Source organism: Streptomyces sp. NPDC059452, assembly GCF_042750035.1.
In the GTDB taxonomy this organism is placed as follows: Bacteria; Actinomycetota; Actinomycetes; order Streptomycetales; family Streptomycetaceae; genus Streptomyces.
Genome location: NZ_JBHYVE010000007.1, coordinates 56,507 through 261,371, shown reverse-complemented (window position 1 = coordinate 261,371; position 204,865 = coordinate 56,507). Strand labels below are relative to the sequence as shown.

Sequence of the window (204,865 nt, the reverse complement as noted above, 5' to 3'; positions counted from 1 at the left end):
CCTCAAACGCCGGAGGGGCTGAAAATGCCGGCCCAGCCCGCCCGAGATGTGGGGGCCCCCGCCCGAGATGTGGGGGGCCGGGGGGGGCTGGAAAGACGGGCCCCGGGGCGGCGGCGGAAGGGGTGGCGGGGGGAGCCAGGAGTGGCTCCCCCGGAAGTCAGCCCAGCTTTGAGACGTCTCTGACCGCGCCCCGGTCCGCGCTCGTCGCCATTGCCGCGTAGGCGCGCAGTGCGGCCGAGACCTTGCGGTCGCGGGCCTTGGGGGCGTACACGCCGTTCAGTGCCTCGCGGCGGGCGGCCAGCTCGGTGTCGTCGACCAGCAGCTCGATCGAGCGGTTGGGGATGTCGATCCGGATGCGGTCGCCGTTCTCGACGAGGGCGATCGTGCCGCCGGAGGCCGCCTCGGGCGAGGCGTGGCCGATGGAGAGGCCCGACGTACCGCCGGAGAAGCGGCCGTCGGTGACCAGGGCGCAGACCTTGCCCAGGCCCCGGCCCTTGAGGAACGAGGTGGGGTAGAGCATCTCCTGCATGCCGGGGCCGCCGCGCGGGCCCTCGTAGCGGATGACGACGACGTCGCCCGCCGCGATCTCCTTGCGGAGGATCTTGTCGACGGCCTCGTCCTGCGACTCGCAGACGACGGCCGGGCCCTCGAAGGTCCAGATGGACTCGTCGACGCCCGCCGTCTTCACCACGCAGCCGTCCACGGCGAGGTTGCCCTTGAGGACGGCGAGGCCGCCGTCCTTGGAGTAGGCGTGCTCGACATCGCGGATGCAGCCGCCCGCCGCGTCCAGGTCGAGGGTGTCCCACCGCTCGGACTGGGAGAAGGCGGTCGCGGAGCGGACGCAGCCGGGGGCCGCGTGCCACAGCTCGACGGCCTCGGGGGACGGGGAGCCGCCGCGCACGTCCCAGTTCTTCAGCCACTCGGCGAGGGTGTCGGAGTGGACCGAGTGGACGTCCTCGTTGAGCAGGCCGCCCCGGTGCAGCTCGCCGAGCAGGGCGGGGATGCCGCCCGCGCGGTGGACGTCCTCCATGTAGTACGTACCGCCGGGGGCGACGTTCGGCGCGACCTTGGACAGGCACGGGACGCGGCGCGAGACCTCGTTGATGTCGTCCAGGTTGTACGCGAGCTGCGCTTCCTCGGCGGCGGCCAGCAGGTGCAGGATCGTGTTGGTGGAGCCGCCCATCGCGATGTCCAGCGCCATGGCGTTGTCGAACGCGGCGCGGGTGCCGATGGAGCGCGGCAGGACCGTCTCGTCGTCCTGCTCGTAGTACCGCTTGGTGATCTCGACGACCGTGCGGCCCGCGTTCTCGTACAGCGCCCTGCGGGCGGTGTGGGTGGCGAGGACCGAACCGTTGCCGGGGAGGGAGAGGCCGAGGACCTCGGTCAGGCAGTTCATCGAGTTGGCGGTGAACATGCCGGAACAGCTGCCGCAGGTGGGGCAGGCGTTCTCCTCGATACGGAGGATGTCCTCGTCGGAGATGGACTCGTCGACCGCGTCGCTGATCGCGTTGACCAGGTCGAGTTTTCGCACGGTCCCGTCGACGAGGGTGGCTTTACCGGCCTCCATCGGGCCGCCGGAGACGAAGACAGTCGGGATGTTGAGGCGCATCGCGGCCATCAGCATGCCCGGGGTGATCTTGTCGCAGTTGGAGATGCAGATCAGCGCGTCCGCGCAGTGCGCCTCGACCATGTACTCCACGGAGTCGGCGATCAGGTCGCGCGAGGGCAGGCTGTAGAGCATGCCGCCGTGCCCCATCGCGATGCCGTCGTCCACGGCGATGGTGTTGAACTCGCGCGGGACCGCGCCCGCCGCCTGGATCGCCTCGGAGACGATCCGGCCGACCGGGGCGAGGTGGGTGTGGCCGGGGACGAACTCGGTGAACGAGTTGGCGACCGCGATGATCGGCTTGCCGATGTCCGCGCTCGCTACGCCCGACGCGCGCATAAGGGCGCGCGCGCCCGCCATGTTGCGTCCGTGGGTGACCGTGCGGGACCTCAGCTGGGGCATCGTCGCTCGCTCCTTCGGCAGGGGGCCTGCCTCCGACAGATAAAGAAAAGGCTGTCTTCGAGCGTACGCCCCGGATCCAAGATCTGGACAGGCTGTCCGGAATACGGGACGCGGTGGTCGGTGGGTGGTCAGTGCTCGGTGGGTGGGTGGGTGGGCAGGCGCCGTGCGCGCGTCAGCTCTCCGTCAAGTATCTCTGGAGCGTCGGCGCCACCATCGCGACGATCTCCTCCGGGTCGGCCGAGGCGAGCGGCTCGGCGCGGATCACGTACCGCAGCATCGCGATGCCGATCATGTGCGAGGCGGCCAGCTCCGCGCGGAGGGTGGCGTCCGGTACGTCGAGGTCCGCCGCGATCCGCTCCAGCAGCCGGCGCAGGACGAAGCCCCGCAGCACCTTCGCCGCCGCCTCGTGGGTGAGCGCCGAGCGCAGGACCGCCAGGAGCGGGGCGCGGGTGGCCGGGTTCTCCCAGACGGAGAGGAAGTAGCGGGCCAGCCGCTCCCCCACGCCCTCCGGGGGGCCGCCGAGGAGCTGGGGGATGACGAGGGCCGGTTCGAAGGAGAGCTCGACGGCGGCGGCGAAGACCTCGTCCTTCGTACCGAAGTAATGGTGGACGAGGGCCGCGTCCACCCCGGCGGCCTTGGCGACCTGACGGATGGAGGTCTTGTCGTAGCCGCGCTCGGCGAACTCGGTACGGGCGGCCCGGAGGATGCGCGTACGGGCGTCGGGCCCCTCGGCGGCGGCCTTGCGCGAGGGGCGGCCCCGGCGCCGGGGGGCGGGCTCGTCCTCGGTCATGGGCGGTCCGGGGGCTGGGGTGCCGGGGGTCGGTGTCGGCGGTCCGGGGGCGGAGACACCGGCGGTCGGCCGCGGAGGTCCTCGGTCATGGGCGGCGGGGCTCGGGGGCCGGGTCCGTGGGGGCGTCGGCCGAGGCGAGGTGGAGGCGGGTGAAGGCCAGGGCCTCGGCGAGGTCGGCCTCGCGTTCGGCGGAGGACATCGCCCGGCGGGTGTTGACCTCGATGACCACATGGCCGTCGAACGACGTACGGGCCAGCCGCTCCAGCAGCTCCGCGCAGGGCTGGTCGCCCCGGCCGGGCACCAGGTGCTCGTCCTTGGCCGAGCCCCGGCCGTCGGCGAGGTGGACATGGGCGAGCCGGTCGCCCATCCGGTCCACCATGGCGAGGCTGTCGGTGCGGGCGGTCGCGGTGTGCGAGAGGTCGACCGTGAAGTGGCGGTAGTCGTCGTTGGTGACGTCCCAGTCGGGGGCGTACGCGAGCATCTCGCGGTCCCGGTAGCGCCACGGGTACATGTTCTCGACGGCGAACCGGACGTCCGTCTCCTCCGCCATCCGCCAGATCCCGGTCACGAAGTCCCGGGCGTAGTTGCGCTGCCACCGGAACGGCGGGTGCACCACGACGGTGGAGGCGCCGAGCCGCTCGGCCGCCGCCCTGGCCCGCTGGAGCTTGACCCACGGGTCGGTGGACCAGACGCGCTGGGTGATCAGGAGGCAGGGCGCGTGGACCGCGAGGATCGGGACCTGGTGGTAGTCGGAGAGCCGGCGCAGGGCCTCGATGTCCTGGCTGACGGGGTCGGTCCAGACCATGACCTCGACGCCGTCGTACCCCAGGCGTGCGGCGATCTCGAAGGCCGTCGCGGTGGACTCGGGGTAGACCGAGGCCGTTGACAGGGCGACCTTCGCATCGGGGATGCGCACCACTGGTTCTGCCACCTGGACAGCGTACGGGCAGTGGTGCGCCGCGCCGAGGGGCCCTGGCGGAAAGCGATCAGGGCCATGGGCCGGTGGCCGTACGTGACCGGCGCCGAGCGTCCCGTACCGCCGTACGTCCACCGCCGTACGTCACCCCTCCAGCGCCGCCCGCCCCACCGGGAGGTGGTCCAGGCGGCGCAGGATGACGCCCTCGCGCAGGGCCCAGGGACAGATCTCCAGCTCCTCCACGCCGAACAGGTCCATCGCCCCTTCGGCCACCAGCGCCCCGGCGAGCAGCTGGGCGGCCCGGCCCTCGGAGACGCCGGGCAGCCTGCCGCGCTCCTCGATCGTCATCGCCGCCAGCTTGGGGACCCACTCCTCCAGGGCGCTGCGGCTGAGGCAGCGCTGCACGTAGAGCCCCTCGGTGGAGCGGGCGGCACCGGCGATCCTGGCCAGTTGCTTGAAGGTCTTGGAGGTGGCGACGACGTGGTCCGGGCGGCCGGAGCGGCTGAACTCGCCCACGGTCCGCGCGATGCTGGCCCGCACATGCCGCCGCAACGCCCTGACCTGCTCGGGGCCGGCCGGGTCGTCCGGCAGCCAGGTGCCGGTGAGGCGGCCCGCGCCGAGCGGCAGGGAGACGGCGGTGTCCGGCTCCTCGTCGATCCCGAAGGCGATCTCCAGCGAGCCGCCCCCGATGTCCAGGACCAGCAGCTTCCCCGCCGACCAGCCGAACCAGCGGCGGGCGGCCAGGAAGGTGAGCCGGGCCTCCTCCGCGCCGCTCAGGACGGCGAGGTCGACGCCGGTCTCGCCCCGTACGCGCTCCAGCACCTGGTCCGCGTTGGTCGCCTCGCGCACCGCGGAGGTGGCGAAGGCGAGCACGTCCTCGCACCCCTTGTCCTCGGCGGCCTGGACCGCCCCGGCGATCGTCGCCACGAGCCGGTCCACGCCGAGCGGGCCGATGGCACCGCCCTCGTCGAGCAGTTCGGCCAGCCGCAGCTCCGCCTTGTGCGAGTGCGCGGGCAGCGGGCGGGCGCCGGGGTGGGCGTCGACCACCAGCAGATGAACCGTGTTCGATCCCACGTCGAGGACTCCGAGTCTCATGACCGGAACGCTACTGCGCCGCGCGACTTACTCTGGGCGCGTGCCAAAGACGAAAAAGGCTAAGCAGGACAAAGCCACGAAGAAGCAGAAGTCGAACAAGCAGGCAGCACGGCCGGAGGCGAACGGACCGGACCCGTCCGACGAGAAGGGCATCGACTTCGCGCGGGCCTGGGTGGAGTTTCCCGACCCGGGCGACGACGAGCAGGTCTTCCGCTGCGACCTGACCTGGCTGACCTCCCGCTGGACCTGCATCTTCGGCAGCGGCTGCCAGGGCATCCAGGCGGGCCGCGCGGACGACGGCTGCTGCACGCTGGGCGCGCACTTCTCCGACGAGGAGGACGAGAAGCGGGTCGCCGAGAACGTGGCACGGCTCACCCCCGAGCTGTGGCAGTTCCACGACGTCGGTACGGAGACGGGGTGGGTCGGCGTCGACGAGGACGGCGAACGCCAGACGCGCCGCTGGGAGGGGTCCTGCATCTTCCAGAACCGGCCGGGGTTCGCCGCCGGGGCGGGCTGCTCGCTGCACATCCTGGCCCTGCGGGAGGGCAAGGAGCCGCTGGAGACCAAGCCGGACGTGTGCTGGCAGCTGCCGGTACGGCGTACGTACGACTGGATCGACCGGCCCGACGACACCCGGGTGCTCCAGGTGACGATCGGTGAGTACGACCGCCGGGGCTGGGGCCCGGGCGGTCATGACCTGCACTGGTGGTGCACCTCGGCCACGTCCGCGCACGGGGCCGGGGATCCGGTGTACGTGACGTACCGGCCGGAGCTGATCGAGCTGATGGGCAAGGAGGGGTACGACCGGCTGGTGGAGCTGTGCGAGGAGCGGCTGGCCTCGCTGCTGCCGATGGCGCCGCATCCGGCGGATCCTCCGGTGGGCCCGCGGGTCTGAGACCCGTACCCGTCGTTACGTCCTCACTCCGTCGGGCCCGGGTCGCCCGGGTCCGGTGAGGGCGGGGGTGGGTCGGTGGGGGCGGGGTCGGTGGGGTCCGGCGGGTCCGTCGGGTCGGGGGTCGGGTCCGTCGGGGTGGGGTCCGTGGGCGTCGGGTCGCTGGGGCCCGGTCCTGGACCTGGGCCTGGACCGGGACCTGGATTGGTCGGGCCCGGGTCCGACGGGCCCGGGTCCGACGGGCCCGGGTCGGAGGGGCCGGGGCCCGGGCGGGTCGGGCCCGGGTCGGTGGGGCGCGGGTCCGTGGGGCCGGGGGAACCGGGTGCGGGGCGGGTCGGGCCGGGCCGGGAGCCGGTCGGCGGGGCGGTGGCCCCATGACCGTCGATGAGCACGGCCGAGCCGGAGGGGTCCAGCGTGATCCGGGCGCGCCAGGGGCCGCGCGGGGCGGCCGCGTGGTTCACCGCGACCGTGATCGTGGTGCTCTTCCCGGCGGCGAGGGTGCCCGACGTACGGCTCAGGTGCAGCCACCGCGCGTCCGTGGCCGCCGACCAGTCGACCGGGCCCCGGTCGGATGCGGTCAGCGTGATCGCCGTGAGCACGCCGGTGGTCCGGGCGGTGACGGTCAGCCGGCCCGCGCCCTCCCGGTCGCCGCCGGTGCTGACGACCTCGGCCGTGACGTCCGGGGAGTGGACCCCGCGCCGGTCGCCGGGGCGTGCGCTGCCCGCCTTCTCGTACGGGGCTCCGGGGTCGCCGCTCATCTCGCCCGCGCCGTCGATCTCGGTGGCGGTCACCTTGGAGCCGTCGTGGCCCTCGCCGGTGAGGGGGGCGCCCCGGTACGCGGCCCACAGGGCGATCACCGGGGCGGCGACCACGGTGGCGACCACCGTCGTCGTGACGACCCGGGCGCGCAGCCGGTCCCGGCGGGCGGCGTGGTCCTTGGGGTCCAGCGGGTAGCCGGTGCGGCCGAAGCGCGGGCCGCCCGAGCGGGAGCGCTGGGCCTGGGCCCGGGCGACGTACACGGAGGGTCTGGGGGCCTCGACGAGCGGCAGCGGGGCGGCCGGGGCGACGGCGGCACCGGGCCAGGGTCCCGCCGCGTCCACCCGTTCGGCGGCGCGGCGGCACCGGGGGCAGTCGTCGACGTGCCGGACCAGCTCGCGGCGGAGCGCGGCGGAGAGCAGCACCTGATGGTCGCCGGTGAGGCGGGCGACGGTGGGGCAGTCGGCGGTCTCCACGACGGCGAGCGCGGCCCGGGTGCGTTCGACCTCGCAGGCCGCGGCGGCCAGGAGCTCCCGGGCGGTGACCGGCTCCAGGCCGAGCACGGAGGCGACGGCGCGGGGGGTGAGCCGGTGGCGTACGGCCAGTTCGAGCGCTTCGCGCTGCTCGGGGGTGGTCCCGGCGGCCTCGGGCCAGGCGAGCGTGGCGAGCTCCCGGCGGCGCGCCTCGGCGGCCGGGGACTCGGCGGGGTCGGGGGTGGTGGCGTCCTCGGGGGTGGGGGGTGCGGTGTCCGGGGCGTGCGCGGCGGGCTCGGTGCTCCTGGCCGGGGCGGCGGGGGCCCTGCGGTGGGCCTGACGGCCCCGTCTGCGCTCGGTGAGGGTGCGCAGACAGGTCCACCGGGCCAGGGCGTAGAGCCAGGATTGACGTTCCTCCTCGGCCTCGGGGCAGCGGGCGTCGTGCCGGTCCGCGATCGCCAGGACCGCACCGAGCGCCTCGGTCGCCGCCTCGTGGTCGCAGAGCACGGAGAGGCAGTAGGTGAAGAGGCCGTCGAGGTGCGGCTCGTAACGTGCGGCGGGTTGCTGGGCCGAGGCGTGAGGGGCTCGTCGGTGCGCCCGGTGTGCGCCGGTGGTGTGCGTGGGGGCCTGCATCCTGCTGCTCGTCACCCGGCGACCGTAGGCAGAGGAGTACGCCCCCTTGGCGCCCCTTGAGCACATTTAACCCTTACGGGTGAACGTATCGCCTGGAAGGGGACGGGGATCACGGACTCCGGCCGTAGGACTCACGGATTCCGGCCTCAGCGCTCCCGTGCTCCACCCCCGACACTCCCGGTTCCGACCCGATGCTTCCGGTTCCGCCCCCGATGCTCCTGTGATGCTTCCGTGCGCCCTCTGTGCGGCGGAGCCGCCTCACGCCCCCCGCGCGGCGGGCGTTGTCAGACCTCGCCTATACGGTGACGCCATGGCTGCCCGTACGAAATCCGCGAAGGACCGGCCGTCCTACCGCTGCACCGAATGCGGCTGGACCACCGCCAAATGGCTCGGCCGTTGCCCCGAATGCCAGGCGTGGGGGACGGTCGAGGAGTTCGGCGGCGCGCCCGCCGTGCGCACCACCGCGGCGGGCCGGGTCTCGACCCCCGCCCTGCCGATCGGCGAGGTCGACAGCCGTCAGGCCACCGCGCGCTCGACCGGCGTCGGTGAGCTGGACCGGGTGCTCGGCGGGGGGCTCGTGCCGGGGGCCGTCGTGCTGCTGGCGGGCGAGCCGGGCGTCGGCAAGTCGACGCTGCTGCTGGACGTGGCGGCCAAGGCGGCGAGCGACGACCACCGCACGCTCTATGTGACCGCCGAGGAGTCCGCGAGCCAGGTCCGGCTGCGCGCCGACCGGATCAAGGCCATCAACGACCACCTCTACCTCGCGGCGGAGACCGATCTCTCGGCGGTGCTCGGGCATCTGGACGCCGTGAAGCCGTCCCTGCTGATCCTGGACTCGGTGCAGACGGTCGCCTCGCCCGAGATCGACGGCGCGCCCGGCGGGATGGCCCAGGTCAGGGAGGTGGCCGGGGCGCTGATCCGGGCCTCCAAGGAGCGCGGGATGGCCACGCTGCTGGTCGGCCATGTCACGAAGGACGGGGCGATCGCCGGGCCCCGGCTGCTGGAGCACCTGGTCGACGTGGTGCTCTCCTTCGAGGGCGACCGCCACGCCCGGCTGCGCCTGGTGCGCGGCGTCAAGAACCGTTACGGGGCGACCGACGAGGTCGGCTGCTTCGAGCTGCACGACGAGGGCATCACCGGGCTCGCCGACCCCTCGGGCCTCTTCCTGACCCGGCGCGACGTGGCGGTGCCGGGCACCTGCCTGACCGTGACGCTGGAGGGCAAGCGGCCGCTGGTCGCCGAGGTGCAGGCGCTCACCGTCGACTCCCAGATCCCCTCGCCCCGGCGCACCACCTCGGGCCTGGAGACCTCCCGGGTCTCGATGATGCTCGCCGTCCTGGAGCAGCGCGGCCGGATCAGCGCGCTCGGCAAGCGGGACATCTACAGCGCGACGGTGGGCGGCGTGAAGCTCACCGAGCCCGCCGCCGACCTCGCGATCGCGCTCGCGCTGGCCAGTGCCGCCAGTGACACCCCGCTCCCGAAGAACCTGGTCGCGATCGGTGAGGTGGGGCTCGCGGGCGAGGTCAGAAGGGTCACCGGGGTCCAGCGGAGACTGGCCGAGGCCCACCGTCTGGGCTTCACCCACGCCCTGGTGCCGACCGACCCGGGCCGGGTTCCTTCGGGTATGAAGGTCACGGAAGTGGCCGACATGGGGGATGCTCTGCGGGTCCTCCCGCGCCGGTCTCGGCAGGAGGCGCCGCAGCCTCGTCAGGAAGACAACGCGCGCCGGTAGACTTTGCCCTGGTCTCGCCCGCCCGTGGACACGGCATGGGGGACGCAAGGGCACCGCAAACCTGTTGACCGGAGGAGTGCAGTGGCAGCCAACGACCGGGCGGCAGCGCCCGGAAAGTCCGGCCAAGGCACCGGCAACGAAGCGCTGATGCGCGCCTCGTTGAGTGCGGTCGCGCCCGGAATGGCCCTGCGGGACGGCCTGGAGCGCATTCTCCGGGGCAACACCGGCGGGCTGATCGTCCTGGGCATGGACAAGACCGTCGAATCGATGTGTACCGGCGGGTTCGTGCTGGACGTGGAGTTCACCGCGACCCGACTGCGCGAGCTGTGCAAGCTCGACGGGGCTCTGATCCTCGACAAGGACATGACCAAGATCCTGCGGGCCGGGGTGCAGCTGGTCCCGGACGCCTCGATCCACACGGAGGAGACGGGGACCCGGCACCGTACGGCGGACCGGGTCTCCAAGGCGTGCGGTTTCCCCGTCGTCTCGGTCTCCCAGTCCATGCGCCTGATCGCGCTGTACGTGGACGGGGAGCGGCGGGTCCTGGAGGAGTCCTCCGCGATCCTGTCCCGGGCCAACCAGGCGCTCGCCACGCTGGAGCGGTACAAGCTCCGCCTGGACGAGGTGGCGGGCACGCTCTCCGCGCTGGAGATCGAGGACCTGGTCACCGTCCGGGACGTGACGGCGGTGGCGCAGCGGCTGGAGATGGTGCGGCGGATCGCGACCGAGATCGCGGAGTACGTGGTCGAGCTCGGCACCGACGGACGGCTGCTGTCGCTCCAGCTGGACGAGCTGATCGCGGGCGTGGAGCCGGAGCGGGAGCTGGTGGTCCGGGACTATGTGCCCGAGCCGACGGCGAAACGGTCGCGCACGGTGGCGGAGGCGCTGACGGAGCTGGACGCGCTGAGCCACACGGAGCTGCTGGAGCTGCCGGTGGTGGCGCGGGCGCTGGGGTACAGCGGCTCGCCGGAGACGCTGGACTCGGCGGTCTCGCCGCGGGGCTTCCGGCTGCTGGCCAAGGTGCCGAGGCTGCCGGGGGCGATCATCGAGCGGCTGGTGGAGCACTTCGGCGGCCTCCAGAAGCTGCTGGCCGCGAGCGTGGACGACCTCCAGACCGTGGACGGGGTCGGCGAGGCGCGGGCACGGAGCGTGCGGGAGGGGCTCTCGCGGTTGGCGGAGTCGTCGATCCTGGAGCGGTACGTCTGAGCCGGCCGCACCAACCCAGCCCGTCCGGCGTTTGAGGACGGAACCCTCGGCCAAGGTGGGCGGTACGCGTCCGGCTCACCCGGGCCCGTACAGGCGACGCCCAACCACGTGCACGGTTCCGTCCTCAACCGCCGGACGGGCCGAAGTGGTGCCGGACGGGCCGGATGGTGGCCGGACGGGCCTGGAAGGGGCGCCGGACGGGCTGGGTTCGACTAGTCCTTCTTCAGGACGAAGGAGGCTCGGCGGAGTGGGGTGTCCGGGGCCTTGGCCTCCAGGAGGTACGTGCCGGGCCCGGCCTTCGTGGCCGGGGGCGTGGCGCAGTTGGGCGCGGAGCGGACGCGGTTCCAGTCCACCGTGTGCACGATCGTCGCTCCGGCCGGCACCTCGAAGAAGAGCGGGCCCGGGGTCGCGGGGCAGTCCTTCGAGGACCAGATCACGTCGTCGTTCTCCGGACCGGCCTCGGTGACCGTGAGCACCACGTTCTTCGGTCCGAGGTCGGCCTTGCAGGCGGCCGACGAGGTGTTGCGGGCGATGATCTCGAACTTGGGGCGGTCGTCGGGGCCGTACGTGACCTTCGTCCGCAGGGTCAGCTCCACCGCGCCCGGCTTGCAGTCGGGGAGCGTGGAGGTGGCCGGGACCTGCCGGCCCGCCGTGGAGCCGCCGCCCGAGCCCGCACCGCCGGTGCCGCCCGAACCGCCCGCGCCCGAACCGCCGTTGCCTGAACCGGCCGTGTCCGCGCCGCTGGTTGACGCACCGTCAGATCCCGTGCCGTCGCCGCCGGAACCGGTCGAGCCGCCCGAACCGCCGGACCCGTTCTCCCCGTCCGTATCGTCATCGCCATCGTCCGACTCGTCGCGCCCGCCCGGCCGTTGGCTGATCGCCGGGCCCGAGCTCGCCGGGCCGGGGGTGATCGACTTCACCGGGTCCGAGCCGCCGGGCTTGCCGTCGTTCTTGGTCCCGTCGGAGCCGGCCGAGGTGACCGCCCAGGCGATCAGGACCGCGAGGAGCGCAACCAGAAGCCCCGCTACCGCCCTTCGACGCCAGTAGATGCTGGAGGGAAGCGGACCGACCGGATTGCGCATAGATCCCACGGGCCAAACTGTACGAGAGATCGGGGCCGTCTCAGGCCCCACCCGCCGCTCCGGGCACAAGTTTTGCCGATCATCATCAAGTTTTGCCGATGATCATCACGGGAGCCGGTCGCGGGACCCGGTCACAGGGGACAGAACGGGTGGCGTTCCCGCCCCCGGGTCCGCCGCGCGGGCCGACACCCCCGTACTCGTGACACCCGTCCCGCCTTCCGTGCCAGGATCGTCAGTGCGATGACTGCCATGACTTCGACTTCCCCCCAGACGCCCCAGACGCCCCAGACGCCTCGGACGCCTGCCGCCGCCGTCTCCCTCCACACCCCCGTCATCGGGTGGTTCGAGCAGCACGCCCGCGACCTCCCCTGGCGCCGCCCCGAAGCGGGCGCCTGGGGGGTGATGGTCAGCGAGTTCATGCTGCAGCAGACCCCGGTGAACCGGGTCCTCCCGGTGTACGAGCAGTGGCTCGCCCGCTGGCCCCGCCCCGCCGACCTGGCCGCCGAGGCGCCCGGGGAAGCGGTCCGCGCCTGGGGCCGGCTCGGCTACCCGCGCCGCGCGCTGCGGCTGCACGGGGCCGCGCAGGCGATAACGGAACGGCACGGCGGCGACGTACCGAGCGAGCACGCCCAGCTCCTGGCGCTGCCCGGGATCGGCGAGTACACGGCGGCGGCCGTGGCCTCGTTCGCGTACGGGCAGCGGCACGCGGTGCTCGACACGAACGTCCGCCGGGTGTTCGCCCGCGCCGCCAACGGCATCCAGTACCCGCCGAACGCCACCACCGCCGCCGAGCGCAAGCTCGCCCGGGCCCTGCTGCCGGACGAGGACGAGCGGGCGGCGCGGTGGGCGGCGGCCACGATGGAGCTGGGCGCGCTCGTGTGCACCGCGCGCAACGAGGACTGTGACCACTGCCCGATCGCCTCGCAGTGCGCATGGCGGCTGGCCGGGAAGCCCGCGCACCAGGGGCCGCCGCGCAAGGGCCAGACGTACGCGGGGACCGACCGGCAGGTGCGGGGCCGGCTGCTCGCGGTGCTGCGCGATGCGCTCGACCCCGTACCCCAGGCCGCTCTGGACGCGGTGTGGGAGGAGCCGGTGCAGCGGGCCCGGGCGCTGGACGGGCTGGTGGCCGACGGTCTGGTCGAACCGCTGGCGGACGGCCGGTACCGGCTGCCGCTGACGTGAGCCGCTGACCTGGCTGCTTACGTGAGCCGCTGAACCGAGCCGCTGACGTGATGCGGTCCTGAACCTGCGCTGTTACACAACCGATGGACAGCCGTGCGTCGGCGTACGGCTGCTCCGCACAACCTCGTGACAACGCCTCCGTAGCGTCTCCGACAGCAGTACACGGGGATTCACGGGGACGGAGGCGGTTGTCATGGCGCAGGGCGAGGTGCTCGCGTTCGAGGACTACGTACGCACACGGCAGGAGGCGCTGCTGCGCAGCGCACGGCGTCTGGTGCCCGACCCCGTGGACGCGCAGGACCTGCTCCAGACCGCGCTGGTGCGGACGTACGGCCGCTGGGACGGCATCGCCGACAAGTCCCTCGCCGACGCCTATCTGCGCCGCGTCATGATCAACACCCGTACGGAGTGGTGGCGGGCGCGCAAGCTCGACGAGGTGCCCACCGAGCAGCTGCCCGACGCGAGCGTCGACGACGGCAGCGAGCAGCGCGCCGACCGCGCCCTGCTGATGGACATCCTCGGGATTCTGGCTCCGAAGCAGCGCAGCGTCGTCGTGCTGCGACACTGGGAGCAGATGAGTACGGAGGAGACGGCCGCGGCGCTCGGCATGTCGGCCGGTACGGTCAAGAGCACGCTGCACCGGGCACTGGCCCGGCTGCGGCAGGAGCTGGAGAGCCGTGAGCTGACGAGCCGCGAGGCGGTCGCGCGGGAGACCGGGGGCCACCGGAGTGCGGCGCCCGCCGCCACCGGCCGGGTTCCGGCCCAGCGGTCGAAGGTCACCTCCGTCGTGGGGGCGCGGGCGCAGCGGAACGGGCGTCATGACGAGCGGGGGCGGGAGCGGTGCGCGGCCTGACAGGCAGCAGCGACGGCAGCGGTAGCAGCGGGACGGGTACCGACGACGCGGGTACCGACGACGGGGGAACCCCCGGGAGACCTCGCCGGAACGGCAGGTTCCGGGCGGGTATGGCGGCGAGTGGTACGGCCCTGGCCGGACTCGCCGCCTTCGGGCTGTTCGGCGTCGCCTGCTCCACCGGCGGCACCGGCACCCGCGACGAGGGCCCCGCCGGGAGTCAGCCGGTCGCCCAGGTCTCCCCCCGGCCCACCCCCTCCGGCACGGCCCCCGTCACCCGGCGCGTCAACGCCGTGGCCCTCATCAAGGGCGACCCCACGGTGAGCGAGCGGGTCAGGGAGGGTCTGGAGCCCTGCGAGGGCAAGGCGTATCCGGTCGACACCTCCTACGGCTCGCTGACCGGCGGCCCGTCCGCCGATGTCGTGGTCAACGTGATGAGCTGCGCCGATGCGGTGGGGGTCGGGATGGGGACGTACGTCTACCGCGCGCGCGAGGACGGCTCGTACGAGAACGTCTTCATGGTCGAGGTCCCCGCCGTCTACGGAACCATCGACCGGGGCGACCTCGTGGTGACGACCCAGGTCTACGGGGCAAAGGACCCGATCGACTACCCGTCCGGCTCCGACGTGGTCACCTACCGTTGGGCCAACGGGCGCTTCACCGAGCACGACCGGGTGCACAACGACTTCAGCCCTGCCATCGACGGCACGGAAGGCGAGCTGCCCACACAGGCGGAACCGGTGGAACCCGTGGAACCGGGCGGGCCGACGGAACCCGACCGGAACTGAAGACCCGGAACCGAAGACCCGGCGAGCGGGAACGGAAAGCGAGAGACAGGCGCCATGGCCGAGACCCACGTCCTCTTCGTCGAGGACGACGATGTCATCCGTGAGGCCACCCAGCTCGCTCTGGAGCGGGTCGGCTTCACGGTCACCGCGATGCCCGACGGCCTCTCCGGCCTGGAGGCCTTCCGGGCCGACCGGCCGGACATCGCGCTGCTCGACGTGATGGTGCCGGGGCTCGACGGGGTGAGCCTGTGCCGCCGCATCCGGGACGAGTCGACCGTGCCCGTGATCATGCTCTCCGCGCGGGCCGACTCGATCGACGTGGTGCTCGGCCTGGAGGCGGGGGCCGACGACTACGTCACCAAGCCCTTCGACGGGGCGGTCCTGGTCGCCCGCATCCGTGCCGTACTGCGCCGCTTCGGCCATGCGGCCGGGCCGGAGGGCGGCACGGGCCAAGGGGGTACGGAAGCGGAGGCCGGGGGGCTCGGCGGGGTGCTGGTCTTCGGTGACCTGGAGGTCGACACGGACGGCATGGAGGTGCGGCGCGGCGGCGAGCAGGTGGCGCTGACGCCCACCGAGATGCGGCTGCTGCTGGAGTTCTCCTCCGCCCCCGGCACCGTACTCTCCCGCGACAAGCTCCTGGAGCGGGTCTGGGACTACGGCTGGGGCGGCGACACCCGGGTCGTGGACGTGCACGTCCAGCGGCTGCGCACCAAGATCGGCCAGGACCGGATCGAGACGGTCCGCGGCTTCGGCTACAAGCTGCGCGGATGAGGCAGTCGGGGGTGGGGCGGCCGGTGAGGTGCCCATGAAACGACTGGCCCTGCGGACCGGTGTCCGCTGGAAGATCAGCATCGCCATCGCCGCCGTCGGCGCGCTCATCGCGGTGGCGCTGAGCCTGGTGGTGCACAACGCGGCCCGGGTCTCCATGATCGAGAACGCCCGCGAGGTGCAGCTGGAGCGGCTGCTGGGCGCGCAGCGGTTCTACGAGGCGACGGGCATGCAGAAGAGCGCGCCCAAGTTCGGCGCGAAGCTCAACGATCCGGCGATCCCGCCGAGCCTGCGCGACGAGGTCCGCAAGAACCGGCGCGCCACGCATGTGGCACAGACCGCCGACGGGGTACCCGATGTGTGGGCGGCCGTTCCGCTGGCCAACGGGGACGTGCTCTCGCTGCACACCCGGTTCGCGGACCGGTCCGCCACGATCATGGACGATCTGGACCGGGCCCTGATCATCGGCTCGGTCTCCGTGGTCTTCGTCGGCAGTGCGCTCGGCGTCCTCATCGGCGGCCAGCTCTCGCGCCGGCTGCGGAAGGCGGCGGCCGCGGCGGGCCGGGTCGCCGAGGGCCACACCGATGTACGGGTCCGGGAGGCCGTGGGCGGGGTCGTCCGTGACGAGACGGACGAGCTGGCGCGGGCGGTCGACGCGCTGACCGACGCCCTGAACGAGCGGATCGAGGCGGAGCGCCGGGTCACCGCCGATATCGCCCATGAGCTGCGCACCCCGGTCACCGGGCTGCTCACGGCGGCCGAGCTGCTGCCGCCGGGCCGCCCGACCGAGCTGGTACGGGACCGGGCCCAGGCGATGCGGACGCTGGTCGAGGACGTGCTGGAGGTGGCCCGGCTGGACAGCGCCTCGGAGCGGGCGGAGCTCCAGGAACTGCCGCTCGGGGAGTTCGTCAGCCGGCGGGTCGGGCTGCTGGACCCGGATGTGACCGTGCGGGTGGTGCACGAGTCGTGGGTCTCCACGGACCCGCGCCGCCTGGAGCGCATCCTCGGCAATCTGCTCGGCAACGCGGCCAAGCACGGCTCCACCCCGGTGGAGGTCACGGTGGAGGGCCGGGTGGTACGGGTCCGGGACCACGGTCCGGGGTTCCCGGAGGAGCTGCTGCGGGACGGGCCGAGCCGGTTCCGTACGGGCTCCATGGACCGGGCGGGGCACGGGCACGGTCTTGGCCTGACGATCGCGGCGGGCCAGGCGAGGGTGCTGGGGGCCCGGCTGACCTTCCGGAACGCGGCGCCCTCGGGTGCGGCGGAGGGCGCGGGGGGTGCGATCGCGGTGCTGTGGCTGCCGGAGCACGCGCCGACGGCGACGGGGAGCTTTCCGGTGCTGCGGGTGGCGGAGCAGCGGCAGGGGTGAGCCCGTGCCCCTTTATCACTGGGCTTCACCGGTCTTCGCCGGGCTTCGCTGGTTTTCACTGGGCTTCACCGGGCTTCACCGGGCGGTACAACGCCGACGGCGACCCCGAGGAGTGAGCCGTGAGGCTGTCCTCGACGTCGCCGTCGGTCGGGTGACCCGGGCGCACGCCCCGGGTACCGGGGTGTAACGGGTCCACTGACTCTGTTCGGTTGTGCTGCGCGCCCGCCGGACGCTGGCGGTTGCCGGTCTCCGGCGGGGCCGCGCGGTTACGCCGGCCGGATCAGATGGAGACGTGCACCGAGCGCAGGAACGCGGCCGGGTTCAGCGCGGAGCCGTAGTTCGGGGTGGTGCGGATCTCGAAGTGCAGGTGCGGGCCGCTGGAGTTCCCGGTGTTGCCGGACAGGGCGATGTTCTGGCCCGTCTTGACGTGCTGGCCGATCTTCACGTTGATCTTCGACAGGTGCGCGTACTGCGAGTACTTGCCGTTGGCGTGCTTGACCACGACGGCGTTGCCGTACGCGGGGCCGTCGCCGCCGCCGTTCGGGCCGGCCTTCACGACGGTGCCGGTGTGGACAGCCGAGACCGGGGTGCCGACCGGCACGGCGAAGTCCTGGCCGGAGTGCTTGGCGGCCCAGCGGGCGCCACCGGTGCCGTAGCTGGCGGTCAGCGTGTACTTCTTGACCGGGGACTTCCAGGAGGCGGCGTTCTTCTTGGCCGCCTTCTTCTTGTCCTCGGCCTTCTTCTTCGCGTCGGAGGCCTTCTTGGCCGCCGTCTTCTTGGCCGCCTCGGCGGCCTTGCCCTGCGCGGCCGCCTGCTGGGCGACCGACTCGGCAGCGGAACCCGGGGCAAGGGCGGCGGCACCGGTGGTACCGGACGCGAACGCCGTGCCCGCACCCAGCACCACGGACGCTCCCAGGCCGGCGGCCAGGACGGCGCCGCGGATACGGGAGGCGGTCGGGCGGATGGTGTGCTGGTTCGTTGCGCGCTTCATACGGTGAAGTCCTCCGAAGGTGAGTGGACCCGGCGTGCTGTCCGGGCTTGCTCAACCTTGGTAACCCGCACCCCCGCCGATGCTCAAACACCCCATCTACGAAGAAAAGCCGTAGAGAGGACCCGTGGAATTCGTTGCGGTTGGTCCCTTTCGAGCAGGCCCGGAAGCCTTCGGAATCCTTCGGCCGGAGAGGGTTTAACCCCTGTTCCGTGCGTACTTTTCCGGACATCGCGCCGCGATCCGGCTGTATCGGACGAAACCTCGGAACGGCCTGCCGGGGCCGGGCCCAAGGTCCCTCCGCCGATCATGGCGCCATCTCCTAGCGCGGGTAGTAGGCCTGTTTCGGCCTGTGCGCCTTGTCACCGCCACTGGGACCTAAGTCCTTCCGATTCGGGACCTTCGGCCTGCTACATCACTACGCTGACGGGAAAGCGGCACCGCACCCCTGGGGGACCACCATGACGGCCGAGAGCACCCATGACCTGGACGGCATCGAGCTCGCCGATGCCGTCGAATCCATCCGCAACCAGCTGGTGGAGGCGGCGGCGCGGGGCACGGACCGGCCCCTCGCCTTCGCGGTCGGGGACATCCAGATGGAGTTCACCCTCGAACTGCGCAAGGAGGCCAAGGCGGGCGGCAAGGTGAAGGCCTGGGTGGTCGAGGCGGGCGCCGACGCCTCCCGCGCCACGGGCCGCACCCACAAGGTGGCCTTCACCCTGAGCCCGCGGAACGCGGTGACCGGGGAGGCGTGGGAGGTCGGGACGGAGGACGACGGGTCCACGGCGGGGTTCGGGGACGGGGCGGGCAGGCAGTGAGCGCGCTGCCTGCGTCTGCCACCCACCCCGGCGACCGTACGGTGGCCGTCTTCGGCGCCCGCCAGGGCAGCGGCGTCCTCCTCACCGACCGGCTGGTCCTGACCTGCGCCCATGTCGTGAAAACCGGGTCCGTCCTTGTGGCCCACCCAGCCGTCCCGGACCGCGTACGGGCCACCGTCGCCTGGATCGACTACCGGCTGGACGTGGCCCTCCTGGAGGCCACCGAGCCGGTGCGGCAGGTCCCCCCGGTCCGGTTCGGCGTGGTGGACACCCGCCAGGCCATCCCCGGCTGCGAGATCACCGGCTTTCCGCAGGTCCAGCGTTACGGCCCCGACAAGCGGCTGGAGGCCGACCAGTACACGGCGACGGTCCTGCCCATGGCGGGCCGGGTCCGTGACCTGCTGGTCTGCGAACTGGACTCCCCGCCCGCCGCCCGCCCGGACGACGAGCCCCCAGCCCTGTCGGGCCTCTCCGGCGGCCCGGTCTTCATGGGGGACGTGCTCCTGGGCATCGCCCGCCAGGTCCCGCTCCGGCGCGAGGGCCGCCGGGTCGAATGCGTACCGCTCGGCCCGGTCCTCACGGCGGAGCTCGTCGGGCAGGCCTACCGCAGGTCAGGCATCAAACTGCGCATGGAACGAATCCACGGCAGTTTCCCGGGGGACCAGCGGTACGAGGCGGAGTACGCGCAGGCCCTGGGCGCCAAGTACCGCCGTACGAAGATCTTCGGCCTGGACGAGCTGAGCCGGCACGACTCCGAATGGGACCTGGACACCGCCTACCTCAGCCTGGAGGCCCAGGCACAGGACCGGGCACAGGACCGGGCCGCGCGAGGCCGGGAGGCCCCGGAACAGGTCCCGCCCCTCCCTCAGCGCATCGACGCCCTCCTCTCCGACCGCCCCCGGGTCCTGCTGCGCGGCGACGCGGGGGCCGGGAAGACGACCCTGCTGTGGTGGCTGGCCGCCCACTCCTCGGCCCGCACCCTCGACCACGACCTGGCCCCGCTGAACGGCCTGGTCCCCTTCGTCGTACCCCTGCGCACCCTGCGCGCTCGCGGCGGTACGTTCCCGGGGCCGGCTGAGCTGTCCGGCGCTGCGGGCCTGGTGATCGACACGCCCCCGGAAGGCTGGGCGGGCCGGGTCCTGGAGTCCGGGCGGGCGCTGCTGCTGGTGGACGGCCTGGACGAGGTGCCGCCGGAGGACCGGGAACAGGCGCACGACTGGCTGTCGCAGCTCCTGGCCCGCTACCCGGGGACCCGGTGTGTGGCGACCGTACGGCCCCTGGCCATCGAGCCGGACTGGCTGCGGTCGGAGGACTTCGCGGAGTTACGCCTCCTGCCGATGCGGAACGAGGACATCCAGGAGTTCGTGGCCTCCTGGCACCGGGCCGCCCGGCTCTCCGAGCAGGGTGACGCCGACCGCCTGGACGAACTGGAACGCGGCCTCTCCCACCAGTTCGACCAGAACCCCACGCTCCGTGACCTGGCCCGTACGCCGCTGCTCTGCGCGGTGATCTGCGCCCTGCACCGCCGCCGTGACGGCTTCCTCCCGGAGACCCGGTGGAGCCTGTACCGCTCGGCGCTGGAAATGCTCCTGGGCCACCGCGACCGCCGCCGCCGGATCGGCGACCCCGAGGGTGTCGAGCTGACCGTCGAGGAACACACCCAGCTCCTCCAGCGCATCGCGGTCTGGCTGGTCCGCGAGGGGCAGTCGGAGTTCACCCGCGAACAGGCCCTGCACCAGCTCGGCCGGGCGCTGACGGGGATGGAGCGGGTGAGCGCCCAGGGCCCGCCCGCGAGGATCCTCACGCACCTGCTGAACCGCAGCGGCCTGCTCCAGCAACACGCCGACGACACCTACCAGTTCATCCACCGCACCTTCCAGGACTACCTGGCGGCCAAGGAGTTCGTCGAGGGCGACCACCTCAACGAACTGCTGCGCCACGCGGACGAGGAGACCTGGCAGGACGTGCTCCTCCTGGCGGCGGGGCACTGCGGGCGGCGCGAACTCGCTTCGTTGATACGGGGTTTGCTGGACGCGGGGCTGCGGCACGAGGCCGGCACGGCGGACCGCACCGCCGTCCATGTCCTGGCCGCTCTGTGCGCGCAACACGCGACCTGGCTGGACGGCCCGGTGCGGGCAGCGGTCCGGGAGAGCACGGCGGCGCTCTTCCCGCCGACCAGCGACAGCCAAGTACGTTCCCTGGCCCGGCTGGGACCGGCGGCGCTGGCGTTCCTGCCCGATCCGCACACGGTGTCCGATGCGGAGGCGGACGCCTCGTACGTGGTCGGCCTGATCCTGAGCATCGGGGGAACTCCCGCGGTTCCCCACGCCCGCGAGTGGGCGCTTGCCCACCCCACACTGGGCCCCACCTTTGTGCACAGGTGGAACCGCTTTCCGCCCGAGGAGTACGCCGCCGAGGTGCTGGCTCACTGCGACCTCAGGCGCGCGGTCGTCTCCGTGAACGACCGGAGACAGCTGAGGGCGCTGAGCCACCTTCCGCCCCTGTTCGCCCTGTCGCTGCGCCTGGAGCTGTCCGATACGGAGATCGGTGCGGCGCTGGAGGGCATCCGGCTCGAAGGGCTCTTCCTGAGAAGGCCCGCCCGGCTCACCGGCCTCTCGTTCCTGAACACCGTCGCGGACCACCTGTCGTTGCTGGACATCGGGCGCTCCCCGGCGATCCGGGATTTCACGCCGCTCGCCGGGCTCCACAAGCTCAGGGTCCTGTTCCTGGACGCCGAGGGGACGCGTCCGGGGGACCTGGCGCCGCTGGCCGACCCGCCCGGTCTGTCGCACCTCGTACTGAACAACCTCGGGGCCGGCCGACTGAGCGAGATCCCGGCCCACCCCGGTGTCACCGGCATGAGGGTGACCGGCCGGCATCCGCTCGTCCTGGACGGACTCGACGCCTGGAAATCGCTCAGGGAGCTGGAGGTCTCGGAGCTCGCCGCGTTCGACGACGCCCTCGACGCGCTGCGGGAGCATCCCCGGATCAGCGTTCTCGGCCTCACCGCCTTCCCCTGGGCGCACCGACCGGTCCGCTCGGTGTCCGTGCCCACCGTCCAGGAGCTGTCCGTACAGGCCCCTGACCACGGTGGGGATCTCGGGATGCTGCGGCCGCTGTTCCCCGAGGTCTTGGATCTCGCGCTGGACGCCTCCGCCCTTCACGTACTGGACCTCACGCCGCTGCACTCCTGGCCGGGCCTGCGGGTCCGGGTCACGGGGCTGCCCGAGCAGCGCCTGATCGGGGCGGAGGAGCTGGGCGACCGGCTCGACGCCTCTCCTGGCTGAGAAACGGACGCCTCTCCCGGCTGACGAACGTACGGAAAAGGGGCTGCCCCGGACCCGGCCGTAAAGCCGATTCCGGGGCAGCCCCTTCACACACGCTCGGGCTCACGCCCTACCTGCGCGTCACGCGTCCTTCGTCAGGTTCGGGCCGGCGCCGCCTGCCGCCTGCTCGATCGGGGGGACGTCGGGCAGAGCCGACTTCTCCTCGCCGCGGAACGAGAACTTCTTGTCGTCGCCCTCGCCCTCGACGCCGACGACCACGATGTGACCGGGGCGCAGCTCACCGAAGAGGATCTTCTCGGAGAGGACGTCCTCGATCTCGCGCTGGATCGTCCGGCGCAGCGGCCGGGCGCCCATCACGGGGTCGTAGCCCTTCTTCGCCAGGAGCGACTTGGCCTCGGAGCTGAGCTCGATGCCCATGTCCCGGTCCTTGAGCCGCTCGTCGACCTTGGCGAGCATGAGGTCGACGATCTGGATGATGTCTTCCTCGGTCAGCTGGTGGAAGACCACCGTGTCGTCGACACGGTTGAGGAATTCCGGCCGGAAGTGCTGCTTGAGCTCTTCGTTGACCTTGACCTTCATGCGCTCGTAGTTCGTCTTGACGTCGCCCTGGGCGGCGAAGCCCAGGTTGAAGCCCTTGGAGATGTCCCGGGTCCCGAGGTTGGTCGTCATGATGATGACCGTGTTCTTGAAGTCCACGACCCGGCCCTGGGAGTCGGTCAGGCGACCGTCCTCCAGAATCTGGAGCAGGGAATTGAAGATATCGGGGTGGGCCTTCTCGACCTCGTCGAAGAGGACGACGGAGAACGGCTTGCGGCGCACCTTCTCGGTGAGCTGGCCGCCCTCCTCGTAGCCCACGTAGCCGGGGGGCGAACCGAAGAGGCGGGAAACCGTGTGCTTCTCGCTGAACTCCGACATGTCGAGGGAGATCAGCGCGTCCTCGTCGCCGAAGAGGAATTCGGCGAGCGTCTTGGAGAGCTCGGTCTTACCGACACCGGACGGACCGGCGAAGATGAACGAGCCACCGGGGCGCTTCGGGTCCTTCAGACCGGCCCGCGTACGGCGGATCGCCTGCGAAAGGGCCTTGATGGCGTCCTTCTGCCCGATGACGCGCTTGTGGAGCTCGTCCTCCATGCGCAGCAGACGGGAGGACTCCTCCTCCGTCAGCTTGAAGACCGGGATACCGGTCGCCGTGGCCAGGACTTCGGCAATGAGCTCGCCGTCGACCTCGGCGACGACGTCCATGTCGCCGGCCTTCCACTCCTTCTCCCGCTTGGCCTTCGCCGCCAGCAGCTGCTTCTCCTTGTCACGGAGGGAAGCCGCCTTCTCGAAGTCCTGGGAGTCGATGGCCGACTCCTTGTCGCGGCGGACGCCCGCGATCTTCTCGTCGAACTCGCGGAGGTCCGGCGGCGCGGTCATCCGGCGGATGCGCATCCGGGAACCGGCCTCGTCGATCAGGTCGATCGCCTTGTCCGGCAGGAAGCGGTCCGAGATGTACCGGTCCGCCAGGGTCGCGGCCTGGACGAGGGCCTCGTCCGTGATGGAGACCCGGTGGTGGGCCTCGTAACGGTCGCGCAGACCCTTCAGGATCTCGATGGTGTGCGGCAGCGACGGCTCCGCGACCTGGATCGGCTGGAAGCGGCGCTCAAGAGCGGCGTCCTTCTCCAGGTGCTTGCGGTACTCGTCGAGCGTGGTGGCACCGATGGTCTGGAGCTCGCCCCGGGCCAGCATGGGCTTCAGGATCGAAGCCGCGTCGATGGCGCCCTCGGCGGCACCCGCACCGACCAGCGTGTGGAGCTCGTCGATGAACAGGATGATGTCGCCGCGGGTGCGGATCTCCTTGAGGACCTTCTTCAGGCGCTCCTCGAAGTCACCCCGGTACCGCGAACCGGCGACCAGGGCGCCGAGGTCCAGGGTGTAGAGGTGCTTGTCCTTGAGGGTCTCGGGCACCTCGCCCTTGACGATCGCCTGGGCCAGGCCCTCGACGACCGCCGTCTTGCCGACACCGGGCTCGCCGATGAGGACCGGGTTGTTCTTGGTCCGGCGGGAGAGCACCTGCATGACCCGCTCGATCTCCTTCTCGCGCCCGATGACCGGGTCGAGCTTGGATTCACGAGCGGCCTGGGTGAGGTTCCGGCCGAACTGGTCGAGCACCAGGGAGGTGGAGGGCGTGCCCTCCGCAGGGCCGCCCGCGGCCGCCGTCTCCTTGCCGCCCGAGTATCCGGAAAGCAGCTGGATGACCTGCTGCCGGACCCGGTTCAGGTCGGCGCCCAGCTTCACGAGGACCTGGGCGGCGACGCCCTCGCCCTCGCGGATCAGGCCGAGCAGGATGTGCTCGGTGCCGATGTAGTTGTGGCCCAGCTGAAGGGCCTCGCGGAGCGACAGCTCCAGGACCTTCTTGGCTCGCGGAGTGAAGGGGATGTGCCCGGAAGGAGCCTGCTGCCCCTGCCCGATGATCTCCTCCACCTGCTGGCGGACCGCCTCGAGCGAAATCCCGAGGCTCTCCAGGGCCTTAGCGGCGACACCCTCACCCTCGTGGATCAGGCCCAGGAGGATGTGCTCGGTGCCGATGTAGTTGTGGTTGAGCATCCGGGCTTCTTCCTGAGCCAGGACGACAACCCGCCGCGCGCGGTCGGTGAACCTCTCGAACATCGTTAATCGCTCCTCAGAGCGGTCGGTCAGTGAGGGGTCGGTCCCCTCCCAGTCCTTCCGCATGCTAGTCCCGCAGGACGGGACAGCTCATTCCAACTGCCGACATCCGTCCGGATCACCCCGCACCGGGCGGGGATTCTTACTGCCGAACAGCTGACAACTGCTCCAACCCGATGGTGCGAGACGATGTTCCCGCAGGCCAGGCAGATACCCCTTTCGCCAGTACGCCGATGGCGAACGTGAGACGCCTCGGCCAGCGTGTCGCCCCTTCCCACTAGGAAAGTCTTACCCGCAATCACTGACAGTCCATGCGGCGCGCCCCGGTTCCCTCCGCTACGGGCGAACAACCTTGCGCTGCTGAACGCTCCTGCGCGCCCCTACGAGCCGGACACAACGTGATCATCCGGCGACAACGCGTAACTTCGGTGGCGGTCCGGCGGTTCAACGGACATGGCCGTCACCGTCCCGCCGCCCCGATCGTCACCCGATGCCGGGCCGGATCCCGTCGCCGATGCCGGACCGGATCCCGTCGTCGATGCCGGACCGGATCCCGTCGCCGGGGCCGTTTCCGGGACCGTCTCCGAGGCAGTCGCCGGGGCCGACGCCGTCGTCCGGTGGACCGCCCGGTGGTACGAGCACGAGCTCGGCTGGACCACCGAGGGACGCGCTCCGGTGCGGCTGCTCACGGGGCTCTGCTTCGACGTGCTGGAACTTCCCGCCGAGGCCGGTCACGCGCTGCTGCGCCGTCCGGTGCGGACCGGGCCGGTGCTGCTGGCCGGCGGGCGGATGGGGCTGCTGGTCGCCACGGGGGGCGCCGATGAGCTGCCGGGGCTGCTCGACTGGCTGGAGTGGGGCCCGATCGACCTCGATCTGACCGCCGTGGGGGCGGGGGGCCGGATCACGGCTCCGTCACCCCGGGGTGGTGCGGGCTCGCCGGGGGCCGCCGTATGGCTGCGGCCCCCCGAGCCGAGGTGCGCGGCCGGGCCGGCGCTTCCCGCTCTCGCGGGCTTCGGGAGCAGCGGTGGGGATGCCCCCGATCTCGTACGCCTGGTGGACGCGGCGGCGACGGAGTGCCATCGGGTCCGGTTGTCGCATGCCCGGGCCGGGCTGCTGGACGACAGTCCGGCAGGTCAGCCGTTGGCCTTCTCGTAAGCCTCACGGATCTCGGCGGGAACGCGGCCGCGGTCATTCACGTTGTGGCCGTTCTCCCGCGCCCAGCGGCGGATTTCGGCGGTGTCCTTGTTGCCCCCGGCCACGGCGCGGCCCTTGCCCCGGCCCGTGGCGGCGCGGCCACCGGTACGGCGGCCACCCTTGGTGTAGGGCTCGAGAAGACCACGGAGCTTGTCCGCATTGGCCGTGGTGAGGTCGATCTCGTAGGTCTTGCCGTCGAGCGCGAACGTCACGGTCTCGTCCGCCTCGACACCGTCGAGGTCATCGACAAGAAGGACCTGAACCTTCTGTGCCACGGGATTTCCTTTCATCGAAAATGGAGTACGCGGAAAGGAAACCGCTTTTCTCGGGAAAACACAAACCCCCGGGAGAGGTTCAGGGGTTCAAGAACACGGGAAACGTGCGCGATTCGGACATAGGGATGCACGGCTTCCGCACTCACAGGTGCAGAAGCATCCGACTGTTGCCCAAGGTGTTCGGCTTCACTCGTTCGAGACCCAGGAACTCTGCGACGCCCTCGTCGTAGGAACGCAGCAGCTCACTGTAGACATCTGTGTCGACCGGTGTCTCTCCGATCTCGACGAACCCGTGCTTGGCGAAGAAGTCCACTTCGAAGGTGAGGCAGAAAACCCTGCGCACTCCCAGCCAGCGGGCGGTCTGGAGAAGCTTCTCCAGTACGTGATGCCCCACCCCGGCGCCCTTGATGCGGGGGTCGACGGCGAGAGTACGGACTTCCGCGAGGTCTTCCCACATCACGTGGAGAGCGCCGCAGCCGATGACCCGGGCGTCCTCGTCGCGTTCCGCGACCCAGAACTCCTGGATGTCCTCGTAAAGGGTGACGGTGGCTTTGTCGAGCAGGATGCCGCCGGACACGTACCCGTCGAGGAGTCGGCGCACGGAAGGCACATCACTCGTCCTGGCACGTCGGACGGTGATGGCGGGCTTATTTACCGACGGGTCGGTATGAAAATCGCTATCCGGTTCGGTTTGCGGCTGCTCTGAGGACATGCCCCGACGCTATCGCCCGCTCTCCGGCTCCGTGTCATCGGCCGGGGCGGCGCCTTCGGAGGCTCCGGCGGTCGGTTCTCCCAGGTCGGCTGCGGGATTGCCCGTCGGATTGTCCGCGGAGTTGTCGGCCGGACCGGGGGAAACCATACGGACGGCATCCTGAAGGGCTTCGCGCTGCTCGGGCGACATCATGCCGAAGAAGGCGACAAGGGCGGCGGCGGGGTTGTCACTGCGTGACCAGGCTTCGTTCATCAGTGCGGCCGAGTAGGCGGCCCTGGTGGAGACGGCCGTATATCGATATGCGCGGCCGTCGACTTCCCTGCGGACCCAGCCCTTCTGATGGAGATTGTCCATTACCGTCATCACCGTCGTGTAGGCGATGGACCGTTCCTGCTGGAGGTCCTCAAGGACTTCCCGCACGGTGACCGGACGGTTCCATTGCCAGACGCGGGTCATCACGGCGTCTTCCAGCTCTCCCAATGGGCGGGGCACAGGATCACTTTAGTACCAGATGTCCCGAATGGTGGGTTATTTATGGAGCCAAAAGAGCGCACGGCTCTCATGAGCCGTGCGCTCCAGGGGGTGCGCGCCGGGGAGTCCCGCGGGGCCGGTGGACGGCTTCCGCCGTCAGGCATTCTCCGGACGAGCGGTCTGCTTTGCCGATTCCGCGCGGGCGATCGCCGCGTCCACGGCGTCGTCCTCCTTGGTCTTGTTCGGACCGCCCTGACTCTTGACGATCGTCACGACCACACCGATGAAGAAGACGGCCATCACCACGGGGGGCACGAGCGCGGATACGTAGTCCATGTTGTCCAGAGTAGCGAGCCCCGTACGCCCGGGACGCGGCGACCTCCCGTGTCCTTCCGGAGGCCGCCGCGTCCCGGGCGGTGCCGTATGCGCGGCCGGGATCAGCCCGCCGCGCGCTCCTCCTCCTGCGGGGGCGGGGCGGGACGGCGGCGGGGCGGGAAGACCTCGCCGGGCGTGGGCACCGGGCGCTTCGGGGCGGGCGTACGGCCCGGAGCGGGGGCGGCCGGGGCCTTGGGGCGTTCCGCCTCCCGGTCGGCCGCCCGGCCGCCGGGCAGGGCGAGCAGGCGGCTGCGGGGGCCGGGGGCGGCCAGGGCGGCGGAGCGACCGGCGAGCCGGGCCCGTACGGAGCGCTCCGCGAGGATCTGGCAGCGCTCCAGCAGGGCTGCGGCGAGCGGTTTCCCGCGCAGGGCGCGCAGGGCCGCCAGATCGTCGGGGCGGGGGTCGTAACCGGCCGCCAGGGCGTCCTGGAGGAGCTCCAGATAGCCGGTGACGGAGCCGGGGAGGGCGTCGCGGTAGCGGGCGAGGTCGGCGAGGAGGAACGCTCGCAGCCGACCCGCCTCCCCGACCGCCTCGTCCACGGAGCCCGCGAGCCGCAGGCAGTCCTGGACATCCTCGTCGGACAGGGGCATGGGGTGGAGGGCGATGGCGAGGGCACGTCGGAGCACCCGCAGCTCGTCCGCGCTGAACGCCATGCCGCCTCGTGAACCGTAGGGCGTGGGCATAACGCGACAATACGTGCTAAATGGACAAAATCCGTTTAACTGGTCGTCGGTGGCGCGGCGCGCCAGGACGGTCCGCAGGACCCCGCTCCCGGCCGTCCCCGCAGGTGCGCCGGGCTCCTGCGGGCCCGCCCCCTACGACCGGGACACGTTCCGCTCGTAGACCAGGCGCAGCCCGATGAGCGTCAGCCACGGCTCGTGCTCGTCGATGACGGAGGACTCCCCCAACACCATCGGAGCAAGGCCGCCGGTCGCGATCACCGTGACGTCGTCCGGGTCGGCGGTCAGCTCCTTCTTCATCCGGGCCACCACCCCGTCGACCTGGCCCGCGAAGCCGTAGACGATGCCGGACTGCATGGCCTCGACGGTGTTCTTGCCGATCACACTGCGCGGCCGGGCCAGCTCGATCTTGCGGAGCTGGGCACCCTTGACGCCGAGCGCCTCCACGGAGATCTCGATACCGGGGGCGATGACCCCGCCCGTGTACTCCCCGCGTGCGGAGACCGCGTCGAAGGTGGTGGCGGTGCCGAAGTCGACGACGATCGCCGGGCCCCCGTACAGCTCGACGGCGGCGACCGCGTTGATGATGCGGTCCGCGCCGACCTCCTTGGGGTTGTCCATCAGGACCGGCACACCGGTCTTGACGCCGGGCTCGACGAGGACGGCCGGGACGTCCCCGTAGTAGCGGCGGGTGACCTCGCGCAGCTCGTGCAGGACGGAGGGGACGGTCGCGCAGATCGCGATGCCCTCGATGCCGTCGCCCAGCTCCATGCCGAGCAGCGGGTGCATGCCCATCAGGCCCTGGAGCAGGACCGCGAGCTCGTCGGCGGTGCGGCGGGCGTCGGTGGAGATCCGCCAGTGCTCGACGATCTCCTCGCCGTCGAAGAGGCCGAGGACCGTGTGCGTGTTGCCGACGTCGATGGTGAGCAGCATCAGGCGTCGGCCCCGTCGGTGTCGGTGGCGTCTGCCTCGCGGAAGTCCAGGCCGATGTCGAGGATCGGCGAGGAGTGGGTGAGCGCCCCGACGGCCAGGTAGTCCACGCCCGCGTCCGCGTAGGCGCGGGCCGAGTCGAGGGTGAGGCGGCCGGAGGACTCCAGGATCGCGCGGCCGTCGACCAGGGCCACCGCCTCGGCGGTCTCCGCCGGGGTGAAGTTGTCCAGCAGGATCAGGTCGGCGCCCGCGTCCAGCACCTCGCGGACCTGCTCCAGCGTGTCCACCTCGACCTCGATGGGCAGGTCGGGGAACTCGGCGCGGACCCGCTTGAACGCCTCCGCGACCCCGCCCGCCGCGATGACGTGGTTGTCCTTGACCAGGGCCGCGTCGGAGAGCGACATCCGGTGGTTGACGCCGCCGCCGCACCGTACGGCGTACTTCTCCAGCGCGCGCAGCCCCGCCGTCGTCTTGCGGGTGTCGCGGACCTGGGCCTTGGAGCCCTCCAGCACGTCCGCCCAGGCGCGGGTGGCGGTCGCGATGCCGGAGAGGCGGCAGAGCAGGTTCAGCGCGCTGCGCTCGCCGGTCAGCAGGTCGCGGGTGCGGGTGGTGACGGTCAGCAGCTTCTGGCCGGGGGCGACCCGCTCGCCGTCCTCGACATGCCGCTCGACCTCGAACTCCTCGGTGCAGACGATCGACAGGACCGCCTCGGCGACCCGCAGCCCGGCCACCACACCCGCCTCGCGGGCGGTGAAGTCGCCGGTGATCACGGCGTCCTCGGGGACGGTCGCCACGGTCGTGACGTCCACCCCGCCGTCGAGGTCCTCCTCGATCGCCACATGGGCGACATCCTCGACCTGGACGGGGTCGAGCCCCGCCTCGGCCAGCAGCAGGGCGAGCGCGGGGTCCAGGCCGCACTCCAGGGCGTCGGGGTCGAAGCCCTCACCGCAGCCGCAGTCGTCGCCGCAGCCATCGGAGGGCTCGGCGGATGTGGGCGCGCCGACCCGGATCAGCGGTACGTCCACAGGTGTGGGGCGCGGATTCTCTTCGGGCGTGGACACGGTTGCGGCTCCTCGGGGGCGTGGCGGGTGGTGCGGTGCTTCTCTGTCCGGGTGCGGCCGCTGTTCGGGGGCGGCCGCTGTCGCGGTGCGGGTGCGGCTCGCGCCGCTGCTGTCAGCAGTCTGCTCAATCCGCCGGGCGTACGGGCGGGAATGCGGCGGTCTCCGTACGGTGGACGACCGGGGTGCGGTCGGCGGCGATACGGACGACCAGGTGGCGGCGCCAGTGCGCGTCGTCGCGGTCGGGCCGGTCCTCGCGCCAGTGGCAGCCGCGGGTCTCCTCGCGCTCCCGGGCGGCGGCGACCAGGACCCGGGAGACCAGCAGCAGGTTGGTGACCTCCCAGGTGTCGACGCCGGGGACGGCGACCTTGGGGGCGGGGTCGTCGGCGGCGGCGCTGCGGTGCAGGGCCTCCAGCTCCTGCGCGGCGGTGGCCAGGCTGGTGGCGGAACGGAGAACTCCGGCGCCCCGGGTCATGATGCGCTGGATCGCCGTACGGGTCTCGGGGGCGAGCAGCGCGACCGGCTCGCCGACGTCGTTTCCGGTGGCTTCCGCCGGTTCCGTGCGGGGCGGGCGGGTCTCCGCGATGTCGGCGGCGATGCGCTCGGCGAAGACCAGGCCCTCCAGGAGGGAGTTCGACGCCAGCCGGTTCGCCCCGTGCACCCCCGTACAGGCGACCTCCCCGCAGGCGTACAGACCGGGGACGGTCGTCCGGCCGCGCAGGTCGGTGCGGATGCCGCCGGAGGCGTAGTGCGCGGCCGGGGCGACCGGGACCGGCTCGGTGACCGGATCGATGCCGTGGGCGCGGCAGGCGGCCAGGATGGTCGGGAAGCGCTGCTCCCACATCGCGGCGCCGAAGTGCCGGGCGTCCAGATACATGTGCTCGGTGCCGTGCTCGTGCATCCGGCGGGTGATGGCCTTGGCGACGATGTCGCGCGGGGCCAGCTCGGCCAGCTCGTGCTGTCCGAGCATGAAGCGGGTGCCGGAGGCGTCGACGAGATGGGCGCCCTCGCCCCGTACCGCTTCGGAGACCAGCGGCTGCTGGCCCTCGCTGTCCGCGCCGAGGAAGAGGACGGTCGGGTGGAACTGGACGAACTCCAGGTCGGAGACCTCCGCCCCGGCCCGCAGCGCCAGCGCCACGCCGTCCCCGGTGGAGACGGAGGGGTTGGTGGTGGCGGAGAAGACCTGGCCCATGCCGCCGGTCGCGAGGACGACCGAGGGGGCCCGGACCGCGCCGACCCCGTCGTGCTGGCCCTCGCCCATGACGTGGAGCGAGACTCCTGCCGTACGGCCTTCGGCGTCGGTGAGCAGGTCCAGGACGAGCGCGTTCTCGATGATGCGGAGGGCGGCCGCGCGGACCGCCTCGACCAGGGCGCGGGAGATCTCCGCGCCGGTCGCGTCGCCGCCCGCGTGGGCGATGCGGCGGCGGTGGTGGCCGCCCTCGCGGGTCAGCGCGATGTCGCCGCTGTCGGTGGTGTCGAAGTGCGCGCCCGTGGTGATCAGACGGCGTACGGCGTCGGGGCCCTCGGTGACCAGGGTCCGTACGGCCTCCTCGTCGCAGAGGCCCGCGCCCGCGACCAGGGTGTCGGCGAGGTGCTGCTCGGGGGTGTCGCCCTCGCCGAGCGCCGCGGCGATGCCGCCCTGGGCCCAGCGGGTCGAGCCGTCGTCGAGCCGGGCCTTGGTGACGACCACGGTGTCCAGGCCGGCGGCGGCGCAGCGCAGGGCGGTGGTGAGACCGGCGACTCCGGAGCCGACCACCACGACGTCCGCGTCGATGGCCCAGCCGGGGGCGGGGGCGGTCAGCCGTATTCCGGTCACGAGAGGGCTCCGAAGGTGAGGGGGATGTTGTCGATGAGGCGGGTGTCCCCGACCCGGGCGGCGACGGCGAGGATCGCCTCGCCGCTCTCGCGGTCGTCGGGGATCTCGGTGAAGTCCGCCGGGTCGACCAGGGCCAGGTAGTCCAGGACGAGCGGGTGCCTGCTCCGGGCGGCGGCCTCGTCCAGGATCGCCCGCGCGGTGGCCCGTACGGCGGCGGGCGCCCCGTTCGGCCGGGCCAGCGCCACGGCCTGGGCGTCGGCGGCGGCCCGGGCCTCGCCGAGCCTGTTGAGCCCGGCGGCCCGGTCGCCGCCGGAGCCCGGGGCGGTGGCCTTGGCCCGCTCGTGCAGGGCCTGCTGGGCGGCGAGCCGGTCCTGGGCCGCGAACAGGGCGCGGGGCAGGGCGAGGGCGGTGTGCCGCTCGTCGGCGCTCAGGAAGCGGTTGCGGCTGGAGAGCGCGAGGCCGTCGGGGTCGCGGACGGTGGGGACGCCGGTGATGCGGACACCGAAGTTCAGGTCGCGGACCATGCGGCGGATCAGGGCGAGCTGCTGGGCGTCCTTCTGCCCGTACAGCGCCTCGTCGGGGCGGGTGAGGTGGAGGAGCTTGGCGACGACGGTGAGCATCCCGTCGAAGTGGCCGGGGCGGGAGGCGCCTTCCAGGCGTTCGCCCATGGGGCCCGCGGTGATCCGGACCTGGGGCTCGCCGCCGGGGTAGACCTCGTCCACGCCGGGGGCGAAGACGGCATCGGCCCCGGCCGCCGCGGCGGTGGCCAGGTCGGCGTCGAGGGTGCGCGGGTAGCGGTCGAGGTCGGCGGCCTCGCCGAACTGGAGCGGGTTCACGAAGACCGTGACCACGACCTGGCCGTCCGGTCCCGCGGCCTGGCGGGCGGCGCGGATCAGGGTGGCGTGGCCCTCGTGGAGAGCGCCCATGGTCATGACGACGACCCGCTCGGCACCTGCGGGGCGGGGGAGGGCGTCCAGAGCGGCGGCGGTGCGGAGGAGGGCGGGGGCGGGGGGTGTTTCCCCGGGGGCCGTGGGGCTTGTGGGGCCTGGGGTGGCTGGGGTGGCCGTGTTGCCCGTGTTTCCGGTCGGGATGGGGTTTCCGGTCGCGGTCATCGGGTCTCTCCCGGTCCTGGGCGGCTTTCCTGGTCGGCCAGGGCGACGAGCAGGTCCTCTGCCAGCTCCGGCTTGAGGAGGCCGTGGGCCAGCGCCCGGTCGGCCGTGGCGCGGGCCATCGCGAGATAGCCCCCGACCATCTGCGGGGCGTGCGCGCGCAGCTCGCCGACGTGGGCGGTGACCGTGCCCGCGTCGCCCCGGGCCACCGGGCCGGTCAGCGCTCCGTCGCCGGAGCGCAGGGCGTTGTCCAGGGCGGCGCCGAGCAGCGGGCCGAGCATCCGGTCCGGGGCGGTGACCCCGGCCTTGGCCAGCAGCTCCATCGACTCGGCGACCAGGGTGACCAGGTGGTTCGCGCCCAGGGCGAGGGCCGCGTGGTAGAGCGGGCGGGACTCCTCGGCGATCCACTCCGGCTCGCCGCCCATCTCGATGACCAGCGCCTCGGCGGCCAGCCGCAGCTCCTCGGGGGCGGTGACCCCGAAGGAGCAGCCCGCCAGCCGCTGGACGTCGACGGAGCTGCCGGTGAACGTCATCGCCGGGTGCAGCGCGAGCGGCAGGGCCCCGGCCCGCAGCGCCGGGTCCAGGACCCGGGCCCCGTACCGCCCGGAGGTGTGGACGAGCAGCTGCCCCGGCCGTACGGCACCGGTCTCGGCGAGCCCCTCGACCAGCCCCGGCAGCGCGTCGTCGGGGACGGTCAGCAGCACCAGCTCGGCGCGGGCCAGCACCTCGGCGGGCTCCACCACGGGCACATCGGGGAGCAGGGCAGCGGCCCGGCGCCGGGAGGCGTCGGAGACGCCCGAGACCGCCACCGGGCGGTGCCCGGCGAGCTGGAGTGCGGCGGCGAGCGCGGGGCCGACGCGGCCCGCTCCCACGACGCCGACGGTGAGGCGGGCGGGGCGGTCCCTCGCGTCGAGGGGTTCCCTAGAAGCTGTTGTGTTCACGCGGCGACGGCCTTCCGTTCCAGTCCGCGGGGGGTACCGGACGATTTCTCTGCATGCTACGCCAGCGTTTCGGCGAAGCCCGCCCGCCGCCCACAGCCTGTGGATAACTTCGCGGCCCGGCGGAACAGGCCCGGCGGAAACAGGCCCGGCGGAAATCCGTGCACGGTCATCGGTGCTGTTGGTGGCCCGGGTGATGATCGTCCCATGACAGCCATGGATGAGCAGGAGCAGCGGCGGCGACGGCTGGCCGCCTGGCGGGGGTCGAAGCGGGTGCTGGCCCGGATGGGTGCGGACGGCACGGTGGGCGAGCGGCTGGCGGCGCTGGCGGCCGACGCCGCTTCCGTACACGATCCGGACAGTGCGGTGGATGTGTACGGGGGCGGGGTCGTCGCCGAGCTGGAGCGGCGGGTGGCCGGGCTGCTGGGGACGGAGGCGGCGGCGTTCTTCCCCACCGGGACCATGGCCCAACAGGTCGCGCTGCGGTGCTGGGCGGGGCGTACGGGCAACGCGACCGTGGCACTGCACCCCCTGGCCCACCCGGAGCTGCACGAGGGCGGTGCGCTCGGGGCGGTCAGCGGGCTGCGCACGGTGCACCCGACGTCCGCGCCCCGGCTGCCGAGCGCGGAGGAGGTACGGGAGTTCCCCGAGCCGTTCGGGACGCTGATGCTGGAGCTGCCGCTGCGGGACGCCGGGTTCGTCCTGCCCACGTGGGACGAGCTGGAGGCGGTCGTGGCGGCGGCCCGGGAGCGGGACGCGGTGGTCCACCTGGACGGGGCGCGGCTCTGGGAGTGCACCGAACACTTCACGCGTGACCTTCAGGAGATCGCGGCGCTCGCGGACAGTGTGTACGTGTCCTTCTACAAGTCGCTGGACGGCATGTCGGGGGCGGCGCTGGCGGGGTCTTCGGCGCTGGTGGAGGAGGCGCGGGTGTGGCGCCACCGGTACGGGGGTCAGCTCTTCCAGCAGTACCCGGCGGCGCTCTCCGCCCTCATCGGCCTGGAGCGGGAGCTGCCCCGGCTGCCGTCGTACGTGGCCCACGCGAAGGTGGTGGCGTCGGCGCTGGCGGAGGGGTTCGCGGAGGCGGGGGTGCCGTGGTTCCGGGTGCGTCCGGAGCCGCCGCACACGCACCAGTTCCAGGTCTGGCTGCCGTACGGGGCCGGGGTGCTGGACGAGGCGTCGGTGCGGCAGGCGGAGGAGACGGGCGTGACGTTGTTCCGGCGGTGGTTCGAGGGGACGGCGGGGGCGGCCGGGTTGCCGCCGGGGGTGTCGGTCACCGAGGTGACGGTGGCCGGGGCCGGGCTGGAGTGGTCGGCGGAGGATGTGCGGGAGGCGGTGGTGGGGTTCGTGGGGTTCCTGGAGTAGGGGCCTTGTGGGGGCTGGCCCACCGGCCACTCCAGCCCGTCCTCAAGCGCCGGACGGGCTGGAGTGGCCGGAGTGGCCGGGCGGGGACTGCTTTCCTTCCGGTGGGTGGGTCAGCCAGTGGTGGTACAGGTCGCGCAGGGTTCTGCGGTCGTGGCGACCCGGTGGGGGCGGGGCGGGCTCGCCCAGGCGGGCCGCGCGGTAGGTGTCGAGCATGTGCTGCTGAATGGCGTCCATACCTCCAGCGTGAGCCGGTCTCCGCAGCTCCGCGCGTCGATTGACGGCCGCCGTCAAATGGGGCGACGCCCCGTCCCCGTACCGCGCACCATGGGACGCGTGAGCGTGAACATAGACATCGCCGGCCTGCCCTCCGACCGCATCGTTTTCGCGACCTCCCCGCTCACCGAGCTGGGGAACGCGCTGCACGCGCTCTCCGAGCCCGGCCACCACCCCGGTGTGCACGGCTGGGCCACCGCGACCTCGGCGGCGCTGGAGCCCGACCTCGCCGACCGGCTGCTGGAGGCGGAGTTCCTCTGGCGGAACACCTTCTCCGACATCTTCATGCCGTACGCCGGGGTCCGCGCGGGCGACGGCAGGCCCGGGGCGAGCCTCGCCGAGGACCTGGACATCCTGGACCGGCTGGACGACGAACGGTTCGTCACCGCGGCGCTGGAGTTCACCTGCGCAGGGCTGCCCGGGGCGGGCGACGCCTCCCCGCTGGTCAACGCGGGGACCCGGGCCCGCGCCCTGGAGATGGCGGCGGCGCGCGGCCCGCGTCAGGTGAAGTTCACCCAGCGGCTGCTGGCCGACCCCGCCCCCGTACGCCGCTGGGTCCGGCGCCTCTTCGAGGACTGCGACCAGGCGTTCTTCGCGGACACCTGGCGCCGGGTCTCCGTCCAGCTGGTCGCCGACGCCCGGCACAAGACGGAGGTGCTGCGGCGCCGGGGCGTCCAGGAGGCGGTGAGCGCGGTCTCCGCCGCCCTGACCCTGGACGAGGAGGCGGGCAGGCTCTCCGTCGACAAGCTGGCCGAGGCCCGGACCACCGCCGTCGACCCGGACGTCGGCACCGGCCTCACCCTCCTGCCCACCAGCTTCGGCTGGCCGCATCTGACGGTGCTGTACGCCCCGGGCTGGCGGCCGGTGATCCAGTACCCGGTCCGCCTCCCCGACCTTCCGGCCCCCGCCTCCGTGGAGCTGCTCCAGCGCCGGATGGGGGCCCTGGCCCACCCGATGCGGATGCACCTGTGCCGCAACCTCGCCCGCTCGGCGTACACCACCGGCGAACTGGCCGACGCCCATGGGATCACCGCGCCCGAGGTCTCCCGGCATCTGTCGGTGCTGAAGAAGGCGGGCCTGATCACGACCCGCCGCCGGGGACGTTACGTACTGCACCAGCTGGATCTGACGGTCGTCGCCCGCATCGGCAGCGACTTTCTGGAGGGCGTGCTGCGGTAGACGGAGGGCCGGGGCCCTCAGCTGCGGTAGACGGAGGGCCGGGGCTCTCAGTCGAAGCGCAGGTGCCGCAGGCCCGTCCAGGTCCGGCGCAGCCGGTGCCGCAACCGTCCGTCGGTGTCCGGCGTGAGCGTCAGGCCCGCCGCCCCGGCCACCAGGTCCGCGACCTGGGGAACCGTCATGTCGTCCGTACGGACATGGCGGGCGAACTCCGGCCCGGCCAGCCGCTCCAGGCAGTCGTCCAGCCGCCGAACCGCGAAGCTCTCCCGCTTCAGCCCGAGCCCGAGGCCCCGCTCCCGCAGCCGCCGCAGCACCGTCTCCCGGTCGGCGAGCAGGGCGCTGTGGTGGACGGAGTGGCCCTCCTCGCGCAGCCCTCCGACGATCTCGGCGAAGTACCCGGGGTCGACCAGCGTCATCGGCGCGATCACCGGCCCCGGGTGCCCCTCCAGCGCCAGCCCGAGCACTTCACGGACCCCCGCCCGCCAGGCGGCCAGGTCCTGGAAGTCGCCGCGCAGCCCGGGCGGCAGGGTCCGGTGCAGGCCGAAGCCGATGTGCTCCGGGTCGCAGACCACACTCCCCGGCAGCCGCCGCCGGATCTCGTACGCGGTCTGCGTCTTGCCGCCCCCGAACGGGCCGTTGATCCACAACAGCGTGCCCATGCGCCGAACCCCCGTCCCCTCGTACGCCCCCTCAGCCCGCTCCCCCGCCCGCGCGCACCAGTCCCGTCTCGTAGGCGAGGACGACGACCTGGACCCGGTCGCGCAGGCTCAGCTTGGTGAGGATGCGGCCGACATGGGTCTTGACCGTGGCCTCGGAGAGGACGAGGCGGGCCGCGATCTCCCCGTTGGAGAGACCCTGCGCGACCAGGAGCATCACCTCGCGTTCGCGTTCGGTGAGCTTCTCCACGTGCTTGTTCTTCGGCTCCTTCTCGCTGCTGGGCAGCATCGGCGAGAAGCGGTCGAGAAGACGGCGGGTGGTGGAGGGGGCGACGACGGCGTCACCGCTGTGCACCGAGCGGATCGCGGAGAGCAGCTCGGCCGGCGGCACGTCCTTGAGCATGAAGCCGCTGGCCCCCGCCTTCAGCCCGGAGAAGGCGTACTCGTCCAGGTCGAACGTGGTCAGGATCAGCACCTTCGGCGGCTCCGGCTGGGCGCAGATGCGGCGGGTCGCCTCGACGCCGTCCAGGCGGGGCATCCGGACGTCCATCAGGACCACGTCGACGGCGGTGGACCGCAGGATCTCGATCGCCTCGGCGCCGTCCCCGGCCTCGGCCACCACCTCCATGTCGGGCTGGGCAGCCAGGACCATCCGGAAGCCCGTACGCAGCAGCACCTGGTCGTCGACGAGCATCACGCGGATGGCCATGGAGTGTGTCCTGTCCTGTATGGGCGTCAGTAGGTTGTTCGGGGGTGCTGCTCGGAGGGTGCTTCAGGGTGCTGCTCGGAGGTTGCTTCGGGGGCGCTGCTCGGAGGGTGCTTCAGGGGTGCTACTCGGCGGGTTTGAGCGGCAGCAGCGCGCTGATCCGGAACCCGCCGCCGGGCCGGGGCCCCGCGTCCAGGGTGCCGCCGACCATGCCGACCCGCTCCCGCATCCCGATCATCCCGTGTCCGGCGCCGTCCGCGCCGCCGTCCTCGTACAGTTCGTGCGCCGCGCCCCGGCCGTCGTCCTCGACCAGCAGCCCGAGGCCGTCGTCGAAGTAGACCAGCCGGACGCTGGCCCCGGCGTCGGGGCCGCCGTGCTTGCGGGTGTTCGTGAGCGCTTCCTGCACGATCCGGTACGCGGTCAGCTCCACGCCGCTCGGCAGCGGGCGGGCGGTGCCCTCCACCTTGAAGTCCACCGCCAGACCGGTCTGCCGCACCTGGTCGACCAGGTCCTCGATCTGCTCCACGTCGGGCTGCGGAACGTACTCACCGCTCTCCGGCGCGTCCCCGGTCCGCAGCACCCCCAGCAGCCGCCGCATCTCGGCCAGCGCCTGACGGCCGGTGGAGGAGATCGTCTCCAGCGCCTGCCGGGCCTGGTCGGGCGCCGCGTCCATCACATAGGCGGCGCCGTCGGCCTGAACCACCATCACGGAGACGTTGTGCGCGACGACATCGTGCAGTTCGCGGGCGATCCGGGCCCGTTCGGCGGCCACGGCCACCTTGGACTGCGCCTCGCGCTCCCGCTCCAGCCGGGCGGCGCGCTCCTCCAGCTGGCTGAAGTAGGCCCGCCGTGTCCGCAGCGAGTCGCCCATCACCCAGGCCAGCACGAACGGCACCGTCATCACGACCGTCACGAAGATCACCTGGGGCCAGGAGCCGTCCGGCTCCGCCTCCCAGCGCAGCTGCGACAGACCGGCCGCGCTCAGGCTGCAGACCAGGGCGAGCCGGGAGGCCCAGCGCTCCCCGATCGTGGCCACCGTGAAGGTGATCACCAGCATCGCGAAGTTGCCGATGCCCGGTCTGACGTCGAAGAGCAGCTGGCAGAGGCCCACCGCGATGGCGAGCAGCAGCATCTTCTCGGGGGCCCGTCGGCGCAGCGCCACCACCGTGGAGAGCCCGAACACAACCGGAAGGGCGAGGATCTCCTCCCGTCCGGCGTCGTACATGCCCGACGCCATCGACATGCCGGAGAGCCCGAGGAGGACGACCGCCCAGAAGACGTCGACGCCCGTCGGGTGTCTGCGGAGAAAATCGTAGAGGCGCTGCACGTAGCCCAGCGTAAGGACAGCGGATAGGTGCCCGGGTCAACCGGAGGGCCGATCCAGATCCTGGGACCGTACTCCCCAAGGTGGAGACTTGCACCCATGACGGAGGAGTGGCGCGAGTGGCGGGAGGCGGCTGAGACCGCTTTGTACGGGGACGAGGGCTTCTACCGGAGTCCGGTCCGGAGCCCGGAAGGACCGGCGGGCCACTTCCGTACGTCGGTCCACGCCTCCCCCCTGTTCGCGCGGGCGGTGGCCCGGCTGCTGGCCCGGACCGCGCGGGAGCTGTCCACGGACACGCTGGCCCTGGTGGATGTGGGGGCCGGGCGCGGCGAGCTGTTGACCGGGGTGCTCGCCGCCGTCCCGGAGGGGCTGGAGGTGATCCCGTACGGGGTGGAGGTCGCCGCCCGCCCGCCGGGTCTCGACCCCCGGATCATCTGGTGCGCCGAACCGCCCCGGGGCACCACCGGACTCCTGTTCGCCAACGAGTGGCTGGACAACGTGCCGGTGGAGGTGGCGGAGGTGGACGGGGACGGCACCGCCCGGTACGTACAGGTGCGGACCTCGGACGGCGGCGAGCGCCTCGGCCCGCCGGTGACCGGGGCGGACGCCGCGTGGCTGGAGCGCTGGTGGCCGCTGTCCGCGCCGGGCGAGCGGGCGGAGATCGGGCGGCCCCGGGACCTCGCCTGGGCGCGGGCGGTGGGTTCGCTGGACGCCGGGCTCGCGGTGGCGGTGGACTACGCGCATGTACGGGGCGGGCGGCCGCCCTTCGGAACGCTGACCGGGTTCCGGGGCGGGCGGGAGGTGCACCCGGTGCCGGACGGCTCCTGCGACCTGACCGCGCATGTGGCGCTGGACGCGTGTGCGGCGGAGGCGGGCCGGGGGACGGTGGAGCTGACCGACCAGCGGACGGCGCTCGGGCGGCTGGGGGTCTCCGGTGACCGGCCGCCGCTGAGTCTGGCCGCCTCCGATCCGGCGGCGTACGTCACCGCGCTGGCGTCGGCGGGCGAGGCGGCGGAGCTGACCGCGCGCGGCGGGCTCGGCGACTTCGGGTGGCTGCTGCACCGGGTGGGGTGACCGCCGGGGCGGTGGGGCCGACGGCGCACGAGTGACCACCACTGCGGTGGGGCCGACGGCGCACGGGAGACCACCACGGCGCACGTGAGCACTGATGACCACTGCGGCGCCACGTGAGCACTGATGACCACCGCGACGCACATGAGCACCGATGCGCCGACCCGTCAGGGAATACTGGCCCCCATGACGGAGACGACCATCGGCATCGGCGGCGCGGCGGAGAGCACCGACATGGTGCTGAACATCGGCCCGCAGCACCCCTCGACCCACGGCGTGCTCCGGCTGCGGATCGTCCTGGACGGTGAGCGGATCCAGCACGCCGAACCGGTCATCGGCTATATGCACCGGGGCGCGGAGAAGCTGTTCGAGGCACGCGACTACCGCCAGATCATCATGCTGGCCAACCGCCACGACTGGCTCTCCGCCTTCTCGAACGAGCTGGGCGTCGTGATGGCCGTCGAGCGGATGCTCGGCATGGAGGTCCCCGAACGCGCGGTCTGGACGCGGACGCTGCTGGCCGAGCTGAACCGGGTCCTCAACCACCTGATGTTCCTCGGCTCCTACCCCCTCGAACTGGGCGGTATCACCCCGGTCTTCCACGCCTTCCGGGAGCGCGAGGAGCTCCAGGCGGTGATGGAGGAGGTCTCCGGCGGCCGGATGCACTACATGTTCAACCGGGTCGGCGGGCTCAAGGAGGACGTCCCGGCGGGCTGGCCGGGCCGGGTTCGCGACGCGGTCGCCTCGGTCCGCTCCCGGATGGACGTGTACGAGAACCTGGTCCTCGGCAACGAGATCTTCCGGGGCCGTACGCGCGAGGTCGGCGTGCTCTCCGCCGAAGCCGTGCACGCGTACGGGGTGTCGGGGCCGATCGCCCGCGCCTCGGGCGTCGACTTCGACCTGCGGCGCGACGAGCCGTACCTCGCGTACGGGGAGCTCCGGGACACCCTGAAGGTGGTCACCCGGACCGAGGGCGACTGCCTGGCCCGCTTCGAGTGCCTGCTGGAGCAGACCCTCAACTCCCTGGACCTGGCCGACGCCTGCCTGGACCGGCTGGCCGGACTGGCGCCGGGGCCGGTCAACCAGCGGCTGCCCAAGGTGCTCAAGGCGCCCGAGGGACACACGTACGCCTGGACGGAGAACCCGCTCGGCCTCAACGGCTACTACCTGGTCTCCAAGGGCGAGAAGACCCCGTACCGGCTGAAGCTGCGCTCCGCCTCCTTCAACAACATCCAGGCGCTCACCGAGCTGCTGCCGGGGACGCTGGTCTCCGACATGGTGGCGATCCTGGGCTCGCTCTTCTTCGTCGTCGGCGACATCGACAAGTAGCCGGTCGGCAGCCCCTCAGGAGACCGCGCCGCGCAGCCGTGCCACGTCGATCTGCTCGGTCTCGTCGTGCGCGGTGAGGTCGATGACCTTGCCGACGGCCTGGTTGGCGGCGGGTCCCATCACCCCCGTGCGGTGGTCGGCGAGCGCCTCCTCGCCGACGACGTCCGCGAGGTCCTCGTTCTGGACGGCCTCGATCGCGGCGGCGTTCGTCTTCTGGGTGCCGAAGAAGTCGAAGCTGCCCTGCGGGACGAGATGGCGGCGGGCGGCGGCGTACGGCACGACGGCCGAGGCGGCGGGGACCGTACGCGGGACGTGCACGGGCACGGCGGAGGCGGCGGGGGTGGGGGTCGGTGTGGTGGCCTGGGCCGGGGCCTCGGGAGCCGGGTCGATCGGGGCCGGGGCCGCGGGGGCCGGGGGCTTCATCGCCGGTACGCCGGTGGCCTCGGGACCGCCCGCGGGGGTGCTCGGAGCCGGGGCGCTCACGGCCGGGGTGTTCGCAGCCGGGGTGTTCGCAGCCGGGGCGGGCGGTGGTGTCGACGGGCGGCGGTGCTGGGCGTGCTCGCCCGCCCCGGGGGCCGCCGCGTCCTTCCCCTGCGGGCCCTCGTCCTCCGCGTCCCGCTCCGATGCGTCCCGCTGCCGGGCCTCCTCGGCGGTGCGGCGGGCCTGCTGGAGCGCGGCGTTGCGGGCGAGGTTCAGCAGGGCCTCGTTCGCCCTGCGGTACGCGGCCGGGCTCGGCTTCGAGCGTCCGGCGGGCAGCTCGGCGGGCGTGGCGGCCGCCTCGATGGCGAGCTGCCTGCGGCCCTCCAGCGCACTGGCCCGCTCGGTCTCGGCGGTGGCGTAGCGGCGCAGCAGTCCCGCGTGCTCCCCGCGCAGTCCGGCGAGCTCCACGCGCTTGCGGCGGAGCTTGGTCTCCAGACGGGTGCGCAGCGCGCGCGACTCCTCCAGGTCCTGCTCCAGCTCGGCTATCCGCTCCTCGGCCCGCCACTCGTCACGCGTGCGCGCCCGCTCCAGCTCGGCGACCCGCAGCCCCGCGGCCCGGTCCCAGCTGCGCATCAGATACGCGCCGGTCAGGGCGGCGGCGGCCACGGCGGCCACCAGGCCGCGCAGGGCGAGGGGTTCGGCGAGGAGCCAGGCGCCGGAAGCACCGACGACCGACACTCCCGCCACCACGGAGGGCGGCAGGATTCTGTGAAGGGGTGGCGAATGGCGGTGGCGTCCACGTGGCATGGCCTGAAATTTACCGTGTGTACGCGCCACTTGGGGGGCCACCCGGCAATCTGTTCCCCGCCGGTTACCTCATGGCCCCCAAAGGCCCTCCGTACGAGCCGTGAACTCCCGATCAAGAACTACTTCTTGATCAGACCCTTCGACTCCAGATACTCCTTCGCCACGTCGGTGGGCTTCGCGCGCTCGGCGTCCACCTTGCGGTTCAGCTCGGCGAGGTCTTCCGTGGTGAGCGTGTCGGTGAGCTTTCCGAGCGCTTCGGCGATCTCCGGAGCGCCCGCGTCCTTCGCATTGAGGACCGGCAGGACGTTGTCGGCGTTCTGGAGCTTCTTGTCGTCCTCCAGGAACACCAGCCCGTCCAGCACCGCGTCCGTGGTGGTCGTCAGGACCAGCTCGACCTTGCCGTCCCGGACGGCCTGCTTGGAGGCGGGGGAGCCGACGCCCTTGGGGTCGATCCCGGTGACGTCGATGCCGTACGTCTTCTTCAGTCCGGGTGCGCAGAAGGGCCGCACCTCGCACTCGTCGCCCGCCGCGATCTTCACCTTGAGCTTCGACTTTCCAAGATCGGAAAGGGTCTTGAGGTTGTTCTTCGCGGCGAATTCCTCGGAGACCGCGAAGGCGTTCTGGTCGACGGCCTTCCCGGCCGGGAGCACCTTGAGCCCCAGCGGGGTGGCGAGCTTCTCCAGGGCGGCGACCGTGGCGTCGACGTCACCGGAGGCGAGGGGGTTGTTCTGGGCCTTCTCCGCCCCGTTGACCTTGGCGTTGAGGAATTCGGTGATGGTGGCGGCGTATTCCGGTACGACGTCGATCTCGCCCTTTTCCAGCGAGGGCTCGTACAGCTCGCGGTTCCTCACCGTGGTGATCGAGGTGCTGTACCCGGCGTCGCCCAGGATCTGCGCGTACAGCTCGGCGAGCACCTTGGACTCGGTGAAGGCGGCCGAGCCGACGACGAGGGAGCCCTTCTTGGCGTCGCCCGAGGCCCCGGAGCCGCCGCCCTTCTCCTGCTCCAGGCTGTCGCCGCCGCAGGCCGCCAGCGACCCGGCCAGCGCCACCATGCCGATGACCGCTCCGGCTATCCGCGAGGTCCTGCTCATGTCGTTCTCCGTCCGAACTGAAGAGAAAAGATGGTCAAAGGGAAGTAGTGAGGGGATGGGGGGAAGCGGTCGGGGAGTCCGCGGGCCCCGTCACGCGGTCCGGCGGCGGCGCAGCGGGGAGAGCAGCCGGTCCAGCGCCACCAGTACCCCCTCCACCAGCAGGGCAAGCGCGGCGACCAGCACCGCGCCCGCGAAGACCTGCGCGGTGTCGTACGTGTTGAACCCGGCGGTGATGATCCGGCCGAGGCCGCCGAGGCCGACCATGGCGGCGATCGAGGCGGTGGCCACGACCTGGACGGCGGCGGAGCGCAGCCCGGTCATGATCATCGGGTAGGCGAGCGGCAGCTCGACCCGGACGAAGAGCTGCCCGCCGGACATCCCCATGCCCCGGGCGGCCTCCACCACGGACCGGTCCACCTCCCGCATCCCGACATAGGCGTTGGTCAGCAGCGGCGGCACGGCGAAGAGCACCAGCGCGATGATCGTGGGCCAGTACCCGGAGTTGCGCAGGGGCGTGACCATGAAGAGGGCCAGCACCGCGAAGACCGGGACGGCCCGCCCCACATTGGAGATGTTGACCGCGAGTGCGCCGCCCCTGCCGATGTGGCCCAGGTAGAGGGCCAGCGGCAGGGCGATGGCGCAGGCCACCGCGAGGGCGACCCCGCTCACGTACAGATGCTCGCCGAGCCGCTGTGCGGCCCCGCCCTCCCCCGACCAGTTGGACCCGGTGGTCAGCCAGGTCCAGGCTTCGCCGATGACTCCCACGGGTCAGCCCGCCTCCGCCTTCACCGGGGCGGACGGACCCGCGGATATCCGCGTCCAGGGCGTCAGCAGCCGCTGGAGGCCCAGGAGCAGCAGGTCGGCCGTGACCGCGAGCAGGACGCACAGGACGGAGGCGGCCAGCACCTGGGCCTTGAAGAAGCTCGGCAGCGCGTCCTCGATGAGATTGCCGAGGCCGCCCTTGCCGACGAGCGAGCCGACCGTGGTCAGCGCGACCGTCGACACGGTGGCTATGCGCAGCCCCGCCATCAGCGCGGGCAGCGCGAGCGGGAGCTCCACCTCCCACAGCAGCCGCCACGGCCCGTACCCCATGCCCCGGGCGGCCTCCTTGGCCTCCTCGGGGACCGCTTCGAGACCGGCCAGGATGTTCCGTACGAGGATGGTCAGCGAATAGAGCACCAGGCCCGTGACGACCAGCGCGGCGGAGAGCCCGAACAGGGGCAGCAGCAGCGAGAACATCGCCAGCGAGGGCACGGTGTAGAGGATCGTCGTCAGCCCGAGCACCGGCCCGGCGAAGCCGCGGCCCCGGCGGGCGAGCAGAGCCAGCGGGAAGGCGACCGCGAGCCCGATCAGCACCGAGGCCACCGTGATCCCGATGTGCTGCACGGTGGCGTCCGTCAACTCCTGGCCGCGGGAGCGCAGATACTCGCCGCAGATCCAGTCGTTCGTCGCCAGGCAGTTCGCTCCGGCCATCCGGCCCCCACCTCCCGATTCCCTGTCACGTCTCCGGGGCGCCCGGTTTCCCCGTCGCGCCCGATGTCGAACTGATGTGTGGCGAGCCTATCCTCGACCACTGACAATCGCGGAGGGCTGTCGCATTCCGGCAACACGCCCTTCACGAAACGCCCGCCACAATGGGGAACCATGATCCGTTTCGAGCACGTCACCAAGCGGTACGCCGACGGCACCACCGCCGTCGACGACCTTTCGTTCGAGGTCGCCGAGGGTGAACTGATCACGCTCGTCGGACCTTCCGGCTGCGGCAAGACGACCACCATGAAGATGGTGAACCGGCTGACAGAACCGACCGAGGGCGCGATATTCCTCGACGGGGACGACATATCCGCCATCGACCCCGTCGAACTCCGCCGCCGCATCGGCTATGTGATCCAGCAGGTGGGCCTCTTCCCGCACAAGACGGTGCTGGAGAACACCGCGACCGTCCCCCATCTCCTGGGCTGGAAGCGCGGAAAGGGACGCGAACGCGCCGCCGAACTGCTCGACCTCGTCGGACTCGACCCCTCCGTCTACGGTGACCGCTATCCGGAACAGCTCTCCGGCGGACAGCGCCAGCGCGTCGGGGTCGCCCGCGCCCTGGCCGCCGATCCGCCCGTCCTGCTGATGGACGAGCCTTTCGGCGCGGTCGACCCGGTGGTCCGCGAACGGCTCCAGAACGAATTCCTGAAACTCCAGGCCCAGGTCCGCAAGACCGTCCTGTTCGTCACCCACGACATCGAGGAGGCCGTCCGCCTCGGCGACCGGATCGCCGTCTACGGGCAGGGCCGCATCGAGCAGTTCGACTCCCCCGCCACCGTCCTCGGCGCCCCCGCCACCCCGTACGTGGCCGACTTCGTCGGCGCCGACCGGGGGCTCAAGCGGCTCTCGGTGACCCCGATCGAGGAGAGCGACCTCGACCAGCCCCCGGTCGTCCACCTCGACGACTCCCTGGCCGAGGCCACCGCGCGGCTCCGGTCGGAGGGCGCACGGTGGGCGGTCGTCCTGGACGGCCGGGACAACCTGCACGGCTGGATCCCCGCCGATGCGGCCACCGCCGCGAAGGGCACCGTCCGCGAGCACGCCCGCCGGATGGAGGCCTGGCTCCCGCTGGGCGCCCCGCTCAAGCAGGCGTTCGCCACGATGCTCCAGCACGACGCGGGGTGGATCGCGGTCATCGACGAGGAGAGCGAGGGCCGCTTCCTCGGCGTCCTGACCCCGGCCCGGCTCCACGAGGCCCTGCGCCGCTCGATCGACGCGGACGCCCAGGCCGTACCGCGCGCGCAGGTGGCGGTGGAGACGGTCGCCACGGCGTGACCCTCCCCGGGAGGGCGCCCGGGGAGGCTCACGACGCAGCCGGCCCCTCACTGCGCGCTGAGGCGCCCGCTCAGCCACTCCAGGGCCGGCGGGATCTCCCGGCGCCAGGTCGTGAAGTTGTGCCCGCCGCTGTCCAGCACGATCGAGGACACCTCGGCGGGCGCCTTCACCTTGTCGATGAACCTCATCGTGCTCTTCAGGTTCCCCTCGCCCTGCCGTGACGTCGTCACCAGGAAGGAACCGCCGGACGGCGGCCGGTTCTCCAGCGTCCACATCAGGTCGGCCCGGTCCCGCAGCGCCTGGTTCCCGTGGAACAGGTCGCCGGTCGTCGGGTCCTCGGCCGCCTTGTAGTACGCGGAGAGACCGGCGCTCGCCGCGTACCGGTCCGGGTGGTGCAGACCGACCTTCAACGCGCAGTAGCCGCCGGTCGAGTTGCCGATGATGCCCCAGTTACGGGCCTGCGTCCCCACCCGGTACGACTGCGCGACCGCCTCCGGGAGGTCCTTCGCGAAGAACGTCTCCGTCTGCGGCCCCTTCGGTATGTCCACGCACTCGGTGTCCCGGGGCGGGGCCACCGTCGGCCGCAGCATCACCAGGATCATCGGCTGCGCCTTGCCCGCCTTCACCCGCTCATGAGCCGTCTGTGGGTAACGCAGGGCTTTAAGAAGGTTCTCCGCCGTCCCGGGGTAGCCGGTCAGCACGACGACCGCCGGGAACGTCCTCTTGGCGTACGCCTTCTGGAAGTACTCCGGCGGCAGATAGACGTACGCCGGGGACTCGATGCCCGAGAGCCGTCCGGAGACCACCACCTTGTCGATCCGCCCGCCCGCCGACGGCACCCCGCCGCCCGGCACGTCCGGCCGCTGGGTGTCGATCCGCGTCATGTGGCGCGAGCCGGTCTCCCCGCCCGCGTGGTCGGTGACCACACCCAGGTCCTGCTCCTGGCCGAAGAGGTCGGCCCAGGAACCGTAGAAGAGGAACGCGTTGTTGGCCGCCAGGCCGACCGAGGCGAAGAGCGTCAGCTGGGTCGCCAGCAGCAGCCCGACCCGGCCCGTCACGGCGGCCGCGCTCCGCCGGGCCAGCCGTGGCCAGAGCCAGACCGTGGCGACGAACAGCGCCACCGCCGCGGCCACCACGACCGCCAGAACTACCTTGCTGGTGAGACCCATGAATGAGCTTTCTCTGCGACTTCTCTGCGTTTTCTCTGTGCTTCCGGGCACTTCTCGGCGCTTCCCGGCACTTTCGGGCACTTCACGCCACTTCCGAGCGGGAAATTTCCGGAATGTGGATGAACCCTCGCCACCCAACCCCCGTCCTAGAGGGAGCACATCGTCCGGAAAGGCCACGGCCGACGGACCGAAGAATCTCTGCAATCTCATCTGGAGCCACGGGAAGCGATGTCTGTCACGGTAGATGGGGATAAGTCGGTATCGGTTCCGCAGCGGGTGCGGCGGCTGCTGCGCGGCCCGCGTCCCGAGGCCGTACCGGCCGTCGTCGGCACCGCCTGCACGGTCGTCGGGCTGATCGACATCGCGGCAGGCGTCTTCCCCCGCTTCCGGCACAGCCGGATGCACACCCTCGCCGAGGTGCTCCCCGGCGCGCTCGGCCCGTTCGCCGCCGCGCTCTCGCTGAGCGCCGGTGTCCTACTGCTCCTGCTCGCGCACGGGCTGAAGCGGCACAAACGGCGGGCCTGGCGGGCGGCGGTGGTCCTGCTTCCGGCGGGGGCCGTGGCGCAGTTCGCGTACCGGCACTCGATCGTCGGCGTCCTGGTCTCCCTGACGCTCTGCGCGCTCCTGCTCCGCCACCGCGACCAGTTCCGCGCCCTGCCCGACCCGCGCAGCCGCTGGCGGGCGCTGGCCAACTTCGTCCTGCTCGGGGCCTCTTCGCTGGCGCTCGGGCTGGTCATCGTCTCCGTCCACCCCGGCCGGGTCGTCGGCGACCCGTCCATCGCGGACCGGCTCCAGCACGTGCTGTACGGCCTGTTCGGCGTCGAGGGGCCCGTCGACTACGCCGGGCGGACCAGCTGGACCGTGGCGTACTCACTGGGCGCGCTCGGCCTGCTGACCGCCGTCACCACCATCTACCTCGCCTTCCGCCCCGAGCACCCGGCCGCCCGCCTCACCGAGGACGACGAGAGCCGGCTGCGGGCGCTGCTGGAGACGCACGGCGGCCGCGACTCGCTCGGCCACTTCGCGCTCCGCCGCGACAAGGCCGTCGTCTTCTCCCCCAGCGGCAAGGCCGCCGTCTGCTACCGGGTCGTCTCCGGGGTGATGCTGGCCGGCGGCGACCCCATCGGCGACGTGGAGGCCTGGCCGGGCGCCATCGAGCGGTTCATGGACGAGGCGAAGGCGCACTCCTGGACCCCCGCCGTCATGGGGTGCAGCGAGCGCGGCGGCGAGGTCTGGACCCGCGAGACCGGGCTCACCGCCCTGGAGCTGGGCGATGAGGCGGTGGTGGACGTCGCGGATTTCTCCCTCGCCGGGCGGGCCATGCGGAACGTACGTCAGATGGTGGGGCGCATCGAACGCAACGGCTACGAAACCCGGGTCCGGCGAGCACGTGACATCGGCGCCACCGAGCTGGAGCGCATCCGGCTGGCCGCCGCCGACTGGCGCGGCACCGACACCGAACGCGGCTTCTCCATGGCGCTCGGCCGGATCGGCGACCCCGCCGACGGCGACTGCGTGATCGCCACCGCCCACCTGCCGGGCTCCGGCACCGAGGACTCCCCGCACGGCGACCTGAAGGCCGTCCTCCACTTCGTACCGTGGGGGCGCGACGGGATGTCCCTGGAGCTGATGCGCCGCGACCGCTCCGCCGACCCCGGCATGAACGAGCTGCTGATCGTCGCCTCGCTCCAGGCGGCCGGGAAGCTCGGCGTCACCCGGGTCTCGCTGAACTTCGCCATGTTCCGCTCGGCCCTGGCACGGGGCGAGCGGCTGGGCGCCGGGCCGGTGCTGCGCTGCTGGCGGGGGCTGCTGATCTTCCTCTCCCGCTGGTTCCAGATCGAGTCGCTGTACAAGTTCAACGCCAAGTTCAAGCCCCGCTGGGAGCCCCGCTTCGTGGTCTTCCGCACCAGCCGCGATCTGCCCCGCATCGGGATCGCGGCGATGCAGGCGGAGGGGTTCGTGAACTTCTCCCTGCCCCGCCCGTTCCGCTCCCGGGGCCCCCGCCCGTGCGGCCACACGCTGCGCACGGCCCCGGAGCGCGAGGTGAGCGCGGCGTAGGCGCCACGCCCGTACCCCATAGGCTGGTGGTATGAGTACGTCACGCACGCGGGGCACGGTCCGAGGGCTGCCGGAGTGGGACCGCTGCGCGGTCATGGGGGTCGTCAACGTGACGCCCGACTCCTTCTCCGACGGAGGCCGCTGGTTCGACACCACGGGGGCCGTCAAGCACGGCCTCGACCTGGTCTCCGAGGGCGCCGACCTGGTGGACGTCGGCGGTGAGTCGACCCGTCCCGGAGCCAGCAGGGTGGACGAGTCCGAGGAGCTGCGGCGGGTGATCCCCGTCGTGAAGGGGCTGGCCTCCGAGGGCGTCACCGTCTCCGTGGACACCATGCGCGCCCGCGTCGCCGAACAGGCCGTCGCCGCCGGGGCCGTCCTCGTCAACGACGTGAGCGGCGGCCTCGCGGACCCGGGCATGATCCCGGTCGTCGCCGCCGCCGGGGTGCCGTTCGTGGTGATGCACTGGCGCGGCTTCAGCGAGTCGATGAACAGCCGCGCGGTGTACGAGGACGTGGTCGCCGAGGTCGTCGCGGAGCTCCGGCAGCGGATGGACGCGGTGATCGCGGGCGGGGTGGCCCCGGAACGCGTCGTGATCGACCCCGGCCTCGGCTTCGCGAAGCTGGCCCCCCACGACCTGGCCCTCGTCGCGCACCTGGACGAGCTGCACGCGCTGGGCCGCCCGCTGCTGGTGGCCGCCTCCCGCAAACGCTTCCTCGGCCATGTGCTGGCCGGGCCCGGCGCCACCCCGCCGCCCGCCCGCGAACGGGACGCGGCGACGGCGGCCGTCTCCGCCCTCGCCGCCCGGGCCGGGGCCTGGGCGGTCCGCGTCCACGAGGTGGGGGCCAGCGCCGACGCGGTACGGGTGGCCCGCGCCGTCGAGGGAGCCGCGTGAACGAGGACCACGCGTCGGCCGCCGCCGACATCGCGGAGGTCGAAGCGGCCAACACCGCCTTCTACGAAGCCCTGGAGCGCGGCGACTACGAAGACCTCTCCGGCCGCTGGCTGCCGGGCGAGGACCTCACCGTCTCCTGTGTCCACCCGGGGTGGCCGGTGCTCACCGGCCGGGGTGATGTGCTGCGCAGCTACGCGCTGATCATGGCGAACACCGAGTACATCCAGTTCTTCCTGACCGACGTCAACGTCTCGATGACCGACGACACCGCCCTGGTCACCTGCACCGAGAACATCCTCAGCGGCGGCCCCGCCGAGGAGGGCAACGCGCTGGGCCCGCTGGTGGGCCAGCTGGTCGTCGCCACCAACGTGTTCCGGCGCACGCCGCAGGGGTGGAAGCTCTGGTCGCACCACGGCTCGCCCGTCCTGGCCGAGACCGGCGAGGAGGACGACGAGGAGCCGTCCTCCTCCTGATGCCGGGTGATGCGGAGGCTCAGCGGTTCCAGGCCGGGAGGCCGGGAACGCCGGGCACGGTCAGCGGCTTCTTGGCGAAGAGGTCGCCGTTGAGTGGCTTGAAGGGCTTGAAGGCCGTGTAGGGCTTATGGGCCTCGTGCGGCTTGTGGGCCTCGTGGGGCTTGTGCGGCTTGTGGGGCTTGTGCGGTTTGCCTCCGGGCTTCTCGCAGTCCTCTTCCGCCACGGGAACCTCGACCGTGCAGCGGCCCTCCGCCACACACGTACCGCCCTCGGACGTCGGAGTGACCGTGTTCCGCAGGACCCCGTCACCGGTGACCGGGGAGTCCACCCGTACCTGGTAGGTCACCGTCTCGGTGGCGTCCGGCGCGAGGACGCCGGTCCACTCCAGCGAGGTGCCGTTGAGCGTGGCCGTACCGGTGGAGGCGGTGACCGATCCGGGCACCACCTGGCCGTCGTCCAGGACCCCGGCCAGATCGTCGGTGAAGTCGCCGTTGACCGTCAGCGTGCTGGTGTTGGTCACGGTCACGGTGTACGTGAGGGTGTCGCCGGCGTTCACCGGCCCGGCGGACGAGGCCGACTTCTCGACCGTGTACGAGGGCTCGGGGCACTCACCGGCGTCCTGCACGGCCGTCGCACCGTAGAAGCCGTTGCCGGTCGCCTCGACGACCGTGACGGGCAGCGGATCGGTCGAGGCCTCCGTCGGGAGGTCGGTGAGCCGGTAGATGTCCCCGTTCGAGCCGAAGCCGTACACACTGCCGCCGGAGAGGGCCCCGCCGAAGACCTGCGGCACGGTGCCGATCTGGGTGACGGTGCCGTCCGGGTGGATACGGAAGACCGCCGACGGATCGCCCGTGGCCGAACCCACGACCGTGGAGAAGGCCAGGACATCCCCGTCGTCGAGCGTCAGGAAGTCACCGGCCGAGACGAAACCGGCGGGGAACGAGGCGGGGTACAGGCTGCTCACCCCGGTGGCCGGGTCGATCAGGAAGATCTGCTCGGACTCGAAGGAACCGGCGATCAACATGCCGTCCGCCCGCGCGGTCAGACCGTTGACCGCGGAGTTCCCCTCCGACACCCTCAGGTCGTCGAGCGGACCCGTGACCGGCACCGAGGCGGTCTCGGCGCCCGTGACGGTGTCGATGGTGTAGAGCGTGGTCATGTCGTTCCCGGGGAAGTTGACCCCGTACAGCGTCGATCCGTCCGGGCTGAACGCGATGTCGCCGTAGTTACGGTTCAGAGTCGCGGAGGACAGGACATCCCCCTCGGGGCTGTACTGCAGGAGCTGACGGGTGGCCCCGCCGGTGTTGGCCCACAGCGGGCTCGGCGGACAGTCCGCGAGCGCCGCACGGGCCGTCTGCGCGGGCGTGCCGCCCCTGGCCGACAGTGCTGCGGCCGCGGTGCCGCCCGTCGCCGTCACCGCGAGCGCGAGAGCGACGGCCGCGCCCAGCAGCCGTCCCCGCCCGGGAGACGTGGATTTCCGATGCATCAGACCTCCGTCATGTGTCCGAGGCGCGTCGGCGCGCCTCCGTCGGCATCAGGCCGAACTGCTGTATGCCTCCCACACGGCACGCGCGGTGAAGACGGGTTCACTCGCACGGCTGCGCCGGTCGTCCGGCGGGTATCAGCCCCTGTGAGGCCCGTCCAAGGCCCCCACGGGGCAGCCGTGTCGGTGCTCGCAGGTAGATTCGGAAGGAGGCACCCCACCGCCCGCACGCGGCCGGGTGTCTCTCCGACCAACGACAGCAGGAGTGATTCGCGTGGATCGTGTCGCGCTGCGCGGCCTCAAGGCCCGTGGGCACCATGGCGTCTTCCCCCGGGAGCGCGAAGAGGGCCAGACCTTCATCGTCGACCTGGTGCTCGGCCTCGACACCCGCCCCGCGGCAGCCACCGACGACCTGGCCCGCACCGTGCACTACGGCGTGGTGGCCGAGGAGGTCGTCGAGGTGGTGACGGGCGAGCCGGTCGACCTGATCGAGACCCTCGCCGAACGCATCGCCCAGCAGTGCCTGAAGCACGAAGGTGTCCAGGAGGTCGAGGTGGTGGTGCACAAGCCGGACGCGCCGATCACCGTCCCCTTCGACGACGTGACCATCACCATCACCCGGAGCCGAGCATGACTGCGTTTTCCACCGAGGGGCAGAGCGACCCGACCGTACAGCCGGTGCCCACCGCCGTCGTCAAGCAGGTGGACGCCGCCGACACCACCCTCTCCAACCCCAAGATGGCCGTGATCGCCCTCGGCTCCAACCTGGGCAACCGGCTGGAGACCCTCCAGGGCGCCGTCGACGCGCTGGAGGACACCCCGGGCCTGCGGGTCAAGGCCGTCTCCCCGGTCTACGAGACGGAGCCCTGGGGCGTCGCGGCGGACAGCCAGCCCTCGTACTTCAACGCGGTCATCCTCGTGAAGACCACGCTGCCCCCGGCCTCCCTGCTGGAGCGCGGCCAGGCCGTCGAGGAGGCCTTCGAGCGGGTCCGCGAGGAGCGGTGGGGCCCGCGCACGATCGACGTCGACATCGTGGCGTACGCCGACGTCCTCTCCGACGACCCGGTGCTCACCCTCCCCCACCCCCGCGCCCACGAACGGGCCTTCGTCCTCGCCCCCTGGCACGACATGGACCCCGAGGCCCAGCTCCCCGGCGCCGGAGCGGTCGCCGAACTGCTCGCCGGGGTCGGACGCGAGGGAATCCTGCCCCGCGCCGACCTGGAACTGCGCCTGCCGGAGTAATCGTTAGGCTCGACGGGCACGAGCTCAGGATCAGAGGCTCGTCAACGCGAGCTCGGGCCCGTACGAGCTCGGAAACACACGGGCTCGGAAACACACGGGCTCAGGAACGCAGGCGACGAAGGGCGGCTCACGCGGTGAAGCAACTACGGCTCGGGGTACTGGCGGGCCTCTTCACCGCCGCCGGGGTCCTCTCCTGGGGCGGCGCCCGCCTCTGGGACTCCCTCGGCACGCTCCCCAGCATCCCACTGGCCGCGTCGATCGTGCTCGCCGTGATCGCGGTGATCCTCCTGGCGACCGCGCTCTCCCTGCGCACCCGCCTGCGCGCCCAGCGGGAGCGCCGCCCCGGCGCCAAGGGCGTCGAGCCCCTGATGGCGGCCCGCGCGGTCGTCTTCGGCCAGGCGAGCGCCCTGGTCACGGCCCTGGTCGCCGGCGTGTACGGCGGCGCGGGCGTCTTCCTCCTCGGCTACCTCGACATCCCGCCCCGCCGCGACCAGGCCATCTACGCAGGCGCGGCGGTGGTGGCGGGCATCGGCGTCATCGCCGCCGCCTTCTTCCTGGAACGCGTCTGCAAGCTCCCCGCCGACGACGACAACGACGACGGCACGGGCACGGCGGCCGCGTAGGGCGGGCCGGGGCCGTGCCGTCGTGGTCCGGGGCCGGACAGTGTCAGCGGGCCATGATGAGGCTCATCGCCTCGGCGCGCGTCGCGGGGTCGCGGAGCTGGCCACGGACCGCCGAGGTGAGGGTCTTCGCGCCGGGCTTGCGGATGCCTCGCATGGACATGCACATGTGCTCGCACTCGACGACGACGATGACTCCGCGCGGCTCCAGGATCTCCATGAGGGACTCGGCGATCTGGGTGGTCAGTCGCTCCTGGACCTGCGGGCGGCGGGCGTAGACGTCCACCAGCCGTGCCAGCTTGGACAGACCGGTGATCTTTCCGGTGGACGCCGGGATGTAGCCGACGTGTGCGACGCCCCTGAACGGCACCAGATGATGTTCACAGGTGCTGAACACCTCGATGTCCTTGACCAGCACCATCTCGTCGTGGCCCAGGTCGAACGTGGTCGTCAGAACGTCCTCGGGCTGCTGGTAGAGACCGGCGAATATCTCCTTGTACGCCCGCGCCACCCGTCCCGGTGTCTCCCTCAGGCCCTCGCGGTCCGGGTCCTCTCCGACGGCGATGAGCAGTTCGCGTACGGCCGCCTCGGCCCGCTTCTCGTCGAATTCGCCGATCGATCCCTGGCCGTCCAGCGTCACCGGGTCGGTCATCTGTGCCTCGTTCCTCTGTGCTGCCCCGTGCGCGGTTCGCACGTGGACATCGCAGGCATACGGAAAAGCCGCGCCCCCACAGGCTAAAACCTGGGGGGGCGCGGCATCCATTCCGGGCCTGGTGGGGCCTCCGTGACGGAGGTCTCAGCCAGCGGAGCTGGGCTGGAACGGGGCTAGCTCTCGGGGCGGTCCTCGGGGATCGACTCCGGGGAGGGAGCGATGTCCTTCGTGAGGTCCGCCTTCGGGGCGATCTCCGGCGGGGTGGCCGAGCCGTTGGCGGTGGAAGCGCCGTTGGTGAGGGCCAGCTCCTTGGGAGAGAGCACCGGAGGCCGCGTCGACGGGGTGCGCCGGGCGGAGCCGGTCCACGCCGGGCGGGCGGGACGCTTGACGATCGGGGCGAAGATCTCCGCGATCTCGTCCTTGTTCAGCGTCTCCTTCTCCAGGAGTTCGAGCACGAGGGCGTCGAGGATGTCGCGGTTCTCGACGAGGATCTCCCACGCGTCGTTGTGCGCGCTCTCGATGAGCTTCTTGACCTCTTCGTCGACGAGCGCCGCGACCTCTTCCGAGTAGTCGCGCTGGTGGCCCATCTCACGGCCGAGGAAGGGCTCGGTGTTGTCGCCGCCGAACTTGATGGCGCCGAGCCGCTCGGTCATGCCGTACTGCGTGACCATCGCGCGGGCCGTCGCCGTGGCCTTCTCGATGTCGTTGGCGGCGCCGGTGGTCGGGTCGTGGAAGACCAGCTCCTCGGCCGCGCGCCCGCCCAGCATGTAGGCCAGCTGGTCGAGCATCTCGTTGCGCGTCGTGGAGTACTTGTCCTCCTCCGGGAGCACCATCGTGTAACCGAGGGCGCGGCCGCGGGAGAGGATCGTGATCTTGTGGACCGGGTCCGACTGGGGAGAGGCCGCCGCGACCAGGGCGTGTCCGCCCTCGTGGTACGCGGTGATCTTCTTCTCCTTCTCGGACATGATCCGGGTCCGCTTCTGCGGCCCCGCCACGACGCGGTCGATGGCCTCGTCGAGACTCTCGTTGTCGATCAGCTTCTTGTCGCTGCGCGCCGTCAGGAGCGCGGCTTCGTTCAGCACGTTCGACAGGTCGGCACCGGTGAAGCCGGGCGTACGGCGGGCGACGGCGCCGAGATCGACGTCCTTCGCGACCGGCTTGCCCTTCTGGTGGACCTTGAGGATCTCCAGTCGGCCCTGCATGTCGGGGCGGTCGACCGCGATCTGCCGGTCGAAGCGTCCCGGGCGCAGGAGGGCCGGGTCGAGGATGTCCGGGCGGTTCGTGGCGGCGATCAGGATGACCCCGCCCTTCACGTCGAACCCGTCCATCTCGACGAGCAGCTGGTTGAGCGTCTGCTCGCGCTCGTCGTGACCGCCGCCCATACCGGCACCGCGGTGCCGGCCGACGGCGTCGATCTCGTCGACGAAGACGATCGCCGGGGCGTTCGCCTTGGCCTGCTCGAAGAGGTCACGCACGCGGGAGGCACCGACACCGACGAACATCTCGACGAAGTCGGAACCGGAGATCGAGTAGAACGGCACGCCCGCCTCACCGGCGACGGCGCGTGCGAGCAGCGTCTTGCCCGTACCGGGCGGCCCGTAGAGCAGGACGCCCTTGGGGATCTTGGCGCCCACGGCCTGGAACTTCGCCGGCTCCTGGAGGAACTCCTTGATCTCGTGGAGCTCCTCGACGGCCTCCTCGGACCCCGCCACATCGGCGAAGGTCGTCTTCGGGGTGTCCTTGGTGATCAGCTTGGCCTTGGACTTGCCGAACTGCATGACCTTGGAGCCGCCGCCCTGCATCTGGTTCATCAGAAACAGGAAGACGAGCACGATCAGGACGAAGGGCAGCAGCGAGAGGAGGATCGAGATGAACGGGGACTGCTTCGACGGCGAGACGGTGTAACCCTTCTCGATGTCACCCGCCTCGAACTTCTCCTGGAGCGTGTCGGCGAGCTGGACGCCCTGGTTGCCGATGTAGCTCGCCTGGAACTTGTTGCCGGACTCCCCGGCGAGCTTCTGGCCCTTCTTCAGCTCGATCTTGATGATTTGTTCGTCACCGGTGGTCAGCTTGGCCTGCTCCACCTGGTCCTTGCTGATCGCCTGGATCACCTTGGCGGTGTCCACCGTCTTGTGGCCGCCCGACGAGCCGACGACCTGCATCAACACGACCACGGCGAGGACGGCCAGCACGATCCACATGACCGGCCCACGGAAGTATCGCTTCACGTCCATCCATACGGAGCGAAGACGCCCCGTCCCTCCTGCCCGTAGGTAAATGCTGCTGTCTTTGAAAAGAGTGTTCTTCGGACGGTACCCCAGTGGGGGCGCCCTCGGCCGCTGTGTGCGGCCGGGAAACCCGCTTTCGAAGCTTCAACGGCCCGAAGGCCGCGAGGGTTCCCCGGGTGTCAGCCGCCGTAGACGTGCGGGGCGAGCGTGCCGACGAAGGGGAGGTTGCGGTACTTCTCCGCGTAGTCCAGCCCGTAGCCGACGACGAACTCGTTGGGGATGTCCAAGCCGATCCACTTCACGTCGATCGCGACCTTGGCGGCGTCCGGCTTGCGCAGCAGGGTGCAGACCTCCAGGGAGGCCGGCTCCCGGGAGCCCAGGTTGGACAGCAGCCACGACAGGGTCAGGCCGGAGTCGATGATGTCCTCGACGATCAGGACGTGCTTGCCCTTGATGTCGGTGTCCAGGTCCTTGAGGATCCGGACGACACCGGAGGACTGGGTGCCCGCCCCGTACGAGGAGACGGCCATCCAGTCCATCGTGACGGGGGTGGACAGCGCGCGGGCCAGGTCCGCCATGACCATCACCGCGCCCTTGAGGACGCCGACGAGCAGCAGGTCCTTGCCCGCGTACTCCGCGTCGATCTTCGCGGCCAGCTCGACGAGCTTCGCGTCGATCTCTTCCTTGGTGAGGAGCACCGACTGAAGGTCGGTACCCATGTCCTTCTCGTTCACCCACGTCTCTTTCTCTGCCTGCCGGGCCCGGGGTGCGCCCCGGGCCCGGCCCGGCTGTTCGCCTGCGTTTCAGCCGCTTGCGCGTCAGCTCTGCCGAATGACCAGTCTGCCACCCTGCCGTCGGGCCTCGACGCGGCCGGGCAGGTTGATGGCCCGCTGGCCGCGCCAGCCGGTGATCAGGCGGTCGACTTCTTCGAGGTGGCGGGCGAAGAGGGAACCGGCGGGCGCCCCGGCCTCGATGGCGGCCCGGCGCAGCACCCGGCGGCGTACGGCGGGGGGCAGGACGTAGAGCTTGGCGCACTCCAGCTGCCCGGTGTCGTCCCGTACGGCGAGCTCCGCCTGGGCGGCCCAGGTGTCCAGGGCGTCGGCGTCGTCGCGGGAGAGCTGGGCCGTCCGGGCGAGGGCTTCGACGACGCCCTTGCCGAGCGCCTTCTCCAGGGCGGGCAGCCCCTCGTGGCGGAGCCGGGAGCGAGTGTAGGCGGGGTCGATGTTGTGCGGGTCGTCCCAGACGGGGATCGACTGGACCAGGCACGCCTTGCGGACGGTCTGGCGGTCGAGCTGGAGGAAGGGGCGGCGGTAGCGTCCGGCCGGTCCCGAGGCGGCGGCCATGCCGGAGAGCGAGCGGATGCCGGAGCCGCGGGCGAGGCCGAGGAGGACGGTCTCGGCCTGGTCGTCGCGGGTGTGGCCGAGCAGTACGGCGGCGGCGCCGTGGCGTTCGGCGGCGGCATCCAGCGCGGCGTAGCGGGCGTCGCGGGCGGCGGCCTCGGGGCCGCCCTCGCGTCCGACGTGCACGGCGACGGCCTCGACGGGGTCGAGGTCCATGGCGGCGAGCCGGGTGACGACCTCGGCGGCGCGGAGGCCGGATCCCGGCTGGAGGTTGTGGTCGACGGTGATCCCGCCGGCCCGGACGCCGAGCTTGCGCGCCTCGAAGGCGAGGGCCGAGGCGAGCGCCATGGAGTCGGCGCCGCCGGAGCAGGCGACGAGGACGAGGGGGGCCGCGGGCCGGTCGGGGAGGACGGCGCGGGGGCTTCCCGCGGTGCCGGACTCGGCGTAGCGGGAGAGGGGGGCGGGCGCGGTGCGCCGGGCCTCTTCGGCGGGCCGGTCGTGGCCGTGGTGCCGGTGGGATCGGGATTCGGTGTGGACGTCGTGCCGGTGGGATTCGGTGAGGACGTCGTGGAGTACGCGGCGGACCGCCAGGCGTATCGCCGCGACCGCAGGATGGGGACCCATGTCCGGTGCCCTTCGTGGAGATTCGGGAGGAGCGTCGAGCGCCGGAACGCGTGAGTCCCGTCACTCAGAGTGCGTCGATGGTGACAGAGGCAAGCTGTTCATCGAGCATTGCACGCCTTCCCATGCCCTCATGGTCCCTCGGATGGGTGATTGGAGGGCAGATTCCCGGACGTGGCCCGGAAACGAGTCATGATTCCGCCTTGCGGTGCACCCTTGCGACCCACTCCGCGGGTTTGGCGATCTCCGCCTTGGTCGGGAGGGTGTTGGGCGAGGTCCACACGCGGTTGAACCCGTCCATGCCGACCTCTTCGACGACCGATCGTACGAACTTCTCGCCGTCCTTGTACTGCCGGAGCTTGGCGTCCAGGCCGAGCAGCTTGCGGAGCGCCTGGTCGAGGCGGCCGGCGCCCTGGGCCCGGCGCTTCTGGAACTTCTCCCGGATCTCGCCGACGGAACCGACGACCTCGGGGCCGACGCCGTCCATCACGAAGTCCGCGTGGCCTTCGAGGAGGGACATCACGGCGGTGAGCCGGCCGAGCACCTCGCGCTGGGCGGGTGTCTGGACGACGTCGACGAGGCTGCGTTTGCCGTCCTCGTCACCGCGCTCGCCCTCGGGGCGCCCGGCGCCGGAGAGCGACTGGGCGGCCTCGCGCAGCCGCTCCAGGAAGGTCATCGGGTCGACCTCGGTCTCGTCCAGGAACGTCTGGATCTCGCCCTGGAGGTGGTCACGGAGCCAGGGGACGCCGGTGAACTGGGTGCGGTGGGTCTCCTCGTGGAGGGCGACCCAGAGCCGGAAGTCGTGCGGGTCGACGTCGAGCTCCCGCTCCACGTGGACGATGTTCGGGGCGACCAGGAGAAGCTGCCCGCCGCCGTTCGGGGAGGTGGGGAGAGGTGGGGCCTCCCCTGCTCGAACGGAGTTGAGAGCTTGGGGAAGGGAGGCGGGGGCGAACGTCTCGTACTGGCCGAGGATCCGGGAGGCGAGGAACGAGAGCAGCAGGCCCAGCTCGACGCCGGTGACCTTGCCGCCGACCGCGCCGAGCACGGCACCGCCGGGTCCGCCGGGGCGGCGCCCCTCCATCTTGGCCAGCAGCGGGCGGAGCAGTTCGCGGAAGCCCGCCACGTTGGCCCTGATCCAGCCGGCCCGGTCGACGACCAGGACCGGGGTGTCCTCCGGTTCGGTCCCCTCCGGGATCATCCGGGTGAAGAGGCGGACGTGCTCCTCCGAGGCCTTGGCGTGCCGCCGGAGCTCCGCGACGACGGCTCGGGCGTCCTCGCGGCTGATCTCGGGCCCGGGCCGTACCAGTCGGGTCGCGGTCGCGACCGCGAGGTTCCAGTCGACCATCTCTGCACCACCGATGCTCGTCATGCGTCAACCGTACGTGAGCGACTCGCCCGGTGGTGGGGTGTTGGGCGGCTCTTCGGGTGCCGGTTGCCGTCCCTCAGCCCTCCCGGCCGCCCTCGCCGACGAGTGCGGCGGCCAGGGCGTCGAGGGCGGGTTCGGCCGTGGCCGCCAGGTCGGAGCCGGAGGCGAGGAAGGCGAAGGCGAGCAGCCGGCCCTGGGGGTCGACGACGGTTCCGGCCAGGGAGTTGACGCGGCTCAGGGTGCCGGTCTTGGCGCGGATCAGACCGGCGGCGCCGGGGGCGTCCTGGTAGCGGGTGCTGAGGGTGCCGCTGAAGCCCGCGACGGGGAGGCCCGTGAGGGCGTGGCGCAGGCCGGGCCGCTCGGGGTCGGCGGCGCGGGCGAGGAGGGTGGTGAGGAGGGCGGCGGTGACCTTGCCCTCGCGGTCGAGTCCGCTGCCGTCGGCGAGGTGGGCGCCCTCGGTGGGGATCTGGAGCTTCCTGAGTTCGGCGGTGACGGCGCGGCGGGCCCCGGCGAAGTCGGCGCTCTCCCCCTTGGCGATGGCGGTCTGCCGGGCGAGGGCCTCGGCGATGTCGTTGTCGCTGTTGGTGAGGGTGCGCTCGACGAGTGCGGAGAGCGGGGCGGAGTGGTGGGTGGCGACCGTACGGGCCTCGGCGGCGGCGCGGGCGTGGCGGGGCCTGCCGTCGACCGTGACGCCCGCCTTCTCCAGCTCGGCGGCGAAGGCGCGGGCGGCGTCGCCCGCCGGGTCCTCGCTGCGGTCGGCGGGGCCCCGGTCCGTGTCGTCGAGGCGCCCCTCGTTGACCATCAGGGCGGTGACGGGGGCGATGTTGGTGTTGGGGCTGATCGGGTGGAGCACGGGGCCGGTGTAGCGGGAGGTGTCGTACGTGAGCCGTACGGGGCCCTCGCCGTCCTCGCCGTCCTCGCGCAGGGTCTTGGCGGCGGAGGCGGCCAGGGACTTCAGGGCGGCCGGGCTCAGGGTGGGGTCGCCGCCGCCGACGAGGGTGAGGGTGCGCGCGTCCTCGGAGAGCCGGACGGTGGTGGCGATGCGGTGGTCGGGGCCGAGGGCGGAGAGCGCGGCGACGACGGTGGCGATCTTGATGGTGGAGGCCGGGGTCATCGGGGTGGCGGGGGCGCGCCCGTACAGCTGCTTGCCGGTGGCCGTGTCAATGACGGAGGCGGTGGTCCGGGTGCCGAGTTCGGGGGCGCCGATGAGCGGGGCGAGGGCGGTGCGCAGGCTCGCCGGGTCCTGGGGGGCCGAACGGGCGTGGGCGGGGTCGAGGGCGCCCAGGACGGCGGGGGCGCTGGGGGCCGGTTCCGGGGCGCCCGGCAGCGTACGACCGTGATGTGCGCCACCTGTGCGGTCCGCGGCGGCTGCGAGCTGCCGCTCGGCCTTACGCTGACCGTTGTCCCAGGGACCGGCGGCGAGGACGGCGCCGGTGGCCACGACCAGGCCGAGCACGGCGGAGCCTGCGACGAGCTGCCAGGTGGGGGAACCGTTGCGCTTGCGCGTCAGGTTCCTGATCCGGCCCCACGGGTCCGACGGGCGGTTGGACGGTTCTTCCACCGGCTCGGCCACCGTTGACCAGCCCCTTTCGCGAGCACTCTTCTGCGTGGGGGACACTTAACCACCAGTCGTATGTGTTGATCATGGAGGAGCCACCCGTGGAGTTCGACGTCACCATCGAGATCCCGAAGGGTTCGCGGAACAAGTACGAGGTGGACCACGAGACCGGTCGGATCCGCCTGGACCGTCGACTCTTCACCTCGACCAGCTACCCGGCGGACTACGGATTCGTCGAGAACACCCTCGGCGAGGACGGCGACCCGCTGGACGCGCTGGTCATCCTGGACGAGCCGACCTTCCCCGGCTGCCTCATCAAGTGCCGTGCCATCGGCATGTTCCGGATGACGGACGAGGCCGGCGGCGACGACAAGCTGCTGTGCGTCCCGGCGTCGGACCCGCGCGTGGAGCACCTGCGCGACATCCACCACGTGTCGGAGTTCGACCGCCTGGAGATCCAGCACTTCTTCGAGGTCTACAAGGACCTGGAGCCGGGCAAGTCCGTCGAGGGCGCCGACTGGGTCGGCCGTACCGAGGCGGAGGCCGAGATCGAGGCCTCGTACAAGCGTCTTGAGGCCCAGGGCAACAAGCACTGACGTTCCTCCTCCGGTTCCGTTTGTGAGCCGGGCGGCGGTACGGGAACGGGCGGCACACCTTCGCGGGTGTGCCGCCCGTTCCGCTGTGCGCACCCGTTCGTCATGCGGCGGCCATGTCCGTGGCCATACTGGGCACACGTGCGCCCGGAGAAGCAGCCGAGGAGGAACGAGGTCGAGTGGTGGCGGAATCGGGCGGTCCGGAGGACCAGAAGCCCCAGTCCGACGAGGCACGGAGCGCTTTCGCCCCGCCTGCCGGGACGAGTCAGCCGCAGTCGCCGCCCGAGGAGGACCATCCGACGTCGGAGTTCGCGCTGCCGACCGGGGTGCACCCCGAGGCGGGCGGTCCGCAGGGGTCCGGCGGCGGTTCCGGGGGCGGCTCGAACGCGGAGACGCTGAGTTCCGCTTTCACCCCGCCGAGCACGTACAACGCCCAGCAGGCGCCGCCCGCGTTCACCCCGGCGCAGGGCATTCCGATGGTCAGGCTGACCAAGGAGGCGCCCTGGCAGGACCGGATGCGCACGATGCTGCGGATGCCGGTGACCGAGCGCCCGGCCACGGAGGCCATCCAGCGCACCGATGACGACACGGGCCCCGCCGTACCGCGCGTGCTGGACCTGACGCTGCGTATCGGGGAGCTGCTGCTGGCGGGCGGCGAGGGCGCCGAGGACGTCGAGGCGGCGATGTTCGCGGTGACGCGTTCGTACGGTCTGGACCGCAGCGAGCCGACGGTCACGTTCACGCTGCTGTCGATCTCGCACCAGCCCTCGCTGGTCGACGACCCGGTGACGGCGAGCCGTACCGTACGCCGCCGGGGCACCGACTACACCCGGCTGGCGGCGGTCTTCCGGCTGGTCGACGACATCACCAGCGAGGACACCGAGGTCTCCCTGGAGGAGGCCTACCGGCGGCTGGCGGAGATCCGCAGGAACCGGCACCCGTACCCGGGCTGGGTGCTGACGGCGGCCGCCGGGCTGCTGGCCGGTTCGGCCTCCGTGCTGGTCGGCGGCGGGGTGCTGGTCTTCATCGTGGCGGCGGCGGGCGCGATGCTCGGCGACCGGCTGGCGTGGCTCTGTGCCGGGCGCGGGCTGCCGGAGTTCTACCAGTTCACGGTGGCCGCGATGCCGCCCGCCGCGATGGGGGTGGCGCTGACGCTGACCCACTCGACGGACATCCGCCCGTCCGCGGTGATCACCGGTGGGCTCTTCGCGCTGCTGCCGGGGCGGGCGCTGGTGGCGGGGGTGCAGGACGGGCTGACCGGCTACTACATCACCGCCTCGGCCCGGCTGCTCGAAGTCATGTACTTCTTCATCGGGATCGTGGCGGGCGTGCTGATCGTCCTCTACCTGGGCGTCCAGCTGGGGGCCCAGCTCAACCCCGAGGCGCAGTTCGTGCCCAACGACCGGCCGGTGCTCCAGATCCTGGCGTCGATGGCGCTGAGCCTGGCCTTCGCGGTCCTGCTCCAGCAGGAACGGTCCACCGTGCTGGCGGTCACCCTGAACGGCGGGGTCGCGTGGATCGTCTTCGGGGCGATGGCCCGGACCGGGGACATCTCGCCGGTCGCGGCGACGGCGGTGGCGGCCGGTCTGGTGGGTCTGTTCGGGCAGTTGTTCTCGCGCTACCGGTACACGTCCTCGCTGCCGTTCATCACGGCGGCGATCGGTCCGCTGCTGCCCGGTTCGGCGACGTACTTCGGTCTGCTGGGTGTGGCCCAGAACGAGGTGACCCGGGGGCTGACCTCGCTGTCGACGGCGGTCGCGACCGCGCTGGCCATCGCGATCGGGGTGAACCTGGGAAGCGAGATCTCGCGGCTGTTCATGCGGGTGCCGGGCGCGGTCGGCGGGGCGAGCCGCCGGGCGGCGAAGCGGACGCGGGGGTTCTGAGGCCCCTGTCGTACGGCCCCCGGGGGGCTGGGGCCCCTGCCGTACGGACGGGCGGGTTCTGAGGCCCCCCGCCGTACGCCTGAACGGAAGGCGCCCCTCCCCGGGCCTGCGGGGAGGGGCGCCTTCGTACGCGTACGTACGGGAAGGAGTCAGCGCTTGGCGTGGCGGCCTCGGCCGGTGGCCGGAGGGGCCGGGGGGGCCGTGCCGTCGGGGTTGTCCCGCGCCGCGGCGGCGGCCTTCTTGTTCTGGCTGCGGGCCTTCAGGACCTCGACCACGATCGGCATCACGGAGAGCAGCACGATCAGGATGAGGATCTTCTCGATGTGCTCGTGCACGAAGGCGATCTTGCCGAGCATCGCGCCGAGCACGGTGACGCCCACGCCCCAGAGCAGCGCGCCCACGATGTTGTAGATCACGAACAGGCGGTAGTTCATCCGGCTGACGCCCGCGATGATCGGTGTGAAGGTCCGCACGATGGGCACGAACCGCGCCAGGACCAGCGACTTCGGCCCGTGCTTCTCGAAGAAGATGTGGGCCTTCTCCACGTTCTCCTGCTTGAAGAGACGGGAGTCGGGGCGCTTGAAGAGGGAGGGGCCGACCTTGCGGCCGAAGAGGTAGCCCACCTGGTCGCCGACGATCGCGGCGATGGCGATGAGGGTGCAGACGAGCCAGAGCGGGTACTTCAGCTGTCCTGTGGTGATCAGCAGCCCCGTGGTGAACAGCAGGGAGTCGCCGGGCAGGAAGAAGCCGATCAGGAGTCCGGACTCGGCGAAGACGATGAGAAGAAGGCCGGGAAGGCCGAACGTGTTGAGCAGATAGTCCGGGTCCAGCCAGCTCGGGCCGAGCGCAAGCGTATTCAAGGGTCCGGGCTCCAGGATGATGTGTGCGATGGGGCTGCGTAGCAACCCAAGCTACCAACGCCCGGTGAACGCCCTTGGTTCCAGTGGCGCACAGCGGGAATGCGCATCCAGGCGAACGGGACGAGGCTGACCCCAGGAGGTGCCACAAACATGGGCATTGAGGAATTCGGCGGCGGCCAGACCGCCCAGGCGGACGTGCTGGTCGTCACCACCAATGACGTACCGGGCTACGAGGTGACGCAAGTCATCGGCGAGGTCTTCGGGCTGACCGTGCGGTCGCGCCACCTCGGGAGCCAGATCGGCGCCGGGCTGAAGTCGATGATCGGCGGCGAGCTGAAGGGGCTGACCAAGACCCTGGTGGAGACCCGCAACCAGGCGATGGAACGGCTCGTGGAGCAGGCCAGGGCGCGGGGCGCCAACGCGGTCCTGATGATGCGGTTCGACGTCACGGAGGCGGCGGACGTGGGAACGGAGGTCTGCGCGTACGGGACGGCGGCGGTGATCCGGAAGGTGTGACGCGGCACCATCCGGACCACCAATGGGGCGTTATGCCTGATTAGCGAACCTTGCGAATCTATGGTGGCCGGGTGGCTGCCCCCGAACCCCCCGCACCCCCGTCCCCCACTCCCCCGCACCCCGCCTCCACCCCGGCCCGTCGGCTGCTGCCGCTCGTGCTGCCCGCGATCGTCGTCGGTGTGGTCTGCGCGCTGGTCCTGCTCGGGGTCAGCCTCCTGGCCGAGCGGCTCCAGGACGTGCTCTGGGAGACCCTGCCCGACGCGCTCGGCGTCGGCGGGTTCTCCTCGCTCTGGATGATCGTCATGCTCACCGCGACCGGTCTGGCGGTGGGCCTGGTCCTGCGGGCCGTCCCCGGGCACGGCGGGCCCGACCCGGCCACCACCGGGCTGGTGGACGCGCCGATGCGGCCGGGCGTCGTTCCCGGGCTGCTCCTGGTGACCGCGCTGGCGCTGGCGGGCGGGGTGAGCCTCGGGCCGGAGAACCCGATCACCGCCGCCAACGTCGCGCTCGCCTACTGGCTCGGCCGACGGGCGGCCCCCGGCGCACCGGCCGAGCTGTGGGTGGCGCTCGCCGCCGCCGGGACGATCGGCGCCCTCTTCGGCACCCCGATCGCCGCCGCGCTGATCCTCTCCGAGACGCTGGCCGGGCAACCGGGCCCCGGGGCGTTCTGGGACCGGCTGTTCGCCCCGCTCGCGGCCGGTACGGCGGGGGCGCTCACCATGTCGCTCATCGCGGAGCCCAGCTTCGACCTCTCGCTCCCTTCCTACTCCGGGCCGCACTGGGGCGATCTGCTCGCCGCCCTGCTGATCGCCTCGGCGGGCGCGCTCCTCGGTCTGCTGGCGGTGTACGCGTTCCCGGTGGCGCACCGGGCCTTCCGCGCCCTGCGCCACCCCGTGCTCGCGCTGACGCTCGGCGGGCTGGTGCTGGGGCTGCTCGGGGCGCTGGGCGGCCATCTGACCCTCTTCAAGGGGCTGGACGAGGTGAAGGAGATCGCCGGGGACCCGGACGGGTGGACGGCCGGGGAGTTCGCGGTGATGGCGGTGGTGAAGATGGCCGCCCTGGTCATCGCGGCGACCTGCGGATTCCGGGGCGGGCGGATCTTCCCGGCGGTCTTCGCGGGGGTGGCGCTCGGGCTGTGCGCCCACGCCCTGGTCGACGCCGTACCGCCGGCGCTCGCGGTCTCCTGCGCGGTCCTGGGCGTGCTGCTCGCCGTGACCCGGCAGGGCTGGGTGAGCCTGTTCACGGCGGCGGTGCTGGTCAGCGACGCCTCCGTACTGCCGCTGCTCTGCGCCGCCACCCTGCCCGCCTGGCTGCTGGTGACCGGGCGGCCCCAGATGCAGCTGGACGGGGAGGGCAAGGCGCTGCGGTGAGGCGGAGCCACCTCCGTACGCGTACGAGTAGGGAGGTGGCTCCGCCCGACGCGCCGGACGCCACGAACATCCGTATCGTCGCCTTCGTGGCGATAGGCACCTTTTCGCCCCGCTGCTGATGCTGATGCTGTCCCGACGGAGGTTCCCGCATGTCCACGCCCGTCAACGTCGCCGTCATCTACTACTCGTCCACCGGCACGGTCGCCACGATCGCCAAGGCCATCGCCGAGGACGCGGAGCGGGCCGGGGCGCGGGTGCGGCTGCGCAAGGCGGCCGAGCTCGCCCCGCAGGCGGCCATCGACTCCAACCCGGCGTGGGCCGCCAACGCGAAGGCGACCGCTTCCATCCCCGAGGTGTCGCCGGACGACATGGTCTGGGCGGACGCGGTGATCTTCGGTTCACCGACCCGGTACGGGAACGTCACCGCGCAGCTCAAGCAGTTCATCGACACCCTCGGCGGACTCTGGCAGTCCGGGCAGCTGGCCGACAAGGTCTACAGCGGCTTCACCGCCAGCTCCACCGCCCATGGCGGCCAGGAGTCCACGCTGCTCGCGCTCTACAACACGATCCACCACTTCGGCGGCATCCTCGTCGCCCCCGGGTACACCGACCCCTCGAAGTTCGTCGACGGCAACCCGTACGGCACCTCGCACGTGTCCGGGCAGGGCGACATCCCGGTCAGCGAGGTGACGCTGACCGCCGCCCGGGTGCAGGCCGAGCGCGTCGTGAAGTTCACCCGGGCCCTGAAGGCCGGGCTCGCCGCCGAGAGCTGAGAAACCGCAGTCGAGGAAGCAGTCGAGGAAGAGGACTCCGCCATGCCGCTCCACCGAGGCGCCCACCCGCAGCGGGACGAACACTCCGACGAGCGGCGCAGGCTCGCCCTCAACCCCTTCTTCGGCGAGGCCGATCCGACGGCCGCGATGAACACCGCGCCGCCCCGGCACAAGCTCCCCGAGGGGCCGCTGCCGCCGCTGACGGCGTACCGGCTGGTCCATGACGAGCTGATGCTCGACGGCAACTCCCGGCTCAACCTGGCCACCTTCGTCACCACCTGGATGGAGCCGCAGGCCGGGGTCCTGATGGGTGAGTGCCGGGACAAGAACATGATCGACAAGGACGAGTACCCGCGCACCGCCGAGCTGGAGCGGCGCTGTGTGGCGATGCTCGCGGACCTGTGGAACGCACCCGATCCGTCGACCGCAGTGGGGTGTTCGACCACCGGGTCGAGCGAGGCGTGCATGCTGGCCGGGCTCGCCCTCAAGCGCCGCTGGGCCCAGCGGAACGCGGACCGCTATCCGGCGACCGCGCGGCCCAATCTGGTGATGGGCGTCAATGTGCAGGTCTGCTGGGAGAAGTTCTGCAACTTCTGGGAGGTGGAGGCCCGACAGGTCCCGATGGACGGCGAACGCTTCCATCTCGACCCGCAGGCCGCCGCCGAGCTCTGCGACGAGAACACCATCGGGGTCGTCGGCATCCTCGGCTCCACCTTTGACGGTTCCTACGAGCCCGTCGCCGACCTCTGCGCGGCCCTGGACGCCCTCCAGGAACGCACCGGCCTTGATATCCCCGTCCATGTCGACGGCGCCTCCGGTGCGATGGTGGCACCCTTCCTCGACCCGGACCTGAAGTGGGACTTCCGGCTGCCGCGCGTCTCGTCGATCAACACCTCGGGCCACAAGTACGGGCTGGTCTACCCGGGGGTGGGCTGGGCGCTGTGGCGTACGGCGGACGAGCTGCCGGAGGAACTGGTCTTCCGGGTCAACTACCTGGGCGGCGACATGCCGACCTTCGCGCTGAACTTCTCGCGGCCCGGGGCGCAGGTGGTGGCGCAGTACTACACGTTCCTGCGCCTCGGGCACGACGGCTACCGGGCGGTCCAGCAGGCTTCCCGGGACGTGGCTTGCGGGCTGGCCCGGGGGGTGGAGGAGCTGGGCGACTTCCGACTCCTCACCCGGGGCGACGAGTTGCCGGTCTTCGCCTTCACGACGGCCCCGGACGTCCACACGTACGACGTGTTCGACGTCTCCCGCCGACTGCGGGAGCACGGGTGGCTGGTCCCGGCCTACACCTTCCCCGCCAACCGGCAGGACCTGTCGGTGCTGCGGGTGGTGTGCCGCAACGGCTTCTCCTCCGACCTGGCCGCCCTGCTGATCGAGGACCTCAAGCTGCTGCTCCCCGAACTGCGGTCGCAGAAGCACCCGTTGAGCCACGACCGGGCGGTCCGGACCGCCTTCCACCACTGAAGGCCTTCCACCGTTGAAGGCCGTCGGCCACTGAAGGCGTCAGCCACTGAATGCCTTCGAATTCCTTCGAATGCCTTCAGCCGAAGACGAGGGCGACGTCCTTGTCCACGCAGAACCGCAGGACGGTGACCAGTTGGCCCACGTCTTCGATGCGCCGCCGCAGGACGGGGTCGCTGTCGTCGGGCCGGCGTCGGCCGAGCATCGCTTCCAGCCGGGGCAGCATGGCCGCGCATTGAGCGGGGGTGAGGTCGGGGCCGCCGTCGTCCGGATGGTCGAGCAGGGGTGCCAGTGTGGTGGAGACGCCGCACCACGGGCGGTCTCCGCCGAAGCCGTCCATCTCGGTGAGCGTGAACCCCTCGGCCTCGGCCAGCCAGTTCCTGAACATGCTGAAGCCTGACCAGGACCAGGAGACGTCCGGGCTCTCGACGTCGCCGTCGCTCGGGAAGAGCATCAGTCCCACCTTGTCCCCCTTTGTTTCCCTTTGTTTCCCACAGCGTCCCCCTCTTGGTTCCCGCAGCCCATGATCGCTGCGGGGAGGGGTGCCGGGCAACGGAAAATCCCCGGACGGACCGGCGGACCGGCGGACCGACGGACCGACGGACCGCGCTGACTTTTCGTCAACGGGCGCCGCCATTCGGCGTGATACGCCCCGGCCCTCCCGGTCCGGCGACAGAAAAGGCCGAAGCCGGGACGGCGCACCTGCCTGCTGCTGTAGGTTCCTGCCCATGTCCACGAAAAAGGTCATGGAGAACCCCGAATCGCGCTTCTCCGCGCTCCTGGCCGCCGCGGCGAGCCTTCCGGGCGCACGCATCGACCGGGAGGCGTACCTCCGGAAAGCGCTGGCCCGGAATTGCTCCGAGGCGGAAATCCGGCGAGCGATCGAGGAGAGTCCGGCGGCGGCGGGAATTCCCGTCGAGATCCTGGACCGGGCGGCCAACGATTCCATCAACTACGAGACCGCCAAGGCCAGCGCCCTCTCCGCTGCCGCCGGAATACCCGGCATCCTCGCCCTCCCTGCCACCATACCCGCCGATATGGCCCAGTATTTCGCCCACATGTTGCGGATCGCCCAGAAGCTCGCCTATCTCTACAGCTGGCCCGACCTGTTCTCCGACGACGCCGATATCGACGACGCGACGAAGAGCGTCCTCACGCTCTTCGTCGGCGTGATGTTCGGCACCCAGTCGGCGAACAACGCGGTCGGGAAAGTCGCGACGATGATGTCGAAGGAGGTCGCCAAAAAGCTTCCGCAGAAGGCCCTCACCAAGGGTGTCGTCTACCCCCTGGTGAAAAAGGTCGCGGGCCATCTCGGCATGCAGATGACCAAGCAGACCTTCGCGAAATCCGTTTCCAAGGCCATCCCTGTCGTCGGAGCCGTCATTTCCGGCGGGCTCACTCTCGCGACCTACCGCCCCATGGCGAAGAGGCTGAAGAAACACCTCTCCGGACTGGAGTTGGCGAAACCGGTGCCCGGTGTGGTGGTCGGGGAAGTCATCGACGTCCGCGATTCCCCGATCCCGGAACCGGACCGGGCCGGGGCGGCCGACAGGCCCTCTAACGGCTGAGCCGCGCGAACTTCCCTACCGCCAGCGGGAAGAACACCACGAGGATCGCCACCGGCCAGAGGACTGCCAGGAGTTGGGCGTGCTCGGCGGCCCAGGAGCCGGTGGCGCCGCCCGGGTTGCCGAACAGCTCCCGTACGGCGGTGGCCGTCGCCGACATCGGGTTCCACTCGACCACCGCGCCCAGCCAGCCCGGCATCGACGCCGGGGTGGCGAACACGTTGGAGAGGAACGCGACCGGCCAGACCAGGATCTGGACCGCCTGCACCAGCTCGGGGCGGCCCGCCACCATGGCGAGGTGGATGCCGACCCAGAGCATCGCGAACCGCAGCAGGAGCAGCAGCCCCACCGCGCCGAGCGCCGCGGCCGCCCCGTTGTGCCAGCGCCAGCCGACCGCGTAACCGACCGCGCCCATCACCGCGAGCGCCGCCGTCGACTGGAGCATGTCCGCCGCGCTGCGGCCGACCAGGACCGCGCCCGGGACCATCGGCAGGGAGCGGAACCGGTCGATGACACCCTTGCCGAGGTCCTGGGTGACCGCGAGCATCGTGCTCTCCAGGCCGAAGGCCATGGTCAGGGCGAGCATCCCGGGGACCAGGTACTCGGTCGGGTCGCCGTCGACGCCCCGGCCGCCGCCGACCAGGTACGTGAACATCAGCAGCAGCATCACCGGGAAGACCAGACCCACGACCACCTGCACGGGCTCCCGGGCCCAGTGGGCGAGTTCGCGGCGGGTCATCGTCCAGGAGTCGGTCAGGGCCCAGGTGAACCGGCTGCCGCCGCCGGGGCCGCCCTGGCCCGGGACCGCCGCCGTCGTGATCGTCGTACTCATGCCGCCACCTCCGTCTCGTGGACCGCTTGTTCACGGACAGGGCTTCCGGTCAGGGACAGGAACACCTCGTCCAGTGTCGGGCGGCGCACCGCGATGTCCTCCGCCTCGATGCCCGCCCCCTCAAGCGCCCGGACCGTCCGGGTCAGGGCCGCCATCCGGTCCGGGGCGGGGGCGCTGATCAGTCGGCGGTCCGGGTCGAGGGAGGGGGTGAGTGCCGGGTCCGGGGAGCCCAGCAGCACTGCCGCCTCGGCCAGCCGGGCCGCGTCGCGCAGGACGACATCGATCCGGTCGCCCCCGACGAGCGCCTTGAGCTGGTCGGACGTGCCCTCGGCGGCGGCCCTGCCGTCGTCGATGAGGGAGATCCGGTCGGCCAACTGGTCCGCCTCCTCCAGATACTGCGTGGTCAGCAGGACGGTGGTGCCGCCGCCGACCAGGGACCGTACGGCGTCCCAGACCTCGGCGCGGCCGCGTGGATCCAGGCCGGTCGTGGGCTCGTCCAGGAAGAGCACGGCCGGTTCGGTGATCAGCGAGGCGGCCAGGTCGAGCCGTCTGCGCATCCCGCCGCTGTACTGCTTCACCGCCTTGCGCCCGGTCTCCGCGAGCCCGAACCGCTCCAGGAGCTCGTCGGCCCGGCTGCCCGCCCGGCGGGCGCCCAGGTGGTACAGGCGCCCGAACATCTCCAGGTTCTGCCGCCCCCCGAGCTGTTCGTCCAGCGCCGCGTGCTGCCCCAGCAGCCCGATCCTGCGCCGGACCTCGGACGGCCGTTCGCGGACGTCGAGCCCGGCCACCGTCACCCGGCCCGCGTCGGGGCGCAGCAGCGTCGACATGATCCGTACGGCGGTGGTCTTGCCCGCCCCGTTGGGGCCGAGCACCGCATGGACGGTGCCGACTCCGACCGTGAGGTCCAGCCCGTCCAGGGCGCGTTTCTCCCCGTACCTCTTCCGCACGCCGTCCAGGACGATCGCCTCGGTCACGAACCCCGCCACCTTTCGTAGTCAAACTTGACTAGCGACTCGAAGGTAAGCCGGATTCCGCCATTAGTCAAACTTTATTAGTCGCGATCCCCGGGATCCGGGACACCCGTCGCGTACGGGTTCTCCTCGCCCTCGGCGAGCACGCCGACGAACGGCTCACCCTCGCCCGCGAAGGTGTACGCCCCGCCCTCGATGCGCTCGACCAGCCCTCGGGTCCACTCCGCCCCCGAGTCGGCCGAGTGCACCCACAGGTTCATGATCTCGCCGACGTGGCCGAGGGATTCGGGGCCCTCCTCGGGGGTGTAGTAGTCGGTGACCGAGTCCCGCCACTCCCTGATGCCCTCGATCCGCTCCTTGAGCAGCGCGATCGCCTCCTCGCGGGGCAGGTCGACGATGAAGCCGATCGCCGCCGAGAGGACGTCCAGGTTCTGGTCGTAGGAGCGGATGGCGTCACGCAGCAGGGTGCGGTACTCCGCGAGCCCCTCCTCCGTGACCTCGTACTCGGTGCGCGGCGGGCCGCCGGCCGTGGAGGGGGCCGTCTCGTGCGCGTGCAGCAGCCCCTGTTTCGCCATCTGCTTCAGGGCGTGGTAGATCGACCCGGGCTTCGCGTTGGACCACTCGTGCGCGCCCCAGTACTCCAGGTCGTTGCGGACCTGATAGCCGTGCGCGCGGCCGTGCATGCGCACGGCACCGAGGACCAGCAGCCGGATTGCGGACATGACACCCATCTTCCTACTCAATCCCGACCAGGGTAGCCCGCCCGGTTGCGGACGGCCGGTCGATGTGCCCTGCCGCGTACCGCCGGGGCCAGCACCGCCGCCACCAGGCACCCCACGCCCAGCGCGACCCACACCACGTCGTACGTACCGAAGGCGTCCCGTGCCGTGGCCCCGAGGAAGGCCGAGGCGCCCGCGCCCAGTTGGTGGGCGGCGTTGGCCCAGCCGAAGACGATGGGGCCGTCCGCCCCGTGGACCCGGCGGCAGAGCTCGATGACCGGCGGCACGGTCGCCACGTCGACGAGCCCGTAGACGAGGACGAAGAGGAGCATCGGCGGCGTGACCTCGGCGGAGAACACCATGGGCAGCGCGAGCAGGGTGAGGGCCCGGACCGCGAAGCAGACGGTCAGCAGGCGGCGCGGGTCGAACCGGTCGGTCAGCCAGCCGGAGAGGACCGCGCCGAGGGCGGAGAAGACGCCGATCAGGGAGAGCAGCGAGGCCGCCGCCGTGACCCGCATCCCGTGATCGTGCGCGGCGGGCGCCCAGTTGGACCACATGATGCCGTTGGTCGACGCCCCGCAGAGGGCGAACATCCCGGCCAGCAGCCAGAACGGGCCGGTGCGCAGGGCGGCGGCCAGCACCTTCAGCGTACGGGTGGCGGCCCCGGGCGCCGGGGGCGGCCTGGACACGAACTCCGGTGCCCCGTACGGCTTTACGCCCACGTCCGCCGGGTGGTCGCGGAGCAGCAGCGCCACCAGGGCGGCCACGGCGAGCGCCACCAGCGCGAGGGTCACCACCGGGGGCCGCCAGCCGTGGCGGTCGACGGCCCCGGCGAGCAGCGGCAGGAAGAGCAACTGGCCCAGATGGCTGGAGGAGCTGAGCGCCCCGGTGACCAGGCCCCGGCGCCGGTCGAACCAGCGGGCGGTGACCCCGGCGGCGAACGTCATGGTCAGGCAGCCGCTGCCGAGGCCGATCAGCACGCCCCAGTACGCGACCAGTTGCCAGGGCCGGTTCATGAACCCGGTGAGCGCGGCCCCCACCGCGACGAGCAGTAGCGCTCCACCGGCCACCCGCCGGACGCCGACGCGGTCCATCAGAGCCGCCGCGAAGGGGGCGGTGAGGCCGAAGAGGACCATGCTGACGGAGGCGGCCAGCGCGACCCCGCCCCGGTCCCACCCGTACTCCTCGCGCAGGGGCGTCACCAGCAGGCCGGGCACGGTGGTGAACGCCCCGGCGGTGACGATGGCCGCGCCCGCCGCCGCGGCGACCACCCAGGCGCGGTGGAGGCGGTGAACACGAGGGGGCGGTCCGTGCGGTGCGGTCCGTGCGGTCGTCGGAGGGGCCATGGAAACCAGCCTCGCGGCCTTGGCCCGCGGCCACGAGTGTCCAGATGGACCAGGTGCGCAAGAATATGGCCATGCCTCCGGTCTTCACCCACCCGGGGCGGCACCGCGTCGCCGTGCTCGCCCGCCCCGTCCTGCTCCCCATCGAGCTGGGCATCGTCCACCAGCTGTTCGGCCAGGCCAGAGTGGGTGCCTCGGCGGACGGCGAGCCGCTGTACGAGGTCGCCACCTGCGCGCTGCGGCCGGGCGAGGTGGGGACGGACGGGGACTTCACGGTCGCGGTCCGGCACGGCCCCGAGGCGCTGGCCGAGGCCGACACGGTCGTCGTCCTGTCGTCGTACGAGGACTACGTCCAGGACACCCCGGCTCTCCCGGCCCCCCTTGCCGAGGCGTTCGCCCTGATCCGGCCCGGCACCCGGGTGGCCTCGATCTGCACCGGCGCCTTCGTCCTGGCCTCCGCCGGGCTGCTCGACGGCCACACCGCGACCACGCACTGGCGGTACACGGAGCTCTTCGCCCGGCTGTTCCCTCAGGTCGAGCTGGACCCGGACGTGCTCTACACCGACGGGGGGAGCGTCCTGACCTCGGCGGGGTGCGCGGCCGGCATCGATCTGTGCCTGCACCTGATCCGGCGCGACCACGGGACGGCCGTGGCGAACGACGTGGCCCGGCGGACCGTCGTACCGCCGCATCGCGAGGGCGGCCAGGTCCAGTACATCCGGCGGCCCGTGCCCGCCCCGTCGGCTCCGGCCACCTCGGCCGCCCGCGAGTGGGCGCTGCGGCACCTCAAGGAGCCGATCACACTGGGGCAGTTGGCGGCCCGGGAGTCGATGAGCGTACGGAACTTCAACCGGCGCTTCCGGGAGGAGGCCGGTACGACCCCGATGAACTGGCTGAACCGACAACGCATCGAGCTGGCCAGGGAGTTGCTGGAGGAGTCCGATCTGCCGGTCGACCAGGTGGCCGCGCAGTCCGGGCTCGGCTCGGCGGCCAACCTGCGCCAGCACTTCCACGCGGCGCTCGGCACCTCGCCGAACGCGTACCGTACGACGTTCCGGGGTCCGGTGAAGTGAGCACCGGGCAGATGTTTTTGACGGTGGGTCAATACGGGAAGACCGAGCGCCCGTGCTGGATCGACATCCACTTCTGCGTCGTGAACGCCTCCACGACCGCCTCGCCGTTCAACCGCCCCACTCCGGACGTCTTCTCGCCGCCGAACGCCACCAGCGGATCGTCCTGCACGGTGGATCCGTTGACGTGGAACATCCCGCTGTCGATCCGCTGGGCGAACCGCACCCCGCGCTCCGCGTCGCCCGTGTGCACGGCGCCGCTGAGCCCGTAGGGGCTGTCGTTCACCATCCGTACGGCGTCGTCCTCGCCGTCGAACGTCATGAGCAGGGCCACCGGGCCGAGGATCTCCTGCGTCAGGAGCGGGGAGTCCTCCGGGAGGTCCGTCAGGACGGTCGGCTCCACGACGTTGCCGCGGGTCCGGCCCCGTACCAGCGCCGTCGCACCGTCCGCGACCGCGCGGTCGACGAGGGCGGTGAGGGCATCGGCCTGGAAGGCGTTGACGACGGGGCCGATCCGGGTCTCCGGGTCCCGTGGGTCGCCGGACTTGAGGGCGGCCACCTCGGCGGTGAAGCGCTCGGTGAACTCGGCGGCCACCGAACGGTCCACCAGGATGCGGTTGGCCGCCATGCTGACCTGGCCCTGGTAGAGGAAGCGGCTGAAGACCGCCGCCCGGACCGCGTGGTCGAGATCGGCGTCCGCCAGCACCACCAGGGCGCTGTTGCCGCTCAGTTCGAGGATGGTCCGCTTGAAGAACCCGGCCGCCGTCGCGGCTATGCGGCGGCCGACCCGGTCCGATCCGCTGAACGAGATCACCCTGGGCACGGGGTGCCCGATGAACGCGTCGCCGATCTCGGCACTGTCGGTGATCAGGACGTTGAGCAGCCCGGCCGGCAGCCCGGCGTCCTCGAAGATCTTCGCGACCAGCCCGCCGCCGACGACGGGGGCGGACTGGTGGGGCTTCACGACGACGGCGTTGCCGAGCGCGAGCGCGGGCGCGACCGACTTCATGGTCACCAGGAAGGGGAAGTTGAAGGCGCTGATCACGCCGACGACGCCGACGGGGAGCCGGTAGAGGCGGTTCTCCCGGCCGTCGGAGACGGCGGGGAGCAGGCGGCCCGTGGGCCGCAGCGACTGCCGGACCGCCTCGCGCAGGACCTCCGTCGCGCCGCGCACCTCGTACTCCGCGCGGAGCCGGGTGCCGCCCAGCTCGTCGATGACCGCCTCGACGATCTCCTCGGTGCGCTCCCCGGTGATGCGCAGGGCCCGCTCCAGGACGGCCCGGCGCTCGAACGGGTTGGTGGCGGCCCACTCCTGCTGCGCGCGCTCGGCGGCGCGGTAGGCCTGGTCGACCTCCAGCGCGGTCGCCACGGTGACGGCGGCGAGTTTCTCGCCGTTGTAGGGATTGAAATCGATGATGTCCCATGAGCCGCTGCCAGTGCGCCACTCGCCGTCGATGTACTGGTGGGCCAGTTCATGGAAGAAGGACATGCAATCCCTTACTGCAGGCGTTCGCAGACTCCTGATGTGACGTCATCGTACTGATTAATCACGTCAGTTGGAGGAGTCCGCGCAGGAGATCCCGGCTCTCCTCCGGCCCGGGGCTGTCCTTCCGCAGGCACCCCATGGCCTTTTCGTACTGCGCGACTTCCTCGGGCTTGTCCAGATAGAGCGCACTTGTCAGCTGCTCCAAATAGACAATGTCCGACAGATCGGATTCCGGGAAACGGAGCATGGTGAACGAACCGCTCTCACCCGCATGCCCTCCGTAACTGAAGGGCATCACCTGAAGGGTGATGTTCGGCTGCTCCGACATGTCGATCAGATGCCGCAATTGGGCACGCATCACGTCACGTTCACCGTAGGGACGGCGCAGCGCCGCCTCGTCGAGAATGGCGTGGAAGGCCGGGGCCCGCTCGGACACGAGCACTTTCTGGCGCTCCAGGCGGAGCGCGACCCGGCGGTCGATGTCGGCGGCGGAGGCCCCGCGCATTCCACGGGAGACCACGGCATGGGCGTACGCCTCGGTCTGCAACAGACCGTGCACGAACTGGACTTCATAGATACGGATGAGGGAGGCGGCCCCCTCCAGACCCACATAGGTCTGGAACCAGCCGGGCAGCACGTTTCCGTAACTGTGCCACCAGCCCGCCACATTGGCCTCGCGTGCCAGACCGAGGAGCGCGTCCCGCTCGGCCTCGTCCGCGACACCGTAGAGCGTGAGCAGATCCTCGACGTCCCTGGCCTTGAAGCTCACCCGTCCCAACTCCATGCGGCTGATCTTCGATTCGGAGGCCCGGATGGAGTAGCCGGCCGCCTCACGGGTGATACCGCGCGACTCCCGCAGCCTTCTGAGCTGAGAGCCCAGCAGGATGCGCCGCACCACCGATCCACTCGACTCGCCTGCCGACACTGGTGTGACCCTCCCCATCGCCTACCGGGCATTCGGGGCGCCCCCTGAACCCCGAGCTCCGGATTCTGCCACCAAAACGCTTCAGCCCGTACTCATTCGGTTACGGAAATGGGAAGACGTCCGGAAAGCTCCGAAACTGCCCGACGGAAGAAATACCCCGGAATCACCACGGTACCGGGCAGGTCCGGCGCGTGCACGTGCATCTGCCCTTGCATCTGCCCTGCGCATTGGGAAGCATGGCCCCTGCGCACCTGCGTGCTCGTGTTGTGCCGCTGTACCCCCCGCAGTACCGCTGACAGGCAGTGCCGCTACAGCCGCGAATCCCGGGAGTGCCTCGTATGGGGACGAATGGATCGACGATGCTCGAGCCGTTACGGCAGGGGCTTCCCCCGACCGACCCCTCAGGGGTCGCCGGCTCGGCCTCCTGCGCTCTGCCCGCCCGCTACGAAGCGGTCGGCGGAGCACGGCAGTTCACCAGGTCCACCCTGGAACGGTGGGAGTTGAGCGACCGTTTCGACGATGTCGCCCTGGTGGTGTCCGAGCTCGTCACCAATGCCCTGCGCCACGCGCTGCCGACCGATCCGCCCCGGGAGTTCCAGGACCCGCCGGTGCGGCTGCATCTGATGCGGTGGAGCTCCCGGCTGGTCTGCGCGGTGCGCGACCCCAGCCGGGAGAGCCCGGTGGCGGGCGAGGCGGCGGACTCCGCCGAGTCGGGCCGCGGCCTGTTCCTGGTGGAGTGCGTCAGCGACAGCTGGGGCTGGCACCCCTCCCCCGCACCGGCCGGGACGTTCCCCTCGACACCCCTGTACGGCAAGGTGGTCTGGGCCCTTTTCCGGCTCTCGGACTGCGCGAAGAACGGGTGACCCGCGCGGTGCGGGCGCCGGCCTTTTGGTGACGGCCACTTGGCGACCGGGCGGAATCAGCCTCCGGTCGCCAGGTGGTCGAACTCGCCGTCCTTGACGCCGAGCAGCAACGCCTCGATCTCCGCCGGCGTATAGACGAGCGCCGGCCCGTCGGGATGGCGTGAGTTGCGCATCGCCACATCCCCTCCGGGCAGTTTCGCGAACTCCACGCAGGATCCCTGGGAGTTGCTGTGCCTGCTCTTCTGCCAGACGACTCCGTGAAGCTCTGTGGCCGCCATGCCGTTGTACACGTGGTGCACAGGACGCTCCCCGAGTTGCAAGGTGCAAGTGTCAACTAGATCGGATCATAGCTCTGTTCATATGCCAATGCATGAGCAGATGCACGTGCACGCGGGGTGTTCCTTCGATTACAGGCTTTCCGCTGCCGCCGGGACGGTCTCCCCGCTCTTCCGGAACACCTCCGGAAACCCTCCGGAACCCCTCCGGAAACCTTCCGGAGTAGAGACGAACGGCACGCCTATTTCGCTCCCGCTCACCGGAGTTGACCGGAAGGAACTTGGTAACGTGGCGCGGTCTTTCGACCGGAGAACAGCAAAGGGGGAACTCCACGTGACCAGGTTCGTACGCACCGGTGGTGTCGTGGTCGCCGCACTGGCCGCCGCACTGGCCCTGACCGCCTGCGGCAGTGACGACGACGCGGGCAAGGGCTCCGGGCCGGGTCCGGGCCCGGACGCCGGGTCGAGCGCGACGCCCGGGGACGGCCAGGGGACCGGGGAGCCCGGCGGCGGCGCGGACGCGGCGGCGCTGGCGGGCACCTGGGTGGGGCTGACGGACGGCAAGAACGTCACCGTCTCCATCGCCGCGGCCAAGGTCGTCGTCGTCGCCGAACAGGCCGTCTGCCACGGCGATGTGAAGAACATGGGCGAGGTGATGCTCGCGGTGAAGTGCCCCGACGGCTCGACGGACCGCGCGATGGGCGCGATCGAGTCCAACGACGGCAAGAAGCTGGTCATCTCCTGGGACGGCGGGATCAAGGACACGCTCGCCAAGGCCGACGCCGGGAAGCTCCCGACGGACCTGCCCTCGATGCCGGAGCTTCCGGAGCTGCCCGAACTGCCGGACCTGCCCGAACTGCCGGACGTGCCCGAGGTGCCGTCGGCCTCGTGACCCGGCGTACGGGGCTTGGGCTCCGGCGTACGGGCGGGCCCGGCGTACGCGGCCCGCGCTCCGGCGTACGAGGCTCGGCGTACGGAGGCTCGGGCCTCGACGTACGAGGCTCCGGCCTCGGCGTACGGGGGCTCCGGCCTCGGCGTACAGGGCTCCGGCTCAGCGTTCCGCGAGGGTGCTGCTCACACGGGTGGAGCCGCCGCGCTCGTCCAGGGCGCGGGTGAACTCCTCCAGCGCCTCCAGAAGCAGCGCCGCGCCCCGGCGCACCACCGGGTCACCGACCGGCGTGGTGCCGTCCTCCGCCGGAGTCGGCACATCCCAGTGGGCCACCGCGTCCACCACCGGCTGCCAGTCGGGCAGCCGCCGCTCCCGTACCGCCTTGGCGCCCTTCTCCGTGGCCCGGCGCAACGCCTCCGCCAGCTGGGCGGCGCCCGGCACCGGGTCCGCCGAGGCGGGCGGGAGGTGGGCCTCCAGGACCATCGCCGACCGGCCGAGCTGGGCCAGGGCGTGCTGGGCGTCGGTGGCGGCGGCCCGGGAGATGCCCCGGTGGCGTACGGGTTCGTGCTGGGCGGTCGCCAGCGCCTCCTGCCAGGCGACCCTGGCCTCCCGGGTGGCGATCAGGGCGTCCCGTACCTCCTCCAGGTCCCGGTGGGCCGGGGCCGCGTACCGGTCGACCACCGTCGCCGCGTACCGCCCGTCCGCCACCAGCCACTCGGCCAGCCGGTTGCGCAGCCGCGGGGTCTCCCAGGCCGGGTAGAGCGCGTACGCGACCATCGCGAGGAGCCCGCCCACCAGCGTGAGCACGATGCGTTCGGTGACGGTCTGGGACCAGTCGTCGCCCGCCATGCCGAGCAGGAAGACGACATAGGCGGTGACGCAGACCTGGCTGACCGCGTACCCGGTCCGCATCAGCAGGTACATCAGCCCGGCGCAGACCACCGACAGGAGCGCGGAGAGCCGGGCGTCGGGGTGGGCGGCCTGCACGATGGCGGTGGCGAGCCCGATGCCGACCAGGGTGCCGCCGAAGCGGGCCACGGAGCGGCCGTACGTCTGCGAGAACTCCGGGCGCATCACCATGACGGCGGTCATCGGCGCCCAGTACCCGTGCCCGAGCGGCAGGGCGGCGCCCACGAAGTAGCCGGCCACGGCGACCACCGCGACCCGGATCGCGTGGCGCAGGATCGGGGAGCCGTGGTGCAGCTCCCGGCGCATCGCCTTCAGCACGACCGGCACCAGCCGCAGCAGGGTGGGGCGGTGGCGGGTGTCCGGGGCGAGGTTCTCGGGCAGCCCGCTGTCGGTGCCGGTGCCCTCCGCGATCTCCAGGACGTCGTCCAGCAGGGCGGCGAGGCGGTCGGCGGCGCGGAGGGCGGGGCCGACGAGGATCACGTCGTTGTCGGGGGTCTTGAGGACGCCGAGGTCGGTGGCGGAGAGGTGGACGGGTTCGCCGTGGCGGACGGCCCGGGCGGCGGCGTCGAGCACGGACCCGGCCGCGCCGAGCAGCTCGTTCACCCAGGCCCGCTCCAGGCCGTCGGCGGGGACGCCCATCGCCGGGTCGGCCAGCGAGGCGAGGACCGGACGCAGCCGTTCCGCGATGCCCCGGGCGCCCTGGAGCTCGACGGGGCGGCGGCGGGCCTGACGCGGGGTGACGGCGGCGGCGCTGCGGGCGGTCATCAGGGGCAGCGGGTCGAAGGGGGCGACCGGGTCGTGGCGCAGCCGCCGGGCGTAGTCGGCCTCGGCAGCCAGCGCGTCGGCGAGCGCGTCGCGCTGGGCGCCCCATCTCCGTACCGGGAACAGGACGATCAGCGCCGCCTGGACCACCCCGCCGACCAGGATCATCCCCGCGTGGGCGGCCGCGTCCACCACGGAGGTGGGCAGGGTGATCGTCACCAGCATGATCGCCACGTTGGACGAGGCGATGATCCCGCCCGTCGGCCCCGCCGCCCAGGCCAGACCGGAGAGGAAGGTCCAGACGCCGAGCAGGCAGAGGAAGAGCACGGGGTGCGAGGCGGTGACGTACCCGAGGAACGTCGACACGGCGAGGCTGGCACCGGAGACGAGGGCGAGCACGGGGCGCGGCCGCCAACTGCGCTGGAAGGTGGCGATGGCCGCCTGGAAGGCGCCGAACGCCGAACTCGCCGCGATCTCCGGCCCGAAGAGGACCAGGCTCGTACCGACGACGAGGGCGAGACCGGCCGCTCCGCGGAAGGCGATGAGCGGTTCGAGTCTCTGCCGCTCGATCTCCAGCCCCGAGCGGGCGGTCTCCTTCAGCGCCCGGAGCCAGCTCATGGGCCGAGCCTAGCCGCAATGACGGACAAGTCGGACTTACGCCATGATTTCACCGTTACGCGGGCCGCTGCCGGGGCCTTTTCGGGAACCGGCCATGCGGGCGCGGTCGGCGGCCTCGGTGCCGTGGTTCCAGCCGTCCAGGTCGGTGGCGCCCCGGACCCGGGTGGTGGTGGTCCGGGGGAACATCCGCTCGGCGGCCTCGGTGACGGCCACGTCCCGGGCGGCGAGGACGGGGAGCAGGCCGGAGGGGCCGTCAGCCGTACCACCCCCATCCGTATCGGCGGCCGCCGTCACCCGTTCGGCGGTGTCGGCGAGCCGGGAACCCAGCCGCTGCGCGTACGCCATCAGGAACGACTGCCGGAAGGTCTTGGTCCGCTTACGGCCCGAGGCCCGCTGTCCGGCCTCCGCGCGGGTCATCGCCGCCGTCCCCTGGACGAGCAGCGAGGTGAACAGCAGCTCGACGGCGTCCAGGTCCGGTTCGAAGCCGACGACCGTGCTGAAGCCGAGGTCACCGTTCCACACGGCCTGACAGCGGTTGGCGGAGGCGACGGCGTCGAGCAGGATCGCCTTCGCGCTCTCGTACGGGGGTTCCACCCCGATCCGGCAGGCTCCGGGGGTCTCGGTGCTCTGCGTACGGGCGGCGACGATGGCCTCGTCGATGCTGTGCCGGGCCATCAGCTCCTGGGCCTTGCTCGTCAGCGCCTCGGCCTCCTCCGGGAAACCGGTCGCCTCCGCCTTCGCCAGCAGCGCCCGGATGCGGGTGAGCATGCGGGGCTCGTCGGGGGCGGGCGCCCGGTGGAGGTGGTCGGCGACGGTGCCGGGCGCCGGGCCTACGGGCTCGATCGCGGGGAGCCGCAGCAGCAGCCGGTACAGCTCCAGCAGATCGGAGGCGTACGAGAAACGGTCGGGCTTGTTGCGCGGTACGGGTACGGGTCCGGGCAGCTCGATGAGCTGGGTGCGCCAGCGGGGCGGCAGCTCGACGTACCGGGCGGTCTCGGCGGCGATCAGCGTGGCCGCCAGCACCGCCCGCCGCTCGTCGAGCTCCAGCCGGACGAACCGGACCAGATCGGCGGGGTGCCAGCCCCTCCCCCAGGCCCGGGTCACGAACTCCTCGCCGCGCCGGTGCAGGTCGTCGTCCGCGTCGGGGGCGGCGGCGAGCAGGGAGGCCCCGGTGTCCAGGGCCGCATCGCCCTCCGCGTAGAGCGCCGCCGCGCATGCCTGGTCGATCACCGGTTCCATCCGACCAGGGTAGGCGGGGTGGTGGGGTGGCTGTCCGGGGTGACTGTCCGGGTGACGGCGGGACCGCAGGGCTCGGGCTCCGGGGAGGGATCCGGCTCCGGGGAGGGCTCCGGCTCGGGCTCCGGCTCCGGGGCGGTGTCAGTGGTGGGTGCCAGACTCGCGTCCATGACCGAACGGTGGGCGGTGGCGGCGGCTGACGGGGGCGGGGCGCTCCTCGTGCCACTGGGGCAGGACGGCACGCCCACCGGGCCGGTGCTGGCCGAGCCCGACCTCGTGGCGGCGGTCCGCTCCCGGCCCGAGGTGGGGCGCTGGGTGTGGCGGTCCACCGCCGAGCTCTACCCCCGGCTGCTCACCGCCGGGGTCCGCGTCGAGCGGTGCTACGACATCGAGTGCGCCGAGCTCCTGCTGCTCGGGCACGCGGGGCGGCTCGGCGAGCCCCGGTCGGCGGCCGCCGCGCTGGCCCGGCTGGAGAACTCCCCCGTACCGCCGGACCCGCCCGCCCGGTCCGCCGAACCCGGCGCGCAGTCCTCCCTCTTCGAGCCGTCCGCCGGCCCCGGGGTCCCCTTCGAGGGGCTGCTGCGGGTCTACGTGGACCAGGTGCGCCGCCACGGCACGGCCGAGCACCCGGACCGAATGAGGCTGCTGACCGCCTCGGAGTCGGCGGGGATGCTCGTCGCGGCCGAGATGCACCGGGCCGGGCTGCCGTGGCGGGCCGACGTCCACCGGGAGGTGCTGCACGGGCTGCTGGGCGAGCGGTACGCGGGCGGCGGCGAGCCCCGCAGACTCGCCGAGCTGGCGGACGAGGTGTCGGCCGCCTTCGGCCGAAGGGTCCGCCCCGACCTGCCCGCCGATGTGGTGAAGGCGTTCGCGCAGGCCGGGATCTCCGTGAAGTCGACCCGGCGGTGGGAGCTGGCTGAGGTGGACCATCCGGCGGTCGAACCGCTGATCGCGTACAAGAAGCTGTACCGGATCTGGACGGCCCACGGCTGGAGCTGGCTCCAGGACTGGGTGCGCGAGGGCCGCTTCCGCCCGGAGTACCAGCCGGGCGGCACGGTCAGCGGGCGCTGGACGACCAACGGCGGCGGGGCCCTCCAGATCCCCAAGGTCATCCGGCAGGCCGTCGTGGCCGACGAGGGCTGGCGCCTGGTCGTCGCGGACGCCGACCAGATGGAGCCGCGCGTGCTGGCCGCGATCTCCCGCGACCGGGGCCTGATGGAGGTCGCCGGTCACGAAGGGGACCTCTACAAGGCCCTGTCCGACCGGGCGTTCCACGGCGACCGCGAACACGCCAAGCTGGCGCTGCTCGGTGCGATCTACGGCCAGACGTCCGGGGACGGCCTGAAGAACCTGGCCGCCCTGCGCCGCCGTTTCCCGCTCGCCGTCGCCTACGTGGACGACGCGGCGCGGGCGGGCGAGGAGGGCCGGACGGTACGGACCTGGCTGGGCCGCACCAGCCCGCCGGTCGCGCTGCCGGGCCAGGACGAGGAGGCGGGCCTCCCCCAGGAGGGCGGCGAGGCGGCCCCCGACGGCGGATCGGCCCGGGCCAGGGGTCGCTTCACCCGGAACTTCGTGGTGCAGGGCAGCGCCGCCGACTGGGCCCTGCTCCTCCTGGCCGGGCTCCGCCGCACCCTCCACGAACAGGGGCTCCGGGCCGAACTGGTCTTCTTCCAGCACGACGAGGTGATCGTGCACTGCCCGGCCGAGGAGACCACCGCCGTGACCGAGGCGATCCGGACGGCCGGCGAACTGGCCGGCCGGATCACCTTCGGGGAGACCCCGGTGCGCTTCCCGTTCACCACGGCGGTGGTGCAGCGCTACTCCGACGCAAAGTGAACGACTCCGGCCCCGCCCCCGGGGTGCGGTGCGGCTTCCCGGGGGACGGTGCGGCTTCCCCGGGGGGTGCGGCTCCCCCGGGGACGGCGCAGCCTCCCCGGGGACGGCGCGGCTCCCGGGGGGGGCGGTGCGGCCCCCGTACCTCCGGCCTCCGGGTGCGGGGCCACCTCCGCCCCCGGGTACAGGGCCCGATGCCCGGTGCCGGGCGCCTGGTACCCAATGCCCAGCGCCGGGTGCCCGATGTCCGGCGCCGGGTGCCCGAAACCTGGCACCCGGAACTCGGCACCCTGCGCACCCCCTACTTCTGCTGGAGCTTCAGCCACTCCGGGCTGGTCGCCACCGCCGTGAGCTGCTCCAGGGTGAGCGCGGGCTCCGGGCGGGTGGCGGGGGTCGACTGCGCGCCGGAGTTGAAGGCCGAGACGACCACCCGCATACCGTCGGGCCGCATCGTGTCCGCCGTCCACCAGACGACCCCGGCGCCGCCCTTCTCGCCGGGCTGCTGCGAGGTGGCGAGCAGCGTGCCGTCGGGCAGGGTGGTCGCATCGCCGTACAGCTGATGGGCGACGTCCCGCATATCGGGCTGCACATTGATCTGTACGAGGGTCTTGCCCCGGCCGTCGTCGACGACGACGGAGGCGAACTCGCCCCCGCTGTCCGTCTTCTCCCCCACCGTGAGCCCCTCGGGCAGCAGCTTCAGGAAGGTGGGCATCAGCAGCGTGTAGTCGAGGGGCAGCGCCGGGGAGTCCTCCGCCCCCGGGCGGGACGTGTCCGACGAGGGCTTTCCGGTCGGCGGGGTGTCCTTCTCCGCGCCTTCCTCCGCGCCCTTCTCCGTGTCCTTATCCGTGCGCTCCACGTCCTCGGCGTCGGGCGACGGCTTTCCAGAAGCGCGCGAGGGCCCATCGGTCTCCACCGCGTCGGCGTCGCCCGTCAGCGCGGCGGCCAGCGGGCGCCACTCGACGGCCCGCGCCAGCTCCATGAGCGCCTTGTCGCCGAGGGCCGGGCCCGAGCGGGTGGCCCCCGCCCCACTACCCGTCACCCGGTTGTAGGCGCGGGCGTCCACCGCGACTCCGCCCGCCGTGAAGAAGACGGCACGCGCGGCCCCCGACGAGCCGCCCGGGCCCGACGCCCCATCGGCCTCGGTGCCTGAGTCTGCCTCCGTGCCTGTGCCCCTCCCGTCGGCGCCGGAGTCGAAGCAGACGGTGAGCCCGGAGTCGTACCCCTCCTCGCCGCTGACGATGCCCGGGGTTGTGCCCGGCGGCTCCTCGCAATCGGTCCCCTCGGCCGCCTTGCTGCCCGGCGCGGGGTACAGGAAGACCTGGACCGACCCCTTCCCCTTACCGTCGTCGTAGACAGCGGAGGCTGACACACGCTTCGGGCCGTCCGCGCCCCCCGTCACCGCGCCCCGCGCCTCCTTGGCCGTGCCGGGCGGAAGAAGCTTCTCCAGGACGGCGGCCACCTTCTCCTCGGAGAGGCCGCCCGTGAGGTTCACGGGGTCAGCGGGCCGGCTGCTCGCCACTCCCGTACCGCCGCCGCCACCGCTGCCCAGCAGCCCGGCGCCGAACGCTCCACCACCTCCGACCAGGGCCAGGGCCAGCACGCTGCCCGCCACGGCGGCGCTCCGGCGGCGGCGGAGCGAGCGGCGGCCCTGTTCCAGAGCGCCGTCCACCAGCGCGGCCCGGCCGGAGAGGTCGAAGGTCTCCCCGGTCCGGCGGAGCTCCTCGCTGAGTTCGTCTTCAAAAGGCATGGGGAACCACCACTTCTCGTTCTGGATGCACAAGCCTGGATGTGCGGCTGCTTACACGGCCGCGATGCACAGCGGTTGACGGCAAGAGACGGCGAAGGACGACGGCTGACGGCGGGCGACGGCAGGTGACGTCTTCGGGCGTCAGTGGGCGGCGAACTCCGCGATGCTGCCGCCCAGCAGGCCACGCAGCCGCCCGAGGGCCCGCACCGAGCGAGTCCGTACGGCAGCGGAGCTCACCTGGAGCGCGGCGGCGGTCTCCTCGACGCTCCGGTCCTCCCAGTACCGCAGGACCACCACCGCACGGTCCTTGGGAGCCAGTTGGGCCAGCGCCCGGAGCAACGTCATGCGCAGCGCCGGATCGTCGGGGTCGGCCCGGGTCTCCTCGGGCAGCTCGGCCAGCGGGCGTTCCGATGCCGAGCGGCGGCGCCGATGGGTCAGGAATATCCGGACGAGCACGGTCTGCGCGTACGCCGCCGGGTTGTCGATCCTGCGGGCCCGGCCCCAGTGGACGTACATCCGGCCCAGCGTCTCCTGCACCAGGTCCTCGGCGAGGTGCACATCACCACTGGTCAGCAGACAGGCCGAGCGGTACAGATGGCTCGCCCGCACGGCAGCGAACTCCTTGAACTCCTCGGCACGCGATGTCCTCATACCCTCCCCCGTTCATCCGGCCTCCGTTCCGCCCTTCCACCTGATCGACGCGCCGGGGCCGGGGAAATGTTTCACACCACCCGCAAGAAAATCCTCCGGCCCTGCGATCCCCCGGAATCAGGGACCGCACGCGAAAGCGCCCCGTTCACGCGCCGGACGGCGTGAACGGGGCGCGGGGCGGTGGTGCGCGTCCGCTGCTTCGGCGTCTACCCGCGTTCCCACAGCGCGGGGACGTTCGGCGGCTCCCAGCCCGTCATCGACTGGTGTGCCTGCCGGCAGCGGTAGGCGACCCCGCCGTAGGTCACGCGGTCTCCCGCGCGGTAGGAGGTGCCGGGCGCCCAGGTGCCGCCCGGCGGAGTGGTGGGCGGATCGGTCGGACCGGGCGTCTGGGCGACGTCCAGCACGAAGTCGAAGCTGCCCTGGCGCCCGTTGCCGACGCTGCGGACGTTCATCAGCAGCCTCGGGTCGAACAGGGCATCGGTGTTGTTGCGCGGTTCACCCGGGAAGTACAGCTGCGTGGTGAGGATGCGTCCCCCGGGCGCCTGCGCCTTCACGTGGAGGTGCCGCGTACGGCCCGGGTAGAGGCCCGGCACGATCGTGGTGAGGCTGAACGCCCCGTCGGCACCGGTGAACTGGTGCCCCCGGAACGCGTACTGGGCCATGTCGTACGACCCGTTGGTGTCGGCCTGCCAGAAGTCGAGCAGCGCACCGGAGATGGGCCGGCAGGCCCGACCGAAGACGTAGCCGCTCACGGTGAGCGGTACGCCGGGGGTTCCCGGCGTCACCAGGCTGGTGCGGCGCGGGGAGTTGGGCTTGAAGTACGGGCCCTCCATCTGCGGCGGAGTCGGGTCGTCGCCGTCGTCGCACTGCGGGGTGGGGTCCAGGAGGACGCCCCCTTCCGACGACGCGGTGTCCCGGGCGAGCGCGACGCCCCCTCCGGCGAGCAGAGGAGCCGCGCCCGCGACGAGCGCGGCCTTCAGGAGACCCTTGCGGCTGATGCGCCGCCGGTCCTCGGACGCCTCGTCGGACGCGTCCTTCTCATGGGGGGTTGCGTTGTCCATTTGTGGGGTCATGACAGTTTCCTCGGAGTCCTCGGTGCGGGGAGGCAGAAGAGGTTCAGGAGGTTCGGTGACGCCGGGTGGCCAGTGGGGTGGGGACCCCCGGGGCGGAGGTCGGATCCGCCGCCGGAGGTCGGGAGGAGTAGCAGGTGAAGGAGGTGCAGGAAGTGCAGGAGACGGAGGTCAGATCCGCTGCCAGAGGGCCGGGACGGCCGCCGGGGTCCAGCCCGCCTGGGCGGTGTGGGCCTGGAGGCAGCGGTAGGTCGCTCCGCCGTACGTCACCGTGGCGCCGACGGCGTAGGAGGTACCGGCCGCCCAGGTGCCGCCCGGCTGGTCGGTGGGCGGCGGAGTGGTGGGCGGAGTGGTCGGGGTGCCGCCACCGCTGGTGACGAGCGTCAGCCCGTACGCCTGGAGGGCCGGGAGGAGCGGCTGGAAGTACGTCGTACCGCCGGTGCGGCAGTTGCCGGAGCCGCCGGAGGTGACGCCCTGCGCCTGGCTGCCGGAGATGTACGAGCCGCCGGAGTCGCCCGGTTCGGCGCAGACGCTGGTACGGGTCACGCCGGAGATGGTGCCCTCCGGGTAGGTGACGCTGGTGTTGAGCTGCTGAATCGTGCCGCAGTGCCAGCCGGTGGTGGAGCCGGAGCGGCAGACGGAGGCGCCGACGACGGACGGGGTGGAGCCGGTGACGGTCACATCGCCGCGCCCGTAGCCGTTGACCAGGGGCTTCGGCACCCAGTTGGCGTTGGTGGCGACCCAGGCGTAGTCACGGCCGGGGAACGTCGAGCCCTGGAAGGAGCCCTGGGCCTGCTGGTTGACGCCGTTGGTCGTGGTGCCGACCCGGCCGCAGTGACCGGCGGTGACGAAGCCGTTCTGCGTACCGCGCGTCACCGAGAAGCCGACGGAACAGCGGCCGGACGGGTTCATGTAGTACGCGTCGCCGCCCCGGATGTCCGCGAGGGCGCGGGGCTGCTCGGTGGAGCGGGCGACGGTGATCAGCTTGTCGCTGACCCCGGCGGCCTTCACGAACACCTCGGCGGCCGAGGTGCTGGCCGCGTTGACGATGACCCGGTTGGCCTCGACGTCGACGTACCAGACGGGCACGTTCTTCGGGGCCTTGCTCAGGGCCGCCTTGTCCAGGGCGTCCTTGACGGCTTCGAGCCGGTCCAGGCTGTGGCCGACGACCTCGGCCGTGGCGCCCGCCTTCTCGATGAGGGCGGCCTCGGAGGCGTCGGTCGTGGAGACGGTGAGGTCCGCCGTGTCCCCGCTGACACGGGCCCCGGCGAAGCTGGTGCCGAGGGACTTCTCCAGTCCGGCGGCGATGGCGGCGGCGCGGTACTCGCCCGCTATCCGGGTCTTCGCGGCCTCGGCGTCGAGTCCGAGGTCGCGTTCCATGGCGGCCAGCAGGCCGGGGGAGAGGCTGTCGGCGGAGACGGCCGGAGTACTGGCCGCCGGAGCACCGGCGGACGCCACTCCGTTCAGTCCCGCGATGGCGAGCGCGCCCACGGCCACCGTGGCGGTGGCGGTGGCGAGGACGCGTCTGCGGAGCGTGGTGTTCTCCACGTAACTCTCCTTGTTTCTGTGGGGTGTCCGGATCCGGTGGGGGTTGGTCCGGACCAGGGAATTGCCGACACCGTAGCCGCGCGCCGACCCGGCACAGGAGATCCCGTTCACCCCCCTCCCTCCGCGTTATGGGGGCCGTTTCCGGCAGGGTGCGGCCGGATCGGCCCACTCCGCGCACAAAGGTGCCTGCCTCCTCGCGCGGAGGCGCCCGCTTCCCCCGTACGCAGGCGCCCGTCCCCTCGCGCGAAGGCGCCCGTCCCCTCTCGGTCGAAGGCGCCCGCCGTCTCCCCAGGAGGGTCCCGCCGTCTCCCCCGGAGGGGCCCGTCGTCTCCCCTTCGGTGGTGGGCCCGGGTAGGTTCGGCCCCATGCACACAGGGCAACTTCTGGGCTCGGGGCGCACCGCCGACGTATACGAACTCGACGGCTCCTGGGTCCTGCGCCGCTACCGCGACCGCTCCGACACCACGGAGGAGCTGGCGGTGATGTCGTACGTCCGCGCCTTCGGCTACCCGGTGCCGCGCATCGGCCCGCCCGCCGCCGGGGCCCTCCCCACGGACCTGGTGCTCCAGCGACTGACCGGCCCGACCATGTCCGAAGCGCTGCTGGCGGGGGCCATGGGCGCCGCCGAGGGGGGCGCACTGCTGGCCCGGCTGTTGCGCGAGCTGCACGCGATCCCGCCCCGGGTCTCGACCGATCCGCAGGACTGCATCCTCCATCTCGACCTGCACCCGGCCAACGTGATGCTGACGGACCGGGGGCCGGTGGTGATCGACTGGTCCACCGCCACCGAGGGCCCGCCCGGATTCGACCGGGCGATGTCGGCCCTGACCCTGGCCCGGGTCGCGCTCGACCCGGAGTTCCCGGCTCCGGAGGCCCAGGCCCGTACGCTGCTGGCCGCCCTCCTCGCGGAGCTGGCCGAGGACTGGGGCGCCGACGCCGCCGAACTGGCCCGCGCCCGGGCCCGCCAGCGGGAGAACCCGTTCCTGACGGCGCCCGAACGCGGCTGCCTGGACGCGGCGGTGGAGATGGTGCTGGGCTGCACGCCTCCGCCCCCTTCTCCGCCTTCTGCGCGTTCTGCGTGAACTAATCCCGCATACCGGCCAGTTCGACCGGCCGGGTCCGCAGCGCGAACGCGGCGGGTACGACGGCGGAGACGGCCGCCAGCACAACGGCGACCGCGACGACGGCCCCCGCCGTCCCCCACGGCACCAGCACCCACGACCGGACCCCCAGCAGCGCCAACGCGCCCCACACCCCCGCCAGGTTGACGGCGGCGACCCCCAAGCCGATGACCGCCCCGACGGCGACCGCGACCACCGCCTCCACCGCCACGAGCCGCAGGACCTGCGGTGCGGTGGCCCCGGCGAGACGGAGCACGGCGAGGTCGCGGACCCGGTCGGAGGTGGCCGTCACCAGCGTGTTGGCCAGGGCAAGCCCCGTACAGAGCAGAGCCGTGCCGAGAATCAGCCACAGTCCGGACCGGGTGGCTCCGCCCGGCGCCGGGGCGGCCTCGGCGGCCCACTCCGCCCCGCTCACCACCCGTACACCGGCCCCCTCCGTGACGGCGGCCGTGCGCAGGGCGGCGGCGACCGCGCCCGGGTCGGCGCCCTCCGCGGCCGCCACGTCGATGCGGTCGGCCGCCGCTCCACCGGCGTTGCGCGCGGTGACGTAGACGCCGTTGCTCCCGGTGCCGGTGGCGAGGACGGCGGCGATGCGGAGGGATACCTTCCGGCCGTCGCCGAGCCAGACGGTGACCCGTTCGCCGACGGTCGTGGTCAGCCACTCCTCGTTGACCACGATGCCGTCGTCGTCCAGGTCGGCGAGGCGTCCGGCCACCACGGGCGGCGCGGAGACCGCGGCGAGGCGGGCGGGTTCGACCGCGCGGGCCTCGGAGGTGACCAGGGCCGTGCCCTCTTCGAGCACGGTGACGGCGGTGGACCGTGAGACGCCGACCGTGGCGCCCTCGGTCTCCCGCACCCGTTCGACGAAGCGCGGCGGGAACGTACGACCCGGCGCGTCCGGGACGACCACGAGGTCGGCGGTCGTGGCGGTGCGCACCTCCACCGCCTTGGCCTCGGCGAGGGTGGCCACCGTACCCAGCAGGGAGACGGTGAGGGCGACCGTGATCACGACGGGGGCGGCGACGGCGGCCGTACGGCGTACTCCGGCGGAGGTGTTCTCCCGGACGAGTACGCCGGTGGCGCCGGGCAACAGCCGGGCGGGCAGCCAGGTCAGCGCCCGGGCCAACGGCCTTACGAGCACGGGCGCGAGAAGCGCGGCGCCCACGATGAGCAGCAGGGGACGCGTGACGTACGCCTTGCGCCCCAGTACGTCACCGGGGTCCAGGGCCAGCGCCGCGACCAGGAGCCCCGCGCCGGTCAGCAGGGCGAGGGCGGCCAGGAGCCACCGGCTCACGGGCATGGTCCGGCTGTCGACGGCCGCCTCGCGCAGCGCCTCGGTGGGCGCGGTCCGCCCGGCCCGGTGGGAGGCGGCGAGCACCCCGGCCGTGGCGACGGCCACGCCGGTCCAGAACGCGGTGTGCAGCGGCCAGCTCTGCTCCCCGATCGCGAACCACGGTGGTGCGAGCCCCGCGTCAACCAGCCGGGCGGCGAGCAGCGGAGCCCCGGCGACGCCCAGCAGGCAGCCCACGGCGGAGGCGAGGACCCCGACGACCACGGCTTCGGCGCAGACCGTACGCCGGATCTGGCCGGGGGTGGCGCCCGCCGTGCGCAGCAGCCCGAACTCGCGCCTGCGCTGGGCGACGGCAAACGAGAACGTCGAGGCCACCACGGAGACGGAGACGAACAGCGTGATGCCTGCCGCCGTCCCCAGCAGCGCGTTGACCGAGACGAGCGCCTCCGCGTCGAGGTCCGGCCCGGGGTCGGCGCGGCGCCGCTCGTCGCCGGTGAGGACGTCCATGCCCCCGCCCGCAGCGGCCACCACTTCCCGTACGGCGGTGGCATCGGCGTGCACCACCAGGGCGTCGACCGCCGGGGAGACCCTGGCCGCCTCGGCGTCGGTGAGGAACAGGGCGTCCTCGAAGCCCCGGTCGGCCGCGATGCCGACCACGGTCAGGGTGGTGGTGCCCGCGGGCGTGGTGGCCCGGACCCGGTCGCCGGTACGGAGGCGGCTGCCCGGCCCGGCGGTGACGACGGCCTCATCCGGGGCGGCCGGGGGCCGTCCGGTGGTCAGCCGGTAGGGGGCGGCCTCGGCGATCGACCAGGGGTGACCGGCCCTCGGCTCGCTCCCCTCGCCGGGGGCGGCCACGTCCACCGGAAAGGTCCGGTCCTCCACCGTCTTCCCCAGGGCGCCCAGTCGGGTCACGAGCGCGGGCGGCACCGGCCCGACCCGGGCGAGCGGCCGGGTGCGGACGCCGGTCGCCGTCCGGACGCGCAGCTCGTCGGCGGCCCGGACGACGACGGGGGCCGCGGCGAAGCGCCCGGGTTCCCGGTCCGGGGCGTCGAAGGTCGCGGCGAGGGCCAGCCCGGTGGCGGCGATCAGCCCGACGCCCAGGGCGAGAGCCACGAAGGAGCCGACGAAGGTGACCCAGCGGATCCGTACGCCGCGCAGCGCGAGCATCAGCACGGGGCTTCCTCCGTATGCGAACGCGTGGCCTTCTCCGTACACGAGCCCATGGCTACCTCCGCACGTGAACGCGTGGCCTTCTCCGTACACGAGCCCATGGCTACCTCCGCACGTGAACGCGTGACCTTCTCCGTACGTGCCGGGGCGGGCGGCGACTCCACCCGGGCGGCGAACGTCATCCGGGCGGCCACCCGCTCCGCCGACGGCGCGTACAGCTCGTCGACGACCCGCCCGTCCGCCAGGAACAGCACCCGGTCGGCGAAGGAGGCCGCGACCGGGTCGTGCGTCACCATGATCACGGTCCGGCCGTCGTCCACCATCGAGCGGAGCAGGGCGAGCACACCGCGCCCGGTGGTGGAGTCCAGGGCGCCGGTCGGCTCGTCCCCGAAGAGCACCTCGGGCCGGGTGACCAGGGCGCGGGCCAGGGCCACCCGCTGCTGCTGGCCGCCGGAGAGTTCGCCGGGCCGGTGCCGGGCCCGCCCCCGCAGCCCGACCTGTTCCAGCGCCTCCAGCACCTCGGTCTTCTTCGGTCTGCGGCCCGCCAGCCTCAGCGGCAGGGCCACGTTCTGCTCGGCGGTGAGGGAGGGCAGCAGGTTGAACGCCTGGAAGACGAAGCCGATCCGCCCCCGGCGCAGCCGGGTCAGCCGCCTCTCACCGAGCCCGGTCAGCTCGGTTTCGCCCAGGAACACCTGACCGCCCGTGGGCCGGTCCAGCCCCGCCGTGCAGTGGAGGAGAGTCGACTTGCCGGAGCCCGAAGGCCCCATGACGGCGGTGAAGGTGGCCCGGGGGATGTCGAGGCTGACCCGGTCGAGGGCCCTCACCTCCCCGTCTCCACGACCTTCGCGGCCATAGGAACGGGTGACGGAGCGGAGCCGTACGGCGGCTGACTGATTCATGACATCCAGTCAACCGACGCTCCCGGTACGGCACATCGGACCAGGATGGAGTCCTCATGGTAGAGCTGGCTCCACCATCGCGTTCCGGATAGCGGCAGGTCAGATGGGGGAGCGAGCGGGATGGCCCGGGGACGGCGGTGTCTCGTAGCGTTCCAGGCATGTACTCACCCGGCGCACCGCAGCACGGCACACAGCCGCAGCACAGCACGCAGCTGCCGTACGGGCCCGGCCTCCGGCGACCGCTTCTGAAGCCGTCCCCGGGGCCGCTCCGGAATCCGCTCCTGCGCCGGGACCACGTGACCGGTTCCCGGCCCTGGCGCGCCGCGCTCTATCTGCTGACCAGCGTGCCGCTCGGCGCCGCCACCCTCCTCGTGCTGGTCCTGCTCGCCGTCGCGGGCAGCGCGCTCGCGGTGGTCCTGGTCGGGCTGCCGCTGCTCCTCATCCTGGTCCTCTCCGGCATCCCCCTGGCCGCGCTGGAGCGGCGCAGGCTCCGGCTGATCGACAGCACCCCGCTCGCCGACCCGCACCGCGAACCGCCCGCCCCCGGGCTCGTCTCCTGGCTGCGCACCCGGTTCCGGGAGCGGTCCACCTGGCGGGAGTTGGCGTACGCGCTCCTCTTCGCCACGGTCCTGTGGCCGCTGGAGGCCCTGGCCGTCGGGGCGATGCTCGTGGTGGGCGGCGGGCTGATCGCCACTCCCGCCGTGATGGCGCTGGGCGGCGACGGGGAGGCGAAGGTTCTCAAGCTCTGGATGGCCGACTCCTACCTGGAGGCGTTCGCCGCGCTGGCGGCCGGGGTGGTGCTGCTGCCGGTGCTGGCGTACGCGCTGGTTGCGCTGGCCGCCGGGCGCGCCGTACTGACCCGGCAGCTCCTCTCCGTACCGGACTCCGGGGCCGACTCCCGCCTCCGGGAGCTGGACCGGTCCCGGATGCGGCTGGTGGACGCGTTCGAGGCGGAGCGGCGGCGGATCGAGCGCGACCTGCACGACGGGGCGCAGCAGCGGCTGGTGGCGCTCTCCATGACCCTGGGCCTGGCCCGGCTGGAGGCGGCGGCGGGGCCGGAGGACCCCGGCGATCCGCTGGGCGGGCTGCTGGCCAAGGCGCAAGGGGAGGCGGACGTCGCCCTGCGGGAGATCCGGGAGCTGATCCGGGGCATCCACCCCCAGGTCCTCACCGACCGGGGGCTGCCGGCGGCGGTCGAGGACATCGCGGACCGTTCGCCCATCCCCGTGGACGTCCGGCTGGACGTGCCGGGCCGACTGCTCGAAGCCGTGGAGAGCGGGGTCTACTTCGCGGTCAGCGAGGCGCTGGCGAACGTGGCGAAGCACAGCGGCGCGACCCGGGCGAGCGTACGGGGCAGGGCCGTCGCCGGGCGGCTGACGGTGGAGGTCGAGGACGACGGGCGCGGGGGCGCACGGATGGCATCGGACACCAGAGAAATGGAAGGCGAAACAGGAGACGGAACGGGAGGCAGCACAGGAGGCAAGACAGGCGAAGGAACAGACGGAGGAACAGGCAGAGGAGCAGACGGAGAAACAGGCAGAGGAACAGGCAGGGGAACAGGCAGGGGAACAGACCAAGGGCGGGCGGACGGAGGAACGGGCCTTCAGGGCGTCGCCGACCGTCTCTCGGTGCTCGGTGGCCACCTGCTACTGTCCAGTCCGCCCGGGGGGCCGACAGTGTTCCGGCTGGAGGTCCCCTGTCCGCCCGCACGATCGAGGGTCTGATGCTGCGCGTCGTACTGGCCGAGGACAGCGTGCTCCTGCGTGAGGGCCTCATCGGCCTGCTGGAGCGGTTCGGCCACCGGGTGGTCGCCGGGGCGGGCACCGCGCGAGAGCTGACGGCGGCGGCCCTGGAGCACCGCCCGGACATCGTGGTGACCGACGTACGAATGCCCCCGGACTTCTCCGACGAGGGCCTGCGGGCCGCGGTCGCGCTGCGCGACCACCTGCCCGGCCTGCCGGTCCTGGTGCTCAGCCAGTACGTCCAGCGCGCTTACGCCGAGGAGCTGCTCGACTCCCGCGACGGTACGGGGGTGGGCTACCTGCTCAAGGAGCGCATCGGCCACGTGGAGGAGTTCGTCGACGCCCTGGACCGGGTCGCGCGCGGGGACACGGTCGTGGACCCCGAGGTCGTACGCCAGTTGATCCGGCACCGTCGCGACCCGCTGTCCCGGTTGACGGCCCGCGAGCAGGAGGTGCTGGCCCTGATGGCGGAGGGCCGGTCCAACGCGTCCGTGGCAGCGGTCCTGTCCGTGGGCGAGGGCACGGTCAGCAAGCACTTCGGCTCGATCCTCACCAAGCTCGACCTCTCCCTCTCCGACGACACGAACCGCCGGGTGCTGGCTGTACTCGCGTACCTACGCGGCTGAGCCCCAAGCCCACCTCACCTCCGCCCCTCCCCTTCTCTCCCTCCCATCCGCACCCCCATCCGCACACCCCATCCGTGCGCACCCGTCGGCGTGCGCTTGACAGCCATCCCCCCAGAACTCCATGATTCCATTAATTGACTAATGGAATTGAGGCGAGGCGCGTGGCAGACACGAGCACCCCGAGCGGGACCCCCGGCAGTTGGGCGCTGGAAGCCCGCGGCCTGAGCAAGCGCTACTTCGGCGGCTGGGCGCTGCGCGACTGCTCCTTCCGGATCCCCACCGGACGCATCTGCGGGCTGGTCGGCCCGAACGGTGCAGGAAAGAGCACGCTGCTCGGCCTGGCCACCCGCCAGGTGCAGCCGACATCAGGTGAGCTGCGCGTCTTCGGCGTACCGGTCGACGACCCCGCCGTGATGCCGAGGTTCGCCTTCCTCGGCCAGGAGAAGCCGCTGTTCAAGCGGTTCACCGTGGCCGACACCCTGCGGATGGGCGCCGAGCTCAACCCCGCCTGGGACGCGGCGGCGGCCGAGCGGATCGTCCGCTCCGGCAACGTCCCGCTCGACGCGAAGGTCGGCGCCCTCTCCGGCGGCCAGCGCACCCGCGTCGCCTTCGCGCTCGCCTTCGGCAAGCGCCCCGACCTGCTGCTCCTCGACGAGCCGATGTCGGACCTCGACCCACTGGCCCGCGACGAGATGAGCACGCTGCTGATGGCGGAGGCCGTCGAGCGCGGGACCACGGTGGTGATGTCCTCCCACCTGCTGACCGAGCTGGAGGACATGTGCGACTACCTGCTGGTCGTCGCGGAGGGCCGGGTCCGGATGGCCGGTGACACCGACGCGCTCGTCCCGGCCCACACCCTGGTGACGGGCCTGACCCGGGACGGCTCCCTGCCGGCCGGGCTCGACCGGCACACCGTGGTCGAGACCCGCGTCCAAGGACGCCAGTTCCAGGCGCTGATCCGGCCGAAGGGCCCGCTGCCCGCCGAGTGGGAGAGCGTCGAGCCCTCCCTGGAGGAGGTGCTGCTCGCCCACCTCCGCTCACCGGACGCACCCTCCCTCTACACCCAGGGCGCCCGCGTCGAAGCCGAAGGGACCCAGGCCGCATGAGCAGCACCTCCACCCTGACCGAAGCCCCCGCCGAACTCCGCCCCCGGCGCCGCCTGTTGCGCGGTCTGCCCTGGCTCGTCGTACGTCAGCACCGCGTGGCGCTGTCCTGTGTCCTCGGCCTGACCGTGCTCGGCGCGCTCTGGATCGTGTACCAGCGCCACGAGCTGGTCCAGTTCCTCGACTCGGCCGGATGGCCGGAGAAGGAGGTCAGGTATGGGGTACAGGCGAGCCGGGGTTACCTCTTCATCTCCGCCCTCTTCAGCGGCCTCCCACTGATTTTCGCGGTCCTCATCGCCGCCCCGCTGATCGCGGGCGACCGGGAGAACGGCACCGCGCAGCTGGTCACCACCCAGTCCGTGACCCGCCGCCAGTGGCTGATCGCCAAGCTGGCCTTCGCCTACGCCCTCGCCCTGGTCTCCGGCGTGGTGCTCTCGGCCGCGTTCACCTGGTGGTGGGAGCCGCACCGCTCCTTCTTCGCCAGCCGATGGATCGACGGCGGCATCTTCGACAACACGGGCCCGGTCCTGCCGGCGCTCCTCCTCTTCCTGACCGCCGCCGGCATCACCATCGGCGTCCTGGTGCGCCGCACGCTGCCCGCCATGGTGGTCACGTTCCTCTTCACGGCCGCCGCCGGGATGGTCTGGGACGAGATCCGCACCCGCCTCGGCTCCACCAAGATGTTCACGTACCCGTTGGACGGCGAACTCCCGGCCCGCTTCCACGACACGTACGAGGTGGACCGCTGGGTCGGCAATGCGAAGGGGGATCTCTTCGGCTGGGGCTCCTGCGCCGAGCCGACCGAGCAGGCGCATGAGGCGTGCATGCAGGAGAAGGGCATCGTCAACCACGTCGTCGAGTACCTCGAATACGACCAGATGGCGGCGATGCAGTGGACCGGAGCGGCCATCCTGCTCGCCGGGACGGCGCTCCTCACGGCGTTCGTCCTGTGGCGGGGTTCGCGCCGCCCGCTGTAGGGGCGGTGCGCATCCCCTACGTAAAATGTCGGAAATCGAGCGGAAGGTGAAGTCCGTGGTCGTGTTCCGCATCGACCGCCGCAGCGGAGTGGCGACGTATCTCCAGATCGTCCGCCAGGTCGAACAGGCGCTGCGCATGGGGGCCTTGGAGGAAGGTGACCGGCTGCCCACCGCCGCCCAGGTCGCCGCGGAGACCAAGGTCAACCCGAACACCACACTGAAGGCCTACCGGGAGCTGGAACGGGCGGGCCTGGCCGAGGTGCGCCAGGGAGCGGGCACCTTCATCACCCGCACCCTCGCCCAGCCCCGCTCCGGCCCCGACTCACCGCTCCGCGCCTCCCTGGCCGCCTGGCTGGCCGAGGCCCGCGCGGAGGGCCTCACGGGCCAAGACGTCACGGCCCTGTTCCACGCGGCGTTCGAGACCGCGTACCCGGGCGAGTCACCGGACTGACGGAGAGCGGGGGCGACCACCGGTGAAGGGCTGCCACGGGCCTGGGTCCCGCGGCAGCCCTTCCGGCCGTCCCGCCTTCCCCCACTCCCCGCCCTCCCCCACTCCCCGCCCTCCCTCCACTCCCCGCCTCCTCTGCCGCAATTCACCATAAGCCGACGCTTATCTCACACAGCGGAATCGATCAGGTTTTCCCGGCATTCGCCGTGAACAGCGAGCACATTCGAGCACACATTCACGGACCTGCGAGATTGTGCGGCAAGCAAGGGCAAGTCGATGGCGAAACAAACCTGGGCGGCGCAAGCTCATCAGCACCATTCGCCCAAAGCCACGCCAGCGGGAGGAACTCATGGCACTTCGCTTGCTGTGCAAAGACCCGGAGAGCCCCAACAACGGCAGCCCGACCCTCTATTACGATGATTCCTCGGGCACGTATCTGTTCCAGTCCTGGAAGGTTCTCGATACGGCGCGTCTGTCGGGAATCGTGGTTCCCGAGCACGAAACGGTCATCGAGTTCCCGGAACGTCTGCTCGCCCTCTTTCCGCAGCCCGGAGCCGGACGCGCCGAGGGGCCGTGCCGGTGCGGAGGGGTTCCGGAGGGGAGAGGGAGAGCCGGCCTCGGCGAACCGTAGCCATCTGTCGGTCGGCCGCTGGCCAACCCGGCCGGCGGCCACCACACTGACCCCATGGGAACCGTGAGCATCGATCAGGCGAAGAAGGCGCTGGGCAGCCAGCTCCGTACCCTGCGTCAGCGGCATGGAATCAGCGCTCGCGAACTGGCCGCCCGGGCCGGCTGGCACGAATCCAAGTGCAGCAAGATCGAAAACGGGAAGACCATGCCGTCGAAGGACGACATTCGCCTCTGGGCCCGGCTCTGCCACGCCGGGGACCAGGCCGACGACCTGGTTTCGGCCGCTGCCGGAATCAAGGACATGTACGTCCAGTGGCGCGATATGGAGCTCACCGGACTCCGGAGCGCCCAGAACAAAGTGCTGCCCCTCTGGGAGAACGCCACCGAGTTCGAGGCGTACTCCCACTCCCTGATCCCCGGTCCGCTCCAGACCAGGGAATACACCCACGCCGCCCTCACCGCGATCAGGGACCGGCGCTCACTCGTCGACGACGTGGACGCCGCCGTCGACACCCGCGTACGCAAACAAGGGCTCCTTCATGACAGCAGTCGCACGTTCCGGATCCTCATCGAGGAATGCGTGCTGCGCCGACGCATCGGCGGACCCGATACAGCGGTCCGCCAGATGGCCCGCCTCGTGGATATCAGCACGCTCCCGAACGTCGTGCTCGGGATCATCCCCGAGAGCGGGGACGCCGTGGTCCGGGACCGCATGTGGCCCGTCGAGGACTTCTGGATATTCGACCGCAGAACGGTGAACGTGGAGCTGGTGGCCGCGTACATGACCTTCAGTACCGACCATGAAGTCCGCCTGTACAAGCAGGCGTTCGACGAACTCACCGAACTGGCCGTGTTCGGGAAGGCGGCGCGCTCGCTCATCGCCACGGCGCTCAAGGACACCGCCGGGGAATGACGGCGGGGCCGATGCGGCCATGGGCGACGATCACCGCGGGACCGGCCAGCTCCATCGTCCCGTCCGAACGCACCGTCACACTCAGACTCCCTCCGGGGGAGTCCACCCGATACCGGCCGGGAGCCGACAGGCCCTGGAGGGCGCGGAAGGCCGCCACGGCGGCGCACGCGCCCGTACCGCAGGCGGGTGTCTCCCCCACCCCCCTTTCATGGACCCGTAATTGGAGGTGTCCGGCACCATGGGATACGACGAACTCGACCGTGACACCCCGCGGATAAGCACCGGCCGGTTCGACCCTCGGCGCTGAGCCCAGGTCCCCCAGCCCCGCGAGGTCCGGGACGAACGCGACGGCGTGCGGATTGCCCATGTCGACGTGGACGGCGGGCCAGCCGCGCTCACCGAGCACGACCCTGACCGTCTCGGGACCCGCAGCCGGACCTCCCTCAGGACCTGCCTCAAGACCCGTCCCCGTCCCCGTACTCGGCCACGGCCCCGGACCCGTCCCTGCCGCCACCCCCGGCAGAACGGGCGCTCCCATCAGCACGGCGACCGGGGCCGACGGATCGGCCGGGACGTCGACCTGGCGGACACCGGCCCGGGTCGCGACGGCGAACCGTCCCGCGGGGCAGTACCCGGCGTCCACGAGATAACGGCCCAGGACCCGCATCCCGTTGCCGCACATACCGCCCCTGCTGCCATCGGCGTTGCGGTAGTCCATGAACCAGACGGCCTCGGCAGCCATCGCCGCGGCCTCCGACTCGGCGGAGCAGCGGACGGCCCTCAGTATCCCGTCGGCCCCGATACCCGTACGGCGGTCGCACAGCCGCACGGTCTCGTCGGCGGAGAGGGAGAGCTCACCGTCCGGGTCGGCCAGCAGGAGGAAGTCATTGCCCGCACCGTGCCCCTTGGCGAAGGCCCAACCGGCAGCGGTCAACGCGCTGGGAGCCGGACCGGGAGACGGACCAGGCAACGCGCCGGTCCGAACGCCCGGAGGCGGGCTGGGAGACGCACCGGCCCGAACGCCCGGAGACGGACCAGGCAACGCACCGGCCCGAGTATCGGGAGACACACCGGACGACGCGTCCGCCGCGGAGCGCGAGGTTCCGGTCATGTGCCCGGGTCCGTCCCGCGTACGGAAGCGGCCGACGGGCCGGTGTCGCGCGGGACGCGCAGCCAGGCGGTCGTCCCGGTCGGCGTCGTGCGGAGCCCGTAGGTGTCGCCACTCTCCAGCACCGAGAGCAGCCGTTCCCAGGACGTGTCCCCCACCCGGGAGACATCGCTCTCGATACGGACCGCGTCGGGCTCCTCCACGATCTCCGGAGGGCTGCCCGTCAATGCCGTGAGCCGGCTGACCGCGCTCCGTATGAGCGCGCTCCCGCCCCTGTCCCTCATGGCTGCCACCGCTTCGGCCCGAGATCGATCACGCAGAGAGATTCTGGTTAACCAGCTTGTGACCCGCACGTTAGCTTGTCAATCCGTACAGGATGGCCCTGCCGCAAGGAGAGGTATGACTGACGGGGCAGCAGCGGCGCACCCCTATCAGCGGGTGGCCGCCGCCCTGCGGGACCGGATCGACCGGGGCCTCTGGCCCGTAGGCCACCGGCTCCCCTCCCGTTCCGTGCTGGCCCTGGAGTTCGCCGTCGGGGAGAACGTCGTGCGGCGCGCCTTGGAGCTGCTGGTGGCCGAGGGCATCCTGGAGGGCCGGGCAGGCTCGGGCACCTTCGTACGGGCCCGCCAGGAACGCCGGATCATGTTGCGCAGCCTCATCAGCCAGGGCCGGGCCGGCATCGCACCGCCCGGGTTCGAAGGGACCTGGGAGACGGAGAGCACGGCACGGATCGCGCCCCCTCCGCCGGTGGCCCGGCGCCTCCGGCTGGCCGACGGCGAACTGTGCGTCCGCACCGCCTACGAGTTCCTCGCCCCCGACCGGCGCCCGGTCATGCTCACCACGAGCTGGGAGCCGATGACCCTGACCGGGAGGACCGTGGTGGTCCTGCCGGAGGGCGGCCCGCTGGCAGGCCGGGGCGTCGCGGCGCGCATGGCCCACATCGGCATCACCGTGGCCCGGGCGGTCGAGCACATCCGCCCGGTCAGGGTCGACCGCCACCAGGCCGAACTGCTGGGCATCGCCACCGGCGCCCAGGCGACCAGCATCCAGCGCACGCACTACGACACCGGCGACCGTCCCGTGGAGACCGCCGACATCGTGATCCCCGCCGAGCACTGGGAGATCGCGTACGAAATCCGGATCGAGCTCGACTGACGCTCGGCCGACACAGATGCCAGGGGGAGCCTCCGTATGACCGAACAACGCCGCGACCCGGTGGTCCGCGCCACCGAAGCGCTCGTCTCACCCTTACTCGGCTCGCTCATCGGCCTGGCAGGCATCGTCGTGCCGGTGGTCGCCTGGATCAGCGCACGGGCCGAGGTGAAGAACGCCCTGCTGATCACCGAGACGGTGATCGTCATCATCCTGATGGCCAGTCACCTATGGTTGCGCAAGGCCTACATCACCCTGCGGCGCGTGAACAACCTCAAGCGGATGGACGACGCCCGCTACTACGACCTCATCCGCAGCCACCTGGAGAACGAGCTCATCTCGGACTACAGCGATATCGCGGACGGCCACATGCGGGTCTACGCGAGCGAGGTCCCCCAACTCTCGGTGCTCCTGGTGAAGACACTCACCGAGTCCGGCTCCGCACCCCGCCGCATCCTCGCGTCCGACCTGACGACCAACCCCTCACTGCTCACCCAGCGGCACGAGTACCTCTCCGCCAACCGCCGCTTCATCGAGAGCGGCGGGGTCATCCACCGGCTGTTCATCGCCCACCGGGCCGACCTGGTCGACCAGCGCTACGCCACCGCCCTCCTCGAACTGATCGACCGGCACCGCGGCCTCGGCGTCACCTGCGGGATCGCCGTACGCGAACGGCTGCGGGCGGAAGAGGCCGTGGACGCCATCGTGTTCGCGTCGGCCGCCGTGCTCGTGGAGGAGGAGCAGGGGGACGCCGACTACCGCCACGGGCGTTCCAGCGTCTACTTCAAGGGCGTGGATCGGTGGACCCGGCGGTTCGAGTCCGCCTGGGGGCAGGGGTCCGACGCGGGTTCCCGTCGGCTGGAGAAGTACGAGGCGGTCGTCCGGCCCATGCTCGGCGCAGGCGAAGGCGGCACGGGCGGAGCCAATACAGGCACAGGCGCAAGCAGCACGGGCGGAGCCAATACAGGCACAGGCAGTACGGGCGGAAGCACGGGCTCAGGCTCAGCCGGAGGCACGGATCGCTGGGTTCAGGACAGGGTGGATGCGGTTCTGGACAGCTTCTGACCGGACCGGAGGGCCTGTCGGCGAACCACGGGTCAACCTGGTGCACCAGATGTACGGTGGGTGACGTCCTGGGTGGGAGTTTCCCGCCCCACGTCTGCCCTGGGGCCTCTCACCATGCTGCTCGCGCTGAGCATCCTCGCGGCGGGCACCGCTCTCCGCCAGGTGGACCGCGTCCGGTTCGCCGTCGGCCGCCCCCGTGGAGCGGGCGCGGGTGACCTCCTCGCCCACCAGCGGGCGCGGGCGAACGACACCACCCCCACGCTGCTGCTCGTCGGCCAGTGGACGCAGATCGTCGGATGGTGGCTGCTGGCCGCCGAGGGCGTCCTCGGCGCGCTGGTGGCGGCGGTCGGCGTGGCCGTGCAGTTCCGGCACCTCCAGGAGATCAGCCACTTCGCGGTCCACGGAGTCCTGGCCCGCACCTCCCGGGCCAACCACCTCCTCGCTGAAACGTTTGTGCACCACCCCATGGCCCTGGGACCGGCCCGGATACGCCGCATACGGCACGTACGTGAGCACCACCCCAACGCCACGGTGGCGGGGGCCGACCCGAACCTCGCCGAACTCCAGCAGGCGGGCCTCCGCCCCGGCATAGGCACCGGCCGGCTCGTCCTGGCCCTGCTGCACCCGCTGACCCCGGCGGGCATGAGGATCACCGCCCGCACCCTCGGCGGCAACCTCCTCGGATCCGGCCGCGCGGGCCGGATCGGGGCGGTCCTGGCCCTCCTGGCCGCCGCCCAACTGATCGGCGGCTGGCAGGCGGTGGTCTGCGGCGTACTCGTACCGCGACTGCTGCTGTACCCGCAGCTCGCGTGGCTCAGCCTCTTCGTCGAGCACACCTGGTTCGATCCGGACCCGCGCAGCGGTCCACCGGCCTGGACGGAGGCGGGGCGGTGCCTGCGGCTCTACCCCCGCAACCCCGCCCTCGCCCTCCTGGCCCTCGGGACCTGGCTGCCGTACGGGGACCTGTACCACTACGCCCACTCGGCCCATCCGGGGATGCGCTGGAACTACCTCCGCGCGTTCGAACGGAGCCTGGACGCCCCGCACTTCCTGCCCGACGGCCTCGCCCTGGGCTCCACCACGGTGCTGCGCCGCCACCGGTCCGCCCTCACCCGGACACCGTCGCCGTGACCCCGGCCGCCTGACCCCGGCCTCCTGACCCCGGCCTCCTGACTCCGGCCTCCTGACCCCGGCCTCCTGACTCCGGCCTCCTGACCCCGCCGCCCTGACGACGGCCCCGAGCCCCGAGCCCCGAGCCCGTACGCCGCCGTCTCCCCTGCGCTCAGGCGCGGTTGTAGCGGTAGCCGCTGCCGTGGGCGGGGCCGACGTCGTGCCGGATGCCGGACCCGTCGACGACGAAGAACGAGGGGTCGGAGTCGCGGCACATCCCGGTGGAGCGCCCCTTGTCCACGGTGGCGGTACCGACGTTGATCCGCTTCCCGCCGTCCGAGACGGAGGTGAGCGTCGCCGTGTACTCGCAGTGCCCCGTGCCCTGTACGTCGGCGACGAGGGTCACCGCGTGCTGTCCCGGGGACACCCGCCGGATGACCACGGTGTGGGGCTGGAGGGAGTACTGCGATGCGATGGACCAGGTCCCGACGAAGTGCTGGGGCACCCGGTTGTCGGGGGCCGGGGGCTTGGGGTCCGTGACGGGCGGCTTCGGCGCGGTACCGGAACCGGAACCTCCATCGCCGGAGCCCGCGTTGGCGGATCCAGTGCTGCCCGAGCTGCTGCCGCCCGATCCGCCGCTGCCGGAGCCGCCGCTCCCGGACGAACCGGAGCCGGACGAGCCGGACCCACCGCCGGATGAGGAGGACCCGGCGCCCGAACCGCCGTCGGCCCCCGTCGACGTACTCCCGGGAGCGACGCCCCCTCCGCTGCCGGAACCCTCACCGGCACCTTCGCCACCACTGCCGCCGTCCTTGCCCTGCTCCTCTTCCTTCCCCTTCCCGTCCTCCTCGTCGTCCTTCTTCCCCTTCTTTCCCTTGTCCCCGTCCTCGTCGGCGGGGCTCTCGGAGGGGGATGTGGCGGGGGCGGAGGGGTGATCGCCGGTTCCGGGGGATGCGGCGGCATCGCCCTTACGGGCATCCGCGCCGCCTCCGGACCCGTGGTTGAGGAGGGCAACGGTGGATCCGGTGGCCAGAACGGCGAGAACCGCGGCGGCCACGACCCACGTACGGCGACGACGCGAGAGCTTTCCCCGGCGGCCTTCGGAATCTCCGGAACCGCTCCCGGAGACGACGAGGGCGGCCGGGGTCGGGGAGGGGGGTTTCGCCGCTTCCGGTTCGGGGGTGGGCTTCGCTTCGCGTACGGGTGCGGGTGCGGGCCCGGGGGTCCGTGCCGCCTCGGGCTCGGATACGGGTACGGGATCGGGTGCGGGTACCGCCTCGGGTACAGGTACGGGTGCCGCCTCCGCCCCCGCCCCCGCCTCGGCAGCCGGGCCCGGCCGCAGATCAGCCGTTACGACGTCGGCATCGGCATCGGCATCGGGGCGAGGCTCCTCCCCGGCCCCCGCCTTCGACACGTCCGCCTTCGACGCCACCACTGCCTCCGGCGCCCCCGCCCCCTCCGAAGTCGGCACATCCGCGTCCAGCAGCAAGGCCGCCTGTCGTGCGAGGCGGGCCAGGAGCTGCGGCGGGAGCCACGCGCCGCCCCGCAGGGTGCCCGACCCCTCCGACGTACCCAGATCGTCCAACAGCGCGTCGACACACGGACGTTCGGCGGGCTTCTTGGTCAGGCAGCGCCCGATCAGCTCGCGCAACGGGGCGTCCCCCACCTGGGTGAGGTCCGGTGCGCCCTCGACGATCCGGTACATCACGGCGTGCTGGTTGCTCGCGCCGTTCCCGAAGGGCAGCTGCCCCGTGGCCGCGTACATCAGTACGCAGCCGAGCGCGAAGACGTCCGCCCCCGTGCCGGTCTCCTCGCCGAGGATCTGCTCGGGCGCCATGAACCCGGGTGAGCCGATGACCATACCGGTGCTGGTGAGCAGGGACTCGACGGAGACCTGGAGCGCGCGGGCGATGCCGAAGTCGATGACGCGGGGGCCGTCCACGGTGAGCAGGACATTGGACGGCTTCAGGTCACGGTGCACGATTCCGGCCGCGTGGATGCCGCGCAGCGCCCGCAACAGCCCCTCGGCCAGGGCGTGTACGGACTCGGCGGGGAGCGGCCCGTGTTCCCGTACGGCCTGTTCCAGGGAGGGTCCGGGGACATAGCCGGTCGCCACCCACGGGTGGCCGGCGTCCGCGTCCGCATCCAGGACGGGGGCAGTGTAGCGGCCGCCGACGCGGCGGGCGGCCTCGATCTCACGGCGGAACCGGGCCCGGAACTCCCCGTTGGCGATGTGCTCCTCGTGCACGACCTTCACGGCCACCGTGCGGCCCCCCGCGGAACGGGCCAGATAGACCCGCCCCATCCCGCCCGCCCCGAGCCGGCCGAGCAGCGGATAGGGGCCGATCCGTTCCGGGTCACCGGCCGCGAGGGGGCGTATGCCCTCCATGGCCGTGTACCGCTCGTCGTTCCGCTCGCCGTCGTCGCGCTGTTCCCTGTTCACGCTCATATTGACCCGATCCCCCGATGGCCCGTTCCCCTGCGGACGCCCCGCGCTCGCCCCAGAATAGAAGCCGCCCGCGCGCCCCGCGCACACGGCCGGGCGCTTGGTGAGGGTTGTTCAACTATGCACCCTCGCAAAGGCACTGGGGCGGCCACCCGGCCCCGTAACCGCTGGGTCAGAGGCGGTCGGGAACCCTGCGCAGGGAGCGGATCGGGCGGGTGACGAGGAGGGCGGAGGCGGCGAGGAAGGAGACCACGACGCCCACCAGGAGCACCGCGTCGGTGCCGAACGCGCCGACGGCCGGGCCTGCCAGCGCGCTACCGATCGGGTACATGCCGACGGAGCCCGCGACCTCGTAGGCGTGGATGCGGTTGAGCATCGCGCCCGGTACCTGGGTCTGCACGCTGGTGGCCCACATGACGCCCCAGAGCCCGAGCCCGATCCCGACCGCGATCTGGGCGGCACCGAGCATCCAGACCGGCCAGCCGAGCACGATGCCGAGCGGGTACACCGGGTACGCCATCATCGCCACGGCCCCGGCGGCGAGGGGCCGTTCGGGCTTGTAGCGGATGGCGAGCAGTCCGCCGATCACGGTTCCGGCGCCCAGCGCGGCGTTGATCAGGCCGAAGGACCGCGCACCGTGTTCGGGCACGATGACCCCGGCGGCCACCGAGAGCTGCGGCCCCCAGGCGAAGACCGCGTAGAACATCCAGATCACGATCACGCCCCAGAGCCAGCTGCGGGACCAGAACTCCCGCCAGCCGACCGCCAGATTGCGCCACATGGACTCACCGGCCGGCGGGGCGGGCACCACCCCGAGCCGGAGCAGGAAGAGGCAGACGGCGCTGGTCCCGTAGGCGACGGCGGAGATCACCATCACCCAGCCGGTGGACCCGAACCCGACCAGGGTCCCGGCCAGCGCCGGGCCGCCGAGACCGGTGATCGCCTCGGAGGTGCGCAGTACCCCGTTGGCCCCCTGCACATCCCGGGAGACCAGCGGAACGGTCGAGGCGGCGCCCGGCTGGAACAGCGCGTTCGCGGTACCGGCCACCACCAGCAGCCCGTACAGCTGCCAGAGGTGGTCGATGCCGTGGATGAAGAGGAGGGCGAGCAGGACGTGGGCGACGAGGTTGGCCAGATCCGCGATGATCATCATCCGGCGGGCGGTGAACCGGTCGGCGAGCACCCCGCCGAACAGCACAAGACCGGCGAACGGGGCGACCAGGAACGCCATCGAGTAGCCCGCGGCATCGAGCCCGTACCCCTCGATGAGCAGACCGGCCGCGACCGCGACGGGCAGCATGGCCCAGCTGAGCAGGCCCGCGCTGCGGCCGACGAAGTAGTACGTGAAGTTACGGGACCAGATCGCCGGCTCCCCCGCGGGCGGCGATCCGTGCTTCCCCGTGGGTGGTGATCCGTGCTCCCCCGTGGGTGGTGCTCCACCGGGCCCGCCACCGCCCCCTGCCGGTGAGGATGTCTTCACCGCGGTGCGGTCCGCCACGCGCTCTTCCATACCTGCTTCAGTCCTTCGGTCGTCGGTCGTGGCGCGCGGCGAGCTCCGCGCGCAGGGCGGCGTTCTCCCGCTCCAGCGACGCCAGGCGGTCGTGGATGGGGGCCAGGGCGTCGGAGAGTTCGTCCTGGCTGAAGCGGGGGGTGATGTGATTGGGGCAGTTCCAGGCGACGGCCTCGACCCGGATGGTGACGAGCTGCTCGACCCGGCCGCCGGTGCGCGGCGATTCCAGGCGTCCGGCGAGCGCCGGATTCTCGTCGGCCGGTACGGCGGTGGCGCGGCCGAACAGTTTGAGGCGGGTCTGACGGGCGTGGTCGATGAAGAAGAGCGCGACCCGGTCGTTGCCGCGCACGTTGCCGGTGGTGATGTACTGCCGGTTGCCCCGGACGTCCAGATAGCCGAGCGTGTGCTCGTCCAGGACGTGGACGAACCCCGGCGGGCCGCCCCGGAACTGGATGTACGGCCAGCCGGTCTCGCCCACGCTGGAGAACAGGAAGCCGTCGAGGCCGCGGATGAAGTCGGCGACGGGACCGGTGATCGGCTCGGCCTCCCCGGCAGGCTCCCGCAGCCGCCGCCCGGCCGCCGTGGCGCTGCCCATCTCCTCCTGGACCCGGCGCACCGAGGGGGTGTAGGCGAGGGTGTCGTACCGGCTCATACGGCACTGATCCGGCGCTGGGGGTGACGCTGGGGGCAGGGCGGGAACGGCATGGAACCTCACTCCGATCACAGGGGACGGCACATGCGCAGGACGACGACCCTCGGATTCGGCACGGGGTGTGGCCTTGCGGTGGGGCAACCGTACGGACCCGGCCTGGTCGGGCTTCTCCAGCCGGACCAGAGGACCGGAAGGGCGCGGAAGACCGCCTTCCGGCCGAACGCATGGGCGCTGAGCTGCGGTTCTGCCGGTGGATACCGGTCGGCCCACGGGGACCGGCAGAACTGGGTGAACTGCCGGAGTAGTTCAGGTCAACGGGTCAACGGGTCAACGCATCAACCAGGTCAACAGAGCAACAGAGCAACAGGTCAGCAGGTCAATCCCAGCCCGGTGACGCCGTTCCCGGCGCGCGCCGCCCCGTTTCCGCAGCGGGTGAGTTCACGCCCCTGGGAGAGGTAGTCGTACGACGGCAGCCCACCGCCGTTCTCCCGCTGCGCGGCGCCCATGCCGCGCAGTGCCAGCGCCTGCCCGTCGACCCAGTCGGCCTGCCGCGCGAGCTCCAGGGCGCTGCCGAACAGCTCCAGGGCCCGCGCGTTGTCCGCCAGCACCTGGTGGCATTCGGCGCGCCGCAACTGGGCGGCGGCCTGGGCCCGCAGCTCGCCGTCGGCGACAGCCGCGTGCAGGCTTGCGGTCGCGACCTTGAGGCAGTCGCCCGTGTACATCCCCGCCGAGAGGTAGGTGTGCAGGCTCTCCGCCAGCCGCCGGGCGACGACGGTAAAGCCGGTACCGGACGCCTCCAGGACGGCACCGGCCAGGTTCTCCCGCTCGCTGTCCAGCCACTCCAAGGCCTGACCGCGACCGGAGAAGACCAGCGCGGCGGCGGGCACCGCATCGGCGGACGGGCCCGGAATACGGTCCTCCGGGCGGTCCGAGCTGTGCACCGCAGAGCCCAGGCCGCGCTCCTCCGGATAGAGCAGCCGGTCGGCCGCGTCGGTCCGCTGGAGGTACCAGGCGAAGAGCCGCTGCCGGGCCGCGTGCGCCTCCTCCTGGCCCGCCAGCTCGCGGGCGTAGGAGCGCAGCAGGTCGTGGAGGCCGAACCGGCCGACCGCCCGCTCCTGCACCAGATGGGCGTCGGCCAGGCTCACCAGCAGTGCGGCCGATGCGGCCGGGGTCACGTCCGCCAGCGCCGCGCCGCCCTCCGCGGTGAGGTCCGGGCCGGGCATCAGGCCGATGAGCCGGAACATGCGCTGGGACTGGGCCGGGAGCGCGTCGTAGGAGAGGTCGAAGGCGGACCGTACCGTCGAACGCCGGTCCCCTTCGATGTGCAGCCGACTCAGCATGTCCTCGCCCGCCGGCTCGGCGCAGTGGTCGGCGATGGCGGCGTTGCGGGCCACCAGGTTGGCACCGGCGATCCGGATGGCCAGCGGGAGACCGCCGCACGCCCGCACGAGCCTGCGGGCCGCCTCGTCCTCGGCCGCGGCCCGGCACTCACCGACGATGCTGCCCAGCAGCCGACGGCCCTCGTCCGGATCGAGCACGTCCAGGCCGATGCGGCGGGCGCCGTCGTTGGAGACCAGCCCGGCGAGCTGGCTGCGGCTGGTGATCACCACCGCGCACCCCTGGGCGCCCGGGATGAGCGGCCTGACCTGCTCGGCGTCGCGCGCGTTGTCGAGGACGATCAGCAGGCGCTTGTCGGCGAGGAGCGTACGGTACAGCGCCGCGGCCTCCTCCTCGTCGGCGGGCAGTCGGTCGGGCGGGGCGCCGAGGGCCCGGAGGAACTGCGCGAGAACGTCACCGGTACGCAGCGGAGGAAGCCGGGAATGGCCGCGCAGGTCGACGAAGAGCTGCCCGTCCCGGAAGTGTTCGCGCCGGGCGTGCGCCCAATGCGTGGCGAGGGCGGTCTTGCCGACCCCGGGCGCGCCGACGACGGCCACCACACGCGAGCGGCGCTCCGGATCGGGCGAGACGAGGAGGTCCAGCACCTCCATCTGGGGCCGCCGCCCGACGTAGAACCCTGCGGCTGCGGGAAGTTGGGCGGGAAGGAGACCGGTGGACACGGCCGGTGACCGGCCCGACTCCACACTCTCCACACTCTCCATGCGCTCCACGCGCTCCACACTCTCCGGGCGCTCCATGCTCTCCGGGCGCTCCGCGAGGGGCACTTGCTGGCGCAGCACTCGCAGATGAGCATCACGGACCTCCGCGCTGGGCTCGATGCCCAACTCCTGGTCGAGCCGGTCGCGCAGGCGGCCGAACACGTCGAGCGCGGCGGCCTGTTCCCCGCTGCTGGCCAGGGCGAGGATCAGCCGGGCGTGCAGCCCTTCGTGGAGCGGCTCGGTGTTCACCAGGTCCCACAGCACCGGGACGGCCTCCTCGGGGCGGCGCAGGAGCAGAGCCGTATCGGCGTGCAGCAGCACCGCCTTGACGCGCCGCTCGTTGGCAGCCACAGCCGCCGGGTGCCGGCTCAGCACGGGGTCCGCGTCGGCGAGCACCGGACCCCGCCACCACCGTAGGGCCTGCGTCAGCGACTCGTACGCCGCCGCCGGGTCCGGTGCGCGGCGCAGGCGCTCCGCGCGGTCCAGCAGCTCGTCGAAGTGGCCGAGGTCGATCTGGTTCCGGTCCGCCCGGAGTACGTAACCGATGGGCGTCCGGGCGACGGTGGGCGCGGGGACGGCACCAGGGCCACCGCCCGGCTCCAGCAGTCGGCGGACCTGGCTGACGTAGGTGTGGACGAGGCTCGGGTGCGAGCCGGGCGGCCCGGACGGCCAGAGGGTGTCGCTGATCTCCTGCTGGGTGGAGGGCTCGGGGTACTTGAGCGCCAGCAGCCCGAGCAGGCGGCGCAGCATCGGGCTGGTGACCGGTACGGGGGTCCGGCCGCGCTGGAGGGCGAGCGGCCCGAGGATCAGCAGACGCGGCCGCCCGGCACCACGCGGCGTCCCTGTACGGGCGGCGGCCAACAGCTCCGCCAGCTCACCACCGGTCAGCCCCAGGGCTTCGGCGAGGCGTTGGAGCGTACGCGCCTGGGGCCGCCGGACCCGCCCACGCTCGATGTCGCGCAGCGCCCGGGTACTGATCCCGGCCCGCGCCGCGGCCACTTCCTGACTCAGCCCGGCCCGCCCGCGCAACGCCTGAATCCGAGCACCAACCACACTCCGCTCCCCCACCAGGCCTCCCCCGGGCTCCCCCACCGACCCTCCCCCGGGAAGCCCCACGCCCGACACCCTCCCCGACATGGCACCCCCTCGACTCCGCCATGGATCAGTCTGGACCGGACCAATACCCCGGGCAAGGGACACCAGGAGCCCGGTCCGACATTCCACGCCCCCCAGCACTTCCCCTCCCTCTCCCCCCGCCGCCTGGTCACAAATCCGTCACCACCGAAACATCCGGCCCCCCGGGGCACATAGGGCTCGCTACGGTCATGCCTCCATGAACCACCCAAGGGGGACGACGTGAACACCCGCACGCTCACCGCCGCGCTCGCCTGTCTCGCCACCCTGACACTCATCGGCTGCGACCCGCCCACCACGGACACGAAGCCCACACCTCCCCCAGCCACCGACCCCTCCGCCGCACCGCCCGATAAGGAGGACGAGCCCACCGAGTCCAAGGCGGTGCCCGACTTCGTCGGCATGGGCCTCCAATCCGCGCAGGATGCCGCCCAGGCAGAGGGCTTCTACTCGCTGAAGTCCCACGACAGCGCCGGCCGGGGACGCATGCAGGCGCTCGACCGGAACTGGAAGGTCTGCTCCCAGAACATCGCGTCCGGCAAGGTCGCCCCCACCGACACCACCCTGGACTTCGGCACGGTGAAGCTGGAGGAGACCTGCCCCACCGACGACGCGAAGCCCCCCGAGTCGGCGGGCGGCAAGATGCCGGACCTGGTCGGAGAGTCGCTCAAGGTGGCCCGCGGCGCCCTGGCCCCGAACACCTCGATCACGACGAAGGACGCGACGCAGGACCGCATGGTCCTGCTGGAGAGCAACTGGCAGGTCTGCACCCAGTCCCCCTCCCCCGGAGCCGTACTGAACGGCCGGCCGGTCGAGTTCACCGCAGTGAAGTTCGAGGAGGACTGCCCGTAGGCAAGCAGCATCCCCGCGGCAAAGACCCCGCCGCGCACGGACGATCCCGGATACGAGCCAAAAACGAAAAGGACCAGGCCAGAGGGTATCTGACCTGGTCTTCCACTGAGCCGCCTTCGGGATTCGAACCCGAGACCTACGCATTACGAGTGCGTTGCTCTGGCCAACTGAGCTAAGGCGGCGTGCCCCGTCGCACTATGGTGCGATCAGCAGCGGGGCCAAGTCTACACAGTTTCCGGGAGTGCTCCGTACCGGCCACTCCCGGGGGCGTCTGTGCAGGTCAAGGGGTGGTCAGCGGCACTTCTTGCCGTTGGTGGGCGGGGTGCCCTCCAGGAGGTAGGTGTTGATCGCCGTGTCGATGCAGTCGCTGCCCCGGCCGTACGCCGTGTGGCCGTCGCCGTCGTAGGTGAGCAGGGTGCCGGAGGAGAGCTGGCCGGCGAGGGCCTCGGACCACTTGTAGGGGGTGGCCGGGTCGCGGGTGGTGCCGACCACGAGGATCGGGTCGGCGCCCTTTGCCTCGGTGCGGTGGGGGGTGCCGGTGGCCTTGGTGGGCCAGTAGGCGCAGTTCAGGGAGGCCCAGGCGAAGCCGCGGCCGAAGACCGGGGAGGCCTTCTCGAAGTCCGGGACCGCCTTCTCCACCGCGTCCGGGCTGTCGAAGGCGGGCGGCAGGTCGAGGCAGTTCACGGCGGCGTTGGCGAACATCAGGTTCTCGTAGGTGCCGTCCGGCTGGCGCTCGTAGTAGCTGTCGGCCAGCGAGAGGAGGCCGGAGCCGTCGCTGCGCTGGGCGCCCGCGAGCGCCTCGCGCAGCTGGGGCCAGGCCGCCTCGTCGTACATCGCCGCGATCACCCCGGTGATGGCCAGGGACTCGCCGAGCGGGCGGTCGTCGCCGGTCGGGATCGGCTTCGCGTCCAGGTCCGTGAAGAGCTGCTTCAGCTCGGTCGCCGCGTCCGCCGTGGATGTCGTACCGAGCGGGCAGTCCGGCTGTTTGACGCAGTCGGCGGCGAAGGACTGGAACGCCCCCTCGAACCCAGCCGTCTGGTCGCGGTTCATGTCGACGGCCGGGAGGGAGGGGTCCATCGCCCCGTCCAGGACGAGGCGTCCGGCCCGCTCCGGGAAGAGGTCCGCGTACGTGGCACCCAGGAAGGTCCCGTACGAGGCGCCCACGTAGTGCAGCTTCTCGTCCCCGAGCAGGGACCGCAGGACGTCCATGTCACGGGCCGTGTCGACGGTGGAGACGTACGGGAGGATCTCGCCGGACCGCTTCTCGCAGCCCTGCGCGAACTTCTCGAAGGCCGCGCTGAGCTTCCGGACCTCCGCTTCGTCGTCCGGGGTCTGGTCGACCTGTGTGAAGGCGTCCATCTCCTTGCCCGTCAGGCACTCCACGGGCTCGCTGCGGGCCACCCCGCGCGGGTCGATGGCCACCATGTCGTAGCGGGCCCTGACCGGGGCCGGGTAGCCGAGTGCCGCGTACCCCTGGAGGTAGCCGATCGCGGAGCCGCCGGGGCCGCCCGGGTTCACCAGGAGCGAGCCGATCCGCTGGCCTGGGCCGGTGGCCTTCTTGCGGGAGACGGCGAGGTCGATGTCACCGTCGTCCGGCTTGTCGTAGTCCCTCGGCGCCTTCATCGTCGTGCACTCGAACCCCTCCACCCCGCAGTCACGCCAGCTCAGCTTCTGCGCGTAGTACGCCGACAGCCCCTCCGGCGCCGCTGTGCCGGTGGCCGAGGCGTTCGGTGACGAGCCTCCGGCGCTGCAGCCGGAGATGAGCAGGCCGGCAGTGCCGATCCCGATGGCGAAGGTGCGGAGGAGGCGCCTGGTCTTCATTCTGGGAGCGTATCCGGCGGGTGACCTGTCGTCCGATTCCCTGCTCAATCGGGTGAACCGGGCCTTGGCCGGGCTGTTCCCCTCGTCCCGCTCTCAGCCCGCTCTCAGTGACATCGTCATCGCCTCCACCGCGAGCAGCGGTGCCACATTGCGGTCCATCGCCTGCCGGCACGCGATCACCGCCTCGATCCTGCGCAGCGTCTGCGCGGGCGTCGACGACTCCGCGATCCGGTCCAGCGAGTCCTGCACGTCCACATTGGCGATGGCGATCCGCGAACCGAGCTGGAGCGCCAGCACATCGCGGTAGAAGCCGGTGAGCTCGGTGAGCGCCAGGTCCAGGCTGTCGCGCTGGGTACGCGTCTTGCGGCGCTTCTGCTTGTCCTCCAGTTCCTTCATCGCCCCCGCCGTGCCGCGCGGCATCCGGCCGCCCGCCACCCCGCCGAGCGCCGCCTTGAGGTCCTCGGTCTCCTTGACGTCCACCTCCTCCGCCATCTGCTTGGCGTCGTCCGTGGCCGTGTCGATCAGCTCCTGGGCCGCCTTGAGGCAGCCGCCGACATCGGCGATCCGCAGCGGGACCTTGAGCACCGCCGCCCGCCGCGCCCGCGCCCGCTCGTCCGTGGCCAGGCGGCGCGCCCGGCCGATGTGCCCCTGGGTGGCCCGCGCCGCGGCGTGCGCCCGCTCGGGATCGACCCCGTCACGGCGGATCAGGACGTCCGCCACGGCCTCCACCGGGGGTGTCCCCAGGGTCAGATGGCGGCAGCGCGAGCGGATCGTGGGCAGCACGTCCTCCAGCGAGGGGGCGCACAGCAGCCAGACCGTACGCGGCGCGGGCTCCTCCACCGCCTTCAGCAGCACATTGCCCGCGCCCTCGGTGAGCCGGTCGGCGTCCTCCATGACGATGACCTGCCACCGGCCGACCGCCGGGGAGAGCTGGGCGCGGCGGACCAGGTCGCGGGTCTCCTTCACACCGATGGAGAGCAGGTCCGTACGGATGATCTGGACGTCGGCGTGCGTACCGATCAGGCTCGTGTGGCAGCCGTCGCAGAACCCGCAGCCGGGCTCCCCGCCCAGCGCCCGGTCCGGGCTGGTGCACTGGAGCGCGGCGGCGAAGGCCCGGGCGGCGGTGGACCGTCCGGAACCCGGCGGTCCGGTGAAGAGCCAGGCATGGGTCATCTTCGAGCCCTGCTCCACCGGCTGCCGGTCGGAGACGGCCGTGACCAGCGCATCGGCGTCCTTGGCGGCAGCGGCGAGCTGTTCCCTCACCCGGTCCTGCCCGACCAGGTCGTCCCATACGGTCATCGGTCACCGCCCTTCCCGTCGCGGGATTCCGTCGTCGGATTCCATGTGATTCGACCTGTCGAATCACCTGTCGGATTCCCTGTCGAATCACCTATTGGATTCCATTGTGGGGGACGCCACTGACAAGTCCGGCCCGCCCACCCCTCGGGGCGGACGGGCCGGGCTCCGAACACGTACGGGTCAGCCGCGCGGGCGGCGGCCCCGGCCCCTGCCATCCGTCGGATCGTCGTCCTCATGCCCGCCGAGCAGTTCGTCCGCCAGCGTCGGCAGATCGTCCAGCGGGGTCTCCTCGGCCCAGTCCGGACGGGGCCGCTTGGTGCGGCGACCGCGAGACACGTCACCGGCCGGGGGCGCGGCCCGCGGGTCCTCGATCTGTGGCAGCTCCCGGGTGCGCTCGGTCTCGCTCTCCGCCGGCGGGGAGGCCGGAGCCTCGTCCCGGAAGAACCCCTTGGGCACCCGGTCGGAGGGCTGATCACCGCGAACCGGCGGCAGCACGGCCGTCTCGTCCACGTCACGGGCGTCACGCGCATCACGTGTGCCCGATCCCGGCCGCTCCTCCGTGAACCGCGGCAGCATCGCCGTCTCGTCCTCCCCGGAACCCGAACCCGAGGCGGAACCCGAAGGCGAAGCGGAAGGACGGCGGCCGGACGGCTCGCCCTCCTCCGGACGCGCCGTGGGCACCGGCTGCGTGATCTCGTTCGGGTTCACGATCGGCGTGGGCACCGTGAGCTCGTTCTCCGGAACGGTGGGCCCGTGCCCCTCAGACCGCGACGACGACTCCGTACGGGAGTCAAGGGAATCACGGGAGTCACGGAAGTCGCGGGAATCACGAGAAGCCGCAGCCCGCTCCGCCTCCGCGCGCTCCGCCTCCGCCCGAGCCGCCTCCGTACGAGCGGCTGCCTCGGCCTCCGCACGGCGCCGCGCCTCCTCGGCCCGTACCAGCGCCTCTTCGGCCTTCCGCTGCTTCTCCAGGCGGAGCGCCTCGGCCTCCTTGCGCTGCCGGGCCTCCTCCTCGGCCTGCTTGCGGAGGCGTTCCTGCTCGGCCTCGCGGACCCGCTCCTCGGCCTCCAGCCGACGACGGTCCTCCTCGGCGCGGCGGCGGGCCTCCTCGGCGCGCTGCCGGGCCTCCTCCGCCTGGCGCTCGGCCTCGCGGCGGCGGGCCTCCTCCAGCTCGCGCTGCTTGCGCTCCTCCTCCTCGGCGCGCAGCCGGGCGAGCTGCTCCTGGCGCTCCTTCTCCAGGCGCTCCTCCTCGGCCTTGCGGGCGGCCTCTTCCTCCGCCTTGCGCCGGGCCTCCTCCTCGGCCTTGCGCCGCGCCTCCTCGATGGCCTCGATCTCGGCCTCGGAGAGCGGCAGGAGCCGGTCGAGCCGGTGGCGTACGACGGTGGTGATCGCTTCCGGTTCCTGCCCGGCGTCCACCACCAGGTAGCGCGTCGGGTCGGCGGCGGCCAGGGTGAGGAACCCGGACCGTACCCGCTCGTGGAACTCCACCGGCTCCGACTCCAGCCGGTCCGGCGCCTCCGTGAACCGCTCCCGCGCGGTCTGCGGGTCGACGTCCAGCAGCACCGTCAGATGCGGTACGAGGCCGCTCGTCGCCCACCGGGAGATCCGGGCGATCTCGGTCGGGGCCAGGTCGCGTCCGGCGCCCTGGTAGGCGACGGAGGAGTCGATGTAGCGGTCGGAGATGACGATCGCGCCCCGCTCCAGCGCCGGGCGGACCACGGAGTCGACGTGCTCGGCGCGGTCGGCGGCGTACAGCAGCGCCTCGGCGCGGTTGGAGAGCCCAGCAGAGGAGACGTCCAGCAGGATCGACCGCAGCCGCCTGCCGACCGGGGTGGCCCCGGGCTCGCGGGTCACGACGACCTCGTGGCCCTTGGCGCGGATCCAGTCGGCGAGTGCCTCGACCTGGGTGGACTTGCCCGCTCCGTCACCGCCCTCCAGGGCGAGGAAGAAGCCGGTGGCCGCGGGGGCGACCGCCGGGTCGCCGCCGCGCAGGGCCTCGCCCAGGTCGCGGCGGAGCGGTACGCCCGCCCGGTCGTCCGTCTTGGCCAGGACGATCGCGGCGACGGGCAGGAGCAGTGCGCCGATCAGCATCAGCGCGAAGGCCGCCCCGCCGTGGGCGAAGACGAAACTGCCGGCGGCCAGGCGGTGCTGCCCGATCGCGGCGGCGAGCAGCGGGCCCGCGACCGCGCCGAGCGCGACGAGCACCCGGACGAGGGCCTGGAGGTGCTCGGTGGTCCGGGCCTGCCGGGGCGCCTCGGTCTCCTGGTCGATGATCGCGTGGCCGATGTTGGCGGCGACCCCGGCCGCGTAACCGGCCAGCAGCGCGATCGCGAGCCCGGTGGCCGTGTCCGGCACCAGGCCGAGCGCGAGGAGCGCGATGCCCGTGACGGCGATGGCCAGCGCGAGCAGACGGCGCCGCGACAGGGCGGGCAGCACCTTCTGGGCGGTACGGATGCCGAGCGCCGTGCCCCCGGTCAGCGCGAGGATCAGCAGCGCGAACGTGACGGGTCCGCCGCCCAGGTCGTAGGCGTGCAGGACGGATACGGCGGCGGCCGCCGCGATCGCTCCGGCGACGGCGGCGCAGACGGCGACGACCAGCGGGAGGGCGCCGGTGCGGCCCTTGTCGGGGCCGCTGCCGGTGGTGGGGCGGCGCAGGCCTTCCAGGGGCGAGCGCGGCCGGGGGGTCTGGGTGTCGGGCAGTTCGAGGAAGTACAGGGTGGAGATGGAGGCCGAGAACAGACCGGCCGCGACATACGAACCCAGGGCCGCCTGGTGGAAGGAGAACCACTCCAGGCCCGTGCCGAGGAGGTTGCCGACCAGCGTGGCGGCCAGCAGGACCACGGCGGCGGCGGGGACGGCGAGGAAGTTCGTACGGAGCGACAGCCTGCGCAGGGCGTCGAGGTGGTCGGGGAGCGGACGGACGGCGGCGCCTTCAAGGGGCGGGTCGGGCAGCAGCGCAGGCGCGGCGCTTTCCTTTGCCACCGTCCACAGGCGCTCGGCTCCACCGGTCACGAAGGCGGTGATGAGGATCATCATGAGCGCCTTGTCGGGCACCCAGTCGATCCACAGCGGAGCGATGATCAGCAGGGCGAGCCGCAGCCCGTCCGTCCCGATCATCAGCCATCGCCGGTCCAGTTTCCCGCCGGGTGCCGTGAGCGACGTCAACGGCCCCAGGAGTACGGCTCCGAAGAGCACGGTGGAAAGGATCCGGGCACCGAACACGGCGGCGACGGCAAAGGCCGCCCCGCGGTATCCGGCTCCGAGTGAGCCCTCCAGGACCGCTGCTTGCAGCGACAACAGCACCAGCACGAGAAGGGCGAGTGCATCGCCGATACCGCCGACGAGCTGGGCGCTCCACAACCGCTTCAGCGGGGGAACACGCAACAGGGCTCGTACGGCGCGCTCGCGTGAGTCTGCGGCAAGTGTGTCGGAGGTGGGGCTCACGACCGTTGGCTGCTCGGCTCGCGTCATCCGCCCAGCCTATCGGCAGCGGTGCGGTGGCTGTCGGCCCGTCCGAACATATGGCCGCAGATGACTTCCGGCCAGCTCGCTCACGGGCCCCGACGTACCACCGCTGCCCGACACCTGAAGGAAGGTGCCGGGCAGCGGTGGTACGTCAGACGAGAACCGGTCAGTCCTCCGAGGAGGAGGAGGAAGCCGCGGAAGAGGCAGCAGAAGAGGCGGTCTTCTTCGCCACCGTCTTCTTTACCGCTGCCGTCGTCTTCTTTACCGCTGTCGTCGTCTTCTTGGTCGTCGTCTTCTTCGCCGCGGTCTTCTTGGCGGCCGTGGTCTTGGTGGCCGTCGTCTTCTTCGCGGCCGTCTTCTTCGCCGTCGCCTTCTTGGCCGGGGCCTTCTTCGCCGTCTTCTTCTTGGCGGGTCCCTTGGCGCGCTTCTCGGCGAGCAGCTCGTAGCCGCGCTCCGGCGTGATGTCCTCGACGCTGTCGTCGGTCCGCAGCGTCGCGTTGGTCTCGCCGTCGGTGACGTACGCGCCGAAGCGGCCGTCCTTTACCACGACCGGCGCACCGCTGACCGGGTCGGTACCCAGCTCCTTCAGCGGCGGCTTGGCCGCGGCCCGGCCGCGCTGCTTGGGCTGGGCGTAGATCGCGAGGGCCTCTTCGAGGGTGATGTCGAAGAGCTGGTCCTCGGAGGTCAGCGACCGGGAGTCGGTGCCCTTCTTCAGATACGGGCCGTAGCGGCCGTTCTGCGCGGTGATCTCGACACCCTCGGCGTCGGTACCGACGACACGCGGCAGCGACATCAGCTTGAGGGCGTCGGCGAGGGTGACCGTGTCCAGGGACATGGACTTGAAGAGGGAGGCGGTCCGCGGCTTCACCGCGTTCTTGCCGGTCTTCGGCGTCCCCTCGGGCAGCACCTCGGTGACGTACGGGCCGTAGCGGCCGTCCTTGGCGATGATCTGGTTCCCGCTGACCGGGTCGGCACCCAGCTCGAAGTCGCCGCTGGGCTTGGCCAGCAGCTCCTCGGCCAGCTCGACGGTGAGCTCGTCGGGGGCCAGGTCCTCGGGCACGTCGGCGCGCTGGTGGCCCTCGGCGTCCTTCTCGCCCCGCTCGATGTACGGGCCGTAGCGGCCGACGCGGAGCTTGATGTCGTTGCCGACCGGGAAGGAGGAGATCTCCCGGGCGTCGATCGCGCCGAGGTCGGTGACCAGCGCCTTCAGCCCGCCGAGGTGGTCGCCGTCGCCGTTGCCCGCGTCGGACGCGGAGCCCGCGCCGGCCGGGTCGTCACCGGAGGCGGCGGCTCCGAAGTAGAAACGCTTCAGCCACGGCACGGACTGGGCCTCGCCCCGCGCGATGCGGTCGAGGTCGTCCTCCATACGGGCGGTGAAGTCGTAGTCGACGAGTCGGCCGAAGTGCTTCTCCAGCAGGTTGACCACGGCGAAGGAGAGGAAGGACGGGACGAGTGCCGTGCCCTTCTTGAAGACGTAGCCGCGGTCCAGGATGGTCCCGATGATCGAGGCGTACGTCGACGGGCGGCCGATCTCGCGCTCTTCGAGCTCCTTGACCAGCGAGGCCTCGGTGTAGCGGGCCGGAGGCTTGGTGGCGTGCCCGTCGACCGTGACCTCCTCGGCGGACAGCGCGTCGCCCTCGGTCACCTGCGGCAGCCGCCGCTCGCGGTCGTCCAGCTCGGCGTTCGGGTCGTCGGCGCCTTCCACGTACGCCTTCATGAAGCCGTGGAAGGTGATCGTCTTGCCGGAGGCGGAGAACTCGGCGTCCCGGCCGTCGCTCGCCCGGCCGCCGATCTTGACGGTGACGGAGTTGCCGGTCGCGTCCTTCATCTGGGAGGCGACGGTCCGCTTCCAGATCAGCTCGTAGAGGCGGAACTGGTCGCCGGTGAGGCCGGTCTCGGCGGGGGTGCGGAAGCGGTCGCCGGAGGGGCGGATCGCCTCGTGCGCCTCCTGCGCGTTCTTGACCTTCCCGGCGTACGTACGCGGCTTCTCGGGCAGGTAGTTCGCCCCGTACAACTGCGTGACCTGGGCCCGGGCCGCGGAGACCGCGGTGTCCGAGAGGGTCGTGGAGTCGGTACGCATATAGGTGATGAAGCCGTTCTCGTACAGCTTCTGCGCCACCTGCATGGTCGCCTTGGCCCCGAAGCCCAGCTTGCGGCTCGCCTCCTGCTGGAGGGTCGTCGTCCGGAAGGGGGCGTACGGGGAGCGGCGGTACGGCTTCGACTCGACGGACCGGACCGCGAAGGAGGAGTCGGCGAGCGCGGCGGCCAGAGCGCGGGCGTTCGCCTCGTCCAGGTGCAGGGTCTGGGCGGAACCGGGCTTGAGCTGCCCGTCGGGGCCGAAGTCGCGGCCCTGGGCGATCCGGCGGCCGTCGACCGCGCTGAGGCGGGCGGTCAGGGTCGAGGGGTCGGAGGCGTCACCGGTACGGCCGGTGGCGAACGTTCCGGTCAGGTCCCAGTACTCGGCGGAGCGGAAGGCGATGCGCTCGCGCTCCCGCTCGACGACGAGGCGGGTGGCGACGGACTGGACGCGGCCCGCCGACAGCTTCGGCATGACCTTCTTCCACAGGACCGGCGAGACCTCGTAGCCGTAGAGACGGTCGAGGATACGGCGGGTCTCCTGGGCGTCGACCATGCGCTGGTTGAGCTCGCGCGGGTTGGCGACGGCGGACCGGATCGCGTCCTTGGTGATCTCGTGGAAGACCATCCGGTGGACCGGGACCTTGGGCCGCAGCACTTCCTGGAGGTGCCACGCGATGGCTTCGCCCTCGCGGTCCTCATCGGTGGCGAGGAAGAGTTCGTCGGACTCGGCCAGCAGCTGCTTGAGCTTCCTGACCTGGGCCTTCTTGTCTGCGTTGACGACATAGATGGGCTGGAAGTCGTGTTCGACGTCCACCCCGAGGCGGCGGACCTCGCCGGTGTACTCGTCCGGGACCTCGGCCGCGCCGTTCGGGAGGTCGCGGATGTGCCCGACGCTCGCCTCGACGACGTATCCGGGGCCGAGATAGCCCTTGATCGTCTTCGCCTTGGCAGGCGACTCGACGATGACGAGTCGGCGGCCGCCCTGTGCGGTCTCGCTGGTCGGGGACAACTTCGCTCTTCTCTCCGGTCGACACTCGATGGGCATCCGGGCAGCGTCGAGACGCTTCCCGCGGTGCTGTCGCTGCGGAGTGTGACGGTACAACCCGCCCCCGTGTCAAACGGCAAAAGCCCGCAACGGCCACTCGAACGGTAACCCGACTTCCGCCATTCCTGCCGCCCGGACCGTCGGGTCCGCGCTGCGCACAGCCCGGGCCTGCGGCTTTTCCGGGGCGGTCGCGGTGATCGTCCGGCGCCCCGGAAAAGCCGCAGCCCCGGGCGCGGCCCCGGCGGGGGCAGGGATCAGAGGCGCGTGAAGCACCACACGCCGAGGGCGAGGAAAACTACGCCGAAAAGTGTCGTGAGTGCGGTGGAGGCGACGGGGCTCACACCGTGCAGCACCGGCGCGCGGTGCAGGGCGCGCGCCCCGGTCCAGAGGAGGAGGGCGGCACCGAACAGCGCGAAGGCCGTACCGGCGAAGACTGCTGCGACGCTCTCCATGTCGTACCCGTACCCCTCGCTCCTGCCGTACCCGCCCGGTCACGGGGGAGGCTGCCACCCCGGGGCATCGACGACACGAACCCCGGGTGAACAGCACACGCCCACCGGGAGTACCCGGGCCGTCACATGACGTCAAGGGTCGCCCGGCGGCGGCTGCCCCGCTCGAAGACGGCCAGGAGCAGTACGGCGAGCACCGCGTACCCGGCCCCGACCAGCAGCTCCGCCCCGAGCAGCGCCCGGTCGAGCCCGCCGCCCGCGGCCAGCGCGCGGGCGGCCTCCATGGCGTGGGTCAGCGGCAGGGCGTCACCGGCCGTCCGCATCCAGTCGGGAAGCGCGGCGCGCGGCACATTGGCTCCGGTCAGCAGGAGCAGTACGGATCCGGCCACGTTGGAGATCAGGAACACGTCACGGAAACGGAGCCCGAGCGCCCCCAGCGCCAGCCCGAACGCCGAGCACCCGGCGGCGGCCGCGAGGAGCACCGCCCCGAGCCCCGGCAGAGCGCCGAGCGGAATCCGCAGACCGAGCAGGAGGGAAGCGACGGTCAGCGTGAAGGCGCTGATGAGAAGGCCGTTGAGGACATAGGGCAGGGCCCGGCCGATCCAGAGCGGAGTCCGGTGACGGGGGCTGAGGAGGACGGCGCCCAGGGTGCCGTACCTGCGTTCGTTGGAGATCGCCATGGTGCCGCCGTAGACACAGGCGGTGGAGGAGGCGAGCACCGCGTTGCCGAGAAGATAGAAGTGGTCGTCGGCCACCTGGAGCTCCCGCCCGAGGAAGACGAAGAAGAGGAGCTGGAGCAGCGGTCCGACCAGCAAGGTGCCGATGAACATGGGCGGCGTCGTCCAGTTGAACAGCGCCCGGTACGAGATGGCTCCGCCGACGAGGACCAGGCGGAGGGTACTGAGGGCGGAGGCGGCCGGGGCTTGCGGGGTTGCTGGGGCTTGCAGGGCGGCCAGTGCTTGTGGGGTTGCTGGGGCTTGCAGGGCGGCCAGTGCTTGTGGGGTGGCCGGGTCTTCCGAGGCTGAAGGTGCAGGTGTGACTGGTGTGACCGGTGTGACGGGCATGCGGCGGCTCCTGATCATCAGGCGAGCGAGAGGGTGGCGGCGGCCCGGGCGCGGCGCTCGACCCGTCCGAGGACCAGCACGGCGACCAGCGCGTACAGCGCTCCGAGGGCGAGGGCGGCGGCCATCGGCACCAGCACCCCGGCGGCGCCCGCCCCGCCGGAGGTGGCCGCGTGCACGGCCCGCGATCCCCAGGTGGTGGGCAGGGCCCAGGAGACCGGAAGCGTCCACTGGGGCAGCACGGTGACCGGGACGAGCATCCCTGACAACAGCCACACGGGCGCGTCGAGCGGGTTGGCGAGCGCGTTCGCATTGCGCAGCAGCACGAACGTGGCGGCCAGCAGCAGCCCCATCATCCCCAGGGACAACACGCAGACGGGGACGGCCACCAGGAACAGCAGCGGGTGCGCGAAGTCGAGCGGTACGTCGAAGAGGAACGCGCCCCACAGGACGGTCGCCCCCATCGCGTACGTGCCGATGACGGCCGTGGCGAGCGTGATCGGCAGCAGCACCAGGGCGAGCGGAGTGGGCGAGGCGACCAGGGTCTCCAAGGTGCCGAGCCAGCGCTGGTTCTGCACGGCGCCGCCCGAACCGAACAGCACCGACGACCAGATGCCCATCAGCCCCGCCCCGACGGCGGCGGTGAGCAGCCGGTCCGGATCGTCGGCGGCCCGGAACAGGTGGACGGCGAGGGTGGCGTGGACGAGCGGGACCAGTACGGCGAAGGTGATCTCCAGCGGCGAGCGGCTCATGTACGAGACATGGGTACGCACTCCGGCCCAGGTCAGCCGCAACACGCGGGCGGCGGAAGGCATCCGGCTCTCCGCTCTCGTGGCTGCCCTCATGGCTCTCGTGGCTCTCGTGGCTCTCGTGGCTGCCCTCATGGCGCTCATGCCGAGGCCGCCTCTCGGGCGGGCGCGTCCGGGGCCGCGTCCGCCTCCTCCACGATCGCGATATACGCGTCCTCCAGGGTCGGTTCACGCGTGACGACCCGTCCGATCCGGATCCCGCTCAGCGCGGCGAGCACCGGCGCGTGCAGGTCGGCTTCCCGGTCCGCCTGCACGGTGAGGATCTGGAGGGAGCCGCGCTCCTCGGTCGCCGCGCCCCGCACGCCGGGCAGAGCGCGGATCCGGTCGAGGTGATCGGCGCCCGCCCCGTACGCCTCGATCTCCAGGATGTCCCGTTCCTGGACGCGGGACTTGAGGCGGCCGGGGGTGTCGAGCGCCCGGATCGTGCCGCCCGCGATCACCGCGATCCGGTCGCACAGTTCGTCGGCCTCGGCCATGTAGTGGGTGGTGAGGAGCACGGTGGTGCCGTCGGCCCGGAGGTCGGCCACCGTACGGCGCAGATCGCGGGCGGCGACCGGGTCGACGCCGATCGAGGGCTCGTCGAGGAAGAGGACATCGGGCCGGTGCAGCAGGCCGCGGGCGATGTGGAGGCGCTGCCGCATACCGCGCGAATAGCCCTCCACCCGCTCCTTCTCCCGGCCCAGCAGGCCGACCAGCTCCAGGAGTTCGGCGATCCGGCGGCGCTGGTCGCGGGGTTCGACGCCGTGGAGCTCGGCGAAGTAGCGGAGGTTGTCGAGCGCGGTGAGCCGGTCGTACAGGCCCCGGTCGCCGCCGAAGACGTACCCGATCCTGCGTCGTACGGCGACGGGCTCGCGCGCCACGTCGTGGCCCAGCACCCGGGCGGTGCCGGAGGTGGGCAGCAGCAGGGTGTTGAGCATCTTGATGGTGGTGGTCTTGCCCGCGCCGTTGGGCCCGAGCAGGCCGAAGAGTTCGCCGCGCGCCACCTGGAGGTCGATTCCGCGGACGGCCTCGGTCTCGGTGGTACGCGGCCGCAGGAATCCGGTGCGGGTGGTGTAGGTACGGCGGAGGCCGACCGCTTCGATGGCGGGCGGTGCTTCGGTGTCGGTGGCAGGCATGGCGGTGACGCTAGGAGCCCACGGCCACACCCGGCCATCGATTCGGGCGCTCCCGAATCGTCCCCCGCACCCGCCTCGGGTCAGGACACCGCGCGCAGCACGTCCTCACCGGCCAGCAGGGCGAGCAGCGACCGGCCGGTGTCCGTGAGCTGGTAGTAGACGCTGCGGCCGACCCGGTGCCGGGTCACCACACCGGCGTCGGCGAGCACCGAGAGGTGCTCGGAGACCGTGCTCGGGGCGAGGCTGAGCCGGTCGGCCAGCCCGGCGGTGGTGAGGGGGCCACCGAGCTGGCGCAGGACCGAGGCGCGGCCCCGGCCGAGCAGCAGCCCGAGGCGGTCTCCGGTCTCCGCGCCCGGCTCGGCGGACCGGTCGCGCAGGGCGGCGGCGCCCCGGGCCTGGAAGGAGACGGCGAGGACCTCGGGGTCGTCGGTGGAGTAGAGCCGGCAGCCCTCGGCGAAGACGAGCGGGACCAGCAGCAGCCGCCGCTCACCGGCCCGGTAGTCGGCCTCTATGTGCTTGGTCAGCTCCAGCACCGGGGGCTTCCAGGTGGCGCGGGACTCCAGCCCGGCGAAGAGCGCGTCGACGCCCTCGGTCGCGAAGGTCCGGGCCCGGACGAGCACCTCGTCCTCGACGAGCCGGCGCATGGTCGGCCAGTGCCGCTCCAGCACGCCTTCCCAGTACGCCGCGTACGCCTCGGCGAGCGTGGCGCAGGCGGCCTCGGGGTCGTCCACGTACGGCCGGACGAACGGGTGGTCCTCCATCCCCGCGTAGTGCTCCCGCACCCCCGCCCGTACGACATCGGCCGGGGTGGTCCGGATGATGTCCAGCTCCGTATCGACGGACGAGGCCCCGACCGGCCGGGGCAGCAGGAAGTCCGGGAAGCCGTGCGGCCCATGGGTCAGCAGCCGCAGCGGCCGCGTCCGCTCGTCCTCGCGCAGCACCTCGCGGGCCCGGACGACCCATTCCTCGTACGGCCACGAGGGCGTGCGGTGCGGCAACGCCAGGTGCATGCTGCAGAACGCGTCCCACAGCGGGCTGATGGCGATACGGGTGGCCCCCAGCGAGGCTTCGTCCAACTCGATCCGGATCACGCCGCCCTCACCCGATCCCCTCCCCGGAAGCGGCCCCCGGTGACGGCGCCCGCACCGGCTCCAGGAAGCCCTCCTCGACCAGGAGCCGGATCGCCTGCGGGGTGCGGTCGCGCAGGAGGACCGGGTCCTCGGACATCAACTGGGCGATGGCGTCCAGGATCCGCCCGGCGGGCAGCGAGCCGTCGCACACCCCGGCGAACCCGGCGCCCACCGCGTCCACCTTGGTCGCCCGCATCATCCCGCGGTGCTGTCGCAGCACCACGTGTTCGGGATCCTCCGCCCCGGGGAGGCCCACCTGCTCCTGCACGACCTCGGCGGCGAGGGTGAAGTGCCCGGCGAGCAGGGCGGCGTCGTCCTGGTCCCGCAGATAGTCCTGGCGGGCGAAGTGCTCCTCCACGGCCCGGCCCAGCGGCTGCTGGACGGCGTGCGGCCACTCCTCGACGACGATCGACGCGTCCCCCGCGGCTGCGGCGGCGGACCTGCGCAGGGTGATCCAGCCGAAGCCGACGGAGGTGGTTCCGCGCGCCTCGAACTCGTCGAGCCACGCCTCGTACCGCTCGGCGTACGCCTCCGGGTCGCTGCGGTGGTCGCCGCTGTCGCGCAGCCACAGCTCGGCGTACTGCGTGACGTCCTGGACCTCGCGCTGCACGATCCAGGCATCACACCCGGCGGGCACCCAGGAGCGGAGCCGGTCCTGCCAGTCCTCGCCCTCCACGTGCTGCCAGTTGGCGAGGAACTGGGCGTATCCCCCCTCGTTCAGATGGGCCCCGGACTGCTGGACCAGGGTGCGGCAGAGGTCGTCGCCGCCCATGCCGCCGTCCCGGTAGGTGAGGCGGGCGCCGGGCGAGATGACGAAGGGCGGGTTGGAGACGATCAGGTCGAAGGTCTCCGCGCCCACCGGCTCGAAGAGGGAGCCCTCGCGGAGGTCGGCGGGGGCGGCGCCGGAAAGGGCGAGGGTGAGCCGGGTGAACTCCAGGGCGCGGGGGTTGAGGTCCGTGGCGGTGACCCGGATGGCGTGCTGGGCGGCGTGCAGCGCCTGGATGCCGGAGCCCGTGCCGAGGTCGAGGGCCGAGGCCACCGGCGTACGCACGGTGATACCGGCGAGGGTGGTGGAGGCCCCGCCGACCCCGAGGACCACGCCCTCCTCGCGCGAGCCGATCCCGCCCGCACCGCCGACCGCGCACCCGAGGTCGGAGACGATGAACCAGTCCTCGCCGTCCGGCCCGCCGTACGGCCGTACGTCGACGGTGGCGCGGGCCAGGCCGTCCGCCACGGTCACCCAGCCGTCCTGGACGCACTCCTCCAGGGGCAGGGCGGCGCGGGCCTGTGCCTCGGGGACGGAACGCTGGAGGAGGAACAGCCGCACCAGCGTGTCGAGGGGCGAGACACCCCGGGTGGCGCGCAGGGCGGGGACCGTCTCGCTGCGGGCGAGCGCGGCATAGGCGGGCGCGCCGAGCCGGTCGAGGAGCCCGTCGGCGGTGAAGGCCGCGGCGAGCAGCGCCTCGCGGAGGCCGGCGGTGTGGTCGGGTGCGGGAAGCCTGGTCGTACTCACCCGACCATTGTGTCCGCTCCCACTGACAACGGCAGCGCCCCGGACACCCGGCGAGGGCCTGGCCCCTCCCGGCCGGGCGGACGGGGGCGGGCGGACCCGGGCGGGACCCGGCAGGGCCGGGCCTGACCGCCCGGCCGGACGAGAGCCGGACTGGGGCCGGACCGTCCCTGACCGGCCCCGGCCGGATGGGACGGCTGGACCGGACCGGGCTGCATGGGGCTGGGCCGCCCCGAAACCCTCCGTACCGGAGCCGGACCGTCCCGCACGGGGGGGCCGGGGCCAAAGCCGGACCGTCCCGCCGAGGCCTGGGCCGAGCCCGAGCCCGAAGCCGGGGCCGAAGCCGGGGCCGAAGCCGGGGCCGAGGCCAAGGCCAAGGCCAAGGCCAAGGCCAAGGCCAAGATCCGAAGCCCGGCCTCCGGATCTCCCGGAAGCCGCCGCGTCAGGCCTTCTTCTCCTCCGAGGCCGAAGCCGAGGGAGTCGCCTCCGCACCCGCGTCCGGCGCCTCGGAGCCCAAGGGGCTGGCGGGCCCGGTGGAGGCCTTCGTCTTCTGGCAGCCCTTCTGCTTCGACATCGCGACAGCCACGTCACCGGACTGAAGCTTCTTCAGCGCCTGGTCGCCACTGTTGCTGACCCGGGTCATCTCCTCGGCGAGGACCTTCAGATCGTCGGCGAACTGCCCCTGGTCCTTGGTCTGGAGGGCATCGACCTTGACCTTGAGCTCGGCGTAGGCCTTGGAGGAGGCGTTGAGCTCCCGGACGGCGTCCTTCTGCTTGGTCTCGCCGTCCTCGACCGGCGGCGGGCCGGCCGAGTCGAAGGCCTTGGCCAGTGCCGTGTACGACTCGGAGATCTGCTGGAAGGCCTCCGAGTCGGTCTTCTTGACCTCGGCGGGCTTGCTGTTCTCGTCGGTCCTCTGCTTGATGGCGGCGTTGGCCGCCTCGTTCTTGGCCAGCTGGGGCTGGATCTGGTCGCAGACCTTCTTGGCCCACGCGTTCACCTTGTCGTCGCTGTCGTCACTGCAGCCCGACAGCGTCAGTACGAGTGCCACACCGCCGGACAGTGCGGCCGCAAGCTTCTTGTTCACCGGATGGATCCCTTCCAAGGCTCTCGGCCCCGGAACTTACACGCCGAGAGGACTCCATCCGGGTGCCAGCCATCAGATATGCACCCTTTTGAAGCCATTTGCATCAAAGGAAATGAGGGAGATGCCACTCGGTCCAGAAATTCCGACACACGTACGATCGCCCCTCCGAACGAACGATCCCGATCACCCGCACACAGCCTTCCCCCCGCACACCAAAGGGGGCGGGCGGTACGCCACCACGTACCGCCCGCCCTCTTGGTGACGACGCGTCACCCACTACAGGCCGGGCCGACGGGAACCAGAGGCCCCATCGGCCCGCACCTCTATAAGGGCCCGCGAGGCCCTATTAGGACCCCTATAAGACCCCTATAAAGCCCCTACGAAGCCGCCGCAGGGTCCGGTGACGGGACCGCCGGGCCGCCGCCGCCCGGAGAACCGCTGTCGTCGTCACCCACGGCGATGCCGCGCCGCTTGGACACGTAGACCGCGCCGACGATGACCGCGATGGCGAAGACGGACACCACCGCCCGTACCCAGGGGTTCGCGTCCGCCCCGTAGCTGAACTGGACCACCGCCGGAGCGATGAGCAGCGCGACCAGGTTCATCACCTTGAGGAGCGGGTTGATCGCCGGGCCCGCCGTGTCCTTGAACGGGTCGCCGACCGTGTCACCGATCACGGTCGCGGCGTGCGCGTCGCTGCCCTTGCCTCCGTAGTGCCCGTCCTCGACGAGTTTCTTGGCGTTGTCCCAGGCGCCGCCGGAGTTGGCGAGGAAGACCGCCATCAGGGTGCCGGTGGCGATGGCGCCCGCGAGATACGAGCCGAGCGCGCCGACCCCGAGGGTGAAGCCGACCGCGATCGGCGCCAGGACCGCGAGCAGGCCGGGCGTGGCCAGCTCGCGCAGGGCGTCCTTGGTGCAGATGTCGACGACCCGTCCGTACTCCGGCTTCTCCGTGTAGTCCATGATCCCCGGGCGCTCGCGGAACTGCCGCCGGACCTCGTGGACCACGGCTCCGGCGGACCGGGAGACCGCGTTGACGGCGAGCCCGGAGAAGAGGAAGACGACCGCCGCGCCGAGGACCAGGCCGACGAGGTTGTTGGGCTGGGAGATGTCCAGGCTCAGCCCCAGCTCGCCCGCCCCGGCCCCCACGTCGGCGACCGCCGTGGCGATGGCGTCGCGGTAGGAGCCGAAGAGCGCGGCCGCCGCCAGGACGGCGGTGGCGATGGCGATGCCCTTGGTGATGGCCTTGGTCGTGTTGCCGACGGCGTCCAGGTCGGTGAGCACCTGGGCCCCGGCACCGGTGACATCCCCGGACATCTCGGCGATGCCCTGGGCGTTGTCGGAGACCGGCCCGAAGGTGTCCATGGCCACGATGACGCCCACCGTGGTGAGCAGCCCGGTCCCGGCGAGCGCCACCGCGAAGAGCGCCAGCATGATCGACGTACCGCCCAGGAGGAACGCCCCGTAGACGCCGAGGCCGATCAGCAGAGCGGTGTAGACGGCCGACTCCAGGCCGATGGAGATACCGGCCAGCACCACGGTCGCCGGGCCGGTCAGCGAGGACTTCCCGATGTCCTGGACGGGGCGCCGCTTCGTCTCGGTGAAGTAGCCGGTGAGCTGCTGGATCAGCGCGGCCAGGACGATGCCGATGGCCACGGCGACCAGGGCGAAGACCCTGGGGTCGCCGCCGTGCCCGGCGATCGCGTCGTCGGTGACCCCGCTCAGTTCCGCGTACGAGGACGGGAGATAGGCGAAGGCGGCGACGGCCACCAGGGCGAGCGAGACCACCGCGGAGATGAAGAAGCCCCGGTTGATCGCGGTCATCCCGCTGCGGTCGGTACGCCGGGGGGCGACGGCGAAGATCCCGATCATCGCGGTGACGACGCCGATCGCCGGGACCATCAGGGGGAAGGCCAGGCCGGAGTCGCCGAAGGCGGCCATGCCGAGGATGAGTGCGGCGACGAGCGTCACGGCGTACGACTCGAAGAGGTCGGCGGCCATGCCCGCGCAGTCACCGACGTTGTCGCCCACGTTGTCGGCGATGGTGGCGGCGTTGCGCGGGTCGTCCTCCGGGATGCCCTGTTCGACCTTGCCCACGAGGTCGGCTCCCACATCGGCGGCCTTGGTGAAGATTCCGCCGCCGACCCTCATGAACATGGCGATCAGCGCCGCACCGAGACCGAATCCCTCCAGCACCTTGGGCGCGTCGGCCGCATAGACGAGGACCACGCAGGAGGCGCCGAGCAGTCCGAGCCCCACCGTGATCATTCCGACCACACCGCCGGTACGGAAGGCAATTTTCATCGCCTTGTGCGAGACGGTGGTGAGATCCTTTTCCGGCTCTCCCTCCGCCGGAGTCGCCTCACGTGCCGCAGCGGCCACACGCACATTGCTCCGTACGGCGAGTCGCATGCCGATATACCCGGTCGCCGCCGAGAAAAGCGCACCCACCAGGAAGAAAAGCGAACGCCCCGCGCGCTGCGACCAGTTGTCGGCCGGCAACACCAGCAACAGGAAGAACACGACGACGGCGAACACACCGACCGTCCGCAGTTGCCGGGCCAGATAAGCGTTGGCGCCCTCCTGGACCGCCGCGGCGATCTCCTTCATACGTTCGGTGCCCTCGCCGGCTGCCAGGACCTGGCGTACCAGCAGCCGGGCGACGATGAGCGCGGCGACGGCGACGACCGCCACGACGATGACGATCAGCCGGTTGTCGTCGGTGAGTACCGCCGCCGCGAGAGAGGCGGGCCGGTCGGAAAGTGCGGATTCTCGCATCGGTTCGGCCAGGGGGGTGGCCACGGGGGTGGTGAGGAACTCCGCCATACGTCCTCCTTGACGCTCAGCGCTCAAGTCGTGGACGGATTGTAGGGAGCGGAACCGGATCAAAACAGTGGTCGGGAAGAGAATTGACCGCACTCCCCCCAACGCCGAAAGATCGGCGGAGGTATTCTCCCCGAATGCAGTAATGGAGCAGGCGCATTACGCGGTGATGGGGCGGGTGCATTGCGCGGCAGAAATCGCACGGGATCACGTGGGGCCACACGAGAAAGGCCCTGCTCAGCAGGGCCGGAAAATAAGCAGGACAGCGGCGACCGCACACCCCAGGGAGTGACCGGCCACCACCCCGACTCGCTCCCCACGGGACGTACGGGCTCACGCCACGCGCCAAGGGCTCAGTGCGTCACGGGCTCACGCCGTGCAGAACGGCATACGTCGCGTCACGGGCTCACGCCGTGCAGGACGGCATACGTCCGCCGTGCAGGACGGCATACGCCGCAGCCGAGCCGCCTCAGGGGCGCACCGCGGCAAGGGCCGTCGGCCAGCTCATCCGGATGGTTCCGCCGTCCGCACCGGAACGGACCTCCACGTCGTCGACGAGACCGCTGATGACCGCGAGGCCCATCTCGTCCTCGGCACCCTCGCCCTCGGGCTCGTCCGGGCCGCCGGACACGCCACCGCGCGCCCCCGGCCCGGCCGGGTCGCGCCCGGGGCCGGGAACACCGTCACCGACCTCGATGGAGAACGCCTTCTCCTCCTCGGTCAGCACCACACTGACCGGCGCGGTGATGCCGTGGCTGCGGTGCAGTCCCACGGCACGGCTGCACGCCTCGCCGACGGCGAGCCTGACCTCGTCGAGCACCGCCTCGTCGACGCCGGCCCGGCGCGCCACGGCGGCCGCCACCAGGCGGGCCGTCCTGACATGTTCAGGCTGGGCACTGAAGCGGAGTTCAACGGTGGCCATGTGATCCCCCTCGAACGTTCGGGCGTACGCCTCAGAGGCCCCGGGCCTGAAGCCCGGCACCCCTGCTCTCCTCCTCCGGAACCGGCGAAATCGACGAAGCGGGCAGCCGACCCGAAGGCCGACCACCTGCCCGTCACGGCCCACACGCTGCCGCTGCCGGTCCGTTCACTGCCTGACGGCCGGCCCGGAGGCCGGCCGAAGCCGACCTCAGTCGGTGGCGGCGACAGCCTCGTCGACCGTGGTGTGAATCGGGAACACCTTGGTCAGGCCCGTGATCCGGAAGATCTTGAGAATGCGCTCCTGGTTGCAGACCAGGCGCAACGAGCCCTCATGGGCCCGGACACGCTTCAAGCCGCCCACGAGCACGCCGAGGCCGGTGGAGTCGAGGAAGTCGACACCTTCCATGTCGACAACCAGGTGGTAGCTGCCGTCATTCACCAACTCGACCAACTGCTCGCGCAGCTTGGGCGCGGTATACACATCAATCTCGCCACCGACCTCGACGACCGTACGGTCGCCACCAGGCCCGGACACATTGCGAGTCGACAGGGACAGGTCCACGGATCCTCCAGCACCTTGCTATCGAGCGGTCGCCCCTCGGTCTCCCCGACGGAGGCCAGGGGACGGATCGCCAGCCGCGATGGCATTCAATCACTTACCAGCAGCCATGCACGACGCCTTGGGACCATTGTCCGTCACGCCAGTGACACACTCGGTGCCGATGGCCAAGAATCACCGTCCCGGACGACCACCCGAGAGTGGGGACATGCGCCCCTCTCCCGCCATGATCCTCGACCGGCTCGCCGCAGGGGCGGGCCGGGCCGCGCGCATCACTCATACGGAGCACTTGCCCCCACGATCGGGAACCCATGCCATCTGGCCGGATCGCATCCGGCCAGAAGTGATCTCGATGATCGAAAAAGCCGGAATCGCCCATCCGTGGGCCCATCAGGCGATCGCCGCCGAGCATGCGCTGGACGGCGAATCGGTCGTGATCGCCACCGGCACGGCGTCCGGCAAGTCGCTCGCCTACCTCGCCCCGGTCCTCAGCACCCTCCTGGACGGCTCCGAGGCGCCGAACGGCCGTGGGGCGACCGCCCTGTACCTCGCCCCCACCAAGGCCCTGGCAGCCGACCAGCGGCGCTCCGTGAAGGCTCTGGCGGCTCCCCTCGGCAACGCCGTCCGGCCCGCGGTCTACGACGGCGACACTCCCGTGGAGGAGCGCGAGTGGGTGCGGCAGTACGCGAACTACGTCCTGACCAACCCCGACATGCTGCACCGCGGGATCCTGCCGTCCCACCCCCGCTGGTCCTCCTTCCTGCGCGCGCTGCGCTTCGTCGTGATCGACGAGTGCCACACGTACCGGGGCGTCTTCGGCTCCCATGTCGCCCAGGTCCTGCGCCGGCTGCGCCGCCTCTGCGCCCGCTACGGGGCCGACCCGGTCTTCCTGCTGGCCTCCGCCACGGCGGCGGATCCCTCGGTCGCCGCCGGGCGCCTCACCGGCCTGCCGGTCAAGGAGGTGTCCGACGACGCCTCCCCGCGCGGCAAGCTGGTCTTCGCCCTCTGGGAGCCCCCGCTGACCGACCTGCACGGCGAGAAGGGCGCCCCGGTACGCCGTACCGCGACGGCCGAGACCGCCGACCTGCTCACCGACCTCACCGTCCAGGGAGTGCGCTCGGTCGCCTTCGTACGCTCCCGGCGTGGCGCGGAGCTGATCTCGGTCATCGCCAAGGAACGCCTCGCCGAGGTGGACCGCTCACTGCCGCAGCGGGTCGCCGCCTACCGAGGGGGCTACCTCCCCGAGGAGCGCCGCGCCCTGGAACGGGCCCTGCACTCCGGTGAGCTCCTCGGTCTGGCGGCCACCACCGCCCTCGAACTCGGCATCGACGTCTCCGGCCTCGGCGCGGTCGTCATCTGCGGCTACCCGGGCACCCGGGCCTCCCTCTGGCAGCAGGCGGGGCGGGCCGGCCGCTCCGGGCAGGGCTCCCTGGCCGTCCTGGTGGCCCGGGACGACCCGCTGGACACCTATCTGGTGCACCACCCCGAGGCGCTGTTCCAGCAGCCCGTGGAGTCGACCGTGCTGGACCCGGACAACCCCTACGTCCTGGCCCCCCACCTGTGTGCCGCAGCCGCCGAGCTGCCCCTCACCGAATCCGACATCGCGCTCTTCGGGCCCGCCGTGCCCGAGCTGCTGCCGCAACTGGAGACGGCGAAGCTGCTGCGCAGGAGGGCATCGGGCTGGCACTGGACCCGCCGCGAGCGGGCCGCCGACCTCACCGACATCCGGGGCGGGGGCGGACGCCCCGTACAGATCGTCGAGGAGGGCACCGGCCGCCTGCTGGGCACGGTCGACGCGGCCGCCGCCCACACCGCCGTCCACGAGGGCGCCGTCCACCTCCACCAGGGCCGCACCCACCTGGTGCGGAAACTGGACCTGGAGGACTCCGTCGCCCTGGTCGAGCAGGCCGACCCGCCGTACTCGACCGTCGCCCGCGACACCACCGCCATCTCCGTCCTGGAGACCGACACCGAGATCCCCTGGGGCCAGGGGCGGCTCTGCTACGGCTCCGTCGAGGTCACCAACCAGGTCGTCTCCTTCCTCCGCCGCAGACTCATCACCGGCGAGGTCCTGGGCGAGACCAAGCTCGACCTGCCGCCCCGCACCCTGCGCACCCGCGCCGTCTGGTGGACGGTCACCGAGGACCAGCTCGACGCCGCCCGGATCAACCCGGAGATCCTCGCCGGCGCCCTCCACGCGGCCGAGCACGCCTCGATCGGCCTCCTGCCGCTCTTCGCCACCTGCGACCGCTGGGACATCGGCGGCGTCTCGATACCGCTGCACCCGGACACCCTGCTGCCGACGGTCTTCGTGTACGACGGCCACCCGGGCGGCGCCGGGTTCGCCGAGCGCGCCTTCCGCACCGCCCGTACGTGGCTGACGGCCACCCGTGAAGCCATCGCCTCCTGCGAGTGCGAGGCGGGCTGCCCCTCCTGCATCCAGTCCCCCAAGTGCGGCAACGGCAACGAGCCCCTGCACAAACGTGGAGCCGTACGCCTCCTCACCGAACTCCTCAGAGCGGCACCGCCGGAGCCGCCGCCGAAGGACGGGCCCGGAACGACCTGACCGACGCCCGACACCGAGACCCCCGGACCCCGAGATCTGACGGGCTCCCGGGCCTGACGGGCCCACAGGCCTGACGGACTCCAAGGCCTGACGGCAGCTCAGGCTCGACGGCAGCTCAGGCCTGACGGGAGCCCAGGCCTGACGGCTCAGGTCGGCAGCAGCGGCGTGACCAGGTCCTTCAGCTCCCCTTCGCCGATCGCCCCGATCCGCGACGCCGCGATCCGCCCCTCCGGGTCGACGACGATCGTGAACGGATAACCGGCGGTGTTGACCACGCCCTTCGGAAGGCGGAGAAGCTGCCGCCCCTGCGGGTCGTGCAGGCTCGGATACACCAGCGCCGCGTCCTCCTCGAAGGAACGCGCCGCCTCGACCGAGACATCCGCGTTGACCCCGACCACCCGCAGCCCCTTGTCCTCCAGCTCCTCGTGCACCCGGGAGAGGGCGGGAGCCTCCACACGGCACGGGCCGCACCACGACGCCCAGGCGTTGACCACGACGACCTTGCCCCGCAGCTCCTTCAGGCTGAACCGGCCGTCGCCGTCCACGCGCTCCCCCGACATCTCCGGCATCGCCACCCGGTCGGCAGGGGCAAAGGACTTCAGCGGCCCAGGCCGGGGTGCGTCGTCCACCGGCGATGGGGATGTCGAGCACCCTGTCAGCGCAGCAAGCAGCAGGACCACCGCAGATGAGGCTCTTAGCGTCTTCACGCTCTCCGATGATGCCACTGCCTCTCGCGGGCCCTGCATGCGGGAGGCTGCGGCATCCGCGTCAAGCCCCCGTGCCAAGGCCCTCGCGCCAAGGCCCTCATGGAAGAACACACCCCCATTCAAGGCACTTCTCCCCATGCCATAGCGTGTCGCAGGACCACCTCCCCCACAGCGGGAAGACGAGCTGTTGAGCATGCCCAGCAAACGTACGACCCTCCCTCTGGCGGCCGCGGCCGTGGCTGTGGCCGCCGCCCTGGTCTTCGTCGTGGCCAAGGAACCCCACTACGAAGTCCGGCCGGGCGCCCAGTCGGGCAACGCCCATTGCGGGCGCATCAAGGAGAACGCTCCCAGCAAGCTGGCAGGACACCCCAAGCACGCCACCGAGATGGCCGGAGTCGCGCTGTGGGGTGACAGCAACATCCTTCTGCGCTGCGGTGTGGACCCGATCAGGCCCACCACCGACCCCTGCTTCACGGCCGACGGCGTCGACTGGGTCATCGACACCGCCCGGTCCAGTGAGACCAAGAAGGTGATCATCACCTACGGCCGCATCCCGGCCACCGAGGTCACCGTCACCCACTCCCTGAAGGCGCCCGACGAGGTGCTCGTCGAGCTCTCGGCCCTCATCGCGCCGATCGAGCAGACCACGCCGTGCATCCAGTCGGGCTGAGCCCCGCCGCCCCGGGACAGCCCCGGCCGACTCACCCCTCCCGGGCTGTCGAAGGGGCCGCCGGGCCGACCACCTCACGCAAACCCGCCGGAGGTCCGGCCCGGGCCCTGACCGCGTGCTCGTAGTACCCGAAGCTCGACCGGGCGACCACATCGGCGATCTCCCCGTGCACCGTGCAGCGGACGAGCACCGCGTTCTGGGCCAGGGCCACCCTCCGGGCCGCCGCGCAGGCGATCGCCGCACCCTCCAACGCCCGGTCCGCAGCCGCCAGCGCCGCCAGATCAGCCGCACCGCCCGCCCGGTGACGTGCGGTCACGGCCTGCCCCAGCGCAAGCACAAGGGCGAACACCGCACACAGGGTCACCGTGGTGACAGCCACCCACACCGTCGCCACCCCCTGGTCAGCGCCCCGGCCCACCTCCCGGCGGCGGCGCAGCCAACGCCCGCAGGCCTCAGGGCCCATCGCCTTCACGGCACAGCACCTCCCACCGTTCCCACCGTGTCCTCGGCCAGGGCAGCCGCCTCAGCACTCAGCGTCAGGGCCAGCACACCCGGGCCCGGAGTCGGCGCCTCCACCCGGACGCGCCACAGGTCCCCCGTTCTCCCCACCTCGACCCGGGCTCCCCGGGGCGCCGTGTCCCGCGCTGCCGCCAGCACCGCGGCCTCCGGTTCCGAACGTGCCGCCGCCCGCGCCCCCGCCCGTGCCGCGTCCACGCACCGGATCTGGTCCGAGGCCGCCATCAGAGCCCAGAGCAGCGCCATGGCGAAGGCCATCAGCACCGGGATCACCACGGCCGCCTCGGCCGTCACCGCCCCACGGTCCTCAGAACTTCGCATCGAGCGCGCTCTCGACCAGGGACTGCAGCGCCGACAGCACCGGCCCGCTGTTCACCACCTTGTAGAGCACCGCCGCGAAGGCACACGCCGCGATGGTCCCCACCGCATATTCGGACGTTGTCATTCCGCGATCGGACGACCGGCCCCGGCTTTCCGACCACCGCACGAACCGGTTCGCCGACCGGCCCCGCACCCCCGTCGAACTCCGTGTGCGGCGGAGCGCGCAGTCGGCTCGATCCGTCCGATCCGTCCGATCCGTTCGTTCCGTTCGTTCCGTGCAGTCCACTCGTGCCTCGAACTTCTTGCTCATTACGTCCCCCGATGGGCATCGATCAATATCGAGCGGGCGTCCGAATGAAACGCCCGTGAAAAAGAGCCGGGCCGGTCTAACCCCTGGCCAGCAGCCCGCCGGCCAGGCCGATGATCACCGGCGCCACCCCGACCGCCAGGAAGGCAGGGAGGAAGCAGAGCCCGACCGGCGCGGTGATCAGGACCCCGGCCCGCTGGGCACGCGCCACCGCCGCACCGGCCCGCTCTGCGCGCATCGCCTCGGCCAGCCGTGAGACCGGCTCCGCCGCCGGTGCCCCGGTCGCCCCGGCCCGGTGCAGGCAACGGGCCAGCGGTCCGGCGCCCGGTATCTCCCCGAGCCGCCCCCACGCCTCGGCAGGCTCCCCGCCGAGGCGGATCTCGGCAGCGGCACGGGCAAGCCGGTCGCCGACCGGACCGCCGATGGACTCGCCCACCGCCTCCGCCGCCTCGCGGGGACCGGCCCCGACAGCGACGCAGGCGGCCAGCAGATCCGCGGCCAGGGGAAGCTGCGCGGCGATGGCCGCCCGCTCCTCACGGGTCTCACCCGGGCGGGGCCGGGGCCGGTCCCGCTGCCGGCGCCATGTCCCGTATGCCGCGGCGGAACCGACGGCGCATCCCCACAGGCCGCCGATCAGAATCCACCCGGCCAGCCACGCCCCGGCCGGAGCGGCCCACCGCACGGCACCAGCGGCGGCGGCACCGGCTGCGGAGCCGCCGCCCGCCCCGGCCCGTACGAGGACAGTCCGGGACCACCAGCCGCCCCGTACGGCCGGTGCGGTCTCCAGCAGCCGCGCGCCCCGGCCCCGCACCGACCGTCTCCGGCGTCCCGCCGCCACCGCGAACGCCGACTGCACCGCGACGCCCAGAAACGCCGCCACCATCCCCAGGCTGTGGAGAACTTCTCCGGCCCCGCTCATGGCGCCTCCCCTCCGCGTACGATCCGGCAGGCCCAGAACAGCCCGGCCGCCTCCAGCGATCCGCCCACCGCCAGGCAGAACAGCCCGCCCGGCGTGTGGAGCAGCACCCGCAGCGGGTCCGCCCCGAGCGCTCCGCCCAGCCCCATCCCGGCCACCGGCAACAGCGCCAGGACCACGACGGTCGACCAGGCTCCCGCCAACTGGGCCCGCAGCTCCTCCCGTCTGCGCCGCTCGGCCCGCAACGCCTTCTCCAAGCGGTCCAGCCCGGCCGCGAGACCGGCCCCGCCGTCCACGGCCACCCGCCAGCACGCGGCCATCCCGGACAGGCCGTCCAGCCCCGGCCCCTCCGACGCCTGCCGCAGCGCGGCGGGCACATCGCCCCCGAAGCGCGCGGCCGCCAGCACAGCGGCCTCCGCGTCCCCGAGCCACGCACCACCATCCGGCCCTCCCCTGACCCGCGGCTCCCCGTCCGCCGCGCACTCCCGCAGCCCGGCCAGCAGCGCCCGGCCCGGCTCCTGTCCGGCCCGCAGCTCCCCGACCACGGCCCCGCACAACGCCGCCACCGTCTCCGCCGCCCGTTCCCGCTGCCGCCGCCGGGCCCGCCCACGCATCCACCTCCGTACCAAGGGCACCGCCACCGCTCCGGCGAACAGCGGCAGCACCGACGCACCGAGCACGGCGAGCACCACCGCCACCGGAACGCACCACCACTCGCGCCGCTCCACGGCCAGCTCCCGGGCCCTGAGCAGGGGCGGCCGCCACCGCCCCGCCCGCCACGGCTCGTCCGGCCCGTCCACGAACAGGACCCGCGCCCGCCGCGCCCCGGGGTCCCGCGTCGCCACCAGCCACACCGCCGCGCCCGCGCAGAGGGCCGCCGCGTGCACCGCGTAGCCCGCGGCTCCCCCCGTCACAGCGCACCCCCGATCAGCGACTCCAGCCGCGCCCAGCCCCGCTCCGGGACGAACCCGTCCGCGCCCCAGCTCAGCGCGGGCACGGTGACCACCAGCCCGGCCGCGTCCCGCTCCAGGACATGCACGTCGGCGATCCGCCGCCGCCCGGCCCGGTCCCGTACGAGATGCACGACCACCGAGAGCGCGGCGGCCAGCTGGCTGTGCAGCGCGGCCCGGTCCAGTCCCGCGGCGGTCCCCAGCGCCTCCAGCCGGGCGGGGACGTGCTCGGCGGCGTTCGCATGGACGGTGCCGCAGCCCCCTTCGTGGCCCGTATTCAGGGCGGCCAGCAGTTGTGCCACTTCGGCGCCCCTGACCTCTCCCACCACCAGCCGGTCCGGCCGCATCCGCAGCGCCTGGCGCACCAGATCGTGCAGGGTCACCCGGCCCGCGCCCTCCTGGTTGGCGGGGCGGGACTCCAGCCGGACCACATGGGGGTGGTCGGGGCGCAGTTCGGCGGAGTCCTCGGCGAGCACGATCCGTTCGTCCGCTCCGACCGCGCCCAGCAGGCTGGCCAGGAGGGTCGTCTTGCCCGCCCCGGTGCCCCCGCTGATCAGGTAGGAGAGCCGCGCCTCCACCATGGCCCGCAGGATCCGGTCACCACCCGGCGGCACCGTCCCGGCCTCCACCAGCTCCGCCAGGGAGAAGGCCCTCGGGCGCACCACCCGCAGGGAGAGGCAGGTCGAGCCGACGGAGACGGGAGGGAGCACGGCATGCATCCGCGTCCCGTCCGGCAACCGGGCGTCCACCCACGGCCGGGCATCGTCCAGCCGCCTGCCCGCGACGGCGGCGAGCCGCTGGGCCAGCCGTCGCACCGCCGCCGCGTCCCGGAAGGTGATCCCCGTCAGCTGAAGGCCGCCGCCCCGGTCCACCCAGACCCGGTCGGGCGCGGAGACCAGCACATCGGTCACTTCGGGGTCGGCGAGCAGCGGCTCCAGCGCCCCCGTCCCGACGAGCTCCCCGCGCAGCTCGGCCGCCGCGCCGAGCACCTCGGCATCGCCCAGCAGCCGCCCCTGCGCCCGCAGCGCGGCCGCCACCCCGGCAGGTGTGGGCGCGTCACCGCTGCGCGCCAGCCGTTGGCGTACGGCATCGAGCAGCGCATCGGTCATGGTGCGCCTCCCGCGGCCGGTGCGGCGGCGGAACCCGCGTCGCCCGCCGCTGCCGCCGTCTGCTCCCAGAACTCCGCACAGAAGCGGGCCAGCGGGCTGCGGGCGCTGCCGCCGGGCGGCATTCCCCCGTCCTGGGCGGCCAGGAGGCCTGGCTCCAGGGGCAGTTCGCCGAGGAGGGGCAGCCCGATGGCCTGGGCGACCCAGCGCTCGTCGAGGCCTGCCGCATACGGCCCCCGCGCCACCACCCGCAGGTCGTCCAGCACCATGCGGGCCATGGACGCGACGCGCTTGGCCGCCGCGACCGCCCGCAGCTCACCCGGCACCACGAGGAGGCCGAGGTCGAGCTGGGCCAGGGCCTCCGCGACTCCTTCGTCCACCCGGCGCGGCAGATCCACGACCACCACCCCGCCGAGCCTGCGGGCGGCGGCCAGCACCGCCTGCACGGCCTGCGGCGCGACGGCCACCTCGCCGTCCCGGCCCCAGCTCAGCACCCGCAGCCCGTGCAGCGCGGGCAGGGAGTCCTCCAGGGCTCCCCCGCCGAGACGGCCCTTGGAGTGCGCGAAATCAGGCCACCGCATACCTTCGGCCCGCTCGCCGCCGAGCAGGACGTCGATGCCCCCGCCCAGCGGGTCCGCGTCGATCAGCATCGTGCGCCTGCCGGCCCGGGCCGCACTGACGGCGAGGGCGCAGGCCAGCGTCGATGCGCCGGAGCCGCCCCGCCCACCGATCACCCCGACGGTGAGCGCCGGCCTGCCGACGCCCTCGGCCGCATTGGCGATCTGGTCGACGAGCCAGCCCTCGGAGTCGGGCAGCCGCAGCACGTATTCGGCCCCGATCTCAACCGCGCGCCGCCAGACGTCCGGGTCGTCCTGGTCCCGCCCGACGAGCATCACCCCCCGTCTGCGGGCGGCCCCACGGCACCGCGCGGCCGCGTCATCGCCCACCAGGACCATCGGCGCCTGCTCCCAGCCGCCCCGCCGCCCGGGCGGTCCGTGATGGACCTCCGGCTCCGCCCCTGCCGCCGCGCACAGCCGCAGCAGGTCGTCGAGCAGCTCCACGTCCTCCGTCACGATCAGCGGTCCGCCGCGCCGCCCTTCGGCGACCGTCAGCCCTTCTCGCGTGAGGGATCCAGCCACGATCTCCGCCCCCTTCTCACTGCCCCTTCGGTGCGGTTCGCGGTGATCTCGGAGCGTTTCCGAGATGCGCGATTCCGGTACCCGCGGACTTCGCGGGAGGAATCAACGTGCAGCACCGCGGAAAAACATGTGGATCTTGCTCGAAAACTGTGGACAACTTCGGCGTTGTGAATATCTCCGTCACCCGAACCAGCGACTTCCGGAGCGCAGCCCCGCTGCTACACACTGTGACGAGACAGGGGCGGCCGCCGACGCCTCGCACGAGCAGGCACGCCGGGGGCCGGAAGGGAGGGAAACGCTGGGCCCGGGGAGCAAAACGCATCCGGACATGCGACGACCCCCGCCGGGGGGGAGAGCGGGGGTCGTCCCCACGGCCGACTCGGGGGGGGAGGAGTCGGACCGGGGTTAGCACGGTCGCGAACGATCCGTGACTTCCATGGTGTACCCGAGGGCCTTCTCAAGCAAACCCACGCGCCGGATTTTACGCCGAATGGCGGGCGCCTATGCTCAGCGTTGTGGAAAACTGCTTCTCGCCGCGCACAGCAGCCTTCTTTGACCTGGACAAGACGGTCATTGCGAAGTCTTCAACGCTGACCTTCAGCAAGTCCTTCTACCAAGGCGGCCTGATCAACCGCCGCGCCGTGCTGCGCACCGCGTACACACAGTTCGTGTTCCTGGCCGGGGGCGCCGATCACGAGCAGATGGAGAAGATGCGTGCCTACCTCTCCTCCCTCTGCAAGGGATGGAACGTCCAGCAGGTCAAGGAGATCATCGCCGAGACCCTGCACGACCTGATCGACCCGATCATCTACGACGAGGCGGCCACCCTCATCGAGGAACACCACACCGCGGGCCGGGACGTGGTCATCGTCTCGACCTCCGGCGCGGAGGTCGTCGAACCGATCGGCGAGCTCCTGGGCGCCGACCGTGTCGTCGCCACGCGCATGGTCGTCGGCGACGACGGCTGCTTCACGGGCGAGATCGAGTACTACGCCTACGGTCCGACCAAGGCCGAGGCGGTGAGGGCGCTCGCGGTCTCGGAGGGGTACGACCTTTCGCGCTGCTACGCCTACAGCGACTCGGCGACCGACGTACCGATGCTGGAAGCGGTCGGCCACCCGCACGCGGTCAACCCCGACCGCGCGCTGCGCCGCGAAGCGACCCTTCGCGAGTGGCCGATTCTCGTCTTCAACCGCCCGGTCCGGCTCAAGCAGCGGCTGCCCGCCTTCTCGATGCCGCCACGCCCGGCACTCGTGGCCGCCGCAGCGGTCGGCGCGGCAGCCGTCACCGCGGGACTCGTCTGGTACGCCAGCCGTCGGCGTACCGCCGGGGCGACCCTGGCCGGGTAGCACCGACGAGGTGGCCGGGCCGGGCCGGGCAGGGCCGGCGCTTCGAGAGGCCGCCCGATTCGAGGGGCTGCCCAACTTCGAGGGGCCGCCCGATTCGCCCTTGATTGAACCTAAAAGTAAAGAAGTGGGTCCAGGGCTTTCCCTTCCTCCGGCCCTGGAGTACAAAGGAGTCAACGGCCCGCGAGACCAAGGACATCCGTGAGGATGACCTGTAACGCAGTGACGGCCCCACGGACCGCGCACGAAAGCCGAGCACCCACGCGACGTCGACCCGTCGATTACGGGCCAGCCGCACCAGGTGACGGGCAAAGTACCCGACCTGATGGGCAAATTTACGAGGACGCTTGGTAACTGGGCGGACGTGCCAGCGGCGGTACCGCATCTCGGTACCGCCGCAACCTTTTCCCCGGGCTACTGCCGCCCGGAGCCCCGTCTACGCCGCGCCGCGCTGCAGGGCTTCGCAGACCGCCGTCGACTCACGGACCCCCAGCTCGACCGAGCGCCCGCAGTGGGTGATCCAGGCGGCCATGCCTTCCGGAGTGCCCGCCGTGTAGCCCTCAAAAGCCGCGACGTACGCCGCACGGCCCTGTTCGGCATGGCCCACCTCGGCCGGGCAGATGGACTTCGGGTCCAGCCCGCTGCCGATCAGCACGATGCGCTCGGCGGTCCGCGCCACCAGACCGTTGTGCGAGCCGAAGGGGCGCAGCGCCAGGAGTTCGCCGTGCACCACCGCGGCCGTCACCAGGGCGGGGGCCGCACTGCCCGCGATGATCAGGCGCGAAAGCCCTTCGAGCCGTCCGGCCACCTCGTCGGCGCCGGGGAGCGGCGTCTCGATCAGGGGTTCGTCGACGGGTTCACCGGCCAGCCTCGGACGGCCGACCGCATCGTCGGGCGCGGCCCCGCCGGCCGCCACCAGATGCAGCCGCGCCAGCACCCTCAGAGGCGACTGCCGCCAGATGGAGAGCAGTTGCCCGGCCTCCGCGGTGAGCCTCAGCGCGGCGCCCACCGTCCGCGCCTCGTCCTCACCACTGAAGTCGGTGCGCCGGCGCACCTCCTCCAGATTCCAGTCGGCACCGGCCAGCGCCGCCGAACCACGGGAGCCCCGCAGCGCCGCTTCGGCCGTGACCTCGTTGCTGCGGCGCCGCATGACGCGGTGACCGTAGACCCGGTCGACGGCCTTGCGTACGGAGTCCACGGCATCGGGCACTCCGGGCAGGGCACCGAGCGCGGCGAGCGGGTCTGAGGCAGTCGTACTCATAAGTAGCGAGGCTACGCGCCCCCTACACCCGGACCACCCTCAAGTGGCCATCTTCACGAACATCAACAGCACAGCGCGATCGACCCACTACCCTAGGTGAACATGAAGATCGCTTTCGTCGGGAAGGGCGGCAGCGGAAAGACCACGCTGTCCTCGCTCTTCATCCGCCACCTCGCCGCCAATGAAGCCCATGTCGTCGCCGTCGATGCCGACATCAACCAGCACCTGGGGGCCGCCCTCGGCCTCGACGAGGCGGAGGCGGCCGCACTGCCCGCCATGGGTGCGCACCTCCCCCTCATCAAGGACTATCTGCGCGGGACCAACCCCCGTATCGCCTCCGCCGAGACGATGATCAAGACGACTCCGCCCGGCGAGGGTTCGCGGCTGCTGCGGGTCCGCGAGGACAACCCGGTCTTCGACGCCTGCGCGCGTACGGTCCGGCTCGACGACGGGGACATCCGGCTGATGGCCACCGGACCGTTCACGGAGTCCGACCTCGGGGTGGCCTGCTACCACTCCAAGGTCGGGGCCGTGGAGCTGTGCCTCAACCACCTGGTGGACGGCCGGGACGAGTACGTGGTGGTCGACATGACGGCCGGGTCGGACTCGTTCGCCTCCGGGATGTTCACGCGCTTCGACATGACGTTCCTGGTCGCGGAGCCGACCCGTAAGGGGGTGTCGGTGTACCGCCAGTACAAGGAGTACGCACGGGACTTCGGCATCGCGCTGAAGGTCGTCGGCAACAAGGTGCAGGGCCCGGACGACCTGGACTTCCTGCGTGCGGAGGTCGGCGAGGACCTGCTGGTCGGGGTGGGCCACTCCGACTGGGTGCGGTCGATGGAGAAGGGGCGGCCGTCCCGGTTCGAGCTGCTGGAGGCCGACAACCGGATGGCCCTCCAGGCCCTCCAGGACGCCGCCGAGGACTCGTACGAGCTGCGCGACTGGGAGCGTTACACCCGGCAGATGGTGCACTTCCACCTGAAGAACGCGGAGAGCTGGGGCAACGAGAAGACGGGCGCCGACCTGGCCGCCCAGGTCGACCCCGCCTTCGTGCTCGGTGAGCGGCATGCCGGGGCGGGCATCCCCGCGCCCGCCTGAGCCACCACGCCTGCGTCCCGTCGGCGCCCCCCGCCGCGCCCCCATCCCCATAGCCCCATGCCCCATGCCCCGCCCCTCCCCGTCACCCGGCGATGTTCGACCCGGGTGACGGGGAGGGGCCGTCCCGCCGGAGTGACAGGAGGGGGCCGTCCAGCAGGGTTACGGGGAGGGGTGGCCGGCCCCGTCGGTCATCCGGCCTCCGGTCCGGCCGCCTTGTCCTTCTCGGGCCGGACGGCCGCGGCGGCCTGGGCGCCGAGGTAGTTCTGCCAGCCCTCCTTGGGCGCCTCGCCGACGCCGAGCGTGGTGAGCTTGGCCAGCGTCTTCGGGTCCTGGACGTCCAGCCAGTCCGCGAGCTGCTTGAAGGACACGCAGCGCACGCCTTCCTTGGTGCACACCTTCGCGATGGTCTCCTCGATGGCACGCATGTAGGTGCCGCCGTTCCAGGACTCGAAGTGGTTGCCGATGATCAGCGGCGCCCGGTTGCCGTTGTACGAGCGGTCGAAGGCCTGGAGCAGGCCGTCACGCATCTGGTTGCCCCAGTACGTGTGCTGGGAGGGGTCGCCCTGCGTCTTCGTACCGGACTGGTTGACCATGAAGTTGTAGTCCATGGAGAGGGTCTCGAAGGCGCGGCCGGGCATCGGGACGAGCTGGAGCGGGATGTCCCAGACGCCGTCCTTCTTCTTGGGCCAGACCTGGTTGCCGACACCGCTGGAGTCGTAGCGGAAGCCCATGTTCCGGGCTGCGGCGACCATGTTCTTCTGCCCTTCGAGGCAGGGGGTACGGGCGCCGATCAGCTCCTGGTCGTAGTCGAAGGGGAGCGGGGCCTCGTCCTTCAGCTCCGGAACATTGGTCTTCCAGTTCTTGACGAAAGCTTTCGCCTGATTGATCTCGCTCTTCCACTCCTCCACGGACCAGGTGCCGACACCGCGGTCCGGGCCGCAGAAGTGGCCGTTGAAGTGGGTGCCGATCTCGTTGCCGTCCTTCCAGGCGGCGCGCACTTCGGCGAGGGTGTTGCGGATGCCCTCGGTGTCGTTGAAGCCGATGTCGGAACGGCCGGCGGCGTGCTGCGGCGGCGCATAGAGGGATCGTTTCTCCTCGGGCAGCAGATACACACCGCTGAGGAAGTACGTCATGGTGGCGTTGTACTTCTTGGCGACGCCGCGGAAGTGCGAGAAGAGCTTCTGGCTGTCCTCTCCGGCCCCGTCCCAGGAGAACACCACGAACTGCGGGGGCTTCTGACCCGGCGCCAGGCGCTGAGCGGCCTGCACCTTGGGCTGAACTCCGGTGAAGGCGGTCGAGCCGTCCCCGATGAGCTTGACGGCACTCTTCGGGGCAGCCTCCGGAGCGTTCTCCTTGGCACCGTGGGCACCCTTCTCCGCACCCGCGCCCGTACCGGCCTCCCCGGACGCGGACCCTCCGGATCCCGCACCGGAGCAGCCCGCGAGCACGGTGACCAGCGCCGTCGCCATGACGCCCATCGCGATCCTCTTCGTGGCGGCCATCATCCGCCCACCCTCTTCCTTGCAGGTCATTTGCGTTGAAGTGCCGACACGGCGCGGCCAAGGTCGCACGCAGCCGTGCGGGAGGAGAGCGACAGGCCGAATGAAAAGCTGCCTATTCACTTGAATGAGTGACGCAGTGACCTAAATGCCCTGAATGCGAAGCGCTGAACTTTACTCTCCATTACCATTCGTTTACTGAGAGTTGAGAGATCCCGCCGCTGCACGCCGTGACTCACGGCCGCGCCCCTGACGTCCTCGCGACCGCGCTGCCTCCGGAGGAGACGGGAACATGTCCGCCTGCGTACCCACTCGTCATGACCGCACATCCCGCAGTCCGCGCCTCAGCGGCTCCTCGGGAGCGAAGAGCCCGCACGGCCCACCGCCGCCCGGCGGCCGACGGCTGCGCATCGCGGGCGCGGATGTGTCCGCCTCCATCACCGTCTTCCTGATCGCCGTCCCGATGTCGCTCGGCCTCGCCCTCGCCGTGGGCGCCCCGCTGGAGGCCGGGCTGGTGGCCGCCGCCGTCGGCGGCATCGTCGCCGGGCTGTTCGGCGGGACACCGCTCCAGGTCAGCGGCCCTTCCGCCGGGCTGACCGTGGTCACGGCCGAGCTGATCCAGATCTATGGATGGCGCACCACCTGCGCCATCACCATCGGCGCCGGGCTGCTCCAGATCCTCCTCGGCACCCTGAGAGCTGCGCGCAACGCGCTCGCCGTCAGCCCGGCGATCGTGCACGGGACACTCGCCGGCATCGGTGTGGCCATCGCGCTCGCCCAACTGCACATCATGCTGGGCGGATCACCCCAGAGCTCCGTCGTCGCCAACGCCCTCGCCCTGCCGGAGCAGCTGGCCGGGGTCGGTCCGGCGGCCCCGCTCATCGGGGTGCTGACCATCGCCGTCCTGCTGCTGTGGCCCCGGCTGCCGGGGCGGGCGGGCCGGACGGTACGGAGAATCCCGGCCGCGCTCGCCTCGGTGGTGGTCGCGACGGCGGTGGCGGCGGTGGCGACGCCCGGTCTCGCCCGGGTCGACCTGCCGTCCTGGCGGTCGCACGCCCTGCCGGAGCTGCCCCAGGGGCCCGTGCTCGCCCTGGCCACCGCGGTGTTCACCGTCATGCTGGTGGCCAGCCTGGAATCGCTGCTCGCCGCGGTGGCCGTGGACAGGCTGGCCGCCGACCGCTCGGGAGAGCCAACGCCCGCACCGACGGCCTCATCGACACCTGCTCCCTCCCCCATCGCCGTCCCGCCCCGGGTTCCGCCCCAGGGGTCCGATCTGGACCGCGAGTTGCGCGGTCAGGGTGTCGCCAACACGCTGACCGGGCTGCTCGGCGGACTCCCGGTGGCCGGGGGCGTGGTGCGGGGTTCGGCCAATGTTCGGGCCGGAGCGACGGGGCGCGCCTCCACCGTGCTGCACGGGGTCTGGGTGCTCCTCGCGGCGGGCCTGCTGGTCACCGTGTTCGAGTGGATTCCGCTGGCCGCGCTCGCCGCCCTGGTGATGGTGGTCGGGATCCAGATGGTGAGCTTCGCGCACATCCGTAACGTCCGCAGACACCGGGAGTTCCCCGTCTACGCGGCCACGGTCGCCGGGGTCGTCGCCTTCGGCGCGCTGGCGGGCGTCGCGGTCGGGGTGGCCGTGGCGGTGGTCGTCTCGCTCCACCGCCTGGGCCGCACGAGGATCACCGTGACCGAGCGGGACGGGCGCCATGTGGTGACCGTCCACGGCCAGTTGACCTTCCTGGCCGTCCCCCGGCTCACCCGGACCCTCGGGCAGCTCCCCCCGGGGATCGACGCGACCGTCGAGCTGGACGGGTTCTTCATGGACCACGCCGCGTACGAGGCGATCCGGGCCTGGCGCGGCGCGCAACTCGCCCAGGGCGGCCGGATCGCCTTCACCGGCCGGTCGGGCAGCCGCATCGCCGAACCGGCAGCCGCAGCCGTCTCCTCCTGCTGCCGCCCCTGGACCCCGTGGCGCAACCACCATTGCCACGACCGCCCCACCCATCCCACAGGAACCACCGACAACACAGGCACCACAGGCACCACTAGAACCACTGCTACCACCGACCTCACCAGCCCCACCGCCCCCGAAGCCACCGCCAACCCCGCCGACCCCGCCGGCAGCCTCCCCTCCACCACCCGCCCCACCGGGGACGGCAGGAAGAGCGGCGCCCACCGGCTGCTCAGCGGCCTGAGTTCGTTCCAGCGGAACACCGCCCCGCTCGTGCGCGACGAGCTGGCGCGGCTCGCCTCCGAGGGCCAGAGCCCCTCGCAGCTCTTCATCACCTGTGCCGACTCCCGCCTGGTCACCAGCATGATCACGTCCAGCGGTCCGGGCGATCTCTTCACCGTGCGCAACGTCGGCAACCTCGTGCCCGCGCCGGGCTCCGTGTCGGCGGAGAGCGGCGACGACTCGGTGGCCGCGGCGATCGAGTACGCGGTGGACGTGCTGCGCGTCGAGTCCATCACCGTCTGCGGGCACTCCGGCTGCGGCGCCATGCAGGCGCTGCTCAAGGGCGAGCCGGAGCCCGGTCCGGACAGACCGCGCACTCCCCTGTGGCGCTGGCTGCGCCACGGGCTGCCGAGCCTGGAGCGGATGGCCTCGCGCCGCCACTCCTGGGCGCGGATCTCCGGCCGGCTGCCCGCCGACGAGGTCGAGCAGCTCTGCCTCACCAATGTGGTCCAGCAGTTGGAGCATCTGCGGGCGAACGAGGGGGTGGCCCGCCGGCTCGCCGAGGGGACGCTCCAGTTGCAGGGCATGTACTTCCATGTCGGCGAGGCCCAGGCGTATCTGCTGACCGAAGGGGCCGGCTCCGGAACGGGACCCGCCGAGGTCTTCGACCGGGTCGGCACCGGAGAGCTGGAACGCGCCGGCGTCTGAACCGGGCAGCCCCCGGGTCCGTGAGACCTGATGACCCCGCTCCCAGGAACCCGAGCCGTACAGCAGGCAGACGCACAGAAGGCAGACGCACAACAGGACGCTGTACAGAACGCCGTACAGGACGCCGTACAGCACCCAGCAGGACCCGTACGGCAAGGAAACGAGCCACGGGACGACTTTGCGCCACGCGTCGTAAAGCCGCCCTGACCTGCGGAGCGGGATCATGCTTCCATACACGAAGACACAGGTCTAAACCAATTCCCGGCAGACACTTGTCACCCGGCCCCGCGCCTGATGAGCTATGCCCCGGGACACAACGGACACCCTGGGACTGGGAGAAGTCGTGAGCAACGAGAGCCTGGCCAACCTGCTTCGGGAAGAGCGGAAGTTCGCTCCGCCTGCCGAGCTGGCCGCCAACGCCAACGTCACCGCAGAGGCGTACGAGCAGGCCGAGGCGGATCGGCTGGGCTTCTGGGCCGAGCAGGCCCGCCGCCTGACGTGGGCCACCGAGCCGACCGAGACCCTCGACTGGAGCAACCCGCCCTTCGCGAAGTGGTTCGCGGACGGCAAGCTGAACGTCGCGTACAACTGCGTGGACCGCCACGTCGAGGCGGGCAACGGCGACCGGGTCGCCATCCACTTCGAGGGCGAGCCCGGCGACAGCCGCGCCATCACCTACGCGGAGCTGAAGGAAGAGGTCTCCCGCGCCGCCAACGCGCTGACCGAACTGGGCGTCACCAAGGGCGACCGGGTCGCCGTCTACCTGCCGATGATCCCCGAGGCCGCCGTCGCGATGCTGGCCTGCGCCCGCATCGGCGCCACGCACTCGGTGGTCTTCGGCGGCTTCTCCGCCGACGCCATCGCCACCCGCATCCAGGACGCGGACGCCAAGGTCGTCATCACGGCCGACGGCGGCTACCGCCGCGGCAAACCTTCCGCGCTCAAACCGGCGGTCGACGACGCCGTCTCCCGTATCAAGAGCGTCGAGCACGTCCTCGTGGTCCGCCGCACCGGTCAGGACACCGCCTGGACCGAGGGCCGCGACGTCTGGTGGCACGAGATCACCGCCCGGCAGTCCGCCGAGCACACCCCCGAGGCCTTCGAGGCGGAGCAGCCGCTCTTCATCCTCTACACCTCGGGCACGACGGGTAAGCCGAAGGGCATCCTGCACACCTCCGGCGGCTACCTCACCCAGGCCGCGTACACGCACCACGCGGTCTTCGACCTCAAGCCGGAGACCGACGTCTACTGGTGCACTGCCGACGTCGGCTGGGTGACCGGTCACTCGTACATCGTCTACGGGCCGCTGGCCAACGGCGCGACCCAGGTCATGTACGAGGGCACGCCCGACACCCCGCACCAGGGGCGCTTCTGGGAGATCGTGCAGAAGTACGGCGTCACGATCCTCTACACGGCGCCGACCGCGATCCGTACGTTCATGAAGTGGGGGGACGACATCCCCGCCAAGTTCGACCTGAGCAGCCTCCGGGTCCTCGGTTCGGTCGGTGAGCCGATCAACCCCGAGGCGTGGATCTGGTACCGGAAGCACATCGGCGCCGACAAGTGCCCCATCGTGGACACCTGGTGGCAGACCGAGACCGGCGCGATGATGATCTCGCCGCTGCCGGGCGTCACCGCGACCAAGCCGGGAAGCGCCCAGCGCGCCCTGCCCGGGATCGCGGCCACCGTCGTGGACGACGAGGCCAACGAGGTGCCGGACGGCGGGGGCGGCTACCTGGTCCTCACCGAGCCGTGGCCCTCCATGCTCCGCACCATCTGGGGCGACGACCAGCGGTTCCTCGACACCTACTGGTCGCGCTTCGAGGGCAAGTACTTCGCGGGCGACGGTGCCAAGAAGGATGAGGACGGCGATGTCTGGCTGCTCGGCCGGGTCGACGACGTCATGCTCGTGTCGGGCCACAACATCTCGACCACCGAGGTCGAGTCGGCGCTCGTCTCCCACCCGTCGGTCGCCGAGGCGGCCGTGGTCGGGGCGAACGACGAGACGACGGGCCAGGCCATCGTCGCGTTCGTGATCCTGCGCGGCAGTGCGACCGCCTCCGACGAGCTCGTAGCGGAGCTGCGCAACCACGTCGGGGCGACGCTCGGCCCGATCGCGAAGCCCAAGCGGGTCCTGCCGGTGGCCGAGCTGCCCAAGACCCGGTCCGGCAAGATCATGCGCCGCCTGCTGCGCGATGTCGCCGAGAACCGCGAGCTGGGCGACGTCACCACCCTCACCGACTCCTCGGTGATGGACCTGATCACCACCCAGCTCCCGTCCGCCCCCTCCGAGGACTAAAAACCGGAAAGATCTTCTTGTACGGCTCCGATGGGCATCCGGCACCGCGCCGGGTGCCCATCCGTGCTCCCGTACAGTGAAGGGCGTGCTGCCAGTGACGTCGTAGCGGCACGACACCGCCGTAGTGGCGAAAAATCTTCACAGGGGCGCCGGGAAGTCTGGTCGGCACGGTCATCAGCCATGGCATCATGCCGATCCCCACCCGGAGGTTCCCCCTCGTGGCCCCGCCCACCCCTGTGCCCCCCAACCCTGTGCCGCCCGCCCCCGCCCCGCCCCGCCGCACCCTGCTCGGCCGTCTTCCGCTTCCCGAGCGGAACTACCTGGCGGACGCGCTCCGCACCGAGACCGTCGGCGGCCTGATCCTGCTGGCCGCCGCCGTCACCGCGCTGATCTGGGCGAACACCTTCGACGGCTCGTACGCGGCCGTCAGCGGATTCCACTTCGGCCCCGCCTCCCTCGGCCTGGACCTCTCCGTGGCGCACTGGGCGGCGGACGGGCTCCTCGCGGTCTTCTTCTTCGTCGTGGGCGCCGAGCTCAAGCGCGAGCTGGTCGCGGGCCAGCTCCGCGACCCCAGGGCGGCCGCCCTCCCGATCGTGGCGGCCCTGTGCGGTATGGCGGTGCCCGCGCTCGTCTACACGCTCACCAATGTGGTGGGCGGCGGTTCCCTGAGCGGCTGGGCCGTACCCACCGCCACCGACATCGCCTTCGCACTCGCCGTCCTCGCGGTGATCGGTACCTCGCTGCCCGCCGCACTGCGGGCCTTCCTGCTCACCCTCGCCGTCGTCGACGACCTCTTCGCCATTCTGATCATCGCGGTGTTCTTCACCGAGGACCTCGACTTCCTGGCCCTCGGCGGTGCCGCCCTCGGCCTGGCCGTCTTCTATCTGCTCCTCCGCTTCGAGGTCCGGGGCTGGTACGTCTACGTACCGCTCGCGCTGGTCATCTGGGGCCTGATGTACAACAGCGGCGTCCACGCCACCATCGCCGGGGTCGCCATGGGGCTGATGCTGCGCTGCACCCGGCGCGAGGGCGAGGCGCACTCCCCCGGCGAGCACATCGAGCACCTGGTGCGCCCGCTGTCGGCCGGGGTCGCCGTACCGCTCTTCGCCCTCTTCGCCGCCGGGGTCTCCCTCAAGGGCGAAGCGCTGGCCGGTGTCTTCACCCGGCCCGAGACCCTCGGTGTGGTCCTCGGACTCGTCGTCGGCAAGGCGGTCGGGATCTTCGGCGGTACCTACCTCACCGCCCGCTTCACCAAGGCGGAGCTGAACAAGGACCTGGCCTGGGCGGACGTCCTCGCGGTCGCCTCACTCGCAGGTATCGGGTTCACCGTCTCGCTGCTCATCGGCGAGCTGTCCTTCGCGGGCGACGCGGCCATGGTCAACGAGATCAAGGCCGCCGTGCTGCTCGGCTCCCTGATCGCGGCCGTACTCGCCTGTGTCCTGCTCAGGCTGCGGGTGCGCCGATACCGCGAGCTGTACGAGGCGGAGGAGCGGGACGAGGACGCGTCGGGGGTGCCCGACATCTATGAACAGGACGATCCGGGGTACCACCTGCGGATGGCCGCGATCCATGAGGAGAAGGCGGCCGAGCACCGCCGTCGCGCCCAACAGGCGGGGGCAACGGGCAATGAGCCGGACAGTCCGGCATGATCTGACATCGGATGTGTCGAAGACGGAGAGGGAGTCAGGGATGAGCGACCCCGGCAACTACGTGGGCAGCGCGGACCGCAGCATCGGGCAGCTGGTCGCCGCGGCGACGGCCGAGATGTCCGCGCTGGTGCACGACGAGATCGCCCTGGCAAAGGCGGAGGTGCGGCAGGACGTCAAGCGCGGGGCGATCGGGAGCGCGGCGTTCATCGCGGCGGGCGTGCTGCTTCTCTTCACGATGCCGATGCTGAGTTTCGCGGCGGCGTACGGCATCCACAACCTGGGCCTGGGCCTGGCCTGGTCGTTCCTGATCGTGGCGGGCGCCTTCATCCTGCTGGCCGCCCTGATCGGCTTCATCGGGCTGCGGAAGTTCAAGAAGATCAAGCCGCCGGAGAAGTCCATCGCCTCCGCCAAGCAGTCCGCCGCCGTCCTCCAGAACGCGAAGCCGCACCCGCGCCCGGCGATCGAGGCCGAGGCGATCCTCCGGCGCTCGGGCTCCAGCCTCGCGGCGGGGACGGGCGTCGAGAGCCTGCCGGGCAAGGACAGGGCCGCCTCTGTGGCACGCTCGTCCACATGACGGTTCCCGATTCCAGCGCATCCGGCCCGGCGGGCCCGTGGACGAGCCCGGCCGGTGCCGGGGGCCCCGTACGGATCGACGGCCCCTGGACCCACCGGGACGTGGCCGCCAACGGGGCCCGGTTCCACATCGCCGAGATGGGTGAGGGGCCGCTGGTCCTCCTCCTGCACGGCTTCCCGCAGTTCTGGTGGACCTGGCGCCACCAGCTGCCCGCGCTCGCCGATGCGGGCTTCCGGGCCGTCGCGATGGACCTGCGCGGGGTGGGCGGCAGCGACCGCACCCCGCGCGGTTACGACCCCGCCAACCTGGCGCTCGACGTCACCGGGGTGATCCGCTCCCTCGGTGAGCCGGACGCGGCCCTGGTCGGCCACGATCTGGGCGGCTACCTCGCCTGGACCGCCGCCGTGATGCGGCCCAAGCTGGTGCGCCGACTCGTCGTCTCCTCCATGCCGCACCCGCGCCGCTGGCGCTCCTCGATGCTCTCCGACTTCGCGCAGTCCCGGGCGGGCTCGTACATCTGGGGCTTCCAGCGCCCCTGGCTGCCGGAGCGTCAGCTCGTCGCGGACGACGCCGCCCTGGTGGGCCGGCTGGTCCAGGACTGGGCGGGGCCCCGGACGCCGGACTTCCCCGACGAGGAGACCCTGGACGTCTACCGGCGGGCCATGCGCATCCCGTCCACCGCCCACTGCTCGATCGAGCCGTACCGCTGGATGGTCCGGTCGATGGCGCGTCCCGACGGGGTCCAGTTCAACCGGCGGATGAAGCGGCCCGTCCGGGTACCCACCCTGCATCTGCACGGATCGCTCGATCCGGCGGTCCGGACCCGGAGTTCGGCGGGGTCCGGCGAGTACGTCGAGGCGCCCTACCGATGGCGACTTTTCGACGGTGTCGGTCACTTCCCCCACGAGGAGGATCCGATCGGCTTCTCCACCGAACTCATCAACTGGCTCAAGGACCCCGAGCCCGACCGGTAGCCGCGCGCCCGCCGGGGGAACAGCCGTCCGGCGAACAGCCACTTGCCTGCCGCATAAGCCAATTGGCTGACTCGCGCACGATTACCGACCTTGGGTCAGGGGCAGACGTCGGGGTATGGGCTGGACGCACGACTTCACTGACGAAGCACGCAACCGCCGCTCCACCGCGTCAGCGGGTGCGAGCACTCATGAGGGGGGCGGCCCCCTGGGCCGGGTGCACGATGTGCAGGACCTTCATCCTCAGCGGCCCGGGACCCACCGTCCCGGTACGCACCGGCTCGGGATCTCGCGCATCCTCCGCCGTCGGGCCCGCTGGGTCTCGGCGCGGCTGCGCCACCCCCGTAGCTGATCTCTTCTGATCTCTCCCGACAACCTCGCCCCCGTCGACCGGCTCGCGCCGGCCGGCGGGGGTCTTCAGGGCCCCGCCCGCCTCAGAGGGCGCAGCCCTGGCTGTCGACCTGCTGGTTGGCCGTGCGGCCGATCTCGATGTCCTCGCGGATCTCGTCGGCCGTCAGCGCGTAACCGGTGTCCGCGTCGTCGAGCGACTTGGCGAAGACCACTCCGTACACCTTCCCGTCCGGAGTGAGCAGCGGGCCGCCCGAGTTGCCCTGGCGCACGGTCGCGTAGAGGGAGTAGACGTCACGGCGGACGGTGCCCCGCTGGTAGATGTCGGGCCCGTTGGCGTCGATACGGGCGCGGACCCGGGCCGAGCGCACGTCGTACGCGCCGTTCTCGGGGAAGCCCGCGACGATCGCGCTGTCGCCGCTCTCCGCGTCGTCGTCCGTGCCGGTGAACTCCAGGGGCGTGGCCCTGAGGTCGGGGACGTCCAGGACCGCGATGTCGCGCTGCCAGTCGTAGAGGACCACCTTCGCGTCGTACAGCCGGCCCTCGCCGCCGATCTGGACGGTCGGCTCCTCGACGCCGCCGACGACATGGGCGTTGGTCATCACACGGCGCTCGGCGAAGACGAAGCCGGTGCCTTCGAGGACCTTGCCGCAGCTCGGAGCCGTACCCACGACCTTGACGATCGACTTCTTGGCGCGCGCGGCGACCGGGCTGCCCACCAGCGCCGGATCCGGGGCCTTGACCTCGGTGATCGGCTCGTTGGCGAAGGGGCTGAAGACCTGCGGGAAGCCGTTCTGGGCCAGGACGGAGGTGAAGTCCTTGAACCAGTTGGGCGCCTGTTGGGGCATTACGCGGGTGACGCCGAGCAGCACCGAGGAGTTGCGGGCCTCCTTGCTGACGGTCGGCAGCGCGGTGTTGGCCAGCAGCAGGCCGATCAGCCAGGCCACCAGCAGCATGGCCACGACATTGACCAGGGCACCGCCGGTGGCGTCCAGGGCGCGCACGGGCGACCACGTGATGTACCGGCGCAGCCGGTTGCCGAGGTGAGTGGTGAAGGCCTGGCCCACGGAGGCGCAGACGATCACGATGACGACCGCGGCGATGGCGGTCGTGGTGGAGACCTCGGAGCCGTCGGTCACCCGGTCCCAGATGATCGGGAGCAGATAGACCGCGACGAGGCCGCCGCCCAGGAAGCCGATCACCGACAGGATGCCGACGACGAAACCCTGGCGATAGCCGATGACCGCGAACCACACGGCGCCGAGCAGCAGCAGGATGTCCAGCACGTTCACCGTCTATAGCCTCGCAGTTTCGTCACCTGGCCCGTCGGTGGTGACGGGGTCCGGGCCGGGCCCGGAACAGCGCAGCAGACAGCCAGCGTGTCATGCGCGCCAGTCGAGCGGCACCTGTCTGGCCCGGTCCCACGGGCGTTCCCAGCCCGCGTAGTGCAGGATCCGGTCGATCACTCCGGCCGTGAAACCCCAGACCAGAGCCGATTCGACCAGGAAGGCCGGGCCGCTGTGGCCACTGGGGTGCACGGCCGTGGCCCGGTTGGCCGGGTCGGTGAGATCCGCCACGGGAACGGTGAAGACCCGGGCCGTCTCGGCCGGATCGACCACCCCGACCGGGCTGGGCGCCCGCCACCAGCCGAGGACGGGCGTCACGACGAAGCTGCTGACCGGGATGTAGAGCCGGGGCAGTACGCCGAAGAGCTGGACGCCCCGGGGGTCGAGACCGGTCTCCTCCTCGGCCTCCCGCAGCGCGGCCCGCAGCGGCCCCGTGGTGGCCTGGTCGCCGTCCTCGGGGTCGAGCGAGCCGCCGGGGAAGGACGGCTGCCCGGCGTGCGAGCGCAGGGTTCCGGAGCGCTCCATGAGCAGCAGCTCGGGGCCGCGCGCCCCGTCCCCGAAAAGGATCAGGACGGCGGACTGCCTGCCCGCCCCGCTCTCGGGCGGCAGGAAGCGGCTGAGCTGCTGCGGCTGGACGCTGCGGGCGGCGCGGGCCACGGGGTCGAGCCAGGCGGGCAGGCCGTCGGTGCTCACGTCGACCGCCGCGCGGGCGGCTGCCGCACGGGTCTGCGCGTGTGGATCCGTGTGCGTGTGCATGTGCGTCATCGGCACCCCCCTCGTTCCCCTTGTCTCACAACGCCTGTCGTCGGCCATTTCGTTCCGAGCCATTTCGTCGTTCGTCCGAAGGGTCTTCCGGAGGTTCGTCCGGAGGGTGCCCGATGCGGCGGTTCCCTCATACGGCTCCCAGGGCGGGAGCGGGCTTGCCCGGGAAGTCCGGGGGCGGGCTGAGCCGCTGGCCCGGATAGCCGCCCATCTCGTACTTCAGGAGCTTCCGCGCCTTCTCGGGGTCGGTCTCCCCCTCACCGTACGAAGGGCAGAGCGGGGCGATGGGGCAGGCGCCGCAGGCCGGTTTCCGGGAGTGGCAGATCCGGCGGCCGTGGAAGATCACCCGGTGCGAGAGCATCGTCCACTCGCTCTTGGGGAAGATGTCGGCGATCACCGCCTCGACCTTCACCGGGTCCTCCTCGTCCGTCCACTTCCAGCGCCGGACCAGGCGGCCGAAGTGCGTGTCCACGGTGATGCCGGGGACCCCGAAGGCGTTGCCCAGCACGACGTTGGCGGTCTTGCGGCCGACGCCGGGCAGCTTGACCAGGTCATCCAGACGGCCGGGGACCTCACCGCCGAAGTCGTCCCGCAGGGTGGCGGAGAGGCCGAGGAGGGACTTGGTCTTGGCCCGGAAGAAGCCGGTCGGCCGGATCAGCTCCTCCATCTCCTCCGGGACGGCCGCCGCCATGTCCTCGGGCGTCGGGTAGGCGGCGAAGAGCGCGGGGGTGGTCTGGTTGACCCTCAGGTCGGTGGTCTGGGCGGAGAGGACCGTGGCGACGAGCAGCTCGAAGGGGTTGCGGAAGTCCAGCTCGGGGTGGGCGTACGGATAGACCTCGGCCAGCTCCCGGTTGATCCGGCGCGCGCGGCGGACCAGCGCGAGATGGGACTCACCCTTGGGGACCTTGGGCGCTTTGACCGCTTTGGTCACCTTGGGTGCCGTTCCGGTCTTCGACGATGTCACTGCGGGCCTCCTGGCCGTCTCACGGACCGCTTTCCCGGTCCCTCCAGGGAGCCATTTGCGGCACTCTCCGGGCGAACCGGGGAGTGTTCGCCCACAGCGGAATCGCGCTTCCCCGACACCCCATCAGCCCCCTCGGCCCGTGTACTCCCCGGCATTCTGGACACCCGGCCAGCCTAGAGCCAGCCACTGACAACCGCCCCGGTCACCGCGTATCCACCCCCGATCGGCCCCCTGCCGTAGGGAGCGGCACGCCCGTGCGTCAAACTGGTTTGTGATTGATCGCACTGTTTTACCGTCCGGCATGATGGGGACCACGGTTCCCTGAACAGGCCGACAAGGAGAGAACTCGTGGACGACGTTCTGCGGCGCGCCCCGCTTTTCGCGGCGCTCGATGACGAGCAGGCCGCGGAGCTCCGCGCCTCGATGAGTGAGGTGACCCTCGCGCGCGGCGACGCGCTTTTCCACGAGGGCGACCAGGGTGACCGCCTGTACGTGGTCACCGAGGGCAAGGTGAAGCTCCACCGCACCTCGCCCGACGGGCGCGAGAACATGCTGGCCGTGCTCGGCCCCGGCGAGCTGATCGGGGAGCTCTCGCTCTTCGACCCCGGCCCGCGTACGGCGACCGCCTCCGCGCTGACCGAGGTCAAGCTCCTCGGCCTCGGCCACGGCGACCTGCAGCCCTGGCTCAACGCCCGGCCCGAGGTCGCCACCGCGCTGCTGCGCGCGGTCGCCCGGCGCCTGCGCAAGACCAACGACCAGATGTCCGACCTGGTCTTCTCCGATGTGCCGGGCCGCGTCGCCCGCGCCCTCCTGGACCTGTCGCGCCGCTTCGGCGTCCAGTCCGAGGAAGGCATCCACGTCGTCCACGACCTCACCCAGGAGGAGCTGGCCCAGCTGGTCGGCGCCTCCCGCGAGACGGTCAACAAGGCCCTCGCGGACTTCGCGGGCCGCGGCTGGCTGCGCCTGGAGGCGCGCGCGGTCATCCTGCTGGACGTGGAGCGGCTGGCTAAGCGTTCGCGCTGACCCCGTGATGTGAGCTCATGCGCGGAGGGCCCCGCGCCGACCTGACGTACGTACGTGCTCCGGTCGGCGCGGGGCCCTTCACGTTCACGCGTGGCCCTATGGGTTCACGCGGGCCCTATCAGGCAGGTTCACGCGCGACCCCATAGGGCCCGCGTGAACCTGATAGGGCCCGCGTTGCCCCCTCAGATCAGCCCGTGCCCCGCCAGGTACTCCAGCTGCGCCCGTACCGACAGCTCGGCGGCGGGCCACAGGGAGCGGTCCACGTCGGCGTACACGCGGGCCACCACCTCCGACGGCGTACGGAGCCCCGCCTCCACCGCCGTCTCGACCTGGGCCAGCCGGTGCGCGCGGTGGGCCAGGTAGAACTCCACGGCCCCCTGCGCGTCCTCCAGGACCGGCCCGTGGCCCGGCAGCACCGTGTGGACGCCGTCGTCGACCGTCAGCGAGCGCAGCCGTCTGAGCGAGTCCAGGTACTCCCCGAGCCGCCCGTCCGGGTGCGCGACCACCGTCGTACCCCGGCCGAGGATCGTGTCGCCCGTCAGCACCGCCCGGTCGGCGGGCAGATGGAACGAGAGGGAGTCGGCGGTGTGGCCCGGCGTCGGGACCACGCGCAGTTCGAGCCCGCCGGTGGTGATCACATCCCCCGCCTCCAGGCCCTCGTCCCCGAGCCGCAGCGCCGGATCCAGGGCCCGTACCTTCGTCCGCGTCAGCTCGGCGAACCGCCCCGCGCCCTCCGCGTGATCAGGATGGCCGTGCGTGAGCAGAGTGAGGCCCACCCGGCGCCCGGACCGCTCCACGGCGTCGATCACGGCCCTCAGGTGTACGTCGTCGAGCGGCCCCGGGTCGATGACGACCGCGAGACCGGAGCCGGGCTCGGCGACGATCCAGGTGTTCGTGCCGTCGAGCGTCATCGCCGACGGGTTCGGCGCCAGGACGTTGACCGTACGGGCGGTCGCGGGCCCGGAGGCCACGACTCCGCGCGGCTGTCCGGGGAGGGCGGCCGCGTCGCTCATGCCGGACCACCACCCTCGCCCGCCGTCGGCACGTGCTTGGTGAACTCGTCGTGCCCCGGCCAGCTCAGCACCAGTTCGTCCCCCTCCAGACGGGCCTGCGCGAGTACGGGAGTGAGGTCCTGGGCCTCGGCCGCCCCGAGCGCCTCCGCGGCCGTCCTGTACGGCGTCAGGGCCCGCAGCGTCGACACGGTGGGCGGCATCATCAGCAGCTCGCCCAGGTCGTAGCGGCGGGTCGCCTCCGCCGGGGCGATCCACACCGTGCGGTCCGCCTCCGTGGAGACGGCACGGGTGCGCTGCCCTTCGGGGAGTGCGGCGACGAAGAACCAGGTGTCGTAGCGCCTCGGTTCGAACTCCGGGGTGATCCACCGCGCCCAGGCGCCCAGCAGGTCCGAGCGCAGCAGCAGCCCGCGCCGGTCCAGGAACTCCGCGAAGGACAGGTCGCGGGCGACCAGCGCCTCGCGGTCGGCCTCCCAGTCGGCCCCGGTCGTGTCCCCGACCACCGTCCCGGGGGTCTCCCCGGCGAGCAGGACCCCCGACTCCTCGAACGTCTCCCGCACCGCCGCGCAGACGACGGCCTGCGCCTCGGTGACCGTCGCCACGCCGAGCCGGGCGGCCCAGTACTCCAGCGAGGGCCCGGCCCACCCGATCAGCCGGTCGTCGTCACGCGGATCGACGCCGCCACCCGGATAGGCGTACGCGCCTCCGGCGAACGCCATGGAGGTCCGCCGCCGCAACATGTGCACGACAGGACCGGCCGTCGTGCCGCCGCTGTCCGCCCCCGGATCGCGGAGCAGCATCACGGTGGCGGCCCGCCGGGGTGCCACGGCCGTCAGCTCACCGGCGGCGAGCGCCCGGATCCGGTCGGGCCATTCCGGGGGGTACCACTGACCTTGGGACATGGCCGGAGGCTATCCGGAACCGCGCCGATGTTCGAGAGGCACCGTGATCATCACAGGGAGCCGACACGCCCCGTACACACACGCCCGCACACACCCTCGTACGTACATGATCCCGCCCGGTCACGGCACCGGACGGGATCGAAAGGAACGGCAGAGGGCAGGAAAAAACGGCAGGGCGGTGCGGCTCAGGCGTCGACGAGCTCGACCTGGACCTCGACCTCGACCGGGGCGTCCAGCGGCAGCACGGCGACGCCCACGGCGCTGCGTGCGTGCACACCCTTGTCGCCCAGCACCGCGCCCAGCAGCTCGCTCGCACCGTTGATCACGGCGGGCTGCCCGGTGAAGTCGGAGGCCGAGGCGACGAAGCCCACGACCTTCACGACGCGCTTGATCCGGTCCAGGTCACCGGCGACCGACTTCACGGCGGCCAGAGCGTTGAGCGCGCAGGTCTTCGCGAGCTCCTTCGCCTCGTCCGGCGTCACCTCGGCGCCGACCTTGCCGGTGACGGCGAGCTTGCCGTCCACCATGGGCAGCTGGCCCGAGGTGTACACGTACACCCCGGACTGCACGGCCGGCTGGTACGAGGCCAGCGGCGGCACGACGGCGGGCAGGGTCAGGCCGAGCTCGGCGAGCTGTGCCTCGACGGCGCCCGCCACTAGGCCTTCTCCCGCTTCAGGTAGGCCACGAGCTGCTCGGGGTTGTTCGGGCCGGGAACGACCTGGACCAGCTCCCAGCCGTCCTCGCCCCAGGTGTCCAGAATCTGCTTGGTCGCGTGCACGAGAAGGGGCACGGTCGCGTATTCCCACTTGGTCATGGGCCCGACTGTAACGCCTGGCACGTACGGTCCCGTGCGTAGCCCGGGGCCGGACTGGTTAGGCTCGAATACGTGAGCAGGTTCCAGGTCGTCAGCGGCAAGGGCGGTACCGGTAAGACCACGGTCGCCGCCGCCCTCGCGCTCGCCCTCGCGACCGAGGGCAGGCGCACCCTCCTCGTCGAGGTCGAGGGCAGACAGGGCATCGCGCAGCTCTTCGGTGCCGACGCGTTGCCCTATGAAGAACGCAGAATCGCCGTCGCGCCGGGCGGCGGCGAGGTGCACGCGCTGGCGATCGACGCCGAGCTGGCCCTCCTCGACTACCTCCAGATGTTCTACAAGCTCGGCGGCGCGGGCCGGGCACTCAAGAAGCTCGGCGCGATCGACTTCGCCACGACCATCGCGCCCGGGGTGCGGGACGTCCTGCTGACCGGCAAGGCGTGCGAAGCCGTACGCCGCAAGGACAAACAGGGTCGGTACGTCTACGACTACGTGATCATGGACGCCCCGCCGACCGGCCGCGTCACACGCTTCCTGAACGTGAACGACGAGGTCGCGGGGCTGGCCAGGATCGGCCCGATACACAACCAGGCCCAGGCAGTGATGCGCGTCCTGAAGTCCCCGCAGACCGCGGTCCACCTGGTGACCCTCCTGGAGGAGATGCCGGTCCAGGAGACCGCGGACGGCATCGCCGAACTGCGCGCCGCCGACCTGCCCGTGGGCCGCGTCATCGTGAACATGGTGCGCCCGCACCTGGTCGACGAGGAGACCCTGCGCACCGCCGCGACCGGCCGCCGCAAGGAGATCGCCAAGACGCTGACCCGCGCCGGAGTGACCGGTTCCGCCGCCCTCGTACGGCCCCTGATCGAGCAGGCCGCCGAGCACGCCCAGCGCGTCGGCCTGGAGCGCGAGCAGCGTGCCGTACTCGCCGGACTCGGCCTGCCCACGGCCGAGCTCCCGCTGATCGGCGACGGGGTGGACCTCGCCGCACTGCACGACCTGGCCACGGAGCTCCGCAAACAGGGCGTAGGGGAAGAGGCGGACGCATGACGCAGGCCACGGACACCCCGGAGCAGGCCCCCGGGCTGGACACCGACGCGCTGCTCGACGACCCGGCCATCCGGATCATCGTCTGCTGCGGCTCCGGCGGCGTCGGCAAGACCACGACGGCCGCCGCCCTCGGCGTACGGGCGGCCGAGCGCGGCCGCAAGGTCGTCGTCCTCACCATCGACCCGGCCCGCCGGCTCGCACAGTCCATGGGCATCGACCAGCTGGACAACGTCCCGCGCCGGGTCGACGGCATCGACGGCGAGGGCGAACTGCACGCCATGATGCTCGACATGAAGCGGACCTTCGACGAGACCGTGGAGGCGCACGCGGACGCGGAGAGGGCCCGCGCGATCCTGGAGAACCCCTTCTACCAGTCCCTGTCAGCCGGGTTCGCCGGTACGCAGGAGTACATGGCGATGGAGAAGCTGGGGCAGCTGCGGGCGCGCGACGAGTGGGACCTAATCATCGTCGACACCCCTCCTTCCCGCTCGGCACTGGACTTCCTGGACGCTCCGAAGCGGCTCGGCTCGTTCCTGGACGGGAAGTTCATCCGGCTGCTGATGGCGCCCGCGAAGGTGGGCGGCCGGGCCGGGATGAAGTTCCTCAATGTCGGTATGTCGATGATGACCGGGACGCTGGGCAAGCTGCTCGGCGGTCAGTTCCTGCGGGACGTCCAGACGTTCGTCGCCGCGATGGACACCATGTTCGGCGGCTTCCGCAGCCGCGCGGACGCCACGTACAAGCTGCTCCAGGCCCCCGGTACGGCGTTCCTCGTGGTCGCGACCCCGGAGCGGGACGCACTGCGCGAGGCCGCCTACTTCGTGGAGCGGCTGGCGGCGGAGGACATGCCGCTGGCCGGTCTCGTACTCAACCGGGCACACGGCAGCGAGGCGTCCCGGCTCTCCGCCGAGCAGGCGCTCGCCGCCGCAGAAAATCTTGACGACGCCCGCATTGTGGATCAGACCGCCGGGAAAGCTGGCCTTGGTGACCGGAAGGCCCCCGATCCGGAGGTCACCGCCCCCGAAGCCGTCGAGCCGTCGCTCTCCCCCGGGCACGCGCACGAGACCCAGCACCACGGAACGAAGCACACCGAACGCACCGAGCACGCCAAGCACAAGGACGCCGAGAACCACGATCACGAGGACCGCACCGATCACGAGCCGCACGCGGAGAACACCACAGACGACACGGACGCCACACATGCCACCGCACACGCCACGGACGAGACCGACGGCACCCCCATCGCCGTCGACATCCCCGTGGACATCGACGAACTGACGGCAGGTCTGCTGCGGCTGCACGCCGAGCGCATGCAGGTCGTAGCCCGCGAACAGCACACGCGCGACCGCTTCACCGAGCTGCACCCCGAGGTCCCGGTGACCGCGGTGGCCGCGCTCCCGGGCGATGTGCACGACCTGGACGGCCTGCGCACCATCGGCGACCGCCTGGCATCCGGCTCCGCCCCTACTGCCGCCTGAGACAACGGCTGCGGCGCGAGTCGGTGACTGCCGCCCGAGCCGGTGGCTCGGCGTAGACATCCCGCGGCGCCCCGCCCGGGCGCCCCGAGCCCCCGGGCGTCCTAGCCCACAGCCGCGTACGTCTCGTGCAGTTCGTCGTCCTCCAGCCCGATCACGGCGGGCAGCATGCCGGTGGACCGCTCGTACTCACTGCGTGCGGTCTCCAGCAGGCGGCGCCAGGACGTGACGGTGGGCCGGCGGCGCAGCAGTGCGCGGCGCTCCCGCTCCGTCATTCCGCCCCACACGCCGAACTCGACGCGATTGTCCAGCGCATCGGCCAGGCACTCGGTCCGCACCGGGCATCCGGTGCACACCGCCTTGGCCCTGTTCTGCGCTGCCCCTTGTACGAACAGTTCATCCGGATCGGTAGTGCGGCAGGCTGCCTGCGCACTCCAGTCGGTTACCCAGCCCATGCCGGCGCCGTCCTCTCCCGAATCGAGGCTCCCCCACGGCGGTAGCGGCATATTCACCGCTGCCAGTTGAGGACGTTACGGAAGGCGGGGACAGCACAACACCCCCTTCGGGCCCAATCTTGAATGGTCCGAACGGACTATGCGTATGCGGCAGATCACCCAGGGGAGTGAGGGGAAGACATGCGCGACTAACTCCGCGAAAACGGGACAGTACACCCGAATGGCAACGGACTTTCAGTGACACACGGGGCGATTTCGGGAGCGCCGTGACGTGTGGTTCACCTGTGGGTCGGCCGGGAGAAGAATGACCAGAAGAGGTGCATGGGGCTGCGGGGGGCTTGATACGGAACCGGACTGCTGTGACAGTTGGGAACAGCTTAGGCCAAGGCCTGTATGCCTGTCCGGCGAATGAGAACGTAGGCTGCCCCCATGCCAAAGAAGCGCTCGGGCGGGGGTCTCACCACGACCCAGCAGGCCGCCAAGTTCCTCGGTGTCGCCGCGCTCTCCGGAGCTGTCCTGGCAGGCATCGCGCTGCCCGCAGCCGGAGCGCTGGGGCTCGCCGCCAAGGGGACGGTCGAAGGGTTCGACGAGATCCCCTCCAACCTCAAGACTCCGCCGCTCAGTCAGCGGACCACGATCCTGGACCGCGACGGCGGTGCGATCGCGACGGTCTACTCCCGTGACCGCACGGTGGTCCCGCTCACGGACATCTCCCCGTACATGCAGGACGCGATCATCGCGATCGAGGACTCCCGCTTCTACGAGCACGGGGCGATCGACCTCAAGGGCATCCTGCGCGCGATGAACCGCAACGTGCAGACGGGCGGGACCGCGCAGGGCGCGTCGACCCTCACCCAGCAGTACGTGAAGAACGTCTTCGTGGAGGAGGCCGGCGACGACCAGGAGAAGGTCGCGCAGGCCACCGAGCAGACGATCGGCCGCAAGGTCCGCGAGCTGAAGTACGCGATCCAGGTCGAGGAGGAGCTCGGCAAGAAGAAGATCCTGGAGAACTACCTCAACATCACGTTCTTCGGACAGCAGGCGTACGGCATCGAGGCCGCGTCCCAGCGCTACTTCTCCAAGCGCGCCAAGGACCTGAAGGTGGAGGAGGCCGCGCTGCTCGCCGGCATCGTCCAGTCGCCGAGCCGCTACGACCCGGTCAACGACACGGAGGAGGCCACCAAGCGACGCAACATCGTGCTGACCCGGATGGCCGCCACCAAGGCCATCTCGCAGGCCGAGGCCGAGAAGGCGATCGCGACCCCGATCAAGCTGAAGGTCAGCAAGCCGAAGAACGGCTGCATCACGGCCGTCAGCGGCTCCGGGTTCTTCTGCGACTACGTACGCAAGACGATCCTGACCGACCCCGCGTTCGGCAAGACCGAGGAGGATCGCTCCAAGCTCTGGAACCTCGGCGGCCTGACCATCAGGACCACGCTGGACCCGCGTGCCCAGCAGGCGGCCAACGACGCGGCCACCGCCAAGGTCAGCAAGGCGGACAAGTTCGCGGCCTCCGTGGTGCAGGTGCAGCCGGGCAGCGGCAAGATCCTCTCCATGGGCCAGTCCCGCCCGTACGGCCTGGACCAGAAGCAGAACGAGACCGTGCTCAACCTCGCCGTCAGCAACAAGATGGGCGGCAGCACGTACGGCTTCCAGGTCGGCTCGACGTTCAAGCCGTTCACCGCGGCGGCGGCGCTGGAGAAGGGCATCAGCCCGGCCCAGACGTTCTCCTCGGGCTGGAAGCTCAGCCTGCCGGAGAGCTCCTTCCGCACCTGTGACGGAGCGCCCGCCGGGAACAAGCCCTGGGACCTGCAGAACGAGCTGGAGTCCGAGAAGGGCACCTGGGACATGACGAGCGCGCTCGGCAAGTCCATCAACACCTACTTCGCGCTGCTGGAGCAGAAGGCCGGTCTCTGCGAGACGCTCACCATGGCGAAGAAGGTGGGTTACGAGCGCGGTGACGGCAAGGAGATCCTGGAGCGGCCCGCGGTCACCCTGGGAAGCGTCGACAGCACGCCGCTCTCGATGGCGTCCGCGTACGCGACCTTCGCCAACCGGGGCACGTACTGCACGCCCATCGCCATCGAGTCCATCACGGACCCGCAGGGCAAGAAGCTCCCCGTGCCGAAGTCGACCTGCTCGCGGGCGATGAGCGAGAGCACCGCGGACACCATCAACCAGATGCTCAAGGGCGTGGTCGAGGACGGCACCGGTGTGGCCGCCGGGCTGAACGACCGGGACAACGCGGGCAAGACCGGTACGACGAACGACCGCAAGGACGCCTGGTTCGTCGGGTACACCCCGAACCTCTCCACCGCGGTGTGGGTCGGTGACGACATCGGCGAGAAGAGCTCGATGTTCAACGTCACCATCGGCGGCCAGTACTACCCCAAGGTCTGCGGCGGCTGCCTCCCCGGCCCGATCTGGCGGATCGCCATGACCGGCGCGCTCAACGCCTCCGAAACTCCGGCGTTCAACCCGATCTCCGTCCCCCGGGGCAAGGAGAAGGAGGACAAGGATGAGGAGGGCGAGGGCGACGGTGACCGCGGCCGCGACCGTAACCGCGGGGGCGACGAGGACCGCGAGGACAACAAGCCCGGCCGCGGCGACCGGACTCCCGGCATCCAGCTTCCGCCCGGCCTGATCGGCGGGGGCGACGGCGGCGGCGACGGGGACCAGCAGGGCGGCGGCAGGTCCGGCCCCTGATACGGCAGGCAGGCATAAGGGTGGGGCGCCCGGTCACGTTCGTCGACCGGGCGCCCCACCCTTATTGCCTTCTGCTCTGCCTTCTGCCCTGCTTGTACGGGGCTCAGCCCGCGAGGAGCTTCTTCACGGCGGCGGCGACCCGGCCGCCCTCGGCGAGACCGGCCACCTTCGGGTTGACGATCTTCATGACGGCGCCCATGGCACGCGGCCCCTCGGCCCCGGCGGCCTTCGCCTCCTCGACGGCGGACGCCACGATCGCGTTCAGCTCGTCGTCGGTGAGCTGCTTGGGGAGGTAGCCGTCGAGCAGCTCGCCCTCCGCCTTCTCGCGCTCCGCCTGCTCGGTCCGGCCGCCCTGGGCGAACGCCTCGGCCGCCTCCCGGCGCTTCTTCGCCTCCTTGGCGATCACCTTCAGCACCTCGTCGTCGGAGAGCTCGCGCGCCGACGTGCCGCTGACCTCTTCCTTGGTGATCGCGGTGAGGGTGAGCCGAAGGGTGGACGAGGTCAGCTCGTCACGCGCCTTCATAGCCGTGTGGAGGTCTTCCTTGAGCTTGGACTTGAGCGTGGTCATGCCGTGATTGTGACAGGTGCGGGGCGTATGCCGCCCTCCGGTTTTCCTCAGCCCGCGCCGGGTCTGCGACGATGGGCACATGCGCGCACGCTACGGAGTCCCCCTGAAAGTCACGGCAGTCGGCGCGGCGGTCGGTGCCGTCGGCCTCGCCTACGCCGCCGGATTCGAGGCCCGCTCGTTCCGCCTGCGGCGGGTCACCGTTCCCGTACTCCCGCCCGGGGCACGTCCGTTGCGCGTTCTGCAGGTGTCCGACATCCACATGGTGAGCGGTCAGCGCAAGAAGCGCGCCTGGCTCCAGTCGCTGGCGGGCCTGCGCCCCGACTTCGTCGTGAACACGGGCGACAACCTCTCCGACCCGGAGGCCGTGCCCGAGGTGCTGGACGCGCTCGGTCCGCTGATGGAGTTCCCGGGGGTGTACGTCTTCGGCTCCAACGACTACTACGGCCCGAGGCTGCGCAACCCCGGCCGCTACCTCCTGGAGAAGCTCCAGGGCAGGCACGGCCTCAACGGCAACGAGCCCGTCGTCGGCGCCGTCCACAACCCGTGGGAGCCGATGCGGGACGCCTTCGACGAGGCGGGCTGGCTGAACCTGTCGAACACCCGGGGCCGGCTCAAGCTGGACGGTACGGAGATCGCGTTCACGGGCCTGGACGACCCGCACATCAAGCGCGACCGCTACGCCGAGGTCCAGGGCGGCCCGGAGACCGACGCCGACCTCTCCATCGCCGTGGTCCACGCCCCGTACCTGCGCTCCCTGGAAGCCTTCACGGCCGACGGCTACCCCCTGATCCTGGCGGGCCACACCCACGGCGGCCAGTTGTGCATCCCGTTCTACGGCGCCCTGGTCACCAACTGCGACCTGGACACCGACCGGGTCAAGGGCCTGTCCACCCACACGACGGGCGACCACCGCGCCTACCTCCACGTCTCCGCGGGCTGCGGCACCAACCGCTACACCCCGGTCCGCTTCGCCTGCCCCCCGGAGGCCACCCTGCTGACGCTCACAGGGCGGGAGTGAGGGCGGGACTCCGAGGGCCGGGGTCAGGGGCGGGGGGCCTGCGGCCACTGCCCGGGCCCGGCGGGAGGCGGCGGGCCCGGCACCGGAGAAAGCGGATTTCGCCTCCGGCCGCAGGTGGGCTAAAGTAATCGATGTCGCCGGGAGACCGGTGGGCATCGGGGTGTAGCGCAGCTTGGCAGCGCGCTTCGTTCGGGACGAAGAGGTCGTGGGTTCAAATCCCGCCACCCCGACAGCTGAAACACCAGGTCAGGGGCCTGATCCGCTTAGTGGGTCGGGCCCCTGACTCGTTCCCGGAGATCGTTTGGGAGAAATCTGGGAGAGGATCTTGGTCTGCTTCTCCCAAGGGGTAACCGGTGAGGCCGCTGAGGTGCGGCGGCTGAGCGCACTCGAACCTGCGCATTCGCGAATGCGGCCCCTGTAATCGGCCGGGCCGATCAGTTGGATCTATCGGGGCGTATGCGCAGGGCACGGTTTCCATGGCCGACTGCATCAAGGACCTCAGCCGTCATTCCTACAGCCGCTCCACCTTGACGCTGGTGTCGGCGGCACCCTCATAGTGCCGCGCTCAGTCGCAACGTGCCCGCCGCCCCACTGGGGGCACGGTACCGACCATCTTGCACAGTCCCTCCCGGCATGACGGGATGCGGTGGCATCATGCTGTCGGTGACGTGCAAAATCCGCCTGTCCGCAGCTGGCGTTCACCTGTTCGACCGTGTCACGGGGATGAACGTGCTGCTCGACGAGGCGCCTGTTTCCGCTGAGCAGTTCTCCCGTGCCCCGCGGTACCTGTCCGTCGCGCTGACCAACGCCTGCGAACTCCGCTGCGCCTACTGCTACGCACCCAAGCACGCCGCCGCGCTTGGCAGGGAGCGTGTGGTCGCGTGGGCAGTCGAACTCGATGCTGCCGGGTGCCTCGGGGTCGGCTTCGGAGGAGGGGAACCGACCGCGTACCGAGGATTCGCCCAGCTGTGTTCGGACATAGCCCGGTCCACGTCTATGGCGGTGACCTTCACGACCCATGGGCACCGGCTCACGCCCGAACTCGTCGAATCCCTGCGCGGGGTCGTGCACTTCGTCCGGCTGTCGGTCGATGGGGTCGGAGCCACCTACGAGCGGCTGCGCGGTCGACCGTTCGCGGCCGTGGTCCAGGCGGCCGGGTTGCTCGGCTCCCTCGCTCCGTTCGGCATCAACGCCGTCATCAATGCCGACACGGTCGGCGAACTAGATGACCTCGCCGAGTTCGCCGTCAAGGTCGGCGCGTCAGAACTTCTGCTTCTGCCAGAGCAGCCAACTGCGACAACTCCCGGTATAGGCGCGGCCGACGCTCAGCGCCTCGTCGAATGGGCCGCGACCGCCAGGGCCGGGGTTCGGCTCGCGATCTCCCGTACTGGCCTCGAAGCCACGCTGCCCACGGCGGAGGCCGTCCCAGGCGAGTGCCCCCTCGACGCGCACATGCATGTCGACGCGACCGGCGTCCTGCGCCCTCACGCCTATGCGCCCACGGGATTGTCAGTCGGGGACTCCATCATGGAAGCCGTGCAGGCGTTGAGGGAGGCACGATGAGGATCTGGAACGGCTACGGCTCGGAGCACTCGATGGACCTGGTCTTGATCGGCCGGTTTCAGACGGTCACCGGTGCCAAGGCAGCGGAGGAGCGCATGGAGGCTCTGAAGGCTCTTGCCGAGGACGCGTGGTCCGACGACGACTGGCAGAGCCCTGGCGAGCGCATGCCTCGCGAACTGGGCGAAGCACTCACCGAAATGAAGGCGTACGACATGGGGCGGTACGACGTCGACGTCTTCGCCCTTGACCACACCGTCACCCGCATCGGAGAGACAGTCCGGATCTGGACGGACGAGTCCGATGTACAGGGATTTCTGAAGGCACTTCTCCACTACGGCGCGAAAGTCGAGATCTTCTCCCGTCACGAATGGGATGAGGACAAGATCACTCGGTCGGATGCAACCACTCGGAGCGACAGTGGATCTGACTGATCTGGAACGTCTGCCCGGCGCCGCCGACCGGAACTTCGAAGCGCTCACACGGGCCATCGTCTCCCGCCGCTACGGCGCGCTGGGCACGATGCGGGAGCGCCGCAACCAGCCCGGCGTCGAGTTCTACCTGCACGTCGACCACGCCGGTGCTCTCGGCAACCCCGGCCGCGTCTGGGGCTGGTCGTGCAAGTGGTTCATCCTCAACAGCAAGAACGAGCTCAGCGCAAACCAGCGCAAGCAGATCAAGGAGTCACTCGCCAAGGCGATCGAGCACGTCGTAGGGATGACTGACTTTGTGCTGTGTCTTCCAGAGCGGCCCGCCAAGGGGGACGAGGAATGGATCAACGGACTCGGTCAGCAGGGGGTCAGCGTCAAACTCTGGTCCACCGAGAACTACGACGATCAACTCGCAGGTCACGACGAGCTCCGCTCCACCTTCTTCGGTGAACTCGCTCTCACCGCAGACGTACTGGCGCAAGCCCACAAACGATCTGTTGCACCCGTCGAGGCACGGTGGACGCCACGGCTGCACACCTCCCACCACGTGGAGCATCGCATCGACCGGGCCTTGCTGCGCCCGGCGTCGTTCGAGTGGCTGCAACAGCGCACCGACGACATCGCCGCCCGGGTTCAGGCACTGCGCGCAGCCATCGAGGGCCTCGACAACTCCTTCCGCCAAGACGCCGTAGAGATTGCCGACGACCTGGACCGGTTCGTCAACGACCTGCGGGAAGTCCTTGACGCCGGAAGGGGTCTCCGGCCCGGGGAGGTCCGTGAGCGCCTTGCCGAACAGCGGCCGCCCGCGACCTCTCCCCGAACGCTGCGACGCCTGGTGCTCAAACTGAGGCAGCGTCGCCTGCCCGAGGCGCTGCTGGTTACCGGTCTCGGCGCGGAGATCCGCGACATCGTCCAGTGGCTAGACGACACACGGGCGGACACCGAAGCCCCCCTCCTCGCCGTCATCGCCGCCGCGGGACAGGGCAAGACGCACCTTGCCGCGCAGATGACCTCACCGAACGACCAGCCCACGGCAGGAGTCTTCATCCAGGGCGGAAGCCTGCGTGTCGGCGGGACCCTCGACGACCTCGCGCGAAGGATCCCCGGACTGAAGGTCGACTACTTCGAGGACCTCCTGGAAGCTCTCAACTCAGCCGGGAACCGCGCCGGCTGCCGGATTCCGTTGATCATCGACGGCCTGAACGAGGCCGAACGGCCGTCGGAGTGGAGGACACTGCTCGCCGGATTGGCACCTGCCCTGGGCGCCTACCCTCACGTGGCGGTGATCGTCACCCTCCGCGAGGCGCTCGCCGACCGGGCCCTCCCGAAGGACACGGTGCACCTGGAACTGGAGTGGCAGCGCGCGGAAGTCGACGACATCCTCCGCGTCTACTTCCGTCACTACCTGATCAACCCGGCCGACGCCTGGCTACCGATGGGAGAGTTCCACAACCCGCTCTTCGTCCGCATGTACTGCGAGGCCGCAAACCACGACCGCCGAATGCCGGTGGGCGTGGAAGCGCTGCCTCAGTCTCTCATCGGTGTCTTCGAGTTGTACCGCGAGGGCGTGGTCGAGCGGCTGGCCCAGGATCCGGCCCGCATCCCGGTGCCGGCCGACCAAATCCAACGCCGCCTCACGGCTCTGGCGAGACACGTGTGGACGCACAGTGTCCGTCGGATTCCGTTTGACGAAGCGCGAAGAATCCTCGACGTTGACCAGCCGAACTGGGACGAAAGCCTGCTCCGGCGCCTCGTAGAGGAGGGAGTGATCTTCCGCGAGGAGATCAGGGGTTCCGACGACACTGAGTGCGGCTTCGTTTTTGACCGCCTCGCTGGATACTTGATCGCCGACGCGGTTCTGGTGCGTATTCCCCCCGCGGACATCAACGAGCAGCTCGCGGAGGCGGCTCTCTGGCAGTCCCTCCTGGGCGACCAAGCGCACCCCCTCGGCGAGGACATCCTCATCAGTCTCATCTCACTGCTGCCACGCCGCTTCACCCGGCACCACCTGTGGCGCGTCGCCCCGGATGAGCACCGTTCGTTGGTGCTCGCCCAGGAACTCACCACCGAGTCGGAATTCCTCGACGACGAGACCGTCGACGCGCTCGCAACCGCGCTCGTTACCGCGCATCCCAGCAAGAGGAAGGGCCGGCCAGCGTTCGGCCGTCTGTGGGAGATCCGCAGGTCCGCCCCGCACCGCCTGAATGCCGTATTCCTCGACCGGGTCCTGCGCCAGCTGCCCCTTCCCGAACGTGACCTGCGCTGGACCGAATGGGCTCGAGGCCAGGCTCCAGGCCAGCTGACGGCAGACCTGGAACGAGCGATCGACAGGTGGTCTGGAAGCAGCAATCGCGCCGAGAGCGACGACCTGGACGCGCTGGCCATCGCCTGGCTACTGACTTCCACCGACACGAGCATGCGGGACATGGCGACGAAGGCCCTCCAGCGCTACGGCCGGCCAGAACCCAAGCGGCTGTTCGACCTCGCCACCCAGATGCTCGACGTCGACGACCCTTACGTCGTCGAACGCATCGTCGCTGCAGCGTTCGGGGCCGCTTGCACCCATCAAATGCCCGATCCGGGCGGGCCGCTGGAACGCGCGCTGCGGGACTGGCTGATGCAGCTGCGCGACCGCTTCCTGGACGGCGGGAACATACCTACCTCGCACGAGCAACTGCGCGGCTACGTACGGGCCATCTATGAATTCGCGGGCGCTCTCCACCCCACCGCCGTCCCGGAGGGGGTCGATGCCTTCGCGCCGAGGTTCGCCGCCGTGGCGTCCGCTGAGGTGATGGAGGACGACGACCCCAACGCCGAGGAGAGCGACCGCACATTCGGCTTCGACTTCGAGAACTACATCATCGGGGCCGCCATCAACGGCAGGGACAACTACGACTTTGACCACCCCGACTACCGCAGGGCCCGCGCCGAGGTAATGGCTCGGGTCTGGAAACTGGGCTGGCGCGAGAAGGAATTCGGCATGGTCGACCAGTCCATTGCCGCGGACGCCGAGCGGCCTTACGGCACCAAAAGGAGGGTGGAGCGGTACGGCAAGAAGTACGGCTGGATGGCCTACCACGAAATGGTCGGCCGCCTCGTGGACGATGGCCGCGCACCAGCGCCCCTCGGGGACGCAGAACGCTTGATGCCCGACATCGACCCAACCTTTCCCGACAGGCCCCCGGTAGCACCCATGCCCCTTCCGATGTGGGCACCCGTCGAGCCCACCGACGACCAGACCTGGCTCACCTCGGGGACAGTGGCCGTCCCGGACCATCTGTGGTCACCCGAGGAGATCCACGGAGTAGACGACGGCTGGCTTCTGGTCGAGGGATATCTGGACCACCGCCACGACGGGCGGACGGTGTTCGGGTTCTTCCGCACCCTCCTGCTGAAGCCAGAGAACGTGGAACCAGCTCGGCAGCTCGCCAGCGAGCGACAGTATCCGGGAAACCATTTCTTCCCTCCGCTGCCGATGGTCCGCGACGTGCTGGCCGCTGAGATGCCTTGGAGCCCCCGGTTCGATCTGACGTTCGATGACGATGCCTCGGGTGCCTTCCCGCACCGAGCGCTGCGTGGCGACTGGCAGGACGACGGCATCGGGTTTGGCCAGGTCGCCGTGCAATTCTCCCCCGACAGCACTTCGGAGATCGGGCTCGGCGGGGGCTACGACGTGCCGTCGTTCGAGTTCGCTACCAGGTTCGGTCTGCGCCAACTGCCGGGCAGTGTGGACCTCGTGGGCCTGGATGGCCGACGAGCCTCGGCAGTCTTCCGCGCGGACAAGCCCTGGCGCGGCCACCTACTCTTCCTGCGCCGCGATCTCGTCGAGGACTTCGCCGGTGATCGCCAGATCATGCAAGTAGCCTGGGGCGAGCGCGAGGTGGCCGCCGACTGGCACTCTGTTCCCTCCTGGATGCGCGCGGTGCACCGCAGCTACGAGCATGTGTGGCGCCACATCCGAATGCTCGGGGCAGATCAGCGCAGTACTGAGAACTAACCGGCCGTCCGCCGCGGAGGCTCCGGTGCTGGCTGGGCGGCAGCCGGCGCTTGCGCACCAGTCGGCGCCGCCCGCCCTCGTGCGAGAAAAACAGCGGTGCCCCACAACAGTGTTGTGGGGCACCGGGTGGGGCTACCGGAGTCCGGCCGCGCGTGCGCGCAGAAGGTCGTTGAGGACGCGCACCGGTGACGTCGGGCACAGGGCCAGACGGGCGTCGAGTGCTGCCTCCCACTGCTGGCTCAGGCCGAGCTTGAGGCGTTCTCGCATGCCGGGGGTGACGTGGGCGTAGCGCGCGGAGACCGAACCGTCGAGGTGGCCCATGCGCTCGTCCATGAGCACCTTCTCGGTGCCCAGGTCCTCCATCATCGTCCGATGGGTGTGGCGAAGGCCGTGGGGTGTGAGGCCCTTGGCGATCGGGAGCCAGCAGGCATCAGCGCGATCGGTGGCGCCCCGCCCCCGTGCGGGGACGCCGGGCCACCGCTCGCCCAGTATGGGCACGGGGCGAGCCTTCTGCGGTGCCTTCTTCGGGTACCAGCCCGAGGCCGCCGGGGTGAACAGCCATGTCGCGAAGCCGTTCCTGCGCCAGTGGGCCGCGTGCTGCGACACCGTGCCGCCCCGTACGAATCCGAGGTCGGCAATGGCCTTCTCGACCCGCACCCGGGTGGCCTCGGCGACCCGGTGGGGTCGGTTGAGGACGTTGGAAACCGTCCCCATGGAGACGCCCGCCAGCCGCGCGACGTCGACCAGCTTCGCGCCCTGGTGCCCGCCGGTACGCGCTGCCCCTTGGCCCCGGAAAACGTACATCCTCCCGTGGCAGGGACACGGCGCCGGCTTCGTACGGGCGATGTGGTTGAAGACCAGGGCCGACAGCCAGTCCGTCGAGTCGATGTCGCGGTAGCTGTCGTCCTTGGGCGGGCAGCGGACAAGCTCGCCGGTGTCCAGTTCGTACAACTGCCACTCGACACGGAACACGCCGGGTCGGACGAACTCCGTTTCCAGGCCGACAATTTCGCCCCAGCGCTTTCCGGTGTAGCCCTTGAGGACCACGGCGACGAACTCGTCGTCCCGGCCGGACAGCAAGGCCGCGCGCTCAGCGGTGAGCAGGATGCCGAGCGCGTCAGTGACGATCTTCTCCGGGCCTCGGTCACGGGAGCGGCCGGCGCGCTTGCCCCGTCCGCGCCGCCTGGCCGCCGGGTTCGACGTGATCAGTCCCTCGTCGATCGCGTCCTCGAAGATCAGGTGGAGCGTCGCGCGCCATGTCTTGACGCTGGAGGCCGCGTACACCGCCCGCTCCTTCTTCTCCCACCGCTCGACGTCCGTGCGCAGGATGCTGGCGAGCGCCTTGTCCTCGAAGTCGGGGAGCAGATGCTCCTCGATGTGGCGCTTGTAGTTCTGCATCGTCGAGGCGGCCAGGTCCTGGGCGGCGTACCAGCGGCTCGCGTACTCGCCGAAGGTCTCTTGGCCGAGGCCCGGATCGCGCCACAGGCCACGGCGAACGGTCACCTCTTCGGCGTCTGCGGCCTGCTTGGCCTCGCGCTTGGTGGCGAACTTGACCACGGCGCCCATGGAATCGGCGACGGTGCCGTACTTGCCGTCCTCGATCTTGTAACGGCCACGCCAGTAGCCGCTGCGCTTCTCTGCGTACCCCACAGATTTCCCTCCCTTCTGGCGTGTGGGTTGCGTTAAGCAGCGGTTCCGTACTGGGATTTGGCCATCCAGCGCGGCGGCCGGGCCTGGAGCCGGACTGTGGGCACAGCCGCATCAGGACGGTGCCGAGTGGGAGGCTTGCGCATCGGCGCAGCAGCGACGCCAGGGCGCTGCGCATTCACGGCTGGGCGCTCTTCGTGCATGCGGATGATCTCCGCGAGGTGCTCGTCCGAGAAGCGGTAAGCACGGCCGACGCGGGTGAACGGGATGAGCCGACGGCGAGCGCGGTCCTTGACCCACCAAGCGGAGCAGCCGAGTACGGCGGCGACCTCCTCGGGGACGTAGAGGCGCGGCAGGCCGGCCTCGGCGGGCGGCGTCGGTTCGGAGGCAGGGGTTATCGCGGGTTGACGCAAGGGGTGGGTCCTCTTCTGGCGGGTCTGGGGCGCGGCAACGCCGACTCGCCGGTCGATCGCTAGGGATGTGGGTGAGATATGCCCGTGCTGGGGGTCTGCGAGCCCAGGACGGGAGTGGGAACTGGCGGCTATGCGTCGGCGGCGGGGCTGGTGTCGCCGCGCTCGCCGAGCGGAGGGCCGTGCATCTTCAGCATGGTCTTGTTGGCCTCTTCCGCGATGGCGGACTGGACCATGAGGTCGGCCTCCTCGCGGATGTCAGGGTGCTCGGCGAGGTAGGCGTCGAGAGCGTCGCGCGCCTCGGTGAAGGCCATGTTGGCTCTCTGCGTCGAGCGGAAAGCGTCCAAGACCTCGTCGATGAGCTCCATAGCTCGGGCCTTGGCCGCCAGCTGAGGTGGCCCGACGAGGTTGCGCAGGTCAATGCCGAAGACCTCGGCGAAGCCGATGGCGTCGTCGAGGTTGATGCGGCGCTTGCCATTTTCGATCCGCCAGACCGCGGATGGGTTCATGTCGAAGCCGGCCTCGTTGAGCCGGTCGGACAGGGCATTGGTACTCCAGCCGCGCGCCTCGCGCTCCACCCTGATGCGGGTTGCGACGTTCGCCTCACCGCTGAGCAGAACGCCCTCGGACGGCTCTTCCTCCGCCACCGCCACCTCCTTCGGTTCGTAGCATTGCACTGCAGTTTGCAGCACAGCTAAACAGTAGCATGACACTGCGAGATGCAAAACACTTCTGCGATCTGCAATTCGTGTGGCATAGTGGTGGCATCCCACCCCGCTGACCTCAGGAGTCCGCACGCCTACACGTCACATGAAAGAAGCCCCCGGCGAGGCCGGGGGCTCAAGCGCAAACCTCTCAACCGCCATCCCTAGCGATCAACCTGCGGAGCCCGGGATTGCCGTCCCATATGGCCCGCAAGCAGAGGAGCTGATGCCCAGTATGACCGATGCCCAGCCGAATACGCCACCACTCCCGGACGACTCCGGCACGTCGTGGCCCCCAGTCGCCGTCCCCGGCCAACCGTCCGGCGCTGCGGCGCCTCCAACAGACGAGGACCCCGACGACACCGCCTCGCCTACGCCGCTATCCGAGGGAGCACAGATCCTGGACGACCTGCGGGCGCAGCTGAAGCGGTACGTGGCGATGCCGAGCGAGGAAGCCGTCACGGCGGTGACCTTGTGGGTCGCGGCGACGCACCTTCAGCGTGCATGGCAGCACGCGCCGCGCCTGGCCATCGTCGCGCCGGAGAAGCGATGCGGTAAGTCCCGCCTGCTGGACGTGGTCACCGAGACCGTGCACAACCGGCTGATCACGGTCAACGCCACCGCGGCGGCGATCTTCCGGTCAATCGACGGGGACGACCCGCCGACGCTCTTGGTCGATGAGGCCGACACCATGTTCAGCACCACCAAGGCCGCGGAGAAGAACGAGGAGGTCCGCGGTCTCATCAACGCCGGACACCAGCGCGGCCGGCCGACACTGCGAGTGTCCGGCCCCGAGCACCAGGTGCAGGAGTTCCCCACCTTCGCCATGGCGGCCCTGGCTGGGATCGGCGATCTGCCGGACACGATCATGGATCGTGCGGTGGTCATCCGAATGCGCCGCCGAGCAGCGGGCGAGAAGGTGGCGTCCTTCCGCACCGGCCGGGACACACCCGCCCTGAACGCGATCCGCGATCGCCTCCGCGCCTGGCTCCAGCCGCTCTATGAACTGGCCATGGAGATGGAGCCACCGATGCCGGTCGAGGACCGCGCGGCGGACACCTGGGAACCGCTGGTCATCGTCGCCGATCTCGCCGGAGGTGACTGGCCCGCGCTGGCCCGCACCGCCTGCCGCACCATGACCGACTACGAGGCCGGCCAGGACGAGGAAGGCGGTCTTCGCACCCGCCTCCTGGTCGGCATCCGCCGCGCCTTCGCCGCCGTCGGCGACCCTGCCGTGCTCAGCACGAAGCACCTGCTGGAATCCCTGAACGCAGACAGGGAAGCACCGTGGGCGGAGTACGGCGCAAACGGCCTGACCCCGCGCGGCCTGCAGCTGCTGCTCAAGCCGTACGGCATCGGCTCGGCCAACCGCCGCTTCCCGGAGGGCACCCAGGCCAAGGGCTTCGCGCGCAACCAATTCCTCGACACCTGGGCGCGCTACTGCCCCGAGCCGAAGGCGACAGACGCGCTCGCCTCTTCAGGCGGCGGACCGGCGCCCAGCACCGCAGCCTGACTCGACTCCACTCGCATCACTCGTCCCCGCGCAGGTCAGCGCGGGGACGAGTGAACGCCTCGCAACGAGTCGTCTCGATATCGCCACGCCACTCGTACCTGTGCTGACCAGGCACGCGACGAGTGGTACGAGTCCCCGCACCTCACGGCGGCCACGCCCTGCCCTCCCCCGCACCAAGGCCGCCGCCTCAAGCCCACCTGGAGCACCCCCGCTTGCTTGCACGCATCACCGCCCTGCTCAGCCGAACTGATTCGCATCAGCGTCGACCCGCTGCCGATCTTGGAAGTGGACGCCGGGCGGGCGCACGCGCCACCCTCGTCCTCGGCCTGATTGCCGTCGTTCTCATGGCCTTCCGGGTTTCGTGGAACGCGCTGTCCGACGTGGCCCGCGCCATCGGCGCCGATGCCACCGCCGCACTGCTCTACCCGATTGTGGTCGACGGGCTCATGGCCCTAGCGCTCATCGCCACGCTCGTGCTGACCGGCCCCGACCGAGAGTTCGCGCTACGTGTACTGGCGACCTATACGATCGCCAGCCTCCTGCTGAACTACGTCCACGGGCTCATACCGACCCTGCACACCGAGTCGACCCGGCTGGGTGGACTCACCAGCTGGGAGCCTGCGAACTGGGCCCTCGTACTGCTGGCCACGTCGCTCCCAGTCGGGTCGATCTACTTCGGCTCGGACCTCGTGGCAAAGGTGCTGCACCACAAGCACGATGTGGCCGACTCGGCCCAGTCGGTCAGCCCGCAACGAGAGGTATCCGCTGGCCAGCGCGCCGGTGAGCAGGCCGCACCGTCGGTGGCCGACCGAGCTGAACCAGTTCCCGAGGAGCCGTCCGGGTCGACCTCCGAGAAGGTCGACGAGGCAGACACGACGGGATCGACCGGAGCCGACGAGTCACCCGTCACTGCCCGACCGCCCCGGTCGACCACCATGGCGAAGTCGACCGAAGCCGCCCCACACGAGACGACCGGTCCGCGTCTCACCAGCACCGAGTCGGCCACCGACCGCCACCGCACCGACGCCGAAGTGCTCGCTGAGGGCCGCCGCCTGACCGCGGACTGGAGCGACGACCAGTTGACCGCCAAGCGGCTGCGCAGCGAACTGCGGATCGCCCAGACGCGCGCCCGCACCGTGCGCGATCAACTGCGAGCCGAGCGCGCCAGTCGGCCCGAGCCAGGCGCGGAAGAAGGCTTCGAAGGCGAGCCTCTCGACATCCACGTCAACGCCACCACCCGGTGGCAAAGGGAACCCACCGCGGCCCCCTCCAGCACCGTCTGACCCAGCACTCGCACCGGTTGCCCCCTCTGTGCCGACCAGCACGAGGGGGGCCGTATCCGCACACAGCGAACACTCACCCAAGGAACCGACGGAGAGCCAGCACATGAACGATCCGCAACACGAACTCGCCGCCCCTCAGGAAGAGATGACCACCCACCCAGCCCCGGGCGGAGCAAGGTATGGCGTTGGACCGTCCAAGGGCCGGTCCAACGCAGAAGCCTCCGCCCCGGGGGTGGCGGAGACGGGCCCCCGGCGCGAGGGCGCACCGGGGACAGCAGGCGGGCGTGCCGCCGACGAGGCCGCGCTGCGTCGTGTCGCCCAGCGTCGCGCCCGCCAGGACACGCAGCGTAAGGAGCGGGTCGATGTCCGCTACAGCGTCGACGAGAAGGTAGCGATTCTGGCCGAAGCCCGTCGCCTAGGTCTGGCCGGTGCGCACCTGGTCGGTGCGATCGTCATGGCTCACCTGGACAACGACTTCGTCCTGCCTGGCAATCGGACCGCAACCGATGACCTGATCGACGAGCTCGCCGCTTTGCGCGCGCAGGTCGCCAAGATCGGCACGAACGTGAACCAGATTGCCCACCGCCTCAACTCCGGTGGCGATCCCCACCCGGTGGACCCTGCCGTGCTCGCCGAGGCCGGACGGGTCCTGGTCACGGTCAAGCGGGCGGCCACCGCGGTCGACATCGCCGCCGACGCGGCAGCCACAAAGCACCAGGCGGCCTAGTTGATCGCGAACATCGTCAAGCCGGGGCACAAGACCCGGGGCGTCCTGAACTACCTCTACGGTCCCGGCCGCGCCAACGAGCACACCGACCCCCACCTCGTGGCCTCGTTCGACGGTCTCGCCCCCGACCCCGGCCGCGACCCGGACGCGACACTCGCCCAGCTCGCCACCGTCCTCGACCTGAGGGTCAAGCAGGCCGACCACAAGGCGCCGGAGAACCACGTCTGGCACTGCTCGATCCGCGCCGCCCCCGAGGACCGCCACCTGTCCGACGACGAGTGGGCAACCATCGCCCGCCGCGTCCTCGACGCCACCGGCATCGCACCCGCCGGTGATCCCGACGCCTGCCGCTGGGTCGCCGTCCGCCACGCCGACGACCACATCCACATCGTCGCCACCAAGGTACGAGGTGACCTCCGTCCGCCCCGCAACTGGAACGACTTCCTGCGCGCCGATAGGGAACTCGAAGCGATCGAGAAGGAGTACGGGCTCCGACAGGTCCAACGGGGCGACCGCACCGCCGCCAAGCGCCCCACCCGCGCCGAGCAGGAGAAAGCTCGCCGCACGGGGAAAACCCGAACCTCACGTGAGCACCTTCGTACCGTCGCCCGCACGGCGCTCTCCGCTGCGACGGACACCGAGGAGTTCTTCCGGCTCGTCGAAGGTGCCGGAGCCCTCATCGACGTCCAGTACTTCCCGTCCGGGGACGTCCGCGGGTACAAGCTCGCCCTCGACGGCGACACAAACGCCCAAGGCCAACCGGTGTGGTTCTCCGGCTCCACCCTCGCCCCGGACCTCTCCTATCCCAGGATCGCCGAACGCCTCACGGCCACAGAGACGACACCGAGGGAACCCACTGGCTCCACAGCTTGGCGGCGCCTCACCGTCGCCATCGATCGGACACCCGACCACCTCAGCAACGGTGGCACCGAAGCCGGGCAGGCCCACATCACCGTCCTCGCCGAAGCCCTCGACGTCCTGCCCCTCACCGCGCCCGCGAGCCTGCGGCCCGATCTCCTGCAAGCAGCAACCGCGTTCGAGCGGGCAAGTCGCTCCCGAATCCGCGCAGAGCACCGACAGGCCCACACCACCCGCCGAGCGGTGAAATCGATCCTCCGTGAACCCGCCCCGAAGGACGGAGTCCTCCTCGCAGTCCTTCTCGACGCCGTCCTCCTGGCCGCCGTGGCCGCGCAGCACTGGCACCGTACTCGCGGCCACACCCAACAGGCCGAGGCCGCATCACATGCCGCCGAGCACCTCCGCACCGCTTACCAGGCCGCTGCAGCCGGGCCGCTGGCCATGATCCACCAGCAAGGAACCCAACTGCCCGAATGGCTTCACCACCAACAAGCGGCCGCCGTGCGCCGAGCCCTCCCCGAGCAGGCCGAGAAGATCCTCACCGAGACCGGCTGGCCCGCCCTGGCAGCCACACTCGCCCAGGCCAGCAGCGTCGGCCTCGACCCCGCCGCCCTCCTCACCCAAGCCGCCGAAAGGCGAGACCTGGACACCGCCATGAGCGTCAGCGAGGTTCTCACCTGGCGGTTGCACCGTATCGCCGACCTGAACCGACGGACCACCAGCCGTGGCCCGGCACCTCAGTCAGCCCCCTACCGACCCGCCCTCACGGACCAGCAGCGCCGTACGCGCTGAACTCCTCGCAGTACTACGGACGTGGAGCACACGGGTGGGGCGGGAAGCTATCCAGCGATCAAGACAAGCCTTGCACCTCATCGCCGAGAACTGGGCCGCTGTCGAGGATCTCGCCGCCCGACCCGATACCCCCTGCGCCTGCGACGTTCTCGACGGCCTCGCACCAGAAGCACGCTCCCGTGCCCATGACTTGATCACCAGGCTCGACACGCCTGAGCCCCTTGGGTGCCGGCACGGAATGCGCTGGCCTCAGAGAGCCTTACGTTCCCGAGCTGGATGAACGCCGAAGGGGCGGTGTCCGGCTTGGCCCGGATCACGAGAGTAGAGCCTCATCGAGATAGTCCCGTACCGGCTTGAACAGTCCGTAGGGCACGTAGTGCGGGATCTCGCCGTGCGCGACCCAAGCCAGATCGGCTACTTCGTCCGGACTCGCGATGCCCGCTTCGCCGCCAGAGCGTCTACACGCGATGTAGTGGATCTCCCATCCGGTCATGGGGTGAACCCGTTGCCCGATAACGATCTGGGGAGTCACCAGCAGCCCAGTCTCCTCCCGGGCCTCGCGCGCCGCCGCCTCCCCCGCACTCTCGGCGGATTCGATCTTCCCTGCCGGGAACTGCCACGAAAGCGCGCCCTCCGACACGCGCCGTCGCACGAGCAGCACCCGCCCGTCCTGCACGACGACGGCGGCTGCGACCGCCGGATTGACCTCAGTGGTCATGGAGATCCCTTCCCGAGTGCGTAGGTCGTCCCGCGTATCCCACCGCTGTGGTCTCAGCCCTTGGTGGGCACGTCCCTGGCCATGTAGTAGGCGTGTAGTGCGGCCTCGCTGCCTGACCCCAGAGCGGTCATGATCCGCTGGAAGCGGGCGGAGCGGAGGTCGCCGGCCACGATGACGCGGGGGTGCTGGTCGGTCGGCGGGCAGTATCCGTCCGGGCTCCGGGTGAGATCGCCGAGCGGGGCGGTCGGGGCGTTGCCGATGCTGAGGTAGGCCGAATCCGCTGTGATCGTCCGCCGCGTGCCGTCCTGGCTCATTGCTTCCGCCGACACCGGGGTGCCGTCTGCGGCCTTCATCGTCAGGTGCTCGACGGGGACGAGGGCGACGCGCGGATCGTCCCGGATCTCCTCGATCTTGTACGCGTCGGCTGCCGGGTACACCACGAGCAGGCGGGTGTCTGTGGTCGGGTGGGCGCGCAGGAACGTACCGATCGGGCGGTCGCCGCCCAGGATGAGGAGGGTGCGCCCCTGAGCGTCGTCGGCTTCGGCCTCCCAGAGCGGGGGCAGGGAGAGGGAGCCGGGGGCGGTGATCCAGGTGACGTCGTGGGGCTGGAGGGGGCCGACGCCGGTGGCGACGACGGCGTACGGAGCCGTGAGACGTACACCGGTGTCGACCGTGGCGGTCACCTGGTCGTCGTCGACGCGGAGTTCGGTGACACGCCTGCCGAGTTCGAGGCGGCACAGCTCGGTGCTCTTCAGCTCCGCCACGATGGCGTCGGCCAGGTCGGCGCCGTTGGTGTGGCCGCCGAGGACGTTGTTCAAGGCCGGGATCCGGTAGAGATTGCGGCACAGCCGGTCCGGCTCGACCAGGACCGAGCGCATGCCCACGCCGGCGGCCATACGGGCGGCGGCGCAGCCCGCCGGTCCTCCGCCGATGATGATCAGGTCGGTGTCGAACGGTGCGTCGGCCATGGGGCTATTCCAGCACCGGGTCGGCCACACGCGTATCAAGTTGGCCCATCACATGCTCGACGTCCACGAGTTGGCCTGTTCCGATCAGGCGCCGGGCGACGAGCAGACCGGCGTCGTGGACGTCCGGGCCGGCGTCGCTGGCACAGGCGTCCGTGACGATCCAGGGTGCGTATCCGTGCTCGAAGGCGTCTGCGGCGGACTTCAGAACGCAGCTCTCGGTGGCGATTCCGCAGAAGACGAGGTCGGTCCAGCCGGCCCGTCGCATCAGTTCTGCGGCCTCGGGTGTGAAGAGCGTGTATCCGGTCTTGTCGACGCCTGCGTGCGCGTGGCCCGCCGCCTCGGCAAGCTCGGGAACGATGTCGGTCTCGGGTGGCTGCTGGAGTCGGCGCCATTGAAAGAAGCGCTCGTAGGGGCTGTCGGGATAGTTGAAGTACCGGGTGAAGACGACAGGGCGCCCGGCGGCGGACCATCTGGCGACGAGGTCGGCGACTACGGGCACGACGTGGCGACTGTGGTGGTTCACAAAGCCGTTCTGCATGTCGATCACGACCAGTGCGGCACTGCTGATGTCCATCGGCCCTCACTCCTGCCCGTTCTCAGCCGGCGCTCTCGCGCAGAGCTTCCTGCGCGGTGCGCAGCCGTTCGGCCAATCCGCTGGTCTTCATGATGGCCTCCCGCATCAGGACGTGCTGCGCGGTCTCCTGAGCACGGGCGGTGGTGAGCCGGGAAGCCGCGGCACGCAGGAATCGCCAGCCGTACCGCTCCGGCATGGAGGGGTCCTGGCCGTCCTCGACCATCTGCTGGATGTGGCGGGTGAAACACCACAGGGCCTGGACGGTCAGCTCGCAGGCGACCAGCTCATCGGTGGTGAGGCTGCGCTCGCTGGAGTGGGAGGCGTAGGCGACGCCGGACCAGCCGGCGTAGGCGGTGGACACTCCCCGTACGCCGAAGGAAACGATGTCCGGGTGGTCGAAGCCCGTGGCAAGAAGCGACTCCTCGACCGTGCAGGCTAAGGGCGCGGGACCACCCGGCGCCCCGCGGTCGACCAGAACCGAGGGAGTGGAGAGCAAGCGCAGCGCGGTGTCGTAGGCGTCCCCGGCCCACGGACCGGAGGTGAGCCAATAGAGGGAAAGGACGTATTCAGGGTTGGGGGCCCCGGCGTGGTCCCCTTCGAGGAGTTCGCGGATCTTGTCCCGGGCCCACGGAAGGTCGGACGCGTAGGAGCGGTAGCGCCAGACGGCCAGGTCGGTCAACGCGGCGGGTTCGTGCGGCTGGACAAGGTGGAAGACGGCCACCCCGCATGCGAAGACGTGCAGGACACAGCTCTGCGCCTCGGGGTGGTCCAGTCGGGTCGAGGAGGACTCCAGCCACTGAGCGCCCCCACTCGGTGTCAGATACTCCCGAAGTCGGCTGGCGCGCTCGACACCGATGAAGACCGGCAGGAACTTGTGAGAGTCGACTTCTATCCGCCCTGTGACAGGTGCAGCCGTGTCACTCATTCCCTGCGCTTCCGCGAACCGGGTTCTCGCGTCGTCGGGTGCGCGACCGAGCGCGGTGTCGAGAATGCCCTGAGACTCGGCGCGAGGCTGGTAGCCGGCACCGCCTGCCTCCCAGTTCGACACAGTACGGTCGCTGACCCCCAGGTACGCGGCGAAATCCCGCAGGCTCATGCGCAGGGCATCGCGTAGCAGCCGGGCCTCCCGGCCGGACCATCTCTGCACCGTGACCACCGTGGCACCCCCTGTCCATCACCCGGCGAAACGACCGAACGACCAGCGTAGCCAGCCTTGTTCAGCAGCGCTGCGGCATTGCTGCAGCATCCGTACATCACACTCTGCAACCGTCTTGCTCCATGCTGAATCCACCGCGCCGGGGCCGGCCACCACCAGGCAGCCCCTCCGCCGTTCTCTCCTGCACCACCACCAGAAGGAGCAACCGGCATGACCGACATCGTCAAGCGCAACGCCCGCGCCATCCTCCTCGACGGCGACGAACTGGTCCTGATCAAGCGCACCAAGCCGGGCAGGCAGCCGTACTGGGTGACGGTCGGCGGAGGGGTCGAGGCGGACGACGCGACCATCGAGTCCGCTCTGCACCGCGAGGTGTTCGAGGAGCTCGGCGGCAAGCTGGCGCGCGCCGAGCTGGTCCACCTGATCACCGACCAGCTGGAGGGCGGCGTCGGCGTCCAGCACATCTTCGCCGCGCGCCTGGAGTCGATGGACCTGGCCGCGCGTACGGGGACGGAGTTCGCGAAGCCGGAACGGGGCGAGTACGAGGTGGTACGCGTCCCGTTCACCGGCGAGGCGGTCCGCGAACTGAACCTGATGCCCCCGGAGCTCGCCGAGTTCATCGCCGCCAACACGTACGCGATCACCTCCGTCCTCGGCACCCCGATCCGCGAGGCGTGAGCGATGACGCAAGCCCCGGACTTCGTCAGCCTCAACGGCCCTGACAACGTCGGCAAGACGACCCACCTGGTGCGGCTGGCTGAACGGTGGGGGCACTTCCAGCCGCTGGGCGCGGTCCACGAGCACGATCGCGAACCCTGGGCACGGGCGGCCGTCGGCGACTACGCCCGGTGGTGGTTCGAGACGTCCACGACCGTCGAGCTGACCGAGATGCTACTCGCCGGTCATGCCAAGCGGGCCGCCGCACGCGAGAGCGGGCGAACGGGTCTGCTGGACCGGGGCTTGCCCATGCTTCTCGCCGTGGCCGCGGCGACCTGCATGGTCAAGGACGGGCTGACCGTCGGCGAGGCGTTCAAGACCGTGACGGGAATCGCCGGTTCGCGGGCCGCCGCACCCGAGACCTCCATCCTCCTCCTCCCGTCATCCGACGCCGAACGCAGTTACGCCATCACCAGCGCCCGCGAGGGCCGCCCGTGGACCGGGATCTACCCGGAGTACCAGAAGACACTGCACGCGGTTCTGCTCCGCCAGGTCGATCATGGTGTGTTCACCGCGGTCGTCGACTGCGAGGGCCGCTCCCTGAACGACGTCCACGCCGACCTGATCGCTCGCCTTGGCCTCAACCAACCCACCAACGGGAGGCCCCGATGACTCAGAATTCCCCGCCCCTGGTTCTGCCGTCCGGCCTGTCCCGCGCCATCGCCGCGCTCCCGGACAAGGACCGGAACCGCCTGGACGACATCATCACCCGGCTCCACACCGTCAACGGGCGCCTGTGGGACACCGAGGACCGGGTGCGCGGCGCCTTACTCTCCGCCGCCCAGGTCGCCGACTGCAAGCGCGAGATCGACCAGCTCAATGCCGAACGGAACCTGCTCGCCGAGCGGGCTGACGAGGTCCTCGGCTCGCTGGCCGACGCGGGCCGCGCCGACATACCGCTGCACACCGAGACGCTCGCCTCCGTCGTCGACCGCCTCTCGGTGCTGACACTGAGGATCTGGCACAGCGAACGGGTAGCTGCCCGGGACGAGTTGGCCCGCAGACGTGTCCCCGTCCTTCACGGCCAACGGGAGGAACTGTGCGCCGCCCTCAACGCGCTGGTCTCCGACGTCGTCGCAGGCCGCCGCCGGCTCCCCGTACCGGCTCGCTTCAAGCTGTACGGCCGGGACGGCGCCGCCCCCGCAGAGATCAAGCCGAGTCGGCGGCTGCGCCGGGTCCTCGCCTTCGGTGGACTGAGCGAGTGCGGCAAGAGCACCAGCGCCGAGTTCGTCCAGCGCACCTGCGGTGCGCAACGCTTCAAGATCGGCTTCCTGTTGCGGCAGGCGGCGCACCGGGAGGGTCTCGCGGACCCGTACGCCCTGTCGCCCCGTCGGCAGGCCGAGTTACTGCTCGGTGAGCTGAACCGTTTCGCGGACGCGCACGTCGACACGGAGTTGTTCACCATCGAGTCCGTCCACGACGACGCCTCGATCGCCGAGCTCAAGCGACTCATGGGCGACGCGCTCCAGATCGTCTACCTGGACGCCTCGTTCGCCCTTCGCGTCGAGCGGTCCGGCACTCCGGCACAGGCCGTCGCCGCGAAGGACGAGATCAAGATGAGCCGTGGCGCCCACCAGGTAGCCGCGCTCGCCGACCACGTCATCGACAACACCGGCAGCATCGCCGCCCTCCGCGCCCGGCTCCGGCGCATCGCGGCCCCGCCCGCATCCACGGCGCTGCGCGCGGCCACTCCGTACGGGCTGGGACTGCCTGCCGCCGTAGCCTCGGCGACGGCCGACTTCACCGACGCGGTACGGGCCTACGGCCCCGGCGTACGGCTCGCCGCCCTGACCGGCAGCCCCGGCGAGGGCAGCTGGATCGTTGGCTGGTCCGACCTGGACCTCCTCGTGATCGCCGAGCACGAGGCCATCGGCCGGGTACACGAGGCCCTGGAGCAGTACCGGACCGCTCTCGGCGGTGCCGCCTCCCTCGGCCCCACCCTCGTCACCCCCGGCGAACTGACCGCCCGACGCCTCACCCCGCGCCTGGCGTTCGTCCTCCACCAGCTCCAGCAGGGCAGCCCTGTTCTGCATGCCGCACCCAGCCTCGAACTGCCGACGATCAGCCGAGGCGAGCTGGCGTTCGCCGCTGTCCGGGAACTCCCCCAGGTCATCCTGACCATGCGCCGTCTACGCGCCGACGCGGCGCCGACCGCACTGCGACAGCTCTACAAGCACCTCGTACTCGCCTGCCGCCTGCTCCTGCGCGAGCACAACCAGTGGGAGTCCGGCCCCGATCGGATCCTCGCCGCAGCCTCCCGCATGCCGGGCCTGACGGCCCTCGCGACGCCCTCCCTGGCCGAGATCTCCAGCGCTTGGCGCGACGGCGAGGCCGAGCTCGTCCTCAAGCCCGTCACCGTGGCCGTCGACCAGCTCCTCACCTGGTACGCCGCCCAGCTCGCCGCCTGAACAGGCTCCCTCTCCCTCCTCGTTCTCCGTCCGACAGGAGCTTCGCCATGCCCGAAACCATCGCCGTGCCATCCTTCACCGCCCGGATCGTCGAACGGCTCAGCGTCGGAGCCACGAGCCGCCGTGAGCGCGTCATCCATTCCTTGGACGGCCTCGAGGACCCGGTCCACCCCGAGACCCTCGCCAACACAGGAGCCGACCTGTGGCGTCTGCTCCAGGAGCAGGTCCCGGAAGAACTCGGCTCCGTGGACTTCCTCCTCGGCCTGGACGCCGGCGGCATCCTGCCAACCGTCTCCCTCGCCGGCGCCGCTCAACTCCCGTACAAGATCGCCTGGAAGCTGCACCTCCCGCTCGACGGCGCGGTCCGCTTCTGCGAGCCCCACGCGATGCGCACCGACGTCTTCGCGTACGGCATCACTCCCGGCCGGCGCATCATCATCGTGGACGACGAGATCACCACCGGCCGGACCCTCGCCGACCTCACCCGCCGCCTCCGCGAGGCCCGCGCCGTCCCGCTGGCGGCGGCCTGCCTGGTGGAGGACACGACCCGCGGAGCCCGCGACCTGCTCACCGACCTCGGTCTGCCGCTCGTCTCGCTCACCACGATCGAGGGCGCGGAATGACAGCTCTGGCCCCGGCGGGGATCCGGTCCCACCACGGTTCCCTGATCATCCCCGCCGGGGCCGTCCACACCACCCCGCTCGGATACGACCGGGACAGCGTTCCCGTCGGCGCACCGCTACCCCTGGCTGCCTCCGCCGAGCTTGTCCACCGCCTGAGCGGGTGCGGCGAGATCGTCGTGGCCTTCGAGGGGAAGCTCGGTGACACGCTCCTCGCACTGTCGGGGGTCCGCGCGGTCCTCGATTGGATGCGGTTGCGGTCGGTACGCGTGGCCGTCCGGGCGGTGGGTCCGTACGCAGGGCTGATCGCCCGCACGGGGCTGATCACGCAGCCCCAGGCCAGCGCTCCCAGCGGCTGGCGAGCCGTGATCGGCGACCGCACGGGCGTTGAGGCGCACGGCTCGGAGACGGCGGTGAGCCTGGTGCTCGACCCAGCCGCCCCGCCGTGCTGGTCGAGCGACGGCCGCACCCACCCGGACCTGCCCGCCCGCCACTACCTGGCTCTGGAGCGCCGCCTAGGCATCCGCCTGCCCGGCACGGCTCCGTTCGCTCCCACCCTCGCGACCGGGCCGAACAACCTCGTGGAGGAGCTGCGCTCGGTGGGCTGGCTGGGCGGTCTGACCATCGCCGCCATCACCGCCACCAGTTGGCCGGAGCGCAAGGACTACACCGCCCAGCGCTTCATCGCCCTCGCCGAGCACATCGCCGAGGCACAGCAGGCCCAGGCCCGGCTGCTGCTCATCGGCGGTAACCCAGGCCACGGCCTCCGCGTCACGGCGGAGGCTCCCCGGCGTCACGTGCAAGCCCTCCACATCGACGGGATGCCGGCCGACGGCCTCGTCGACCTCTTCCCACACTGCCAACTGATCGTCGGCAACGACACCGGCCTCACCCACCTCGCCGCGATGGCGCGCGGCGGCCAGGATCGCGGCGGACCGCCGGTCATCGGCCTGTACGCGCGCCACAGCCACAGCAAGTGGCGCACCGGCCTGTCGCACCACCATGCCGTCGCCACCAACCTGTCCGACCGCATGCACCAGGGCGACCTCTGCCCCGTCCGCGACGCCATCGCCCCGAACTCGGACGTGCACATGGACGCCTTCCCGCCCGCCGCGCTGGCCCAGGTCGGCCTCGAACTACTCAACGAGGTGGGGCGATGACCTTCCGGCCTCTCTTTCGGGTCGGGCCGGTGCGACGCTTCACCCGCAACCTGCTCTGCCCGGTCAACCTCTTCGGCCACTCGCTGCTCCTGAAGTACACCCGCAACCCGGCCGAGGCTCGCGAGGAGATCCGCGGCCACGCCCGCCTGGCCCGGCACTACCGCGTCCCCACCCTCCACGTTCATCTGCGCGTCCCGGGCGGGCATTTACTCACGTACGAACGCCTGCCCGGCGGCACCAACCAGGGACTTCTGCTCGACCTTCTCAACACAAACGGACCGACCAGCCACCTCCACACCTACATGGACCAGCTCACGGCCGCGTACCAGAAGGTCATCCTCACAACGGCATGGCCGGCCGATCCGGCGCACGTCGTCCGCAAGCTGTACTGGGACCGCGCGGCACCCGGCGGCCGACTCGACACGTACTACGCCGGCAAGGACTTCCTGATCGCCGACGGCCTCGTCGACATCCCGGTATCCCGCCTCAACACCTACGCCCTGAAGATCAACGGCCGCCGACACCACCTGGATTGGGCCGCCACCCTCCGTTGGCTGCGCGGGCACTTCGCCACGGCAGAGCCGGTCTGGGCGGCCCTCACCCAAGGCGACCCCACCGACGTCAACCTCGCCCATCCGCTCGCCTGGTTCGACTACGACACCGCAGGGATGAACAGCATCCCCGGCGAGTTCGCCAACTTCCTCTGGTACGCCTCCGCTCTCGGCGGCTGGCTCGTACCCACGTACAACCCGACCGCCTTCGCCGACCACCCCGCCACCTTCACCCACGTCCCGGCCAACACCCCCGAGATCCGACGAGCGGCGATCGATCACGCCACCAGCACCATCGACATCGACTACACGCCGCGCCTCTCTGCACCTCGGCGAGCCGCCGTGACCGCGTACTGGAACAAGCTCGTACGACCAGTCGCGGACCGTCTCTGGCCCGGCGAGGACCTGGCGAACCTGCTCCGCCCCTACCTCGCCATGCGCATCCTCGGCGTCTTCAACTTGGCCGACCTGACCGCTGAGGACCGGCTCGTCCTCCTCGCCCGGCTCGCCGAGGCCATGAGCCCCGCCTTCGCCCCCGCCACCTACTTCTGCCCGCTGGAGTCGCCATGCCCGGCCTCCTGAACGGCCGCACCGCCCTGGTCACCGGAGCCACCGGCGGCCTCGGCTCGGCCATCGCCCGCCGGCTCGCTGCCGACGGCGCCACCGTCGCCCTCGCGCACCTCGACGACAACCTGGCCGCAGCCGAGCTCGCCGCCCACATCACCGACAGCGGCGGCGCCGCAATCTCCCTGGCAGCCGACCTCCGCGACGCCGAGGCCACGCGCGCCCTCTGCCACCAGGCCCACGAGCGGCTCGGTCCGATCGACATCCTGGTCAGCAACGCCGGCGCCTACCCGCGCCGCCCGTGGACGGAGACAACGCCAGCTCACTGGGACGGGGCTCTGGCCTCTAACCTGACCAGCCACTACCTCCTCGCCCACGAGCTGACCCCTGCCATGACGGCCGCCGGCTGGGGCCGGATCATCACCATCGGCTCGGTCCTCGCCACGGCGGGCCGTCACGACCTCGCCGGCTACATCAGTGCCAAGGCCGGCCTCGAAGGACTCACCCGTGCCCTCGCACGCGAACTCGGCCCAGCCGGCATCACCGTGAACTGTGTCGCCCCCGGTTCCATCCGCGTCCCCGCTGAGGACACCGTCGTCGACGACTCGGAAGCCATGACCGTCAGGCAACTCGCCCGCCAGTGCGTCCAGCGCCGGGGCCGCCCGGAGGACATCGCCTCGGCCGTCGCCTTCCTCGCAACCGACGACGCCGGCTTCATCACCGGCCAGACCCTGCGCGTCGACGGAGGCTGGATCCTTGGCTGACATCTGGCTCATGCGCCACGGCGCCTACGAAGGCCACCGCCCCGGCTACCACGCCCCGCACGAAGCCGCCCTCACGCAGGAGGGCCGCGAGCAGGTACGCCGCTCCTTGCCCCTCCCTGAGGGAATCACCGCGATCGTCACCAGCCCGATCCCCCGCGCCCGTCAGACCGCCACCCTCGTCTCGCACCTCTCGGGCCTGCCGATCGTGGCCACCTCCGGCCTCCTTGCCGAATGGCGCGCCCCGAGCATCGTTCTCGGCCGCACGGCCGAGACCTACCCACCGGCCTACCGCGCCTGGCGAGCCCGCCGCCTCGCCAACCCCTCCCTACGCTGCGAAGACGGCGAAAGCCTCACCGACCTCCACACCCGTGCCCGCCACTGCGCCGCCTTCCTCCACCACACCGCTAGGCGCCACGGCCCCCTCCTGGCCGTCTCCCACACCCTCCTCCTCGGCGTCCTCACCCACCTCCCAGAAGGCCCCGCCGCCTTCACCACTGCGGCAAAGGCGCCCCTGCAGTTCGCCGAGACCCGTCTCTTACCCGCCCACCAACGCGTGGGACCTGATGTTCGGCGACCTGCCCGGTAAACCACCGGCGATCCGACTACTACGCCCGGTGAAAGACGCTCCTACCCGTACGTCTCCTTCCAGCGCTCCCGGTGCCGACGGTCTCCCTGCCCCGTACCGTTGACCGCACTGAGCGACAGCAGCGAGGCACCGTTGTTCCACAGACCGAAGTGATCACGGTGGACCGCCAGGATGTCGTTCTCCGCGGCGAACATCTCTGCCGGGCCACTGAAATAAGTGGTGGCCACGAAGATCGCCACGTCGGCCTTGAAATGCACCTTCGCACCAAGCAGATCCCGGACCTCCCGGCTGGGGATCTTGCGCTTGGGCGCGTACCGCTTGCACTGGATCACCATGCTCCGCCCATCGGGAAGGTGACCCAGCACGTCAGCCCCATTGTCGTGCGAGCCACCGACCCTCCGCACATCAGTGCACCCGTCACGACGACACAGCTTCCCGACGAAGTCCTCAAATTCCGTCCCCGTCATGAGGTCAATCTCGGCAAGTGTCCGCTGCCCTGCCCGCACGGCCTCGTCATGCCGCCACTGCCGATCACCGCCCCTGATGAACCGGTCGGTGTGCCACAGCCACCACCCGCCACCGCCGAGGCTACTGAGAGCAAGTGCACCGACGAGATAGGGCCAGATCACGCCCCAAAACGCCACTACCACGACAAGGCCGAGGCCACCGGCGGTGGCCCCGATCTTGAGATGCCGCTGCCGACGTCCACGCGCAGCTGAGGTCCGCAACTTCCGTGCCACTGCCATGCTCCTCCCATGTGGTCTGGCACAGCAGGATCAAGGAAGCAGCGCCGGAGCATCAGGTTGCCAATCAGCCACTGGCTGATTGGCAACTTCTCGCCCACCTGGCTGTCGGGCCCCAGGACCGGAGCCTCGCCATGGACGCACGGGATACGCGCCGGGGATACCACGGCATTGCTGCGTACAACCAGAAGAACCTCGTCCAGCTACTCACGGAGTCGGGCGACTGCGCCACCATGGCCTGAATCGCATTCTTGTCGTCGACATCGGGAGTTCCTACCGTCCCTTTGCATGGACCCCACGGCCTTCGACGTGATCAAGCGTCTCGGTGACCTTCTGACCGTGCAGGTGAACTCATCGGCCGAACTCAGCGCCGGAGTGGAGAAAGCAGCCAACGCCGTCGACCGCGAGCGGGCGAAAAAGAAGACCTCGAACGAAGGTCATGGTCCGCGCAAGCCGGGTCTGCGCCAACTACCCCGGGCCGAGCGTGGTCCCCTATGGGTGACTCCATGGGATGTGCTCGCGACATTCGCGCGCGGTACGGCGTTGGCGAGGCAAGGACGAGGCAGGGGACTGGCTGAGCACTGGCAGGGGCTGAAATACTGCCGCGCCTTCGCCGCCGACCGGCACGGGAGTCTGCGCCTTACCGATGAGGGGAAAGCGCCCGAACTGTCCTATCGGGCCATGCAGGCAAGGGAGCTGGGCCGAGCGTTCGGGCTCGCCGTCGCTGAGTGGGCGCTTCGCGAAAGGTATCCGGACCACCTGATCAGCATTGTCGACGCGGAAACCGTGCTGCTTCCCGGCTTCGCGCGAACAAAGCCGGCCGGGACTCTGGGCGCGAGGCCGCGGCCGGACTTCCTGTTGGAGGCATGGCGTCCCGGTGAAGGCTCCCGAGTCTTCGTGGTGACCGTGAACGGCAACCACCAGGCCGTGACGCCGAAGACCTCCGCAAGCTCTCGCACGACATACAGGCAGCTGGCCCGGGGCAGTGAGCGCGTGGAGCGATTCCATCTGGGGCAGAGGAACTCGACTCCCGCGCTCACGACCTCGACCGAGTTCCTGGCCGCCGCCGGTGTGACGGTGCATGTCCTGCACACGGATGGAGGTGTCGAGCTTCCCTTACGACCGGCGGCCGGTGCGGATTCAGCCGATACGCCCATCGGCCGCCGGACCCTGCCGTACGTGGACTCCGTGGCCCTCCCCAAGGAGCTGGGGGCGGAACGGCACAACGCATTCTTGATCCCCGAGAAGGAGTTCTCGTGGTTCAGCCGCGTCGTCGCCCGGGCGCACGCCGCCGGGCAGCTCTCCCTGGCCGGCGGGGGCGGGGCTGTCGGCCAGTATTTGATCGACGAGCAGGGCCGCAAGCACTTCAGCGAAACCGCCTACGCCGGGACTGCCAGTGTCCACGACGCGAAAGCCTGCTTCGCCGGCGAGCAGTATGTCGGCACTGACCAGGTCTTCCGTGTCAACGGCACGCGGGTCGAGGCGTTTTCAGGCATGGCCGCAGATCTCTACGCCCTGCTCGCGAAGGGCAAGGTGGAGGAGTATCGCCGACGGACTTACGAGCGGCGGAATGACTGGCCTGAGCCGGACGACATCGACGACTGGGGTGCGAGTTCCATCCGGCCGGACGGCACCGCACTCGCGATAAGGGTGATGCCGGAGCCGGCATCGTCCGACGACCGTTCCCGAGGCTGATCCGTACGAAGGAGAGTCCCGGAGGAGAAGCCGGCTCTTGCCGGTCCGTGCCGACTCGAGCTGGTCCGGCGCCTCCCCTCCGGCGCTGGGCAGAGTGGCCGGATGCCGTCCCTCCAGCTCATCCCCGGCTGTCCCACTCGACGGCCTACGTGCCAAAGTCGCTGGACAGGCCAGCAAGCGCATACGCGAAGGCAAGGAGCGGCACATGCACAACGGGGGATCGCCGTGGACACTCACTGTGCCCACAGGGGGTGACACACTCCGGCAGGAGCGTCTCACCCGGGATCTGCACGACAGTCTTCGGAGGGCAGACGATCTCGTCGTCGGCTTCCATGACGCCGAAGAGCCCGCCGAACCGGGCAGTAAGGGCACAGGTGTCGGCGAGGTGGCTCTCTGGGCCGCCACCACCGCGGCAGTCGCCCGTCCGGCGTCCCAGGTCCTGATCACCCTGATCAAGGAGTGGTGCGCTAAGGAGCGGCACCGCAAGGTCGTGGTCACCATCGGGGACGACTCCATCAAGATCACCGGCCGTCCGGACGCCGCACAGGAGCGCATGGTCCGGGAGTTCCAGGATCGGGTCGCCGGCGACGACGGCACCGCATCGGACGACGACGCGACGTGACCCGCTTCCACAAGCGCCGAGCTCTCCTGATCGGCAACGAGCACTACGACGATGGCCGCTTCTCTTCGCTGGCTTCCGTAAGGGCGGACGTGTGGGGACTCACCCAGGTCCTGAAGCACCACAAGATCGGCAACTTCGTCTCCGTACAGACAGAATCCGATCTCGCCGCCGATGACATGCGAGCAGTCATCGGTGAGTTCCTCCAGGAGCGCGACGAGGACGAACTCGCGTTCGTGTACGTCTCCGGGCACGGCGTGCGCACCGTACGTGACGGCGGCGAGTTCCACTTCGTCGCCAAGGACACCGACTACGACCGGGTGGCCGCGACCGGAGTCAGCGCCGGGTTTCTCAACGACGCGTTGGAGGAGTGCGTCGCACCGCAGAAGATCGTGATGATCGACTGCTGCCGCAGCGGCGGGTTCGCTGTGGGTCTGCGTACGTCGGACCGGCAAGGTGACGGCTCCGTGGCCAAGTCCGGCGAGCGGCCCCCGCTGACGAGCAGGGGCGTGTACGTCCTGTCGTCCTCGCGGGCCGGGGAGGACTCGTACGCGGACGCGGGCGGCGGCGACGATGCGAAGCCGTCAGCATTCACCGGCGAGGTCATCGAGGCGCTGCGCACAGGGAAGGTCAGCAAGGACAGCGGCAGCGCGGTGACGGTCAGCGACCTGTTCCACTATGTCAACCGGCGTATGCGTGCCCAGGACAGCGGGCGTCAGGTGCCGGTGCAGTCCGCGCTCGGCGTCGACGACCGCATCGTCATCGCGGACAGCCCCTTCGGCCGAGCCCCCATCCTGAATCCTCTGAGTCCTCGGCCCCGGGCAGCCGCGGGAGAAGCTGCACCGCCACACGCCGTGAAGTCCGCTCACGCACAACCCACCTGGTCCAACCTGCTGGACTACTACCGCGAGTGCGTCCTGGCCGAGAGTGCCGAGACACCTCTCATGGACGTGAGTCGGCAGGGCACGTCGTACGTGTGTCTGGACGGCGCGGAGAGGTTCATCTCCGGCGACGTCGACGACGACGGCTGCGTCGCGCTCCCCAAGGAAGCGGGCCCGCTGGTGGATTCAGCGGCAGAGGAGGATGCCGAGCTGTGGGCGGGCTATCCGGCCGTGCTACTCACCGGGCCTCGTACCGGGAGCCCCTGGCGGCAGCCGAAGTTCGCGCCCCTGCTGGTGCGCCGGGTCGAGATCGTCCAGGACGAGGGCGAAGTGCGGCTGAAGCCGTACGGGCCGGTGCAGCCACACCCTCAGTTGGCCCACGACTGGCTGGGCGAGGACGAGGCCAACCAGCTCATCGACACGTTTCAGCCGTCCTGGCATCGAGGACAGCACGACCGTATGGCGGTGGAGGTACGCAACCTCCTCACCCAGGAGTTCGAGCTGCCGTGCGTACAGGAGCTCCGCCCCGACCAGCTCGCCGACCACATCGACGTGCGCACACCCGGCCACGGGGCCCGCAACACCGCGGTCCTGTTCTCGGCACGCCCCCAGACGAACTTCACGAAGGGGCTTCTCAACGACTTCGCCCGCATCGCCGAACAGACTGACCAGATCGGAAATACCGCCCTCGGGGTGATCGCGCCCGACCCCTCGCAGCGCATCCGATGCCTCGCCCACACAGATCCCGAGCCGGCGAGCCTCGTGACTCCGCTGCCCTGCAACGAGGCGCAGAGCTTGGTTCTCCGGTCCGCCATGACCCGTCGCCTCACCGTGGCCACGGGCCCGCCCGGCACCGGCAAGAGCCAGCTGGTCGCCAATCTCGTCGCCACGGCGATCGCGGCAGGCCAGACCGTGCTCGTCGCGTCCACCAACAACGATGCCGTGGACGAGGTATGGCGCCGCTGCGACGAGCTGGTGCCCGGCAGCGTCGTGCGCACCGGCTCGGCACGGAGGACCGGCAAGAGCAACGCGGAGCACGAGACCGCCGCGCTCCACGCGCTGCGTACCGGCCCAGAGCCGTCCACCACCGTGGCCACGGCAGCCATGGAGACCATGCTGGCCGCCGACCGCCTGACAGAGGTACGGCGGCAGCTGGCCCACATCGCCGAGACCGAGCTGAAGCTACGCCAGGCAGGCGAGGCGCGAGCCCACTATGCGGGACAGCTCGGGATCACCGTCACCGAACTCCAGGAGCTGCTCGGCGGCCCGCAACTGCCGAGGGAGCTGGAGGACAGCGCACGCCGCCGCTCCCGCGCGCGCTTCCTCGGATCGTGGCGCCGATCCCGTTTTCTGCGCAAGGTCGGCCTGGAGGGGTACACCGGTGATCCCGTTACGGGCTGCCTCGCGCTCGCCGGGTTCGCCGCGGCCGAGGCGGAATGGCGTGACGGGCGCGAGCGCGCGGCCGTCGTTGACGACACAGCGCTCACGCGTGACCTCCGCGATGCGGAGAGCGCCGTCCAGGACGGTTCACGTACGTTCCTCGCCACCAAGGTCCAAGCTGCCGCCTGGGCCGGACGCCGCCACATCATGGAGCTGTTGACGGCCCGGGAGGGCAAACGCGGCGACTGGCCGCAGTTGAAAAGGGTCCTCGGGCGCTCGGGAACCTCGATGAACGCGCCCGCGGTGGCCGGATGGGCGGTCACCAGCCTCTCCGCCCGGCGTTTCCCACCGGACCCGGCCCTGTTCGACCTGGTCGTCATCGACGAGGCCAGCCAATGCGCCATCCCCCAAGTCCTGCCCCTGCTGTTCCGCGCACGGCGCGCCCTGGTCATCGGCGACCCCATGCAGCTGACGCACATCACGAAGACCAGCCCGCACCGCGAGGCTCTCATCCGGCGCGGGCACGGGCTGCGGTCCGACTGGCTGGAGAAGCACCACCTCGCCTACCGGCGCCACTCCGCCTTCCACGCGGCCGAGCAGTCCGCAGGCGGCACGCTGCTTCTCGATGAGCACTTCCGCTGTCATCCTCACATCGCGGGGATCTCCAACGAGTTCTTCTACGACGGTGGGCTGACCGTTCTTACCGACACCCGTGGCCGTCCAGCACTGGCAAACCGTTCCGCCGTGATCTGGACGGATGTGGCCGGGCGGGCCGCCCGGCCTCTGTTCGGTGGCTCCTGGGTCAACGAGAACGAGATCCGCAAGGTGCACGACAGCGTCCGCTACCTGCTGGAACAGCTGCCGCCCGAGGCCACCGTTGGCGTCGTCACTCCCTTCACTGCACAGGCCGAAGCCCTACGCAAGCGACTGAGCCCGTACGACGAGGAGCGTCTGCGCATCGGTACGGTGCACACCTTCCAGGGCGGTGAACGCGACGTCATGGTGTTCTCCCTCGTCGTCGGTGAAGGTATGCACCCGGGCTCCGTCGCATGGGTCGGTGAACAGCTGAACC

General features: G+C 71.3%; 176 protein-coding genes, 2 tRNA genes and 1 pseudogene (1 of these 179 only partly in view). 80 read left to right on the top strand and 99 right to left on the bottom strand.

Features of this window, described 5'->3' with window-relative positions; translation table 11 throughout:
• Positions 1–157 precede the first annotated feature (157 nt).
• The 4 genes from ilvD to ACFW9Z_RS13160 all read right to left on the bottom strand — a co-directional run bounded on the left by ilvD (position 158) and on the right by ACFW9Z_RS13160 (position 4,809).
• Positions 158–2,008 carry a dihydroxy-acid dehydratase gene (gene ilvD, locus ACFW9Z_RS13175; protein WP_384638817.1) on the bottom strand — a complete coding sequence of 617 codons (1,851 nt, stop codon included), beginning with the start codon at positions 2,006–2,008 and terminating at the stop codon, positions 158–160.
• Between the two features lie 172 nt (positions 2,009–2,180).
• The gene (locus tag ACFW9Z_RS13170) at positions 2,181–2,798 is read right to left on the bottom strand and encodes a TetR family transcriptional regulator (protein ID WP_384638814.1); all 618 of its coding nucleotides are present in this window, start codon (positions 2,796–2,798) and stop codon (positions 2,181–2,183) included.
• 85 nt (positions 2,799–2,883) lie between these two features.
• Positions 2,884–3,717, bottom strand: coding sequence for a sugar phosphate isomerase/epimerase family protein (locus ACFW9Z_RS13165; RefSeq protein WP_384638868.1), 834 nt, complete (start codon positions 3,715–3,717; stop codon positions 2,884–2,886).
• A gap of 141 nt (positions 3,718–3,858) precedes the next feature.
• Positions 3,859–4,809, bottom strand: a complete 951-nt coding sequence (locus tag ACFW9Z_RS13160; protein WP_384638811.1) for a Ppx/GppA family phosphatase — start codon at positions 4,807–4,809, stop codon at positions 3,859–3,861.
• A gap of 40 nt (positions 4,810–4,849) precedes the next feature.
• On the opposite strand from ACFW9Z_RS13160, the gene ACFW9Z_RS13155 reads away from it, so the two are divergent.
• Complete coding sequence (locus ACFW9Z_RS13155; RefSeq protein ID WP_384638809.1) at positions 4,850–5,704, top strand: hypothetical protein; 855 nt, start codon at positions 4,850–4,852, stop codon at positions 5,702–5,704.
• A 23-nt stretch (positions 5,705–5,727) separates the two neighbouring features.
• On the opposite strand, the gene ACFW9Z_RS13150 is transcribed toward ACFW9Z_RS13155, so the two are convergent.
• Positions 5,728–7,629, bottom strand: coding sequence for a hypothetical protein (locus ACFW9Z_RS13150; RefSeq protein ID WP_384638806.1), 1,902 nt, complete (start codon positions 7,627–7,629; stop codon positions 5,728–5,730).
• Between the two features lie 244 nt (positions 7,630–7,873).
• On the opposite strand from ACFW9Z_RS13150, the gene radA reads away from it, so the two are divergent.
• Together radA and disA are read left to right on the top strand one after the other, a co-directional pair.
• Positions 7,874–9,295, top strand: a complete 1,422-nt coding sequence (gene radA / locus ACFW9Z_RS13145) for a DNA repair protein RadA (RefSeq protein WP_384638803.1) — start codon at positions 7,874–7,876, stop codon at positions 9,293–9,295.
• An 81-nt stretch (positions 9,296–9,376) separates the two neighbouring features.
• On the top strand, positions 9,377–10,501 hold the full coding sequence (disA, locus tag ACFW9Z_RS13140) for a DNA integrity scanning diadenylate cyclase DisA (RefSeq protein WP_015609320.1): 1,125 nt from the start codon (positions 9,377–9,379) through the stop codon (positions 10,499–10,501).
• 212 nt (positions 10,502–10,713) lie between these two features.
• Here disA and ACFW9Z_RS13135 read toward each other — a convergent pair whose 3' ends face one another.
• Positions 10,714–11,583: a hypothetical protein gene (locus ACFW9Z_RS13135; RefSeq protein WP_384638866.1), complete on the bottom strand. Its 870-nt coding sequence runs from the start codon at positions 11,581–11,583 to the stop codon at positions 10,714–10,716.
• A gap of 240 nt (positions 11,584–11,823) precedes the next feature.
• Between ACFW9Z_RS13135 and ACFW9Z_RS13130 the strand changes: the two genes are divergently transcribed.
• The 5 genes from ACFW9Z_RS13130 to cseC all read left to right on the top strand — a co-directional run bounded on the left by ACFW9Z_RS13130 (position 11,824) and on the right by cseC (position 16,540).
• Positions 11,824–12,765: an A/G-specific adenine glycosylase gene (locus ACFW9Z_RS13130; protein WP_384638800.1), complete on the top strand. Its 942-nt coding sequence runs from the start codon at positions 11,824–11,826 to the stop codon at positions 12,763–12,765.
• A gap of 193 nt (positions 12,766–12,958) precedes the next feature.
• On the top strand, positions 12,959–13,618 hold the full coding sequence (locus tag ACFW9Z_RS13125) for a SigE family RNA polymerase sigma factor (protein ID WP_384638798.1): 660 nt from the start codon (positions 12,959–12,961) through the stop codon (positions 13,616–13,618).
• Between the two features lie 110 nt (positions 13,619–13,728).
• Complete coding sequence (locus ACFW9Z_RS13120; RefSeq protein WP_384638795.1) at positions 13,729–14,403, top strand: hypothetical protein; 675 nt, start codon at positions 13,729–13,731, stop codon at positions 14,401–14,403.
• 54 nt (positions 14,404–14,457) lie between these two features.
• Positions 14,458–15,174 (top strand): two-component system response regulator CseB, encoded by a 717-nt coding sequence (cseB, locus tag ACFW9Z_RS13115; RefSeq protein WP_384638792.1) that lies wholly within the window; start codon positions 14,458–14,460, stop codon positions 15,172–15,174.
• Positions 15,175–15,208: 34 nt separating this feature from the next.
• Positions 15,209–16,540 carry a two-component system sensor histidine kinase CseC gene (gene cseC / locus ACFW9Z_RS13110; RefSeq protein ID WP_384638789.1) on the top strand — a complete coding sequence of 444 codons (1,332 nt, stop codon included), beginning with the start codon at positions 15,209–15,211 and terminating at the stop codon, positions 16,538–16,540.
• A 280-nt stretch (positions 16,541–16,820) separates the two neighbouring features.
• On the opposite strand, the gene ACFW9Z_RS13105 is transcribed toward cseC, so the two are convergent.
• Entirely contained in the window at positions 16,821–17,531 is a 711-nt protein-coding gene (locus ACFW9Z_RS13105) for a M23 family metallopeptidase (protein WP_384638787.1), read from the bottom strand.
• A gap of 458 nt (positions 17,532–17,989) precedes the next feature.
• Between ACFW9Z_RS13105 and ACFW9Z_RS13100 the strand changes: the two genes are divergently transcribed.
• The gene (locus tag ACFW9Z_RS13100; protein ID WP_384638784.1) at positions 17,990–18,346 is read left to right on the top strand and encodes a trypco2 family protein; all 357 of its coding nucleotides are present in this window, start codon (positions 17,990–17,992) and stop codon (positions 18,344–18,346) included.
• The gene (locus ACFW9Z_RS13095) at positions 18,343–21,633 is read left to right on the top strand and encodes an NACHT domain-containing protein (protein ID WP_384638781.1); all 3,291 of its coding nucleotides are present in this window, start codon (positions 18,343–18,345) and stop codon (positions 21,631–21,633) included. Before ACFW9Z_RS13100 ends, ACFW9Z_RS13095 begins: the two co-directional genes overlap by 4 nt.
• A 120-nt stretch (positions 21,634–21,753) precedes the next feature.
• Here the strand turns inward: ACFW9Z_RS13095 and ACFW9Z_RS13090 are convergent, their stop codons facing one another.
• The gene (locus ACFW9Z_RS13090; protein ID WP_384638778.1) at positions 21,754–24,282 is read right to left on the bottom strand and encodes an ATP-dependent Clp protease ATP-binding subunit; all 2,529 of its coding nucleotides are present in this window, start codon (positions 24,280–24,282) and stop codon (positions 21,754–21,756) included.
• A 450-nt stretch (positions 24,283–24,732) separates the two neighbouring features.
• On the opposite strand from ACFW9Z_RS13090, the gene ACFW9Z_RS13085 reads away from it, so the two are divergent.
• On the top strand, positions 24,733–25,434 hold the full coding sequence (locus ACFW9Z_RS13085; protein WP_384638775.1) for an SCO3374 family protein: 702 nt from the start codon (positions 24,733–24,735) through the stop codon (positions 25,432–25,434).
• On the opposite strand, the gene ACFW9Z_RS13080 is transcribed toward ACFW9Z_RS13085, so the two are convergent.
• The 10 genes from ACFW9Z_RS13080 to ACFW9Z_RS13035 form a co-directional block, all read right to left on the bottom strand.
• A complete protein-coding gene (locus ACFW9Z_RS13080) occupies positions 25,413–25,748 on the bottom strand; it encodes an Lsr2 family protein (protein WP_003968298.1) in 336 nt (111 codons plus the stop codon). The two genes, ACFW9Z_RS13085 and ACFW9Z_RS13080, sit on opposite strands and share 22 nt — an antisense overlap.
• Positions 25,749–25,890: 142 nt before the next feature.
• Entirely contained in the window at positions 25,891–26,460 is a 570-nt protein-coding gene (locus ACFW9Z_RS13075) for an amino-acid N-acetyltransferase (RefSeq protein ID WP_384638772.1), read from the bottom strand.
• A 9-nt stretch (positions 26,461–26,469) separates the two neighbouring features.
• Positions 26,470–26,916 carry a BlaI/MecI/CopY family transcriptional regulator gene (locus ACFW9Z_RS13070; protein ID WP_384638863.1) on the bottom strand — a complete coding sequence of 149 codons (447 nt, stop codon included), beginning with the start codon at positions 26,914–26,916 and terminating at the stop codon, positions 26,470–26,472.
• A gap of 171 nt (positions 26,917–27,087) precedes the next feature.
• The gene (locus ACFW9Z_RS13065) at positions 27,088–27,267 is read right to left on the bottom strand and encodes a hypothetical protein (RefSeq protein WP_384638769.1); all 180 of its coding nucleotides are present in this window, start codon (positions 27,265–27,267) and stop codon (positions 27,088–27,090) included.
• Between the two features lie 101 nt (positions 27,268–27,368).
• A complete protein-coding gene (locus tag ACFW9Z_RS13060; protein ID WP_384638861.1) occupies positions 27,369–27,959 on the bottom strand; it encodes a hypothetical protein in 591 nt (196 codons plus the stop codon).
• A 162-nt stretch (positions 27,960–28,121) separates the two neighbouring features.
• Positions 28,122–28,919 (bottom strand): type III pantothenate kinase, encoded by a 798-nt coding sequence (locus tag ACFW9Z_RS13055; RefSeq protein ID WP_109165013.1) that lies wholly within the window; start codon positions 28,917–28,919, stop codon positions 28,122–28,124.
• A complete protein-coding gene (gene nadC, locus ACFW9Z_RS13050; protein WP_384638765.1) occupies positions 28,919–29,977 on the bottom strand; it encodes a carboxylating nicotinate-nucleotide diphosphorylase in 1,059 nt (352 codons plus the stop codon). Before nadC ends, ACFW9Z_RS13055 begins: the two co-directional genes overlap by 1 nt.
• A gap of 124 nt (positions 29,978–30,101) precedes the next feature.
• The gene (locus tag ACFW9Z_RS13045) at positions 30,102–31,790 is read right to left on the bottom strand and encodes an L-aspartate oxidase (protein ID WP_384638762.1); all 1,689 of its coding nucleotides are present in this window, start codon (positions 31,788–31,790) and stop codon (positions 30,102–30,104) included.
• Positions 31,787–32,902, bottom strand: a complete 1,116-nt coding sequence (panC, locus tag ACFW9Z_RS13040; protein ID WP_384638759.1) for a pantoate--beta-alanine ligase — start codon at positions 32,900–32,902, stop codon at positions 31,787–31,789. The genes ACFW9Z_RS13045 and panC overlap by 4 nt, the downstream gene beginning before the upstream one ends.
• Positions 32,899–33,840 carry a Rossmann-like and DUF2520 domain-containing protein gene (locus ACFW9Z_RS13035; RefSeq protein ID WP_384638756.1) on the bottom strand — a complete coding sequence of 314 codons (942 nt, stop codon included), beginning with the start codon at positions 33,838–33,840 and terminating at the stop codon, positions 32,899–32,901. The genes panC and ACFW9Z_RS13035 overlap by 4 nt, the downstream gene beginning before the upstream one ends.
• Before the next feature lie 204 nt (positions 33,841–34,044).
• Here ACFW9Z_RS13035 and ACFW9Z_RS13030 point away from each other — a divergent pair, with 204 nt between their 5' ends.
• A complete protein-coding gene (locus ACFW9Z_RS13030) occupies positions 34,045–35,202 on the top strand; it encodes a threonine aldolase family protein (protein ID WP_384638753.1) in 1,158 nt (385 codons plus the stop codon).
• Positions 35,203–35,244: 42 nt separating this feature from the next.
• On the opposite strand, the gene ACFW9Z_RS13025 is transcribed toward ACFW9Z_RS13030, so the two are convergent.
• Positions 35,245–35,436, bottom strand: coding sequence for a hypothetical protein (locus ACFW9Z_RS13025; RefSeq protein WP_384638750.1), 192 nt, complete (start codon positions 35,434–35,436; stop codon positions 35,245–35,247).
• A gap of 105 nt (positions 35,437–35,541) precedes the next feature.
• Between ACFW9Z_RS13025 and ACFW9Z_RS13020 the strand changes: the two genes are divergently transcribed.
• Positions 35,542–36,654 (top strand): DUF5937 family protein, encoded by a 1,113-nt coding sequence (locus tag ACFW9Z_RS13020; protein WP_384638858.1) that lies wholly within the window; start codon positions 35,542–35,544, stop codon positions 36,652–36,654.
• A gap of 47 nt (positions 36,655–36,701) precedes the next feature.
• Here ACFW9Z_RS13020 and ACFW9Z_RS13015 read toward each other — a convergent pair whose 3' ends face one another.
• From ACFW9Z_RS13015 to ACFW9Z_RS13005, 3 genes are all read right to left on the bottom strand, one after another.
• On the bottom strand, positions 36,702–37,310 hold the full coding sequence (locus ACFW9Z_RS13015; RefSeq protein WP_384638747.1) for an AAA family ATPase: 609 nt from the start codon (positions 37,308–37,310) through the stop codon (positions 36,702–36,704).
• A gap of 31 nt (positions 37,311–37,341) precedes the next feature.
• A complete protein-coding gene (locus tag ACFW9Z_RS13010) occupies positions 37,342–38,016 on the bottom strand; it encodes a response regulator (RefSeq protein WP_384638744.1) in 675 nt (224 codons plus the stop codon).
• A 121-nt stretch (positions 38,017–38,137) separates the two neighbouring features.
• Positions 38,138–39,340 (bottom strand): sensor histidine kinase, encoded by a 1,203-nt coding sequence (locus tag ACFW9Z_RS13005; protein ID WP_384638742.1) that lies wholly within the window; start codon positions 39,338–39,340, stop codon positions 38,138–38,140.
• 96 nt (positions 39,341–39,436) lie between these two features.
• Between ACFW9Z_RS13005 and ACFW9Z_RS13000 the strand changes: the two genes are divergently transcribed.
• On the top strand, positions 39,437–40,411 hold the full coding sequence (locus tag ACFW9Z_RS13000) for an SAM-dependent methyltransferase (RefSeq protein WP_384638739.1): 975 nt from the start codon (positions 39,437–39,439) through the stop codon (positions 40,409–40,411).
• A 183-nt stretch (positions 40,412–40,594) separates the two neighbouring features.
• Entirely contained in the window at positions 40,595–41,737 is a 1,143-nt protein-coding gene (locus ACFW9Z_RS12995) for an NADH-quinone oxidoreductase subunit D (protein WP_384638736.1), read from the top strand.
• 15 nt (positions 41,738–41,752) lie between these two features.
• Here ACFW9Z_RS12995 and ACFW9Z_RS12990 read toward each other — a convergent pair whose 3' ends face one another.
• From ACFW9Z_RS12990 to ACFW9Z_RS12975, 4 genes are all read right to left on the bottom strand, one after another.
• On the bottom strand, positions 41,753–42,964 hold the full coding sequence (locus tag ACFW9Z_RS12990; RefSeq protein WP_384638733.1) for a hypothetical protein: 1,212 nt from the start codon (positions 42,962–42,964) through the stop codon (positions 41,753–41,755).
• A gap of 119 nt (positions 42,965–43,083) precedes the next feature.
• Positions 43,084–44,055, bottom strand: a complete 972-nt coding sequence (locus ACFW9Z_RS12985) for an ABC transporter substrate-binding protein (RefSeq protein WP_384638730.1) — start codon at positions 44,053–44,055, stop codon at positions 43,084–43,086.
• Between the two features lie 90 nt (positions 44,056–44,145).
• Positions 44,146–44,820 (bottom strand): ABC transporter permease, encoded by a 675-nt coding sequence (locus ACFW9Z_RS12980; RefSeq protein ID WP_384638727.1) that lies wholly within the window; start codon positions 44,818–44,820, stop codon positions 44,146–44,148.
• Between the two features lie 3 nt (positions 44,821–44,823).
• On the bottom strand, positions 44,824–45,528 hold the full coding sequence (locus tag ACFW9Z_RS12975) for an ABC transporter permease (protein WP_384638724.1): 705 nt from the start codon (positions 45,526–45,528) through the stop codon (positions 44,824–44,826).
• A gap of 171 nt (positions 45,529–45,699) precedes the next feature.
• On the opposite strand from ACFW9Z_RS12975, the gene ACFW9Z_RS12970 reads away from it, so the two are divergent.
• Complete coding sequence (locus tag ACFW9Z_RS12970) at positions 45,700–46,866, top strand: betaine/proline/choline family ABC transporter ATP-binding protein (protein WP_384638721.1); 1,167 nt, start codon at positions 45,700–45,702, stop codon at positions 46,864–46,866.
• Between the two features lie 47 nt (positions 46,867–46,913).
• On the opposite strand, the gene ACFW9Z_RS12965 is transcribed toward ACFW9Z_RS12970, so the two are convergent.
• On the bottom strand, positions 46,914–48,035 hold the full coding sequence (locus ACFW9Z_RS12965; RefSeq protein ID WP_384638719.1) for an alpha/beta hydrolase: 1,122 nt from the start codon (positions 48,033–48,035) through the stop codon (positions 46,914–46,916).
• A gap of 228 nt (positions 48,036–48,263) precedes the next feature.
• On the opposite strand from ACFW9Z_RS12965, the gene ACFW9Z_RS12960 reads away from it, so the two are divergent.
• From ACFW9Z_RS12960 to ACFW9Z_RS12950, 3 genes are all read left to right on the top strand, one after another.
• Complete coding sequence (locus tag ACFW9Z_RS12960; RefSeq protein WP_384638716.1) at positions 48,264–50,093, top strand: phosphatidylglycerol lysyltransferase domain-containing protein; 1,830 nt, start codon at positions 48,264–48,266, stop codon at positions 50,091–50,093.
• 94 nt (positions 50,094–50,187) lie between these two features.
• Complete coding sequence (gene folP, locus ACFW9Z_RS12955; RefSeq protein ID WP_384638855.1) at positions 50,188–50,985, top strand: dihydropteroate synthase; 798 nt, start codon at positions 50,188–50,190, stop codon at positions 50,983–50,985.
• Positions 50,982–51,458 (top strand): nuclear transport factor 2 family protein, encoded by a 477-nt coding sequence (locus ACFW9Z_RS12950; RefSeq protein WP_384638713.1) that lies wholly within the window; start codon positions 50,982–50,984, stop codon positions 51,456–51,458. The genes folP and ACFW9Z_RS12950 overlap by 4 nt, the downstream gene beginning before the upstream one ends.
• A gap of 19 nt (positions 51,459–51,477) precedes the next feature.
• Here ACFW9Z_RS12950 and ACFW9Z_RS12945 read toward each other — a convergent pair whose 3' ends face one another.
• A complete protein-coding gene (locus ACFW9Z_RS12945) occupies positions 51,478–52,944 on the bottom strand; it encodes a hypothetical protein (RefSeq protein ID WP_384638710.1) in 1,467 nt (488 codons plus the stop codon).
• 271 nt (positions 52,945–53,215) lie between these two features.
• On the opposite strand from ACFW9Z_RS12945, the gene folB reads away from it, so the two are divergent.
• The 3 genes from folB (at position 53,216) to ACFW9Z_RS12930 (ending at position 54,806) form a co-directional block, all read left to right on the top strand.
• The gene (gene folB / locus ACFW9Z_RS12940; protein WP_093690373.1) at positions 53,216–53,575 is read left to right on the top strand and encodes a dihydroneopterin aldolase; all 360 of its coding nucleotides are present in this window, start codon (positions 53,216–53,218) and stop codon (positions 53,573–53,575) included.
• Entirely contained in the window at positions 53,572–54,183 is a 612-nt protein-coding gene (gene folK / locus ACFW9Z_RS12935) for a 2-amino-4-hydroxy-6-hydroxymethyldihydropteridine diphosphokinase (protein ID WP_384638707.1), read from the top strand. The genes folB and folK overlap by 4 nt, the downstream gene beginning before the upstream one ends.
• A 134-nt stretch (positions 54,184–54,317) precedes the next feature.
• Complete coding sequence (locus ACFW9Z_RS12930) at positions 54,318–54,806, top strand: DUF3180 domain-containing protein (protein ID WP_384638704.1); 489 nt, start codon at positions 54,318–54,320, stop codon at positions 54,804–54,806.
• Positions 54,807–54,849: 43 nt separating this feature from the next.
• Here the strand turns inward: ACFW9Z_RS12930 and folE are convergent, their stop codons facing one another.
• The 6 genes from folE to dacB all read right to left on the bottom strand — a co-directional run bounded on the left by folE (position 54,850) and on the right by dacB (position 62,583).
• A complete protein-coding gene (folE, locus tag ACFW9Z_RS12925) occupies positions 54,850–55,455 on the bottom strand; it encodes a GTP cyclohydrolase I FolE (RefSeq protein ID WP_084747146.1) in 606 nt (201 codons plus the stop codon).
• 173 nt (positions 55,456–55,628) lie between these two features.
• Positions 55,629–57,689, bottom strand: coding sequence for an ATP-dependent zinc metalloprotease FtsH (gene ftsH, locus ACFW9Z_RS12920; protein WP_384638700.1), 2,061 nt, complete (start codon positions 57,687–57,689; stop codon positions 55,629–55,631).
• Positions 57,690–57,862: 173 nt separating this feature from the next.
• Positions 57,863–58,402 (bottom strand): hypoxanthine phosphoribosyltransferase, encoded by a 540-nt coding sequence (hpt, locus tag ACFW9Z_RS12915; RefSeq protein ID WP_384638852.1) that lies wholly within the window; start codon positions 58,400–58,402, stop codon positions 57,863–57,865.
• Positions 58,403–58,501: 99 nt separating this feature from the next.
• Positions 58,502–59,647 carry a tRNA lysidine(34) synthetase TilS gene (tilS, locus tag ACFW9Z_RS12910; protein ID WP_384638697.1) on the bottom strand — a complete coding sequence of 382 codons (1,146 nt, stop codon included), beginning with the start codon at positions 59,645–59,647 and terminating at the stop codon, positions 58,502–58,504.
• Positions 59,648–59,834: 187 nt separating this feature from the next.
• Positions 59,835–61,013 (bottom strand): zinc-dependent metalloprotease, encoded by a 1,179-nt coding sequence (locus tag ACFW9Z_RS12905; RefSeq protein WP_384638694.1) that lies wholly within the window; start codon positions 61,011–61,013, stop codon positions 59,835–59,837.
• A 73-nt stretch (positions 61,014–61,086) separates the two neighbouring features.
• The gene (gene dacB, locus ACFW9Z_RS12900; protein WP_384638692.1) at positions 61,087–62,583 is read right to left on the bottom strand and encodes a D-alanyl-D-alanine carboxypeptidase/D-alanyl-D-alanine-endopeptidase; all 1,497 of its coding nucleotides are present in this window, start codon (positions 62,581–62,583) and stop codon (positions 61,087–61,089) included.
• Positions 62,584–62,669: 86 nt separating this feature from the next.
• Between dacB and ACFW9Z_RS12895 the strand changes: the two genes are divergently transcribed.
• Both ACFW9Z_RS12895 and ACFW9Z_RS12890 read left to right on the top strand, forming a co-directional pair.
• On the top strand, positions 62,670–63,164 hold the full coding sequence (locus ACFW9Z_RS12895) for an inorganic diphosphatase (RefSeq protein ID WP_366391794.1): 495 nt from the start codon (positions 62,670–62,672) through the stop codon (positions 63,162–63,164).
• Between the two features lie 176 nt (positions 63,165–63,340).
• Positions 63,341–65,044, top strand: coding sequence for a threonine/serine exporter ThrE family protein (locus tag ACFW9Z_RS12890; protein WP_384638689.1), 1,704 nt, complete (start codon positions 63,341–63,343; stop codon positions 65,042–65,044).
• 149 nt (positions 65,045–65,193) lie between these two features.
• Here the strand turns inward: ACFW9Z_RS12890 and ACFW9Z_RS12885 are convergent, their stop codons facing one another.
• Positions 65,194–65,904, bottom strand: a complete 711-nt coding sequence (locus tag ACFW9Z_RS12885) for a DedA family protein (protein ID WP_084747152.1) — start codon at positions 65,902–65,904, stop codon at positions 65,194–65,196.
• Positions 65,905–66,054: 150 nt separating this feature from the next.
• On the opposite strand from ACFW9Z_RS12885, the gene ACFW9Z_RS12880 reads away from it, so the two are divergent.
• From ACFW9Z_RS12880 to ACFW9Z_RS12865, 4 genes are all read left to right on the top strand, one after another.
• Entirely contained in the window at positions 66,055–66,420 is a 366-nt protein-coding gene (locus ACFW9Z_RS12880) for a YbjQ family protein (protein WP_384638686.1), read from the top strand.
• 71 nt (positions 66,421–66,491) lie between these two features.
• On the top strand, positions 66,492–67,790 hold the full coding sequence (locus tag ACFW9Z_RS12875) for an ion channel protein (RefSeq protein ID WP_384638684.1): 1,299 nt from the start codon (positions 66,492–66,494) through the stop codon (positions 67,788–67,790).
• 149 nt (positions 67,791–67,939) lie between these two features.
• On the top strand, positions 67,940–68,563 hold the full coding sequence (wrbA, locus tag ACFW9Z_RS12870) for an NAD(P)H:quinone oxidoreductase (protein WP_384638681.1): 624 nt from the start codon (positions 67,940–67,942) through the stop codon (positions 68,561–68,563).
• Between the two features lie 42 nt (positions 68,564–68,605).
• Positions 68,606–70,033, top strand: coding sequence for a glutamate decarboxylase (locus ACFW9Z_RS12865; protein WP_384638679.1), 1,428 nt, complete (start codon positions 68,606–68,608; stop codon positions 70,031–70,033).
• Between the two features lie 76 nt (positions 70,034–70,109).
• On the opposite strand, the gene ACFW9Z_RS12860 is transcribed toward ACFW9Z_RS12865, so the two are convergent.
• Positions 70,110–70,484, bottom strand: a complete 375-nt coding sequence (locus tag ACFW9Z_RS12860; protein WP_384638677.1) for a hypothetical protein — start codon at positions 70,482–70,484, stop codon at positions 70,110–70,112.
• Positions 70,485–70,776: 292 nt separating this feature from the next.
• On the opposite strand from ACFW9Z_RS12860, the gene ACFW9Z_RS12855 reads away from it, so the two are divergent.
• The gene (locus ACFW9Z_RS12855; RefSeq protein WP_384638675.1) at positions 70,777–71,598 is read left to right on the top strand and encodes a hypothetical protein; all 822 of its coding nucleotides are present in this window, start codon (positions 70,777–70,779) and stop codon (positions 71,596–71,598) included.
• Here ACFW9Z_RS12855 and ACFW9Z_RS12850 read toward each other — a convergent pair.
• The 4 genes from ACFW9Z_RS12850 to ACFW9Z_RS12835 all read right to left on the bottom strand — a co-directional run bounded on the left by ACFW9Z_RS12850 (position 71,588) and on the right by ACFW9Z_RS12835 (position 75,463).
• Positions 71,588–72,427, bottom strand: coding sequence for an ABC transporter permease (locus tag ACFW9Z_RS12850; RefSeq protein WP_384638672.1), 840 nt, complete (start codon positions 72,425–72,427; stop codon positions 71,588–71,590). The genes ACFW9Z_RS12855 and ACFW9Z_RS12850 overlap by 11 nt on opposite strands.
• On the bottom strand, positions 72,424–73,401 hold the full coding sequence (locus ACFW9Z_RS12845) for an ATP-binding cassette domain-containing protein (RefSeq protein ID WP_384638670.1): 978 nt from the start codon (positions 73,399–73,401) through the stop codon (positions 72,424–72,426). The genes ACFW9Z_RS12850 and ACFW9Z_RS12845 overlap by 4 nt, the downstream gene beginning before the upstream one ends.
• 77 nt (positions 73,402–73,478) lie before the next feature.
• Entirely contained in the window at positions 73,479–74,120 is a 642-nt protein-coding gene (locus ACFW9Z_RS12840) for a PadR family transcriptional regulator (RefSeq protein WP_384638667.1), read from the bottom strand.
• 17 nt (positions 74,121–74,137) lie between these two features.
• The gene (locus ACFW9Z_RS12835; protein WP_384638664.1) at positions 74,138–75,463 is read right to left on the bottom strand and encodes an MFS transporter; all 1,326 of its coding nucleotides are present in this window, start codon (positions 75,461–75,463) and stop codon (positions 74,138–74,140) included.
• Positions 75,464–75,528: 65 nt separating this feature from the next.
• Between ACFW9Z_RS12835 and ACFW9Z_RS12830 the strand changes: the two genes are divergently transcribed.
• Positions 75,529–76,533 carry a GlxA family transcriptional regulator gene (locus ACFW9Z_RS12830; protein ID WP_384638661.1) on the top strand — a complete coding sequence of 335 codons (1,005 nt, stop codon included), beginning with the start codon at positions 75,529–75,531 and terminating at the stop codon, positions 76,531–76,533.
• A 28-nt stretch (positions 76,534–76,561) separates the two neighbouring features.
• On the opposite strand, the gene ACFW9Z_RS12825 is transcribed toward ACFW9Z_RS12830, so the two are convergent.
• Positions 76,562–78,019, bottom strand: coding sequence for an aldehyde dehydrogenase family protein (locus ACFW9Z_RS12825; RefSeq protein WP_384638659.1), 1,458 nt, complete (start codon positions 78,017–78,019; stop codon positions 76,562–76,564).
• 58 nt (positions 78,020–78,077) lie between these two features.
• On the bottom strand, positions 78,078–78,959 hold the full coding sequence (locus ACFW9Z_RS12820) for a helix-turn-helix domain-containing protein (protein ID WP_384638656.1): 882 nt from the start codon (positions 78,957–78,959) through the stop codon (positions 78,078–78,080).
• 341 nt (positions 78,960–79,300) lie between these two features.
• Here ACFW9Z_RS12820 and ACFW9Z_RS12815 point away from each other — a divergent pair, with 341 nt between their 5' ends.
• Positions 79,301–79,804, top strand: coding sequence for an ATP-binding protein (locus ACFW9Z_RS12815; protein ID WP_384638653.1), 504 nt, complete (start codon positions 79,301–79,303; stop codon positions 79,802–79,804).
• 56 nt (positions 79,805–79,860) lie between these two features.
• On the opposite strand, the gene ACFW9Z_RS12810 is transcribed toward ACFW9Z_RS12815, so the two are convergent.
• Positions 79,861–80,103, bottom strand: coding sequence for a DUF397 domain-containing protein (locus ACFW9Z_RS12810; protein ID WP_019762059.1), 243 nt, complete (start codon positions 80,101–80,103; stop codon positions 79,861–79,863).
• Between the two features lie 310 nt (positions 80,104–80,413).
• On the opposite strand from ACFW9Z_RS12810, the gene ACFW9Z_RS12805 reads away from it, so the two are divergent.
• Positions 80,414–80,971 (top strand): hypothetical protein, encoded by a 558-nt coding sequence (locus ACFW9Z_RS12805; protein WP_384638650.1) that lies wholly within the window; start codon positions 80,414–80,416, stop codon positions 80,969–80,971.
• Positions 80,972–81,130: 159 nt separating this feature from the next.
• On the opposite strand, the gene ACFW9Z_RS12800 is transcribed toward ACFW9Z_RS12805, so the two are convergent.
• Positions 81,131–83,257, bottom strand: a complete 2,127-nt coding sequence (locus ACFW9Z_RS12800; protein WP_384638647.1) for an FUSC family protein — start codon at positions 83,255–83,257, stop codon at positions 81,131–81,133.
• 36 nt (positions 83,258–83,293) lie between these two features.
• Positions 83,294–84,496 carry a DUF2786 domain-containing protein gene (locus tag ACFW9Z_RS12795; RefSeq protein WP_384638644.1) on the bottom strand — a complete coding sequence of 401 codons (1,203 nt, stop codon included), beginning with the start codon at positions 84,494–84,496 and terminating at the stop codon, positions 83,294–83,296.
• Positions 84,497–84,661: 165 nt separating this feature from the next.
• Between ACFW9Z_RS12795 and ACFW9Z_RS12790 the strand changes: the two genes are divergently transcribed.
• Positions 84,662–86,329 (top strand): bifunctional 3'-5' exonuclease/DNA polymerase, encoded by a 1,668-nt coding sequence (locus tag ACFW9Z_RS12790; protein ID WP_384638641.1) that lies wholly within the window; start codon positions 84,662–84,664, stop codon positions 86,327–86,329.
• Between the two features lie 298 nt (positions 86,330–86,627).
• Here the strand turns inward: ACFW9Z_RS12790 and ACFW9Z_RS12785 are convergent, their stop codons facing one another.
• The 4 genes from ACFW9Z_RS12785 to ACFW9Z_RS12770 form a co-directional block, all read right to left on the bottom strand.
• Positions 86,628–88,073, bottom strand: a complete 1,446-nt coding sequence (locus ACFW9Z_RS12785; protein ID WP_384638638.1) for a hypothetical protein — start codon at positions 88,071–88,073, stop codon at positions 86,628–86,630.
• A gap of 141 nt (positions 88,074–88,214) precedes the next feature.
• Positions 88,215–88,724: a SigE family RNA polymerase sigma factor gene (locus tag ACFW9Z_RS12780; RefSeq protein WP_384638635.1), complete on the bottom strand. Its 510-nt coding sequence runs from the start codon at positions 88,722–88,724 to the stop codon at positions 88,215–88,217.
• Between the two features lie 206 nt (positions 88,725–88,930).
• The gene (locus tag ACFW9Z_RS12775) at positions 88,931–89,785 is read right to left on the bottom strand and encodes a carbohydrate-binding protein (RefSeq protein ID WP_384638850.1); all 855 of its coding nucleotides are present in this window, start codon (positions 89,783–89,785) and stop codon (positions 88,931–88,933) included.
• A gap of 180 nt (positions 89,786–89,965) precedes the next feature.
• Positions 89,966–91,342 carry a carbohydrate-binding protein gene (locus ACFW9Z_RS12770; RefSeq protein ID WP_384638632.1) on the bottom strand — a complete coding sequence of 459 codons (1,377 nt, stop codon included), beginning with the start codon at positions 91,340–91,342 and terminating at the stop codon, positions 89,966–89,968.
• Between the two features lie 365 nt (positions 91,343–91,707).
• Between ACFW9Z_RS12770 and ACFW9Z_RS12765 the strand changes: the two genes are divergently transcribed.
• Positions 91,708–92,424 carry a phosphotransferase gene (locus ACFW9Z_RS12765; RefSeq protein WP_384638629.1) on the top strand — a complete coding sequence of 239 codons (717 nt, stop codon included), beginning with the start codon at positions 91,708–91,710 and terminating at the stop codon, positions 92,422–92,424.
• A 1-nt stretch (position 92,425) separates the two neighbouring features.
• On the opposite strand, the gene ACFW9Z_RS12760 is transcribed toward ACFW9Z_RS12765, so the two are convergent.
• A complete protein-coding gene (locus ACFW9Z_RS12760) occupies positions 92,426–94,927 on the bottom strand; it encodes an FtsX-like permease family protein (RefSeq protein ID WP_384638627.1) in 2,502 nt (833 codons plus the stop codon).
• Between the two features lie 173 nt (positions 94,928–95,100).
• Positions 95,101–95,823: pseudogene (locus tag ACFW9Z_RS12755) on the bottom strand (ABC transporter ATP-binding protein); the annotation flags it as partial.
• Between the two features lie 296 nt (positions 95,824–96,119).
• Here ACFW9Z_RS12755 and ACFW9Z_RS12750 point away from each other — a divergent pair.
• The 7 genes from ACFW9Z_RS12750 (at position 96,120) to ACFW9Z_RS12720 (ending at position 102,262) form a co-directional block, all read left to right on the top strand.
• On the top strand, positions 96,120–97,547 hold the full coding sequence (locus ACFW9Z_RS12750) for a sensor histidine kinase (protein WP_384638624.1): 1,428 nt from the start codon (positions 96,120–96,122) through the stop codon (positions 97,545–97,547).
• Positions 97,547–98,191 carry a response regulator gene (locus ACFW9Z_RS12745; RefSeq protein ID WP_384638621.1) on the top strand — a complete coding sequence of 215 codons (645 nt, stop codon included), beginning with the start codon at positions 97,547–97,549 and terminating at the stop codon, positions 98,189–98,191. The genes ACFW9Z_RS12750 and ACFW9Z_RS12745 overlap by 1 nt, the downstream gene beginning before the upstream one ends.
• 161 nt (positions 98,192–98,352) lie before the next feature.
• The gene (locus ACFW9Z_RS12740; RefSeq protein WP_384638618.1) at positions 98,353–99,297 is read left to right on the top strand and encodes an ABC transporter ATP-binding protein; all 945 of its coding nucleotides are present in this window, start codon (positions 98,353–98,355) and stop codon (positions 99,295–99,297) included.
• Complete coding sequence (locus tag ACFW9Z_RS12735) at positions 99,294–100,271, top strand: ABC transporter permease (protein WP_384638615.1); 978 nt, start codon at positions 99,294–99,296, stop codon at positions 100,269–100,271. Before ACFW9Z_RS12740 ends, ACFW9Z_RS12735 begins: the two co-directional genes overlap by 4 nt.
• A gap of 25 nt (positions 100,272–100,296) precedes the next feature.
• The gene (locus ACFW9Z_RS12730; RefSeq protein ID WP_384638613.1) at positions 100,297–100,722 is read left to right on the top strand and encodes a GntR family transcriptional regulator; all 426 of its coding nucleotides are present in this window, start codon (positions 100,297–100,299) and stop codon (positions 100,720–100,722) included.
• A gap of 346 nt (positions 100,723–101,068) precedes the next feature.
• On the top strand, positions 101,069–101,350 hold the full coding sequence (locus tag ACFW9Z_RS12725) for a hypothetical protein (RefSeq protein ID WP_384638610.1): 282 nt from the start codon (positions 101,069–101,071) through the stop codon (positions 101,348–101,350).
• Between the two features lie 54 nt (positions 101,351–101,404).
• On the top strand, positions 101,405–102,262 hold the full coding sequence (locus tag ACFW9Z_RS12720) for a helix-turn-helix domain-containing protein (RefSeq protein WP_384638607.1): 858 nt from the start codon (positions 101,405–101,407) through the stop codon (positions 102,260–102,262).
• Here the strand turns inward: ACFW9Z_RS12720 and ACFW9Z_RS12715 are convergent.
• Together ACFW9Z_RS12715 and ACFW9Z_RS12710 are read right to left on the bottom strand one after the other, a co-directional pair.
• Positions 102,240–103,196: a diaminopimelate epimerase gene (locus tag ACFW9Z_RS12715; protein WP_384638604.1), complete on the bottom strand. Its 957-nt coding sequence runs from the start codon at positions 103,194–103,196 to the stop codon at positions 102,240–102,242. The genes ACFW9Z_RS12720 and ACFW9Z_RS12715 overlap by 23 nt on opposite strands.
• A 173-nt stretch (positions 103,197–103,369) precedes the next feature.
• Positions 103,370–103,597, bottom strand: a complete 228-nt coding sequence (locus ACFW9Z_RS12710; RefSeq protein ID WP_384638601.1) for a hypothetical protein — start codon at positions 103,595–103,597, stop codon at positions 103,370–103,372.
• Between the two features lie 172 nt (positions 103,598–103,769).
• On the opposite strand from ACFW9Z_RS12710, the gene ACFW9Z_RS12705 reads away from it, so the two are divergent.
• From ACFW9Z_RS12705 to ACFW9Z_RS12695, 3 genes are all read left to right on the top strand, one after another.
• Positions 103,770–104,525 carry a GntR family transcriptional regulator gene (locus ACFW9Z_RS12705; RefSeq protein ID WP_384638598.1) on the top strand — a complete coding sequence of 252 codons (756 nt, stop codon included), beginning with the start codon at positions 103,770–103,772 and terminating at the stop codon, positions 104,523–104,525.
• 36 nt (positions 104,526–104,561) lie between these two features.
• A complete protein-coding gene (locus ACFW9Z_RS12700) occupies positions 104,562–105,587 on the top strand; it encodes a hypothetical protein (RefSeq protein ID WP_384638595.1) in 1,026 nt (341 codons plus the stop codon).
• Positions 105,588–105,701: 114 nt separating this feature from the next.
• On the top strand, positions 105,702–106,718 hold the full coding sequence (locus tag ACFW9Z_RS12695; RefSeq protein WP_384638593.1) for a fatty acid desaturase: 1,017 nt from the start codon (positions 105,702–105,704) through the stop codon (positions 106,716–106,718).
• Between the two features lie 151 nt (positions 106,719–106,869).
• On the opposite strand, the gene ACFW9Z_RS12690 is transcribed toward ACFW9Z_RS12695, so the two are convergent.
• From ACFW9Z_RS12690 to ACFW9Z_RS12675, 4 genes are all read right to left on the bottom strand, one after another.
• The gene (locus ACFW9Z_RS12690) at positions 106,870–109,146 is read right to left on the bottom strand and encodes a protein kinase (protein ID WP_384638590.1); all 2,277 of its coding nucleotides are present in this window, start codon (positions 109,144–109,146) and stop codon (positions 106,870–106,872) included.
• Between the two features lie 169 nt (positions 109,147–109,315).
• Positions 109,316–110,653, bottom strand: coding sequence for an MFS transporter (locus tag ACFW9Z_RS12685; RefSeq protein ID WP_384638587.1), 1,338 nt, complete (start codon positions 110,651–110,653; stop codon positions 109,316–109,318).
• Between the two features lie 7 nt (positions 110,654–110,660).
• Positions 110,661–111,305: a pyridoxamine 5'-phosphate oxidase family protein gene (locus tag ACFW9Z_RS12680; protein WP_384638584.1), complete on the bottom strand. Its 645-nt coding sequence runs from the start codon at positions 111,303–111,305 to the stop codon at positions 110,661–110,663.
• A gap of 368 nt (positions 111,306–111,673) precedes the next feature.
• On the bottom strand, positions 111,674–114,454 hold the full coding sequence (locus ACFW9Z_RS12675) for a BTAD domain-containing putative transcriptional regulator (RefSeq protein WP_384638581.1): 2,781 nt from the start codon (positions 114,452–114,454) through the stop codon (positions 111,674–111,676).
• A 303-nt stretch (positions 114,455–114,757) separates the two neighbouring features.
• Here ACFW9Z_RS12675 and ACFW9Z_RS12670 point away from each other — a divergent pair, with 303 nt between their 5' ends.
• Entirely contained in the window at positions 114,758–115,387 is a 630-nt protein-coding gene (locus ACFW9Z_RS12670; protein WP_384638578.1) for a hypothetical protein, read from the top strand.
• Positions 115,388–115,495: 108 nt separating this feature from the next.
• On the opposite strand, the gene ACFW9Z_RS12665 is transcribed toward ACFW9Z_RS12670, so the two are convergent.
• The 15 genes from ACFW9Z_RS12665 to ACFW9Z_RS12595 all read right to left on the bottom strand — a co-directional run bounded on the left by ACFW9Z_RS12665 (position 115,496) and on the right by ACFW9Z_RS12595 (position 136,559).
• Positions 115,496–115,569: transfer RNA gene (locus tag ACFW9Z_RS12665), tRNA-Thr, on the bottom strand.
• 109 nt (positions 115,570–115,678) lie between these two features.
• Entirely contained in the window at positions 115,679–117,208 is a 1,530-nt protein-coding gene (locus ACFW9Z_RS12660) for an alpha/beta hydrolase (protein WP_384638575.1), read from the bottom strand.
• 93 nt (positions 117,209–117,301) lie between these two features.
• A complete protein-coding gene (locus tag ACFW9Z_RS12655; RefSeq protein ID WP_384638572.1) occupies positions 117,302–118,507 on the bottom strand; it encodes a DNA polymerase III subunit delta' in 1,206 nt (401 codons plus the stop codon).
• Between the two features lie 180 nt (positions 118,508–118,687).
• A complete protein-coding gene (gene tmk, locus ACFW9Z_RS12650; protein WP_384638570.1) occupies positions 118,688–121,978 on the bottom strand; it encodes a dTMP kinase in 3,291 nt (1,096 codons plus the stop codon).
• 160 nt (positions 121,979–122,138) lie between these two features.
• Positions 122,139–125,060 carry a type I DNA topoisomerase gene (gene topA, locus ACFW9Z_RS12645; RefSeq protein WP_384638568.1) on the bottom strand — a complete coding sequence of 974 codons (2,922 nt, stop codon included), beginning with the start codon at positions 125,058–125,060 and terminating at the stop codon, positions 122,139–122,141.
• Between the two features lie 290 nt (positions 125,061–125,350).
• On the bottom strand, positions 125,351–125,548 hold the full coding sequence (locus ACFW9Z_RS12640) for a hypothetical protein (RefSeq protein WP_384638565.1): 198 nt from the start codon (positions 125,546–125,548) through the stop codon (positions 125,351–125,353).
• A 122-nt stretch (positions 125,549–125,670) separates the two neighbouring features.
• Positions 125,671–126,609: an ABC transporter permease gene (locus ACFW9Z_RS12635; RefSeq protein ID WP_384638562.1), complete on the bottom strand. Its 939-nt coding sequence runs from the start codon at positions 126,607–126,609 to the stop codon at positions 125,671–125,673.
• Positions 126,610–126,626: 17 nt separating this feature from the next.
• Positions 126,627–127,421: an ABC transporter permease gene (locus ACFW9Z_RS12630; RefSeq protein ID WP_384638559.1), complete on the bottom strand. Its 795-nt coding sequence runs from the start codon at positions 127,419–127,421 to the stop codon at positions 126,627–126,629.
• A 74-nt stretch (positions 127,422–127,495) separates the two neighbouring features.
• A complete protein-coding gene (locus tag ACFW9Z_RS12625; RefSeq protein ID WP_384638556.1) occupies positions 127,496–128,530 on the bottom strand; it encodes an ATP-binding cassette domain-containing protein in 1,035 nt (344 codons plus the stop codon).
• 80 nt (positions 128,531–128,610) lie between these two features.
• Positions 128,611–129,621, bottom strand: a complete 1,011-nt coding sequence (locus tag ACFW9Z_RS12620) for a winged helix-turn-helix domain-containing protein (RefSeq protein WP_384638553.1) — start codon at positions 129,619–129,621, stop codon at positions 128,611–128,613.
• A gap of 7 nt (positions 129,622–129,628) precedes the next feature.
• Positions 129,629–131,173 (bottom strand): methyltransferase, encoded by a 1,545-nt coding sequence (locus ACFW9Z_RS12615; RefSeq protein WP_384638549.1) that lies wholly within the window; start codon positions 131,171–131,173, stop codon positions 129,629–129,631.
• A 439-nt stretch (positions 131,174–131,612) separates the two neighbouring features.
• Positions 131,613–132,254, bottom strand: coding sequence for a small secreted protein (locus tag ACFW9Z_RS12610; protein WP_384638546.1), 642 nt, complete (start codon positions 132,252–132,254; stop codon positions 131,613–131,615).
• Between the two features lie 377 nt (positions 132,255–132,631).
• Positions 132,632–135,079 carry a sodium-translocating pyrophosphatase gene (locus ACFW9Z_RS12605; protein WP_384638543.1) on the bottom strand — a complete coding sequence of 816 codons (2,448 nt, stop codon included), beginning with the start codon at positions 135,077–135,079 and terminating at the stop codon, positions 132,632–132,634.
• Positions 135,080–135,545: 466 nt separating this feature from the next.
• Positions 135,546–135,998, bottom strand: a complete 453-nt coding sequence (locus ACFW9Z_RS12600; RefSeq protein WP_384638540.1) for an ATP-binding protein — start codon at positions 135,996–135,998, stop codon at positions 135,546–135,548.
• 207 nt (positions 135,999–136,205) lie between these two features.
• Positions 136,206–136,559 carry an STAS domain-containing protein gene (locus ACFW9Z_RS12595; RefSeq protein ID WP_003967428.1) on the bottom strand — a complete coding sequence of 118 codons (354 nt, stop codon included), beginning with the start codon at positions 136,557–136,559 and terminating at the stop codon, positions 136,206–136,208.
• A gap of 79 nt (positions 136,560–136,638) precedes the next feature.
• Between ACFW9Z_RS12595 and ACFW9Z_RS12590 the strand changes: the two genes are divergently transcribed.
• Positions 136,639–139,122, top strand: coding sequence for a DEAD/DEAH box helicase (locus ACFW9Z_RS12590; RefSeq protein ID WP_384638537.1), 2,484 nt, complete (start codon positions 136,639–136,641; stop codon positions 139,120–139,122).
• Between the two features lie 146 nt (positions 139,123–139,268).
• Here the strand turns inward: ACFW9Z_RS12590 and ACFW9Z_RS12585 are convergent, their stop codons facing one another.
• Entirely contained in the window at positions 139,269–139,751 is a 483-nt protein-coding gene (locus ACFW9Z_RS12585; protein ID WP_384638534.1) for a TlpA family protein disulfide reductase, read from the bottom strand.
• A 271-nt stretch (positions 139,752–140,022) separates the two neighbouring features.
• Here ACFW9Z_RS12585 and ACFW9Z_RS12580 point away from each other — a divergent pair, with 271 nt between their 5' ends.
• Entirely contained in the window at positions 140,023–140,499 is a 477-nt protein-coding gene (locus ACFW9Z_RS12580) for a DUF3515 family protein (RefSeq protein WP_384638531.1), read from the top strand.
• 31 nt (positions 140,500–140,530) lie between these two features.
• Here ACFW9Z_RS12580 and ACFW9Z_RS12575 read toward each other — a convergent pair whose 3' ends face one another.
• The 7 genes from ACFW9Z_RS12575 to ssd form a co-directional block, all read right to left on the bottom strand.
• Entirely contained in the window at positions 140,531–140,962 is a 432-nt protein-coding gene (locus tag ACFW9Z_RS12575; RefSeq protein ID WP_384638528.1) for an Rv3654c family TadE-like protein, read from the bottom strand.
• Positions 140,963–140,967: 5 nt separating this feature from the next.
• Complete coding sequence (locus ACFW9Z_RS12570; RefSeq protein ID WP_384638525.1) at positions 140,968–141,336, bottom strand: TadE family type IV pilus minor pilin; 369 nt, start codon at positions 141,334–141,336, stop codon at positions 140,968–140,970.
• On the bottom strand, positions 141,323–141,529 hold the full coding sequence (locus ACFW9Z_RS12565) for a DUF4244 domain-containing protein (protein ID WP_384638847.1): 207 nt from the start codon (positions 141,527–141,529) through the stop codon (positions 141,323–141,325). Before ACFW9Z_RS12565 ends, ACFW9Z_RS12570 begins: the two co-directional genes overlap by 14 nt.
• A gap of 193 nt (positions 141,530–141,722) precedes the next feature.
• Positions 141,723–142,562: a type II secretion system F family protein gene (locus tag ACFW9Z_RS12560; RefSeq protein WP_384638522.1), complete on the bottom strand. Its 840-nt coding sequence runs from the start codon at positions 142,560–142,562 to the stop codon at positions 141,723–141,725.
• The gene (locus tag ACFW9Z_RS12555; protein ID WP_384638519.1) at positions 142,559–143,473 is read right to left on the bottom strand and encodes a type II secretion system F family protein; all 915 of its coding nucleotides are present in this window, start codon (positions 143,471–143,473) and stop codon (positions 142,559–142,561) included. The genes ACFW9Z_RS12560 and ACFW9Z_RS12555 overlap by 4 nt, the downstream gene beginning before the upstream one ends.
• Entirely contained in the window at positions 143,470–144,618 is a 1,149-nt protein-coding gene (locus ACFW9Z_RS12550) for a TadA family conjugal transfer-associated ATPase (protein ID WP_384638516.1), read from the bottom strand. The genes ACFW9Z_RS12555 and ACFW9Z_RS12550 overlap by 4 nt, the downstream gene beginning before the upstream one ends.
• On the bottom strand, positions 144,615–145,754 hold the full coding sequence (gene ssd / locus ACFW9Z_RS12545; protein WP_384638513.1) for a septum site-determining protein Ssd: 1,140 nt from the start codon (positions 145,752–145,754) through the stop codon (positions 144,615–144,617). Before ssd ends, ACFW9Z_RS12550 begins: the two co-directional genes overlap by 4 nt.
• 503 nt (positions 145,755–146,257) lie before the next feature.
• On the opposite strand from ssd, the gene ACFW9Z_RS12540 reads away from it, so the two are divergent.
• The gene (locus tag ACFW9Z_RS12540) at positions 146,258–147,103 is read left to right on the top strand and encodes an HAD family hydrolase (protein ID WP_384638510.1); all 846 of its coding nucleotides are present in this window, start codon (positions 146,258–146,260) and stop codon (positions 147,101–147,103) included.
• Positions 147,104–147,536: 433 nt separating this feature from the next.
• On the opposite strand, the gene ACFW9Z_RS12535 is transcribed toward ACFW9Z_RS12540, so the two are convergent.
• The gene (locus ACFW9Z_RS12535) at positions 147,537–148,361 is read right to left on the bottom strand and encodes an oxidoreductase (protein WP_384638507.1); all 825 of its coding nucleotides are present in this window, start codon (positions 148,359–148,361) and stop codon (positions 147,537–147,539) included.
• A 102-nt stretch (positions 148,362–148,463) separates the two neighbouring features.
• Here ACFW9Z_RS12535 and ACFW9Z_RS12530 point away from each other — a divergent pair, with 102 nt between their 5' ends.
• The gene (locus tag ACFW9Z_RS12530) at positions 148,464–149,459 is read left to right on the top strand and encodes an ATP-binding protein (protein WP_384638505.1); all 996 of its coding nucleotides are present in this window, start codon (positions 148,464–148,466) and stop codon (positions 149,457–149,459) included.
• 188 nt (positions 149,460–149,647) lie between these two features.
• On the opposite strand, the gene ACFW9Z_RS12525 is transcribed toward ACFW9Z_RS12530, so the two are convergent.
• Positions 149,648–150,964, bottom strand: a complete 1,317-nt coding sequence (locus tag ACFW9Z_RS12525) for a hypothetical protein (protein WP_384638844.1) — start codon at positions 150,962–150,964, stop codon at positions 149,648–149,650.
• Positions 150,965–151,250: 286 nt separating this feature from the next.
• On the opposite strand from ACFW9Z_RS12525, the gene ACFW9Z_RS12520 reads away from it, so the two are divergent.
• The 6 genes from ACFW9Z_RS12520 to ACFW9Z_RS12495 all read left to right on the top strand — a co-directional run bounded on the left by ACFW9Z_RS12520 (position 151,251) and on the right by ACFW9Z_RS12495 (position 159,681).
• Complete coding sequence (locus tag ACFW9Z_RS12520; RefSeq protein ID WP_384638502.1) at positions 151,251–153,836, top strand: SulP family inorganic anion transporter; 2,586 nt, start codon at positions 151,251–151,253, stop codon at positions 153,834–153,836.
• 301 nt (positions 153,837–154,137) lie between these two features.
• Entirely contained in the window at positions 154,138–156,135 is a 1,998-nt protein-coding gene (gene acs / locus ACFW9Z_RS12515) for an acetate--CoA ligase (RefSeq protein WP_384638499.1), read from the top strand.
• 188 nt (positions 156,136–156,323) lie between these two features.
• Positions 156,324–157,784 carry a Na+/H+ antiporter NhaA gene (gene nhaA / locus ACFW9Z_RS12510; protein WP_384638496.1) on the top strand — a complete coding sequence of 487 codons (1,461 nt, stop codon included), beginning with the start codon at positions 156,324–156,326 and terminating at the stop codon, positions 157,782–157,784.
• 40 nt (positions 157,785–157,824) lie between these two features.
• A complete protein-coding gene (locus ACFW9Z_RS12505; RefSeq protein ID WP_384638493.1) occupies positions 157,825–158,358 on the top strand; it encodes a phage holin family protein in 534 nt (177 codons plus the stop codon).
• Positions 158,355–159,332, top strand: coding sequence for an alpha/beta fold hydrolase (locus ACFW9Z_RS12500; RefSeq protein WP_384638491.1), 978 nt, complete (start codon positions 158,355–158,357; stop codon positions 159,330–159,332). The genes ACFW9Z_RS12505 and ACFW9Z_RS12500 overlap by 4 nt, the downstream gene beginning before the upstream one ends.
• Positions 159,333–159,447: 115 nt before the next feature.
• Positions 159,448–159,681, top strand: coding sequence for a hypothetical protein (locus tag ACFW9Z_RS12495; protein ID WP_384638488.1), 234 nt, complete (start codon positions 159,448–159,450; stop codon positions 159,679–159,681).
• 82 nt (positions 159,682–159,763) lie between these two features.
• Here the strand turns inward: ACFW9Z_RS12495 and ACFW9Z_RS12490 are convergent, their stop codons facing one another.
• The 3 genes from ACFW9Z_RS12490 to nth all read right to left on the bottom strand — a co-directional run bounded on the left by ACFW9Z_RS12490 (position 159,764) and on the right by nth (position 162,749).
• On the bottom strand, positions 159,764–160,969 hold the full coding sequence (locus ACFW9Z_RS12490; RefSeq protein WP_384638485.1) for a MarP family serine protease: 1,206 nt from the start codon (positions 160,967–160,969) through the stop codon (positions 159,764–159,766).
• A 90-nt stretch (positions 160,970–161,059) separates the two neighbouring features.
• Positions 161,060–161,788: an NUDIX hydrolase gene (locus ACFW9Z_RS12485; protein WP_384638482.1), complete on the bottom strand. Its 729-nt coding sequence runs from the start codon at positions 161,786–161,788 to the stop codon at positions 161,060–161,062.
• A 127-nt stretch (positions 161,789–161,915) separates the two neighbouring features.
• Positions 161,916–162,749, bottom strand: coding sequence for an endonuclease III (gene nth, locus ACFW9Z_RS12480; protein WP_384638479.1), 834 nt, complete (start codon positions 162,747–162,749; stop codon positions 161,916–161,918).
• 348 nt (positions 162,750–163,097) lie between these two features.
• Between nth and ACFW9Z_RS12475 the strand changes: the two genes are divergently transcribed.
• Positions 163,098–163,772 (top strand): Crp/Fnr family transcriptional regulator, encoded by a 675-nt coding sequence (locus tag ACFW9Z_RS12475; protein WP_003967450.1) that lies wholly within the window; start codon positions 163,098–163,100, stop codon positions 163,770–163,772.
• A 182-nt stretch (positions 163,773–163,954) separates the two neighbouring features.
• Here ACFW9Z_RS12475 and ACFW9Z_RS12470 read toward each other — a convergent pair whose 3' ends face one another.
• The 4 genes from ACFW9Z_RS12470 to ACFW9Z_RS12455 all read right to left on the bottom strand — a co-directional run bounded on the left by ACFW9Z_RS12470 (position 163,955) and on the right by ACFW9Z_RS12455 (position 166,498).
• Positions 163,955–164,785 (bottom strand): MBL fold metallo-hydrolase, encoded by an 831-nt coding sequence (locus ACFW9Z_RS12470; protein ID WP_384638477.1) that lies wholly within the window; start codon positions 164,783–164,785, stop codon positions 163,955–163,957.
• Complete coding sequence (locus ACFW9Z_RS12465) at positions 164,782–165,684, bottom strand: NUDIX hydrolase (RefSeq protein ID WP_384638474.1); 903 nt, start codon at positions 165,682–165,684, stop codon at positions 164,782–164,784. Before ACFW9Z_RS12465 ends, ACFW9Z_RS12470 begins: the two co-directional genes overlap by 4 nt.
• Before the next feature lie 185 nt (positions 165,685–165,869).
• Positions 165,870–166,340: a RidA family protein gene (locus tag ACFW9Z_RS12460; RefSeq protein ID WP_018514204.1), complete on the bottom strand. Its 471-nt coding sequence runs from the start codon at positions 166,338–166,340 to the stop codon at positions 165,870–165,872.
• A complete protein-coding gene (locus tag ACFW9Z_RS12455; protein WP_003967454.1) occupies positions 166,340–166,498 on the bottom strand; it encodes a DUF4177 domain-containing protein in 159 nt (52 codons plus the stop codon). Before ACFW9Z_RS12455 ends, ACFW9Z_RS12460 begins: the two co-directional genes overlap by 1 nt.
• 72 nt (positions 166,499–166,570) lie before the next feature.
• Between ACFW9Z_RS12455 and ACFW9Z_RS12450 the strand changes: the two genes are divergently transcribed.
• A complete protein-coding gene (locus tag ACFW9Z_RS12450; RefSeq protein WP_384638471.1) occupies positions 166,571–167,545 on the top strand; it encodes an ArsA family ATPase in 975 nt (324 codons plus the stop codon).
• Positions 167,542–169,023, top strand: a complete 1,482-nt coding sequence (locus ACFW9Z_RS12445; RefSeq protein WP_384638467.1) for an ArsA family ATPase — start codon at positions 167,542–167,544, stop codon at positions 169,021–169,023. The genes ACFW9Z_RS12450 and ACFW9Z_RS12445 overlap by 4 nt, the downstream gene beginning before the upstream one ends.
• Before the next feature lie 101 nt (positions 169,024–169,124).
• On the opposite strand, the gene ACFW9Z_RS12440 is transcribed toward ACFW9Z_RS12445, so the two are convergent.
• Positions 169,125–169,475 carry a WhiB family transcriptional regulator gene (locus ACFW9Z_RS12440; RefSeq protein WP_176727463.1) on the bottom strand — a complete coding sequence of 117 codons (351 nt, stop codon included), beginning with the start codon at positions 169,473–169,475 and terminating at the stop codon, positions 169,125–169,127.
• A gap of 429 nt (positions 169,476–169,904) precedes the next feature.
• Between ACFW9Z_RS12440 and ACFW9Z_RS12435 the strand changes: the two genes are divergently transcribed.
• A complete protein-coding gene (locus tag ACFW9Z_RS12435; protein WP_384638464.1) occupies positions 169,905–172,181 on the top strand; it encodes a transglycosylase domain-containing protein in 2,277 nt (758 codons plus the stop codon).
• 103 nt (positions 172,182–172,284) lie between these two features.
• Here ACFW9Z_RS12435 and ACFW9Z_RS12430 read toward each other — a convergent pair whose 3' ends face one another.
• The gene (locus ACFW9Z_RS12430) at positions 172,285–172,749 is read right to left on the bottom strand and encodes a GatB/YqeY domain-containing protein (RefSeq protein WP_356755605.1); all 465 of its coding nucleotides are present in this window, start codon (positions 172,747–172,749) and stop codon (positions 172,285–172,287) included.
• A 79-nt stretch (positions 172,750–172,828) separates the two neighbouring features.
• On the opposite strand from ACFW9Z_RS12430, the gene ACFW9Z_RS12425 reads away from it, so the two are divergent.
• The 5 genes from ACFW9Z_RS12425 (at position 172,829) to ACFW9Z_RS12405 (ending at position 179,755) form a co-directional block, all read left to right on the top strand.
• Complete coding sequence (locus tag ACFW9Z_RS12425; RefSeq protein ID WP_384638461.1) at positions 172,829–173,767, top strand: metallophosphoesterase; 939 nt, start codon at positions 172,829–172,831, stop codon at positions 173,765–173,767.
• A gap of 156 nt (positions 173,768–173,923) precedes the next feature.
• Positions 173,924–173,997, top strand: a tRNA-Pro gene (locus ACFW9Z_RS12420).
• Positions 173,998–174,421: 424 nt separating this feature from the next.
• Positions 174,422–175,330: a radical SAM protein gene (locus tag ACFW9Z_RS12415; RefSeq protein WP_384638458.1), complete on the top strand. Its 909-nt coding sequence runs from the start codon at positions 174,422–174,424 to the stop codon at positions 175,328–175,330.
• Entirely contained in the window at positions 175,327–175,761 is a 435-nt protein-coding gene (locus ACFW9Z_RS12410) for a DUF6375 family protein (protein ID WP_103509207.1), read from the top strand. Before ACFW9Z_RS12415 ends, ACFW9Z_RS12410 begins: the two co-directional genes overlap by 4 nt.
• Positions 175,748–179,755, top strand: coding sequence for an NACHT domain-containing protein (locus tag ACFW9Z_RS12405; protein ID WP_384638455.1), 4,008 nt, complete (start codon positions 175,748–175,750; stop codon positions 179,753–179,755). The genes ACFW9Z_RS12410 and ACFW9Z_RS12405 overlap by 14 nt, the downstream gene beginning before the upstream one ends.
• A gap of 132 nt (positions 179,756–179,887) precedes the next feature.
• Here the strand turns inward: ACFW9Z_RS12405 and ACFW9Z_RS12400 are convergent, their stop codons facing one another.
• The 3 genes from ACFW9Z_RS12400 to ACFW9Z_RS12390 all read right to left on the bottom strand — a co-directional run bounded on the left by ACFW9Z_RS12400 (position 179,888) and on the right by ACFW9Z_RS12390 (position 182,504).
• Positions 179,888–181,405 (bottom strand): LacI family DNA-binding transcriptional regulator, encoded by a 1,518-nt coding sequence (locus ACFW9Z_RS12400; RefSeq protein ID WP_384638452.1) that lies wholly within the window; start codon positions 181,403–181,405, stop codon positions 179,888–179,890.
• A gap of 32 nt (positions 181,406–181,437) precedes the next feature.
• Complete coding sequence (locus tag ACFW9Z_RS12395; protein ID WP_384638449.1) at positions 181,438–181,815, bottom strand: helix-turn-helix domain-containing protein; 378 nt, start codon at positions 181,813–181,815, stop codon at positions 181,438–181,440.
• A 128-nt stretch (positions 181,816–181,943) separates the two neighbouring features.
• Positions 181,944–182,504, bottom strand: a complete 561-nt coding sequence (locus tag ACFW9Z_RS12390) for a helix-turn-helix domain-containing protein (RefSeq protein WP_384638446.1) — start codon at positions 182,502–182,504, stop codon at positions 181,944–181,946.
• A gap of 247 nt (positions 182,505–182,751) precedes the next feature.
• Between ACFW9Z_RS12390 and ACFW9Z_RS12385 the strand changes: the two genes are divergently transcribed.
• The 4 genes from ACFW9Z_RS12385 (at position 182,752) to ACFW9Z_RS12370 (ending at position 187,689) form a co-directional block, all read left to right on the top strand.
• Entirely contained in the window at positions 182,752–184,029 is a 1,278-nt protein-coding gene (locus tag ACFW9Z_RS12385; RefSeq protein ID WP_384638444.1) for a DUF3631 domain-containing protein, read from the top strand.
• Between the two features lie 344 nt (positions 184,030–184,373).
• On the top strand, positions 184,374–185,312 hold the full coding sequence (locus tag ACFW9Z_RS12380) for a DUF2637 domain-containing protein (RefSeq protein ID WP_384638842.1): 939 nt from the start codon (positions 184,374–184,376) through the stop codon (positions 185,310–185,312).
• Between the two features lie 103 nt (positions 185,313–185,415).
• Positions 185,416–186,039 (top strand): MobC family plasmid mobilization relaxosome protein, encoded by a 624-nt coding sequence (locus ACFW9Z_RS12375; protein ID WP_384638441.1) that lies wholly within the window; start codon positions 185,416–185,418, stop codon positions 186,037–186,039.
• A complete protein-coding gene (locus tag ACFW9Z_RS12370) occupies positions 186,040–187,689 on the top strand; it encodes a relaxase/mobilization nuclease domain-containing protein (RefSeq protein WP_384638438.1) in 1,650 nt (549 codons plus the stop codon). It abuts the gene before it with no gap.
• Between the two features lie 313 nt (positions 187,690–188,002).
• On the opposite strand, the gene ACFW9Z_RS12365 is transcribed toward ACFW9Z_RS12370, so the two are convergent.
• The 4 genes from ACFW9Z_RS12365 to ACFW9Z_RS12350 are packed head-to-tail and all read right to left on the bottom strand — an operon-like array spanning position 188,003 to position 191,096.
• Positions 188,003–188,407 (bottom strand): NUDIX domain-containing protein, encoded by a 405-nt coding sequence (locus tag ACFW9Z_RS12365; protein WP_161322225.1) that lies wholly within the window; start codon positions 188,405–188,407, stop codon positions 188,003–188,005.
• Positions 188,408–188,460: 53 nt separating this feature from the next.
• Complete coding sequence (locus ACFW9Z_RS12360; protein WP_384638435.1) at positions 188,461–189,375, bottom strand: FAD-dependent oxidoreductase; 915 nt, start codon at positions 189,373–189,375, stop codon at positions 188,461–188,463.
• Positions 189,376–189,379: 4 nt separating this feature from the next.
• Positions 189,380–189,949 (bottom strand): isochorismatase family cysteine hydrolase, encoded by a 570-nt coding sequence (locus ACFW9Z_RS12355; protein ID WP_384638432.1) that lies wholly within the window; start codon positions 189,947–189,949, stop codon positions 189,380–189,382.
• Positions 189,950–189,971: 22 nt separating this feature from the next.
• On the bottom strand, positions 189,972–191,096 hold the full coding sequence (locus ACFW9Z_RS12350; protein ID WP_384638429.1) for a helix-turn-helix domain-containing protein: 1,125 nt from the start codon (positions 191,094–191,096) through the stop codon (positions 189,972–189,974).
• Between the two features lie 219 nt (positions 191,097–191,315).
• On the opposite strand from ACFW9Z_RS12350, the gene ACFW9Z_RS12345 reads away from it, so the two are divergent.
• Genes ACFW9Z_RS12345 through ACFW9Z_RS12310 form a run of 8 tightly spaced genes read left to right on the top strand, consistent with a single transcriptional unit; the run spans position 191,316 to position 198,475 of the window.
• Positions 191,316–191,783: an NUDIX domain-containing protein gene (locus tag ACFW9Z_RS12345; RefSeq protein ID WP_384638426.1), complete on the top strand. Its 468-nt coding sequence runs from the start codon at positions 191,316–191,318 to the stop codon at positions 191,781–191,783.
• 3 nt (positions 191,784–191,786) lie between these two features.
• The gene (locus ACFW9Z_RS12340) at positions 191,787–192,434 is read left to right on the top strand and encodes a hypothetical protein (protein ID WP_073800195.1); all 648 of its coding nucleotides are present in this window, start codon (positions 191,787–191,789) and stop codon (positions 192,432–192,434) included.
• Complete coding sequence (locus ACFW9Z_RS12335; RefSeq protein ID WP_384638423.1) at positions 192,431–194,230, top strand: DUF4254 domain-containing protein; 1,800 nt, start codon at positions 192,431–192,433, stop codon at positions 194,228–194,230. The genes ACFW9Z_RS12340 and ACFW9Z_RS12335 overlap by 4 nt, the downstream gene beginning before the upstream one ends.
• Before the next feature lie 47 nt (positions 194,231–194,277).
• Positions 194,278–194,853: a phosphoribosyltransferase gene (locus ACFW9Z_RS12330; RefSeq protein WP_384638420.1), complete on the top strand. Its 576-nt coding sequence runs from the start codon at positions 194,278–194,280 to the stop codon at positions 194,851–194,853.
• Positions 194,850–196,010 (top strand): glycosyltransferase family 9 protein, encoded by a 1,161-nt coding sequence (locus ACFW9Z_RS12325; protein ID WP_384638417.1) that lies wholly within the window; start codon positions 194,850–194,852, stop codon positions 196,008–196,010. The genes ACFW9Z_RS12330 and ACFW9Z_RS12325 overlap by 4 nt, the downstream gene beginning before the upstream one ends.
• Positions 196,007–197,143, top strand: coding sequence for a hypothetical protein (locus tag ACFW9Z_RS12320; protein WP_384638414.1), 1,137 nt, complete (start codon positions 196,007–196,009; stop codon positions 197,141–197,143). Before ACFW9Z_RS12325 ends, ACFW9Z_RS12320 begins: the two co-directional genes overlap by 4 nt.
• Positions 197,128–197,889, top strand: a complete 762-nt coding sequence (locus ACFW9Z_RS12315) for an SDR family NAD(P)-dependent oxidoreductase (RefSeq protein WP_369165646.1) — start codon at positions 197,128–197,130, stop codon at positions 197,887–197,889. The genes ACFW9Z_RS12320 and ACFW9Z_RS12315 overlap by 16 nt, the downstream gene beginning before the upstream one ends.
• Complete coding sequence (locus ACFW9Z_RS12310; protein ID WP_384638411.1) at positions 197,882–198,475, top strand: histidine phosphatase family protein; 594 nt, start codon at positions 197,882–197,884, stop codon at positions 198,473–198,475. Before ACFW9Z_RS12315 ends, ACFW9Z_RS12310 begins: the two co-directional genes overlap by 8 nt.
• A 41-nt stretch (positions 198,476–198,516) precedes the next feature.
• Here ACFW9Z_RS12310 and ACFW9Z_RS12305 read toward each other — a convergent pair whose 3' ends face one another.
• On the bottom strand, positions 198,517–198,942 hold the full coding sequence (locus tag ACFW9Z_RS12305) for a restriction endonuclease (protein WP_258047161.1): 426 nt from the start codon (positions 198,940–198,942) through the stop codon (positions 198,517–198,519).
• On the opposite strand from ACFW9Z_RS12305, the gene ACFW9Z_RS12300 reads away from it, so the two are divergent.
• The 4 genes from ACFW9Z_RS12300 to ACFW9Z_RS12285 all read left to right on the top strand — a co-directional run.
• Positions 198,829–199,194 (top strand): hypothetical protein, encoded by a 366-nt coding sequence (locus ACFW9Z_RS12300; protein WP_384638877.1) that lies wholly within the window; start codon positions 198,829–198,831, stop codon positions 199,192–199,194. The genes ACFW9Z_RS12305 and ACFW9Z_RS12300 overlap by 114 nt on opposite strands.
• A gap of 312 nt (positions 199,195–199,506) precedes the next feature.
• On the top strand, positions 199,507–200,913 hold the full coding sequence (locus ACFW9Z_RS12295) for a hypothetical protein (RefSeq protein ID WP_384638408.1): 1,407 nt from the start codon (positions 199,507–199,509) through the stop codon (positions 200,911–200,913).
• Positions 200,914–201,118: 205 nt separating this feature from the next.
• Entirely contained in the window at positions 201,119–201,535 is a 417-nt protein-coding gene (locus tag ACFW9Z_RS12290) for a hypothetical protein (RefSeq protein WP_073800187.1), read from the top strand.
• A protein-coding gene (locus ACFW9Z_RS12285) for an AAA domain-containing protein (protein WP_384638405.1) crosses the window boundary here: on the top strand, positions 201,532–204,865 show its 5' portion. It continues 434 nt past the right edge of the window; 3,334 of the gene's 3,768 nt are visible here — the first part of the coding sequence; its start codon is at positions 201,532–201,534; the stop codon falls past the right edge of the window. The genes ACFW9Z_RS12290 and ACFW9Z_RS12285 overlap by 4 nt, the downstream gene beginning before the upstream one ends.

Coding starts and splice junctions, on each gene's coding strand:
- ilvD (WP_384638817.1), bottom strand. CDS start 2,008: ATGCCCCAGCTGAGGTCCCGCACGGTCACCCACGGACGCAACATGGCG.
- ACFW9Z_RS13170 (WP_384638814.1), bottom strand. CDS start 2,798: ATGACCGAGGACGAGCCCGCCCCCCGGCGCCGGGGCCGCCCCTCGCGC.
- ACFW9Z_RS13160 (WP_384638811.1), bottom strand. CDS start 4,809: ATGAGACTCGGAGTCCTCGACGTGGGATCGAACACGGTTCATCTGCTG.
- ACFW9Z_RS13150 (WP_384638806.1), bottom strand. CDS start 7,629: ATGTGCTCAAGGGGCGCCAAGGGGGCGTACTCCTCTGCCTACGGTCGC.
- radA (WP_384638803.1), top strand. CDS start 7,874: ATGGCTGCCCGTACGAAATCCGCGAAGGACCGGCCGTCCTACCGCTGC.
- ACFW9Z_RS13135 (WP_384638866.1), bottom strand. CDS start 11,583: ATGCGCAATCCGGTCGGTCCGCTTCCCTCCAGCATCTACTGGCGTCGA.
- ACFW9Z_RS13130 (WP_384638800.1), top strand. CDS start 11,824: ATGACTGCCATGACTTCGACTTCCCCCCAGACGCCCCAGACGCCCCAG.
- ACFW9Z_RS13125 (WP_384638798.1), top strand. CDS start 12,959: ATGGCGCAGGGCGAGGTGCTCGCGTTCGAGGACTACGTACGCACACGG.
- ACFW9Z_RS13120 (WP_384638795.1), top strand. CDS start 13,729: ATGGCGGCGAGTGGTACGGCCCTGGCCGGACTCGCCGCCTTCGGGCTG.
- cseB (WP_384638792.1), top strand. CDS start 14,458: ATGGCCGAGACCCACGTCCTCTTCGTCGAGGACGACGATGTCATCCGT.
- cseC (WP_384638789.1), top strand. CDS start 15,209: ATGAAACGACTGGCCCTGCGGACCGGTGTCCGCTGGAAGATCAGCATC.
- ACFW9Z_RS13105 (WP_384638787.1), bottom strand. CDS start 17,531: ATGAAGCGCGCAACGAACCAGCACACCATCCGCCCGACCGCCTCCCGT.
- ACFW9Z_RS13100 (WP_384638784.1), top strand. CDS start 17,990: ATGACGGCCGAGAGCACCCATGACCTGGACGGCATCGAGCTCGCCGAT.
- ACFW9Z_RS13090 (WP_384638778.1), bottom strand. CDS start 24,282: ATGTTCGAGAGGTTCACCGACCGCGCGCGGCGGGTTGTCGTCCTGGCT.
- ACFW9Z_RS13085 (WP_384638775.1), top strand. CDS start 24,733: ATGGCCGTCACCGTCCCGCCGCCCCGATCGTCACCCGATGCCGGGCCG.
- ACFW9Z_RS13075 (WP_384638772.1), bottom strand. CDS start 26,460: ATGTCCTCAGAGCAGCCGCAAACCGAACCGGATAGCGATTTTCATACC.
- ACFW9Z_RS13070 (WP_384638863.1), bottom strand. CDS start 26,916: ATGACCCGCGTCTGGCAATGGAACCGTCCGGTCACCGTGCGGGAAGTC.
- ACFW9Z_RS13065 (WP_384638769.1), bottom strand. CDS start 27,267: ATGGACTACGTATCCGCGCTCGTGCCCCCCGTGGTGATGGCCGTCTTC.
- ACFW9Z_RS13060 (WP_384638861.1), bottom strand. CDS start 27,959: ATGGCGTTCAGCGCGGACGAGCTGCGGGTGCTCCGACGTGCCCTCGCC.
- ACFW9Z_RS13055 (WP_109165013.1), bottom strand. CDS start 28,919: ATGCTGCTCACCATCGACGTCGGCAACACGCACACGGTCCTCGGCCTC.
- panC (WP_384638759.1), bottom strand. CDS start 32,902: ATGACCGCGACCGGAAACCCCATCCCGACCGGAAACACGGGCAACACG.
- ACFW9Z_RS13030 (WP_384638753.1), top strand. CDS start 34,045: ATGACAGCCATGGATGAGCAGGAGCAGCGGCGGCGACGGCTGGCCGCC.
- ACFW9Z_RS13025 (WP_384638750.1), bottom strand. CDS start 35,436: ATGGACGCCATTCAGCAGCACATGCTCGACACCTACCGCGCGGCCCGC.
- ACFW9Z_RS13015 (WP_384638747.1), bottom strand. CDS start 37,310: ATGGGCACGCTGTTGTGGATCAACGGCCCGTTCGGGGGCGGCAAGACG.
- ACFW9Z_RS13010 (WP_384638744.1), bottom strand. CDS start 38,016: ATGGCCATCCGCGTGATGCTCGTCGACGACCAGGTGCTGCTGCGTACG.
- ACFW9Z_RS13000 (WP_384638739.1), top strand. CDS start 39,437: ATGACGGAGGAGTGGCGCGAGTGGCGGGAGGCGGCTGAGACCGCTTTG.
- ACFW9Z_RS12995 (WP_384638736.1), top strand. CDS start 40,595: ATGACGGAGACGACCATCGGCATCGGCGGCGCGGCGGAGAGCACCGAC.
- ACFW9Z_RS12990 (WP_384638733.1), bottom strand. CDS start 42,964: ATGCCACGTGGACGCCACCGCCATTCGCCACCCCTTCACAGAATCCTG.
- ACFW9Z_RS12985 (WP_384638730.1), bottom strand. CDS start 44,055: ATGAGCAGGACCTCGCGGATAGCCGGAGCGGTCATCGGCATGGTGGCG.
- ACFW9Z_RS12975 (WP_384638724.1), bottom strand. CDS start 45,528: ATGGCCGGAGCGAACTGCCTGGCGACGAACGACTGGATCTGCGGCGAG.
- ACFW9Z_RS12970 (WP_384638721.1), top strand. CDS start 45,700: ATGATCCGTTTCGAGCACGTCACCAAGCGGTACGCCGACGGCACCACC.
- ACFW9Z_RS12965 (WP_384638719.1), bottom strand. CDS start 48,035: ATGGGTCTCACCAGCAAGGTAGTTCTGGCGGTCGTGGTGGCCGCGGCG.
- ACFW9Z_RS12960 (WP_384638716.1), top strand. CDS start 48,264: ATGTCTGTCACGGTAGATGGGGATAAGTCGGTATCGGTTCCGCAGCGG.
- folP (WP_384638855.1), top strand. CDS start 50,188: ATGGGGGTCGTCAACGTGACGCCCGACTCCTTCTCCGACGGAGGCCGC.
- ACFW9Z_RS12945 (WP_384638710.1), bottom strand. CDS start 52,944: ATGCATCGGAAATCCACGTCTCCCGGGCGGGGACGGCTGCTGGGCGCG.
- folK (WP_384638707.1), top strand. CDS start 53,572: ATGACTGCGTTTTCCACCGAGGGGCAGAGCGACCCGACCGTACAGCCG.
- folE (WP_084747146.1), bottom strand. CDS start 55,455: ATGACCGACCCGGTGACGCTGGACGGCCAGGGATCGATCGGCGAATTC.
- ftsH (WP_384638700.1), bottom strand. CDS start 57,689: ATGGACGTGAAGCGATACTTCCGTGGGCCGGTCATGTGGATCGTGCTG.
- hpt (WP_384638852.1), bottom strand. CDS start 58,402: ATGGGTACCGACCTTCAGTCGGTGCTCCTCACCAAGGAAGAGATCGAC.
- tilS (WP_384638697.1), bottom strand. CDS start 59,647: ATGGGTCCCCATCCTGCGGTCGCGGCGATACGCCTGGCGGTCCGCCGC.
- ACFW9Z_RS12905 (WP_384638694.1), bottom strand. CDS start 61,013: ATGACGAGCATCGGTGGTGCAGAGATGGTCGACTGGAACCTCGCGGTC.
- ACFW9Z_RS12880 (WP_384638686.1), top strand. CDS start 66,055: ATGGGCATTGAGGAATTCGGCGGCGGCCAGACCGCCCAGGCGGACGTG.
- wrbA (WP_384638681.1), top strand. CDS start 67,940: ATGTCCACGCCCGTCAACGTCGCCGTCATCTACTACTCGTCCACCGGC.
- ACFW9Z_RS12865 (WP_384638679.1), top strand. CDS start 68,606: ATGCCGCTCCACCGAGGCGCCCACCCGCAGCGGGACGAACACTCCGAC.
- ACFW9Z_RS12860 (WP_384638677.1), bottom strand. CDS start 70,484: ATGCTCTTCCCGAGCGACGGCGACGTCGAGAGCCCGGACGTCTCCTGG.
- ACFW9Z_RS12855 (WP_384638675.1), top strand. CDS start 70,777: ATGGAGAACCCCGAATCGCGCTTCTCCGCGCTCCTGGCCGCCGCGGCG.
- ACFW9Z_RS12850 (WP_384638672.1), bottom strand. CDS start 72,427: ATGAGTACGACGATCACGACGGCGGCGGTCCCGGGCCAGGGCGGCCCC.
- ACFW9Z_RS12840 (WP_384638667.1), bottom strand. CDS start 74,120: ATGTCCGCAATCCGGCTGCTGGTCCTCGGTGCCGTGCGCATGCACGGC.
- ACFW9Z_RS12835 (WP_384638664.1), bottom strand. CDS start 75,463: ATGGCCCCTCCGACGACCGCACGGACCGCACCGCACGGACCGCCCCCT.
- ACFW9Z_RS12830 (WP_384638661.1), top strand. CDS start 75,529: ATGGCCATGCCTCCGGTCTTCACCCACCCGGGGCGGCACCGCGTCGCC.
- ACFW9Z_RS12825 (WP_384638659.1), bottom strand. CDS start 78,019: ATGTCCTTCTTCCATGAACTGGCCCACCAGTACATCGACGGCGAGTGG.
- ACFW9Z_RS12820 (WP_384638656.1), bottom strand. CDS start 78,959: ATGGGGAGGGTCACACCAGTGTCGGCAGGCGAGTCGAGTGGATCGGTG.
- ACFW9Z_RS12815 (WP_384638653.1), top strand. CDS start 79,301: ATGCTCGAGCCGTTACGGCAGGGGCTTCCCCCGACCGACCCCTCAGGG.
- ACFW9Z_RS12800 (WP_384638647.1), bottom strand. CDS start 83,257: ATGAGCTGGCTCCGGGCGCTGAAGGAGACCGCCCGCTCGGGGCTGGAG.
- ACFW9Z_RS12795 (WP_384638644.1), bottom strand. CDS start 84,496: ATGGAACCGGTGATCGACCAGGCATGCGCGGCGGCGCTCTACGCGGAG.
- ACFW9Z_RS12790 (WP_384638641.1), top strand. CDS start 84,662: ATGACCGAACGGTGGGCGGTGGCGGCGGCTGACGGGGGCGGGGCGCTC.
- ACFW9Z_RS12785 (WP_384638638.1), bottom strand. CDS start 88,073: ATGCCTTTTGAAGACGAACTCAGCGAGGAGCTCCGCCGGACCGGGGAG.
- ACFW9Z_RS12780 (WP_384638635.1), bottom strand. CDS start 88,724: ATGAGGACATCGCGTGCCGAGGAGTTCAAGGAGTTCGCTGCCGTGCGG.
- ACFW9Z_RS12775 (WP_384638850.1), bottom strand. CDS start 89,785: ATGGACAACGCAACCCCCCATGAGAAGGACGCGTCCGACGAGGCGTCC.
- ACFW9Z_RS12765 (WP_384638629.1), top strand. CDS start 91,708: ATGCACACAGGGCAACTTCTGGGCTCGGGGCGCACCGCCGACGTATAC.
- ACFW9Z_RS12745 (WP_384638621.1), top strand. CDS start 97,547: ATGCTGCGCGTCGTACTGGCCGAGGACAGCGTGCTCCTGCGTGAGGGC.
- ACFW9Z_RS12735 (WP_384638615.1), top strand. CDS start 99,294: ATGAGCAGCACCTCCACCCTGACCGAAGCCCCCGCCGAACTCCGCCCC.
- ACFW9Z_RS12730 (WP_384638613.1), top strand. CDS start 100,297: ATGTCGGAAATCGAGCGGAAGGTGAAGTCCGTGGTCGTGTTCCGCATC.
- ACFW9Z_RS12725 (WP_384638610.1), top strand. CDS start 101,069: ATGGCACTTCGCTTGCTGTGCAAAGACCCGGAGAGCCCCAACAACGGC.
- ACFW9Z_RS12720 (WP_384638607.1), top strand. CDS start 101,405: ATGGGAACCGTGAGCATCGATCAGGCGAAGAAGGCGCTGGGCAGCCAG.
- ACFW9Z_RS12705 (WP_384638598.1), top strand. CDS start 103,770: ATGACTGACGGGGCAGCAGCGGCGCACCCCTATCAGCGGGTGGCCGCC.
- ACFW9Z_RS12700 (WP_384638595.1), top strand. CDS start 104,562: ATGACCGAACAACGCCGCGACCCGGTGGTCCGCGCCACCGAAGCGCTC.
- ACFW9Z_RS12695 (WP_384638593.1), top strand. CDS start 105,702: ATGCTGCTCGCGCTGAGCATCCTCGCGGCGGGCACCGCTCTCCGCCAG.
- ACFW9Z_RS12690 (WP_384638590.1), bottom strand. CDS start 109,146: ATGAGCGTGAACAGGGAACAGCGCGACGACGGCGAGCGGAACGACGAG.
- ACFW9Z_RS12685 (WP_384638587.1), bottom strand. CDS start 110,653: ATGGAAGAGCGCGTGGCGGACCGCACCGCGGTGAAGACATCCTCACCG.
- ACFW9Z_RS12680 (WP_384638584.1), bottom strand. CDS start 111,305: ATGAGCCGGTACGACACCCTCGCCTACACCCCCTCGGTGCGCCGGGTC.
- ACFW9Z_RS12660 (WP_384638575.1), bottom strand. CDS start 117,208: ATGAAGACCAGGCGCCTCCTCCGCACCTTCGCCATCGGGATCGGCACT.
- ACFW9Z_RS12655 (WP_384638572.1), bottom strand. CDS start 118,507: ATGACCGTATGGGACGACCTGGTCGGGCAGGACCGGGTGAGGGAACAG.
- tmk (WP_384638570.1), bottom strand. CDS start 121,978: ATGACGCGAGCCGAGCAGCCAACGGTCGTGAGCCCCACCTCCGACACA.
- ACFW9Z_RS12640 (WP_384638565.1), bottom strand. CDS start 125,548: ATGGAGAGCGTCGCAGCAGTCTTCGCCGGTACGGCCTTCGCGCTGTTC.
- ACFW9Z_RS12635 (WP_384638562.1), bottom strand. CDS start 126,609: ATGCCCGTCACACCGGTCACACCAGTCACACCTGCACCTTCAGCCTCG.
- ACFW9Z_RS12630 (WP_384638559.1), bottom strand. CDS start 127,421: ATGCCTTCCGCCGCCCGCGTGTTGCGGCTGACCTGGGCCGGAGTGCGT.
- ACFW9Z_RS12625 (WP_384638556.1), bottom strand. CDS start 128,530: ATGCCTGCCACCGACACCGAAGCACCGCCCGCCATCGAAGCGGTCGGC.
- ACFW9Z_RS12605 (WP_384638543.1), bottom strand. CDS start 135,079: ATGGCGGAGTTCCTCACCACCCCCGTGGCCACCCCCCTGGCCGAACCG.
- ACFW9Z_RS12600 (WP_384638540.1), bottom strand. CDS start 135,998: ATGGCCACCGTTGAACTCCGCTTCAGTGCCCAGCCTGAACATGTCAGG.
- ACFW9Z_RS12590 (WP_384638537.1), top strand. CDS start 136,639: ATGGCATTCAATCACTTACCAGCAGCCATGCACGACGCCTTGGGACCA.
- ACFW9Z_RS12580 (WP_384638531.1), top strand. CDS start 140,023: ATGCCCAGCAAACGTACGACCCTCCCTCTGGCGGCCGCGGCCGTGGCT.
- ACFW9Z_RS12575 (WP_384638528.1), bottom strand. CDS start 140,962: ATGGGCCCTGAGGCCTGCGGGCGTTGGCTGCGCCGCCGCCGGGAGGTG.
- ACFW9Z_RS12570 (WP_384638525.1), bottom strand. CDS start 141,336: ATGCGAAGTTCTGAGGACCGTGGGGCGGTGACGGCCGAGGCGGCCGTG.
- ACFW9Z_RS12560 (WP_384638522.1), bottom strand. CDS start 142,562: ATGAGCGGGGCCGGAGAAGTTCTCCACAGCCTGGGGATGGTGGCGGCG.
- ACFW9Z_RS12550 (WP_384638516.1), bottom strand. CDS start 144,618: ATGACCGATGCGCTGCTCGATGCCGTACGCCAACGGCTGGCGCGCAGC.
- ACFW9Z_RS12540 (WP_384638510.1), top strand. CDS start 146,258: ATGCTCAGCGTTGTGGAAAACTGCTTCTCGCCGCGCACAGCAGCCTTC.
- ACFW9Z_RS12535 (WP_384638507.1), bottom strand. CDS start 148,361: ATGAGTACGACTGCCTCAGACCCGCTCGCCGCGCTCGGTGCCCTGCCC.
- ACFW9Z_RS12530 (WP_384638505.1), top strand. CDS start 148,464: ATGAAGATCGCTTTCGTCGGGAAGGGCGGCAGCGGAAAGACCACGCTG.
- ACFW9Z_RS12525 (WP_384638844.1), bottom strand. CDS start 150,964: ATGATGGCCGCCACGAAGAGGATCGCGATGGGCGTCATGGCGACGGCG.
- ACFW9Z_RS12520 (WP_384638502.1), top strand. CDS start 151,251: ATGTCCGCCTGCGTACCCACTCGTCATGACCGCACATCCCGCAGTCCG.
- acs (WP_384638499.1), top strand. CDS start 154,138: ATGCCCCGGGACACAACGGACACCCTGGGACTGGGAGAAGTCGTGAGC.
- nhaA (WP_384638496.1), top strand. CDS start 156,324: ATGCCGATCCCCACCCGGAGGTTCCCCCTCGTGGCCCCGCCCACCCCT.
- ACFW9Z_RS12505 (WP_384638493.1), top strand. CDS start 157,825: ATGAGCGACCCCGGCAACTACGTGGGCAGCGCGGACCGCAGCATCGGG.
- ACFW9Z_RS12500 (WP_384638491.1), top strand. CDS start 158,355: ATGACGGTTCCCGATTCCAGCGCATCCGGCCCGGCGGGCCCGTGGACG.
- ACFW9Z_RS12495 (WP_384638488.1), top strand. CDS start 159,448: ATGGGCTGGACGCACGACTTCACTGACGAAGCACGCAACCGCCGCTCC.
- ACFW9Z_RS12485 (WP_384638482.1), bottom strand. CDS start 161,788: ATGACGCACATGCACACGCACACGGATCCACACGCGCAGACCCGTGCG.
- ACFW9Z_RS12470 (WP_384638477.1), bottom strand. CDS start 164,785: ATGAGCGACGCGGCCGCCCTCCCCGGACAGCCGCGCGGAGTCGTGGCC.
- ACFW9Z_RS12465 (WP_384638474.1), bottom strand. CDS start 165,684: ATGTCCCAAGGTCAGTGGTACCCCCCGGAATGGCCCGACCGGATCCGG.
- ACFW9Z_RS12455 (WP_003967454.1), bottom strand. CDS start 166,498: ATGACCAAGTGGGAATACGCGACCGTGCCCCTTCTCGTGCACGCGACC.
- ACFW9Z_RS12445 (WP_384638467.1), top strand. CDS start 167,542: ATGACGCAGGCCACGGACACCCCGGAGCAGGCCCCCGGGCTGGACACC.
- ACFW9Z_RS12440 (WP_176727463.1), bottom strand. CDS start 169,475: ATGGGCTGGGTAACCGACTGGAGTGCGCAGGCAGCCTGCCGCACTACC.
- ACFW9Z_RS12435 (WP_384638464.1), top strand. CDS start 169,905: ATGCCAAAGAAGCGCTCGGGCGGGGGTCTCACCACGACCCAGCAGGCC.
- ACFW9Z_RS12430 (WP_356755605.1), bottom strand. CDS start 172,749: ATGACCACGCTCAAGTCCAAGCTCAAGGAAGACCTCCACACGGCTATG.
- ACFW9Z_RS12425 (WP_384638461.1), top strand. CDS start 172,829: ATGCGCGCACGCTACGGAGTCCCCCTGAAAGTCACGGCAGTCGGCGCG.
- ACFW9Z_RS12415 (WP_384638458.1), top strand. CDS start 174,422: ATGCTGTCGGTGACGTGCAAAATCCGCCTGTCCGCAGCTGGCGTTCAC.
- ACFW9Z_RS12410 (WP_103509207.1), top strand. CDS start 175,327: ATGAGGATCTGGAACGGCTACGGCTCGGAGCACTCGATGGACCTGGTC.
- ACFW9Z_RS12385 (WP_384638444.1), top strand. CDS start 182,752: ATGACCGATGCCCAGCCGAATACGCCACCACTCCCGGACGACTCCGGC.
- ACFW9Z_RS12380 (WP_384638842.1), top strand. CDS start 184,374: ATGGCCTTCCGGGTTTCGTGGAACGCGCTGTCCGACGTGGCCCGCGCC.
- ACFW9Z_RS12375 (WP_384638441.1), top strand. CDS start 185,416: ATGAACGATCCGCAACACGAACTCGCCGCCCCTCAGGAAGAGATGACC.
- ACFW9Z_RS12365 (WP_161322225.1), bottom strand. CDS start 188,407: ATGACCACTGAGGTCAATCCGGCGGTCGCAGCCGCCGTCGTCGTGCAG.
- ACFW9Z_RS12360 (WP_384638435.1), bottom strand. CDS start 189,375: ATGGCCGACGCACCGTTCGACACCGACCTGATCATCATCGGCGGAGGA.
- ACFW9Z_RS12355 (WP_384638432.1), bottom strand. CDS start 189,949: ATGGACATCAGCAGTGCCGCACTGGTCGTGATCGACATGCAGAACGGC.
- ACFW9Z_RS12345 (WP_384638426.1), top strand. CDS start 191,316: ATGACCGACATCGTCAAGCGCAACGCCCGCGCCATCCTCCTCGACGGC.
- ACFW9Z_RS12340 (WP_073800195.1), top strand. CDS start 191,787: ATGACGCAAGCCCCGGACTTCGTCAGCCTCAACGGCCCTGACAACGTC.
- ACFW9Z_RS12335 (WP_384638423.1), top strand. CDS start 192,431: ATGACTCAGAATTCCCCGCCCCTGGTTCTGCCGTCCGGCCTGTCCCGC.
- ACFW9Z_RS12330 (WP_384638420.1), top strand. CDS start 194,278: ATGCCCGAAACCATCGCCGTGCCATCCTTCACCGCCCGGATCGTCGAA.
- ACFW9Z_RS12325 (WP_384638417.1), top strand. CDS start 194,850: ATGACAGCTCTGGCCCCGGCGGGGATCCGGTCCCACCACGGTTCCCTG.
- ACFW9Z_RS12320 (WP_384638414.1), top strand. CDS start 196,007: ATGACCTTCCGGCCTCTCTTTCGGGTCGGGCCGGTGCGACGCTTCACC.
- ACFW9Z_RS12315 (WP_369165646.1), top strand. CDS start 197,128: ATGCCCGGCCTCCTGAACGGCCGCACCGCCCTGGTCACCGGAGCCACC.
- ACFW9Z_RS12305 (WP_258047161.1), bottom strand. CDS start 198,942: ATGACGGGGACGGAATTTGAGGACTTCGTCGGGAAGCTGTGTCGTCGT.
- ACFW9Z_RS12295 (WP_384638408.1), top strand. CDS start 199,507: ATGGACCCCACGGCCTTCGACGTGATCAAGCGTCTCGGTGACCTTCTG.
- ACFW9Z_RS12290 (WP_073800187.1), top strand. CDS start 201,119: ATGCACAACGGGGGATCGCCGTGGACACTCACTGTGCCCACAGGGGGT.